The following is a 200758-nucleotide window of genomic DNA, read 5'->3' as shown; positions in this document are numbered from 1 at the left end:
CGGCAGATTTACAGTCTGCTCCCTTTGGCCGCTCGGGAACCCCACCACGGGGTAAAGCTAATATTACTGGCCTGCTCCCTTCTCGGGAAGCGCGGCGCATAATAACAAATGACGCGCCGCTGTAAAGCACTCAATAAATAAAAACGAATTACTTGTCTGCTTTTTGCACGTAATGCTGCAAAGGCAAGCAATTCAATTTATTACTGATTACAGAATAATCGTCCGGTTACCGTAAACAAATACCCGCTGTGCAAGCACCTGATACAGCGCGCGGCTCAACACGTTTTTCTCCACATCGCGCCCGGCACGCATCATGTCTTCCGCGGTGTAGGTGTGATCCACATGAATAACATCCTGCATAATGATCGGGCCTTCATCCAGATTGTCATTCACATAGTGAGCCGTTGCGCCAATGATCTTCACACCGCGCTCATAGGCCTGATGATAAGGACGCGCACCAATAAAGGCCGGCAGGAACGAATGGTGAATATTGATGATCTTATTCGGGAAGCGGGAGACAAATTCCGGTGTCAGCACTCGCATATATTTGGCCAGTACAACATAATCCGGCTGATGCGCTTCAATAGCCTGTACCATCAAACGATCATGTGCTTCACGCGTCAGGCCTTCATGACTTACCAGTTCAAACGGAATATCGAAACGCTCGACCAGCGAACGCAGCGTGTCGTGGTTGCCAATCACAGCCGCGATTTCGACATCCAGCCCGCCGTAGTTGGCTTTCATCAGCAAATCGCCAAGGCAGTGTGCCTCTTTGGTGACCAGAATAACCACGCGACGACGACCAGCAGGATTCAGCTCGCGAATCGATCCTTCCGGCAGCGCGCTGTCGAGATCCGCCAGCAGTGTGCCATCGTTAAAAATACCTTCCAGTTCGGTGCGCATGAAGAAACGACCGGTACGATGATCAACAAACTCATTGTTTTGCACGATGTTCAATTCATGCTTGTAACAAATGTTGGTGATACGGGCGATAAGCCCTTTTTGGTCAGGGCAGATAGTGCGCAGAACTTTACGTTGTAATGAATGCATTGCCGGGTAAATCCTGTTGATGATGTTTGCTATGCGTTGCTGTTTGCCTTACTGGCCGCAACACTTTTTAAATTTTTTACCTGATCCGCATGGGCAGGGATCGTTACGACCGAACTGCGGGCGCGTTCCATCGATATAGTACCACTTGCCGTTCTCCTTTAAGAAACGGGAACGTTCAATAATTGCGCCTGCTTGACCTTGTTCGCTAAACCGTGCCACAAAACTGACATAACCTTCATTACCCTTTTCGCCGTAAGCATGCTCAAATAGGGTCAGGCCGAGCCACGTCGTTTGCGGAAAATTAGCCTCAAGCTGGTGGCGAAAGGCTTCCGCTCCACAAGAAGGGTGCCAGGTGTTGATGAGATAATCTGCCTGATGTAACACGAAAGCGGTGTAGCGCGAACGCATAAGGTGGCTGGGTTCAGGAGGGAGCTGAGCGCCAGACAGATAAGGCTGGCAACATAGGCTATACTCCAGAGCGCTACCGCAAGGACAAGATTGAGACAAAATAGCATTCCTGGAACAAAAATAACGGCGCTGTTGCGCCAGGGTAGCAATATGTTAACTGAGCCGTAGCGCTGTGGCTACAGTAAGCCGGGGGAAGTGAAACACGCGTAATGAGAACAGTAAAGATTGGTCTGGCGCTCGGTTCCGGAGCGGCCAGAGGGTGGTCGCATATCGGCGTGATTAATGCGTTACAACGCGCAGGTATCGAAATTGACATTGTCGCGGGTTGTTCTATTGGCTCACTGGTCGGCGCGGCGTATGCCTGTGACCGATTGCCGGCACTGGAAAAATGGGTGCGTTCTTTTCGATACTGGGACGTGCTGCGTCTGATGGATGTTTCCTGGCAACGCGGTGGGTTATTGCGCGGTGAACGCGTGTTCAACCACTATCGTGCAGTGTTGCCGTATGCTGATTTTAGTCACTGCCAGAAGAAATTTGGCGCGGTCGCCACCAACCTGAGCACTGGGCGGGAGTTGTGGTTCACCGAAGGGGATTTGCACCACGCTGTGCGGGCCTCTTGCAGTATGCCAGGCTTGATGGCACCCGTCGCGCATAATGGGTACTGGCTGGTGGATGGCGCGGTCGTTAATCCTGTCCCTGTCTCGCTCACCCGCGCCCTGGGGGCGGATGTGGTGATTGCAGTCGATTTGCAGCATGATGCGCACCTTATGCAACAAGACCTGCTCTCGGTGAATCTGCCAAACGGTGAGAGTGATACTGAGGGCCGTGCAGTGTTACGCTGGCATCAGCGCCTGCGTGAACGCCTCGGGCGGACGGCACCTAAACGTCCGGTCACGCCCACGGCTATGGAAATCATGAGTACGTCAATTCAGGTTCTCGAAAACCGCTTAAAACGCAACCGCATGGCAGGCGACCCGCCAGATATTCTGCTGCAGCCTATCTGTCCGCAAATCTCGACACTGGATTTTCATCGTGCCGATGCAGCGATTGCAGCCGGGCATTTGGCAGTCGAAAAAAAAATAGACGAGTTGTTACCACTGGCGCGACCCGTAGTGTGATGACGTATTTTCGTAGAGTTCAGCAAATTCTGACAGGCGAGTATCGACGAAGCATGCCACTATTGATCTATCGTCAGGCAGGGGAGATGACATGACGCAGCCGTTGGCCGGAAAACAGATATTGATAGTCGAAGACGAGCCCGTTTTCCGCTCGCTGCTGGACTCTTGGCTGTTATCACTTGGAGCCAGCACCTTGCTGGCGGAGGATGGTGTTGAAGCTCTGGCCCGTATGGGAGCCGTAACGCCTGATCTCATTATTTGTGATTTGGCCATGCCGCGCATGAACGGCCTGGCGTTAATTGAACATTTGCGCAATCGCGGAAATCAAACGCCGATTCTGGTCATCTCAGCAACCGAAAACATGGCGGATATTGCGAAAGCGTTGCGCCTGGGTGTGCAGGATGTGGTGCTTAAGCCGGTGAAAGATTTTCTCCGCTTAAAGGAAACGGTATTTGCCTGCCTTTATCCCAATATGTTTAATTCCCGTGTTGAAGAAGAAGAGCGCCTGTTCCAGGATTGGGATGCGCTGGTATGTAATCCACAGGCTGCAGCGAAACTCCTGCAGGAATTACAACCACCGGTTCAGCAGGTTATTTCGAATTGTCGGGTAAATTATCGCCAATTAGTCTCGGCTGACAGACCCGGCTTAGTTCTCGATATCGCGCCTATCTCCGGTCAGGATTTGGCTTTTTATTGCCTCGACGTTACCCGGGCGGGCAATAACGGTGTGTTAGCCGCATTGCTGCTACGTGCATTATTTAATGGGTTGTTACAAGAACAGTTAGCTCATCAACGGCAGCGCTTGCCGGAAATGGGCGCGTTGCTTAAGCAGGTCAATCAATTACTGCGTCAGGCCAATTTGCCCGGGCAGTTTCCTTTATTGGTGGGTTATTACCACAGTGAGCTTAAGAATTTGATATTAGTTTCAGCCGGTCTTAACGCAACATTAAACACTGGCGAACATCAAATTCAAATCAGTAATGGTGTTCCTCTCGGCACATTAGGCAATACTTATCTCAATCAATTAAGTCAGCGCTGTGACTCGTGGCAGTGCCAGGTGTGGGGCGCGGGCGGGCGGCTGCGCTTAATGTTGAGTGCGGAATGAGCGATTGAATCAGACTTTGTAGATTGCTTTACCTGTACGATAAAACGAGTGGTACTATCGCCGCAGATTATGCGTATTAATCCTAATTAGTTGTAAGCGCGTCCTTTTCAGACCTGGCCGTTGGGATGGTGCTGATATACTCAGACGCGAGTTAATTCATGAACATGTTCAAAGCATGAACAGTCCAGGAGATTTTCAATGGCTGCAATAAATTCGAAAGTGACTAAAGCAGTAATCCCGGTAGCGGGGTTGGGAACGAGGATGTTACCAGCGACCAAGGCAATTCCTAAAGAAATGTTGCCGCTGGTTGATAAGCCATTAATTCAGTATGTGGTGAATGAATGTATCGCGGCAGGTATCACTGAAATCGTTCTGGTTACCCATTCATCCAAAAACTCTATCGAAAACCATTTCGATACCAGCTTCGAGCTTGAAGCTATGCTGGAAAAACGCGTTAAGCGTCAGTTGCTGGAAGAAGTTCAGTCTATTTGTCCACCGCATGTGACGATCATGCAGGTGCGTCAGGGGCTGGCAAAAGGTCTTGGTCACGCTGTACTGTGTGCACATCCGGTGGTTGGGAATGAACCCGTAGCGGTGATCCTGCCGGACGTCATCCTTGATGAATACGAATCAGACCTGTCACAGGACAACCTGGCAGAGATGATTAAACGCTTCGATGAAACGGGCGCGAGCCAAATCATGGTCGAGCCGGTTGATGATGTGACCGCGTACGGTGTTGTTGACTGCAAAGGCGCTACGCTGAATCCGGGCGATAGCGTACCGATGGTTGGTGTTGTGGAGAAACCCAAGGCCAATGCTGCGCCGTCAAACCTGGCGGTGGTAGGGCGTTATGTCCTGAGTGCTGAAATCTGGCCTCTGCTGGCAAAAACCCCTCCGGGAGCAGGCGATGAAATTCAGCTGACCGATGCGATTGATATGCTGATCGAGAAAGAGACAGTTGAAGCCTACCACATGAAAGGCAAAAGCCATGACTGCGGTAATAAACTCGGCTATATGCGCGCTTTCGTAGAATACGGTATCCGCCACAATACGCTGGGTACAGAATTTAAAGCCTGGCTGGAAGAGACATTAGGCGTCGGGAAAGCATAATTAATCCCTTTGCCGCAAAGGGAATTAAGCCGGAGAGAATAGCGCTGTTGCGCTGATTATCTCCGGCTTTTTTATTTCTAAACGTTGCGGTAAGAAACATAACACCGTCCCGCATGAACAGGCAGACGCCGCAAAACAATGGCATTTCAGACGAAGGCATAAACAATAAGCGTGACGGATTGAAATAACATTGCTGAATAGCAATATATTGTGAAGATATTGTGGAGTGCGTCAAAAAAAATCCCGCCAGCGGCGGGATTTTTCAAATCGCAGAAGAATTACTCGGCGAGAAGGAAATCTTCCAGTTTCTTGCCTTTTTCTTCGATAGCTTTTTTGATAACAGCCGGCGTGCGACCCTGACCTGTCCAGGTTCTTGATTCGCCGTTTTCATCAACGTAAGCATATTTAGCAGGGCGCGCAGCACGTTTAGCTTTCGTGCCGGTTTTAGCGGCTACCATGCTGTTCAGCAGTTCGTTCGGGTCAATACCGTCAGCAATCAGCATTTCACGATATTGTTGCAGTTTACGCGTACGCTCTTCAACTTCAGCTGCAGCAGCGCTTTCTTCCTCGCGGCGCTCATTTACTACAACTTCTAATTTTTCCAGCATTTCTTCGAGCGTTTCGAGAGTGCATTCTCTTGCCTGCGCACGAAGAGTACGGATGTTGTTCAGAATTTTAAGTGCTTCGCTCATTGTAGTAATCTCAAACTTATATTGGGGTGGTTTGTTGAGCTAATAATAGAGCGTTAATTTTGCCAGTGCAATAGCTGGTAATGTAAGGAATTCAAAAATCCCCCTTAATTAAGCCCGTTAAAAATAACGCTAACTAAAATTTTACTTGAAGAAACGCACAAAAAAGCACTTATAGCACTGGCTTCTATGTTGTTGTCGTCGCTTCTTTAGGTGTGAATTGTGATTAATCTTAACGGGTTTATAGTCGTGATGGATAAATATCGACCTTGTTTATTCCGTATAGTGAATGCACAAAGCAGATAAAATCATTAATAATTTCTGGATGATATGGTTTGTGAAACCCGATTTAAATCCTTGGTAAGATTATGAATTCGCTGGGCTGTTTCTCTGGCAGTAACAATAGCGCGGATTAACAATTGCTATATCTGTGAGCAAAGTAGCAGTAAGGGATTTAGTCTGACAAACGCTCTGCCATCCGGTTTGCCCGATAAAATATGGTACAATCGCCGCAAGTAATATCACACTTTGATTGGGGTTTTGCGCACGATGGCACAACTTTATTTCTACTATTCAGCGATGAATGCAGGGAAATCTACGGCTTTACTACAATCCTCTTACAATTACCAGGAAAGAGGTATGCGCACAGTGGTCTACACGGCGGAAATTGACGATCGTTTCGGCGCCGGAAAAGTAAGTTCCCGTATTGGATTATCCTCACCGGCGCGTTTGTTTAATCAACAATCCGCATTATTCGAGGAAATCAGCGCGGAACATAAGCGCGAAGCTGTCCATTGCGTGCTGGTTGATGAGTGTCAGTTTTTAACGCGTGAACAGGTTTATGCGTTATCAGAAGTTGTCGATCAGTTAGATATTCCGGTGCTGTGTTATGGGTTGCGTACCGATTTTCGCGGAGAATTATTCGTTGGCAGCCAGTATTTACTCGCATGGTCGGACAAACTGGTCGAGCTGAAAACCATTTGCTTCTGTGGACGTAAAGCCAGCATGGTACTGCGCCTGGATCAGAGCGGGCGGCCATATAATGAAGGCGAGCAGGTCGTGATTGGCGGCAATGAGCGTTATGTTTCGGTCTGCCGTAAGCATTATAAAGAAGCGCTTGTAGAGGGCTCTCTCACCGCGATTCAGGCGCGGGTCAGAGGTAAGTAAAAGCAACGCGTTAGTGTGTGTGGAAGGTGTTTTGCTCAAATAAAAAACCCGCCAGAGTCGGCGGGTTTTTTAATCAGGCTGAACAATTAAGCCGTTTTCTTCGCTTTCTTGTCAGCTTTTACTGGCGCTTCCACTTTAACAGCAGCAGCGGCAGGTTCACCTTCTTTGTACTCACGACCATAGAACGTATCCAGCAGGATCTGTTTCAATTCGGAGATCAGCGGATAACGTGGGTTGGCACCGGTACACTGGTCATCAAACGCATCTTCAGACAATTTGTCCACGTTGGCCAGGAAGTCAGCTTCCTGAACGCCCGCTTCACGAATTGACTTCGGAATACCCAGTTCAGCTTTAATGCTTTCCAGCCATGCCAGCAGTTTCTCGATTTTCGCTGCGGTACGGTCACCTGGGGCACTCAGACCGAGATGATCGGCAATTTCTGCGTAACGGCGGCGTGCCTGCGGACGGTCATACTGGCTGAACGCAGTCTGTTTGGTCGGGTTATCATTCGCGTTGTAGCGAATAACGTTACAGATCAGCAGGGCGTTGGCCAGACCGTGCGGAATATGGAACTGTGAACCCAGTTTGTGAGCCATTGAGTGACACACGCCGAGGAAGGCGTTAGCAAACGCAATACCGGCGATAGTAGCGGCACTGTGAACGCGTTCACGGGCAACCGGGTTTTTCGAACCTTCGTTGTAAGAAGCTGGCAGGTTTTCTTTCAACAGTTTCAGCGCCTGCAGCGCCTGACCATCAGAGAACTCAGAGGCCAGGACAGAAACATATGCTTCCAGCGCGTGGGTTACCGCATCCAGACCGCCGAAGGCGCAGAGGGATTTAGGCATATCCATGACCAGGTTGGCGTCAACAATCGCCATATCCGGAGTCAGCGCGTAGTCAGCCAGCGGGTATTTCTGCCCGGTCGCATCGTCAGTTACCACGGCGAACGGGGTAACTTCAGAACCGGTACCAGAGGTGGTGGTGATGGCGACCATTTTCGCTTTCACGCCCATTTTCGGGAACTTATAGATACGCTTACGGATATCCATAAAGCGCAGCGCCAGTTCTTCAAAATGGGTTTCTGGATGTTCGTACATCACCCACATGATTTTGGCTGCATCCATCGGGGAACCGCCACCGAGCGCGATGATCACGTCTGGTTTAAAGGAGTTCGCCAGTTCAGCGCCTTTACGAACGATAGTCAGCGTCGGGTCAGCTTCAACTTCGAAGAATACTTCTGTTTCCACGCCAGCGGCTTTCAGTACAGAGGTGATCTGGTCTGCATAGCCGTTGTTAAACAGGAAACGGTCAGTCACGATAAGCGCGCGTTTGTGACCATCGGTAATCACTTCATCCAGCGCGATTGGCAGTGAGCCACGGCGGAAGTAGATAGATTTCGGAAGCTTGTGCCACAACATGTTTTCAGCTCGCTTAGCAACGGTTTTTTTGTTGATCAGATGTTTCGGACCAACGTTTTCAGAGATGGAGTTACCACCCCAGGAACCACAACCCAGAGTCAGGGAAGGCGCGAGTTTGAAGTTATACAGGTCACCGATACCACCCTGAGATGCTGGGGTGTTAATCAGGATACGTGCCGTTTTCATCTTCTGGCCGAAGTGAGCAACACGTTCCGGTTGGTTATCCTGATCGGTGTACAGGCAGGATGTATGGCCGATACCGCCCATCGCCACCAGTTTTTCTGCTTTTTCTACCGCGTCTTCGAAATCTTTCGCACGGTACATTGCCAGCGTCGGGGAGAGTTTTTCGTGAGCAAAAGGTTCGCTTTCGTCGACGAGTTGCACTTCACCAATCAGGATCTTAGTAGTGACCGGAACAGTGAAGCCCGCCAGTTCAGCGATTTTATACGCCGGTTGACCTACGATAGCGGCATTCAGCGCGCCATTTTTCAGGATAATATCCTGTACGGCTTTCAGCTCTTTACCCTGCAGCAAATAGCCGCCATGGCTGGCAAAGCGTTCGCGTACAGCGTCATAGACGGAGTCAACAACCACAACGGACTGTTCAGATGCACAGATAACGCCGTTATCGAAGGTTTTTGACATCAGAACCGATGCAACGGCACGTTTGATATCGGCGGTTTCGTCGATAACCACAGGCGTGTTACCCGCACCAACACCAATTGCCGGTTTACCTGAGCTGTAAGCCGCTTTAACCATACCTGGACCGCCGGTGGCGAGGATCAGGTTAATATCCGGATGGTGCATCAGCGCGTTAGACAGCTCAACAGACGGTTGGTCAATCCAGCCGATCAGATCTTTCGGTGCGCCAGCAGCAATAGCCGCCTGCAGGACGATATCAGCCGCTTTGTTAGTTGCATCTTTCGCACGAGGATGTGGAGAGAAAATGATGGCGTTACGGGTCTTCAGGCTGATAAGAGATTTGAAGATAGCAGTAGAAGTAGGGTTAGTCGTCGGAACGATACCGCAGATGATGCCGATAGGTTCAGCGATAGTGATAGTTCCAAACGTGTCATCTTCCGACAGCACACCGCACGTTTTCTCATCTTTATAGGCGTTGTAGATATACTCAGAAGCAAAATGGTTTTTGATCACTTTATCTTCTACGATACCCATACCGGATTCGGCAACGGCCATTTTAGCGAGGGGGATTCGAGCATCTGCGGCAGCCAGGGCGGCGGCACGGAAGATCTTATCTACTTGCTCTTGAGTAAAGTTGGCATATTCACGCTGGGCTTTCTTCACGCGTTCAACGAGTGCGTTAAGTTCAGCGACATTAGTAACAGCCATAATGCTCTCCTGATAATGTTAAACTCTTTTAGTAAACCAGCTGTCCAATAGGTGAGTATAGACAGACCGGCTGCAGGTTGCGTAAATCTCAGAAAAACAAATAATTAACGCCTGACCACATGCCACTGATTTACTGAAAGAGCCTCAACGCGGCTTCGCTTTTTTTACTTTCTTTAGGTGAACTCAGATTACCTGGTTATGAGTAGTCTTTGCGTGATCTACGTCAAGTTTTAGCGAAGCTGACTCCTTTCAGCAGTGCTATTTTTGGGCGTTTGTAGCATATGTTAATGGCATCTGACTAAACGCTCTCTAAGATTATCACAATTAGTACAATTGAATAACATGTTGTATTGGTGCCATTTTTAACTGGGGAGTGGTGAACAAACACGAGAAAACGCGTATCGTTTGCATGGATTATTTTGTCATCCCTCCTTCAAAGAAAGCAGGGCGGCGTTGCGGAGCATACTGTGGTTCATACAATGTTTGATTTTCCTACTTACTTTAAGTTTTTTATTGGTCTGTTTGCGCTGGTGAATCCGGTGGGTATCATTCCCGTCTTTATAAGTATGACCAGCTATCAAAGTGCGGGTGCGCGAAACAAAACTAACCTGACGGCAAATCTCTCGGTCGCTATCATCCTCTGGACATCGCTGTTTCTTGGCGATGCGATTTTGCAACTCTTCGGCATCTCTATTGATTCTTTCCGTATTGCTGGCGGGATCCTGGTGGTTACAATCGCTATGTCGATGATCAGCGGGAAATTAGGTGAAGACAAACAGAACAAACAGGAGCAGTCAGAAACGGCTATTCGCGAAAGCATTGGCGTCGTTCCTTTAGCCTTACCATTAATGGCCGGGCCAGGGGCGATCAGTTCAACGATTGTGTGGGGGACGCGTTATCACAAAGTGGAATACCTGCTGGGTTTTTCGATCGCGATTGCCCTGTTTGCGTTTTGCTCGTGGGGATTGTTTCGCATCGCTCCCTGGCTGGTGCGTTTGTTAGGCCAAACGGGTATTAACGTCATCACGCGTATTATGGGGTTGCTGTTAATGGCGTTAGGCATTGAGTTTATTGTTGCAGGGGTGAAATCGATCTTCCCCGGCTTGCTGAACTGATTCACCTTCTTTTAATAAGCCTGTTAGCGTAATCGAACTGTATTTATTTATATATCGACTTAATTAAGCCGGGCTAAAATCACTGTTAAACAAACAGCATAATCAGTAAAACATATGATTAATACGCAAAAGGTCATTTAGCATAATAATTTACACTAATTAAAAAAATGATTATTTATCATAGGGCTACATTTTCTCCTTCGTGGGGGTGAATAATTTGTGTTCAGTGCTGCCTGTTATTTTCTTCACATCATACTATTGGGCTTGCCGTAACATAATCGAAATGATATTAGTACTTTCAATCTTCTGGCAGTTGAATGTGCTAAAAAGTAGTCAATTGTTGATTTTTTGTGCAAAACTGCACGGTGTCGACAAAAACGCGTTACATGGTCGTAGTGCGCATCTATCTGATTGAAAATCATAGATAAAAAATTCACAGGGAGGCTGTGCAGACAGTTCTCCGCAGCTCATGCTGCGCTACAAAAGAGAAATGGTTAACAAATTTGCAAAATGTATTGGCGGCAGCAGAAGGCATTTGTTATTTTCCGCCTTTATCTTAATGAGCCTTATAATTCGCAGAATATACAGTACAAATGAGAATCGTTTTCAAAAACAGCGGTTCTCTCCAGCATGAAGACATGCCTCGACAGGGGAGGCGTGTAAAAGAATCGACGCAAGATTGCCGTTTGAGCGATCCGTAATAAAAAAGTCGGTGATAGCAGCAGTGAAAAAAGATGTCTGATAGCGCCAAAAGCTCCTGCGCTCTTCAGACCCCCATAGGGGATGAAACAGGCTGGCCGAAACGCCAGTAATTATAATGAGTGGAGTATCAACACAATGTCCATCATCACAAAAAAAAGTCTGGTCGCAGCAGGCGTTCTGGCTGCGCTAATTACCGGTAGCGCAGCAATGGCTGCTGATGTCCCAGCAGGTGTTCAGCTTGCGGAAAAGCAAACGCTGGTTCGCAACAACGGCTCTGAAGTTCAATCTCTTGACCCTCATAAAATCGAAGGTGTGCCGGAATCCAACATCAACCGCGATCTGTTTGAAGGTCTACTGATCTCTGATGTTGAAGGCCATCCGACTGCGGGTGTGGCAGAAAAGTGGGAAAACAAAGATTTCAAAGTCTGGACATTCCATCTGCGTAAAGATGCAAAATGGTCAGACGGCTCTCCGGTGACCGCCCAGGATTTCGTTTACAGCTGGCAGCGTCTTGCGGATCCGAAAACCGCCTCTCCGTATGCAAGTTATCTGCAATATGGGCATATCGCTAATATTGATGATGTTATCGCTGGCAAAAAACCAGTTACCGACCTGGGTGTGAAAGCCATTGATGACAATACTTTCGAAGTAACCCTGAGCGAACCGGTTCCTTATTTCTACAAATTGCTGGTTCACCCGTCCGTTTCTGCTGTACCTAAAGCCACCATCGAAAAATTCGGCGAAAAATGGACGCAGCCAGCAAATATCGTGACCAACGGTGCTTATAAACTGAAAGACTGGGTGGTTAACGAACGCATTGTGCTCGAACGTAATACCAATTATTGGGATAACAAAAAAACCGTTATCGACCAGGTTACTTACCTGCCAATCTCTTCTGAAGTAACAGATGTTAACCGCTACCGCAGCGGCGAAATCGACATGACTTATAACAACATGCCGATCGAACTGTTCCAGAAGCTGAAAAAAGAGATCCCGAAAGAAGTTCACGTTGACCCGTATCTGTGTACTTACTACTACGAAATCAACAACCAAAAAGCCCCGTTCACAGATGTTCGTGTGCGTACCGCACTGAAACTGGCGCTGGATCGTGACATCATCGTTAATAAAGTGAAAAACCAGGGTGACCTGCCAGCATACAGCTATACGCCGCCGTACACTGATGGTGCAAAACTCACTGAACCGGCATGGTTCAAAATGACGCAGGAACAACGTAACGCTGAAGCGAAAAAATTGCTGGCGGAAGCGGGCTACACCGCTGATAAACCGTTGTCCTTCAGCCTGTTGTATAACACGTCAGACCTGCACAAAAAACTGGCTATCGCTGTGGCTTCCATCTGGAAGAAAAACCTCGGCGCAGACGTGAAGCTGGAAAACCAGGAGTGGAAAACCTTCCTCGACACGCGTCATCAAGGCACCTTTGATGTGGCGCGTGCGGGCTGGTGTGCGGACTATAACGAGCCGACATCCTTCCTGAACACCATGCTCTCCGACAGCTCCAACAACACCGCGCATTACAAGAGCCCGGCGTTTGATAAGCTGATTGGCGATACGCTGAAAGTCACGGATGAATCGCAGCGCGCAGATCTTTATTCCAAAGCTGAACAGCAGTTGGATAAAGACTCGGCGATCGTTCCGGTTTACTACTATGTGAACGCCCGTCTGGTGAAACCGTGGGTCGGTGGTTACACCGGTAAAGACCCGATGGATAATATCTACGTTAAAAACTTATATATTATCAAGCATTAATGGCAATGAGTGGGGCCGGGTAATCTGGCCCCACAGTGTCTTATCTTTATCGCACCAGAACACATCGTATTCAGGCATTATGAACGCCGCCTGCAACAGAATGTGTAAAAGGCACAGGCCAGAAGGTACGGGCAATGTTGAAATTTATCCTACGTCGCTGTCTTGAAGCGATTCCAACTCTGTTTATTCTCATCACGATTTCGTTCTTTATGATGCGCCTTGCGCCGGGAAGTCCTTTTACCGGTGAACGCGCATTGTCGCCGGAGGTTATGGCGAATATTGAGGCGAAATACCATTTAAACGATCCGATCCTGACGCAGTATTTCAGCTATCTGAAACAACTCGCGCATTTCGATTTCGGGCCGTCCTTTAAATATAAAGACTACACGGTGAATGATCTGGTTGCTGCCAGCTTCCCTGTTTCCGCAAAGTTAGGCGCTGCCGCGTTCTTGCTGGCGGTGGTATTCGGTGTGGCCGCGGGGGTCATCGCCGCGTTGAAGCAGAATACCAAATGGGATTACACCGTGATGGGGCTGGCAATGACCGGCGTGGTTATACCGAGCTTTGTTGTTGCACCGTTACTGGTGATGATCTTCGCCATTATTCTGAAGTGGCTGCCTGCCGGCGGCTGGAATGGCGGGGCGCTGAAATTTATGATCCTGCCGATGGTGGCGCTGTCGCTGGCGTATATTGCCAGTATCGCCCGTATTACGCGTGGTTCGATGATTGAAGTGCTGCACTCAAACTTTATCCGTACTGCTCGTGCGAAAGGGCTGCCGATGCGCAGAATTATCCTTCGCCATGCCCTGAAACCCGCGTTACTGCCGGTGCTCTCCTATATGGGGCCTGCATTTGTCGGCATCATTACTGGTTCAATGGTTATCGAAACCATTTATGGTCTGCCGGGTATCGGCCAGCTGTTTGTGAACGGCGCCCTGAACCGCGACTATTCGCTGGTACTGAGCCTGACCATTCTGGTTGGCACCCTGACGATTATGTTTAACGCGATTGTTGACGTGCTGTATGCCGTCATCGATCCGAAAATCCGTTATTAACACTGGAGTACGCCATGATGTTAAGTAAGAAAAACAGCGAGGCGCTGGAAAACTTCAGTGAAAAACTGGAAGTCGAAGGTCGTAGCCTTTGGCAGGATGCGCGCCGCCGTTTTATGCATAACCGCGCAGCGGTCGCCAGTCTTTGCGTTCTGCTGTTGATTGCATTATTCGTTACGCTGGCGCCGATGGTGTCGCAGTTTACCTACTTCGACACGGACTGGGGCATGATGTCCAGCCAGCCGGATATGGAATCGGGCCACTACTTCGGTACCGACTCTTCCGGGCGTGACCTGTTGGTGCGTGTGGCGATTGGCGGGCGGATTTCGCTGATGGTTGGCATTGCCGCGGCACTGGTCGCAGTCATCGTCGGTACGCTGTATGGCTCGCTGTCGGGTTATCTTGGCGGGAAAACCGACTCGGTGATGATGCGCCTGCTGGAAATTCTCAACTCCTTCCCGTTTATGTTCTTTGTGATCCTGCTGGTAACCTTCTTTGGGCAAAATATTCTGTTGATTTTTGTGGCCATCGGGATGGTTTCCTGGCTGGATATGGCGCGTATTGTACGTGGCCAGACCCTGAGCCTGAAACGCAAAGAGTTTATTGAGGCGGCGCAGGTTGGCGGTGTCTCCACGGCTAATATTGTGGTGCGTCACATTGTCCCGAACGTTCTGGGCGTTGTGGTCGTGTATGCGTCCCTGTTGGTGCCGAGCATGATCCTGTTCGAATCCTTCCTGAGCTTCCTCGGCCTGGGCACCCAGGAGCCGTTGAGTAGCTGGGGGGCATTGTTGAGCGACGGTGCAAACTCTATGGAGGTTTCACCCTGGCTGCTGCTGTTCCCGGCGGGTTTCCTTGTTGTCACCCTGTTTTGTTTTAATTTTATCGGCGATGGCCTGCGTGATGCCCTCGACCCGAAAGATCGTTAAGGAGTGCTGTCATGAGCATTACTGAAACCGCATCTGCGTCGACGACGCGAATGCAATCGGGCACTCTGCTGGATGTGAAAGATCTGCGGGTGACTTTCCAGACCCCTGACGGTGACGTTACTGCGGTTAATGACCTGAACTTCTCGCTGCGTGCAGGTGAAACGCTGGGGATTGTTGGCGAATCCGGTTCTGGCAAGTCGCAGACTGCTTTTGCGTTGATGGGGCTCCTCGCCTCAAACGGTCGTATTGGCGGCTCCGCCACCTTTAACGGTAAAGAGATCCTCAACTTGCCTGAGAATGCGCTAAACAAATTGCGCGCTGAGCAAATCTCTATGATTTTTCAGGATCCGATGACCTCGCTGAACCCGTATATGCGTGTTGGTGAGCAGTTAATGGAAGTGCTCATGCTGCACAAAGGCATGAGTAAGGGCGAAGCATTTGAAGAGTCGGTCAAAATGCTTGATGCAGTGAAAATGCCAGAAGCGCGGAAGCGCATGCGCATGTATCCGCACGAGTTTTCCGGCGGTATGCGCCAGCGCGTCATGATTGCGATGGCGCTACTGTGCCGGCCAAAACTGCTGATTGCCGACGAACCCACCACGGCGCTGGACGTGACAGTGCAGGCGCAGATCATGACGTTGTTGAATGAACTGAAACGCGAATTTAACACCGCCATTATTATGATCACCCATGACCTCGGTGTCGTGGCCGGCATCTGCGATAAAGTACTGGTGATGTACGCAGGCCGTACAATGGAATACGGCCATGCCCGCGATGTGTTTTATCAGCCGTCACACCCTTATTCCATTGGTTTGTTGAATGCCGTGCCACGTCTGGATGCGGAAGGCGAGTCTCTGCTGACCATTCCGGGCAACCCGCCGAACCTGCTGCGGCTGCCGAAAGGTTGCCCTTTCCAGCCGCGCTGCCCGCACGCGATGGATATCTGTAACAGTGCTCCACCGCTGGAGGAGTTTGCCCCGGGCCGTTTGCGCGCCTGCTTTAAGCCGGTGGAGGAGTTGGTATGAATGCCGTAACAGAAGAGAAAAGAGTCCTGCTGGAAATTGCCGATTTGAAAGTGCATTTTGACATCAAAGACGGCAAACAGTGGTTCTGGCAGCCGGGTAAAACGCTGAAAGCCGTGGATGGCGTAACATTGCGCCTGTACGAAGGCGAAACCCTTGGCGTGGTGGGAGAGTCTGGCTGCGGTAAATCGACCTTTGCCCGCGCGATCATCGGGCTGGTGAAAGCCACCGATGGGAAAGTCGCATGGCTGGGCAAAGATCTGTTGGGCATGAAACAGGATGAATGGCGTGCCGTGCGTAGCGATATCCAGATGATTTTCCAGGATCCGCTGGCATCGCTGAACCCGCGTATGACCATCGGCGAAATCATTGCTGAGCCATTGCGTACCTATCATCCTAAAATGCCGCGTCAGGAAGTGCGTGACCGCGTTAAAGCCATGATGATGAAAGTGGGCCTGCTGCCCAACCTGATCAACCGCTACCCGCATGAGTTTTCTGGCGGGCAATGCCAGCGCATCGGTATTGCACGTGCGCTGATCCTTGAGCCGAAGCTGATTATCTGTGATGAACCTGTCTCGGCGCTGGATGTTTCTATTCAGGCACAGGTGGTAAACCTGTTGCAAAAATTGCAGCGTGAAATGGGCTTGTCGCTAATCTTTATCGCTCACGATCTGGCTGTGGTAAAACACATTTCTGATCGCGTACTGGTGATGTATCTTGGTCATGCGGTGGAACTTGGCACCTATGATGAGGTGTATCAAAACCCGCTGCATCCCTATACCAAAGCATTGATGTCTGCGGTGCCAGTACCGGATCCGGATCTGGAAAAGAACAAAACCATCCAGTTGTTGGAAGGGGATTTGCCGTCGCCGATTAACCCGCCTTCCGGCTGTGTGTTTCGGACCCGTTGCCCGATTGCCGGGCCGGAATGCGCGCAGACCCGACCGGTGCTGGAAGGCAGTTTCCGTCATGCGGTATCCTGCCTGAAGGTTGACCCGCTTTAATCGCAGGATAAAAAAGGGCTGACAATTGTCAGCCCTTTTTTTACATCTGCCGCTTATTCGCGCCAGAGAATATGGCACAGCTTATGATCTTTCTCGCGACATAACAGAACCCGCGCAAAAATATCGTTAATTTCGCCGCCGTCCGTGTCCGCCAGGCCAATGACCACTTCAGCGAAGAAGTCCGGGTTCAGGTCGTAATCAACATGTTCCTGCCAGTCTTCGGCTGGATCAAACAGCTCCGCGCCGCCACGCTCTTCAAACTGTAAGTTGAACAGAATGACATCAGCCGGATCGAGATTGTCCACAGCCAGCTCGAGGAAGATGTCGTAAGCCTGTTCGAGCGTTTCGTCTTCGGTCAGGCGGTTATTCAGATCCATTTCCATGATTACCTCTTCACTTCAGATGGGCACGTTTTACAGCAACGGACTAAAGAAGTAAAACAGTCGTTCAGCGATCCGGTGCCAGAAAGGGCGTTTTACCCACAACCGCGCATCAAGCAGCCGCGAACGGGATATATAGTCATCCTGCACGGCCGCCAGATCGCCGCCGAAACCGGCATCATCAATAACCAGTGTGATTTCAAAATTCAACCACAGGCTGCGCATATCCAGGTTGACGGTGCCGACCAGGCTTAATTCACCATCAACCAGCACGCTTTTGGTGTGCAGCAAACCGCCTTCAAACTGATAAATCTTTACCCCAGCCGCTAACAGCTCGGTAAAAAAAGCCCGGCTGGCCCAGCCGACTAAAACAGAATCGTTTTTGCGCGGCAGGATAATACTCACGTCGACTCCCCGTTGCGCGGCGGTGCAAATAGCATGCAGCAAGTCATCACTCGGCACGAAATAGGGGGTGGTCATAATCAAATATTCACGCGACGCATAGACCGCAGTGAGTAACGCCTGATGAATCAAGTCTTCCGGGAAACCGGGCCCGGACGCGATGGTATGAATAGTGTGCCCGCTGGCTTCTTCGAAAGGCATCACATTGGCATCGGGCGGCGGCGGGAGAATACGTTTTCCGGTTTCGATTTCCCAGTCGCACGAATAAACAATGCCCATTGCTGTTGCAACGGGGCCTTCCATGCGTGCCATCAGATCGACCCACTGACCGACACCGGCGTCTTGTTTAAAGAAGCGTGGGTCGACCATATTCATGCTGCCGGTATAAGCAATATAGTTATCGATCAGCACGATTTTCCTGTGCTGGCGTAAGTCCATGCGCCGCAGAAATACACGCATGAGATTGACTTTCAGCGCCTCGACCACCTCAATACCGGCATTGCGCATCATCCCGACCCAGGGGCTACGGAAGAAAGCAACGCTGCCGGCAGAGTCCAGCAGCAAACGGCAGTGCACGCCGCGTCGCGCTGCCGCCATTAGGGATTCCGCCACTTGATCGGCCATTCCACCTGGATGCCAGATATAAAACACCATCTCGATATTGTGCCTCGCGAGCTGGATATCGCGAATGAGCGCCTGCATCACATCGTCTGAACTGGTCAGCAATTGCAGCTGGTTGCCTTTCACCCCGGCAATGCCCTGACGTCGCTCACACAGTTTAAATAGCGAAGAGGCGACACTGCTGTTCTCGTCGGCAAATATACGTTTAAAATTTTTCAGATCGTTAAGCCATTTCGCCGTTGAGGGCCACATGGCACGGGCGCGTTCCGCACGCCGTTTGCCGAGATGCAGTTCGCCAAGCGACAAATAGGCAATAATCCCCACCAGCGGCAGGATATAAATGATCAACAGCCATGCCATGGCAGACGTGACGGCGCGGCGTTTCATCAGAATGCGCAGCGTAACACCCGCAATCAGCAGCCAGTAGCCTAAGACAATCAGCCAGCTCATTACGGTGTAAAAGGTGGACATACACAAAATCCTTTTCAAAACGTCATTCAGTGAGTTTACGCATCAGGTTTCATCTGGCAAATAAAAACGCCGGAAAGCGCTGGTCTGGCGGAAGCGGCGGACTATAATGGCGTTTCTGTTTAGCATTGAGTCGTAAAAATGAAGCGTAGTCGTACGGAAGTGGGGCGCTGGCGTATGCTTCGGCAGATGAGCCGCCGAAAAGCACGCTGGCTGGAAGGTCAGTCGCGTCGCAATATGCGCATCCACGCTATCCGAAAATGCGGGTTAAACCGCCATCGTAATGTGTTGTTGTTTGCTATTTACGATATTTGATGACGTTGGGCACCGAATCTGGTGCCCTCTGTTATTTTTGGCGTGCCAGGTTTGCATACCCGTGCCGCCATGTATACGCAAAGAATATGTTCTATGATGGACAGCCTGTAGCCAGGTCGGTTTTCGGATGCCAACTCTGGCTGGCGAGAAGAAAGTTTTACTCTGCGGATGGAGATAGATGAATAAAGAAGCGCTTATTTTTCTTGGGATTGCCATTGTTGTCGAAGTTATCGCCACTACGGCACTGAAGTCTTCAGACAGTTTTACCCGACTGATCCCAAGTGTGATCAGTATCGCCGGGTATTGTATTGCATTCTGGTGCCTGACCATTCCCATGCGCACCATCCCCACAGGCGTCATTTATGCAATCTGGTCCGGTGCGGGCATTGTGCTGATTGGTGTTGTCGGCTGGCTAGTGCACGGACAAAAACTCGACATACCAGCAATGATGGGGATGGGGCTAATTATTGCCGGAGTGGTGATCATAAATTTATTTTCTAAGACTGTCGGTCATTAAGGGCACCAAAAAGCAGTGGTTTACCGCTGCTTTTTAAATACATCTGTACATAACTCTCCTTTATTTCCTCATACTTAAAATAAAAATAAAACTGTCACTATGAGTTATTAATGCACTGCGCATTGTCATGCTGGTAATAAAAAGGAAAGCATTTAAACTTTGCATTTTTATTCGCGATTTTCACTTGTAAAGATACGTCAGTGTGATCTTGATCAATATCCACTGTCAGTAACTCATTGAACATTGTCCTGCTAAATTAACACCTTATAAGTAGATGGGACTATTATGGCACTTAAGGACTATTTTGTAAGAACGGAACCTGCAAGACGTCGCTTTGGCGTGGCTTTTATTGTGGGTGTGGTCGCAGGGATATTATCTGCGTTTGTTAAGTGGGGTGCGGAAGTGCCTTTGCCACCGCGGACATTTTCTGGCGGCCGGGATGAGTTTAATCCACCTTATCTTTTTTTGCGCGATTATTTAGGTATTGATCCAACCCATACGGTTTATACGTTCTCAGAGCATATTATTAACCCGGTCATGGTAACCCATATTATTTTCTCTCTTGTCTTTGCCATCGGGTATTGCCTCGTTGCAGAAGTATTCCCGAAAGTAAAATTATGGCAGGGGATTTGGGCTGGGATCGTGGCAACTATTTGTGTGCACTGGATCTCTTTCCCGTTGTTAGGTCTGACGCCGGGTCTGGCTGATTTGCCCGTTGATGAATACGTTTCTGAACTGGTAGGGCATATTTTCTGGTTCTGGGCCATCGAGCTGATTCGTCGCGATTTGCGTAACCGCATTACCCATGAGCCCGATGCTGAAATTCCGCTGGGATCCACCAGCCGCTTTTGAACAAGGCCGCATAACAAAAGACCCGCACTGGCGGGTCTTTTTGCTTTAAAACACTTTCTTGAACGGTTTCACCGTCACGTTCTGGTAAACGGCCGCAGCAACATACGGATCGTCCTGCGCCCACGCTTGTGCGGCTTCCAGCGATTCAAACTCAGCAATGACCGTGGAGCCAGTAAAACCCGCCGCACCAGGATCGTTGCTGTCAACAGCAGGCATGGGGCCCGCCGTTAGCAGTCGTCCTTCATCGTGTAACAGTTGCAGTCGCGCCAGGTGAGCAGGGCGTACAGAGAGGCGTTTTTCGAGCGAATCAGCAACATCTTCAGCAAAGATAACGTAAAGCACGGGCACAGCTCCTTACCAATCGGAAAGCCATAACGTTATGTGAAACTCCGAATGACTGCAATGCAAAGATCTCCCCTGCAAATATCCATGTGTTAAATGCGGATTTTTTGTCCTTCCGGCAGACAAACTTACCCGGCGATGCGATGTCTAGTTGAATATGATTGCTATTTGCATTTAAAATCGGGGTCTGGTTTTTTAACTGACACGATTATGACTTCAATGACCCTTGATTTACCTCGCCGCTTTCCCTGGCCGACACTGTTGTCCGTGGGTATTCATGGAGCTGTCGTGGCGGGTCTGCTCTATACCTCGGTACATCAGGTTATTGAATTGCCCGCCCCTGCGCAGCCTATTTCTGTGACCATGGTTGCACCGGCGGATCTTGAACCGCCGCAAGCCGCGCCCGCGCCGCAGCCAGAGCCGGTCGCAGAACCCGAGCCAGAACCAGAACCGGTTCCTGAACCGCCGAAAGAAGCGCCGGTAGTGATTGAAAAACCTAAACCAAAGCCGAAGCCCAAACCGAAGCCGGAGAAAAAAGTCGAACAGCCGAAGCGGGAAGCGAAACCCGCAGAGCCGCGTCCGGTATCGCCATTTGAAAATAATGCGCCCGCTCGTCCGGCGGCTACGCCTTCGCCTTCTGTGGCCAGCAAACCGGCCCCCTCTGTTCCTGCGGGGCCGCGTGCGTTGAGTCGTAACCAGCCGCAATACCCGGCGCGAGCTCAGGCGTTGCGCATTGAGGGCCGCGTGCGTGTTAAATTTGATGTGACGGCTGATGGACGCGTTGAAAATGTCGAAGTGCTTTCGGCGCAGCCCGCAAACATGTTTGAGCGAGAAGTAAAAGCGGCAATGCGTAAATGGCGCTACGAATCCGGCAAACCGGGGTCAGGATTGATTGTGAATATTGTCTTCCGTCTGAATGGCGGCGCGACAATGGAATAAAAAAAGCCTCCGTCAGGAGGCTTTTTTTTAAGGCAACTGCGGAAGCGGTCGCGGTTTTCCTTCATTGTCTACAGCGACATAAATAAACAGTGCCTCTGTCGCCTTATAACGCTGGCCAATCGGTTCTGAAGAGACTTTTTTAACCCACACTTCAACATTGATAGTCACGGACGTATTGCCGCGTTTGACACAGCGCGCATAGCAACACACTACATCGCCCACGGCGACCGGGCGCAGGAAAGTCATGCCGTCCACCCGCACCGTCACCACGCGCCCATGCGCGATCTCTTTGGCCTGAATGGCGCCGCCCATATCCATTTGTGACATTAACCAGCCGCCGAAGATGTCGCCATTGGCGTTGGTGTCTGCTGGCATTGCTAATGTGCGTAAGACAAGTTCTCCCTGCGGAGTGTCCTGAATCGTTGTCATTATTATCTCTTCTGTATTGAGGGATTTATGGCGGGATGCTACTACGAATTGACGGCAGAAAACACAGAAAAAGCCAGGCGCAGGGCCTGGCGTCAGGAGATCAGGATTTATCGTCCTGCGGTGGCATATGGCGGTAGATATAAACACCACTTAACAGCGTGAAAATCAGTGTCATAACCGTCAGGCCGAACACTTTAAAATCCACCCATGTATCGAAAGATAACCAGAAAGCGACATAGATATTGGCGAGGCCACAGGCAATAAAGAACAGCGCCCAGGCAATGTTTAGCCGCGACCAGACGGCATCCGGCAGGGTGAGCTCTTTGCCCAGCATGCGTTGGATCAGCGTCTTTTTCATCACCCACTGGCTGAACAGTAGCGCGCCGGCAAACAGACCGTAAATAACGGTCACTTTCCACTTAATAAACTCCACAGCCTGATATTTAATGGTCAAACCGCCGAATATGGCAACCAGTATAAAAGTGATCAGCGCGACTTTTTCCACTTTACGATAGCGGATCCAGCAGTAAATCAGCACGATGGCTGAGGCAACAATCAGTACTTTGGTGGCAGCAAAAATATCGTAGAGTTTGTACACCACGAAAAAGAGCGCCAGCGGAAGAAAATCAAGAAACTGCTTCATTCAACGATTCCATCATCAGAAATTGCCTGCCTTCGCAGGCAATCGGGGATTCACGCACGCATCAGCATATACAAGCGGAATAAATAAATGAGCAACGCGGCCGAGACGAGATTACTGACCGTGTTGGTGATAACCGCAGCCACTTCAGGGGCAATGCCTGAGGGGGTACGGATAAACACCAGCAGAACAGTGACCATGATCCAACCGATCACGGCAGGCGCGATGAGACGCATATTGGCCCAGCCGAGACGCATACTGTTGCGAACAGATGCAAATACCCCTGTCTTATCCTGCACCAGCATCACCGGCGCGAACGCCAGTAAAATAGCCAGTACAATACCCGGTACCACGAAAAACACGCTGGCAAATTGCACCATAAATTTCGCCAGCAGGAACAGCAAAAACAATTTTGGCAGTACGGGAGCACTGGCGCCAATCGCGCGCAGGGCGCTAACGCGGTGCCCCGCTGAAACGAGCTGAAGCAGCAGCAATACACCACCGGCCAGAACAGCGTTACCAATCAGGCTCGCCAGCGTGGCAACACCGGAAAAACGCAGCATCACGCGCTGCTGTTCCGGCGTCATGTTTTGTGCCAGCTCCAGTAAATTGACGCTGTTGGCCAGGTTGTCGTCCTGAAATAAAACGGAGAGTTGATCTTCACTGGGCATAAACGCGTGCCCAAGACCAACCGTAATTAACGCAGCCAACAGCGAAATCAGTAAAAAAGTCACAAACTGATTACGTAAAAAATTTCCCGTGTCACGGTAAACGGATTTCGCCGTGATAGACATGCACTCTCCTTGAGTATTGCGGTGTTAAATATCAGGTAATTGTACCCTGAATACACCCTCAGTGGCAGCATCATGGCTTGTATGGAAAAGCATATCTTTGTAAAGAGGCGCTAATCCGTAGCGCGCCCGCGCACGGTCGCACGCTTCATTAGCGGCGCCGTTCTCACCAGACATGGCAAATTCCCGGCACGGGGAAGGACGCCCTTCATAAATGGTGCATCGCGCCGACTCACCAGGTGTTCCTTCCAGCGCGACGCAACGGCTCTGCTTTTGATTCGTTCCGCGCATGCAGCGCAAAAACGGGGTGAGCGGCTCAGTAAACTGTGCCGGGACAGGGCCGCCAGCGTCATCCGCTTCAGCCCAGTAAAAAGAAACACGAAAATACGCACAACAGGCTCCGCACGACATACACGGATTGAGTGAACTCATAACGCACCTGAATTTAATGACGCATCAACATATTGGCAGATGAATAAATTAGCCCCGGATTTACACCGGCACAAGATGGCTCCTCAGGATTTTTTTCATGGCTTCATCAGCGAGAAATTGATTTAAGTACAAAAGTTAAGTGGTGTGTCTGCGGGTAAAAATTATCTCAGATCAATGAATGTTAAATTATGAAGTTAAGTGTGATCTGCGTTGGATCACTTTGTACTCAGTTGTAGGTATATTCACGGCGCGTTAAAAACCTTAATCATGGAGTGGATATGAAGAAGTTAGCCGTGGCCGCATTGATCCTGAGTAGCATTTCCGGAGGCGCATACGCGCATGAAGCAGGCGAGTTTTTCATTCGTGCCGGTTCCGCCACCGTCCGACCGACGGAAGGATCAGACAATGTGTTAGGAAGTCTTGGCAGTTTTAGTGTGAGCAATAATACTCAGCTTGGGATCACGATGAGCTGGATGGCTACAGACAATATCGGTGTTGAATTGCTGGCAGCTACGCCCTTTCGTCACCGCGTCGGTACCGGGCCGACTGGCGACATTGCAACCGTGCATCACCTGCCGCCGTCGCTGATGGCACAATGGTACTTTGGCGATGCTCAAAGTAAGCTCCGTCCGTACATTGGCGCTGGGATCAACTACACCACCTTTTTCGATGAAAAATTCAATGATAAGGGCAAAGAGGCCGGACTTTCTGACCTCAGTCTGAAGGATTCATGGGGGGTAGCGGGGCAGGCAGGGCTGGATTACTTAATCAACCGCGACTGGCTGATTAATATGTCGGTCTGGTATATGGACATCGACACGGATGTGCGTTTTAAAGCCAACGGTGAACAGCAGAGCGTACACACACGCCTCGATCCATGGGTGTTTATGTTCTCGGCGGGCTACCGTTTTTAAGCCGGCATTTTACATACAGGGCTGGTCGTGCGGCCAGCCATTCTCCTAACCCTCAACATAGCGGCACGTCATATAAGCCCCCGCGACACACAGCGACAGCGGCACAAAAAAGCTGAAGTCCATACCTGTAAACTCCATCAACAGCACAATCGCGGTGAGCGGCATCTGCATGGATGACGCCAGAAATGCCGCGCCACCGGTCAGTGCAAATTCGCCGATGCTGCTGCCGGGGAAAAATGCGCCAACCAGTAAAAAGAGCAGCGCACCCAGCAACGCGCCGATGGCAAGCCCCGGAGTCAGCAGACCACCTTCCGCGCCACTGCGTAACACCATCCAGATACTGAAGACCTTCAGCCCAATCAGGATCGCGGCCAGCGGCAGTGTCACGTCGCCACCGAAGCTCAGTTGTACCGGCCCTCGGCCGTTACCTGGCAATTGAGGAAACCAGATCGACAGCAAACCGAGGCAGGTAAAAGCAACAAAACAAAACAGCGGCATCTGCCAGTTGCTTTTCACGCTGCCGCGCGCCTGGCGGCTCATACGCCGAAACAGGCTGGCGGCATAGCCGAACACTGGCCCGGCCAGGGCTGCCCAGACGATGAGCGAAACAGGTGCCGCTGGCGCAGAGAAAAGGTACTGTCGCTCGTTGCCCAGCACCAGCGAAGCAATAAAGGCGGCGACCGCTGACGTTATGATCGCGGCGATCACCGCATCCCAACGAAAGGTGACCAGCAGTACTTCAAGGGTAAAGATTGCGCCGGCCAGCGGTACGTTATACACCGCGGCCAGTCCCGCACCAGCACCGCAGGCAATGACCAGCTTGATGTCCGCCTCGCTCAGTCCGCAGCGTCGGGCGATGCCGCCAGCAAACAGTGCGCCGACTTCGCGCGGTGCGCTTTCACGGCCGAGTGGGGAACCCATCGCCACTGTTACAACCTGTAGCATGGCATGGCACAGCGTCGTCGCGGCAGGCATAGGCTGACGGATATCGCTCACCGCCGCGCTGACACTCAGACGTTTTTTGGCATAGCGCGCCAGCAACCACCATCCCCATCCCGCGATGATTCCGGCAATGGTAAGTGCGGCAACGCGGCGCAGCGCTGAGGCTTCACTCACGCCTTGCAGAAAAGGTGGGCCGCCAATCAGTGACCGCTGGCTGTAGCCGAATGCCAGATGTTGTATTTCATGCAGCATCAGGGCGATCAGCATGCCGGCCGTACCGGCAGCAATACCGGTCAGTAACAGGGCGGTCCAGCGGCTCTGGCAAAATGCACATAAGAGTTTACGCATCTGCTTCGTATCGTTTGTGAAAGGTCGTGGTTAGTATCCCACAGTAAATATGAACCTTTTAACAATACGTTATGCAGGGGGAGGGAAAATAAACAGAGCGCCGCCCGACATTCAGGCGGCGTGAGGATTAGCGCGGCAGAGTCGCGGCTTTCATCTGTTTGGCAAAGGCCTTGAGTTCAGCCAGCATTGCCGTCGGGTTAGCGAGATTCTTCTCGATAATTTTCACCGTTGCCGAGCCGGAAATCGCCCCGGCTGCGCCCGCGTTGATGGCGGCGGTAACCTGATCCGGCGCGGAAATACCAAAACCTTGCAGGGAAGGCGCGGCATGATACTCGGTCAATTTTTCCAGCAAGTGATGTAACGGCAGAGCGGCGCGGTTTTCCGCTCCGGTCACGCCAGCGCGGGAGAGCAGGTATGTGTAGCCGCGACCGTAGGAAGCAATCTGGCGTAGCAGGGCGTCATCGGCGTTCGGCGGGCAGATAAAAATGGGCGCAATATTGTGGCGCATTGCCGCCTGGCGAAATGGCGCTGACTCTTCAATAGGCACATCGGCCACCAGCACCGAATCCACACCCACTTTTGCGCACTGTGCGTAAAATTCATCAATGCCACGGCTGAAAACCAGGTTGGCATACATCAGCAGGCCAACAGGAATGGTGGGATGTTTCTGGCGGATCGCCGCCAGCATTTCAAAACACTGTGTTGGCGTCACGCCGGATGCAAATGCACGCAGGGTCGCACTCTGAATGGTAGGGCCATCTGCGAGCGGGTCGGAGAAGGGGATCCCCAGTTCCAGCGCATCGGCACCCGCTTCAATCAGCGTATCGATAATTTTCAGCGACTGCTCAGGCGACGGATCCCCCAGCGTCACGAAGGGAACAAACGCACCTTCTTTACGGGCATCCAGCTGTTTAAATAAGTTATCGTAGCGTTCCATCAGATTTCCCCTCGCGCTTTCAAAATATCATGTACGGTGAAAATGTCTTTATCGCCGCGCCCCGAGAGATTAACCACCAGCAGCTGTTCTTTCTCAGGATTTTCGCGCATCATTTTCAGCGCATGGGCGAGGGCATGCGAGGACTCCAGCGCCGGAATAATCCCTTCATGGCGGCACAACGTTTTAAAGGCGTCCAGAGCTTCGTCATCGGTGATGGAGACGTAGTCTGCGCGGCCTGTGCTGTTGAGATAAGCATGCTGGGGCCCGACAGACGGGAAATCCAGCCCTGCGGAAATGGAGTAAGACTCTTCTATCTGGCCTTCCTCAGTTTGCATCATTGGCGACTTCATACCGAAGTAGATCCCGACGCGACCATGCTTCAACGGTGCACCGTGCTCCCCGGTTTCGATACCGTGACCCGCAGGTTCGACGCCGATCAGACCCACCGCGGTTTCATCAATAAAATCGGCAAACATACCAATGGCGTTAGAACCGCCGCCAACGCAGGCGATCACGGCATCGGGCAGACGTCCCTCTTTTTCGAGGATTTGCGCTTTCGTTTCTGCGCCAATCATGCGCTGGAATTCGCGCACGATGGTTGGGAATGGGTGCGGGCCAGCGGCGGTGCCGAGCATATAGTGTGCTGTTTCGTAGCTGCCAGACCAGTCGCGCAACGCCTCGTTACAGGCATCTTTAAGAGTGGCGGAACCGCTGTGTACCGGGATCACCTCGGCACCCATCAGACGCATACGGAAAACGTTTGGCGACTGACGTTCAACATCTTTTGCACCCATGTAGATCCGGCATTTCAGGCCCAGCAAAGCGCTTGCCAGTGCGGAAGCAACACCGTGCTGACCCGCACCGGTTTCGGCGATAATCTCAGTTTTGCCCATCCGTTTTGCCAGCAAGGCCTGTCCCAGCACCTGGTTTGTTTTATGCGCACCGCCGTGCAGCAAGTCTTCGCGTTTCAGGTACAGGGTAGTGCGGGTGCCCGCGGTAATGTTCTGGCATTTCGTCAGCGCCGTCGGGCGCCCGGCATAATTTTTCAGCAGATCGTTAAATTGTTGCTGGAATTCCGCATCGCTTTGCGCGCTGACAAAGGCCTCTTCCAGTTGGCGCAGTGCCGGCATCAGGATTTGCGGAACATACATCCCGCCAAACTCGCCAAAGTACGGGTTCAGTAGTGTTGTCATTGTCTCTTTCCTTAATAAGCGCGCAGTGTGCGGAAAACAGATGCCAGTTTTCTGGCATCTTTAATGCCCGGTTCCGACTCCACGCCTGAATTAAAATCAAGTCCGGCACAGCCGGCCTTCGCCGCCTGTACGCAATTATCTGCACTCAAACCGCCAGCCAGCAGCACATTGTCGAGCGACTCTCCCGCCAGTAATGTCCAGTCAAACTGTTTGCCGCTTCCGCCCTGGCCATTGTCGAAAACATATTTATCGACCTGCTGAAAATGACGCTGTGGCAGACGATCGCCGACGCTAAGCGCCTTCCAAATCTGCGTTTTGGTGGGAAGGGCCGTACGCAGCGCGTCGATATAAGCCTGGTCTTCATCACCGTGTAGCTGTACGGCGCTTAGCGAGAGGGAGCGTGCTTTAGCTGCCACATCACTTATGTCCGCATTGCGGAATACGCCGACATAGTGCAACGGCGCGCCCTGCATGACGGCCTGTGCTTGCGCTTCATCCACTGCGCGCGGCGAACTGGCGACAAAAATCAGCCCGCCGTAGATCGCGCCAGCCTGGTGAGCAGCCTGTGCATCTTCGGCACGCGTCAGTCCGCACACTTTATTTTCACCCAGCAAGACACGCTTCACTGCCGCATCCAGATCCTCATGGGCCATCAGTGCGGAGCCGATCAGGAAACCGTTGGCGAAGTGGCTTAATTCGCGCACCTGCGCGTAAGTATTGATGCCGGACTCACTGATCACCGTGACCCCGGCACCGAGGCGCGGTGCAAGCTCACGGGTACGGTTAAGATCGATTGAGAGGTCGCGCAAATCGCGGTTATTAATGCCAACCACCTTTGCTTCCAGTGCAATAGCGCGTTGCAGTTCCTCCTCGTTACTGACTTCTGTCAGTACGCCCATTTTGAGACTGTGGGCAACGGCGGCAAGCTGGCGATACTGATCATCATCCAGCACTGAGAGCATCAACAGGCAGGCATCTGCCTGGTAATAACGTGCCAGATAGATCTGGTAGGCATCAATAATAAAGTCTTTGCACAGAATCGGTTGCGGCGCGATGCTGCTGACAATCGGCAGGAAATCAAAACTGCCCTGAAAGTACTTCTCATCGGTCAGCACGGAGATCGCCGATGCATGATGTTGATAAACGCCGGCAATACGCGCCGGGTCGAAATCATCGCGGATCACCCCTTTAGACGGTGAGGCCTTTTTGCATTCCAGAATAAAAGCGGTTCGCGTACCCTGCAGCGCGTCGTAAAAACGGCGAGAACTCGGCACGACGTCATTCTGGAAACTGGCCAGTGGTTGCTCTGCTTTACGTGCAGCAACCCACAGGGCTTTGTCGGCGACGATTTTCGCTAAAACGGTTTGCATTTCTTATCCTCGAGCGGCAAGTGCAGTGACTTTGTCGTAGGCTGCTCCACTGTGCAGCACATCCAGTACTTTTTTCGCATTATTCTGCAAATCTTCCTCGCCGTGGAGACGCATTAACATCGCAACGTTCGCGGCCACGGCAGCCTCATGAGCGGCTTCACCTTTACCCTGCAGTAAGCGTGTCAGAATGTCACGGTTTTCTTCCGGCGTGCCGCCGGCCAGCTGATCCTGATGGTATGGCGTGAGGCCAAAATCGGCAGCCGTTAATTGGTAGCTTTTGATTTCGCCGCCGTTGAGTTCGGCAACGAGTGTTGGCGCATGCAATGAAACTTCATCCATCCCGCCACTATGCACCACCGCCGCACGCTGGTAACCGAGTACGCGCAGGGTTTCGGCAATCGGCAGCACCAGTTCCGGGCTGTAGACGCCAATCAGTGCCAGCGGGGGATGCGCCGGGTTAATCAGCGGTCCAAGTACGTTAAACAGCGTGCGGGTTTTTAACTGCTGACGTACCGGCATGGCGTGGCGAAAACCGGTGTGGTATTTCGGAGCGAACAGGAAGCATACACCGAGCTCATCCAACGCAGTCCGTGATTTATCAGCATTCATATCGAGGTTGATACCAAATGCTGCCAGTAAATCCGACGAGCCGGAACGGCTGGAGACGCTGCGATTGCCATGTTTGGCGACTTTGAGGCCGCATGCCGCCGCCACAAAGGCGCTGGCGGTAGAAATATTGATGCTGTTGCTGCCATCGCCGCCGGTACCGACGATATCGGCAAACGGGTATTCCGGACGCGGAAAGGGCGCGGCATTCTCAAGTAACGCCGTCGCGGCACCGGCAATCTCATTAGGGTGTTCACCGCGGATCTTCATACTCACCAGCGCCGCTGCCAGTTGCTCCGGTTTCAGCTCGCCGCGCACCACGGCGGAAAAAAGCTGGTGGCTCTCCTGCTGGCTCAGCGTTTGCGCCTGGTAGAGTTTTTCCAGGATCGGTTGCAGCGTATTGGTTTGCTCAAGTTTTTGCAGCGCCCAGGCCAGCGTCTGTTCCAGCAGACGCGCGCCTTGCGTGGTCAGAATGGATTCAGGATGGAACTGGAAACCGCAGACACGATCGGCGTCATGGCGGACGGCCATCACCATGCCATTGAAATGGGCATTGATGGTTAAACCGGCCGGGATATTGCTGCCCACCAGGGAGTGATAACGGGCCACCGGCAGCGGATTACTTAACCCGGCAAACATCGCCTGGCCATCATGTTCAATGCTGGAGGCTTTGCCGTGCAGGATTTCGCCAGCCTGGCCGACGTAACCGCCGTAGGCTTCGACAATTGCCTGGTGGCCGAGACAGATGCCAATGATGGGCAATTTGCCGCGCATACGCGTCAGCAGTTCTGGCATGCAGCCCGCTTCCGACGGTGCGCCAGGGCCGGGAGACAGCATCAGCACCGGGTTTTTCATGGTAGCCAGCCGGTCAATCAACGTTTGCGCAGGTACATGGTTACGGTAAATCACCACATTATGTCCACTTGCACGCAGCTGATCTGCCAGGTTGTAGGTAAATGAGTCGATATTATCGAGCAGCAGAATGTCAGCCATCAGAACGTCTCCTGTGCATGATGAGCAGTGGCAATGGCGCGTAGTACCGCGCGGGCTTTATTACGGGTTTCGTCAGCTTCCGACTGCGGCACGGAATCCAGTACCACACCGGCACCAGCTTGCACGGTGGCAGTGCCGTCTTCCACCCAGGCGGAGCGGATCACGATGCACGTGTCCAGATCACCGTGGGCAGTGAAATAACCCACTGCGCCACCATAACTGCCGCGGCGAGCGCCTTCCGCCTGAGCAATCAGCTGCATTGCACGCACTTTCGGCGCGCCGCTGAGGGTGCCCATGTTCATGCAGGCACGATAGGCATGCAGCACGTCCAAATCGTGTCGCAGTTCACCAACCACGCGGGAGACCAGGTGCATGACATACGAGTAGCGATCAACTTTCGTCAGGTCGGCAACGTAACGGCTGCCGGGGGTGCAAATACGCGCAAGATCGTTGCGCGCCAGATCCACCAACATAAGATGTTCAGACAGTTCTTTGTGGTCGGTACGCATATCCAGCTCAATACGGCTGTCGAGATCGCGATCCAGGGAACCATCCGGACGGCGACCGCGTGGACGCGTGCCGGCAATCGGGTAGATCTCAATTTGCCGGTTGCTGGCGTCGTATTTCAGCGAACTCTCCGGCGATGCGCCGAACAGGGTGAAATCATCATCCTGCATAAAAAACATGTACGGGCTGGGGTTGCTCTTTTTTAGCACGTCATACGCGGCAAGGGGTGACGGGCAGGGCAAGGTAAAGCGGCGGGAGGGTACAACCTGAAAAATCTCGCCAGCGCGGATCGCTTTCTGCATCTCGCGCACCACCGCGCCATACTCTTCGTCGCTCTGGTTTGTGTCGCAGCGCATATGTTCAACAGTCTCGACCGGCAAGGGTGGCGCATCCCTTTCCAGTTGCTGATGCAGAGCATCAATACGCTGCGCCAGTCGTGCTTTTTCGGTGGCGGAATCGCTAAACAGGCTGGCCTGAATCCGGGTTTGCTGTTTCTGATGGTCGATCACCAGTAACGTTTCGGCGAGGTAGAAGCAGTAATCCGGGCAGCGGCGATCATGCGTCAGGTCGGGCAGGTCTTCGAATCCGGCAACGAGGTCGTAGGCGAACAGTCCGCCAAAAAACATCGCTTCACGCTCATCTTGCGGAATGACCAGCAAATCCTGCAGCAGGCGGAAGGCATCAAAAACTGAAAGGGAACACAACCGGGCGTCTTCATCCAGCAAACTACTGACCGGTGGAAAACGCAGTTCGCGGCTGTCTTCAGACACGGTGTTTTCCACTCCCGATGGCAGTGCATGATCCAGTAACGCCAGCAAGGCTGCACCATTCGTGCTGAGCGCTTTGATGGTGACAGTGTCACCCAGAGCAGTAATGCGCAACGCGCTGTCTACGAGCAACAAACTTTTTAGATCGTTCTTACTGTCAATATCGGCTGATTCCAGCAGCAGCGTGGCCGGACGGTTATCACACAGTTGGTGGAAAAGCGCCGTTGGGTTACTCCGATAAACCGCATTGCTGGTCAGAAGTTCGAGTGCTGGTTTTTGCGTTTGCATAATCGCTCTCATTAAATTTGTTCAAAAAAAAGCCCGCTGGGTAAGCGGGCCTGGTATCGGTATGCTGAATGCGCACGTGATCTCACAGCCCGGTCAGGGAGTGCGCCACCAACGTTTTACAGAGAGATGTGCATTCATTATAGGATACCTTTCTGGTGTGAACTTGCGTACTAGTTAACTGGTTCACACAAAGAAAGTCAACCCTCGAATTCAGAAAAAGTCACTCAGTGGGTATGATAGAGCTTAAACAGATGTTCTGATAAATTAGCGGAGCCGCTTTGAGCGACACGAATTACGCCATTATTTACGACCTTCACAGCCATACCACGGCGTCTGATGGTCTTCTTACCCCGGAAGAACTGGTACACCGCGCGGTTGAAATGCGCGTTGGCACGCTGGCGATCACCGATCACGATACCACCGATGCGATTCCGGCAGCGCAGGCAGAAATTGCGCGCGCCGGGTTGGCGCTGCAATTGATTTCCGGGGTGGAGATTTCCACTGTTTGGGAAAACCACGAAATCCACATTGTCGGATTGAACATTGATATTGCGCATACGCAGATGCGTGAATTTTTGCAGCAGCAGTCTGCGCGCCGTATGCAGCGCGCAGAGCTGATCGCCGGGCGCCTTGAAAAGGCGCATATCCCCGGTGCTTTAGAAGGCGCGCAACGCCTGGCGCAGGGCGCTTCGCTCACCCGCGGTCATTTTGCCCGTTTCCTTGTCGAGCAAGGCAAGGCCAATAATATGGCCGATGTGTTTAAAAAATATCTTGCGCGTGGGAAAACGGGATACGTTCCGCCGCAGTGGTGTACAATAGAACAAGCTATTGAAGTCATTCATCATTCTGGCGGAACGGCGGTGCTGGCCCATCCAGGTCGGTATAACCTGTCCGCTAAATGGCTGAAAAGACTGCTGGCGCATTTTGCTGAACGCGGCGGTGAGGCGATGGAAGTTGCCCAATGCCAGCAGGCTCCCAATGAACGTGCGCAGCTTGCCATTTATGCTCGTCAGTACGGCTTACTGGCGTCGCAAGGATCGGATTTCCATCAGCCCTGTCCGTGGATTGAACTGGGGCGCAAACTCTGGCTTCCGGCCGGGGTTGACGGCGTCTGGCATTGCTGGGAGAAGCCGCAGAACACCAGAGAGAGGGAAGTATGAGTCAGTTTTTTTATATTCATCCGGAAAACCCCCAGCCCCGTCTGATCAATCAGGCAGTGGATATTGTGCGCAAGGGCGGGGTGATCGTATACCCCACCGACTCCGGTTATGCGCTGGGGTGCAAAATTGAAGACAAAGGGGCGATGGAGCGTATTTGCCGCATTCGTCACCTGCCGGATGGTCATAATTTTACGTTAATGTGCCGCGACCTGTCGGAACTGTCGACCTATGCGTTCGTGGATAATGTGGCCTTCCGCTTGATTAAAAATAACACGCCCGGAAATTACACCTTCATTCTTAAAGGTACGAAGGAAGTCCCGCGGCGCTTATTGCAGGAAAAACGTAAAACCATTGGCTTACGTGTGCCCTCCAACCCGATTGCGCTGGCACTGCTGGAAGCCCTGAATGAGCCAATGTTGTCGACCTCGTTAATGTTGCCGGGCAGTGATTTTACCGAGTCCGATCCGGATGAAATTAAAGATCGTCTGGAAAAGCTGGTGGAGTTAATTATTCACGGTGGTTATCTTGGGCAGCAACCGACCACAGTGGTGGACTTAACTGACGATGCGCCGGTAGTGATCCGCGAAGGCGTCGGCGACGTTAAACCTTTCTTATAGCGGCGCAAGCCGTTGCGCTATGCGGTTATTTCGATGGCGACGATGCTGTGCTGCTAAACCGTCAGACGTCTGAGTAGTCGAGCAGGATAACAAATTATCTACATCAACACGCCCATTCAGTTAATGGCTGTCATCTTAAGGTATGACAGTCATTAACCCATGCCTGATGCTTACCCTGCGTATCTTCTGCTATGTCCTTCGGTTCTGCCTGACTCCAGTCCAATTGATCTGGACTCTTCTGAGCCGTTGATAGATGGATTTTCATATTCCGCCGATGGTATCGGAGCGCGCGAACCATGCCGACGCTGACTACTATAAATCTTTTCGCTGTAAGCAATAATATCATTACGGGCTTCTTCCCGCGTTCCGCAGATCTTTTTCTTTAACCGTTCACGCTTCCATCGCCGTGAAGTCATCCATGCAGGCCATGCACTTATCTGCCGGCCACTGGTGAGTGCCTCCGTGACAAAACCCACCGACCAGGTCAAATTCGGTACGCGTAATCGTACAAAACTTGTTGAATCATTTAGCCTAAAGTTAGTGTAGTATGTGCGCCCACGAATCATTGCGTGTAACAGCATGGGGACAAAATGTGTGCCATGCTGTATACCATGAATTATTTACACATCAGCGAGTTACGTTGATTTTTACTAACTCGTTGTTTTTGAAAGTATACCCAGACGCCTGTGAAGGCGACACCTGAAGGATGCTCTATGAGCGAAAAACTACAGAAAGTGCTGGCCCGGGCTGGCCACGGTTCCCGCCGTGAAATCGAAACTATTATCCAGGCCGGTCGCGTTAGCGTGGACGGCAAAATTGCGACGCTGGGCGACCGTGTTGATGTCACGCCAGGGCTGAAAATCCGTATCGATGGTCACCTCATTTCGGTAAAAGAGTCTGTAGAGCAGATTTGCCGTGTGCTGGCATATTACAAACCCGAAGGCGAGCTTTGTACGCGTAACGATCCGGAAGGGCGTCCGACGGTGTTTGATCGCCTGCCGAAGCTGCGCGGCGCACGGTGGATAGCCGTTGGTCGTCTCGACGTCAATACTTGCGGTCTGCTGTTGTTCACCACCGATGGTGAACTGGCGAACCGTCTAATGCACCCGAGCCGTGAAGTTGAACGTGAGTATGCGGTGCGCGTGTTTGGCGAAGTGGATGACAATAAAATTCGTGAGCTTTCGCGCGGTGTGCAGCTGGAAGATGGCCCTGCTGCTTTTAAAACCATCAAATTCAGCGGTGGTGAAGGCATCAACCAGTGGTACAACGTTACCCTGACCGAAGGGCGTAACCGCGAAGTGCGTCGCCTGTGGGAAGCAGTTGGCGTGCAGGTAAGCCGCCTGATCCGTGTACGCTATGGCGACATCCCGCTGCCGAAGGGGCTGCCCCGTGGTGGATGGACCGAACTGGATCTGGCGCAGACGAACTACCTGCGTGAACTGGTTGGGCTTGAGGTTGAAACACAATCCAAAGTCGCGGTGGAAAAAGACCGCCGTCGCATGAAAGCGAACCAGATCCGCCGTGCGGTGAAACGCCACAGCCAGCCGACGGGTAATCGTCGGGCGGGTAGTACGCGCAATAAAAACGATTAATAGCAAAAAGGGGCGAAAGCCCCTTTTTTCATGTCCTGTTGCTATACACGAAGAATCAGTAATCGATACCGATCTGTGCTTTCACGCCAGCCTCAAATGCGTGCTTCACCGGGCGTAGTTCACTGACCGTATCGGCCAGATCCATAATATCCCGGTGGCAACCGCGACCGGTGATGATGACGGTCTGCATTGGCGGGCGATTGTTGAGCGCCGTCAGTACTGCTTCCAGCGGCAGATAATCGTAAGCCACCATGTAGGTCAGCTCATCCAGTACCACCATATCGAGTTGCGGATCGGCCAGCATACGCTCGGCATGTTGCCAAACTGCAAGGCATGCGGCGGTATCGCTTTCCCGGTTTTGCGTATCCCAGGTGAAGCCCGTAGCCATGACCTGAAACTCCACACCCAGCGGTTCAAGTAAGTTACGTTCGCCGTTCGGCCATGTGCCTTTAATAAACTGGATAACGCCGACTTTTTTATTATGCCCAACCGCACGTGTAGCAGTACCAAAGGCGGCGGTCGTTTTCCCTTTACCGTTGCCGGTAAAGACAATCACGATCCCGCGCTCGTCCTGAGCAGCAGCAACCCTGGCATCGACACGCTCTTTTACCCGTTGCTGACGTTGTTGATATCGTTCTTCACTCATTGTGCGATCCCCGGTTTGCGTCCGGGCTGTGCATCGAAGCTCATGCCCGTTTTGCGGCGGCTGTCATCGCCCATCAGCCACAGATAGAGCGGCATAATATCGGCGGGTGTTTTCAATTTTTGTGGATCTTCGGTCGGGAAAGCACTGGCCCGCATGTTGGTACGCGTGCCTCCTGGGTTGATACAGTTCACTCGCAGGCTGTTCTGGTACTCTTCAGCCAGCACTTGCATCATTCCTTCGGTGGCAAACTTCGATGCGGCATAAGCGCCCCAGTTCGCACGACCTTGTCGCCCAACACTGGAGGAGGTAAAGACCAGCGAACCGCTCTCTGCCCGGAGTAATAAAGGAAGAAGTGCCTGTGTCAGATAAAAAGTTGCATTGACATTCACCTGCATCACGGCATCCCAGGTTGCGGGAACTTGCTCGCTCATCGGGGCGACATCTCCCAACAACCCGGCATTATGCAACACCCCATCGAGGTGGGGGATTTCAGCGGCAATCGCGTCGGCAAGTTGCTGACACTCGTCTGGCGTACATGTCGCCAGGTCGAGGGTGAAGCATCGCGCCGGCTTACCACCTTCGTGGTGAATGGTCTGCGCAACCTGCCGCAATTTCTCTTCATTTCTCCCCAGCAGAATCACGCTGGCGCCATAGCGGGCATAGGTTAGCGCCGCCTCTTTACCGATACCATCACTGGCACCGGTAACCAGAATAAATCGGTTGTTTAACAGATCGCGTTGTGGCTGATAGTGCACGCTGTCTCCTCAGGCCCGGGCCTGTTTTCACTTCACATGCTGGCTTTATGCCTTAAACAGAGCACTATTTCAATCGGCCACGCGGAGAGCTAGCCGGGCTTTGTGCCACAGAGTGTTAAAAAATTCAGTAACATGGCGTAAATGTTCCACGGGTGAGGCGAGACGCGCCAGCATCGCTCATGTAAACTGGTCCGATTGTTGAGCGGTGTAATTGAGGTGGGATACGTGGAATTACTCTCTGAATATGGTCTTTTTTTAGCCAAAATCGCAACCGTGGTGATCGCGATTGCGGTCGTCGCGGTGCTGATTGTTAACCTGACACAGCGCAAACGCCAGCGCGGCGAACTGCGCATCACGCGTCTGAGTGAACAATATAAAGAGATGCAAGAGGAGATGGCGGTATCCTTGCTGGATAGCCATCAACAAAAACAGTGGCATAAAGCTCAGAAGAAGAAACAAAAACTCGACGCCAGAGCGGCGAAGGCAAAAGCGAAAGCGGGTGAGCTGGAAGCCAACGGCAAAGCGCGTGTTTTTGTGCTCGATTTTAAAGGCAGTATGGACGCGGGTGAGGTGGGGTCTCTGCGCGAAGAGATCACCGCCGTACTGACTGTCGTGAAGCCACAGGATCAAGTGGTGTTGCGACTGGAGAGCCCAGGCGGCGTGGTGCATGGCTATGGACTGGCGGCGTCGCAATTGCAACGGCTGCGCGACAAACAGATCCCGTTAACCATTGCTGTCGATAAAGTTGCGGCGAGCGGAGGTTATATGATGGCGTGCGTGGCAGACAAAATTGTCGCTGCCCCTTTTGCTATTATCGGCTCGATTGGCGTCGTGGCGCAGATCCCCAACTTTAACCGCTTCCTCAAAAGCAAAGAGATTGATATTGAATTGCACACTGCCGGGCAGTTTAAGCGCACCTTAACGTTGCTGGGTGAGAACACGGAAGAAGGGCGGCAGAAATTCCGCGAAAGCCTCAATGAAACGCATGATCTGTTTAAAGATTTTGTCAGCAAAATGCGCCCGGAACTGGATATCGAGCAGGTGGCAACTGGCGAACACTGGTACGGTTCGCAGGCGCTGGACAAAGGCCTGATTGACGCTATCGGCACCAGCGACGAATTGTTGCTCGGGCTGATTGAAGAACATGAGGTGATTGGTATTCGTTACCAGCAGCGCAAAAAACTGATGGAGCGTTTTACCGGGAGTGCGGCAGAAAGCGTTGATCATTTGTTGATGCGCTGGTGGCAGCGGGGGCAGAAACCCTTGATGTAAGAAAAACGCGAGGCTCAGGCCTCGCGTTTTTTTTAATCAATAAGGTGGTATTTTTCAGAAAGCTCGTGCGCCAGGTATTTGAACATATTGAATACCGCTGTGCTTTTGGCCGTCGGCAAACCTTGCTCATCAAGAAAGTATTCACCGCTAAACACCAGAACGCCGTTACGCTGGGTAACATCAGTCGCTTTAATGCCCGAAAGCGTATCTTCATGTTCGCGGATCAGTTTATTGGCCAGTTCAAGCAGAGCCTGGCGTTCAATGGGCTGAGATGTACCTTGCATTTACTCCTCCTTAAAAATTCCGTAAGTCTACGCCGGGCACTGCTCAGGGGCAAATTTTCCCTGTTTTAGCAATGGGTTTGCTGCGCGGTTGTGCTGGCGCGATTTGATTTTGCATGCTAATAAAGTTGCGTAACAAATTTTATCAGGTACAGTGTGACGCTTTCGTCAATCTGGCAACAGAATTGCTTGACATTCGACCGTAACATCGTCGCGCACTATCGCCTCAAGGCCAAAAGCCTGCTAAGTCAGTAACCTGAACGCACTGTTTAACGCGCCTGGCTTGTAACATGGGGTTGATATCCATTGACGCCGCCGCAATATTTGGGGTTTGTCGCCGTGGAGAGTGAAGCAAAGTGCGACGTATTCCTGGAAGAATTTAATTAGGTAAGGTGAATATGGGTAAAGCTCTCGTTATCGTTGAGTCCCCGGCAAAAGCCAAAACGATCAATAAATATCTGGGTAATGACTACGTGGTGAAGTCCAGCGTAGGTCATATCCGTGATTTGCCGACCAGTGGATCAGCACCGAAAAAGAGCGCAGACTCAGCCTCCGCCAGGACGGCTAAGAAGCCCAAAAAGGATGAACGTGGCGCGCTTGTCAATCGCATGGGGATCGACCCATGGCACAACTGGGAGGCTCAATATGAAGTTCTTCCTGGTAAAGAAAAGGTAGTTTCCGAGCTGAAAGCGCTGGCGGAAAAAGCCGACCATATCTATCTCGCAACCGACCTTGACCGCGAAGGGGAAGCCATTGCCTGGCACCTGCGGGAAGTGATCGGGGGTGATGAAAAACGCTACAGCCGTGTGGTTTTTAACGAAATTACCAAGAATGCGATCCGTCAGGCGTTTGAAACGCCTGGAGAGCTGAATATCGATCGTGTTAATGCTCAGCAAGCGCGCCGGTTTATGGACCGTGTGGTGGGCTATATGGTTTCTCCGCTGCTGTGGAAGAAAATCGCACGTGGCTTGTCTGCCGGTCGTGTGCAGTCCGTGGCGGTGCGGTTGGTGGTCGAACGCGAACGCGAAATCAAAGCGTTTGTGCCGGAAGAGTTCTGGGAAATCGACGCCATTACGGCCACGCCTGGCGGCGACGCCCTGCCTTTGCAGGTCAGCCACGAGGGTGATAAAGCCTTCCGCCCGGTAAACCGCGAACAAACAATGGCCGCGGTGAGCCTGCTGGAAAAAGCACGCTACACCGTTCTGGAAAGAGAAGATAAACCAACCAGCAGTAAACCTGGCGCGCCGTTTATTACCTCCACGCTCCAGCAGGCGGCAAGTACCCGTCTCGGCTTTGGCGTGAAGAAAACCATGATGATGGCGCAGCGCCTGTATGAAGCTGGCTATATCACCTATATGCGTACCGACTCGACTAATCTGAGTCAGGATGCGGTGAGCATGGTGCGCAGCTATATCAGCGACAATTTCGGCAAGAAATATTTGCCGGAAAAAGCAAATCAGTACGCCAGTAAAGAGAACTCGCAGGAAGCGCACGAAGCTATTCGCCCTTCCGATGTGGCCGTATTGTCTGAATCGTTGAAAGACATGGAAAACGATGCGCAGAAGCTGTACCAGCTGATCTGGCGCCAGTTCGTAGCCTGCCAGATGACCCCGGCGCAATACGATTCCACCACACTGACTGTGGGCGCTGGGGATTTCCGTCTGAAAGCGCGTGGACGCATTTTGCGTTTCGACGGCTGGACTAAAGTGATGCCTGCGCTGCGTAAGGGGGACGAAGATCGTACGCTGCCAGCAGTCAATAAAGGTGATGAGCTGTCTCTGACGGAACTGACCCCGGCGCAGCACTTTACCAAACCGCCTGCACGTTTCAGTGAAGCTTCGCTGGTTAAAGAGCTTGAAAAGCGGGGTATTGGTCGCCCGTCTACCTATGCGTCGATCATTTCGACAATTCAGGACAGGGGTTATGTGCGTGTTGAGAACCGTCGGTTCTATGCGGAAAAAATGGGCGAGATCGTTACCGATCGCCTTGAAGAGAATTTCCGTGAACTGATGAATTATGACTTCACCGCGCAGATGGAAGACAGTCTCGACCGCGTGGCGAACCATGAAGCCGAATGGCGCAAAGTGCTGGATAGCTTCTTCGGTGATTTCTCGCGTCAGCTTGAACAGGCCGAGCAAGACCCGGAAACCGGCGGTATGCGTCCGAACCAGATGGTGCTGACCAGCATCGACTGCCCGACTTGCGGCCGCAAAATGGGTATTCGTACCGCCAGCACCGGCGTGTTCCTCGGGTGCTCCGGTTATGCGTTGCCGCCGAAAGAGCGCTGCAAGACCACCATTAACCTGGTGCCGGAAAACGAAGTGCTCAACGTGCTGGAAGGAGATGATGCCGAAACCAACGCGTTGCGCGCCAAACGTCGCTGCCAGAAATGTGGCACTGCGATGGACAGTTACCTGATCGATCCGAAACGTAAGTTGCATGTCTGCGGTAATAACCCGACCTGTGACGGCTACGAAATCGAAGAGGGTGAATTTCGCATTAAAGGTTATGACGGCCCGGTGGTGGAGTGCGAAAAATGTGGTTCTGAAATGCACCTGAAGATGGGGCGTTTCGGCAAGTACATGGCTTGTACTAACGACGAATGCAAAAATACACGCAAGATCCTGCGTAATGGCGAAGTGGCGCCGCCGAAAGAAGATCCGGTACCACTGCCTGAACTGCCGTGTGAAAAATCGGACGCCTATTTCGTGCTGCGCGATGGTGCAGCAGGGGTTTTCCTGGCTGCCAATACGTTCCCGAAATCACGCGAAACACGTGCGCCGCTGGTTGAAGAACTCTTCCGTTTCCGCGATCGCCTGCCAGAAAAATTGCGTTACCTGGCCGATGCACCGCAGCAGGATCCGGAAGGCAACAAGACCATTGTTCGCTTTAGCCGTAAAACGAAGCAGCAATATGTTGCTTCCGAAAAAGACGGGAAAGCCACGGGCTGGTCTGCCTTCTTTATTGACAATAAATGGACTGAAGCGAAAAAGTAAAAACTTCAGTACCTTAGCTTTTCAAGGCCGGTCATCCGGCCTTTTTTATTGCCTCGTTATTATTCTTTGTGCGCTGCTATACACAGAAGCTATAAATGATATAGTGGTTATAGCTTCCTGCTTTTTTATTATGAAATCGTCTTAAGCGATACTTCGTTTGCGTAATCCGGATGGTCTGTTATGAAACTACAGCAGCTTCGTTATATTGTTGAGGTGGTGAATCACAACCTCAATGTCTCTTCAACGGCCGAAGGGCTTTATACTTCTCAACCTGGTATCAGTAAACAAGTGCGTATGCTGGAAGATGAACTGGGCATACAAATTTTTGCCCGCAGTGGCAAACATCTTACGCAGGTTACCCCCGCCGGGCAGGAAATTATCCGTATCGCGCGGGAAGTATTGTCGAAAGTCGATGCCATAAAATCTGTGGCCGGCGAACACACCTGGCCAGATAAAGGTTCACTGTACGTTGCGACCACCCATACGCAGGCCCGTTACGCGTTACCTAACGTGATAAAAGGCTTCATTGAGCGTTATCCGCGTGTCTCATTGCACATGCATCAGGGATCGCCAACGCAAATCGCCGAGGCGGTTTCCAAAGGAAACGCCGATTTTGCTATCGCCACCGAGGCCCTGCATTTGTACGACGATCTGGTGATGCTGCCATGCTATCACTGGAATCGTTCCATTGTAGTGACCCCCGATCACCCGCTGGCATCGAAGCAATCGGTCAGCATTGATGAACTGGCGCAGTACCCGCTTGTGACTTACACCTTTGGTTTTACCGGGCGCTCAGAGCTGGATACCGCTTTCAATCGTGCCGGTTTAACTCCGCGTATTGTCTTCACTGCGACAGACGCAGACGTCATTAAAACTTATGTAAGACTCGGGCTGGGAGTCGGGGTGATTGCCAGTATGGCGGTCGATCCGGTTTCCGATCCGGACCTGATCAAGCTGGATGCGCATGAGATTTTTAGCCACAGTACAACGAAAATCGGCTTCCGTCGCAGCACCTTCCTGCGTAGCTATATGTATGATTTTATTCAGCGCTTCGCACCACATTTAACCCGCGATGTGGTTGATGCAGCAGTGGCATTACGCTCGAATGAAGATATAGAAGCCATGTTTAAAGATATTAAATTACCTCAGAAATAATGACTAAGGGTATCTTTACGATTGAAAAGATACCCTTAAGTCTGCCTAAACCTAAATTAGAATTATCATCATCTAATTCCTTTCTCATCTCCATCAAGTGATTGAGCTCACATCTTCCCGCAGCCCTGTCGCTAATTTGTGACAAAAATAGAAACTAAATTGCCGTATCGCAAATTTCTCACTTCAATAATTTATTTCGGGTCAAAAGATTAAATATTTCTTTGGAAATGGTGAGTAAATTCACTGGATTTTCCACTAAAGTTCTTTTAGGATTTGTCTCAACCCATGATTAATTTTGCCGATTGTTGGTGTCCAAAATGATAAGTGATGTCGATTGTACGAGGTTAGCAATGCCATCAGGAAGTGAAGAGCCGCAAAGGGATCCTGAGCTCAAGCGTAAAGCCTGGCTGGCGGTATTTCTAGGCTCTGCCGCGTTTTGGGCAGTCGTTGCGTTATTGATCTGGAAATTCTGGGGGTAAAATGGCGATAGCGGGTCGATTTGAACCAGTAAAACCAGTATGTCAGCTTCGTGACACGCCACCGCAAGCGAAAAAACAACCTGTGACCACTATTCCGGCTTCCTGGAAGCTGACGCCGCAGCAACAAGCATTTATAGACGCCTTCACTGAAGACGACGTTAAAAAACAATAACTATTTCATCAGAATAAATGCGGTGAATTTTCGCATTATTCGTAGAAACGATCTTTTGTACTCATTGATTAATACACGGCATAAATGAATTGAGTAGTAACTCAGTTTTAATGAATAGATTTTCTGGTAATAGCGTTATGAATAATCATTGTGTAATGAAATATTGGTCGTGGATGGGGGCGTTTTCTGTTTCTGTCCTTTTCTGGGGACAACTTGTCTGGATGTTGCTTCAGTAATGAATTGAAAAACCTCGCTTCGGCGAGGTTTTTTTATTTCTGCTGTCCGCCAGTTTTCACCTGTTGTAGCAATTCGGGTTGTTATCAAAACGTTACGATATGTTTGTGTTATCTTTAATACAGACCCTGAAGACCATCAGGGTATCGCAATCTCTGTATTAAAAGGAGGAGCATATGTCGTCAACCCTACGCGAAGCCAGTAAGGACACGTTGCAGGCGCAGAACAAAACCTACCACTACTACAGTTTGCCGCTGGCCTCCAGGGAGCTGGGGGATATCGCACGGTTACCTAAGTCGCTCAAAGTCTTGCTGGAAAACCTGCTGCGCTGGCAGGATGGGAACTCCGTTACTGAAGAGGATATCCGTGCCCTTGCCGGTTGGCTGAAGACTGCCCATGCGGATCGTGAAATCGCTTACCGCCCGGCAAGGGTACTGATGCAGGATTTTACCGGTGTTCCCGCCGTAGTCGATTTAGCGGCCATGCGTGAAGCCGTTAAACGCCTTGGGGGGGACACAGCTAAAGTGAACCCTCTGTCGCCCGTCGACTTGGTGATTGACCATTCAGTCACCGTCGACCATTTTGGCGACGATGACGCGTTTGAGGAGAACGTTCGCCTCGAGATGGAGCGTAACCATGAGCGTTACGTTTTTTTGCGCTGGGGGCAGCAAGCTTTTAGCCGCTTCAGCGTTGTGCCACCGGGCACCGGGATTTGTCATCAGGTCAATCTTGAGTACCTTGGTAAAGCGGTGTGGAGTGAATTACAGGACAAAGAATGGGTCGCCTATCCGGATACGCTGGTCGGTACGGATTCCCACACAACCATGATCAATGGACTCGGTGTCCTGGGCTGGGGTGTCGGCGGGATTGAGGCAGAAGCCGCTATGCTAGGCCAGCCTGTTTCTATGCTGATCCCTGATGTGGTCGGTTTTAAACTCACCGGCAAATTGCGTGAAGGGATCACGGCCACGGATCTGGTGCTTACCGTTACGCAAATGCTGCGTAAGCATGGCGTGGTGGGTAAGTTTGTCGAATTTTATGGCGATGGGCTGGACTCCTTACCGCTCGCCGATCGCGCCACTATTGCCAATATGGCTCCGGAGTATGGTGCGACCTGCGGCTTTTTCCCGATTGATGGCGTGACGCTTGAGTATATGCGTCTGAGCGGGCGCAGCGAAGAGCAGGTTGAACTGGTCGAGGCGTATGCAAAAGCGCAGGGTATGTGGCGAAACACCGGAGATGAACCGGTCTTCACCAGCACGCTCGAATTGAATATGAATGATGTTGAAGCCAGTCTCGCCGGGCCAAAACGCCCACAGGATCGCGTAGCGCTGAGCGACGTGCCGAAAGCATTTGCTGCCAGTTCAGAATTGGAACTGAACACCGCGCAAAAAGATCGTAAGCCTGTTGATTATGTGCTGAACGGGCACCAATACCAGCTCCCGGATGGCGCAGTGGCAATCGCCGCGATCACGTCATGCACCAACACCTCAAACCCGAGTGTATTAATGGCCGCCGGATTGTTGGCGAAAAAAGCCGTCACGCTCGGGTTGAAACGACAGCCTTGGGTTAAGGCCTCTCTGGCACCCGGCTCGAAAGTCGTTTCTGACTACCTGGCGCAGGCGAGACTGACCCCGTATCTTGATGAGTTAGGTTTCAACCTGGTCGGTTACGGTTGCACAACCTGTATCGGCAACTCAGGCCCGTTGCCGGAACCGATTGAACATGCTATCCGCGAAGGGGACCTCACCGTGGGGGCTGTGCTGTCGGGGAACCGTAACTTCGAGGGGCGCATACACCCGCTGGTGAAAACTAACTGGCTGGCGTCTCCGCCACTGGTGGTTGCCTATGCGCTGGCCGGCAATATGAATATTAACCTCGCGACTGATCCGCTGGGGCATGATCGCAAAGGCGACCCGGTCTACCTGAAAGATATCTGGCCGTCGAGTCAGGAGATTGCCCGCGCGGTTGAGCAGGTGTCGACGGACATGTTCCGTAAAGAGTATGCCGAGGTGTTTGAAGGCACGCCGGAGTGGAAGGCTATCGAGGTCGAACGCTCCGACACCTATGGCTGGCAGAATGATTCCACCTATATCCGCCTGTCACCCTTCTTTGACGATATGGCTGCGGAGCCGAAACCGGTGCAGGATATCCACGGTGCGCGGATCCTCGCTATGCTGGGCGACTCCGTTACTACGGACCATATTTCACCAGCAGGCAGCATAAAGGCAGACAGTCCGGCAGGACGTTATCTGCAAAGTCATGGTGTTGAGCGCCGGGATTTTAACTCTTATGGTTCCCGACGCGGCAATCATGAGGTGATGATGCGCGGCACCTTTGCCAATATCCGTATTCGTAATGAAATGGTACCGGGTGTTGAAGGGGGCATGACTCGCCATTTGCCCGGCACTGAAGTCGTGTCGATTTACGATGCGGCGATGCGCTATCAACAGGAAGGAACCCCGCTGGCCGTTATAGCCGGGAAGGAGTATGGTTCTGGCTCCAGCCGTGACTGGGCAGCGAAAGGGCCCCGTTTGCTCGGGATTCGGGTGGTGATTGCCGAATCTTTTGAACGTATTCATCGCTCTAATCTGATTGGTATGGGGATTTTGCCGTTGGAGTTCCCGCAGGGTGTGACGCGCAAAACGTTGGGGTTGACCGGTGAGGAACGACTGGATATTGCAAATTTGCAAAATATCCAACCCGGTGGCGAATTAGCGGTGACCCTGACGCGGGCGGATGGCACACAAGAGGTGCTGAACTGCCGTTGCCGCATTGATACTTCTACGGAACTGACGTACTACCGTAATGACGGTATTTTGCATTACGTTATTCGCAATATGCTCAACTGAATAAAAAGGCCTGCAAACGCAGGCCTTTTTTTGTTCATCTGACCACTACTTCAGCAAATGTCCCATCTTCTCGGCTTTTGTGTCGAGATAGTGCTCATTATTCGGATTACGTCCCACAATCAACGGGACGCGTTCAACAATGTTAATTCCCGCCTCAGTGAGGATCTCAACTTTGCGCGGGTTATTGGTCAGCAGACGCACCTCGTCTACGCCCAACAATTTGAACATATCTGCACAGAGGGTAAAGTCACGCTCATCTGCGGCAAAACCGAGTTGATGGTTCGCTTCAACGGTGTCGTACCCCTGGTCCTGAAGCGCGTAGGCGCGAATTTTATTCAGCAGACCGATATTTCGGCCCTCCTGACGATGGTAAAGCAGCACGCCGCGTCCCTCTTCGGCAATCTGGTTAAGGGCTGCTTCGAGCTGGAAGCCGCAGTCACAACGCAAGCTAAAAAGCGCATCGCCAGTCAGGCATTCCGAGTGTACGCGCGCCAGCACGGGCAGTTGCCCGGAAATATCGCCAAAGACAAGGGCAACATGATCCTGCCCGGTTGCCAGTTCTTCAAAACCCACCATCAGGAAGTCGCCCCATGGGGTAGGCAGTTTGGCTTCTGCCACTCGTTTAAGCTGCATGTGAATCTCCGGATTATATTGGCGCACTGCGCACCTGTAGCCTGTTGGCCTTCTCTATAAACATATTTTGCCACAATGCCCGCAGCATCACCTAATTGAGACCAGCGTGTCATTGAAAAATCGCACAAATCTGTTGCTTTCTGCGGGAATGTTATTTTTCGGTTATGATTGTGCGCACAAAAGAAGGAGAGAACATGCTGTCAATTGCGAAACGAACTACGGCAGGCGCTGCAATTTTATTAATCATGCCGTTAATTGTCTGGGTCTCTGGCTGGCAATGGGAGCCAGGCCCGTCACGCTGGTGGCTGCATTTTTTGTACTGGATCACAGAAACAGTCACTCAGCCGTGGGGGGTAATCACTCATGTCTTACTGTGCGGGTGGTTTCTTTGGTGCCTGCGTTTTCGCCTCAAACCCGCGGTGATGCTCTTCGCCATTCTGGGATGTGCCATTCTGTTAGGGCAGGGCGTGAAATCCTTTGTGAAAGATCGGGTCCAGGAGCCGCGTCCTTTTGTCATGTGGCTTGAAAAAACACACGATATTCAGGCCAGCGAGTTCTACATGTTAAAACGCAAAGCACGTGGAGATCTGGTAAAAGAGCAACTCGCCAGTCAGCATGATATTCCTCGGTTTTTGCGTAAACATTGGCAAAAAGAAACCGGTTTTGCCTTTCCATCCGGCCACACCATGTTTGCCGCAAGTTGGGCGCTATTAGGCGTGGGATTGTTATGGCCGCGCAGACGAAACTGGACAATGGTAATTTTACTGGTGTGGGCAACAGGCGTCATGGGCAGCCGGTTATTACTGGGCATGCACTGGCCACGCGATTTGGTGGTCGCCACCCTGATCTCCTGGTTATTAGTGACCTTCGCCACCTGGCTGGCGCAGAAAGTGTGTGGCCCTCTGACTCCGCCCGTCGAGGAGGTGGAGGAAATTGTTGAGCGGGATCAAGAACCTTGATTTCTGCCGTTTTAACCCCAAATCAGAATTTAACGTCATGCATTTCCATTTCGCGCCGGGCGCTAAAATGGTAGCTTATAAGGCTGTGTACAGTCGGTTGCATATAATTTCATCGCTCGGATCCACATAACGGGACGTAATGTGAAATATTTACTCATTTTCTTACTGGTGTTAGCGATTTTTGTCGTGTCGATTACCCTTGGTGCGCAAAACGATCAGCAAGTGACCTTCAATTATCTCCTCGCGCAGGGTGAGTACCGTATCTCTACGCTGCTGGCCGTGCTTTTTGCCGCCGGGTTTGCGATTGGCTGGCTGATATGCGGTCTGTTCTGGTTGCGCGTGCGTGTTTCCCTTGTGCGTGCCGAGCGTAAAATCAAACGCCTTGAAAACCAGCTTGCACCTGTCACGACTGTTCCGGTGACGACCAGTGCACCGGCGGCAAAGGAATAATCGTTTATGCTGGAGTTGTTGTTTCTGCTGTTACCTGTCGCGGCGGCCTATGGCTGGTATATGGGGCGCAGAAATGCTCAACAAACAAAGCAGGATGAGGCGAACCGGCTTTCACGTGAATACGTTGCCGGGGTTAACCTTTTACTGAGCAACCAGCAGGACAAAGCGGTAGACCTGTTCCTCGACATGCTGAAAGAGGACACCGGCACGGTCGAAGCGCATCTTACGCTCGGGAATCTGTTCCGCTCACGCGGCGAAGTTGACCGTGCGATCCGCATCCATCAAACCCTGATGGAAAGCGCCTCATTATCTTATGATCAGCGACTGCTGGCCGTGCAACAACTGGGTCGCGATTATATGGCGGCTGGCATGTACGACCGTGCCGAAGATATGTTCAATCAATTGGTTGATGAAACGGATTTTCGCGTCAGCGCGCTACAGCAACTGCTGCAAATTTATCAGGCGACCAGTGACTGGCAAAAAGCGATTGATGCTGCCGAGCGGTTGGTCAAACTTGGCAAAGATAAGCAACGCGGTGAAATCGCTCATTTCTACTGCGAGCTGGCGCTCCAGCAGATGGGCAACGAAGATATGGACAGAGCCATGGCGCTGCTGAAGAAGGGCGCTGCCGCTGACCGTGACAGCCCGCGCGTCTCCATTATGATGGGGCGCGTGTTTATGGCGAATGGTGATTACTTTAAAGCGGCGGACAGCCTGCTTCGTGTCATCGACCAGGATAAAGAACTGGTTAGCGAAACGCTGGAGATGCTGCAAACCTGCTACCAGCAAATGGGCAAAATTGACCAGTGGGCAGAATTCCTGCAGCGCTGCGTGGAAGAGAACACCGGCGCAAGCGCGGAGTTGATGCTAGCGGAAATTAAAGAACGCCGCGACGGTCCAGATGCCGCCCAACTGTTTGTTACCCAACAACTGCAACGCCATCCGACAATGCGCGTGTTCCACAAACTGATGGATTACCATCTGAACGAAGCAGAAGAGGGGCGCGCCAAAGAAAGCCTGGGTGTTTTGCGTGAAATGGTCGGCGAGCAGATCCGCAGCAAACCGCGCTACCGCTGCCATAAATGCGGTTTTACCGCGTATACCATGTACTGGCACTGCCCATCCTGCCGCGCCTGGTCAACGGTCAAACCGATTCGCGGGCTGGACGGTCAGTGATTTTTTAAAAGCCTCCATTTTAGTTACAACATACTTATATATAAATTTTAAAACTAGCAGCAACCGTGCCAGCACATCGCTTAGCAGGGTATAAATGGAGCCTGTTATTTCTGCGGATGGGCAGGTAGAATGCTCGCCGTTTATTCATTCTGCGCCTGAGCGGGTGCCTCATTTCAGAAGGTCTGATCATGACGTCTACTGCTTTATCGACTTTCCGCGCTGTTACTGCCTCTCCGGTTGTAGTGGCACTAGATTACGATAACCGAGACAAAGCCCTGGCGTTTGTCGACCGCATCGATCCCCGTGACTGCCGTCTGAAAGTCGGCAAAGAAATGTTCACGCTTTTTGGACCGCAACTGGTACGCGAGCTGCAGCAGCGTGGTTTTGATATTTTTCTCGATCTGAAATTCCACGATATCCCCAACACCACAGCACATGCCGTTAAGGCAGCAGCGGATCTTGGCGTGTGGATGGTTAACGTACACGCCTCTGGCGGTGCAAGGATGATGAGTGCGGCAAAAGAAGCACTGCTGCCGTTCGGTAAAGACGCGCCTCTGTTAATTGCCGTGACCGTGTTAACCAGTATGGAAGCCAGTGACTTACAGGATCTGGGTATTCAGGTTACCCCGGCGGAGCATGCAGAGCGTTTGGCGCGCCTGACGCAGCAATGTGGTCTGGATGGTGTCGTCTGTTCGGCACAGGAAGCGGTTCGCTTTAAACGTGAGCTGGGGCAGGCGTTCAAACTGATTACGCCAGGTATCCGCCCGCAGGGCAGTGAAGCGGGCGATCAACGCCGTATCATGACACCTGAACAGGCGCTGGCCGCAGGCGTAGACTATATGGTAATTGGGCGCCCGGTCACCCAATCATCCGATCCGGCGCAAACACTGAAAACGATTAATGCATCGCTTGGCAAGGGGGCATAATGGGTGATAACAACAGCCGGTTAGTTTACTCCACAGAAACCGGGCGCATTGACGAACCAAAAGTCCAGGTCACCCGCCCGCAAGGCGATGGCATTGTACGTATTTCCCGCCAGACCAGCGGACGCAAAGGGAAGGGTGTTTGTCTGATTTCGGGGATTGACGCAGATGATGAAACGCTGGTCAAACTGGCGGCGGAACTCAAGAAAAAATGCGGCTGCGGCGGTGCTGTAAAAGAGGGTGTCATTGAGATCCAGGGCGATAAACGTGATTTGCTTAAATCATTGCTGGAAGCCAAAGGGATGAAAGTGAAACTTGCTGGTGGTTGAAACAGAAAGGCCGTGGTGTTCACCACGGCCTTATCATTACACTGTAAACTCAGACCTGAAAAGAAAGTATATTTATTCTATTGTTGCCGTATTGCCCACCACTTACTTACCAACCTGGTGGCCGATGATCCCACCGACAGCCGCGCCGCCCAGCGTACCCAGCGTGCTACCGTCCGTCAGGACTGCGCCACCAAGTGCGCCCGCACCCGCACCAATGGCGGTGTTACGATCGCGTTTAGACCAGTGACCACAAGCGCTCAGAGACATTGCCAGGGTTACTGCCAGTACTGCAGCGGCCATTTTTTTGCTTGTTAACATCATCATACTTTCTCCTGAATAATCGATTCACGGAAAGATGTTCCCTTTAAGTATAGTCGCTGAGCGCTGTACTAAAGCAGTCCGTGAAACCTTGCTGCGCAGGTGTAATACAATCACGCGGGTGATAGTCACTTCCTGTTATATCGCTAATATTAATTTTACGCCGCGGTCCGTTACAAGACAGGTAAATAATCTTAATCAATGGGTCGGAAAACTCTCAGATGAGAGGGGGTTAGCCCGCAAACGCGGGCGCAGAAGTTAGTGAGGCATACCGGCAGGAACGATATCCACGATTAGCCCGGCTTGCTGCAGCTGCAGCTGCGCTTCTGCCGTGAGATGATTGTCGGTAATAACCCGCTGGAAGCGTTCAGCCGGGCCAAGCGAGTAGGGATGCATTGCGCCGAATTTCGAACTGTCGGTCAGTACAATGGCCTCGCTGCCTTTTTCCAGCACCGCATCTACCACATCGGTGCGCATCATATCCCGCCCTGTAAAGCCGGTTTCAGGCTGCCAGCCGTCAATGCCAATAAAAGCTTTACTGAAATGAACCTGTTGAATGTATTGGCGTGTTAATGGCCCAACCATGCTCTCGCTTTTTTTCTGATAGATACCGCCCAGCAGGATAACTTCCGCAGGAGAATCTTTCAGCAAATGGGCAATGTAGCTGCTTACCGTGATGATTGTGATATCGCGTTGCTCACCGAGTTTGCGCGCCAACAGCGCATTGCAGCTGCCGTTTTCAATAAATACCGTTTCGCCAGCAGAAACCAGGGACGCAGCAAAGTCGGCTAAATCCCGCTTCACGGTATAATTATTCATCATGCGCGTTTCGACATCATCGCTGTCCAACGGCACGGCGAAACCATGCGTACGGCGCAAATAGTTCTGTTTCTCCAGCGTGTTGAGATCCTGGCGAATTGTCACTTCTGAAACGCCGGTCATTCGCGCCAGTTCAGCGACGCTCATGCGGCCTTTATCAATGACCGTTTGCAAAATGAGTTGTTGTCGGGAATTCATAGCCACAAATTTCTAATTGTCGTCGAAAGGAAAATCGCCATGCGGGCGTCGCCGTCCTGGCTGCCGTGTGATGGCGAAAAGTGCGCCATTCAAATTTCCCAGGGCGTTTTTGTTGCGCCAGGAGAAGCGGTTTGATTGGGATTGTCGAGATCTAACAGTTCCGCTTTCAGAATCTCCAGGTTACGGATGGCGGATTGGTAATCCCCGGCAACCAGGATATCCAGAACAGTGTCGATCCGGCCGGCAAGCTGTTTCACGTCAATATCTGCCATATCTTCACCTTAAAATCGAAAAATGAATAAATTCAATGATGCAGAAAAGAGTGTAAAAAGAGAAGGGTAAAAAACGAAATCTCAAAAACTTATAAGCACGCATTATATATTCATTAGGTGCTCCACAGTCATGTTTCACGGTGGATTAGGCTTGCTGTGCGCGCAATGCGCTATTTTCTTACCGGAGGATAAAGCAATGACTGTTATCAACCAAGCTACATGCAAACTGTTTACCGATAATGAACGTTTTACGCAACTTTCTGGCTTTTATGAGGAGGAGCGCCGCACTGTATGGATGATGCTCCGTGCCCGGCCGCGGCCTTGTTTTAACCACGCATTAATTGAAGAGATCATGAATATCTCCTGGCTGGTCAGGCAGTCGGGATTTGCGGTGGATTTTTGGGTAACCGGCTCGCTGGTTCCCGGTATGTATAACACTGGCGGGGATTTGCAGTTCTTTGTCGAGTGTATTAAGAACGGGCGCCGCGAGGCGTTACGAGCGTATGCCCGCGCTTGTGTAGACTGCGTACATGCGGCTTCACGCGGTTTTGACACCGGCGCAATCTCACTAGCGATGGTAGAAGGCAGTGCATTAGGCGGCGGTTTTGAGGCGGCGCTGGCGCACCATTTTGTCCTGGCCCAGTGCGACGCGCGCCTCGGCTTTCCCGAAATTGCCTTTAATCTCTTTCCCGGCATGGGCGGCTACTCGTTGGTCGCACGTCGTTCAGGCATGAAACTGGCGGAGGAGCTGATTTATAAAGGCGAGTCGCATGCCGCTGAATGGTATGAATCGCACGGTCTGGTGGATGTCTCGTTTGATGCCGGTCAGGGTTACATCGCCACGCGCACATTTATTGATACGCTGCAACCGCGTCTCAATGGTGTGCGCGCCATGCTGCGCGCGCGTCAGCGGGTACTGCAACTGCCGCGGAGCGAATTAATGGACATTACCGAAGACTGGGTGGATGCCGCATTCTGCCTGCAACCGAAAGATATTGCCTATATGGAGCGTCTGGTGCAGTTACAGAACCGGCATGTTGCCAGTACGCTCAGTAAAGCCAGTTAATGGGATCTGCGCGCCTGATAGCGCTTCAACCATCGCTCGAATGCGGCAGCGGGCATGGGTTTAGCAAATAGAAATCCCTGCCGTTCATTGACGCCGTTCTTGGTAAGAAAGGCGTCTTCTTTCGCATTCTCAACCCCTTCGGCAACAACCTGTAAGTTAAGCGCTTGCGCCACGGCAACAATGGCACGCACCAGCGATTGCGAAATGGCCTGTTTATGTACGTTACGGACAAAAGACTGATCAAGTTTAATGGCATCAAGCGGAAACCGTGCCAGCTGAGACAGGGAAGAGTAACCAGTGCCAAAATCATCAAGATGCACCTGCGCACCTAACGCGCTGAACTGCTTAATTACCGACAACGCCAGTTCTTCATTTTCTATCAGGCAGCTCTCTGTTAATTCGACGTCGATAGGGCAGTATTCAAAATGGAGATCGCTGAGCGCCTGCTTCAAATCACTAAAAATTGTCTGATCGGCTAACTGTCGGGCCGATACGTTAACGGCAACGCGCAGGTGAATTCCCTTATCGCGCCACTTCGCCACCTGTTGTACCACATCCAGCATCACCCTTCGTCCGAGCGGCACAATCAACCCGGACTCTTCGGCGTAGGAGATAAAGTCCAGCGGCGGGATCAACCCGCGCTCCGGTGACTGCCAGCGCACCAGCGCTTCCAGGCTGCGCACCTCGCCACGCCAGGTAATTTTCGGTTGGTAGTGAATAATCAGCTGATTTTTCTCAAGCGCTTTACGCAGGTTAGTATCCAGCCACAGGTACTCGAAGACACGCTGGTTCATTTCCGGCGAAAATACGCAGAATTTACCGCGTCCATTCTCTTTGGCCGTGTACATCGCCGTATCTGCATTGCGGATCACGCTTTCGCGATCGTTCCCATGCTGCGGTGCCAGTGAAATACCCAGAGAACAGCCGCTGTAGATCTCAATGAGGCCGATGCGAAAGGGCTGGCGCAATCGCGTCAGAATGCGTGAAGCCATAGCTTCCAGCAGGCTTTGGCTGGTATCGGTGGCCAGCACAATAAACTCGTCGCCGCCGAGTCTCGCCAGCACCTGGCCCTTATCCAGACAACTCAAAATGGCAAGCGACACCGCCTGCAAGAGTTGATCGCCAAACATATGCCCATAGGCATCGTTCACTTTTTTAAAATTATCCAGATCAAGGTAGACAATACCGACCTGAGTCTCTCCCCGTTGAGCAATGGCGTCGCTGATCAGTTCATTGATGGCATTGCGATTAGGCAGTCCGGTAACGGTATCGGTATTGGCCAGTACGCGTAAACGCTCCTGGGCATGGCGCTCATCGGTGATATCCGTACCGGAACAAATCAGGAAAATTTCGTTTTTACCGCTGCCACTGTGGACAAATTTATTGCGAAACAGAAACAGCCGCTGCCCTTTGCGGGTTTTGACCCAGCGCTCGACTTCATACGGTGCGCCATTATGAAAAAAACCACTGATATTGCGTTTGGAGGCGACGGCTTCGCTACGGCTCATAAACAATTTAAAGACGTTCTGTCCAATCACGTCCTGCTCTTTCAAGCCGGTATACTCTTCGCTAAGGCGATTAAAACGCTGAATATTGCCGTGGCGATCGAGGATAACGATCACAGAGTTGGCTTCGGAGACGACCTGTTCGGCAAAGGAAAGCCCCTGAACCAGGTCACGGGCAACGGACTGGGTATCATGCCAGGCCGAAGCGCTACCCGCCCAGACTTTGCGGCTGACTTTATGACCGACCAGATGCACCATTACCTCTTCGCCGAACAGGTTCAGCGGCATAGTCAGACTTGATGTAATCACGGTCATTTCACGGATCAACGCCGCCTGCTCGGGACTTAGCGTCATCACCTGACTGACCTCAGAATCTTCGTTTGGAGAAAAGTGCAATGCGTTGCTGTCGGCAGTCAAACGCCAGAACGGGCTGTCGGACCCCAGATAACGAAACAGCAAATTGTTTTCCTGCTCGTCTTTCATGCTATCTCCCAGACCACCAAAACGCACATCGAGTACTCATTAGCGACGGAAAACGCCTGTATTACCGGGGCGTTGTCAGGCATGAACGTATTGTTCTTATTGAAATAGTCGGCCAGCACGATCGCACTATGCAAAACAGCCGTTGTGCATAAATTGCAGAATTCTGCAGTAAACAACCAGTTGCCTGAATTGTTATTGTGGTCGCTTTTACAGGATTGTGTGAAGAAATGAGAAAAAAATGCGCGGGCTATCGCAATGTGGAAGGGGCTCCCTCCCGGGTGGGAAGGAGCTGACTTTACAAGCCGTTAAAGCGCAGGACGGGCAATCACGCTGCGGGTTTCCATACGGACTTCCGCAATGGTTACATCGATCACGTCGGTGACTTTGAACACCGTCTCGCCTTTGATCTGCACGGTGCCACTCTCCTGGCTGCAAACCAGTTCATCACGCACAGCGTGGATAAAGGGTGCCGGAATAAAAGCCACAGCACCATTATCAACCAGACGAACGCGCATACCACCACGGCTTACATCGATAATTTCCGCAGCAAAACGGGTATCGCTACCGGCTTTATCTTGCAGGAACCGGGCATACAGCCAGTCACCGACATCACGTTCAGCCATACGGTTAAGACGACGGCGTTCTGCCATTTGCACAGTGGTGTCATCCTGTGGGCGTTTCGGTGTTTCACCCTTAATGATCGCTTTCAACAGACGGTGGTTAACCATGTCGCCATACTTACGGATGGGTGATGTCCAGGTCGCGTAAGCTTCCAGACCCAAACCAAAGTGCGGCCCCGGTTCGATGCTGATTTCAGCAAAAGACTGGAAGCGACGAATGCGGCTATCAAGGAAACCAGAGGGTTGCGCGTCAAGCTCGCGACGCAGCTTGCAGAAGCCTTCCAGCGTCAAGACTTCCTCTGCGTCGACATGCATACCGTGGGTTTTCAGCATTGCGGCCAGTTGTTCGCTGTTTGCAGGATCAAAGCCAAGATGCACGTTATAAATACCAAACCCGAGCTTGTCGCGCAGAACGCGGGCGGCACAAATATTGGCGGCAATCATCGATTCTTCGACAATGCGGTTAGCGATACGGCGCGGTTCGGCTACGATATCCAGCACTTCACCTTTGTCGCCGAGGACAAAGCGGTAATCCGGACGGTCTTTGAACACCAGCGCATGGGTCTGGCGCCACTGTGCGCGCAACTGACTGACACGGTGCAGCAAACGGATTTGCGCCGCGATGGTGTCATTTTCGGGTTGCCATTCGCCGCTGTTTTCCAGCCAGTCGGAGACGTTGTCGTACGCCAGTTTGGCTTTTGACTCGATGGTTGCCGCGAAAAATTCAATGTTGTCTTCAATCGCGCCGTTGTTATCCAGTATCATGCGGCAAACCAGTGCGGGACGCACTTCGTTGGCACGCAGCGAGCAAAGGTCGTCAGACAATTCGCGCGGCAGCATCGGGATGTTAAAACCCGGTAGGTAGTTGGTGAAGGCGCGGATCCGCGCGGCATCATCAAGCTTGCTGCCTTCGGCGATCCAGGCTGTCGGATCGGCGATCGCTACTGTCAGTTGCAGTTTGCCTTCAGCGGTTTCGGCAACGTAGAGGGCATCGTCCATATCTTCAGTGCTGGCGCTATCGATCGTGACGAACGGCAGCGCTGTCATATCTTCGCGTTGCAGACCGTCATCGAGCATGGCAGTCGCCACGCCGTTCGGGGCTTCTTTTTCCAGATTGTGGCGCGCCAGGGTGACCCACCACGGTACAAAATGGTCGTCGGCGAAAGTAATAAATTGGGTCAGTTCGGCATAAAAACCGCGGTCGCCTTTCAGTGGATGGCGACGCATTTCGGCAACAGCCCAGTCGCCTTCTTTGAAATCGTGCTCGACACCACGAGCAGCGCGGCAGGGAATGGCATCTTTCAGCAACGGGTGATCCGGCACGATGGAAAGACGATCGTCTTTCTTCTGCACTTTGCCGACAAAACGCGTCAGAAAAGGCTCGACCAGCTCTTCTGGCTCCGCACTTTCGCGCTCTTTCTCACTGTGGATGACGGCAATAATACGATCGCCATGCATCACTTTTTTCATTTGCGGCGGCGGAATGAAATAGCTTTTTTGCGCGTCGACTTCCAGAAAGCCGAAGCCTTTTTCAGTGCCTTTTACGACACCTTCCGCACGCGGCGTCTGAGAATGAAGTTGCTGTTTTAGCTGCGCAAGCAGCGGGTTGTCCTGGAGCATAGTTATCTATTTTCGTGGCCAAAAGAGCGGCTGACAGTTTTACGCGATTCTGCCTGTTGCAGCAAGCGCTGTTTCTGCAAAATCTGTCTGCGCCTGCAGCACTTCTGGTATGGAAGCTGCACGTTGTCCGTCACGGGTTACGCTTTCTCTACGAGTCCGATTTTCAACCGGTTAAGCCACCCATGTAACGCACAACCGGTCAGCAAATTCACCGCCTCGCGTTGGCTAAAGCCCTGCTCAACCAATAACGAAAATTGCAGCGGACTGAACCTGTCCGGTGCACAGGTAAGCATGTACGCGGCCTGAATCAGCGTGCTTTCCGGCGTACTCCCGGCGATGATGCGCTGTGGTTCGCGCCCGCCGTCGACAAAAGCGGTCAAGGGTTCAGAAGGGCCCTGCCAGCGGCGGCACTGCTCAACAAAACAGCATACGCTCCCATTGATCCGCGCGGTATAGAGCGCCGACAGGCGCGCGAGATGCGGTTCCGGGTTGCTCCGGGCAATGCTTTCAACAATCTCGCCCAGTTCATTAAGTTGCAAATGTTCATGTGCCAGCACTGGCGCGAGCAGACGCAGTTCAGGCAAAGGCTGCCAGCGTGCGAGAGAGGCCATCTGCGGCGCATTGGCCGTGCGTAATTCCACACCGTCCATCGCTGGCAACCATTCCCCTTCGGGGTGGGCAAAAAGGTGCGCATCCGCTTCCTGTTGCGTCTCCATTCCCGGGATAAAGCGGACAGGCTGGCCGAGCAGAGCCTGCAACACCGCCACCACCCGCGCCTGGAAGGTGATAAAGCCGATAATTTGATTCATCGTCACGACGTCATACAGTGACAGCCCAACATCTTCGAGTTGCTGGCGCGAACGGGCGTCAATCACAGACGGAGAGGCGGCGAGCTGGCGTGCATACTGGGTGATTTGCGCCAGACGGTAGTTACTCTCCCGCGAGGAATCCGGACCAGGCAGTGGCGCGAGACGCGCAGCATAGTGGTTGCATAAACGCTGGATACCAAACACTTGCGCCACGGTAAGGGCAGTGCTGAGGCGGTCATAGGCGCTAAAGGTGCGCAAGCGATTCACGGCCACACGGGGCGGGAACAGTAACGCGTAAAGTTTACGTGCGGGCGTAACGAGGCTGTCGAGGTCGGCTAGCAGTTCATTGGGCAGGACCAGATCAAGCAGGAAGGGGTCGGTAACACTGGCTGCTTCGGGAACCAGCGGCAAAGCTTGTGTCCGGCTGGCGCTTGACTGGGTCTCATGATACCAGTGATTTTTGCCTTCAATCCGGCGTCGTTCCATGGTCGTTCCTTGGTCTGAATGTGGCGATCCGGATACGACGTCAGGTCTTTTGCGCCGGATCTTTTTTGCTGCTTAATCCTGGCGTAAGGGGCGGGAGGGATGAAAGATTGTTAGGTGATAATAAATATCAGAATGGCATATCAAGGCGAAACGCCCCTTCATGAGAAGGGGCGACGGGAATTATTTGATTTCCAGCTCGTTCATTGCGGCAATGTTGAAACCGCCGTCAACGTGTACCACTTCACCGGAGATACCGGCAGACAGGTCAGAACACAGGAACGCAGCAGAGTTGCCCACATCTTCAATGGTCACGGTACGACGAATCGGGGTAACTGCTTCGCAGTGCGCCAGCATTTTACGGAAATCTTTGATGCCGGAGGCAGCCAGGGTACGAATCGGACCGGCAGAAATACCGTTAACACGTACGCCTTCCGGGCCCATCGCATTCGCCATATAACGGACGTTGGCTTCAAGAGAGGCTTTGGCCAGACCCATAACGTTGTAGTTCGGGATCGCACGCTCAGCGCCGAGGTAGGAAAGGGTCAGCAGCGCAGAACCTGGATTCAGCATTTCGCGGCAGGCTTTTGCCATCGCAACGAAGCTGTAGGAGCTAATGTCGTGGGCGATTTTAAAGCCTTCACGGGTTACGGCGTTGACGTAGTCGCCATCCAACTGATCGCCCGGAGCGAAGCCGATAGAGTGCACGAAGCCGTCGAATTTCGGCCAGACTTTCGCCAGGTCAGTGAACAGGGCATCAATGCTTTCATCTTTAGCGACATCGCATTCCAGAACAATGCTGGAACCCAGCTGGGCGGCAAACTCTTCAACACGGCCTTTCAGCTTGTCGTTCTGGTAGGTGAATGCCAGCTCAGCGCCTTCGCGGTGCATAGCCTGTGCGATGCCGTAAGCGATAGACAGTTTGCTGGCAACGCCAGTTACCAGAATGCGCTTACCGGAAAGAAAACCCATAGCTTTAATCCTTATATTCATTGTTGTGGCGCTCGTCATTCTGTTGGGACGAGCGTCGTTAAAACGCGGCGATTCTATCATGAGTCGCCGGATGAGTTAATCCGACCACTGAAACTATTGAATCAACGGTCTTTTCGCCATGCATCGGCTGTTAATGCTTCACCAAAATGACCGGCAATTAAGCGTTTTGTTAAATCATGCAGCGGGGAAGCAAGCACATCGGCGGTACTGCCACGTTCAACCACGGAACCCTGATGCATGACCAGAACCTGATCGCTGATGTGTTTCATCATGCCAATGTGCTGGGTAACATAAATATAAGAGATACCCTGTTTTTCCTGTAATTCCAGCATCAGATTAATTAACTGCGAACGCATCGACATATCCAGCGACGCCAGCGCTTCATCGGCTATGATCACTTTAGGACGCAGGATCAGCGCCCGCGCCAGTCCGAGACGTTGCTTTTGGCCCGGCGCCATCATATGCGGGTAATAGCTAACGTGATCCGGCAGCAAACCGACCATGTGCAAGGTTTCCAGAATACGTTTGCGGCGTGCCTCCGGTTCCAGATCGGTATTCAGACGCAGCGGAAAATCCAGGATTTGTGAAATACGCTGGCGCGGATTAAGCGACGTCGTCGGATCCTGAAAAATCATGCGGATATGCTGGCTACGAAACGTGTAATCGCCGTAATGCAGCGGCTGATCATCAATCACCAGTTCCCCGGATGTTGGTTCCACCATTCCTGCCAGCATTTTGGCGAGCGTGGACTTACCAGAACCGTTTTCACCAATGATTGCCAGCGTCTGGCGCTCACGCAGGGTAAAACTTAATGGCTTGACGGCTTCCACGGTCTGGCGGCGGAACCAGCCGGTGCGGTAGCGGAATGTTTTACTGAGGTTACGCACCTCGAGCAGGGTTTCAACCATCTCACTCACTCTCCATATTCAGCGGGAAATGGCAGGCGTAAAGATGATTTCGCGCCCCAGCGAGCCGGGGTTTTTCAATGCATTTACGCTGAGCATAAGGGCAGCGCGGCCCCAGGCGACAGCCAATCGGTAACTGTTCAAGCAGCGGGATGGCACCCGGCATGGTATTCAGCCGGCTTTTATGCGGCATCGCACTGCCAAAATCTGGAATGGCGCGGATCAGCGCCTGGGTATACGGGTGGTGAGGCGTTGCAATCAACTCCTCACTGGGGGCGGTTTCGACCGTCTGGCCGCAATACATGACGTTGATACGGTCTGCCCATTTACTCAACATTTGCAGGTCATGACTGATCAACATAATGGTGGTGTTATTGTTCTGATTGAGCCGGGTAAGCAGACGGAAAATCTGCGCCTGGGTAGTCGGTTCCATGGCATTTGTCGGCTCATCAGCAATCAATAACCGCGGCTGGTTGGCCAGTGCAATGGCGATCATCACTTTCTGACACTCGCCTTCCGTCAGTTCGTAAGGGAAGCTGCGCATTGCATCTTTATGATCCTTGATACCCACACGGTGCAGCAACTCAATAGCGCGACGTTTGCGCCAGCCGAAGCGCTGTAGCAGGCTACCTTTCCATGTCCAGCTGGGGATATTTTGCATCAGCTGTTTACCCACGCGTTCGGACGGATCGAGACAGGACTGCGGCTCCTGGAAAATCATAGAGACGTTGTGGCCGAGCAGCTTTCGCCGTTCACGGGACGACAGTCGCATTAAGTCGATATCGTCAAAGCGCATACGATCGGCGGTGACGCGCCAGTTCTCTTTGCTTACGCCACATATCGCTTTCGCAATCAGGCTTTTACCAGACCCGGATTCGCCAACAAGACCGCGAATTTCGCCTTCCGCAAGGGTCAGGCTGACGCGATCAACTGCCTTCACCCAGTTTTCACCGGTTTTGACTTCAATGGTGAGGTTACGGATATCAAGAAGTGGCATTATTCCACCCCCGCATTGATTGCGCGGCGAATACCGTCGCCCAGAATGTTAACCAGCAATACGCTTACCATAATAGCCGCACCGGGCAACATCACGGTCCAGGGGGCGACATAAATCAGTTCCAGCGCATCGCCAAGCATCGCTCCCCATTCCGGCGAGGGGAGTTGCGCGCCAAGATCCAAAAAGCCCAGCGCGGCAATATCCAGAATCGCCATTGACAGCGAACGTGTGATTTCTGTGATCATGCCGGAAGTGATATTGGGTAACACGGCAAACCATAAAATATTCATTGTGGAAGCACCATCGAGGCGCGCCGCCACTACGTACTCTTTCTCCAGTTCGTCATGCACCATGCTGTAGACCGAACGCACCATGCGCGGCAGGAGCGCCAGCCAGACGGCAAACATGGCATGCGAAAGGTGTGGGCCAGCAAACGCCACCACAATAATGGCCAGTAGCAGCGTCGGTAACGACAACAATGTATCCAGAATGTGGTTCAACACCGCAGAACGCAGGCCATGTGTCGCGCCGGCGAACACGCCAAGCACCAGCCCGCACAATGTTGCCGCCAGCGTAACAATAAATGCCCCCCCCACGGTGGGTGCGGCCCCGCTCAGTAAGCGACTCAGCACATCGCGCCCAAGATCGTCAGTCCCGAGGAAGAAAGAGACATCGCCATAACGCGACCAGGACGGCGGAAGCAACTGATAACCCAAAAATTGTTGATCGAGGCCGTAAGGCGCGAACCACTTACCGAATATGCACAGCAGCAGCAGGGCACTACAGCCATAAAGGCCGATCATTGCCGTGGTATCGCTGTAAAATTTGCGCCACACGGTGCGCAGCGCGCCAGGCGGGCGCTTTTCGCTGTAGACGCTATCGTAAGGCATACCATTCCTTATGTTTCAATGGGTTCGCCAGCGCACCCAGGATATCGGAAATCACGTTTACAATGATAACCAGCGAGCCAATCACCATCACGCCGGCAGAGATAGCCGCGTAGTCCTGCTGGCGAATGGCGTTAATCAGCCAGCGCCCCAGTCCCGGCCAGCTAAACACCATTTCAGTGATCATCGCCAGCGTCAGCATGGTAGAAAACTGTAAGCCCAATTTGGGGATCACCGGCGGCAGGGCGTTGTGCAGCACATGGCGCCGGAGGATCGTTAGCATGGACTGGCCGCGTGTCGCCGCCGCTTTGATATAGTTTTTTTCAATCACATCCATGGTGCTGATACGCATCAGGCGGATCACTTCCGTGGTTGGCGCGACCGCCAGCGTCACCACCGGCAACACCATATGTCGCAAGGCGCTGACGATCATCTCATCACGCCATGGCGAGTCTGAAAGCCAGGCATCAATAATAGCGAAACCGGTCACCGTTTTGACTTCGTACAGTAAATCGAAGCGCCCGGAAACCGGCAGCCAGCCGAGGTTAAGCGAGAAAAAGAGCGTTAAGAGCAACGCCAGCCAGAATACCGGAATGGAAAAGCCGAGCAGAGCAATCGCGCTCACCAGCCGGTCCTGCCATTTGCTGCGCATCACGCCCGCCAGCATGCCTACCGGGATCCCCACCAGCAACGCAGAGCCAAAGGCAAGGATGCACAGTTCCATCGTTGCCGGAAACACTTCTTTAAGTTGCTGCGAAATGAGCTGACCATTAATGCTGGAAACACCGAAGTCCCAATGCAGCAAGCCGGTAAACCAGAACACCCAGGCATTCCACATGGTTGCGCCTTGAAGCGGCGCATGCGGTGTGAAGTAGCTAAGACTGAACCCGACAAAGGTCAGGAAAAACAGCGTCACCAACAGCAGCAACAAACGGCGCAGGGTAAAAATAATCATGGCGGCGAAACCTCTTGTTTTTCCCGCGAGACACCGGCGAAAGAGGCGCTGCCAAACGGACTCAGCACCAGCCCTTTAATATCGTACCGATAGGCCTGTAACCTTAACGAAGACGCCAGCGGAAGCACTGGCAATTCACGCGCAAGAATATTTTGTGCCTCGTCATAGGCATCAATGCGCGCCGCGAGTTGCTGTGACGACAGCGCTTTCTGCAGCACCTCGTCAAATTCGCGATGACACCAGTGTGCAAAATTGGTCTGCGAATCGATGGCGGCGCAGCTCAGCATCGGCCTGAAAAAGCTGTCCGGATCGTTACTGTCCGTTGCCCAGCCTGAAAGGGTCAAATCGTGATTCATATCCATCAGACGCGCCTCCTGGAAACGGCCTTCCACCGGCACAATGACCACTTTCACCCCGGCCTGGGCCATATCCGCCTGGATCAATTCAGCGGTTTTCAGCGGGCTGGGGTTCCACGCCTGGGAACTGGTCGGCACCCACAGGTGCAGCGTCATATTCTCCAGCCCCAGCGCTTTCAGGCGTTCACGTGCTTTGGCGGGGTCGTATTCGGTAATTTTGGCTTCATTATCGTAAGCCCACGATGCGCGCGGCAGGATCGACGCTGCCGTTTCCGCCGTTCCGTAATAAATGGACTGCATCAGCCGCTGGTTATTGATTGACAACGCAAGCGCGTGGCGCACTTCAGGATTATTCAAGGGGGGTTTATCAGTATTGAACGCCAGATAAGCAATGTTCATTCCCGGACGTAGCGTCAGACGCAGGCGCGGATCATCACGCAAAATAGTAAGCTGACTGGCAGCAGGCCATGCCAGCACATCACATTCTCCGGTTAACAATTTAGATAACCGCCCGGTGCCACCGGAACCCAGATCAACCACCACCTGTTGCATCAAAGGTTTACCGCGCCAGAATTTTTCGTGACGTTGTAACCGAATATATTGCCCGGCACGATACTCATCTAACTGATACGGGCCGGTGCCCACCGGCTGGCGATCAAGCAGCTCCTGATGATCTTCTTTTGCAAGCTGCGCGGCGTATTCAGCAGACATGACAGAGGCATAGTGGGTCGCCAGGTGCCACAAGAAAGAGGCATCCGGCCTTTTCAGACGGAATTCAACGGTACGGTTATCCAGCTTACGAACACTGTCAATCGCGTCGGCGAACTGCAAACTGTCGAAATAGGGGAAACTGCTACCGTTAACATTATGCCAGGGATTTTCGCGGTCGAAGATGCGCTGGAAAGTGAACACCACATCATCAGCATTTAGCGCACGGTGCGGGGTAAACCATGCTGTTTTCTGAAACGCGACACCGTCGCGCAGGCGAAATCGGTACGTGGCGCCGCTATCCAGCACTTCCCAGCTTTCGGCCAGTTCCGGCACCAGGCGGTAAGTATAGGGATCGACATCCAGCAGGCGATCGTAAAGCTGAGCCGCCAGCGTGTCGACAATCAGGCCGCTGCTCACTTTTTGTGGATTAAAGGTGCTTACCTGACCATTGACGCAATAGACAAAGCCGCTTTCGCGAATATCCGCCCACGGGGCAGATGGCGGCGTTGCCGCTTGCGCAAAGCCTGTTGCGAGGCTTGCGGTCAATAACAGGGAAGAGAAAACCAGACGCATGATTTCTTCACGATTTTAAATTAATGTGCAAAGTGTATCGCACTTACCCTGGCTTCGTAAAAATGTCTGCTGACGACTGCTGTTATTGTCGACGATTTCAGCTTATTTGGTGCTTTTTCAGCAGCGCCCGCAACTGGTGATAGGTCAGCCCGAGCAATTCTGCCGCGCGTTTCTGGTTAAATTTCCCCTGCTGCAGGCTGGTTTCCAGTAAGTTTTTTTCCTGATCGTTTTGGAATTTGCGCAAATCCAGCGGTAACTGAGGTCCGCCAGGCACAATTTCTATTGCCTGCGGCGCGTCTGGCTGCTCGCGGTGAAAGGGATCGATAATAATGCTGTCCAGTGGCGTTTCGCTGCTGCCATGCCGATAGACGGAGCGCTCAACGACGTTTTTCAGTTCGCGGATATTTCCCGGCCAGGGGTAATGCAGCAACGTGTCGCGGGCACGATCGGTAAAACCGGGGAACAGCGGAAGCGATAACTCGCGACACATCTGAATGGCAAAGTGATCCGCCATCAGCATGATATCGCTTTGGCGCTGGCGCAACGGCGGCAACAGCACCACATCGAACGCCAGACGGTCAAGCAGGTCGGCGCGGAATGTGCCTTCATGTACCATTTGCGGCAGGTCGGCGTTGGTTGCACACACCAGCCGGACGTTGACTTGCAGCGGCTGGCTGCCGCCCACGCGCTCCAGCTCGCCATATTCAATGACCCGCAATAACTTTTCCTGGACCAACATCGGGGCGGTGGCCAGCTCATCCAGAAATAAGGTACCGCCATCGGCTCGTTCAAAACGCCCGGGGTGGCGTTTCTGCGCCCCGGTAAATGCCCCGGCTTCATGACCAAAGAGTTCAGAATCGAGCAGGTTTTCATTTAACGCCGCGCAATTCAGCGAGATAAAAGGCCCCTGCCAGCGGGAGGAGAGAAAATGCAGACGGTTAGCAATCAGCTCTTTACCGGTTCCGCGCTCGCCAATGATGAGTACGGGTTTGTCAATCGGCGCGAGACGCGACACCTGCTCCAGCACCTCGATAAAGCTGTTTGCTTCACCGAGTAAGTTATCCTTGTGTTCAGCCATGATGAAATTCGCCACTTGTTGGTGTTATTAACCACTCTAGACGAAAAGCGCACAGCGGTAAAATTATTCAATTCGTTAATAATCATAAAGATAAAAAGTTGGCACGAAGATTGTAATAGCTCAACAGCGTAACATTGTCAGGTAGCAGGGCTGAGCCCGATTACAGAAATAAAGAGGAACAGATTATGGGTATTTTTTCTCGTTTTGCCGATATCGTGAATGCCAACATCAACTCGCTGCTGGAAAAGGCCGAAGATCCGCAAAAACTGGTGCGTCTGATGATCCAGGAAATGGAAGACACCCTGGTCGAAGTGCGTTCGACGTCGGCGCGCGCGCTGGCGGAGAAAAAACAGCTTACTCGCCGTATTGAGCAGGCCACCGCACAGCAGAGCGAGTGGCAAGAAAAAGCAGAACTGGCGCTGCGTAAAGAGAAAGACGATTTGGCGCGTGCGGCGCTGATCGAGAAACAGAAAGTCACGACGCTTATTGACACGCTGGAGCAAGAAGTGACTCTGGTTGAAGAAAGCCTGACGCGGATGAAAAAAGAAATTGGCGAGTTGGAAAACAAACTCAGTGAAACGCGCGCCCGTCAGCAAGCCTTAACGCTGCGTCATCAGGCCGCCAGCTCTTCCCGTGATGTGCGTCGCCAGCTTGACAGCGGCAAGCTGGATGAAGCGATGGCGCGCTTTGAATCGTTTGAACGCCGTATCGATCAGATGGAAGCAGAAGCCGAAAGCCACGGTTTCGGTAAGCAGAAATCGCTGGATCAGCAGTTTGCTGAACTGCGCGCGGATGACGAAATCAGTGAGCAACTGGCGCAACTGAAAGCCAAAATGAAACAGGATAATCAATAATAAATCGCTGCGGCGTCAGAGGACGCCGCGCGTCATCCCTGTAAGGAGTACACATGAGCACGCTTTTTCTGGCTATACCGTTAACGCTTTTCATTCTGTTCATTTTGCCCGTCTGGTTGTGGCTGCACTACAACAACCGCACCTCGCGCGGGGAACTGAATCAGAACGAGCAGCAGCGGTTACTGCAATTATCAGAAGATGCAACACGGATGCGCGAACGTATTCAGGCACTGGAAGATATTCTGGATGCTGAGCACCCGAACTGGAGAGATCGCTAATGGCAAGCCTCGACCTTAACAAAAAATTATGGCGTATTCCCCAGCGCGGAAAAGTAGCCGGTGTCTGCGCCGGGATTGCACAATATCTTGATATTCAGGTCAAAATTGTGCGCATCCTGACCATTCTGGCTATGTGTTTTGGCCTGTTCTTTATTGTTGTAGCGGCGTATATCGTTTTGTATTTTGTGTTGGATCCGCTGCCGGACAATTACGTCGAAGGAGAAGAAACCCAAAGCACCAACCAGTTACTGGATGCGGTTGATGCGCAACTTTCGGCAGGTGAGGCGCGCCTGCGGCAGATGGAGCGTTACGTTACCTCTGACACCTTCTCACTGCGTAGCCGTTTTCGTCAGCTATAAGGAGTGAACCATGGCATCTCGCTGGCAACAAGCTCGTCGCAACGTCAAACCGGGTCTGAAAATTGCCGGAAAGCTGGTTGTACTTACCGCGTTGCGCTACGGCCCGGCGGGTGTTGCTGGCTGGGCCGTAAAATCGGTGGCCCGACGGCCGGTAAAACTGCTGCTGGCTTTTGCGCTGGAGCCGCTGCTCAAACGCGCAGCAAATAAATTTTCACGTCGTTTTATGCAAAACAGATGATCCTGCGGGATCATCTTGCCCTTCTGACTGGTTGATTAACAACAGCCTGCCCATATCTCATACACTATCAGCAACTGTTTTGACTTCAGGGCGACACACAATGGCGATGGATCGATTTAAAAGCGAACTCAACGCGCTGGTGAACCGTGGAATGGACCGGCATTTACGCCTCGCAGTAACCGGGCTGAGCCGCAGCGGTAAAACGGCGTTTATTACTGCGTTGGTAAACCAGCTGCTTAATCTTCATGCCGGGGCCCGTCTGCCGCTCCTTAGCGCGGTGCGGGAAGAGCGCCTGCTCGGCGTAAAACGTGTTCCGCAGCGCGATTTTGGCATTCCCCGTTTTACCTACGACGAAGGGCTGGCACAGTTATACGGCACGCCGCCGGTCTGGCCGACACCCACGCGCGGGGTCAGCGAAATCCGTCTGGCACTGCGCTTCCGCTCCAATGATTCACTGCTTCGTCATTTCAAAGACACCTCTACGCTGTATCTGGAAATTGTCGATTATCCCGGCGAATGGCTGTTGGATCTACCGATGCTGGCGCAGGATTATCTGAGCTGGTCGCGACAAATGACCGGGTTACTACAGGGCCAGCGCCAGGCGTGGTCGCAGCAATGGCGTGAATTATGTGCGGGACTGGATCCATTGGCCCCAGCCGATGAAAACCGGCTGGCGGAGATTGCCGCCGCATGGACGGCGTATCTGCAGCAGTGCAAGCGTGAAGGGCTGCATTTTATTCAACCGGGGCGATTTGTGCTGCCCGGCGATATGGCAGGCGCGCCCGCGCTGCAATTCTTCCCGTGGCCGGATGTCGATAACACCGGAGAGGGGAAGCTGGCGCAGGCAGATAAACACACCAACGCCGGTATGTTGCGTGAGCGTTTCAACTACTACTGTGAGCATGTTGTTAAGGGTTTCTATAAACACCATTTTTTGAAGTTTGATCGCCAGATTGTCCTGGTCGATTGCCTGCAACCGCTCAACAGCGGGCCGCAAGCGTTTAACGATATGCGGCTGGCGTTGACGCAACTGATGCAGAGTTTTCATTACGGCCAGCGCACACTATTTCGCCGCCTGTTTTCACCGGTTATCGACAAGTTGCTTTTTGCCGCCACCAAAGCCGATCACATTACGCTCGATCAGCACGCTAATATGGTGTCATTGCTGCAACAGCTTATTCAGGATGCCTGGCAAAACGCCGCGTTTGAAGGGATCAGTATGGACTGCCTGGGTCTGGCATCTGTGCAGGCAACACAAAGTGGGTTAATCGAGGTCAATGGTGAGAAGATCCCTGCGCTGCGGGGGCACCGATTAAGCGATGGTTCTCCGCTGACGGTTTATCCTGGTGAAGTCCCGGCCAGGTTGCCTGGGCAGGCCTTCTGGGATAAGCAAGGGTTTAACTTCGAAGCTTTTCGCCCGCAGGTAATGGACGTGGATAAACCGCTGCCACATATTCGTCTTGATGCGGCGCTGGAGTTTTTAATAGGAGACAAATTGCGATGAGCGAGCCGTTAAAACCGAGGATCGATTTCGCCGGGCTGCTGGAGGCAGAAAATACAGTACGGTTTAAAAGCGCCCAAACCTTCAGCGGTGCACAGGCGGAAAATTTCGCACCGATGATGACCGATATAATGCCAGAGGAGGGACAGGCTGAAGCGTTGATCGAAGCGGCGCTGCGGCCAAAACGTAGCTTATGGCGCAAAATGGTCAGTGCCGGTCTGGCACTATTCGGTATCACCGTGGTGGGTCAGGGTGTGCAGTGGACAATGAATGCCTGGCAGACCCAGGACTGGGTTGCGCTGGGCGGCTGTGCTGCGGGCGCGCTGATTATTGGTGCCGGAGTGGGTTCGGTCGCCAGTGAATGGCATCGGCTATGGCGCTTGCGCCAGCGTGCTGAGGAGCGGGAGGAAGCACGTGATTTGCTGCACAGCCACGGCGTGGGGAAAGGGCGTGCCTTCTGTGAAAAACTGGCCAGACAGGCGGGGATCGATCAGGCACATCCGGCACTGCAACGCTGGTATGCCGCTATCCACGAAACGCAAAACGATCGCGAAGTGGTGAGCCTGTATGCGCAACTTGTCCAGCCCGTGCTGGATGCTCAGGCGCGACGCGAAATTAACCGCTCGGCGGCGGAGTCGACGCTGATGATCGCCGTCAGCCCGCTGGCAATGGTCGATATGGCGTTTATCGCCTGGCGCAATCTGCGACTGATTAACCGCATCGCCACGCTGTATGGCATTGAGCTGGGGTATTACAGCCGTTTGCGCCTGTTCCGGCTGGTATTGCTGAATATTGCGTTCGCTGGCGCAAGTGAACTGGTGCGTGAAGTGGGTATGGACTGGATGTCGCAGGATCTTGCTGCACGCCTTTCTGCGAGAGCAGCACAAGGCATTGGCGCTGGCTTGCTGACCGCACGCCTGGGTATTAAGGCGATGGAGTTGTGCCGCCCGCTGCCCTGGCTGGAGGATGATAAACCCCGGCTGGGTGATTTTCGTCGTCAGCTTATTGGTCAGGTCAAAGAGACGCTGCAAAAACGCCGTACCGCATCCCCCACTGAGTAACAAACCGGCACTGCGCGCTTACCTTTACAGCGTAGTGCCGCTTTTTCCGCCAGGCTGTCAATATTTGTTGACAGACATCTTCCTGCCAACCACGAAGTGGCTTATTATCCCTTCATTACGTGAATGAATAAGGCTGAGTATTCCCATGCGTCTTGAAGTTTTTTGTGAGGACCGTCTTGGTCTGACGCGCGAACTGCTGGATCTGCTGGTGCTGCGCGGTATCGATTTACGCGGCATTGAAATTGACCCGGTCGGGCGAATCTACCTCAATTTTGCCGCTCTGCAATTTGATGCATTCAGCAGCCTGATGGCTGAAATCCGCCGTATACCCAGCGTCACCGACGTACGTACCGTGTTGTGGATGCCGTCTGAGCGTGAACACCGCGCACTCAGTGCATTGCTGGAAGCATTGCCTGAACCGGTTTTCTCGCTGGATATGAAAAGCAAAGTAGAACTGGCGAACCCGGCCAGTTGCCTGCTCTTTGCGCAGGACACCGATAAATTGCGCAATCATAACGCGGCGCAATTAATTGCCGGGTTCAATTTCCAGCGCTGGCTGGAGGGTAATCCGCAAAACTCGCATAACGAACATGTCGTTATTGGTGGGCAAAACTTCCTGATGGAGATCACGCCTGTTCATCTGGAGGGCGAAACGGGCGAGCCGGTGTTAATCGGCGCCGTTGTCATGCTCCGTTCAACCATCCGTATGGGGCGGCAGCTTCAGAATCTTAGTCAGCAGGATGTTGGCGCATTTAGCCAGATAGTTGCCGTGAGCCAGAAAATGCGTCAGGTTGTGGAACAGGCGCGCAAACTGGCGACCCTGACTGCGCCCTTGCTGATCACCGGCGATACCGGTACTGGTAAAGATTTACTGGCTCATGCCTGCCACCTTGCCAGCCCGCGCGCAAGCAAACCGTACCTGGCATTGAATTGTGCCTCCATTCCCGAAGAGTCGGTCGAAAGTGAGCTTTTTGGGCATGCACCAGAAGGTAAAAAAGGCTTTTTCGAGCAGGCAAACGGCGGTTCGGTACTGCTGGATGAGATTGGCGAAATGTCGCCGCGTATGCAGGTAAAATTGCTGCGTTTTCTTAACGATGGCACCTTCCGCCGCGTGGGTGAGGATCATGAAGTTCACGTCGATGTGCGGGTCATTTGCGCCACACAGCGCAATCTGGTGGAGCTGGTGCAAAAGGGGCTGTTCCGCGAAGATCTTTACTACCGGCTTAATGTGTTGACGTTAAATCTGCCGCCGTTGCGCGAGCGTCCTCAGGATATTATGCCGTTGACCGAACTGTTTGTGGCCCGCTTTGCCGATGAGCAGGGGGTGCCGCGCCCGAAACTCTCTCAGGATCTGTTACCGTTGCTGAGCCGTTACGGATGGCCCGGCAATGTGCGTCAGTTGAAAAACGCTATTTATCGCGCGTTAACCCAGTTGGAAGGTTATGAATTACGGGCGCAGGATATTCTGTTACCCGATTACGATGCCACCACTGCGCCGGTCGGCGAAGAGGCGATGGAAGGGTCGCTGGATGATATTACCAGCCGCTTTGAGCGCTCGGTACTGACCCAACTTTATCGCAGCTATCCCAGCACGCGTAAGTTGGCGAAACGTCTTGGCGTTTCACATACCGCGATTGCCAATAAGCTCCGCGAATATGGGTTGAGCCAGAAGAAAAGTGAAGAATAAGAAAAGCCTCCGTATGGAGGCTTTTTCATATCGGCAATGCAATCCGCTGAGCGGGGCACAATTAGCCTTTCAGGGATTCCAGCGCGGCGGCGTAATCCGGTTCGTTGGTGATTTCATTCACGAGGTGGCTGAAAACCACGTTGTCATTCTCATCAATAACGACCACTGCGCGCGCAGCCAGACCTTTCAGCGCGCCTTCCGCAATACCCACGCCGTAATCGGCAAGGAATTCCGGGTTACGCAGCGTGGAGAGGGTGATCACATTGCCCAGGCCTTCAGCGCCGCAGAAGCGGGATTGTGCAAACGGCAGATCGGCAGAGATACACAGCACGACCGTATTGTTCATTTCGGTCGCCAGTTGGTTGAATTTGCGCACGGACGCGGCGCAGACGCCGGTGTCGATGCTCGGGAAAATGTTCAGTACTTTACGTTTGCCAGCAAACTGGGCCAGTGTGACGTCAGACAGATCTTTAGCCACCAGGGTAAAAGCTTTGGCTTTGCTACCAACCTGCGGAATGGCGCCTGCAACGGGAACCGGGTTGCCCTGGAAATGAACGAGTTGTGACATAGATATCTTCCTGTTTACAAATAGTTAACGTCGCCGCTAGTGTATGCCATCCGTAGAGATCACGGCAAACCAATTTTCGTATCTATACTGGTTTACAGTGCGGCAGAGGAGTGAAGAATGCGAAACGTCAAAATTTACGAGGAAACCTGGCCGCTGCATACGCCATTCGTGATTTCGCGCGGCTCCCGCGATGAAGCGCGGGTGGTGGTGGTTGAGCTGGAAGAGGAGGGTATCAAGGCGGTTGGCGAGTGCACGCCCTATCCGCGATATGGCGAGAGCGAAGCCTCGGTGATGGCGCAAATTATGACGATCGTGCCACAGCTGGAAAACCATCTCAGCCGCGAAACGTTGCAAACGCTGCTCCCGCCTGGCGCAGCGCGTAATGCGGTTGATTGCGCCCTGTGGGATCTGGCCGCACGCAAAGCCAACACGTCGCTGACGCGCTATGCGGGTGTGACGTTGCCTGAAACCGTGACCACGGCGCAAACCGTCGTAATTGGCACACCGGAGCAGATGGCCGCCAGTGCGGCAGCGCTGAGTGAAAAAGGAGCGCGGCTGCTGAAAGTGAAACTGGATGACCATTTGATCAGCGAGCGACTGGTGGCGATACGGGCCGCTGCGCCGCACGCGACCCTGATTGTCGATGCCAATGAAGCCTGGCACAGCGAAGGGCTGGCGGCGCGCTGCCAGTTACTGGCGGATCTGGGCGTTGCCATGCTGGAGCAACCGCTGCCTGCAGGCGAGGATGATGCTCTTGCCAATTTTATCCATCCATTGCCGATTTGTGCCGATGAAAGCTGCCATACGCGGGAGAGCCTGAGCGCATTACACGGGCGTTATGAAATGGTCAATATCAAACTGGATAAAACCGGCGGGCTTACCGAAGCCCTGGCGTTAGCCCGTGAGGCATCAGCGCAAGGCTTCGGTTTAATGCTGGGGTGTATGATTTGTACGTCTCGTGCCATCGCGTCCGCTTTACCGCTGGCGAATCAGGTTCGTTTTGCCGATCTTGATGGTCCCACCTGGCTGGCAGTGGATGTTGAGCCGGCATTACATTTCACCACCGGCGAGCTTCATCTGTGAGGATCCCAGTGCAGCAGGGAGGTCATTGCGTGCAGATAGCGCTCACTGGCCTCATCAGCGGAGATCGGCGGAAATTCCACGGTAATGCAGGGCAGGTCGATATCCCCACACCAACTGCCAAACGAGCCGGGTGTGTCATAACCCACGCTGGTGACTAGCGGCAGTGAAAATTGCTCCGCCAGCCATTGCCCAAGCGCACTTTCGCGCGGATCTTCCACACACGCCAGCGGATCATGAAAAGTCACCACCCACGCAGGGTGAACGCGATGAATCAGCTGGCATAACGCCTGCGTTTCTGGTTCTGAGCCGGGTTTCTCCCCAGTGAACAACACCACATCACGCGCATCTGCGGCGCTATTCCAGCGATACACCGTTTCACCGGCTTTCCAGTTCGCCGCAGGAAAGTTGCGGTTGAGGTCGACGCCGTTGGCGTTAGCCCGCAGGCCAAGCTGGCATCCATCGGGGTTGACCGCCAGTACGACATGATGGTGGCGCAATTCAGGTGCCAGCGTACGCAGCGCACAGGAGAGGGCGACGACGGAGGCATTCTCATCACCGTGCGTGCCGGCAATGATCAGCCCGCTTTCGCGCGTGGCGATCGGTGCCGGAAACCACAGCAGCGGCGCGCCTAAATGGGAACGGCCATATTGTTCCTGACCCGCAGGAAAAGCACCGCGTTGCGGACGTGGACGTGTGGCAGGCATAAGCTTCCTTATTCTGTCGTGTGCGTATAACAAGTGTTGAGCATAAAGCGGGGCGAGGCAAATCATGCCATGTGCGTTAAATTATTGTCTATCTTCAATGTTTAGGTCCCCATTATTTGCATTCCACTGTGTTAAAACAAATAATTACCGCATATTCCGCCGGGAATGACACATCACAAGGGGATCTCATGACGCTTCGACTTTCTACGCTAAGCTGCACGCTGTGGCTGTGCGGTTTTTCTTCTGTTTCGCTGGCTGCGGATGTCCCTGCCGGTACGCAACTCGCGGCAAAGCAGGAACTGGTTCGCCATATCAAAGATGAGCCAGCAACACTGGATCCGGCAAAGGCTGTCGGATTGCCGGAAATTCAGGTGATCCGCGATCTGTATGAAGGGCTGGTCAATCAGAACGAGAAGGGTGAAATTGTTCCCGGTGTGGCAACGAAATGGCAAAGTAATGATAACCGGGTCTGGACGTTTACCCTGCGCGAAGAGGCGAAATGGTCCGACGGTACGCCTGTTACAGCACAAGATTTTGTGTATAGCTGGCAGCGTTTAGTTGATCCCAAAACCACGTCGCCTTTTGCCAGCTTTGCGGCGCTGGCCGGTATCAGCAATGCGAAAAACATCAGCGAAGGGAAAGCGGCACCAGACAAATTGGGTGTTAGCGCAGTGGATGCCCATACGCTGCGAGTGCAACTGGATAAACCCGTTCCCTGGTTTCCGAGCTTAGCCGCCAGTTTTGCCTTTTACCCGGTGCAGAAAGCAAACGTTGAAAGCGGCGCAGAGTGGACGCGGCCAGGCAAGCTTGTGGGTAATGGTGCGTATCAACTGGTCGATCGTGTTGTGAACGAAAAACTGGTTTTCGAGCCGAATAAACACTATTGGGATAATGCGAAGACGGTGATTCAGAAGGTCACCTTTGTGCCGATTAATCAGGAGTCGGCGGCGACCAAGCGTTATCTGGCGAACAATGTTGATATTACGGAATCTTTCCCGAAAAACCTCTATCAAAAACTGTTGAAGGATATTCCGGGGCAGGTCTATACCCCGCCACAGCTAGGTACCTATTATTATGCGTTTAACACCCAGAAAGGGCCGACCGCCGATCCACGTGTCCGCCTGGCACTGAGCATGACCATTGATCGGCGGATCATGGCGGAAAAAGTGCTGGGCACCGGTGAAAAACCGGCATGGCGCTTTACCCCGGATGTTACGGCAGGGTTTGAACCCCAGCCTTCGCAGTTAGAGCACATGAGCCAGGCGGAGTTGAACGCGCAGGCAAAAACGTTGTTGCAGGCGGCGGGTTATGGCCCGCAGCGACCGCTGAAACTGACGCTGCTCTATAACACGTCGGAAAACCATCAGAAAATAGCGATTGCGGTGGCCTCAATGTGGAAACAAAACCTGGGGGCCGATGTGAAATTACAGAATCAGGAGTGGAAAACCTATATCGACAGTCGTAACAGTGGCAATTTTGACGTGATCCGGGCGTCATGGGTCGGGGATTATAATGAGCCCTCAACTTTCCTGTCGGTATTAACCTCAACCAGCAGCAGCAATATTGCGCGGTTTAACGATGCGGCATATGACAAGGTGATGAACCAGGCGGCACTGGAAACCAGCGCCAAAGCGCGCAATGCAGATTATAACGAAGCAGAGCACATCATTGCGGAAAAAGCCCCGATAGCGCCGATTTACCAGTACAGTAACGGCCGTTTAATCAAACCCTGGCTGAAGGGGTATCCGATCAATAACCCTGAAGATGTGGCTTACACGCGAACCATGTATTTGCTGAAACATTGATAAAAAAATCCCCTTACATCACGGGAGGTAAGGGGAAACTCATTGATTACGGAATGGTTCCTGTCTTAGCAGGAGTACATTAATTTTACTTAAGGAATGTGAAGGCACAATGGAGGAAATAAGGAGACGAAGCGCGGGAGACGCGCTATCGGCGTGCCCTGGCCGAAAAAAAGCCCGCTTCATGAGCGGGCAAAAAATACTGGAAGCAATGTGAGCAATGTCGTACTGAATACTTGACTGATTCACTCAGGTATTCAGTGTTGAGAAAGATAATCTTTATCATTTAAATCTGCAACCCCTTTTTTATGTGGACGCTTATTTTTGCGGTCACACCCGGTCAAAAGGCGCGTGCTTTACGATTTTGGTCAAAAAACGAGCATTCGGCTGTGATATAATAATGTCGTTTTCATCACAAAAGAGGACATTATGGAGAGTGAATTGAACCCCACCCAACTGGCGATTGAGTATCTTCGTCGTGACAAAAGTGCACTCACCCCGGCCGAGTATCTTAAAAAACTCAAACAACTCAGGCTGGAGTTCGAAGATTTACTGACGTTGTCGCATATTGAACTGAAAGAAGAGATTGATCTCGCCTGGCGTTTGGGTATCCACTAACGCGCGAAGCACAGAGAAACGATGCGCCCACCAGGGGCGCTTTTTTTTGCCTGCTTTCAGGCGGCCAGCACCTGATTGCGGCCATTATTCTTCGCGCGGTATAACGCTTCATCCACCCGTTTAAACAGTGCATCCAGACTTTCATTCTGCATATGGCGCGCCACGCCAATGCTGACGGTTATGCCTGGCAGGCCCGACATGCTGATGCTGGCAACAGCGAGACGTACACGTTCGGCAATCTCAAGCGCCGCCTCGAGCGTGGTGTGCGGCAACAGCAACAGAAATTCCTCACCACCCCAACGGAACACATAATCGCCACTTCGACTGCCTGACTCCAGCGTGCGAGCAAGTTCAATCAGAACCTCATCGCCGCGTTGATGGCCGAACCGATCGTTGATCTGTTTAAAGTGGTCGGTATCCACCAGCAACAAGCTGAAGTCCAGCGCGGTGGGTAAGATTTGTTCAGTCAGGTGGTAAAATTGTCGACGGTTTAACAAACCGGTGAGTGCATCGCGGTGCGCAGCGTACTCCAGTTCCTGTTCCAGCCGTTTTTGTTCAGTAATATCGTGAATAATGCACAGCATCAGGCGCTCGCCGTAGATTTCAATAGGGCCTGCGTAAGTCTGCACATGTCGTGTCGACCCATCGGCAAGACGATGTACAAAATTAAGTGGCTTATGCCCACCCGGCAGACGGGCAATCTCTGACATCACCGGAAGTATGCTGCGCCCGAGAGTATTAATCTCCCAGGTGTGTTTCTGGCACATCTCTTCACGGTCGTATCCATAAAATTGCAAAGCGGCGAGGTTGGCATCCACAATCTGCCCATCATGTACGGGATCGATGAGCAGCATCGGTGCAGAGGTGGTGTAAAAGAAGCGGGCGTAAAACCCTTGTTTACGCGGCTGATACCCTGCTGCACGCGCCAGTTTGGGCATCGGGGGAACAGTACGGTAGATACCTTCAAAGATCAAAACGTCGCCGACATCATCAAGCGTACGTAGCGAAGCCCGGCAACTCAGCGGCGATTCTTCATTCTTCGGACCGATGCTCCAGACTTCCACCACTTCGTCCTGATTCTCTAAACCCGGAAGATACATCGAAAGGCTTCGTTGCGCATAAGCAGAATACGTACCGTTACGCATGTCGCCAAGGCTACGGCCAGCGGATAATTTTTTTGCCTGTTTGTTGGCAAACAGCACGGTTTCGCTCTCGGGGACGATCACCCAAACCGGGGTGTCGAGAATATCCAGCGCCTGCAGGTGAAGTTTCAGCATCGCAACTCCCGTTATCGCACACGTTGCCAGCGCGCTGCTGACAGAAAATCGTGGCAATTGAATGGCTTCATTGCAACATAACCGAAAAGCGTACACTTATGCAGGCTTTTTTTGTGACACATCTGCACATTCGAGCGATAAGGCGAATGCGTTTTGGTGCAGGAGTGCAGAAACTTTTCCCACCGGGAGCGGGCGGGCAAACAGGAACCCCTGCATGAGCGCGCAGCCCATATTTGTTAGCAGTACATGCTGTTCCTGCGTTTCAATCCCTTCTGCGACGACATGCATATTCATGGAGTGGGCAATGTCGATGATAGTAGAGACAATTTTAACGTTACGGCTGTTGTCACGAATATCTTTGACAAAGCTTTTATCGATCTTCAGTTCGGTTGCAGGGAGTTTTTTTAACATCAGCATATTGGAATAACCCGTGCCAAAATCATCAATAGCAACCGTCATCCCCAACGCTGAAAACTGATTTAATAACTGCACGCTGCGATCGAGGTTTTTGAGCGCGGTATTTTCGGTGATCTCAAGCGTTAATTGGCCAGGGTCAATCTGATAACGCGTCAGTGCGTCCGTAATCTGATCGTAGAGATCATGCTGTTCGAACTGCGTCGGGGAGATATTAATGGCCAGTTTCAGATGCGAGAACCCCTGGCTGTTCCACTTGTGCAATTGCCGACAGGCAGCATCAATCACCCAGTGGCCCACCGAAATCATTAACCCTGTTTTTTCCAACAGCGGCAGAAACACGCCAGGTAGAAGGATCCCTTGTTGTGGATGACGCCAGCGCAACAGGGCTTCGAAACCACAAAGTGTGTGGCCGGGCGCTGTATATTGGGGTTGATACCAGAGTTCAAACTGGTCACGGGCCAGGGCCTGCGACAAGTCCTGTAGAAAGAGGGGAGCATGCGTGGTCTTTTGGATCATCAACGCGTGATAGACGGCCCAGCCGTTGCGTCCTTCCTGTTTGACACTGTACATCGCCGTGTCGGCTGCCAGTTTCAGTTCATGCGCCGTATCGCCGTGGAGCGGGAAAAAGCTTACCCCAGCGCTCAGCGAGACGTTAATGACATGGCTAAGCTCATAAAACGGATGCTGGATGGTCTTCACCAGCCGCCGCATCAACACATCGATCTCGGCCTCGTTGGTTTCGGGCACCAGCAACGTAAACTCATCGCCCCCGAGTCGAGCTAGCGTCATCTTTTCACTCAGGCAGGCGGAAAGCCGCCCGGCAACAGCAACCAGCAAACGATCGCCAATATGATGCCCCCAGGCATCGTTCACCAGTTTGAAGCGATCCAAATCCATATAAATCAGCGCAAAGGTGGTTTGCTTCTCTTTCGCCTGATTGAGGCAAACGTCCAGGAGATTGTCGAATTGCACCCTGTTGGCCAGCCCGGTGAGCGCATCGTAATGCGCTTGTTTTTCCAGCTGCTGGTTAAGCTGGCGCAGGCTATCGGTCAGACGGGTGGTACGCAGTTGAGAGTCAATCATCGAGATAAACAGCATGATGCCGAAAATAACCAGCGTGGTGGTGGAAACCCACAATGACAGACCCAGTTCACCGACACCGTTGTGCATTAAATGCATGGCATCGCTGCGCACGATAATACCGGAGCCATCGTTGCTGAATTTGGCCGCGCTCATACCGGTGTAGTGCATCGCACAGATAGAAACGCCCATGATAAAGGCGGCAAATACGCGATTGATAAACACACCATGATGATTTTTTCGCAGACTAAAAGCCAGCCATAACGCCACACCGGCACTAATGAAAGCAATCACAATGGACAGGATAATCCGGTTCAGGTCCCAGTAAATGGTGACAAATCCCATCATCGCCGGCATACCAAGATAATGCATAGAGACAACGCCCGTACTGAGTAGTAGCGTGGCAAGCAGCAGGCGTCGCCAGGGAAGGTGGTTGCCATTGACAGCAAGGTTGATCGATAGCGTGGAAGCCAGCAGCGCAATCATAAAAGCGAGCAGCATTAATTGCAGATCGTAATGCATAATCATCGGCATTTTCATCGCCAGCATACCGACGAAATGCATCGACCAGATCCCCATGCCAAGTGTTGCTCCGCCGGAAATGCGCCAGAAAAGGGCCACTTTTGGTTCAGAAGCGGTAACTTTTCCTGCGCTATCCAAAGCCACAAAAGAAGCAATGAAAGCCACTAAAAAAGAAATACCGATGAGAATAGGGTCCCACGAAACATAGAGCATCATGCAATCCACACAGGCAAAAGTTGTTAACTAATCCTGGCACTAATTTTAGCAGCTAACCTGATGAAATTAATGATTGAGCTGGTTTTATTATTGCAGGTGCGAATTAACTTAATCGGGAAATAACAATAATTATCGACCGCAAAAACCATAACATTAAATAAAACGTACAAATTTATCTATTAAATTATAGCGTGTGAATAAACCAGAGGTTTTTATTATAACCTATATGATATATTTTATTCTCTGCTGGTGTTGATGTGGTGTTTTGTATCGCTCAATACCATGATAAATTTATTATCCAGAATTTTATTCTGCTATTTTATTTTTTGTTGTTATATAACATCAAAAACTAGGGCTTGTCATTTTAGTCGTGTAAACATACAATGCTGATGCTATAAGGATCATATCCCTCCGTGGCGTTTTCGTTGGTGTCATTATGTTAAAGAATATTAGCGTTCGAACCTTTATTATTTCTTTCATGTTGGTTGCGTTTATTATCATGGAAGGGTTAGTGATCTTTATCTCAAAAAATAGCGCACTTATTATTGCCCATAGCGTGATTTCACTCTCAGCGTTAGGGTGTCTCTGGTTATATATGACGCATTATTTAGTCACGCCGATTAACACTGTGAAAAAAAGTATTGAAGAGGTAACCTCCGGAAATCTCTCAATTACTATTCCGGAATTTGGTAATAACTGCGCCGGTCGCCTGATTCCTGGCATTAACAGCCTGGCTAATAGTATTGCGCATCTGGTTAAAGAAATCCGTTCCTCATCTGACTCTGCACTGGAACTGTCGGCCCAGCTTGCGGCACGAAGTGCCGATCTGTCAGTGAAAACTGAACAGCAGTCCGCGGCACTGGTGCAAACCGCCTCCAGTATGGAACAGATGGCATCGAGCACCAAAAATAACGCCGACAATACCCGGCTCGCCAGTACCCGTGCGAAAGATGCCTCCTCCTGTGCGATGAAGGGCGGGAATTTAATGGGGCAGGTGGCGAAGAATATGCAGTCCATCACTGACTGCGCCGATCAGATGACAGAAATCATCTCAATTATTGATGGCATTGCTTTCCAGACCAATATTCTGGCGCTCAACGCGGCGGTTGAAGCTGCGCGCGCAGGGGATCACGGCAAAGGATTCTCGGTGGTGGCGGGCGAAGTTCGTACACTGGCGCACCGCAGCGCCGAAGCAGCAAAAAACATTAAGACACTGATTGCTGTGACCACTAGTAACGTCACCCAGGGGGCGACGGTGGTCGGCGAGGCAGAGCAAAATATGCATGACATCGTATCCGGCGCGACGGTCGTCAGCAAACTGATGGATGAGATTGCCGTCACAACCCTTGAGCAGGAAAAAGGCATTTCGCAAATCACCCTGGCGCTGGCGGAGCTGGAACAAGTAACGCAGAGCAACGTAACAATGGTGGATGAGCTTGCCGGCTCGTCGGATACGCTGCAGCACCAGGTGGAGGAGTTGCAAAAACGCACCGGAAAATTCCGCATTGCAGGGGATACCGTCGCGAATCGTCCTGCAACGAATGCAGTCGCAGACAAACGCAGCGCACGGCTGGCAACCGCTCCGGCGCTGGGCAGCCAGGAGGGTTACTGGCACTCCTTCTGAACACAGGCCATTTCATACGGCCCGGGAAACCGGGCTTTTTGTTTTGTGCAAAAATTTGTTAATAAATTCAGCGTGATGATTGCTTAACGCCCCGGCATAGCTAGACTGACAACAATGACAGGCTGATTGTGGAGGGGCTGTGGAAGCGCTAACAGGAACGGATGTGAAAGTCCCGGATGCGGTCTTTGCATGGCTGCTGGATGGTAAAGGCGGCGTCAAACCGCTGGAAGACAGTGATGTGATCACGGCGCAAACGCCGTGCTGGGTGCATTTAAACTATACCAATGCGGAAAGTGCCCAGTGGCTGGCGTCGACACCGGTGTTGCCGAACACTGTGCGTAATGCCTTGTCGGGGGAAAGTTTGCGGCCCAGAGTGAGCCGGATGGGTGAGGGCACGCTGATCACGCTGCGCTGTATTAACGGCAGTACCGATGAACGGCCAGATCAACTGGTTGCTGTGCGCCTCTATATGGATGAGCGGATGATCGTTTCCACGCGTCAGCGCAAAGTGCTGGCGCTTGATGATGTGGTGAGCGAACTGGAAGAGGGTACAGGGCCGGTCGATTGTGGTGGCTGGCTGGTCGACGTTTGCGATGCATTGACCGATCACGCTAGTGAGTTTATTGAATCGTTACATGACCGGATTATCGATCTCGAAGATGACCTGCTCGATCAGCAAATTCCGCCGCGCGGAATTCTGGCTTTGCTGCGTAAACAATTGATCGTTATGCGCCGTTATATGGCGCCCCAGCGCGATGTGTTCGCCCGTCTCGCCAGTGAACGGTTACCATGGATGAGCGATGATCAGCGTCGCCGTATGAAAGATATCGCTGAACGGCTGGGACGCGGGCTGGATGAAATCGATGCCTGTATTGCCCGAACGGCAGTCATGACCGACGAGATCACCCAGGTGATGCAGGAATCTCTCGCACGTCGCACTTACACCATGTCGCTAATGGCGATGGTTTTTTTGCCCAGTACCTTTTTAACCGGTTTATTCGGCGTGAATCTGGGCGGGATCCCAGGCGGTGGATGGCACCTTGGCTTCTCGATTTTTTGCCTGATGTTGGTTGTGTTGATCGGTGGTGTTACCTGGTGGTTGCGGCGCAGTAACTGGCTGTAAAATTTAACGTTTTTAACAAAAAATGAACATAAAAACGCCATCTAACTTGCGCCAGGTCAATATATGACATACCTATTCAGGGCAATATTTCTCTCGCAGGTGAATGCAACGTCAAGCGATGGGCGTTGCGCTCCATATTGTCTTACTTCCTTTTTTGAATTACTGCATAGCACAATTGATTCGTACGACGCCGACTTAATGAGTCGGCTTTTTTTTGCCTCTGCGCCGTGAGCTTCTACCTTTAAGGTGTGTCTCATGATTATGGAGGTCAACATGTCCGCTCTCACTTTGTTCATTCCTGTCGGTTCTTTACCCCCAGACCCGGTTCCGGTCGACCCGGTGCCTGTGCCCGATCCGATCCCCCGTCCGCAGCCATTGCCGGACCCGCCGCCGGATGAAGAACCGATTAAATTGTCGCGTTAGCCGGGCAGATCTGAGAGGATACGCGCCTGCTGAACGTCAGCCTTTTTATCGCGAGAAAATATTGTGACCGCTTTTACCACCTTGTCCGCTCTGCCCGCAGCCCAGATCGCTAACCTTAACGAACTGGGCTATCTCACCATGACGCCCGTACAGGCTGCCGCGCTGCCCGCTATTCTCGCCGGTAAGGATGTCCGCGTGCAGGCGAAAACCGGGAGCGGTAAAACGGCAGCGTTTGGCCTCGGTTTATTGCAGCACATTGACGCCAGCCGTTTTCAGACTCAGTCTCTGGTACTTTGTCCGACGCGTGAACTGGCCGATCAGGTTGCCAGTGAACTGCGCCGACTGGCCCGTTTTATGCCCAACATTAAGGTGCTGACATTATGTGGCGGGCAACCTTTCGGTGCACAGCGCGATTCGCTGCAACATGCTCCGCACATTATTGTCGCCACGCCGGGGCGTCTGCTGGATCATCTGCAAAAAAGCACGGTATCACTGGAGAACCTGCAAACGCTGGTGATGGATGAAGCCGATCGGATGCTGGACATGGGCTTTAGCGACGCCATTGACGAGGTGATCCGTTTTGCTCCCGCGTCACGGCAGACGCTGCTCTTTTCTGCCACCTGGCCAGAAGCCATTGCCGCTATAAGTGGTCGCGTACAGCGTGATCCGCAAACGATTGAGATCGACACCGTGGATGCGCTGCCTGCCGTCGACCAGCACTTTTTTGAAGTCTCGCGCGGCGGGAAAATCGCGCTGCTGCAAAAATTGCTGAGTGAACATCGTCCGGCTTCCTGCGTGGTGTTTTGCAATACCAAAAAAGATTGTCAGGACGTGTGCGATGCGCTGAAAGCCGCCGGGCAGGATGCGCTGGCGCTGCATGGCGATCTGGAACAACGCGATCGCGACCAGACGCTGGTGCGTTTTGCAAATGGGAGTGCACGTGTGCTGGTCGCCACTGACGTTGCTGCGCGTGGGCTGGATATCAAATCGCTGGAGCTTGTTGTGAATTACGAGCTGGCATGGGATCCGGAAGTACACGTGCACCGTATTGGCCGTACAGCGCGCGCCGGCAACAGCGGCCTGGCTATCAGTCTGGTGGCACCAGAAGAAGCACAGCGCGCTAATATCCTGAGCGAAATGCTGCAACTGACGCTGAACTGGCTGTCCGCGCCCGCGAATGTCAAACTCATTGCGCTGGAAGCCGAAATGGCCACGCTGTGCATTGACGGCGGAAAAAAAGCGAAAATGCGACCGGGTGACGTGCTGGGCGCACTGACTGGCGAAATGGGGTTTAACGGCGAAGACATTGGTAAAATCACTGTCCACCCTGCGCATGTTTATGTGGCGGTTCGTCAGAATGTGGCGCGTCAGGTATGGAAGCAGTTACAGAACGGGAAAATTAAAGGCAAAGCTTGCCGCGTGCGTTTACTGAAATAGAAATAAGCCTCTCTGATGCATTATCAGAGAGGCGGGAATTTACTTCACTTCGACAACATTGAGACGCAGAGCATCCAGCGGCGTCTCATCCTCTTCTGGCTGCCAGCCAGCAGGTTGCAGCGGGATCTCTTCGCGATCAAACGCCAAATCACCGCCGTCGACCACTTCAGAGCCATGAGTGATGCCTTTAAAGTCAAACAGGTTAATATCGCTCAGATGCGACGGCACCACATTCTGCATGGCGCTGAACATGGTTTCAATACGGCCCGGATAGCGTTTATCCCAGTCGCGAAGCATGTCGGCAATGACCTGGCGTTGCAGGTTAGGTTGCGAGCCACACAAATTACACGGAATGATCGGGAAGCCTTTCGCTTCAGAAAAGCGCTCAATGTCTTTTTCACGGCAATAGGCCAGCGGGCGAATGACAATGTGCTTGCCATCGTCGCTCATCAGCTTTGGCGGCATGCCTTTCATTTTTCCGCCGTAGAACATATTCAGAAACAGCGTTTGCAGGATATCGTCGCGGTGATGACCGAGCGCGATTTTGGTCGCACCCAGTTCAGTCGCGGTGCGATAAAGGATCCCACGGCGTAAACGAGAGCACAGTGAGCAGGTTGTTTTGCCTTCCGGGATTTTCTCTTTAACGATGCCGTAAGTGTTTTCTTCCACAATCTTATATTCCACACCGAGCGAATCGAGATACTGCGGCAGAATATGTTCCGGGAAACCAGGTTGTTTCTGGTCGAGGTTAACGGCAACCAGCGAAAAATTCACCGGCGCACTCTGTTGCAGATTGCGCAGGATCTCCAGCATGGTATAGCTGTCTTTCCCGCCGGAGAGGCAGACCATAATGCGATCGCCTTCTTCAATCATATTGAAATCGGCAATCGCTTCGCCGACATTACGGCGCAGGCGCTTTTGCAGTTTGTTCAGGTTGTATTGTTCTTTTTTGCTAACTTCTTGATTTTGCGACATGAAAAAGGCTCAATTCAGGTTTTTAGCGCCAACCGGTACGGCACCGCTGGCAGACATACGCTATTAGGGCTGGATTGTAGCAATGATTTGCCCCGGAGGCAGGATTATATCGCGATTGCTGTCTGGCGAAATACCGACGGTTCTGCCCCATAGCGCTTGCTAAACTGTCGGCTGAAGCTGGCGACCGACGTATAACCCACGCGCGCAGCGATGGATTTAATCGGGATCCGTGTTGTCATGAGTAACTGTAACGCATCGGCAATACGCGCATCCGTAATCACGGCGCTGAGGGTGGTATTTTCTGCTGCCAGGCGTCGGCGCAGGGTCGCGCCACTGATATTAAGCCGTTCTTCAATCTCCCCGGTACACCAGTGATGTGCTGGATCGCGGCTCACCATTTTGCGAATGGTCATCGCTATGCCGGGTGGCTGAATGCGTAACAGGCTGTGATGTCCCATTTCGTATAACATGAGCAACACTTCGAGCATGGCATGGAGCGCCAGCGTCCGGTGACCGGCGCGCAGTGCGTCGGACCAGCGCGACAGTGGCGCAATGAACTGGCCGATTGGCTCTGAAACCATTTTTCCGGGATCGGCGGGCGGCAACACGCCAAGCAGCAACCTGGCAGCTTCGAGTTGCTCTTCAGCAAAAAGTACGCTTAACGCCACAAACTCACCGCTGTCGCCATCGGGTTCACATTCGATAGCGATACTGCGGGCGTTAGGCAGCACCAGCATTTCGCCGGGTGAGGCGTAAAATGCCTCACCCGCTTCACGACAGCGAAAATGGCCGCGCAAAGGAAAAGCGAGCGTTGCGCCTTCCACTTCAAATTGATTCACTTGCCAGGTCTGAGTGGCCTGCAGGCAACAACAGGGGAAAGCCTTCCCGGCGCGGATCAGTGACAGCAGTCCATCCAGTATTTCTTCGGTGGTGCTCGCGTTTTCCTGTACAGCAGAAATTGTCATTAATACCTTCTTGCAGGAGGCTTACATCGCGGCGGCTTACATCGCATAGTGCAGCGCATATCCGTTCCCGCGCCGGGTGATGCTGGCCGTTGACGGCAGGTTAAAGTGCATACCGCACACAGAGAGGTTATCAGCGGACACCCGATCGAGCAGAGCGAGACGTGTTTTCGCAGCCTGTGCAGGATCAAAATCGTATGAAACGGAAACCTCAGGATGCGTTATCTGAATATGCGGGAAATGGACGATATCTCCCCAGATAAGTAGAGACGCTCGCTCATTCCCCAGCAAAAAACCGCAATGGCCTGGCGTATGACCAAACAGGGGCACGGCCTGGATCCCCGGCAATATGTCCTCCTGCCGGAAGGTCACCAGTCTGTCGTCCCAGGTATTAAACGCATGGCAAGCAATACGACTTAAGCGTTTGAAGTGCTCTGTACCGCGGGTGTACACATTTTCATCACGCCAGAAGGCGAGTTCTTTTTCATGTACCCACAGTTGCTGCACATTCGCAAAAAGCGACTTTTGCGCGGCATCAGCAACGCCGCCAATATGGTCCGGGTGGGCGTGCGTCAGCAGAAGGGTATCAATTTGCAAGGGATCAATGCCTGCGGCTGCGAGTGCGTCCTGTAACTGACCGCTGGCACCGTCATTCGCACCAGTGCCGCTGTCGATCAAAATGGTGCGACCGGCGTACTCAATCACGCAAACGTTAATATTCATTCGCGGCAGACAAGAGACGCCATTATCTGCCAGCACGCTTTCGGCGCGGTGGGCGTCAATGCCATTCAGGTTCGAGAACGATCCTTCAAGATAGCCGTCACTGATGATGGTAACGCTCAGATTACCCAGTTGCTGGCGTTGAATGGCGGGGACCTGCCAGTGTGTGCTGTGTTTCATCCTGTTCCTTACTCTGTTTTCATAACATCCCATTGATCATGGAGACAGCGTAACGAAAACAGCCGCGCGGCGTTGCTCATCATGGTGCGTTTTGCGCTCATCTGACAGCGATTCAGGCGACTTTTCTTTCCGGGAATTTGTCTTTCACCACGCCATCATAAAAACGGCCTTTGGAGACAACGGTTAAAAAAACGGAAAAAATCCGCTCCGGAACGCCGTGATACTGATAAATGCTTCGGTCGTGAAAACGAATTTCCAGCACGCGGCTCAGCGTGTCGTAACCCACAGAAGCAATACGTGACGATGTAACGGGATGATGAAGCATGATGATCGCTCCTGATAAACGGCCGGAAGGAGGATTATCAGTCAGCTTACCGGCGCTGTCATGCGAAATACGTGCGTTAAAAAAGCCACCGTGGCTGACCGGTGGCTTTTTACGCAAGGCAATTACTCTGCCTGGCTTTTCTCCGCTTTTCCCGCCAGTTGGGCGAGGAAATCGTAGCGTTTTTGCAGATCCGCTGCGGCATCTTTCCACAGCTGTTCGGCCACATCCGGCTGCTGCGCATTCAGTCGGCGGAAGCGTTGCTCATTGAGCAGTGTCTCCGCCAGCGCATCAGACGGCGAACGAGAGTCCAGCGCCAGCGGAATTTTGCCTTCCTCTTCGCGACGCGGGTCGTAGCGGTACAGCGGCCAGAATCCGGTAGCGGTGAGCTGGCGCATCTGATCGTGGCTTAGCGCTAAATCGTAGCCGTGTTCTTCGCAGGGGCTGTAGGCAATGATCAGCGACGGTCCCGGGTACGCTTCCGCTTCCTGGATAGCCTTAACTGTCTGGTTAAGCTGCGCCCCCAGCGAAATTTGCGCCACATAGACATGCCCGTACATCATCATGCTGACGCCGAGATCTTTCCGCGCTTTACGTTTACCGTGCTCCCCAAACTTGGTCACTGCGCCCAGCGGGGTAGCTTTCGATGCCTGGCCGCCGGTATTTGAGTAGCACTGGGTATCGAGCACCAGAATATTGACGTTCTCTGTCAGGCTCATCACATGATCCAGACCGCCAAAACCGATATCGTACGCCCAGCCATCGCCACCAATCAGCCAGATCGATTTCTCGACCAGCGCATCGGCATCGGTCAGCAGTTGCTGCGCACCGTCCACTGTCGCCAGAGCCTGGCGTAACTGCGCAACCTGCTCACGTCGCGCTTCTGGGGTAGCATCCGCATGCAGCGCCTCAAGCAGCGATGCCGGAATGTGTTCAGCAAACGCATCCACCAGTCGCATAACGCGCAGGCGATGCTGATCCACACTGAGACGGAACCCTAAACCAAACTCAGCGTTATCTTCAAACAGTGAGTTCGCCCATGCCGGACCGCGGCCATTGCCATCTGTAGTATAAGGTGTGGAAGGGAGGTTACCGCCGTAGATCGACGAACACCCCGTCGCGTTCGCAATCATCATGCGGTCACCGTACAACTGCGTAAGCAGTTTAATGTAGGGTGTTTCGCCACAGCCGGAGCAAGCCCCGGAGTACTCAAACAACGGCGTAATCAGTTGCGAGGTACGGATATCAATGCGCTCCAGCGCGCTGCGATCGATTTCCGGCAGCGAGAGGAAGAAATCATAATTCGTTTTCTCCTCCTCAACGTGCTCAAGGCGCGACATCATATTGATCGCCTTAATTTCCGGGTTCTGGCGATCTTTTGCCGGACACACTTCCACGCACAGATTACAGCCGGTGCAATCTTCCGGCGCGACCTGCAACACGTATTTTTGCCCGCGCATATCGCGGGATTTCACATCCAGCGAATGCAGACTGCCCGGCGCGCTTGCCATCGCGTCTGGCGATACCACTTTCGCGCGAATGGCTGAATGCGGGCAGGCAGCAACACAGTGATTACACTGGGTGCACAACGTCTCTTTCCAGATCGGGATTTCTTCGGCGATGTTGCGTTTTTCCCATCGGGTGGTGCCAACGGGCCACGTTCCATCTGGCGGTAGTGCAGAGACGGGCAGCGCATCGCCCAGCCCTGCTAACATGGCCGCCGTTACCGTCTTGACAAAATCCGGGGCGGCGTCGGCAACCACTGGCGGGCGATGCGCGCTGTTGGTATTTACCTCCGCCAGCGGAACGTTGAATAACGACTCTCGCGCGAGCGCGAGCGCCTGCCAGTTGCGCTCAACCAACTCCTGGCCTTTACTGCTGTAACTTTTGGCGATAGCACCTTGCAGCGCTACCAGCGCGCTCTCGCCGGGTAAGACCTGAGTAAGATGGAAGAACGCCATCTGCATTACGGTATTGATACGCGCGCCCAGCCCGCATTCACGGGCGATTTTCGCCGCGTTAATCACGTAGAAGCGGGCTTTTTTCTGGTTCAGCACCGCCTGGACTTCCTGTGGCAGGCGCGACCATACCTCATCGGCACTGTAAGGGGTGTTGAGGAGGAAGATGCCGCCAGGTTTCAGGCGTTCAGCCATTTGGTATTTGTCGATAAACTGCAACTGATGGCAGCCAACGAAATCCGCCTGAGATATCAGATAGGCCGAATTAATCGGCTGCTCGCTAACCCGTAAATGCGATACGGTCAGCCCCCCGGCTTTCTTCGAGTCATAGACAAAATAGCCCTGCGCGTACCACGGGGTTGCATTACCGATGATCTTGATGTTGTTCTTGGTTGCCGAGACGCTACCGTCGCTGCCCAGGCCGTAAAAGAGTGCTTCCAGTTTGGCGCGAGATGGCAGGGTGTTTTCCGGTAGCGGTAGCGAAAGATGGGTTACGTCATCGTAAATACCGACAGTAAAACGGGGCCTGGCTTTTTCAGCGCGTAATTCATTAAAAACCGCCAGCACGCATTCCGGGCCAAATTCTTTGGAAGACAACCCATAACGCCCACCAATCACTCGGGGCAAGGTTTCGCGTTTGCCATGATTAAACGCTTCCGCCAATGCGGTCATCACATCCAGATAGAGCGGTTCTGCCTGAGCGCCCGGCTCTTTGGTGCGATCCAGTACTGCAACAGTACGCGCGCTTTCCGGCAGTACCGAGAGCAGATGCGCCGCACTGAAGGGGCGGTAAAGACGGACTTTCAGCACACCGACTTTTTCGCCTCGCGTGAGTAATTCATCTACCACTTCTTCGCAGGTACCGATGGCGGAACCCATCAATACTATGACGCGATCCGCCTGCGGATGACCGTAATACTCGAACGGGCGGTATTGGCGCCCGGTAGCTGCGGCAAAATCGTTCATCGCCTGTTCAACGTGATCGTAAACGGCGTTGTACCACGGGTTAGTGGCTTCGCGGGACTGGAAGTAAGTATCCGGGTTGGCTGAGGTGCCCCGGATCACCGGGTGTTCCGGGTTAAGAGCCCGGGCGCGATGCGCGTCAATCTCCGGCTGCGGCAGTAACTCGCGGATCGTGTCATCTGCCAGCGGCACAATTTTATTGATTTCATGTGAAGTGCGGAACCCATCAAAGAAATGAATAAAAGGTACCCGGCTTTTCAACGTCGCAATGTGCGATATCAGCGCAAAGTCCTGTGCTTCCTGCACACTGCTGGCGGCCAGCATGGCACAACCAGTCTGGCGTACCGCCATCACATCCGAATGGTCGCCAAAAATGGATAAGGCGTGCGTGGCCACCGTACGGGCAGCGACATGCAGAACAAACGGGGTCAATTGACCGGCCAGCTTGTACAGCGTTGGGATCATCAGCAGCAAGCCCTGCGATGAGGTAAAAGAAGTGGAGAGGGCGCCGGTCTGCAACGCGCCATGTACAGTGGCGATAGCACCGGCTTCGGACTGCATCTCCACCACGCGGGGAACATCACCCCAGACGTTTTTCAGGCCGTTGCCAGCCCAGACGTCTGCCTGCTCCGCCATCGTCGAACTTGGGGTAATCGGGTATATGGCGATAACTTCACTGGTACGAAATGCCACTGAGGCAACCGCACCATTACCGTCAATCGTGATCATAGAAAACCCTTACATTGCTCAAAAGTAGAGACCCATAAGACTGCTACGAGCCTTGTAATTATCTCTCTATTTTAGCAAAGCGCCTGCGGAGCAATTTTCGCTTTTGTGTCCTCAGACATAACGGTAATCAATGAATTGCGATTTTCAGAGTGGGACTGGCGTCAGTAAAGCGCAAGAAAATGTTGCTGTGTCGCATAAAGAGGTGTTTCAGCTCTCGACGTATTGCGCTGCGCTGCCTATTATGCATGGGTTTCGCGTTATTTAGCGCTAGTGCCATTTAGGGTGAGGGGAAGAGGAATGCGAGCTGCTTTTTGGGTAGGATGTGCCGCGCTGATGTTATCAGCATGCAGTAATAATGAACCGGTTCAACAGGCCACTGCCGCGCACGTTGCGCCGGGGCTGAAAGCAGCGATGTCCAGCGGTGGACAGGCGAATTGCGCCATGATCGGCGGCTCCCTCTCCGTTGCCCGTCAGCTTGATGGTTCAATGATGGGTATGTGCGCTTTACCCAATGGCAAACGCTGTACCGAACAGTCGCTTGCCACCGGAAGTTGCGGCAGCTATTAAGCTTTTTTCGCGCGTTTGTAAACTAACGTCTGATCGGCGGTCGCCAGCGTCAGCTGATCGTCGGTAAGATCGACCTGCGCGCCGTTGCTCAGCATCTCATTAATGGTGTGATCCAGCGCGTTACGCTGCGGCTCGGCGCACAGCATCATCGTCATTCCCATATGTTTCACGGTCAACGCGCCGCCAGAAAGTTTGCCCTGGCCAGTAAAACCGTTACACATTTTTCCTGCAACGCGCAGGTCGCTATCAAAGCTGATTTCTGGCTGCTGCCCGGTTAACTGCAGTGCCTGTCCATTGACGCTTTCCAGCACAAAACGCTGGTTTTCCAGCTGCTCAGGTTTCAGGGTGTTGCTGCGTGAACTGACGCAACCGGCAAGTACAACGCTCAAGGCAACTAAAGTCACAATCTTTTTCATCTCTTCCTCTAAGGTCGATTCCATTAAAAAACGGGGGGAGTTTATCAGGCGAGGCCTGGGTGTCATCGGGGATTATCTGAAACGCATTCCCCTCCGCAGAGGGGAATCAGGCTCAGACCAGCGCGTTCGCGCACGCGTCACCGTCGCGTAACTGACGCAGGTTTTCCAGCGTGGTTTCCGAAATACTGATCAACGCTTCAGCGGTTAAAAACGCCTGGTGACCGGTAAACAGCACGTTATGGCAGGCAGACAGACGACGGAACACATCATCCTGAATCACATCGTTCGACTTGTCTTCAAAGAACAGATCGCGCTCATTTTCGTACACATCCATGCCCAACGCGCCGATCTTCTGTGTTTTCAACGCTTCAATGGCGGCTTGCGAATCGATCAGGCCGCCACGGCTGGTGTTGATGATCATCACACCATCTTTCATCTGCTCAAACGCGGAATGGTTCAGCAAATGGAAGTTTTCCGGCGTCAACGGGCAGTGCAGGGAGATAACGTCAGATTCTGAGAACAGCGTCTGCAGATCGACATACTCCACGCCCAGCTCCAGAGCCGCGGCACTTGGATAGGGATCGAAGGCCAGTAAACGCATTCCGAACCCTTTTAAAATTCGCAGCGCCGCAACGCCAATTTTGCCGGTGCCAATCACCCCAGCGGTTTTACCGAACATAGTAAAGCCAGTCAGACCTTCGAGCGAGAAGTTGGCGTCACGGGTACGCTGATAGGCACGATGGATACGACGATTCAGCGCCATCATCATGCCAATGGCATGTTCGGCGACCGCTTCTGGCGAGTAGGCGGGAACGCGCACTACGCGCAATCCCAGCTCCTTCGCCGCATCCAAATCCACGTTGTTAAACCCCGCACAGCGCAGGGCGATAAACTTCACGCCATGCTTTTTCAGCTCTTCGAGTACTGGGCGGCTACCGTCGTCATTAACAAAGATACACACGCCATCACAGCCATTGGCGGTTTTGGCGGTCCTCTCCGTCAGCAGAAAGTCGAAAAATTCAAGCTCGTAGCCATATTCTTTGTTAACATGCTGCAAATACTTCTTATCGTATTGCTTTGTGCTATACACCGCGAGTTTCATAAGACTTTCTCCAATGATTTTCTGCTCATATTATCACGCTTTAAAATTATTATGTAAACCTTCAAAGGTTATTGATAATCATGAACATGATGAATGTTTCCCAATCCAGTATACCTGCTGAACGGGCGTCATTATTAACGGAGATGTTTGAGCGAGCTTCGGGCGCCCCAGCAAATGAAGAATGCGATAAATACACTGATAATCCAGGGGATTTTCGATCCGTAACAGTACTGTTCACCCACATAACTGCCGAGGCTGAAACAGGTAAAAACGGTCGCGCCGACAAACCAGCCGCGGATCAATGAAGCTTTTGTAAACATAGTAAAAATCCATAAATAAGTGATACGCAGGCACTATCTGCCTGCATTACTGAAAATGCAACAATCCATCTATGATTAAGACTATGTGCGGCTTCAAAGGGCAGACTATACGTGCCACAATAACTGCCATAATCGGCTAAATCATAGGCATAATCAGGATATTAACTACCCATGAAGGGTATATACAAAGCCGCCATCGCACTGGTTTTACTGTTTATTTTGCTGCCGCTGACGCTGCTGCTGACCCTGGCGTACTGGGTACCTACCCTGGCAGGGATCTGGCTGCCGGCGGGCACGCGCATTGCGATGGAATCCAGCCCGCGCCTCACGCGGCATGGATTCATCATTCCGGATTTGCGCTATCTGGCGGGTGATTGCCAGCTGGCTGTGATGCAGGATGCGACGCTGACCCATCCCAGCCGCTGGCAGTTGCATATCGGCTCGCTGGACATCGATACCCTCTGCCTGAACAAACTGCCGTCCTCTGATGCCGACACTGCTGCGCCGCGTACACTCACGCAGTGGCAGGCGATGCTGCCTTACACCTGGCTGACGGTAGACCGCCTGACGTTTTCCCCCTGGCAAACCTGGGAGGGGAAATTACAACTGGCGCTTGCACCGCACCAGCAGACGCTGCACTACTCGGGCGATCGCGTGGAACTGACGGCGGGCCTGCAAGGCCAGGCGCTGACGGTCAGCCGTGTGGCATTGCGTCTGTTCGATGACCAGCCGCCGCTGACGCTGGGCGGCGAGTTCATGCTGCCAGAGATACCAGGCAACATACCGCTCAATGGGCATCTGCAAAGTACATTGACCTTGCCGCAGCAACCGGGCCTGGTCGATGTCGATGCCGAATGGCGGGATAACGAAGGGCAATTGGTGGTCATGGCGCGCGACGGCAGTGATCCGTTACTGGATCTGCCCTGGCAACTGACCCGGGGGCAACTCACTATTAGCGATGGTCGCTGGAACTGGCCTTATGAAGGCTTCCCTCTGAGCGGTCGCGTCGGGTTGAAAATCACCGACTGGCAGCAGGGGTTGGAGAACGCCTCGCTCAGTGGCAGGTTAAACGTCCTGACGCAGGGCGACGCGGGTAAAGCGAATGCTGTGCTCACTATTGGCCCAGGACGCCTCAGCATGGACAACAGTGCCATGCCTCTACAATTGACGGGGGAAGCAAAGCAGGGCGATCTGGTTTTTTACGCGGTATTACCGGCACATCTCAGTGGTAGCCTTAACGATCCGCAACTGGCTTTTACCCCAGGCGCGCTGCTGCGTTCGCGCGGGCGGGTGATCGACTCACTCAATATTGATGAAGTCCGCTGGCCGCTGGCGGGCGTGCGGCTTACCCAGCGCGGTATTGACGGGCGCTTGCAGGCTATTCTTCGTGCCCATCAAAACGCAATGGGCGATTTCAGCCTGCATCTTGATGGTCAGGCGCAGGATTTTTTACCGGATGCGGGCAACTGGCGCTGGCGTTACTGGGGCGATGGTCACTTCACACCCATGAATGCGCGCTGGGACGTTGCCGGGCGAGGCGAATGGCAGGACAACGCCATTACACTGACGGAACTTTCCACCGGTTTCGATCAACTGCAATATGGCAGTATGCGCATGGACTCTCCCCGGCTGGTGCTGGATGCGCCGGTACACTGGGTCCGCGACGATGACAGTCCTACTTTTACGGGCGCGCTCACACTGGACGCCGGGCAGACGACCTTTAGCGGCGGCAGCTCGCTACCGCCATCGACCCTCAAATTCAGCGTCAATGGCAGCGACCCAACGGTATTTCAGTTTAAAGGCAGTTTACGCGCCGACACGATAGGCCCGGTTCAGGTCAATGGTCGCTGGGATGGGGAGCGACTGCGGGGGCAGGCGTGGTGGCCGCGCCAGTCGCTTACCGTCTTTCAACCCCTGATCCCGACAGACTGGAAAATGAAGCTGCTTGAGGGGTCACTTAATGCACAGGTGGCGTTTTCAGCAGCAGCCGGGCAGGGGTTCGAGGCGGGCGGCCACGGCGTGCTGAAGGGCGGCAGCGTCTGGACACCGGATAACCAGATCAGCGGCGTCGATTTTGTGCTGCCGTTTCGCTATCGCGATGCAACATGGCAACTTGGCACGCGTCGGCCGGTATCGCTGCGTATCGGCGAAATTGCCAATCAGGTAACGGCCAAAAATATCACCGCAGATTTGCAAGGTGCCTGGCCGTGGAGCGAAGAAAATCCGCTGATTTTAAGCGATGTCAGCGTTGATGTGCTGGGCGGGAAAGTCACGTTGCAGCAATTGCGGATGCCGCAGCACGATCCCGCCCTGTTACGTATTCATCATATTTCCGCCAGCGAACTGATCAGCGCGGTCAACCCGAAGCAATTCGCCCTTTCCGGGCCGTTCGACGGCGCACTGCCGCTGTGGCTGGATAATCCTCAGTGGATTATTAAAGATGGCTGGTTGCATAACCCAGGCCCGATGACGCTGCGCATTGATAAGGATACTGCTGACGCAGTGGTGAAGGACAACATGGCCGCTGGCGCAGCCATTAACTGGCTACGCTATATGGAAATTTCCCGCTCATGGACAAAGCTGGATTTAGATAATCTGGGCGTATTAAAAATGCAGGCGGCTATTCGCGGCACCAGTTTTGTGGATGGCAAGAGCAGTACCGTGAATTTGAACTATACCCATGAAGAGAACGTCTTCACGTTGTGGCGTAGTTTACGTTTTGGCGACAATTTGCAGTCATGGCTTGAGCAAAATGCGGCGCTACCGGATGCCCGCTGCGCCAAGGGCGAAGAGTGTGAGGATAATAAATGAAAACCCTGATAGCGGTGCCGGGCATGGTACTGACAACCTTGTTGGTGGGCTGCACGCCGCGCATCGAAGTGGCTGCGCCGAAAGAGCCGATCACCATCAATATGAACGTCAAGATCGAACATGAGATCCATATCAAAGTGGATAAAGACGTTGAAACCCTGCTGAAATCGCGCAGCGATCTGTTCTGAGGCCAACATGAAAAAGAGAGTCGTAATGGCACTGCTGGCGATGAGTCTGCTTAGCGCAACCGCTCAGGCGCTAACACTCGATGAAGCGCGCAGTCAGGGGCGCGTGGGCGAAACGTTAACCGGCTATGTCGCCGCCCTGAGTAAAGATAAAGAGACGCTAGCGCTGGTCGAGAGAATTAACAAAGCCCGTACCGACAGCTATCAGCAACTGGCGGATCGTAACAACATCGCGGTGGATGACGTGGCAAAAATGGCCGGGCAAAAACTGGTTGAACGGGCGAAACCGGGGGAATATGTGCAGGGCATCAACGGTAAATGGCTGAAGAAATAGCGAAGCGGGAAGGGAATATCCCTCCCACCAAACGGTGGGAGGGAAGAACTCAGGCTGCTACCAGGCTGTCGATAGCGGCTTTTGCGTCATTCTGCGCTTTGGTCGCCACTTCCGGACCGTAAGCAATGCCTTCAGCGAAGACGAAATTCACATCCGTGATGCCGATAAAACCGAGGAACAGTTTCAGGTACGGTGCCACCAGGTCAGACGGGGTATCTTTATGGATGCCGCCACGGCTGGACACGATCACCACACGTTTGCCTTTCACCAGACCTTCCGGGCCTGCTTCGGTGTAACGGAACGTGACGCCAGCGCGGGCAACCAGGTCAAAGTAATTCTTCAGTTGAGTGGGGATGTTGAAGTTGTACATTGGCGCGTTAATCACAATCACATCATGGGCTTGCAGTTCAGCGATCAGCGTGTCGGACAATGTCAGCGCTTCCTGTTGACGCGGGGTCAACGGCGCATCGCTCGGACGCAGAGCGCCAACGAGTTCACCATCCAGAACCGGGATTGGATCGGCAGCCAGGTCACGCACGGTGATCTGATCGGCCGGGTGTTTTGCCTGCCATTGTGCAACGAAATAATCTGCCAACTGACCAGATTGTGAATACCCTGCCAAAATACTGGATTTAAGCACTAATACTTTGCTCATTGGGTGGTTCCTTTGTTGTTTTGATGTGGGTCGCCCCGTTTCTTCATGACACTCTATTCACAAACCGCGCCGGTAGATAGCGCAATATATCGAATCCTATGTTCGAATTTCTTGAACAAGAAAAGCCATGTCGCGATGTGGTATTCTATCGCGATTAAGAACTTAAGACGTTTTCCGGCAGTGCGCTGCCCAGTAATGCTATGACAGAACAACATAAAGTAACGCTTACCGATCTCTATCAACAACTCGACACCCTGATGCTGCGTGACAGGCAACGTTTCGCCCGCCGGCTTCAGGGCAGCAAGAAAGTTAAAAATCCTGAATCTCAACAGGCGCTGCTGCTGCAGCTCAGCCAGGAGATCGCCGGGGCGGCTGAAAAAGTTCAGCTGCGTGAAGCGGCGCGTCCGGCCATTGATTACCCTGAAAACCTGCCCGTCAGCCAGAAGAAACAGGCGATACTCGACGCTGTGCGCGATCACCAGGTGGTGATTGTGGCGGGCGAAACGGGCTCCGGTAAAACCACACAGTTGCCGAAAATCTGTATGGAACTGGGGCGCGGCATAAAAGGTGTGATTGGTCATACACAGCCGCGCCGTCTGGCGGCGCGCACAGTGGCGAATCGCATTGCCGAAGAGTTGAAAACCGAACCCGGCGGCTGTATCGGTTATAAAGTGCGTTTCAGCGACCACGTTAGCGATAACACCATGGTCAAACTGATGACCGACGGGATTTTGCTGGCGGAAATCCAGCAGGATCGGCTGCTGATGCAGTACGACACGATAATTATCGATGAAGCGCACGAACGCAGTCTGAACATTGATTTCCTGCTCGGTTACCTGCGCGAATTGCTGCCCAAACGCCCGGATCTGAAAGTGATCATCACCTCGGCGACTATCGATCCGCAGCGTTTTTCGCGCCATTTTAACAACGCGCCGATTATCGAAGTCTCCGGGCGAACCTACCCGGTTGACGTACGCTACCGCCCGATTGTGGAAGAGGCTGACGATACCGAACGCGATCAACTGCAGGCAATTTTTGATGCGGTTGATGAACTGGGGCGCGAGAGTGCGGGCGACATCCTGATTTTTATGAGCGGTGAGCGCGAAATCCGCGATACCGCCGATGCACTCAGTAAACGCGATTTGCGTCATACGGAAATTTTGCCGCTCTATGCGCGCCTCTCCAACAGCGAGCAGAACCGGGTTTTCCAGCCGCACAGCGGGCGGCGTATTGTGCTGGCAACCAACGTGGCGGAAACGTCGCTCACGGTACCGGGGATCAAATATGTCATCGACCCCGGCACGGCGCGTATCAGTCGGTACAGCTATCGCACCAAAGTGCAGCGTTTACCGATTGAGCCGGTTTCCCAGGCTTCTGCCAACCAGCGCAAGGGGCGCTGCGGCCGTGTATCTGAAGGGATCTGTATTCGCCTCTATTCCGAGGACGATTTCCTGTCGCGCCCCGAGTTCACCGATCCGGAAATTTTACGTACTAACCTCGCGTCGGTCATTTTGCAGATGACAGCACTGGGGCTGGGGGATATTGCTGCCTTCCCGTTTGTCGAAGCGCCGGATAAACGCAATATCCAGGATGGCGTGCGTCTGCTGGAAGAACTGGGTGCGATTACCACCGACGAGCAGCAAACTGCGTATAAACTGACGCCGCTGGGCCGTCAGTTGTCGCAATTACCGGTGGACCCGCGACTTGCGCGCATGGTGCTTGAAGCACAAAAACATGGCTGCGTGCGTGAGGCGATGATCATCACCTCCGCGCTGTCCATCCAGGATCCGCGTGAACGCCCGCTGGACAAAAAGCAGGCGTCAGATGAGAAACATCAGCGTTTCCACGATAAAGAATCGGACTTCCTGGCGTTTGTGAATTTATGGAACTACCTTGGCGAACAGCAAAAAGCGCTCTCATCAAATCAGTTCCGTCGTCAGTGCCGTGTGGATTATTTGAACTATCTGCGTGTGCGCGAATGGCAGGATATCTACACCCAACTGCGTCAGGTGGTGAAAGAGCTGGGTATTCCGGTCAATAGCGAACCTGCGGAATACCGCGAAATCCATATCGCATTGCTGACCGGTTTGCTGTCGCATATTGGCATGAAAGATGCCGATAAACAGGAGTTTACCGGCGCGCGAAATGCCCGTTTCGCCATCTTCCCCGGCTCCGGATTATTTAAAAAACCACCGAAGTGGACAATGGTCGCTGAACTGGTTGAAACCAGCCGCCTGTGGGGGCGGATCGCCGCGCGTATCGATCCTGAATGGGTCGAACCGGTGGCGCAGCACCTGATCAAACGCTCTTACAGTGAACCGCACTGGGAACGTGCGCAGGGTGCCGTTATGGCCACCGAAAAAGTGACCGTCTACGGGCTGCCAGTCGTCGCGGCGCGCAAGGTCAATTACAGTCAGAAAGACCCCGCATTATGCCGTGAGCTGTTTATTCGCCATGCGCTCGTTGAGGGTGACTGGCAGACGCGCCATACCTTTTTCCGCGACAATCTGAAGCTGCGCGCCGAAGTGGAAGAGCTGGAGCATAAATCGCGCCGACGCGACATTCTGGTCGATGACGAAACGCTGTTTGAGTTTTACGATCAGCGCATCAGCCATGAGGTGATCTCCGCACGTCATTTCGACAGCTGGTGGAAAAAAGCCAGTCGCGAAACGCCGGACTTGCTCAATTTTGAGAAGAGCATGCTGATCAAAGAAGGGGCAGAAGGTGTCAGCAAGCTGGACTACCCTAATTTCTGGCATCAGGGCAATCTCAAGCTGCGATTGAGTTATCAGTTCGAACCAGGCGGGGATGCGGACGGCGTTACGGTGCATATACCGCTACCGCTGCTCAACCAGGTTGATGAAAGCGGATTTGAGTGGCAAATCCCCGGGTTGCGCCGTGAGCTGGTTATCGCGCTGATCAAATCGCTTCCGAAGCCGGTTCGTCGCAACTTCGTTCCGGCGCCAAACTATGCCGAAGCCTTCCTTGGCCGGGTCACTCCGCTCGAACTGCCGCTGCTTGATGCTTTAGAGCGCGAACTGCGCCGCATGACAGGGGTAACGGTTGACCGCGATGACTGGCACTGGGATCAGGTACCGGAGCATCTGAAAATCGCCTTCCGCGTGGTGGATGATAAAAATAAAAAACTGCTGGAAGGGCGTTCACTCAGCGAACTGAAAGAGAGCCTGAAAGGCAAAGTGCAGGAAACGCTCTCCGCAGTGGCCGACGACGGAATAGAACAGAGTGGGCTGCATATCTGGAGTTTTGGCACCCTTGCCGAAAGTTATGAGCAAAAACGTGGCAACTACAAAGTTAAAGCCTGGCCGGCACTTGTAGACGAACGCGACAGCGTCGCGATCAAACTGTTTGATAACCCGCAAGAGCAGCAGCAGGCAATGTGGCATGGGATCCGCCGTTTATTGTTGTTAAATATTCCTTCCCCAATCAAATACCTGCATGAGAAGTTGCCGAACAAAGCCAAGCTGGGGTTGTACTTTAACCCCTACGGCAAAGTGCTGGATCTTATTGATGACTGCATCTCCTGCGGTGTAGATAAACTGATTGACGACGCGGGTGGCCCGGTATGGACGGAAGCGCAGTTTGCGGCTCTTCACGAGAAAGTTCGTGCGGAATTAAACGAAACGGTGGTTGAAATAGCCAAACAGGTCGAGCAGATCCTGACGGCGGTGTTTAACATCAATAAACGGTTAAAAGGCCGCGTCGATATGACTATGGCGCTGGGATTGTCGGATATAAAAGCGCAGATGAACGGGCTGGTGTATCGCGGTTTTGTCACCGGTAATGGTTTCCGCCGCCTCGGGGATACGCTGCGTTATTTACAGGCCATTGAAAAACGTCTGGAAAAACTGGCCGTCGATCCGCACCGTGACAGGGCACAAATGTTAAAAGTGGAGCAGACGCAGCAGGCCTGGCAGCAGTGGCTGAATAAACTGCCACCCGCGCGGCGTGGCGATGAGGACGTCACCGCGATCCGCTGGATGATTGAAGAGTTGCGGGTCAGTTATTTTGCCCAGCAACTGGGTACGCCATACCCCATCTCCGACAAGCGTATTTTACAGGCGATGGAACAAATCAGCGCGTAATGCAACGTGGTCCGGCTGGCGCTCTCTGCACGGAGTGCCTGCCGCAGTGGTTTATATGGCCCGTAACCGGGCCATATAAACCGCTCAGCCATTCACCCAGGCCAGAGTAAAGCCGTCCCAGCCTTTGACACCCACCGTCTGCATAGCCGTGGCGGTCAGGCGCGGATCGGTGCCTGTCATCTCAATAAATTTTCGCACGCCCTGTACGCTGGCATCGGTCGTCGTCGGGTTTGTCACTTCACCGTTACGCACCACGTTATCGCCAATAATCAGGGTACCAGGGTGCGAATAATGCAGCGCCCATTTCAGGTAGTTAGGATTGTTGGGTTTATCCGCATCAATAAAAATCAGATCAAAGGGCGGACGGTCGCCCAGATTTTCCAGAGTTTGTAGCGCCGGGCCTTCTGCCACGGTCACCCGGTTCGCGACGCCAGCAAAGTGGAGGTTTTCACGAGCGATGGCGGCATGCAAAGGCTCTGATTCCAGCGTCAGCAGTTCACCGTCCGGCGGCAGCTCACGCGCCATCCATAGGGTGCTGTAACCGCCCAGCGTGCCAATTTCCAGAATGCGCTTCGCCCGCACCATGCGGACAAACAGCGCCAGCAACTGCCCCTGCGCGGGGGAGACATCAATATTGGGTAACCCCGCGCGCTGGTTGTTTGCCAGCACCTGCGACAGGGTGTCGTCTTCGGGGATCAACTGACTGACTAAGAATTCATCAACTGCAGACCATTTTTGTTGCATAGCACTCTCCTGGTTGAAAGATACATTACTTCAGTCCCGCCCAGCCCCCTCCCAGGGCACGATACAGATCCACTTGCGCAAGGAGCAGGTTATTTTTGACTTGCACTGCGTTCAGCTGCGTTGAGAACAGCGTTCTCTGGGCGTCCAACACATCAAGATAAGAGGAGTAGCCGTTACGGTAACGGTTCTGCGCAATGCGCAGTGTCTCTTGTGCGACCTGTGTTTGCCCCTCAAGTTCCACCCATTGTTCGCCGAGGCGGGTAATGGCATCAAGACTGTCATTGACCTCTTTAAAACCATTGCGCACGGTTTTTTCATAGCTATACAACGCCTGATTGCGCTGTGACATGGCGACATCGACCTGCGCATTTAACGCCTGGCGATTAAGCAGCGGCGCAAGAATACTGCCGCCCACGCTCCATAACCGCAGGGGATTATCAAGCAGGCCAGAGAGCGTACGATCCTGTTCGCTGCCGGTCGCCGTCAGGTTGAGTGAAGGCAGTAATTTTGCCCGCGAGACAGCAAGCGAGGCATCGGCAGCGAATAACTGCCGCTGTGCCTGCACAATATCCGGACGCCGGTTGAGCAGAGAAGAGGGCAACTGTGCAGGCAGTTGCAGCGGCGTTAACGATGAAAATTCACCGCGCCGGAGAGCCTCAGGATTACTGCCCAGCAACAGGCTCAGCGCGTTCTCCTGCTGGCTGATTTGGTGTTGTAATACCGGGATTTGTGCCCGCGTTGCACGCAGTTCCGAATCCGATTGCATCCACTCCAGCCGTGAACTGTAGCCGCTTTCATACTGGCGACGGGCGAGTTGTAAAGCCTCTTCACGCGCTTTCAGTGTGGCTTGTGTCACCCGTAGTTGTTCATCCAATGACAGCAACGTGAGGTAACCACTGGCAACGTTGGTCGCCACAGTCAAATCGGCAGCCGCAGCGGCAGCTTGCTGTGCTGCCAGCGACGCACTGGCGGCCTCAGAGGCGCTACTGTTGGCTCCCCAAATATCCACATTCCAGTTGGCAGTCAGGCTGCCTTTGTACAGAGTGCTGTGCACTGGCAGGCCGGTCGCCGCAGATTGCGCACGGGCGCGAGTGCCGGAGAAACCGGCGTCCAGTTCGGGAAACAGTGCACTGTCGGTGGCATACACCCGCGCCTGGTACTCGTTAACACGTTCGCGGGCTATCAGCACATCGCTGTTATAACGCAATGCCTGATCAACATAGCGATTAAGCTGATTGTCATGAAAGTTACGCCACCAGGCACTGTCGGTTGCGCTAAGCGGGCCGGCAGCGCTGCGCCAGGCGGCCGGGATCTGTAATGAGGGCTCTGCGCGTTGCACATCGGCAGACTGGCACGCTCCCAGCATTAACGGTAGCAGCGCCACCACGGCGCGAAGCCTCATTGCTCTGCCTCCGCCGTATCAATGTGGACCTGCACCGACATACCAGGGCGCAGCCGCGCCAGTTCTTCCGGTTTGCCTTCCACGTCAATACGCACCGGAATACGCTGAGCGATTTTCACAAAGTTGCCAGTAGCATTATCCGGACTGACCGCGCTGAACTCTACGCCAGTAGCGGGGGAAATACTCTGTACGCGCCCGTTAAAAGCCTGGTTATCAAGGGCATCGACGGTAAAACGCACCGGCTGGCCAATATGCACATTGTAGAGTTGTGTCTCTTTCAGGTTGGCGATCACCCAACGTTGCGACGGCACCAGAGAGGTTAAGTGCGTACCGGCGCTGACATACGCCCCCAGTCGAACGCTGATTTGCCCCAACTGGCCGTCGCGCGGTGCGAGGATACGGGTGTTTTGCAGGTCGATTTGCGCAAGTTCCAACGCCGCACGGGCATTTTCGACATCTGCCTGCAACGAGGCACGGTTGACTATCGTCGTTTGCAGATCCTGGCGCGACATGTCCAGCGTGGCTTGTGCCTGGGCAATATTGGCGCTGTTTTGTGCTGCTGTTGCCAACGCAGCATCGCGCTCGCGCACAGAGAGTGAGCCGTCTGCGGCTAGCTCTTTGGCGCGTTTTAAATCTGCCTGTGATTTCAGGTTCTGCGCTTTGGCGCTGGCGAGCGCCGCCTCATTGCGGGCAATAACCGCCTCAGCGCTTTTACGTTGCTGCAGATTGTTCTCCAGTGCAGCCTGTTTCATGGCCAGCGTGGCCTGAGCCTGGTGGACGCGCTGGCGATAAATACGGTCATCAATTTGCATAATCAGATCGCCTTTTTTGACGCGGGCGAAATCCTGCAACGGCACCTCGGTGATGTAGCCATTCACCTGCGGACTGATAAATGTCGTTTGCCCGCGCACATAGGCATTATCAGTGAACTGGGTATGGCGGGTAAACGGCGGCAGATGCCAGGCGTAAAGGATCACCAGCACACCTACCAGCCCGATAGCAGCAGCGGTGAAAAGAGAGACGACACGCAAATTGCTGCGGGTATTTGCCTGCGCTTTGGCGGCATCCTGCTGACTCATAAACACTCCGGAAGTAATAACGACATTATTTGGTTCCTGTTGCCCGTCTCAATGCCAGACGTGCGGTGATGCGCAGGCGCAACAAGCGCCATGAAATCCAGATCAATGTGCCAGCGGCTACCGATGCCGTCAGCAGATAAGTATCGTTGTAGGCCAGAATATTCGCTTCCAGCGTTGACGCATTTTGCAGTTGGGTAATCGCCTGCGTGCTGAGCAGGGCGCTGTCGCTGATACTGCTCTGGTAAAGCTGGCTATAGAGTTGTAATCGTTCATTGACTAGCGGGTTTAAGGTGGTGAGTTGATCCGCCAGCAGACTGGAGTGGTATTTTTCCCGCCAGGTCTGGAAGGTGCCTAACATCGCCGATCCGAGCAGGCCGCCTATGTTCTGGCTCATGCCAAACAGCACGGAAAAACTGACCAGATTGCGCGGTTCTGCCACCACGCCGCCGATCCCTGCAAGCATGGCTGGCGCAATGAAAAAGGCGCTGGCGAAGCCCAGTAAGAACTGGCTGATCAGTAGCTGGTCCGGACGGGTCAGGCTTGTAGAGTTGCTGTCCATCATCGAAGCGACAATCATCAGCGCCAGAGAAGTCATAATCGGCCATGCCAGCCGCTGGGGTTTTATGGTCAGGCAACTGGCGACTATCCCACAAAGGATACCGGCGAGGATCGACCACGCCAAATCGGTCATTTGGTCGTTTTGCAGACCCACGTATTGCAGCCAACCAAAAACGCCGGTGTTCTGCTCCGCCAGCACAATGCGGATTAGCAACATAATCAAACCGAGCCGCACGATACTGCCGCTGGAGAGCCAGCGGGTGTTCAGTAGCGGGTTACTGCGATTGTGCTCAAACACCATCGCGGAGACAATCAGCACCACGGCCAGCGCGAGAGACCAACCAATCCAGGGCGCTTCGAACCACCAGTCCAGCCGCCCGAGCGACAAAACGGCACACAGCAGCGCCATACCGGGGGCGAGTAAAAAGAAGGTAATGAAATCCTTTTTCTCAAACACTTTTTTGCGATCGCCTGGCGGCAATTTCAGCGCCATCACACAGGCCAGCGAGATGAGCGCCAGTCCCAGTTCAAAGAAATAAAGTCCGCGCCATTCATCCAGTTGCAGCAGTTCCGTTGAAAAGAGGCGGGCTAATGGGATGGCAAGCGAAGAGCCAGTAATGCCGATCGTCAGTGCTTTTAAGCGGTGTTTTGCAGGCCAGGCCTGAATTTGGTAATAAATCCCCAGCGAACTGAGTGCGGCCGCGACCATGCCATGTGCGGCCCGCACAATCAGGGCGGAACTGAGATCGTTAATGAACAGGTGAAAGAAGGTCACCACCACATAAAGCACAAGAAAACCTTCGGTGAAGGCGCGCAACCCATACTGCTGACGAAATTTGACCAACAGCAGGTTGATAGAGACGTTGGTCATCACATACACCGCGGGTAGCCAGGCAATTTCGGTTGACCACGCCGCGAAGGTGCCTTGCAGATTTTGCAGGTTTGCTGTCACCATCGCATTACCCAGCGCGCCGGTCATGCAGACCAACAAGCCGACAATGCCGTAGGCTATGCGTCTTGGCGTGCTGTGAAACGGCGTTGAGGGCGAGCCCAGCAGCATCGGTTTTTCATGCGCTGCCCACTCACGCGGTGCATACGGATCGCTTTTTGGCAGACGCATTACGTTTTCCGGACCCGAGTTAACAAGCGAGCCTGGTAACACAGGGCGAGGGGCGGGCAGACGTTATCAATGGGACAATAAATAAAAGTGCGATTATCCATGCGGGCTTTAATGTTCAAAGAGTGAATAGTTAGGGCGCTAAGGATTCTACTTGTGCCAGTCAACGCATTGCAAGCGCATAAGAAAATTATAGATTACGCACCGTCAGCAATCTGCTTAAGTGATAAGAAATATATTCCAAAAGAGGTGACAACGTCACAATGAACACAATTACTCTCGCCTTAACCGATCCCACCGACGCCGCCTCTCTGCAATTGCAGGATGCACTATCGGACTACTTACAAACCCTGACAGGCAGCAGCGGCAGAGCCTCTTTTGATGCCCGCACTTTGGGACCACGCGATTTCTTTTTACTGGCGCGGGATGCAGGCAACCAGCCTGTGGGCTGCGTGGCCCTGCGCGAGATAGCGTCCGGTATTGGAGAAATTAAACGTATGTATGCCCGCCCGGGAACGCAGGGCGTCGGCGCGCAATTACTTCGCGCACTGGAGGATGAAGCGCAGGTGCGCGGCTTTAAGCAATTGTGGCTGGAAACCCGCAAAATCAACCAACGGGCGGTGGATTTTTATTTGCGTAACGGTTACCAGATTCGTGAAAATTATGGGCGTTATGTGGGCAAGCCCGAAGCCATTTGTTTCGGAAAAACATTGCCGACACCGGTGTTTTCAGGGCGGGCGTTAACAGAGTAAAATCAGGCTTCTCATTGGGTTACAAAACCTTACGCGAGCATCGCCAACGGGATTAGGAGTTATCCCCTGGTCATCACGCGTCAGCGCGGTAGGCTGTAAGCAGTCATACGAAGGAGGTACTGCGAATGATGACAACATTTCCTGTTTTGCCCGAGCAGACCCTGGCGGCAGCAAATACGCTGGGGGAGTGGCTGGCGCAAAACGAATTTGTCGGCAAACCGACGCCGGTTCGTGCTGATGTGGTAATCCTCGCCGGTAACGCCGTGATCCCGACTATTGATGCGGCTTGTGCACTGGCGGCTGCGCAACAGACTCCGCTGTTGATCAGCGGCGGCGTCGGCCATTCCACAACATTCCTCTATTCGGCCATTGCCCGCCATCCGCGCTATAACAAGCTGAGCACCACTGGCAGAAGCGAAGCGGCGATTCTTGCGGATATCGCCCGTCAGTTCTGGCAAATTGATGACCAACAAATCCTGGTTGAAGACAAGTCGACCAACTGCGGAGAGAACGCACGTTTTACCGTGGATATGCTGTTAACGCAGGGAATGAAACCGAAGACGGCAATGATCGTGCAGGACCCCACCATGCAGCGTCGCACCCTGGCAACCTTTGCCAGGGTAAGCCAGCATTGCGAAGCGGCACCACACTGGCTGAGCTGGCCGGGGTTCACGCCTCAGCTCATCAATACACCGGATGGGGTCACCTTTCAGCCGCGGCAGCGTGGGCTTTGGGCGGTGGAGCGTTATCTTTCGCTGATCCTCGGTGAAGTACCACGCTTACGCGATGACGTAAATGGCTACGGACCCAACGGGCGCGATTTCCTCGTCCATGTTGATTTCCCGGATGCGGTTGAGCAGGCGTGGCAGGTTTTAATGACTGATAACACCCTCACAGAAGCACTGGCCAGCCGTTCATTGTAACCCTGATGCCCGTTTGCGCAGGTGCTGGCGCAAACGGGCATTGCCCGCCCGCCTGATGTAACTTTTTTGTTTATTTTTAGCGTTACTTTTATGAGATCACTCACAAAAGCCGTCTTCGTGCCTGTGAAAGCACCGCTGTAGGGATAGATTTTTAACAGCTAATTCACTTGTTAAAAACAATGTCATTACAGGAGCGCGTCATGACAGCACCGGTACAACACCCTATGTTTATCGATGGTCAATTTGTTAGCTGGCAGGGTCATCAATGGCTTGATGTCGTCAACCCGGCGACGGAAGAGATCCTGGCCCGAATCCCCGACGGCAGCGCAGAAGAGGCACGCCAGGCGATTGAGGCCGCTGAGCGGGCGCAGCCCGCATGGGAAGCGCTTCCAGCTATTGAACGTGCCGGGTGGTTACGTAAAATCGCCGCTGGCATTCGAGAAAACGCGGGTAAAATCAGCGAATTAATCGTTGCCGAAGGCGGTAAAATTCAACAACTGGCAGACGTGGAAGTCGCGTTTACAGCGGATTACATCGACTACATGGCCGAGTGGGCTCGCCGCTACGAAGGCGAGATCCTGCAAAGCGACCGCCCAAATGAAAACATCTTTGTGTTTAAACGTGCGCTGGGCGTTACCACAGGCATTCTGCCGTGGAATTTCCCGTTTTTCCTGATTGCCCGCAAAATGGCTCCTGCCCTTATCACCGGCAACACGATTGTTATCAAGCCCAGTGAATTTACCCCCAGTAATGCCATTGCCTTCGCCAAAATCGTCCATCAGGTTGGGTTACCGAAAGGGGTATTTAACCTCGTTCTGGGCCGCGGCGAAACTGTTGGACAGGAGCTGGCAGGTAACCCGAAAGTGGCGATGGTCAGCATGACTGGCAGCGTCGGCGCAGGTGAAAAAATCATGGCCGCAGCGGCAAAAAACATCACCAAAGTGTGCCTGGAGCTGGGCGGTAAAGCCCCGGCAATTGTAATGGATGATGCCGATCTCGAGCTGGCGGTAAAAGCCATTGTCGACTCCAGAGTGATCAACAGCGGGCAGGTGTGTAACTGCGCCGAGCGTGTATATGTGCAACAAGGAATTTATGACCGCTTTGTTAACCGTCTGGGCGAGGCGATGAAGGCCGTGCAGTTTGGCGATCCGGCGCAGCGAAGTGATATTGCCATGGGGCCACTGATTAATGCCGCCGCGCTGGAGCGTGTGGAACAAAAAGTGTCGCGTGCGGTTGCTGAAGGTGCGCGGGCGGTCGTGGGTGGAAAACCGGTCGGTGGGAAAGGGTATTTTTACCCGCCAACACTGTTACTGGACGTGCGCCAGGAGATGGCGATTATGCACGAAGAAACGTTTGGTCCGGTATTGCCGGTTGTGGCTTTTGAAACCCTGGACGAAGCCCTGGCAATGGCCAATGACAGCGATTATGGCCTGACGTCATCCATTTATACCCGGGACCTGAATGCAGCGATGAAAGCCGTGCGTGGGCTGAAATTTGGCGAAACCTATATCAACCGCGAGAATTTCGAAGCTATGCAGGGGTTCCATGCAGGCTGGCGTAAGTCCGGGATTGGAGGTGCGGACGGGCGTCATGGCCTGAATGAATATCTGCAAACGCAGATGGTGTATTTACAGTCCTGATCACCGCGGCCCCCGCCTTGCGCGGGGGCGCGTGTCACACTTTTGTGGCTATCCACGCCATCATCAGTTCCGGCCAGACTGCTGCGGGCAGACCTAACGCATCGCGGATGCCAAAACCGTGAGCACCCTGTTCAAACAAATGCATTTCAACGGGCACGCCAAGGCGGCGCAGGGCAGAAAACATCACCAGACTGTTTTCGACTTTGACGGCCGGATCGTCCACTGCATGCAGTAAGAATGTTGGTGGGGTTTGTGCGTCAACGCGCTCTTCCGCCGAATAGTGGCGGATCTGTGCCTCGCTGGGAGTGTCGCCAATTAATTGCTGGCGCGACATGGGATGGTCAATCTCCTGGTGCATGGTGATCACCGGGTAAACAAGTGCCATGAATGCCGGGCGGGCGTCATACTCATCAATACTGTCCTGCGGGGAATAAACCGTTTCGTTATAGCGGGTGCCAAGACTGGCCGCCACATGCCCGCCAGCAGAAAATCCCATCACACCGATACGCGCCGGATCAATACGCCATTCCGCCGCGCGGGCGCGAAGCGTGCGCATTGCCCGCTGCACATCCGCCAGCGGCGCGTCGGCCCCTTCGGCGTGGCCATCGCCGGGCAGACGGTAGGTCATCACGAACAGGGTATAACCCTTGGCATTGAAACAGGAAGCCAGCGCACTACCTTCTTTATCCAGCACTACGCGGCGGTAGGAGCCGCCAGGCGTGACCAGCATACCTACCCCGTTGGGGTTTTGCGGGGCGTAAACGGTGATTTCCGGGGCGCGAACGCCTGTCACAGAACGATCAAATTTTGTCGGGCCGGTGTGGTTCTCTTCCAGCTGAAAACGCACCGGGCTAACCTGGGCGCCAGGCGCTTCACCCTGCGGCCAGACAGGGAAGGTGCTGGCGTGCTGAACGGCGACATCCATCAACGTTAGCAAATCTTCCCGACTCATATTTCTCACGCCATTACTCCTTTCATAAAAATTTGAGTTATAGCATAGGCGGATTGCGGGCCCGTTGTGTGACGCGCCGATCAAATCGTGCGCCATTCACGGGTGATCCTACCTGGATTAGTAGGGGGATGTACGAGAAAGTAGACGAGTAAAAGCAGGGCGTTTCCCAAGCCGGAGGCGAAGCGAGAATTCAGCGGATTGTAACGATAAGTGACTGAAAGTTTGAAGGGAAAGTTAATGAATTTTTAAGGAAAGCCAGGTATGTTGAGGGTCGGTCTATCCTGTCGGGGTTTTTACAATGCGTAGTCGCTATTCCGGGTTACAAATAGCCATTCACTGGCTGGTTTTCCTGCTGGTTGTTACGGCCTATTGCGCCATGGAGTTTCGTGGGTTTGCGCCACGAAGCTATCGCCCTTATTTTAATGTTGTCCACGTATCGTGCGGTATTTCTGTGCTGGTATTAATGGTGACACGCCTGCTGGTGCGGCTGAAAAGACCCGCGCCGCCGATTGTACCCAAACCCTCCCCAATGCTGACTGGCCTGTCGCATCTTGGTCATTTGATGATTTATCTGCTGTTTATCGCTTTGCCGATCATTGGTTTATTGATGATGTATAACCGGGGCGGCCCGTGGGTTGCCTTTGGCGTGGTCATGCCTCATGCAGCAGAAGCTAACTTCGACCTTGTCGATACGCTTAAGGGCTATCACGAGTTTCTGGCGAATCTGGGCTATTTCTTAATTGCCCTGCATGCAGCAGCAGCGCTGGCGCATCACTATGTGTTTAAAGACAATACACTGCTGCGCATGATGCCAAAAAAACGCGACCTGCAGTGATCCATTAACGGTATGAGCTGCCTTGTGGCCCCGCGATATCGCGGGGCTTTGTGTTTTCTGCGCGGCTAAAATGTGATCAGGTCTGGTTTTTACGGTGGAAAAGCAGGGCGGAAATCACATTTTACGCCATCTGTGCTGGGCTGAATTCGTACAAGCGGTGTAGATAGTATATCTATTATAGAAACACTAGCGAATGGAGAGGGGAAATGACACAGCCAGTACAGGAATCTCTCGACCGGATGGCAACGCAGGATCAGGCCGCCGGATCGCGAAAGTTACGCAAAGTGCTGCTCGCAACCGGGATCGGCCATTTTGTCGAATGGTTTGACTTTGGTCTGTACGGTACGCTTGCCGCCATTATCGGCCTGCAATTTTTCCAGGCGGGCAACCCCAGCGTGGCGTTGCTGTCGTCGTTTGCTGTTTTTGGCGCAGGCTTTGTGATGCGTCCGTTGGGCGGGCTGTTCTTCGGGTCGCTGGGCGACCGAAAAGGGCGGCAGAAAGTACTGGCGACGGTGATTTTACTGACCTCCGGCGCGACATTTGTGATGGGACTGCTACCGACGTATCACCAGATTGGTATTACCGCCACGGTATTACTGGTCATTACGCGCCTGGTACAAGGTTTTGCCGCCGGAGGGGAAAGCTCCGGGGCGACGACCTATCTGGCGGAATATGCACCTGTGGAGCGACGGGGTTATTTTACCTGCTGGATAGATAACTTTGGTTTTATGGCGTTTGTGGTCGGCTCCGGGCTGGTGTTTTTGCTCACCGCCACGCTCGGTGAGAGCGCCATGAATGACTGGGGCTGGCGTATTCCGTTTTTAATTGCCGGGCCGCTCGGCTGGGTGGGTTTATATCTGCGGCAGCACCTTGAGGATTCCCCGGAATTTATTGATGCCATGAAGAACGGGCAAACCGAAAAGGCGCCGTTACGTAAGGCCGTGACCACCGCCTGGGGCGCGCTATTATTCTGCGTCGGGTTTGTGGTAATCAAAGCGGTCGGGCACTGGATCCTGCAAACCTTTATGCCCAGTTATCTCGCCACTGAACTGCATTTTTCCAAATTAAATGCGTACGCCATTACCACGATCGGGCTGTTTTCGGTCGCGGTACTGGTGCCGTTTATGGGGTTATTATCTGACAAATACGGTCGAAAACCGCTCATGCTGGCCGGATGCGCCGGTTTCATCCTGCTGAGTTACCCGGCGATGATGGTGATGGCCAATGGCGATGTGACCTCTGCCGTACTGGCGATGGTGATGCTTGGCGCGTTTATCGCGGCCTTTGATGGCGCCTGCACCGCAGCAATGGCGGAGCTGTTCCCAACCAGCGTGCGCTATGGCGGGTTGTCGATAGCCTATAACTTCGCCGTGGCATTCTTTGGCGGCATTACCCCCTGGTTTTCGGTGTGGCTTATCACCAACACCGGCGACAAATTCTCTCCGGCGTATTATGTGATGGGGGCTGCACTGATCACCTTCCTGACGGTGTTGCGTGCCCGGGAAACCGCAGGTAAACCTCTCAAACGCTAAACGCAATGAATGGCCCGGTGGCTGGCTACCGGGCTGTGACACAGAGCGTGGCGTGATCCCACCAGGGATTGTGACTGACCTGCTGGTGTTGAATGCAAAACCCGGCATGGGTGATCTCATCACGCAATAACTCCAACGGCATCAGCGTGCGCCAGGGTTGGCCATCACGATAGAGCAGATGCTGTTGCGCGTCGTAATGTTGACGATCCTCTTCCTGTTGCGGCTCGCCGCACATGCTGCTTAACACGAAGCGGCCGCCGGGCTTAAGCAGACGCGCTATTTCGCGCCAGGCTTGCATACGCTGTTCGCCAATCAGGCAGTGCAGGCAACTGCCGTCGAAAATCAGGTCAAAGCCTGCTGCCAGACCCTCCAGCGAGCAAACATTGCCAGGCTGAAAATCCCCGCTCAGCCCCTGGCGGGCAAAATTCTCGCGTGCCCAGTCGATCGCCGTTGGGGAGATATCAACCCCTGTCACCCGGTAACCACGACGGGCAAACCACAGCGCGGCCATTGCCCCGTTACCACAACCCAACTCCAGGATATGACTGCCCGGCGCAGGGAGATGATCCGCGCTCGCCAGCGTGTCGAGAATAACGCTAAGTTTGCTCCAGGCGCGTAAATAGCCGCTGCCGGTCCAGGCCGGTTCGCCGCTGGCGCGTAATTGTTGGTAGATCTGATCGTAGGTTTCCATGGCTTTTCCTTAACCTAAAAACGTCACTTTACTGCAGCTTTTATTTCGTTGCGCGGAAAAAACGGTAATAATATTCGCAGGGTGATATTAACTCATGAAATCATTTTAATGCCGTACGGACACAGCTCAAATACACATTCTGGTTTTTCACAATTTCTTAAAGAAACATTATCATTGCCGGGGCAGGCTGTGCTTTTTTTAATGGTTCGCCACAGCGTCGGGAAATAGGGCAAGGCATGAATAAGGGTAAGCTTCCGCTCTTTTTCATCGATAACATGCCCCTCACGGGTAATGTGGAGTGTATCGTCAGGACGCAGAAAATAATCCCCTTTATACCACAGGATGATCTCCTGCTCAGCCGCGCTCCGCGCGACGGCAAAAGCGGTGCCGGTGGAAGGGGATACTAACATATCGGTTATATTCCAGCGCATACAATCTCCTTGCTCTGCACGCTTTTCCTTGTTTAGAAAAAGCTTAACAAATAAATAAAATTGCGCCTAAGCAAAATAATATAATTTAATTTTCATGGGTTAAGTGGCGATATATTTATAAAAATTTACTCTATAAATTGATATGCAACAAGTATGCGGAGATAATATACAGAGGAAAAAGTTGCCGTGTCGAATATATATCCTACATTCCAACCATATTAAACGCTTTACTGCCCGACAAACACGCCGGGCCTTGGTGACTAAGGGTTCTGACCCGTTTCCAGACGATTTCGGCCATTTCTTTTTGCAGCATATAATGCGCGATCTGCCTGATCAATTAACCGCTGGTAATCCGGATGGTAATCAAATTCTGCCAGACCGATGCTCACAGTGATGGCAAAGTGCTGTTCCGGCGAAGCCTCAATAGTCAATGCGGCAATTTTCTTCCTTAACGCTTCGAGGATTATTGTGGCCTGAACAAGGTCGGACTCGACCAGCAGCACCATAAACTCCTCACCACCATACCGGAACACATAATCGCTGCTGCGAAAATGATCATAAATGACTGCCGCCACGGTCTTGAGCGTACTATCCCCGGCGTGATGACCATAGTGGTCGTTGATTTTCTTAAAATGATCGATGTCCAGCATCGCCAGAATAAACGGCTTACGTACATTCAACGCCAGTGAGATTTCCCGGCGCATAATAGTAGGAATAAAGCGGCGATTAAGCAGTTGGGTCAGCGGATCTTTGCCATTCTCAAGCTGAACCAGCGCGTCAAACATGGAAGCCAGCAGACGATGGATCTGCCCGGCGAGTTGCCGTATGGCTTGCAGCACAGCCATGCGGGACGCCATCTCAGGCTGCGTTTCATTGGCCAGCGCCTGGGTAATATGCTGATCCGCCTGCTGGACCAGCGTATCCATATTGGCCAGCATGTGCGGGTTACCCAACAGATGTTTACCTTTATGCGCAAACCACATACCAAATTCAGATTTCGACAGGAAGATCAGATCGGCGGCCGGCAACCCGGTGGCGATGTTATAGATAAATTGGTTTTCCCAGGTCGTCAGCGCGGTGATTTGCCGTTCCCGCTCCACATTGACGTCATCGTATATCGATAACAGACGATACTGTTCCTGCGTTTGCATTGCGTTTTGATAGGTGGGCGAGTACGAAACAGTCATCGCTTCAATGGCTGTATCCATTGCCAGGCCGCTGAAACAGATGATCTCGCTAAGCAGTGGGGCGGGGAGGTGCTCTTTCCCCTGCAACAACGTATACAGCTCATTTTTTAGTTTCCGCGCGCCGCGTGCGACGAGATCAATTGGCAGGCCAATTCGCGCATGAACGATGCCAATTTCGCGCTGTTTTTCGAGCAACGGTTGCAAATCCTGCTGCGCACTGCCCAGCACACTCCGTAACCAGTGAAACATGCTGTGGCTGAGCCGGGTGTTCACCTGTTCAGTATTGAGGAACAATTCACTTTCGTGATGTGAAAGCATGTAGTCATAAAACGTGCTCACCAGATGGCGGATCTCGTCATCGGTTAGCGCATTGAGCGTCTCATGCGTCTGGGGCGATGTCTGGCGCAACAAGCACTGCCACTCGGCGAGCAGCAAAGCGAGACTACCGGTTCCAACCTGTTCCATGTAAATGCCAACCATTAATTTTGATGATGTTTTGCGACGATAGTACGAGCCGCCGGGGCAAGGTCAAGCAAAACAATACCCCGGCAAAAGATACGGTTTACAGCCTATTGTAAGCACCTGTAGTATACCCCCCTATAGTATGTAGGAGGTCAAATGCCACATTCACCTGAAGATAAAAAGCGTGCGTTGACACGGGTACGTCGCATCCGTGGACAGGTCGATGCCCTGGAGCGCGCGTTGGAAAGCGGCGAGCCCTGCATCGCCATTTTGCAGCAAATTGCCGCCATCCGTGGTGCGGCCAATGGCCTGATGGGCGAGATGGTGGAAATCCACCTTAAAGATGAACTGGTCGCTGGCGATACCACTGCCGATCAACGCGCGGTGCGCATGGCGGAAGTCGGTCATCTTTTGCGCTCTTATCTAAAATAAGCATCAAAGTACTCACAAAAAAGGAACAGACTTATGAAATCACGTGCAGCTGTCGCGTTCGGCCCCGGTCAACCGCTTAAAATTGTCGAAATTGATGTCGCACCGCCGAAAAAAGGCGAGGTATTAGTGCGCATTACCCATACCGGTGTCTGCCATACCGATGCCTTTACACTGTCGGGCGACGATCCAGAAGGCGTGTTTCCGGCTGTGCTGGGTCATGAAGGCGGCGGCATTGTTGTGGAAGTGGGCGAGGGTGTCACCAGTTTGAAACCCGGCGACCATGTTATTCCTCTCTATACCGCAGAATGCGGCGAATGTAAGTTCTGTAAATCCGGCAAAACTAACCTTTGCCAGGCGGTACGTGCAACCCAGGGCAAAGGTCTGATGCCGGACGGCACCACCCGTTTCTCGTACAACGGTGAGCCGATTTTCCACTATATGGGCACCAGTACGTTCAGTGAATACACCGTCTGCGCTGAAATCTCTCTGGCAAAAGTGAACGAGAAAGCCCCGCTGGACAAAGTTTGCCTGCTGGGATGCGGCGTCACGACCGGTATCGGTGCGGTTCATAACACGGCAAAAGTTAAAGCGGGCGACACCGTGGCCATCTTCGGTCTTGGTGGCATTGGGCTGGCCGCTATTCAGGGTGCGGTGCAGGCAAAAGCCGGGCGCATTATCGCTATCGATACCAACCCGGATAAATTCACGCTGGCAAAAGAGATGGGCGCTACGGACTTTATTAACCCGAAAGATCATGCCCGCCCGATTCAGGACGTGATTGTCGAAATGACGGACGGCGGTGTGGACTTCAGCTTTGAGTGCATCGGTAACGTGAATGTGATGCGTGCGGCGCTGGAGTGCTGCCATAAAGGATGGGGTGAAAGTGTGATTATCGGTGTTGCGGGCGCAGGCCAGGAGATCAGCACCCGTCCATTCCAGCTGGTTACGGGGCGCGTCTGGCGCGGTTCTGCCTTCGGTGGTGTTAAAGGGCGTAGCCAGTTGCCGGGTATGGTCGAAGAGGCCATGGCGGGCAAAATCCGCCTTGATCCTTTTATCACGCACCGTATGCCGCTTGAGCAGATCAACGAAGCCTTCGATTTGATGCACGAAGGGAAATCTATCCGTACCGTTATCCATTTCGGCGATAACTAATCCTGCCTCACGCCAGCGGTGCAACCGCTGGCGCTACCAATCTCCAAAACTGTGACGGCTGTTGCGCTTTTTGCCATAAGAATAATCCAATTATTGCCGATGCCTATATATCATTCCTGTTGTACGTTTCAGACAAATATGAGAGTCGATAGCCATGGATAACAAAGCAGTGATGCAAAAAACACAAGGCATTGGATTTATGCACAATATTCGCCTGGTTCCCCTCTTTTCTTCTATTCTCGGCGGCATCTTAGTGTTATTTGCATTAAGTTCCGGTCTGGCCGGTTACTTCCTGATGCAAGCCGATCGCGACCAACAGGATGTTACGCAGGAAATCCAGGTGCGCATGGGGCTGTCTAACAGTTCTAACAACTTACGTATTGCCCGACTCAATTTGATCCACGCCGGTGCCGCCAGCCGCATCGCCGAAATGGATGATATGAAAAAGAACGTGGCGGATGCTGAAAAACGTATCAGTCAGTCGCAGGATAGCTTTAAACAATATATGGATCGCCCGGTAAAAACCCCGGCAGATCTGGCGCTGGATGAGGATTTAACCACTCGCTTTAATGCCTACATCGCGGGCATGAAACCCATGTTGAAATATGCCAAAAACGGCATGTTCGAAGCCATTATTAACCACGAGAGCGAGCAGGCACGTGTGCTCGACAATACTTACAATGAAGTGCTGCTGAAAGCGATTCAGATCCGTACTGAACGTGCCCAGCATTTAACCGAAGAAGCGCATAGCCGCACGCAGCTGGGGCTGATGTTTATGGCTGCAGCCTTTGCGTTTGCGCTGGTGCTCACGGTGATCACCTTTACCGTTCTGCGGAGTGTGGTGATTAACCCGCTGCAACGCGCCGCACAGCGTATTGCCCGTATCGCCTCTGGCGATTTAACCGTTCCGGATGAAGCGGCAGGCCGCAGCGAAATTGGTCGTCTGAGCAGCGATTTGCAAGCCATGCAGCACTCGCTGGTGACTACCGTTGCCACCGTTCGTCAGGGGGCGGAAGAGATCTATCGCGGAACCAGCGAAATCTCTGCCGGTAACACCGATCTCTCTTCCCGTACTGAGCAGCAGGCGGCAGCGATTGAAGAAACGGCTGCCAGCATGGAGCAACTGACCGCAACCGTGAAACAGAACGCCGATAACGCGCATCATGCCAGCAGCCTGGCGCGCGATGCGTCCGGTAAAGCCACCAAAGGCGGGCAGATTGTCTCCGGCGTGGTGCAGACCATGGGCAATATCACGTCCAGTTCCCGCAAAATTTCTGAAATCACTGCTGTGATCAACAGTATCGCGTTCCAGACCAACATCCTTGCGCTGAACGCCGCCGTGGAAGCGGCACGTGCCGGCGAGCAGGGGCGCGGCTTTGCCGTAGTGGCCAGTGAAGTGCGTACGCTGGCAAGCCGCAGTGCGCAGGCAGCGAAAGAGATCGAAGCGCTGATCAGCGAATCCGTTAGCCTGATTGAACGTGGTTCCGGCGAAGTGGTTTCCGCCGGTGAAACCATGGATGACATCGTGACCGCCGTGAAACGCGTGACCGATATTATGCTGGAAATTGCCGCTGCGTCTGACGAGCAGAGCAAAGGCATCACACAGGTCAGCCAGGCGATCACCGAAATGGATAACGTTACACAGCAGAACGCCTCCCTGGTGGAAGAAGCCAGCGCGGCAGCAGCATCGCTGGAAGAGCAGGCTGCGCGCCTGACGCAAGCGGTTGGCGCATTCCGCCTGACAGGTGCTACACCGCAACGCCAAAGCGCGTCAACGCCAACGCCAAAAGCCTTTAAACCGCAGCGACCAGCGCTGGCGGATGGCGAAAACTGGGAAACCTTCTGATAAAGAAAAAGGCCTGAATATTCAGGCCTTTTTTATGACACGCGTTAAGCGTAAAGCCGTTAACAACGGTTGTAGTTCAAGGTTTCGATGACGTTTTTATAGTTGTTATATATCTCTCTCACGTCCCATTCGTGCATCATGCGCGAGCCGTTTTTGCGCTGCGCTTCTTTTTCATAGGTACCGTCATTACTGCGTTGCAGCACAGTACGTGCCGCACCCAGATAATTGTTCGCAGCGCTCATGATGGTCGGGCAGCCCGTTTTGTTGAATTCGCGCACTTTGGCGTCATATCCCAGCGCCATGGCATTGAACTGATCGAGTGAGGTTTTAAACGCCTCGGTTTTATCACCCAGTGTGGTGTTCTCATCAATATTGTGTGCGGCTTCAACACTCTGTTTCAGGTAATAGATCATGCCCGCGTGATAATACTCGCGCGTGCCTTTCTCCGCTTTTTCGAAAGCAGCCTTCACGCGTGCGGTGTCCTGCGCTTTGATGCTTTGCAGGAACGCCTCGTGGGCTGTCACCAGGGCTTGCAGGCGAGCCTCAAAATCATTCTGGATCTCACGGCCGTGCGCGCCTTGATCGCTGGTATAGGTTTTGGCGTTGATGTAGCTCACCATATCGGTGTTGACTGCCTGAATTTTTTCGACCGCATCGCGGTAAGCGCGTGCCGGTTCATCCAGAACAGGCATGTCTGGTTTCATGGCGAGCGCTTTATCCAGGCTCTCTTTAACATTGATCAATCCCTGCGGGTTCGGGGCGTTGAAATAAAGGCGATCAATGCTTTTCTTACGAGCAAGCGCCGGTTTAACTTCTTCACGGAACTGCGCAAGTTGATCGGCGTAGGTGGTTGAAGACATATTCGCCGCTGCGATGTACTCATTGTATTTCAGCACTTCGGCCTGTTCAGCCTGTTCGGCAGAAACCTGTGACTCCTGCGCCTGGTCGCTCTTTTTATCATCGCAACCCATCAACGCAAACAAGCACGCCGCCACCGCCAGCGAGCGCACGATATTTTTCGTGAACATCCCATTCTCCTTGTCCAAAACATAACCATTAGCATCGTATTCTCACTGCACGCAGCGAGCGGCTGACAGGGTAGCACCAAAAAAAATCGCTTATGGACAAAGCCACCTGAATTGGTAGGGAGGTGGGGCGAGTGTAATGCAGAGGGAGAGCTAACCCGGCGGCCGCATGCTACCGGGCTGTTTTCAGTGTGTAAGCAGGTCAGATAAAACTGTCGTCATCACTGCCAAAGTCATTGTCATCGTAATTGTCCGTGCCGTTATCGCTCTGGTAGGGATCATCCTGGTCGAGGAAATGGCTGTCAGACACGTCATTAAATCCGCCATTTTGATCTGCGCCATACGGCACACCGCCTGTCGGCACCACGGGCTCCTCAAAAATGTTAACGATTTCTTCCGGGCGAGAGTGGTGGAACATGCTGGTCAGCATGTCGGCCAGTACCACACCGCCCGCAACACCTGCCGCAGTTTGCAATGCTCCGGCCATAAAATCGCCGCCGCGTGACGGAGCGGGTGCCGATGCCTGGCGTGCATAATCCTGAGGTGGCTGCTGTGCTGTATTCCAGCCATTATCCGCCTGCTGAGCCTGGCTTTTATTACCGCCAAACAGACCGCCCAGGAAGCTGCCGCCGCCGGAGGATTGCTTGTGTTTTTCGGCGGCGAGTTCGTTCTCCAGTTCCTGGACGCGACTCTGCATGCGTTTTAACGCGGCTTCCTGAATCAAAATTGACTGCGCCATATAGTAAGGCGCAGCAGGTTGCTGCTTAACAAATTCCGCAATTTGCCGTTCGGCGTCAGCGTCGCGTTGACCGTGCTGCTGCTCAGTCTGTTTCAGGCGCTGAAAAAGCCCGTCGATAAGCTGCTGTTCTTCATATTGCATGGCGATAACCTTCAGGTTGCGCTAAGGAGACACTATGAGTTTATCAGCGCCGTACGCCAGTGTCTGGCGAGTGAAATGTTTGTTTAAGATTGGTTGCAGCGTAGAGCAAAAAAGCCCGACCTGGCGGGCCTGGCGCTAACAGCGGGTGACGGTTTACCCGCTAATCCCCGGGTGAATCTGTCACAGCCTTTCGCGTAATGGTTAAGGGGGAGAGTGCATTCAGTGAGAACGCCCGCAGGGCGCGGGCGCAAAGGTCATGCAATACGCCGGGTGTCGCGGGATTGCGATGGGGTAACTGTTACCGGGATGGATTTGGACGTCGGCGTACCGGTACCGTCACCAAACCGGGTGAGAGGAACCAGCGGGTTGGTTTCGGGGTAATAGGCCGCCAGATTACCACGCGGAATGTTGTAAGCAACAAGGCGGAAATTCTCAACCCGACGTCGTACCCCATCGTCAGACGGCGTTTCGATATCTACGCGATCGCCGTCTTCTAACCCCAGGGCCTGAATATCGTCAGGGTGCATAAACAGCACATCGCGCTGGCCGTAAACCCCGCGATAACGATCGTCAAGCCCGTAAATCGTGGTGTTGTACTGATCGTGCGAACGCAGAGTCTGCAACACAAACGGTGCGTCTGTTTCCGCGCATACCGCCTGCGGCAGGGGCGCCGCGCTGAATTCCGCCTTTCCGGACGGCGTGTTAAAACGTCCTTCGGCGGCGGCGTTACCAAGCCAGAACCCTCCAGGCTCTTCGCAGCGTTGATTAAAATTCTGAAAACCCGGCAGAGTCGCGGCGATATGATCGCGGATCAGATTATAATCCTCTGCCAGCGCCAGCCAGTCGAGCTGCTTGTTGCCCAGCGTGGCGTGGGCGATACCGGCAACAATCGCCGTTTCTGAACGCTGCGTGACCGCAAGGGGTTTACCAATGCCCTCTGAGGCATGCACCATGCTAAAGGAGTCCTCAACCGTCACGAACTGACGACCGCTGGCCTGGATGTCTTCTTCAGTTCGCCCCAGCGTGGGCAAAATCAGTGAAGCTTTGCCTGGCATCAAATGGCTGCGATTCAGTTTGGTACTGATGTAGACCGTTAACCCGCACCGACGTAATGCTTCGCAAGTCAGCGGCGTATCCGGCGCGGCGGCTGCGAGGTTGCCGCCCAGGGCAATCAGGACTTTCACTTCATCGCGCAGCATCGCCTGAATCGCCTGCACGGTATGGTGCCCGGGCTCGCGCGGCGGTTCAAAATTAAAGTGGCGGGCAAGGCTGTCGAGCAGGGATGCCGACGGTTTTTCATCGATCCCCATCGTGCGGTTGCCCTGTACATTACTGTGCCCGCGCACCGGGCATAACCCTGCCCCCGGTTTTCCCAGGTGGCCGCCTAAGAGTTGCAGGTTAGTGATTTCACGCACCGTATCCAGCGAATGTTTATGCTGTGTAATGCCCATCGCCCAGGTGCAAATCACCCGTTCAGCCTCTTGCCAGATAGCAGCGGCCTCACGCAGTTGCTGCTGGCTTAAGCCGGACTGTTGTTCAATGATCTTCCAGTCGGTAGCATCAATTTGCGCAAACCATGCCGCAATGCCCTGGGTATGCTGAGCGATAAACGCGTCATCGAAAATTCCTGCCTCACCGGCAGCAAGACGCTGACGCTGGGTTTCCAGTAACGCTTTGGCAATGCCGCGCACGGCGGCCATATCACCGCCAAGGTTAGGTTGGTAATACGAGGAACTGATGGTACCTGCCAGCGGAGTAACTACCTCCAGCGGTTTTTGCGGATCGGCAAAACGTTCCAGTCCGCGTTCGCGCAGGGTATTAAACGTCACGATCCGCGCACCGCGATCTGCGGCATGGCGCAGGCTGTGTAACATACGCGGATGGTTGGTGCCGGGGTTTTGACCAAATACAAAAATGGCATCGGCTTTATCAAAATCGGCCAGGTGGATGGTGCCTTTGCCGACGCCGATACTGCGTTTTAGCCCCGCGCCGCTGGCCTCATGGCACATATTCGAGCAATCCGGGAAGTTGTTGGTGCCTACCATACGGCCAAATAACTGGTAAAGATAAGAGGCTTCATTGCTGGCACGCCCGGAAGTATAGAGTTCCAGTTGGTTCGGATGGGCCATCGCCTGAATGTGCGCGCCGATCATCGCCAGCGCATCGTCCCAGGAGAGGGGTTCGTAGTGATCGGTTTGTGGGTTATAACGCAACGGCTCTGTCAGACGGCCCTGATACTCCAGAAAGTAGTCGCTCTGGCGGGTGAGCGCGCTGACGCTGTGTTGCGCAAAAAACGAGGCATCAATCTGCCGGCGCGTTGCTTCCCACGTCACGGCTTTTGCGCCGTTTTCGCAAAAACTGAAGGTGCTTTTGTTATCGTCTCCCCAGGCACAGCCCGGGCAATCGAAGCCGCGCGCTTTATTCATGCGCAACAGGTTACGCATATTTTTGAGGGCATTTTTGCTGTCAATGACGAAGCGAGTCGTCGCTTCAAGAGAGCCCAGTCCACCGGCAGCGGCGTGGTAGGGTTTGATCGCGGTTTTGAATTTCATCTGCTGTTCCGGCTGCGGGTTGTTACAGCTTTAGTCTATGTTGCGTAACAACAACCCTTTATCAACAACCTATTTTTATCACACAATTAACCGCGTGCTTACCTGTTGCGCAACAGAAAGCACAGAGCGCCACACCGGGATTAACCCGGCATGGTTTTACGGATCGCGCTGATCAGCGCAAGGGCTGCCGGGGGCAACAGAGAGTCGACACGGGTAATAATGCCGATTGGATCACCAATCCCTTGCTGCGGAACAGGTAACGCCACTAAGGTTCCGACGCGCAAATCGTCTTTCACAGCACCAGAAGGGACAAACCAAACATAGTCGTGATCGACAGTTAACTGGCGTGAAAGCGAGGCGGAAAGGGTTTCGAGACACCCTGACGGTAACCGACAGTTCTGGCTGGCAAGCAACTCTTCCGTGTTTTGCCGCGGGACGGTGCCTTCTGGCAGCACCACCACTGGCCACTCGAGTACCCGGCTCAGGGTCACGGTGCTGTGCAGGAGGGGGTGTCCCGGGCGCACGACCAGCTTTAACGACTCCAGAAACAACAGTTCATAGCTCAGTCCGCTCATCAGTTCCGGATCGGACATGCGTCCAATACCCAGATCCAGCTCGCCCGATTTCAGCCCGGCCAGTAACATCGGGTTATTCGCTGTGGCGACCTGGATGGTGAGGTCCGGCTGCTGTTTATGCAACTGGCCAATTACGCCAGGTAAAATACCCAACGCGGCCGTGGGGAGCGCACCGATGCGAATAATGTCGGTTTTTATCTCAAATTTTTGATTAAGCGACTGGCCGGCAATATTTACCGCATCCAGCACGCGCACCGCATGAGTGAGAAATTGCTCGCCAACGACCGTTAACTGCGCGCCCATGCGACCACGCTCAAATAAGCGCTTGCCAGTCAGTTGTTCCAGCTCATTGAGCGTTTTCGACAGGGCAGGCTGGCTCAAATTCAGGGTTTCAGCCGCGCGCCCCAGCGTCCCTTGTTGAGCGACGGCAACGAATGTATGTAAATGGCGCAGACGAATGCGCTGTGAAAACAGACCGTTTTTTTCCATAAGATGATGTTAAAAACTGAGCGGAGCCGGTGACAAGTGAGTTTGTTTAATTTTGGTAACTTGATAGCAAACTATTATTAACATCTAATCTCTTTGAGTTACAAACGGATTTTCTTCGCAATGTGACGTAACCAGCAGGTTGGTGTGGTTTTGTGCAAATTGCGTTTCATAATCTTTGGTTATGTTCGCCCCGCGCAAAACGTGCGCGTTTTCAGCCACGATCACACTTTGTAAATTTCCCGTCACGGGCCAGGGTTCTCTCTCTACACTCCAGAGAGAGAACCCTGGAGGAAGAATAATATGGCGTACAGCATCACGGCTGATGATATTCGGGAACAATTTTCACAGGCCATGTCGGCCATGTACCAGCAGGAAGTTCCGCAATACGGCACGTTACTGGAACTGGTCGCAGACGTAAACCTGGCCGTCCTGGAGAACAACCCCCGTTTACATGAACAACTGGCCAACGCCGACGAACTGAGCCGCCTGAATGTTGAGCGCCACGGCGCAATTCGGGTTGGCACTGCGGAAGAGCTGTCTACGTTGCGACGCATGTTCGCCATTATGGGGATGTTTCCGGTCAGCTATTACGATCTGTCGCAGGCGGGGGTTCCGGTACACTCCACGGCCTTCCGCCCGATTGAAGATGCGGCGCTGTCGCGTAATCCGTTTCGCATATTTACCTCGTTATTGCGCCTGGAATTAATAGACGACCCCGCGCTGCGCAACAAAGCGGCCGCGATCCTCGCAAAACGCGATATTTTTACCCCGGCTTGCCGTCAACTGATTGAACTGCATGAGCTTAACGGCGGATTTACGCCCGCGCAGGCGCAGGCGTTTGTTAATGAGGCGCTGGAGACGTTTCGCTGGCACCGCCATGCCACGGTGGATCAACAAACCTATCTGGCACTGCATAATGAGCACCGTCTGATTGCCGATGTGGTCTGTTTCCCTGGCTGCCATATCAACCACTTAACGCCGCGCACGCTGGATATTGACCGCGTGCAGGCGCTGATGCCGGAATACGGTATTGAACCGAAGATCCTGATAGAAGGGCCGCCGCGCCGCGATGTGCCGATCCTGCTACGCCAGACCAGCTTTAAAGCGCTGGATGAACCAGTCCTGTTCAGCGGGGAACAACAGGGTACGCATACCGCGCGTTTCGGTGAAATTGAACAACGAGGTGTGGCGCTGACAGAGAAAGGCCGTGCACTCTATGATCAACTGCTGGCCAATGCCGGAACAGGCAAAGACAATCTGGCGCATCAATTGCATTTGCAAAATGTATTTAAAAATATGCCGGACAGCGAAATGCTGTTGCGCAAACAGGGGCTGGCATGGTTTCGCTACCGTCTTACCCCTACAGGAGAGGCACATCGCAAGGCGATCCGAGCGGGTGATGATCCGCAACCATTGATTGAACGAGGCTGGGTCGTTGCGCAGCCCATTACCTATGAGGACTTTTTGCCCGTGAGCGCTGCCGGTATTTTCCAGTCGAATCTCGGCAATGAAACCCAGGCGCGTAGCCACGGCAACGCCAGCCGGACAGCCTTTGAGGAGGCGCTCGGCTGCCCGGTGCTGAATGAGTTTACCCTCTACCAGGAAGCGGAAGAGCGCAGTAAACGCCGTTGCGGACTGCTGTAAAACAGGTACTCTGCCAGAAATCATTGTTCTGGATAATATTATGGAAAATCCTGCCGCCCCGTTGGTGCATACCCGTCAGGGAAGCGTGATGGGCAGTACCGAAGCCGACTTTTATGTCTGGCGCGGTATTCCTTTTGCCGCACCGCCTGTTGGTTCGCTGCGCTGGCAAGCGCCGCGCCCGGTCGAACCCTGGCAGGATGTGCGTATGGCGACGCAATTTTCTGCTGCCAGCTGGCAAAACAGCGAATATTGCCAACAAGTGGGCGGCGGCGATCCGGGGCAGTTTTCGGAAGATTGTCTTTATCTGAATGTCTGGGCGCCACGCGTACGTGAAAAAGCGTTGCCGGTGATGGTCTGGTTGCATGGCGGGGGTTTTACGATTGGATCGGGAGGCTTGCCACCTTATGACGGTAAGCAACTGGCGTCGCGCGGTGTGGTGCTGGTGACGGTCAATTATCGTCTCGGGCATCTGGGATTTTTTGCCCATCCGGCACTGGAAGAAGAATCTGGCGAACGTCTCTATAACTTCGGCTTATTGGATCAAATCGCGGCGCTGCGCTGGGTTCAGCAGAACATTGCGCTGTTTGGCGGCGATGCGGCAAAGGTCACGCTATTTGGTGAGTCAGCGGGAGCACGCAGCGTGATGGCGCTGATGGCCTCACCATTAGCAAAAGGGCTGTTTCATAAAGGCATTATCCAGAGCAGTTACACGTTGCCGGATACGCCACGGGCGAGCGCGTTAGCCCGGGGAGAGGCGATTGCCGCGCACTTTGGTCTGCATAACGCCAGCGCCGCAGAATTACGCAACATTCCAGCAGATGCATTCTGGCCGTTAGCGGCGCCGCTTAAAATTGCCCCCGCGCCGATCGCCGGGGATAAGGTACTACCGGAGACCACGCTGGACGTATTTTTCGCCGGGCGTCAGCATCCGATGCCGGTCATTATTGGCTCCAATAGCGATGAAGCCAGCGTGATGGCGGAATTTGGGGTCGATCTCGCCGGCCAAATTGAAAAAATGCGACGTCAGCAGCGGCTTGGTCTTGGCATTATTCGTCTGCTTTACCCGGGCGTGCGTGGCGATGCCGAGCTGGGCAGGCAGGTGTGCCGCGATATGGCGTTTACGACCCTTGGGTTAGTGGTCATGCAGGCCCAGCAGCGAGTAGGGCAGCCCTGCTGGCGCTACTGGTTCGATTATGTGGCGCAGGCCGCGCACGGTACCTATATCAACGGTGCCTGGCATGGAAATGAGGTGCCGTACGTTTTCGATAATTTGCTGTTGTCGGAGCCCTCTTGCCATTATGTCAACGACGATGATCTCGCGTTTGCCGCACATATTGCCGATTACTGGGTAGCGTTTGCCCGCGCGGAGCCGCTGGTTGAGGTGCTGCCAGGGCCGGTGCATTGGCGGGCGGCCGTGCGCGGGCGCGATCGTTTATTACGCATTGGACTGAATAAACATGCAGGATTTCGCCTCGTCAAGCGTTTTATGCGCGCCCGTCTGGGCTTCTTCCGCCGTGTAATGCGTCACCACGTTAAGCTGGATTAACCGCCAGCAGCCCCTGACGAAACGCCGCCAGTCCGGCGGCTTTGTGCCGCGACTCGCGCAGAACGAGACGGTAACTGGCCCCGGTTTTCACGCTTTCGTCGAACGGGCGTTGTAACCGGCCGGCGCGAATGTCTTCCGCCACCAGGGTCTCATCGGCGATCGCCAGTCCCAGCCCCTGAATAGCTGCCGTTATGGCCAAATCCATGGTGTCAAAGTGTTGATTTTTTCGCATGGCAGGCTGAAACGTCTGCTGTTTTGCCAGCCACAGTGACCAGTCCGTTTTATCACGTGTAGGGTGAAGCAGAGTCATATTATCCAGCGCCTGCGGCGGTATCAGCGTCGCACTCATCACCGGGGTTAACGCCTCGTCAAACAGCAGATCGCCCGCGCTTAACTGGGTGCCAAAGACGATAGCTGCATCATAGGGTTCCGTTTTGAAATTAACAGTGTGATCGGTGGTGGTAGTCAGTGCTATTTGCAACTCCGGGTAGTGCTGTTCAAGGTGCAACAGACGGGGAACCAGCCAGCGCATCGCGCAGGTCGGCGCTTTTAACCGCACCACGGTTTGCTGTGCCTGGGCCTGATCGGCCACCATTAACAAGTGCTCAAAAGCGCTATGCAGTTCCGGCAGCAGTGCGCTGCCCTGCGGGGACAGGCGCAACCCTCTTGCATGGCGTTCGAACAGCGGGAAGCCGAACCAGGTTTCCAGCGTGGCGATTTTGCGGCTCACCGCGCCCTGGGTCAGGCATAGCTCTTTGGCTGCGTGAGTCAGGTTCAAATGCCGGGCTGTGACCAGAAAGGCATCGATTGCGTTCAGCGGCAGGGAAAGGCGGGACATGGCAACTCCAGCTATGCAGTTTTGTCATGGCTATTATGACAACAATTCGCTTGTCCCCTCAATGGGGTTTTGGTTTGAATGGTTATGCACTAATAATGAGAAAGGATTAAGCATGACCCTGCACTCCCCGGTGAAAACCCGCTCAAAACTGCCCGATGTCGGCACCACGATTTTTACCGTGATTGGCCAGCTCTCCGGCCAACATAATGCGATCAACCTTTCTCAGGGCGCGCCCAATTTCCCCTGTGATCCGCAACTGGTCGCTGGCGTCACGCGCGCCATGCAGAACAATCATAATCAGTATGCCGCCATGACCGGTCTGTATTCGCTGAAGGAGCGCATCGCACAGAAGATAAGCGACCTCTACCACACTGATTATGACGTGGATAGCGAAATCCTGATCACCGCCAGCGCCAGCGAAGGCCTGTACTCGGCAATAGCGGGGCTGGTACATCCTGGCGATGAGGTCATTTACTTTGAACCGTCATTTGATAGCTATGCGCCGATTGTGCGTCTGCAGGGCGCAGTCCCTGTCGCCATGAAGCTGACGGTGCCGGATTTTGCAGTCAACTGGGATGAGGTGCGTGCGGCCATCACTCCGCGTACGCGGATGATCATCATTAATACCCCGCACAACCCGAGCGGACAGGTTTTTGCAGCCGACGATCTGCAACAACTGGCGGAGATTACGCGTCATACCGATATCGTGATCCTCTCCGACGAAGTGTACGAGCATGTGGTCTTCGATGGCGAACCACACCACGGCATGGCGACACACCCGCAACTGGCGGAGCGCAGTGTCATTATCTCGTCCTTTGGCAAGACCTACCATGTCACTGGCTGGCGCGTCGGCTACTGTGTCGCCCCGGCGGAATTGATGGATGAGATCTGCAAGGTTCACCAGTTCCTGATGTTCTCTGCTGATACCCCGATGCAGTATGCATTTGCCGACCATATGCGTGACCCGCAAAGCTGGTTGTCGCTGTCGGCGTTTTATCAGCGCAAGCGCGATCTGTTGCAATCGCTGTTGGCGGAGTCGCCATTCCGCTTGCTGCCCAGTGCAGGTTCGTTTTTCCTGCTGGCAGATTATCGCCATTTCAGCGATGAACAGGATAGCGAGATGGTGAAACGGCTGATTGTCGATTACGGCGTAGCCACTATTCCGCTGTCGGCTTTTTATACTGATGGTACTGATAACAAATTGATTCGCCTCTCATTTGCAAAAGATGAAGCGACGTTAAGGGCAGGCGCGCAGGCCCTGTGCCGCGTAAAACCACGCTAAAGGAGCATCGACAATGAAATTGAAAGCACTCTGTCTGGGGATGGGTTTGCTCTGCTCACTCTCTTCCTTTGCCGCCTCGGAACTGCGTTACGGCGTAGAAGCGGAATATCCGCCATTTGAGAGTCGCAATGCCGCAGGCGAACTGGAAGGGTTCGATATCGAACTGGGCAATGCCATCTGTAAAGCGGCACAGATTCAATGCAATTGGGTTGAAACCTCCTTCGATGCATTAATCCCAGGCCTGGTGGCGAAGAAATTCGACGCCATTAACTCGGCGATGAACATCACTGAACAGCGGCGTAAAAGCATCGATTTTACGCAACCGATTTACCGTATCCCCTCGCAACTGGTCGGTAAAAACGGTGACGGAATGCAGGCCACGGCAGAAGGGTTAAAAGGAAAAACTATCGGCGTATTGCAAGGATCTATTCAGGAAACTTACACCAAAGAGCATTGGGAAAAGCACGGTGTCACGGTGGTGTCGTATAAAGATCAGAACATGGCATGGGGTGATTTGCTGAACGGCCGCATCGATGCCACTCTGGTGATGTCAGCGGCGGGGCAGGCAGGTTTCCTGAGTAAGCCGCAGGGTAAAGGGTTTGGTTTTATCGGCAAACCGGTATCGGACGATACCATCCTTGGCAGTGGTATCGGTTTTGGGCTGCGTAAAGGTGATGAAGCCACCAAAAAACAGCTTGATGCCGCCATAGATAAAGTACGCGCTGACGGCACCATCAAAAAACTGGCGGAGAAATACTTCCCCGGTATTGATGTGAGTGTCAGTGCACAATAATGCATCACCTTGCTGGCCCCAGCCGTTTGATGTCCGGCTGGGGCTTTTGTCATTTCGCATGAGTGGGGTTTGCATTACAGATCTTTACCCGCCTTTCAGGCTGCTCTTATCGACAGGAAATATTTCACATTTTGCTCAGATAATCAGCGCCCAACAATTGGATTCTCAATGAATTTTGTCTAGAGTGTGCGTTTATCAAAAACGCATTTGCCGCTGTTTCGCCTCACCGCGAAATGTCAATTTACGACCAGAAGGACGTGTTACCAGGCATGAACCGCAGACGATTTATTCAGGCATCCATGGCACTCGCAGCCACGTACGGTACCACCGGCGTGGCTTCACTCTTCTCCCGCGCGGCATTTGCGGCAGACTCCGACATTGCCGACGGGCAAAGCCGTCGCTTTGATTTCTCGGTGCTGCAATCCATGGCGCACGATCTGTCGGCGCAACCGTGGGGCGGCGCGCCGAAAGCATTGCCTGATACGCTGGCCACGCTGACGCCGCAGGCCTATAACAGCATCCAGTACGATGCCCGGCACTCACTGTGGAATAACGTTGAAGGTCGCCAGCTCGATGTGCAGTTCTTCCATGTCGGCATGGGTTTTCGCCGCCGCGTGCGTATGTTCTCGTTAGATCAGCAAACCCATCAGGCGCGCGAAATTCACTTCCGCCCGGAGCTGTTTAACTACCACGATGCGGGCGTTGACACCAAACAACTGGAAGGGCAGAGCGACCTGGGTTTTGCTGGCTTCCGTGCCTTCAAAGCGCCTGAGCTGGCGCGCCGCGACATAGTCTCCTTCCTCGGTGCGAGCTATTTCCGTGCGGTCGACAGCACCTTTCAGTACGGTCTTTCCGCGCGCGGCGTGGCAATTGACACATTCACAGATACGCCGGAAGAGTTCCCGGATTTCACCGCCTTCTGGTTTGAAACCGCGAAACCGGCAGACACCTCCTTCACGGTCTATGCGCTGCTCGACAGCCCGAGCATCACTGGCGCGTTTAAATTCGTGATCCACTGCGAAGCCAGTCAGGTGATCATGGAAGTCGAAAACAAACTGTACGCGCGCAAAGAGATCAAACAGCTCGGCATTGCGCCAATGACCAGTATGTTCAGCTGCGGCAATAACGAACGCCGCGTCTGTGACACCATCCACCCGCAGATCCATGATTCCGATCGTCTGGCGATGTGGCGCGGAAACGGCGAATGGGTTTGTCGACCGCTAAATAACCCGCAAAAACTGCAATTCAACGCTTTCCAGGATAACAACCCGAAAGGGTTTGGCCTGCTGCAACTCGACCGCGATTTTTCACACTATCAGGATGTCATGGGCTGGTATAACAAACGCCCGAGCCTGTGGGTTGAGCCGCGTAACAAATGGGGCAAAGGCGCAGTCTGCCTGATGGAAATCCCGACGACTGGCGAAACGCTGGATAACATTGTGTGCTTCTGGCAGCCGGAAAAACCGGTAAAAGCGGGGGATGAATTCTCCTTCGAATACCGTCTCTACTGGAGCGCAATGCCACCCGTGCGCTCACCGCTGGCCCGCGTTTACGCCACCCGCACCGGCATGGGGGGATTCCCGGAAGGCTGGGCGCCAGGTGAACACTATCCGGAAAAATGGGCCCGTCGCTTTGCCATTGATTTCGTTGGCGGCGATTTGAAAGCTGCCGCGCCAAAAGGCATTGAACCGGTGATCACCTTATCCAGTGGCGAAGCGAAGCAGGTCGAAATCCTCTATGTTGAACCGTTCGACGGGTACCGCATTCTGTTCGACTGGTACCCAACCAGTGACGCCACAGAACCGGTCGATATGCGCCTGTTCCTGCGCTGCCAGGGTGATGCCATCAGCGAAACCTGGTTGTACCAGTATTTCCCGCCTGCGCCAGACAAACGTAACTACGTCGACGACCGTGTGATGCGCTAAACTTTTCATCTCCCCCGTATGGGGGAGATGTCTTTTTGGAGGAGCGATGGAAGATACCCAGATTCCCGTTAATGACCATATCGCCCTGCACGCGATTGACGATCGATTTGTGCACGATCTGTATCAACTGATCGTAAAAAACCGCGACTGGTTGCAACAGTTCCTCGACTGGCCACAGCATGTCACTTCTGTCGAAGACACCCGTAAAAGCGCGCAAAGCAATATGATCCTGCACCAGCGTGGCTATGCAAAAATGTTTGTCATTATGGTCGATGGACTGGTGTCTGGCGTGCTGTCGTTTAACGCAATTGAACCGCACAACAAAACGGCTTATATCGGTTACTGGCTGGACAAAGAAGTCTGCGGGCGCGGTATTTTATCGCAAGCGATGCAGGCAATGATGGATTTTTATGCCCGCCGGGGCGACGTGCGGCGGTTTGTGATTAAATGCCGTGTCGGGAATATTGCCAGCAACCGCGTGGCGGAACGCAATGGTTTTACCCTCGAAGGGCGCCTGAAACAGGCGGAATTCCTCAACGGTCACTATGACGATCAGCACATCTGGGCGCGTATCGTCGATCACTCACAGTAAACCTACCAATGGCGTACGCGTAATATGCTGTGCGTCGTTAATAACTTTCGGCCCGCGCAGCAAGATACTTTCGCCGTTTAGCGCTTCAATGACGGCGTTATCGCCGATCTCAATCTGATGTTCGATCAGCACATTTCCAGTAATGCGGGCATGCCCCTGAATTACCACTTTTTCGTCCAGTTGCAGGGGGCCACCGCGCAAGCTGGCGTGCCCGCCCACTAATACATGGTGTTTGAGGATACAGTTTCCTTCGACCACGGCGTGTTCTGCCACTTGCGAACTGTAACGCAGCGTCGGGATCTCATCTTCCTCCGTGCCCGCGAGAATGCGGGCATGCCCGTAGACTTTGGCGCAGTCGCAAATCCAGACGTCATTCAGTGCATTGCCTTCGAGTAGCGCACAATCAAACACTTCTGCACGGTGCTCGATAAAGGCGTAATTAACAATGGCATCGCCGTAGATTTGCGCCTGATGGACAACACGGGAATGACTGACGGTGGCGCGGTCGTAAATTTGCAGAATTTGTTGATTGTCCGGGGTTAATCCTCGCGCGGCAACCAGCGTACTGTCGCTAAGAATACGCGCGTCGCCGCGCAGATGACACAAGCCGCGCACAGTGGAAGATTGTACCGTGACGTTGTCACTTAATTGCGCCGCATGGCTGATGTCACTGCCATCGACCCAGGCATTGTCGCGAATATGCACATCGTGGCAGATAACACACGGGCGGGTGATCCGGGCATTGTCACGCACCGTGCTCCCGGCAAAAACCATGCTGTTTTCATCGTAGATCCAGCAATTTCCTTGCTGACTCAGCACCGCTTCGCTGTCGACCCAACCACCTGCCGTGCCGGCCGTTACGTCGTTAAAATCGCGTTGTGCAAGGAGCTGCCGCAGCGCCACGGTATGTTTTTCCGAACCGATGTGATAACTGAAAACGCGCGGCTCATCACTGAGTCGATACTTATCCATGCTACATTTCCCCCGTCTGCCTGCATTAAACGTAGCACCTTTTAGGGCGCTGGCTATCCGGCGACGAAATCAATAAAATGCATGCCATATGCAACTTATAGCGCGACTGCGTAAAGGATCTCCATGAGTACCCGTTCTGACACTTATTTCACCGAAAAATACAGCATGACCGCCACCCATTCCGAAGTGGTAAACGCAATGAATTTCGTCAAGCCAGGTAAAACACTGGATCTTGGCTGCGGTAATGGTCGCAACAGTCTTTATCTGGCGAACAGAGGCTTTGACGTGACGGCGTGGGATAAAAACCCTAACAGTCTGAGCAATCTGCAAAGCATTCGTCAGGCAGAAGGGCTGGACAATTTGCACATTGACGCCGTCGATCTCAACACCCTGCGCTTTGATGGTGAATACGATTTTATTCTCTCTACCGTGGTGTTGATGTTCCTCGAGGCGCAAACCATTCCCGGCCTGATTGCCAATATGCAGCGTTGCACTAAACCCGGTGGTTATAACCTGATTGTCGCCGCGATGGATACCGCCGATTTCCCCTGTACAGTCGGTTTCCCGTTCGCTTTTAAAGAGGGCGAACTGAGTGAGTATTACGCTGACTGGGAACCACTGAAGTACAACGAAGACGTGGGCGAATTGCACCGTACTGATGCCAGCGGCAACCGCATCAAACTGCGTTTTGCCACCTTGCTGGCACGTAAACCGTTATAACCCTCGCTACCAGTGCGGGAGCTTTCTGCCCGCACACCCATTTTTCTACACTTATCACAATTCCGATTTTCTTTTTTTACTTTGTTTCCTTTGTTAACTATGTTGACCCGGTTCGCTATGGCATAAAAAGGAGACCTTAACGACATGAACACCATAACAAAAAGCATCATACTGGCGATGAGCAGCGCAATGGCGTTCTCAGCGTCCCTGGCTGCCAGCACGGCGACAGAGAGTGCGCAACTTGCAGGTAAGGTGCTGCCCATGCAGGAAAAACCTCGGGTATTTGTGCTGACAGACATCGGCAATGAGCCGGATGATCAGATGTCGCTGACGCGCTTTTTACTCTATTCCAACGAAATGAACGTGGAGGGGCTGGTCGCAACCACGTCCACCTGGCAGCGCGAAAAAGTCCACACCGATATGGTTGATCTGGTGGTGGGGCATTATGGCGAGGTTCAGCCCAATTTACGCAAGCATGCCGCAGGCTTCCCTACGGTAAAACAACTGCAGGCAGTGGTTGCACCGGGTGTTGCACATTATGGCATGGCCGCGACCGGCGCGGGAAAAAACACCGCAGGTTCCGATCTGCTGGTCAATGCCATTGAGAGAAGCACCGATGCCAGCCATCCGCTGTTTATCAATTTGTGGGGGGGAGCAAACACCCTGGCGCAGGCGTTACAGGATTTATCAGCGCGGCGTTCCGCTGCCGATGTGCAGGCATTAACACGCAACCTGGTGGTTTATTCCATTTCTGATCAGGACGATGCGGGTTTCTGGATCCGCGAGCACTACCCGGAGATCACGTATATTGTCGATCCATCGAGTCAGAATGCGGAAGATTACGGGCGTGCGGCCTGGACCGGTATCAGCGGCGATAAATACTACCGTAACGCACCCGGCGCGGATTTTACGACCGTGTCGCAGCACTGGCTGGATGAAAACATTCGCAGCAAAGGGCCGATGGGCAAAGGCTACCTGAAATATCTGTTTATTATGGAAGGGGATACGCCCGCGTTTCTTGGCCTGATCCGCAATGGTCTGAACAGCGAACGTAACCCTGGCTGGGGCGGTTGGGGCGGGCGTTACATTGTGCGCCAGCCGCAGCATGAACCCCATGTTATCTGGACCAGCGGCGGCGACTTCTACCCGGGGAATCCGAACGCGGCCGATACAGTAACCGGCGTCGACGGCAAACAGTACACCTCCAATCAGGCGACCATCTGGCGCTGGCGCGAGGCGTTTCAGCACGATTTCGCAGCACGTATGGACTGGGGTATCAAAGATTTTGCCGCGGCAAACCACAATCCTCAGGTGGTGGTAAACGGCGAAGCGGGCCAGCAGGTGATTAACGTGACGGCGAAGATCGGCGATGTCATAACACTCGATGCCGCAGGGAGTAAAGATCCGGATGGCGACAAACTCAGCTACCACTGGTTCCTTTACCCGGAGGCCGGTTCCGCCAGTTCTCAGGCCGTAGCGCTGGACGAGGTACAAGGGCGTCGCGGTGAAGACAACCTGACAGTACCCGCAGTGCTGGCGCTGCAGGACGGGAAAAAACAGCGTGTGGAGATCAAGGCGCTGCGCGCGGGGACAGAACATTTGATCCTTGCGGTTACCGATAACGGCAAACCCTCATTAACATCTTATCGTCGCGTGATTGTTTCCGTAAAATAAGGGAGATATTCAGTCAGGCCGGGTGGTGTGTGACCACCCGGTACGGAGGCGAAACGGCGTGGACTACAAAAAGCAGATCCTTAATATCCTGCACAGCGGCATGGCATCGCGGGCAGAGATGACCCGACAACTGGGCGTGACAAAGGCCTGGATCACCAAACTTACCTCCCCGTTACTCGCCGAGCAGTGGATTGAGGAGCGTGAGATCAAAGATGTGTCCTTCGGCCGACCCCAACAACTGCTGGCAGTGAAAGCGGGTCGCGCTTTTAGCATCAACATCATGCTGCGAAAAGGCAGTTTTCAGGGCACACTCAACGACTACAACACCCTTGTTGAACCACTGGCGATCCACCATACAACGCTGCCGGATATGATGACCCCCGACGTGCTGGTAACGGAACTGGCGCAAGGCATTGCCGTACTGTGTCAGCTTGCGCAACTGACCCCGTCGCAAATAGGGGTTGTGAGCGTGGCACTGCAAGGTGGGATCGAACATTACACGGGCGTAGTCCGTTACTGCCCGTTGTTTGCTGAAAACCAGGTCAACCTGATGGCGTTGATTGAGCAGCAGACCGGCATAACGACCCGCATTTATAACATTGCGCATTGCACAAACTATCTGCTCGCGAAACGCTGGCCAGGGCAGTCATGGGTGGCGTTTATGCCGGGTTTCGGCAGTCTTGGCTTTGGTTACTGTACCAACGGTATTCCGGGCCTGGGTGAAAATGGTTTTTATCCCGAGATTGTGCACCTGCCGTATGAGGGGGGAATTGAACCGGCGTTTAACGTTATCGAAAACGATAAAGCCGCCAGCATACAACGTACCGCACAGGCGCTCTATTTCGCGATTTGCTGTACAGCGCCGATCCACAATATCCGGCTGGTGATCGCCACGGGCGAATTATTTGAAGATTACGGTGACGAGGTATTGCCGCTGGCACAGCAGATGCTGACGAGTAACCCGAATCAGCATATTCGCGAGATTCGCATCCGGCACGACAAGGTCGGACACCACTATGGCGTCAAAGGGCTGGTGCAGCTCAGTTCAGACACCCTCACTGAGCTGCTGGCGTAAATGCATATGAGCGGTAACGGTAAAATTTAACGTAAGAAGGGAAAGGATGCGCGCCAGGGAAAAAATTAAGGTTACGACTTCTCACTCATCGTGATTGATTAAGAATACATGATCTAATACTGGCGACGATGATAGCCCATTCGACCCTTTTCGGGCAGGCCAACCTGAAAAATAGCCCACCGCCGTCTGGCTGATGAAGCGGCAATTTTTTGATCTCGCCATATTTTTTGCCCCTCCGCTTTCCCGCCCGCTTTGCTATAACTTAAAGGCAATTCTGCACTCACAGGGACAAGCCCATGCGTACTCATGCATTAGTTAGCGTTGCCGTTGTTTCCGGCCTGCTGGCGTTATCAGGCTGTGCGTCAAAAGTGACTCAACCGGAAAAATATTCCGGTTTTTTAAAAGACTACTCAGGATTACAGCAAACTACCTCAGCCAGCGGCAAACCAGTGCTGCGTTGGGTCGCGCCAGGGTTTGATCCCGCCAAATACGACAGCATTGTCTACCACCCGGTTACCTACTATCCGGTCGCAAAACCGACCAGCCAGGTGAATCAGCAGGTGCTGGATGGCGTCCTAAATTACACCAACAGTAAACTGAAAGCCGCCGCCGCGTCCCGTAAACCGCTGGTTACTTCGCCCGGGCAACATAGCCTGATCTTCCGCGGCGCGATCACCGGGGTGGATGCCAGCAAACAGGGACTGCAATTCTATGAAGTGGTACCGGTTGCCATGGTGGTAGCCGGTACGCAAATGGCGACCGGCCATCGCACCATGAATACGCACCTCTATTTCGAAGGGGAACTGATTGATGCCCAGACCAACGCGCCCGTGCTAAAAGTGGTGCGTAAAGGACAGGGTAAAGATGTAAACAATGAAAACGCGCCGGTGACCGTCGACTCCCTGAAACAGGTTATCGATGATATGGCCACCGACGCCAGCATGTTCGACATCAACAAGCGCTGACGTTACGTCGCGACCGACGCCCGCTCAGCCAGGTTTCCGGGCGGGCGAACATCACAAGATTGCCGGTGAGGATCAACAGCAACCCGGCAATTGCCTGCGCATGCCAGACATAGCCTTCATAAAAGGTCGAAATGGTGAGCGCAACCAGCGGGAACAGCAAGGTACTGTACGCCGCTTTGCTGGCGCCGATGCGCCCGACCAGCGTGAAATAAGCCCCAAAACCGATAACCGACCCGAAAAGGGCCAGGTAGACCAGTGCGCCGAGGTAGCTGGTTGTCCATTGTGGCGTAAAATCATCGCCACGCAGCAGGCCAATCGTCCCCATAATTGCCGTGCCGTACAGCATGGCCCAGCTATTGGTGGTGATGGTTTCCAGGCCTTTGCGCTGATGACGCAGGCTTATCATATTGCCAAACGAGAAGCCGAGTGTGCCCAGCGCCGACAAACCAATCCCCAACAGCAGGGTGCTGCTCCAGCCGCTGGCGACCAAATCCTGCCAGAACAGTGTGACTATCCCCAGCAGACCCAGCGCCGCCGCCACAAAGAAACGCGCCGGAGGTTTTTGACCAAAAAAAAGGAAGCTATTAATGGCGTTAAATAACACCGCCATGGAAAAGATCACCGACTCCAGCCCGGTATTAATCCAGGCGGCCGCGGTGTAAAAACACCAGAAGTTAAATCCGAACACACAACCGCCTTGCAGCAGGCAAAACAGATGGTCGCGGAGCGGCAGGGCTCGCAGTTTGCGAAGCGCTGCCAGCACCAGCATCATCGTGGCCGTCGCCAGTGCAAAGCGCCAGAAGATCGACACCGGCGCAGGCACCGGGCCTTGTTGCAAGAAAATGGCTATCCAGGTCGTTCCCCAAATCACCACCACCAAAGCGTACAATAATGCGTTCATGTTTATTCCCGACTGAAAACGTGAGTCGGCATCATCACACGACAGTGTCAACGCCGCTTGCACCCGCCTGCGGCGGACTTGCATATTCTTGCGCTTTTATTGCCGTAAGGCTGGCGTCCGCCTCCGGCTATTTATAGACTGTCAGTCTGGTTGATTTATGATAATTCTCGTGAATGTCTGACGGTTACGAAGCCTTCGAAAACCTGCGCAAACACAACGCCGTATTGCACAATTCGGTGTCGCTCAACTCTGGGATCCAGCTGGCCGCATGGTCAAATAAACGCGATCACATCACCCAATACTGCGATCATCACACCCTCAGTTTGTATGTTGCCGACGGCTATGAGAGTTACCATAAAACCGCTTACGGCTGGAAAAACGGCGGTGGCCCGGATCGTTTCTGCCTGATGCCGAAAGAGAGTGAGTCGGTGTGGGATATTCGTGATGACTTATCGTTTGTGCATCTTTACTGCACGGATGAACATCTCCGCGAAGTAGGCGAAAAAGTGTGGGACAGAAGCCCGGCAACGTTCAGTCTGGATGAGAAAACATTCTCGCAGGACGCCCGCATTACCACACTCTATCGTCAGTTTTTACTCGACTGCGACTGGCAACAGAATGCCAATCAACTGACGTTAAGCACCGCCTCAACGTTGTTGTTAACGCACCTGGTGCAGCACTACAGTAATGTGCAGTGGCAATTGCCGACCGTGACCGGCGGGCTGGCACCCGCCGCATTGCGCAATGTGCTGGACTATATCGACGCCCATTTATCTGCGCCATTGCTGTTGTCTGACCTGGCGGCGCAGGTGTCGCTCAGCGAATACCACTTTGCGCGGATGTTTCGCCAGTCCATGGGCTTTGCGCCGCATCAGTTTGTGATGCAGCGGCGGCTGGCGCGGGCCAAAGACTTGCTGATCAACAGCAGTCAGCCGCTAACCACCATTGCGCTGGCCTGTGGGTTTAGTACTGCCAGTCACTTCAGTAATCGCTTTAAAGCCGCCATGGGCCTCACGCCGTCGCAGTTACGTGCGGCGCGCCAGCGCTAATGCGCCGTAGCATACGCCGCCCACCACCAGGCCCCAAAACGCAGACCCAATCCCCCAAACGCTGATGCCGCTGGCCGTAACCAGAAAGGTAACAACAGCCGCATCGCGGTCGTTCGCGTGGTTCAGCGCCTGGTGCAGACTGCCGCTAATCGTACCCAGCAAGGCGAGGCCGGCCAGCATCTGGATCCAACTGACCGGCAGCGCCGCCAGCAAGGCAGTAATTGAGCCGCCAAAGACCCCGGCCAGTAAATAGAACCCACCTGCTGCTGCCGCAGCCAGCCAGCGCTTACTGGCATCCGGGTGTGCATCCGGACTCTGGCAAATGGCAGCGGTGATAGCGGCAATGCAGATCGAATAGACACCAAAGGGCGACAGCAGAAGCGCCAGCAACCCCGTTATAACCATCAGAGGCGAGACAGCCACCCGATACCCTGCAGCTTGCAGGGTGGCAACGCCGGGCGCATTTTGCGAGGCCATCGTGACCAGAAAAAAGGGAATACCGATGCTTACCAGTGTCGTCCAGCGAAATTCCGGGGAGATATAGGCGGGGACAACAGTAGAAAAGGTGAGGTTTGTTGTAACCAACTCACCCCGGAAAAAGGCAACCAGCACGCCAACAAATAATGTTGCAACAATAGCATAGCGCGGTGCCAGGGCTTTACAGACCAGCCAGGCCAGTAGCATACTGCCGCACAATGCGAAATGCCCCTGTAATGTGCTAAAGGCCTGTAAGCCAAAACGGAGTAAAATCCCTGCCAGCATGGCCGACGCCAGCGTAGGGGGGATAATTTTCATTAGCCGGGCAAACAGGCCAGTCAGGCCACACAGCATAATGAGCGCGTTGGCAAAGATAAAAACACCCACCGCCTCGTGCAGGGAAATGCCCTGCAAACTGGTGGCGAGCAGTGCAGCGCCGGGGGTTGACCAGGCGGTCAGTACCGGCATGCGATACCCGATGCTCAGCGCCAGCGTACTTACCCCCATTCCCAGACCTAACGCGGTCATCCAGCCCGCGATTTGCGTAGCGGTTGCGCCAGCCGCAGAGGCTGCCTGCCAGATAATCGCCGCCGAGCTGGCATAACCGACCAGCACGGCAACAAAACCCGCCAGTATGCTGGTCAGCGGGAGCGGGGGATGTAAAGGCAGAGTGGCGAGGCGCATGGGTATTCCTTGTGCGTTATAGCATCCGGATAATTTACCATTGTGCGCTATAGCGCACAAGCAGACAGGAGGAGTCATGGATCTCACGCTTTATCTGGCAACAACGCTCAAACGTTTACGCCAGGAACGCGGCTGGAGTCTTTCCCGGTTGGCAGAAGAGACGGGCGTATCAAAGGCGATGCTTGGGCAGATCGAGCGCAATGAATCCAGCCCGACGGTGGCAACGCTATGGAAAATTGCCACCGGTCTGAATGTGCCGTTTTCAAGCTTTATAGCCCCGCCAGAAGGGCAAAATCCGCAGGCCTACGACCCCGATCAGCAGGCTATGGTGATCACGCCCATTTTCCCGTGGGATGAACAGCTCCATTTCGACCATTTTTCGATCACACTCGCGCCTGGGGCGCTAAGTGAATCAACGCCGCACGAAAAAGGGGTGATTGAGCATGTGGTTGTCATCAGCGGTGCGCTGGACATGTGCATTAATGGCCAGTGGAAAACACTGCCAGCCGGGAGCGGCGCACGTTTTGCTGGCGATGAAGCCCACGCTTACCGCAACAGCACTTCGCAGACTGCGCATTTTCATTCGCTGATCCATTACCCGAAAGAAAAAGCCGCAAACAAAACGCCTGCGGCAAATAACAACGACGATTAACAACGTGACGAGGAATGTCCGTAACATGACTCTACCCCGGTGGCGAACAGAGCGGAAATAGCGATTTCAACATTGCATTTCCAGCAGGCGCAAATTCACGGCTCAGCAGGTGGTGAAACGCCCCGGTTGTGACTACAATAGCCGCCATTTTGCACATAATGGATAACGACGATTGTATGCGCCTGCACCCTCATCATCTTGAACTCTTAAGCCCGGCCCGCGATACCGCTATCGCCCGCGAGGCCATTCTTCACGGCGCTGACGCTGTTTATATTGGGGGCCCTGGCTTCGGCGCACGCCACAACGCCGGAAACAGCCTGCGCGACATCGCCGAACTGGTGCCGTTTGCCCATCGTTATGGCGCAAAAATCTTTATCACCCTGAATACCATTCTCCATGATGACGAACTGGAACCGGCGCAGCAGTTAATTGGTGACTTATATCAGGCCGGGGTAGACGCGCTGATCGTCCAGGATATGGGCGTACTTGAACTGGATATTCCTCCGATAGAACTGCACGCCAGCACCCAGTGCGATATTCGCAGCGTAGAGAAAGCCAAATTTCTGTCTGACGTCGGCTTTAGCCAGATCGTACTGGCGCGTGAACTGAACCTGGAGCAGATCCGCGCGATCCACAGCGCGACCGATGCCACCATTGAGTTCTTTATTCACGGCGCGTTATGCGTAGCCTACTCAGGACAGTGCAATATTTCACATGCGCAGACCGGGCGCAGCGCCAACCGTGGCGACTGCTCGCAGGCCTGCCGTTTACCTTACACGCTGAAAGACGATCAAGGGCGGGTAGTGGCCTATGAAAAACATCTGCTGTCGATGAAAGATAATGATCAGACCGCCAATCTGGCGGCGCTGATCGACGCGGGTGTGCGCTCCTTCAAAATTGAGGGGCGTTACAAAGATATGAGCTACGTGAAAAACATCACCGCGCACTATCGTCAGATGCTGGATGCCATTATTGAAGATCGCGGCGATCTGGCGCGCGCCTCTGCGGGTCGCACCGAACACTTCTTTATTCCGTCTACGGACAAAACCTTCCACCGTGGCAGCACCGATTACTTCGTGAATGCGCGTAAAATTGATATTGGTGCGTTTGATTCGCCGAAATTTATCGGCCTGCCAGTAGGCGAAGTTCTGAAGGTGGCGAAAGATCACCTTGATGTTGAAGTGACCGAACCGCTGGCTAACGGTGATGGGCTGAATGTGATGATCAAGCGCGAAGTAGTGGGTTTCCGCGTTAATGTTGCTGAGAAAACCGGGGAAAACCGTTATCGCGTTTTCCCTAATGAGATGCCTGAGGCGCTGAAAACCGTGCGTCCGCATCATGCGCTTAACCGCAATCTCGACCACAACTGGCAGCAGGCGTTGCTGAAAACCTCCAGTGAACGCCGTATCGGCATTGATATCGAACTGGGCGGCTGGCAGGAACAACTGGTGTTGACCCTGACCAGTGAAGATGGCGTTAGCGTGACGCATACGCTTGAAGGTCAATTTGACGAAGCGAATAACCCCGAAAAAGCACTGGAAAACCTGAAAGAAGGGCTGAGCAAATTGGGGCAAACCCGTTATTACGCGCAGACCGTGCAGGTGAATTTGCCAGGCGCGCTGTTTGTGCCGAACAGCTTATTGAATCAACTGCGTCGTGAAGCCGTTGAATTGCTGGAAGAAGCCCGACTGGCAAACTACCAGCGCGGCAGCCGCAAAGCGGTGTCAACACCCGCTCCGGTTTACCCCGAAACGCACCTTTCATTCCTCGCCAATGTGTACAACCATAAAGCACGTGAATTTTATCACCGCTATGGTGTGCAATTGATCGACGCAGCGTTCGAAGCGCATGAAGAGAAGGGTGATGTCCCGGTGATGATCACTAAGCACTGTCTGCGTTTTGCTTTTAACCTGTGCCCGAAACAGGCAAAAGGCAATATCAAGAGCTGGCGTGCAACGCCCATGCAGTTGATCCACGGCGACGAAGTGCTGACACTGCGTTTTGACTGCCGTCCGTGCGAAATGCATGTGGTAGGGAAAATTAAACATCACATTCTGAAAATGCCATTATCCGGCAGCGTGGTGGCATCGATAAGCCCCGATGAGTTGCTGAAAACCCTGCCAAAACATAAAAGCGTGTAGAAATATTCGCCTCCCTTTAGCTGGGCTCTCAAACGCGAGAGTCCAGCGCCCGAACCATAAAACTTCTTTGAACAGCGCCTTGCATTGTGAAGCACGATTTTGCCTGCGTTGAAGACTATCGTTTAAGACCCATCGGTTTTTATACGCTCAAACCAGGTTGCTTACAGTGCAGAGATGATAAAGCCCAGGAATGATGCCGTATCGATATTACGTTGTGCATCTTTGCAATTTTACACATATGGATTAGCATATGTGTAATTGAACGCTATCGAGGCTAAAAATGCGACATCCGGTTCAGCTTTTTAAAACACTCTCCGACGAAACTCGCCTGTCGATTGTAATGCTCCTCCGTGAAGCGGGGGAGCTTTGCGTCTGCGATCTGTGTGCTGCAACAGGAGAGTCACAGCCAAAAATCTCCAGACATATGGCCATCCTGCGCGATCATGCGCTAGTGACTGACCGCCGGGAGGGAAAATGGATCCACTACCGCCTGTCTCCGCATATTCCGGCCTGGGCAGCCAGCATCATCGATACCAGCTGGAACTGCCAACGAAAGGATGTCCGCGAAAAGTTAAACGCGGCGGCGGCAGGTAACTGTTAAAAAACAAAAACACATTCATAAATTCATATGTGATGAGGTAAAAGATGTTACTGGCTGGCGTTATTTTTTTGCTCACGCTGGTGCTGGTTATCTGGCAGCCGAAGGGATTAAGCATCGGCTGGAGCGCCATTATCGGCGCTGCACTGGCAATGACCAGTGGTGTGATCCACATCAGTGATATCCCTGTGGTCTGGAATATTGTGTGGAATGCCACGGCGACCTTTATTGCCGTCATTATTATCAGCCTGCTGCTGGATGAATCCGGCTTTTTTGAATGGGCAGCACTGCATGTTGCGCGCTGGGGTAAGGGCCGCGGTCGTCTTCTTTTTACCTGGATCGTTTTACTGGGCGCAATGGTGGCGGCTCTGTTCGCCAATGATGGCGCTGCACTCATTCTCACACCGATCGTAATAGCCATGTTGCTGGCTCTCGGATTCAGCAAACGCGCCACGCTGGCATTTGTTATGGCGGCAGGATTTATTGCAGATACCGCCAGCCTGCCGCTTATTGTCTCTAATCTGGTTAATATTGTTTCGGCTGATTTTTTCCGGCTTGGATTCACTGAATATGCCGCAGTGATGGTTCCGGTGGACGTCGCAGCAATTGGCGCAACATTGGTTATGCTGCATTTTTTCTTCCGGCAGGATATTCCGCCAGTGTATGACCTTGCGAAGCTGAGGGAGCCCTCGCAGGCTATTAAGGATCTCGCGACATTCCGTACTGGCTGGATTGTCCTGCTGCTGCTTCTGGCCGGCTTTTTCATTCTGGAACCGCTGGGGATTCCGGTCAGTGCGATCGCTGCAACCGGTGCGGTTATTCTTTTTGCGGTAGCAAAAAAGGGCCACGCCATCAATACCGGGAAAGTGCTTCGTGGCGCGCCATGGCAAATAGTCGTTTTCTCGCTGGGAATGTATCTGGTCGTCTATGGATTGCGAAATGCCGGGTTAACTGGTTACCTCACAGGGATCCTGAATATGCTGGCGGGTCAAGGGTTATGGGCGACAACGATGGGAACAGGGTTTATCACCGCTTTTCTCTCTTCCGTGATGAATAATATGCCAACGGTGCTGATTGGCGCGCTCTCTATTGATGGCAGTTCGGCAACCGGTGTAATAAAGGCGGCGATGGTTTACGCCAATGTTATTGGCTGCGATCTTGGGCCAAAAATCACACCTATTGGCAGCCTGGCAACACTGCTCTGGCTGCATGTTCTGTCGCAGAAGAATATGCGTGTCACCTGGGGATATTATTTTCGCACCGGGATCGTCATGACGTTGCCGGTGCTGTTTATCACGCTGGCTGCACTGGCGCTGCGGCTCTCCTTAAGTCAGTAACTGGATACCTTCATGAGCACTATTACGATTTACCACAACCCTTCTTGCGGCACATCGCGTAACACGCTGGCGTTGATTCGCAACAGTGGCATTGAGCCGACAGTGATCCTTTACCTTGAAACACCACCGACACGTGGCGAGCTGGTTACACTCATCGCGGATATGGGTATCACGGTGCGGGAATTGCTGCGCCAGAATGTTGAACCTTATACGCTGCTGGGGCTTGCTGACGACAGATTCACGGACGAGCAACTTATTGATTTTATGCTTCAGCATCCCATCCTGATTAACCGACCGGTCGTGGTCACGCCCCTTGGCACGCGCCTTTGCCGTCCTTCGGAAGTGGTTCTGAATATTCTGCCGGATGCGCAGAAAGGCCCTTTCACAAAAGAGGACGGAGAAAAAGTGATAGATGAAGCAGGGAAACGGATCAAATAACTGTTTTAGAAAGTCGAAGCAGGTAGAGAGAAGAATACGTGCCAGGGGCAAATCAGACACCGTGTAAGGCTGCACAGGTGTTTGTGAATTAACACTCGAGGGTATATCAGGGGATCGGTGCGCCGCTGGCGCTGCGCTTATCGGGCCGACACACAGGTAAGCCCGCTAAGCGCAACACCGTACAACTCAATTAACGATGATCATCCGGCAGTGGCGGTTTTTTCTCGTGGTGCTTAGGTGGTTTTGCCGGTTTGTGTTTCGGCGGAAGCGGTTTTTTCTCAACACGATGATGATCATCTTTCGGCGGCACGGGCGGGTGATCGGCCGCAAAGATCATTGAAGAAAAACTCACCGCCACAATGGCAGACAGCAGGGCAATCTTTTTCATATCACGTCCTTTTTCGCACTATTGCGTGGCGAGAATTTGACGACAAAAAAGTGAAGGGATTATGGAGCTGATGCCGTTCGGGATTATTCCTGGCGGTCGCTGACGGCAGGCGGCAGATAGCGCCAGTAAGGCGGCTGGCCGAAACTGTCGAGTAAGAAATCGATCACCGTGCGGGTATTCAGCGACGGATATTTGCCGCCAGGATAGAGCAAGTAAAGGGATTGCTCAGTTGCAGAATAACTGACGGTGTAGTCCGGCATTAAGGCCACCAGCTCCCCTCGATTGAGTAACTCACCCACCTGCCAGTCAGGATAGAGCAGGATCCCCGCATCATTTTGCGCCGCCTGTAACAACAACTCCGCATTATCCGAGACAATTTTCGCCTGGGGTAAAAACTGATGGTGTTTTTCTCCCTGGCGGAAACGCCAGCGCTGTAACCCGGTTTTACCCCGATACGCCAGCAACTTATGCTGCTGCAATGCGTCTGGCGTGGTGGGTTCCCCGTGGCGTTGCACATACGCTGGCGTCGCCACCAGGTGGCAGCGCTGTGTGGCAATCACTCTGCCGTGCAGTTCCGAATCTTTTAGCGAAGCAATGCGGATCAGCAGATCGGTAGCGTCGGCGAACGGATCGATATAGTCATCATTCAGATTCAGTTCGATATTCAGACGTGGATAACGCTCGCTCAGTTCACTGATCCGCGGCCCGATATGGCGCAAACCAAAGGAGATAGGGGCGTTAATGCGGATCCGACCGCCTGGTTCATCACGGCGTTCACCGAGCCGTGTTTGCGCATCAGCAAGTTGGGCAAGCATGACGCGGAAGGTTTCGGCGTAGATCTGCCCGGCATCGGTGGCGATCACCGCGCGGGTATTGCGATACAGCAGTTGCGTCTCCAGCGCCTGTTCCAGTTGCTGCACCACGCGAGACAATGAAGAAACGGCCATCCCTTCGTTACGCGCCACTGCAGAGAGGTTTCCTTCACGTACAATTGCCAGAAAGAGATGCATTGAACGGGCGCTAATTTGACTCAGGTTATTCATCTTTGCGTAATCTGCAATAGTCCATAGCGCATTGTAGTATTTTTCCGGGTAAATCACATCGCTAAGATACGTGAACCTTCACCCAGGAGAGCATTATGAATCACTCAGTTTTGGCCTTTGATGAGACTGTTCGTCAGCGTTTTTCCGCCCGCGCCTTTTTACCAACCCCCCTGACGGATGAGCAAATCCAGGCGGTTTTGCAGGATGCGCAACATTCTCCCTCGAACTGCAACACACAGCCGTGGCATGTGCATGTGGTTTCCGGTGAAACGAAAAACCGGCTGAGCAAGCTAATGACCACAAACGATCTTAACGGCGTGCAGACACCGGATTTCAGCTTCGCTTATGAAGATTTTCATGGCAATTACCTTGAGCGAGCCTACGAACAAGCACGACTGTACTACGACGCCATCGGCATTGCCCGGGACGATAAAGCGCGTCGTCAGGAGGCTTATCTGCGTAATTACCAGTTTTTTAATGCCCCACACGCCGCGTTTCTGTTTATGCCTTCATTTGGCGATAACATTCGCGTTGCGTCAGATATCGGCATGTATGCGCAAAGTTTTTTGCTGTCGCTGACGGCTCGCGGTTTTGCCGGCATTCCGCAAACCCTGCTGGGGTTCCACGCCGATATGATCCGCGCCGAACTGGGGGTTGCCGATGATTACCGTCTGCTGTTTGGTATTTCGTTTGGCTATGCCGATACCCGCGCACCGTCAGCGGCCACGCGTATGCCGCGTATTCCGGTCAGTGAAAGCGTGGTAATGCACAATTGAGTGAATCTGATGCCGGATAAAAACCCCGGCATCGTTTTAATTATGCGACTGCTTGTTGTTTCGCATCCGGGTTGTCGCGCTGTTCGAGCTTTGCAATCAGCCGGTCAGCCACATTGGCAGACCACGCGGCAATTGTCAGACTCGGCGCACCGCCAGGAGAGGCGGGCAGTGCCGCAGAATCGGCAACGTATAAGCCCGGATGATCAAACACTTCGCCATCGGCACCTACCACACCATCCCGGTTTGACGTACCGAGACAGGCTCCTCCCATCGGATGGACGGTGACCGGATCCCGCGGTGCATAAATTTTCGTGTTGGTGCGGCTTTTAATGTTGGCGAGCTCATCATGAATATCTGCATAAATGCTGTTGTCATGCTGGTTGTAGCTGATGGTAAATTTTCCGTCTTTGGTGGTAACCCTGCCGTTACTGTCATCACCGCCAAAGGCAATAATGACCGACTGTTTGCGTAACCAGCGCTTTAAGAAGGACGGCATTGGCACTGCGTCTATGCCCTGGATACTGGCGCGGAGAACAATGACGCGATCGTTCGTCGAATCCTTCAGGCGAAAAGGTGAGGCGATAGGCATCCCTTGTGAAAGATCGGTGCTGCTGTTTTCTTTCCAGACACCGAAGAAATCGCCATTACCGCTAAATTTATGCCCAAGGCGTGGCATGCCCGCCAGCCCCTGTTCCGTGTCGCGGCTGCGCAGCAGTAATCGCAGGGTATTTAACGCACCCGCCGCCAGGATCACATGCTCCGCGTGTACCGACTCCACACGGCCACTGCGATGATCCCGGTAACGTACTTCATAGCGCATCGCGCTGTTCTGTTGCGGCTCAGTCTGATGGATAGACAGTGCTTCACACAGATCCTCCACGACGAGGCCTTGTTTTATCGCTGGCCATAAGAAGAGAAAATCAAGCGTTGTTTTTGCACCGGAAGGTGACCCCAGGAAGCTGTTATTTTTCATGTCGCACTCCCAACGCTCAACCCCGTTATGGTCGGTTATTTTTGTCGGTTTGCCGGGTTGTTCAGGTACCAGCATGCCAATCGCCGGGTCACCGAGAGGCGTGAGTAAGCCATCGTAATTCGCTTCTTCAATGCGGTTAGGTGCGCGATCTGCTGCGGTCAACGGGCGGGCATTAAAAGCGCGAATGATCTCGTCGTAGTAGGGGGCCATCGATTGCTGGCTTATCTCCGGGTGGTGATTATCCCAGTAGTCAGCGGCGAGCGGCCGGTCGAGAAAACCGGCGTAAACATGGCTACCGCCGCCCACACTCGAAGAGCAGAGAATGTTAATGCCTTTTCCCGCATAAGCCTCAATGAAGCCCTTTTTATTCACGGTGAAGGTTTTTTTGAACAGGTGTGAGCCCACCGTACGAAGACCGTGGGTAAAAATCTTCGCGCCCTGAGGGAGCGGAACGAGATTTTTCAGGCCGAGAGAACGGTTTGGCACCGTATCGCGCCAGGGACCGCGCTCCAACATCAGAACATCGCGACCCGCAGCAGCCAGGCGTTTTGCAGCAATAGCGCCACCAAAACCGCTGCCAATAATCAGCACTTCAACTTGCTTTGCCATTGACCTACCTTGTGACTGATCCCACGGAAGAACAAATATATTGAAATCCAGATGGGAGGGTGAGAAGGACGGAGCGTCTAACGCAGTCAGCTCCGCTTACAGACGAGCACGGTGTGCGCTAACAACGACATAGTGCAGACGGGGCCTGCTGGTGAAGCTCTTCGAGCAATCGGTCGGCAACATGGGCTGCCCAGACAGCGATTGTCAGACTGGGTGGTCTGCCTGGAGAGGAGGGCAGCGCTGCGGCATCGGCGATATAGATTCCCGGGTTGTCAAAAACCTCGCCATTAGCGCCAATAACACCGTCCAGATTGGACGTTCCCAGACATGCTCCCCCCAAAGGCTGCACGGTAACCGGCGAAGAAGGGGACACTATTCGCGTCCCGGTCCGGGTTTGTATCTCACGGATTTCGTGTTCAATTTCCCGATACACGACGCTATCCGCTTTGTTGTAGGTAATATCGAGCTTTCCTCGTTTCATTGTTATCACGCCGTTATTGTTGTCTTTACCCAGCGCAACGATAAACGAATTCCTGCGAAGCCAATTTTTGAGCCGCGCCGGTAACGGCATCTCATCCATCCCCTGGATCGCGGCACGCAAAACCTGAACAGATCCGCTGTCAGAATTTTCCACCCTGAAGGGGCCGGTAAGCGGCAAGCCTTTTGAGAGATCGTGGGGGCTGTTCTCTTTCCAGAAGCCAAAATAGCCACCATTAGTGCCAAAGCCCAGACCCAGCCGCGGCATGCCTACAAGACCATTGATGGCGTTACGGCTGTTCATCAGCAGACGAACCGTGTTTAAGCAACCTGCCGCTAAAATAAGGTGCCTGGCCTGCACGACTTCATCCGTATTGCGATGATGATTGCGATAGCGAATTTCATAGCGCATATCTTCAGCCTGGTGGGGGCATAATTTATGAATGCCTGTCACTTCGCACATATCACGCACTGCCAGCCCCTTGCGCATCGCCGGCAAGATAACGGAAAAATCAAGCGTCGTTTTCGCACCGGAAGGGGAACCAAGGATACTGTTATTGAGATATTCACACTCCCGGCGTGCCACGCCGTACGCATCCACGACGTTGGCGGCGTGACCGGGGATTTGCGGAAGTAATATGCCGATAAAAGGATTTGCCAGTCCGTGGGTGGATAACACGCCTGCATAGTTCGTATGGTTAATATTATTGGGAATATTATCTTCAACCCTGACAGGCCGGGCCTGCAGAAGATCGATGATTTCGGCGTAATAGGAGTCCATTGACGCTTTACTAATTAAAGGGTGTCGATGTGCCCAATAATCAGGATCGGCAGGTTTTGCCAGCATAGCAGCATAAACATGGCTCCCTCCGCCAACGCTGGATGAGCAAATAACATGAATACCTTTGCCGCTATACGCTTCAATAAAGCCTTTTTTATTCAACCGGATCGGTTTTTTTAATCGATGTGATCCTATCGAGCGAAGCGCACAGGTGAATGCCTTTGTACCCTGTGGCAAAGGGGCCAGATTAGCCATTCCTGCAGAGCGATTGGGAACCGTGTCGCGCCAGGGCCCTCGCTCAAGCATCAGAACATCTCGACCGGCATCAGCCAGCCGTTTTGCGGCGATCGCACCGCCAAAACCACTGCCTATGACGACTGTTTCAACCTGCTTTTTCATAAAAATACCCTGGATATAAAGCATCAGATTTCACACATCTCTGCTGCGAGGCTGCCGCTAAAAAATGGGCGCAAACGTTATGAGGTTATTATTGTGTTAACTAGAAACTTATTATTTGTTGCGCAGCGATTGTCTGGAGTAAAAGCAGATGCAACAAGTTATATAATCTATCTGCAGCGTAAAGAATTTCTTTTTAAAAGTTAAATGACCGATTTAATTTGGTTTTTTTAACGAAAAAACATCATGCTGACAATTTTTCACAATATAAGTGAATTCGCTTCATCGCATATTTTGCGAGAGATTCTCTCGGGTGCTGAAAACCAAACAATCATGACGCATGGCGATGATCAGATATCGCCATGCTTATGAGAAATGAAAGGTAAACCTGCCGTCAGAACACGCGAGAAATATACACCACGATTACAGGCGCTTCATGGCGAAGATGCCCGCAAACATTGCCCCCGTCATGACAATAGCCACTAACAGATACATGACGGCATGAAAATTATGGGTCAGGCTCAATGTAAAGCCTATCATGACAGGGGATAAGGCGCCGAAGCCCACCGCCATTCCATTTAGTGCACCTGCCGCAGAAGAAATAGCTTCACCAGGCACCATGCCCTGTAACAGAGTAAAGACGCACGGGAGCTGCATGGATGATGCACCAATGCCGAACGAAATCATTATCGCGGCGAGGTAATTATTATCAATATTCACCCCACAGAAAATGGCAGTCGCGCATAGCAGGGCGGATATCAGCATTATCATCCCTTTCTTACCCGTGCGATCAACGGCGATTCCCGAAATGATTTTAAATAACAGACCAAAAATAAAAGGCAGTGAGGATACCCACCCGACATTTCCCCATGAGAACCCTCGCTCAGTATTTAAATAGGTAGGTAACCAGGTGACCACCCCCCAGGACAGCATTGAATTAGATGCAAATATAATGACCAACATCCAGAAATACGCACTGGTGAGGTAAATTTTTGTTCGGGCCAGCAGAGATGCTTTTTCTTTTACCTGCGGCGCTTTTCCTTCATCGGAATGATCCTCTTCAATGATTGCCAGTTCGCGTGCATTAATAAATTTGTTTTCCCGGGGAGTGTTGGAGGTAAAGAAATAGATCAATAACAGGGGAAGCAGGCTTAACGCAAAAGAGAAGTAAAAGGTATAACGCCAGGAGTATGCGGCAATGATCCACGTAAATATCGGCATCGCGATCGCCGGAGACAACGACTGGCCCAGAATCCAGGCCGTATTCGCTCTTCCTCGCTCTCTTGGTGGGAACCAGTTTTTAACGAACGTATTCTGCATCGGGTAATACAGCCCTTCGCCCACACCTAATAAAATGCGCGTGCCGATTAAAAAGCCAAAGAAACTTGATATACCGCCCAGAATCAGCGAAACACTGATAATGAGATACGCGATGAGCATAGCTTTGCGGGGGCCAATAAAATCACCAATAGGGCTTAAAATAACGTTGGAGATGCCGTAAGTTATCAGGAACATGCTCATTAATAACCCGATGTAGACCGGTTTGCCGGCAAGTCCCATTTCGGTCAGAAAATGTGTATTTGCTGCAATTATCGATATGTTAACGCGGTCCAGATAAATCACGGAAAGGCTTAGGAACAGGATCGACAAAACAAAGAATCGCTGTTTTGTCGGCTTTTGTACTGACGAGGAAAAAGAGACGTTATCGGAAAGATCATAGTCATTATTCATGTTATTTTCCTTATTTTTCTGACGCGAAGAAAAAGACTTCTTTCATGTCAGAATGAATATAAAGAACAACCATCATTTTTATTTATTACCAAACCTGGCGTTAACGTTGGGCTTCCGTTAAAAACCAGTTACGCGCGAGCCTGTCCCAAAAAACGGCGCCTAACGCCAGATTGTTATCATTAAAATCATAGGCAGTACTGTGCAGTGCTTTGCCTGAACTTGCCGCATCGCTTTCGCCATTGCCAATCCAGCCGTAGGCACCCGGCACTTCCTGCAACATGAAACCAAAATCCTCTGCCGTCATCGCCGGGAGAACGTTGCTGTCCGCATTTGCATCACCCACCACGTCACGCATGATACGCGCCATAAAGCGGGCTTCTTTTGGGTGGTTAGTGGTGTTGGGATAACCTCCGCTATTGATCAACACTTCCGCCTGGGCGAAATGGGCTTCGGCAATATGGCGTGAAATGCGTTTAACCCCGTCCAGGAGGAACGTTTGCGATGCGCTGGTCAGGGTCCGGCAAGTACCATAAATTTTCGCTTCGGCAGGAATGATATTGGGCGACGTACCCGCTTCGATTTTGCCTATCGTAAGTACCACGGAGTCCAGCGGGTCAATACTGCGCGCCACTAAGCTCTGCAATTGCGAAACGATAGAGCAGGCAATGGGAACGGGATCAATCGTCGAATGTGGCAGGGCCGCATGCCCGCCTTTACCGCGCACGATGATTTCGAAGGTTACGCCGGAAGCCATAATCGGGCCGCTTCTTACACCCATTTTCCCTTGCGGCAGATCTGGCCAATTATGTAAGGCAAAAACAGCCTGGCAAGGGAAGTGCGTGAAAAGCCCCTCATCCATCATGATCCGTGCGCCAGCACCGCCTTCTTCACCCGGTTGAAAAATAAGGTGCACCGTACCGTCAAAATCACGGTCCTGAGAAAGGAGTTCTGCCGCGCCCAGCAGCATCGCAGTATGCCCGTCATGCCCGCAAGCGTGCATGCGCCCGGGGTGTTGACTTGCATAAGCAAGCTGATTCGTTTCTTGCATGGGAAGGGCATCAATGTCCGCCCGGATGCCCAACGCCGGGCCAGGATTTTCAGCGCTACGGTGACGCCCATAAAGTGTGGCCACGATGCCGGTGGTTGCCAGACCACGCTCGTGAGGAATATCTAATGCTGTCAGTCTGGCGGAAATTTTGTCTGCTGTGCGGTGCTCCTCGAATTTTAACTCCGGGTGCATATGAAGATCCCGGCGAAATTCGATGAGTTGTTTTACATCCAGATTTATCGTTTTTTTATCGAACATAGGGTATGTCTCAATATTTTATTACGTTGTAGAGGTTAGGGTCCTGCCAATGCTTTCTCATTTATGCATTGTCAAATCTTTCAGTATTTCAATAACAAAGAGAGATTTCCCGGCTATGTACAGAGCTTGAATTCTCTCGGGAGTAATGATAGAAATAGTGTGGTATGCCGTAAAATACCTTTTAAACATCTCACCCATACCGATGAGGTATAGCCATGGAATTGCGTCAGTTTCGCTATTTCACCGCCGTGGCAAAACTTGGCAGTATCAGCCATGCCGCACAGGAACTACACATTGCGCAGCCCGCGTTGACCCGCCAAATTCAACGACTGGAAGAGGAGTTAGGGGTTTTATTGTTTGAGCGAACGCCTCGGGGAGTAAAACTTACCGATGCAGGCAACCAGTTTATGATGGATGCGGCCAGGTTGCTTGATGACGCAGCCATGGCCAGAGAATGCGCAATTCGCGCATCGAGAGGGGAATGCGGCAATATTTCGCTCGCGCTTCCCGTTATACAAAACGCCGCGCCGTCTATTACCTCCCTGTTAAAAAGATACAGACAGCAAGCGCCGAATGTCGGCATTACGCTGCATCATCTTATTTCGGAGATACAACTGGCAAAAATAGCGGAAGGGCAACTGGACGCCGGTTTTCTGTTATTCCGCCCACAGGATGATCCTTTATTTGAAGGGATCCCCATATTTAAAGAAAAAATGTTATTAGCCTATCCCGCTGAGTGGTCATGGCCGAATAATAAAAAACCACGCTGCCTGAAAGACCTGCAAGATCTGGACTTTATCTGGATACCGCGAACAGCCGCACCCGCATGGCATGACAGGCTAATACATTGTTTTTTTGATGCCGGGTTTACACCACGTTCAGTCATGCACGGCGTGGATGCGGTTTCCATGTTAACGTTAGTTGCCGCCGGCATGGGGTGTACCGTCGTTGCAGAAGGAACCCGCCATTTTGCTCCTCCCAGTGTGGCTTTCACCACACTGTCTGATTTAACAATTGAGCAAGAGTGGGAATTAGTGTGGCGTAAAGATCGCTGTTCTGCGGTATTAAAACGTCTGATCAGCATGATCTGAAACAGGGGCAAATTCATTTACTCGCCAATCCTGCATGAGTTTCGGCAGGTTGCTCTTGCCACTTTCGCCGTAAATCTTTGCTTACCTAAATATTCTTTAATTGGCTTGCAGAAATCATCTGTGCTCGTAATAACTATTGCGCACTCACGCTAACACCACCCAGGCTATCCATCATGTGCAACGTTATTCGTCCTCGTCTGCCACTCCGGTTGTTCACAGCGGCCTTACTGTTTATCTCTTTTGGTGGCCGCGCCGGAGTGGTAGCTGACCCACCGGCGCATCAACAAATCCCCGGGCTGATACGAGAACCACTGTGGCTGGCCGTCACCTTAGACAATGGCCAGCCAGCCTTACTGGACGCTTTTGTTACCCGCCCGGAGAGTGCTAAACCGTTGCCAGTTGCGCTAATCACGAATGGCACGGCGGGTACGGCAGAGTTTGACCGCTGGGAAATCAACCCCAATCGCTATGCAGCTACCGCGATCGCATTCGCCCGCCACGGTTATGCGGCTGTGGTCGTCCTGCGCCAGGGGTATGGTCAGTCCAGCGGTGCCGCAGAATACACCGGGGGATCCTGCGCTCAGCCCAGGCATCAGCAAGCCGCAGAGCAGGATACCCGCAACATAGTTGCCGCACTGGACGCCGTACGTCATCAGCCCTGGGCTGCGCCTGATAACGCACTACTGGCGGGCATGTCTTCAGGCGGGTACGCGGTAATCGCAGCGGGTGCGGTAAATCCGCCAGGCGTTAAAGCCGTCATTAATTTTGATGGCGGAAGAGGCGCCATCGACGGCAAATCACTCTGTGATAAAGCCGGATTATTAAAAACCTTTACCGCATTCGGCAAAACCACACAACTGCCCACGCTATGGCTGTATGCCAGCAACGACCATTCGTTTACGCCGGAGATGGGAAAAGCGATGTACGCCCGCTGGCAACAGGCGGGAGGCTGTGGCGAATTTGTGACCATGCCTGCATTTGGCAATGATGGGCATGTGTTTATGGACTCCGCACCGGAAAATTTCTGGTGGAACCGGGTCGCCCAATTTTTACAGGCGCAACATCTGCCTTACCTGGAGGTCGCCGGGCTTCCCGACCCCCAGCTTGAAGTACCTGCAGCGCTTAACGCTGCCGGGAAAAAGGCTTTTCGGGCTTATGAAAGCACCCAGCGCTATGAAAAAGCGTTTGCTGTTGATCAGCAGGGGGACTGGGGGGCTGCGTATTGGGCGCGAACCAGTCAGGAGGCCGCCTCAACCGCGCTGAATCTGTGCGCACAGCAGCAACCGCAGGGTGTTGCGGCCTGCAGACTGTATGCCGTCAACAATCACCGCGTTTCGCAGACCGACTAAACCGGGACGGGCAGGCCATAACGGCTTTGCTGCGGGGCAGTTCACCACAGCAAATCAGCCCTCATCGCCTGGCGCGCTTCCTTTACGGGAGGCTAACGAGCCAGGAATGAAACGACGCGACGTTTGCCTTTTGACTGGCTAACGCCGCGCCGCCATCAGTGGGACTTAAACCCGGCTGCGGCCATCAAAAAGCGAAACACCATACTCACTGCTGCCAGTGCCAGCACACTGCCGCCCCAAATGATCAACAGCCAGAACAAACGGTTTAATCGCGATTGCTTCATCAGTGATACCCCTCGCCATGTTGCACTTTGCCGCGAAACACGTAATAGCTCCAGAAGGTATAGACCAGAATGACAGGGATAATCAGTAGTGCGCCGACCAGCATAAAACCCTGGCTTTGCGGCGGTGCTGCTGCCTGCCAGAAGGTGATATCCGGCGGGATAATATGGGGCCAGATGCTGATGCCAAGACCGCTAAACCCCAAAAAGACAAGTCCGAGCGTCTGCACAAACGGCAGCGCATGATGCAGTGGATTGCGCAAACTTCGCCATAACCACAGGCTTAACCCCAGCACCAGTAGCGGGACCGGCAAGAAAAAGAACAGGTTCGGCAGCGTGAACCAGCGCGCCGCAATCGCGGGGTGCGCCAGCGGCGTCCACAGGCTGATCGCAGCTATAATCGCTAACAGCGCCAGCAACAATTTCTGCGCGGCTGCGCGCATGTTCCCTTGCAGCGGTTCTTCACTTTTCATCACCAGCCAGCTTGCGCCTAATAACGCATAGGCAATGACCAGCCCGACGCCGCAGAACAGGGTAAAAGGCGTTAGCCAGTCCAGGGGGCCGCCGCTGTAACTGCGACCGGTGACAGAAAACCCGTTAAGCACTGCGCCCACCACCACGCCCTGCGCAAAGGTGGCAAGCAGAGAACCGGCGATAAAGGCTTTATCCCAGAACGGGCGGTGCGCGGGGGTGGCTTTAAAGCGGAACTCAAACGCCACACCACGAAAAATCAGCCCAAGTAACATCAGCGTCAGCGGGATCGTCAGGGCATCGACTATCACCGCATAGGCCAGCGGAAATGCGCCGAATAACCCTGCGCCGCCCAGCACCAGCCAGGTCTCATTGCCATCCCATACGGGTGCAACGCTATTGATCATCACATCCCGCGACTCGCCATCCTTTACCAGTGGAAAAAGGATGCCAATCCCCAAATCGAAACCGTCCATCACGATATACATCAAGGTGGCGAAAACGATAATGACAAACCAGATTAATGACAGATCGATACCCATTATTTTGTTTCTCCGTTCCACCGCTGCGGGCCGCGGGTGATAAGCCGCACCATATAGCTGTAGCCCACCCCGAAGACCGAACAGTAGACAACAAAGAACGCCAACAGGCTGATACTCATATGCAAATCACCGTGTGCCGAGACGGCATCAGCGGTGCGCAACAAACCGTGTACCACCCAGGGTTGGCGGCCCACTTCGGTTGTCACCCAGCCGGCAAGGATCGCGATCAGCCCGGCAGGCCCCATCCACAGCGCAAAATGCATTAACGGGCGTGACTGGTACAACCGATGCTTCAGGCGCAGCCACAACGCGGCAATGCCCAGGCCGATCATTAATATGCCAAGCGCCACCATAATGCGGAAAGACCAGAACACCAGCGGCGACCAGGGGCGTTCTTCTTTCGCAAACGCTTTTAATGCCGGAACCTGTTTATTCAGGCTGTGGGTGAGAATGAGACTGCCCAGCGCCGGGATCGCCACCGCGTAACGGGTGCGTTCCTGCTGCATATCCGGCAGACCAAACAACAGCAGCGGGGTGGCTTCGCCGGGGCGATTTTCCCAGTGGCCTTCAATGGCGGCAATTTTGGCGGGTTGATGCTCCAGCGTGTTCAGCCCGTGCATATCACCGATCATTGCCTGCAGCGGTGCGACAATCAGCGCCATCCACATGGCCATTGAAAACATTTTGCGCATTGCGGAGGTATCATTGCCACGCAACAAATGCCAGGCGGCAGAGGCACCGACAAATAATGCGCTACTGAGAAAGGCAGCAACGGTCATATGCAGCAGACGGTACGGGAACGAAGGGTTAAAGATCACTGCCAGCCAGTCAACGGGCACCACCTGGCCATTTTCAATAACGAACCCTTGCGGGGTATGCATCCAGCTGTTGGACGCGAGGATCCAAAACGTCGACATCAGCGTGCCCAGCGCCACCATGCAGGTGGCAAAATAGTGCAAACCCGGCCCGACTTTGTTCCAGCCGAAGAGCATCACGCCCAGAAACCCCGCCTCGAGGAAAAACGCGGTCAGCACTTCATATGTCAACAACGGCCCGGTAATACTGCCCGCAAACTGCGAAAAACCACTCCAGTTGGTGCCGAACTGATAAGCCATCACCAGCCCGGATACCACCCCCATACCAAAGTTAACGGCGAAGATTTTCGCCCAGAAGTGGTAGAGCGTGCGCCAGTCCGGGTTACGGGTTTTCAGCCATAGCCCCTCCAGCACCGCCAGAAAGCTGGCAAGCCCGATGGTGATCGCCGGAAAAATAATATGGAACGATATGGTGAAGGCGAACTGGATCCTCGCCAAATGAAACGCGTCTAAACCAAACATGTACTGCCTCACATCAAACGTTGTGGCGATTATGTTAATGAGTAGGCGCGCGCAGGGGCAGAAACAGATATGGGATATTTTTGCATAACAGATGTTTTTAATGGCCTAAAATACCTATGCTGATATAGCATGTGATGAGATTCTTTCTGCGTGAAAACTTATGAAAAAATACCAGCGCCTGGCGCAGCAAATCAGCGAACAAATTGATCTTGGGGTCTGGCGGCCGGGCGAAAAACTGCCGTCGCTGCGTGAGCAGGTCGCCAGCAGCGGGCTGAGTTTTATGACCGTCGGCCATGCTTATCAGTTGCTGGAGAGCCAGGGGCGTGTGATTGCCCGCCCGCAATCCGGTTACTTTGTGGCTCCCGCGCCGGGTGTATCGCCCGCGCCCGTGGCAAAAGTGACCCGTGACGAAGCCGTGGACATCAATACCTATATCTTTTCGGTGTTGCAGGCCAGTTGCGAAGCCTCCGTGCTGCCGTTTGGCTCGGCGTTCCCCGATCCGAAACTGTTCCCGATGCCGCAACTTAACCGCTCGCTGGCAAAAGTCAGCAAAAGCGCCATGGCAATGAGCGTGATTGAAAATCTGCCTCCGGGGAATAGCCAATTGCGCCATGCCATTGCGCGGCGCTATGCCCGTCAGGGTATGAATATCTCGCCGGACGAAATCGTCATCACGGCAGGCGCGCTGGAAGCACTGAACCTCAGTTTGCAGGCGGTGACCGAACCGGGTGACTGGGTGATTATCGAAAGCCCCTGTTTTTATGGCGCGTTACAGGCGCTGGAGCGGCTAAAGTTAAAAGCGCTTTCTGTCCCGACGGATGTCAAAGAGGGGATCGATTTGGCGGCGCTGGCGCAGGCGTTGACGGAGTACCCCGTGAAAGCCTGCTGGCTGATGACCAACAGCCAGAATCCGCTGGGTTTTACCCTTAGCGCAGAGAAAAAAGCGCGGCTGGTTGCTCTGCTTACAGCACATAACGTCACGCTGATTGAAGATGACGTGTATAGCGAGCTCTACTACGGCCGCGAGCAGCCCTTGCCGGCCAAAGCCTGGGATACACAGGATATGACGCTGCACTGCTCATCGTTTTCGAAATGCCTGGTGGCCGGTTTTCGTGTTGGCTGGGTCGCGGCGGGTCGTCATGCCCGGCGCATTCAGCAATTGCAACTCATGAGCACGTTATCCACCAGTTCCCCTTTACAACTCGCGCTTGTCGATTACCTCTCAACCCACCATTACGATGCGCACTTGCGACGGTTACGTCGCCAGTTGGCCGAACGCAAACACCTGGCGTGGCAGGCGTTACTGCGCCACTTGCCGCCAGAAGTCACCATTTACCGTAATGAAAGCGGGTATTTTTTATGGCTGGAGTTACCCGCTCACCTTGATGCGGGCCTCCTGAGCCAGCATGCACTGGCACACCAGATCAGTATTGCACCGGGCAAAATGTTTTCGACCAGCGATAACTGGCGCGCCTTTTTCCGCTTTAATTGCGCGTGGGCGTGGGGCGACAAAGAGGAGCGGGCAGTCATTCGGTTAGGGGAATTGATCCGTGAAATGTTAAAATAGCTCACCTCCGCGGTGTATTATTTCCGGCCATAGCCTTTCTTTTTTTTAAATTAGTGATCACGCAAAGTTGTCGCGCGTGATCATTATTTTTCATATTCCCATTATGGGTATTCATAGGAAATGTGAATAGCAACACATCGGCACGCGCATTTGCTAACCCGTTGTCTATACTGTGGATTAGCGCTATCTCGCTTTTTTATAATTAACGTTATGCGGCGTCAGTCACAACCTGGTGAAATTTCTGCCAGGCGTCATTCTGCCCATCAGGCTGCCGTCTATTTTTAGTGAGGGAGATATATTTACGGCAAGGCTGCCGCACATTTTTCATTGCGACAGGAGCAGAATCAATGAGCAAGAAATTTGCCCGCAGCAGTCTGTGCGCGCTGGGTTTGACGGTGATGACCGTCCATGCCGCTGAGCCAACTGACGTCGGAAAAGGCGAAGGACGGCTGGATATCATTGCCTGGCCGGGGTATATCGAACGCGGCCAGACCGATAAACAGTACGACTGGGTCAGCCAGTTTGAAGCAGACACCGGTTGCGCTGTGAATGTTAAAACCGCGGCCACCTCCGACGAAATGGTCAGCCTGATGGCGAAAGGCGGTTACGATCTGGTCACCGCCTCCGGCGATGCGTCACTGCGTTTAATTATGGGTAAACGCGTCCAGCCGATTAATCCTGCCCTGATCCCTAACTGGAGCACCCTCGATCCGAAACTCGTCAAGGGCGAGTGGTTTAACGTTGATGGTAAAGTGTACGGTACGCCCTGGCAGTGGGGGCCCAATTTACTGATGTACAACACCAAAACCTTTCCCACGCCACCGGAGAGCTGGGGAGTGGTTTTTGTGCAACAAAATCTCCCCGATGGTAAAAGCAACAAAGGCCGCGTGCAGGCTTACGACGGGCCAATTTATATAGCGGATGCAGCCCTGTTCCTGAAGGCGACGCAACCGCAACTTGGCATCAATGATCCTTATCAACTCACAGAACCGCAGTACCAGGCGGTGCTGAAAGTGCTCCGCGATCAGCATTTGTTGATCCACCGTTACTGGCATGACACCACCGTACAGATGAGCGATTTCAAAAACGAAGGTGTTGTTGCCTCCAGCGCCTGGCCCTATCAGGCCAATGCCCTGAAAGGCGAAAATCAGCCGATCGCCACCGTGTTTCCGAAAGAGGGCGTGACCGGGTGGGCGGATACCACCATGTTACATGCGCAGGCTAAACACCCCAATTGCGCCTATAAGTGGATGAACTGGTCGCTGACGCCAAAAGTGCAGGGCGATGTATCGGCGTGGTTTGGTTCACTGCCGGTGGTGCCTCAAGGGTGTAAAGCCAGTCCGCTACTCGGTGAGGCCGGCTGTGAAACCAATGGTTATGGCTTCTTCGACAAAATCGCTTTCTGGAAAACGCCAGTCTCTGAGGGAGGCAAATATGTTCCCTATAGCCGCTGGACGCAGGATTACATCGCCATTATGGGCGGCCGTTAATCTGCCAGGAGCGAAACATGACTTATGCCGTCGAGTTTGACGCGGTTTCCCGTCTGTACGGCGATGTCCGGGCGGTAGATGGCGTCAGTATTGCTGTAAATGACGGGGAATTTTTCTCCATGCTGGGGCCATCCGGCTCCGGCAAAACCACCTGCCTGCGGCTGATTGCCGGTTTTGAGCAACTCAGCGGCGGCACGTTACGTATTTTTGGCCGTGAGGCCAGCGAACTCCCACCCTGGCAGCGCGACGTCAACACGGTCTTTCAGGATTACGCCCTGTTCCCACATATGTCTATTCTCGACAACGTTGCTTACGGCTTGATGGTAAAAGGCATGGACAAAAAGCAGCGCCACGCCAGAGCCCACGAGGCGCTGGAAAAAGTCGCACTGAGATTTGTGCACAGCCGTAAGCCATCGCAGCTTTCTGGCGGTCAACGCCAGCGGGTGGCGATTGCCCGCGCGCTGGTTAATGAACCGAGAGTACTTTTGCTTGATGAACCGCTGGGCGCACTCGATTTGAAACTGCGGGAACAGATGCAACTGGAGTTGAAAAAGCTGCAGCAGGAACTGGGCATCACCTTTATTTTTGTGACCCACGATCAGGGCGAAGCGCTGTCAATGTCCGACCGTGTGGCAGTATTCAACAACGGTAAAATAGAACAAATCGATACCCCACGTGAGCTTTACCTGCGCCCGCGCACGCCGTTTGTTGCCAGTTTTGTTGGCACATCCAATGTATTTGACGGCGAATTAAGCACGACCCTGTGCGGAATGAACGGTCTTTATTCGTTGCGACCGGAGCATATCCGTCTTAATTCTCCCGGCGAAATTGAAGTCAGCGCGGTAGTGCAAGCCGTGCAATACCAGGGGGCATCGACTCGCTTTGAACTGGCCCTGGCCAACGGTGCAAAATTATTGGTCACCCAGGCCAATCTGTCCGATGCAGTATTGCCAGATAATCTGGCACCAGGGCAACACGTGCGGGCGTGCTGGTCGCGGGATGCAATGGTGCCCTTGCAGGGCGAAGGGTAAAACACCGATGAGCATAAGCCGTATGACCCCGCGCCGCGCCGCACTGAGCGGTCTGTTCTGGCGTAAACCGCTGCTGGGCCTGTTATTGCTGTTGCTTGGCCCGTTGATGTGGTTTGGCATTATTTATCTGGGATCGTTACTGACGCTGTTGTGGCAGGGGTTTTATACCTTCGACGACTTTACCATGTCGGTCACAACGGATTTGACCCTGGCCAACCTGCGGGCGCTGTTTAACCCGGCGAATTACGACATCATTATCCGCACGCTGATGATGGCTATTACGGTTACGCTTGCCAGTGCGCTCCTTGCCTTTCCTATGGCGTGGTATATGGCGCGGTACAGTCGGGGAAAATGGAAAGCCTTCTTTTACATTGCGGTCATGCTACCCATGTGGGCGAGCTACATTGTCAAAGCCTACGCCTGGACATTATTGCTGGCGAAAGATGGGGTGGCACAGTGGTTTTTAAATCATCTTGGGCTTGCGCCGGCGCTTAGCGCTCTGCTGACACTGCCTGCTATTGGCGGGAATACACTCTCGACCTCCGGTTTTGGGCGCTTTCTGGTGTTCGTTTATATCTGGCTGCCGTTTATGATCCTGCCCATTCAGGCTGCTCTGGAACGACTGCCTCCATCGCTGCTGCAGGCTTCCGCCGATCTCGGCGCTCAGCCCCGCCAAACCTTCCGTTACGTGGTGCTGCCACTGGCTGTGCCGGGAGTCGCTGCCGGGTCGATATTTACCTTTTCGCTGACGCTGGGAGACTTCATCGTGCCGCAACTGGTGGGGCCGCCAGGCTATTTCATTGGCAATATGGTCTATTCCCAACAGGGTGCCATTGGCAATATGCCGATGGCGGCGGCATTTACATTAGTGCCGATCGTGTTAATTGCGATTTATCTGGCGTTAGTGAAACGTCTGGGAGCATTCGATGCACTCTGAACGCGCACCGCTGTTGCTCAAAGTGGCCGCCTGGGGCGGGGTTATATTTCTGCATTTCCCGCTTTTGATTATCGCCATCTATGCTTTCAATACTGAAGACGCCGCGTTCAGCTTTCCGCCGCAGGGCTTTACGCTGCGCTGGTTCAGCATCGCTGCGGCGCGTGGCGATATTCTTGATGCTGTGACACTGTCACTACAGATTGCCGCCCTGGCGACCATTATCGCCCTGATCCTTGGCACACTTGCTGCAATGGCTTTATGGCGCAGTGATTTTTTCGGCAAAAACGCGATATCGCTGTTACTGCTGTTGCCGATTGCGCTGCCAGGCATTATTACCGGGCTGGCGTTGCTCTCGGCGTTTAATACCGTTGGGCTGGAGCCCGGTTTTTTCACCATCGTCGTTGGGCATGCCACCTTTTGCGTGGTGGTGGTGTTTAACAACGTGATCGCGCGCTTCCGGCGGACGTCCTGGAGTCTGGTAGAAGCGTCGATGGATTTGGGCGCAGACGGCTGGCAAACCTTCCGCTATGTGGTGTTGCCAAATCTGGGATCTGCGCTACTGGCAGGGGGAATGCTGGCCTTTGCCCTGTCGTTTGACGAAATTATCGTCACCACCTTCACGGCGGGGCATGAGCGTACGCTGCCGCTGTGGTTGTTGAACCAACTGGGACGCCCGAGAGATGTTCCGGTCACTAATGTGGTTGCACTGCTGGTGATGCTGGTCACCACCGTGCCGATTCTGGGTGCATGGTGGCTCACCCGAGAAACCGAAACCGGCCAATAAATGACAACGCTGAAAGGATAGAACTATGCAACATCAACTGTTTATCAATGGAGAACTGGTTAACGGCGAGGGCGAGAAACAAGCCGTTTACAACCCGGCCACCGGTGACGTGTTGCTGGAGATCGCCGAAGCCTCAACCGCACAGGTCGATGCAGCAGTGCAGGCGGCTGACGCGGCATTTGCCCTTTGGGGGCAAACGACGCCAAAAGCGCGGGCGGAGTGCCTGCTGAAACTGGCGCAGGTGATAGAAGACAATGCGCAAACGCTGGCGCATCTTGAGTCGTTGAACTGCGGTAAGCCGTTGCACTGCGTCATTAATGATGAAATCCCGGCGGTAGCGGATGTCTTTCGCTTCTTTGCCGGGGCGGCACGGTGCCTGAACGGGCTGGCAGCGGGGGAATATCTTGAAGGTCATACGTCGATGATCCGCCGCGATCCGGTGGGCGTAGTGGCCTCCATTGCGCCGTGGAACTACCCGCTCATGATGGCCGCCTGGAAACTGGCCCCAGCCCTGGCTGCCGGGAACTGTGTGGTGATTAAACCGTCCGAAATTACGCCGCTTACCGCCCTTAAACTGGCAGAACTGGCAAAGGACATATTCCCGGCAGGCGTGCTGAATGTGCTGTTTGGGCGCGGTAAAACGGTGGGCGATCCGCTGACCGGGCATCAAAAAGTGCGCATGGTGTCCCTCACCGGATCGATAGCGACCGGTGAGCACATCATTGCGCACACTGCTGCGTCCATCAAACGAACCCATATGGAACTGGGCGGCAAAGCGCCGGTCATTGTTTTCGATGATGCCGATCTGGAGGCGGTAGTAGAAGGTGTGCGCACCTTTGGTTTCTACAATGCGGGGCAGGATTGCACAGCCGCGTGCCGCATCTATGCACAAAAAGGAATTTACGCTGCGCTGGTCGAAAAACTGGGTGCCGCCGTTGCCAGTCTGAAAATGGGCGCACCCGACGACACCGAAACGGAGCTGGGGCCGCTGAGTTCCGAAGCGCACCTTGCGCGGGTCAGTAAAGCGGTGGAGGACGCAAAAGCATTGAGCCATATCCGTGTGGTCACGGGGGGCAACAAACGTGACGGCGCAGGGTATTACTACCAACCGACGTTGCTGGCAGGGGCAAAACAAGACGACGCCATTGTACAACGCGAAGTGTTTGGCCCGGTGGTCAGTGTGACCGAATTTGACGATGAAGAGCAGGTGCTGAACTGGGCGAATGACTCACAGTACGGTCTGGCGTCTTCCGTATGGACAAAAGACGTGGGCCGCGCACACCGACTCAGCGCCCGGTTACACTATGGCTGCACCTGGGTAAATACCCATTTCATGCTGGTCAGCGAAATGCCGCATGGCGGGCAAAAGCTGTCCGGGTATGGCAAAGATATGTCTTTATATGGACTGGAAGACTATACGGTTGTGCGTCATGTCATGATTAAGCATTAATTTCGTGCCGCCAGGGATGGCGACATTGCTCCGGAATATGAGCTATTTCTCATAGTTTATTATGTCGCAGTTGTCATTTCTCCTGAACTGGTTTAATAATAAGCGACCATCAGCGGAGTGGTAAAATATAACTCACTAAAAATACCGCATATAGACATTATCATTGCCCTGTCACAATAGTGTCATTGTTGCTATCGATAATGTCTCGCTTTTAAAAATATCAGGCTGGGGAAATAACATTATGAGTAAAATTGTGGTCGTGCTTGGGCCTGGCGGCGCGTCGGAATTTTTGACCGTCGATGACAGCGAAACCTCTGTGACGTGGGCGGTAGGAGGCGGGGCGTTGGGTAACACCTTGCCTATCGAAACCTACTTTTGTGAAGGTGAAGAGTTTTATTTTGCAAGACTTGAAACCAGGCCGCACGGCGAAATGCTCGCAGCATCTGTTAATTAAAATTAAGGGCTCTGTTGAGCCCTTAATTATTTAATAATTCGCAAACTTATCTTTTCAAAAACACTTCATTTTCTCGCGGCGCCCAGTCTTTTTCTGAAAAGTCATAGGTCGGTAGCGGTTCGTCTTTGATCCCTTGTGAGCGTAAAACAGCACGTACTTCTGCGGGCAGGTTCTCATCGCGGAATAATTCAGCGAGCACGAACATCACATCAAGGAAAGAGAGCTGTTTTATTTCAAAGGGTTTCCAGCCGGTACGTTTATGAATCAAATGATAGAGCGCTTCTTCGCCGGCGAGCGGAACAAAGCTGCTGGCATATTTTTCCCGGTGACGGGCCAACAGCGATTCAAGAATAAATATCTGCGCGGTACGCTGGCGAGCCGCGTGCGCCCGGGGACTGTCTGTCGTCACATCGGTGTGCGTTATGTCATTGTTTTCACGCACCCGAACTTCTATGGCTTGCCACAGATCGTCATATTTCTGCATAACCTTACCTTGTTTGTTCTGAAGAATGCCTTGCTGTTAGACAATAACAGAGATGCACGATCGCCGCCAAATTTCCCGGTGCTATTCTTCAATATTTCTTATATTTAAATCGGAACTTAAGTAAAATTTCCCTATAAAAGCAAAGCACTCTGATTATCTTATTTAAGCGAGAGTAAAAATCCGCAAAATAACGTGCGCGCTATCAAAGCTTATTGAGCAGATGAATAATAATGTGAGCGTTCATACCTTTGATGGATACTTATCATGAAAATGAATTCGTTGTTCTGCGGAATGATAGCTGCGATCAGTTTACTGCTGGCGGCAGAGGGGATGGCCAAAACAGCACCATTAACCGATGCGCAGATTAAAAAGGCCATTATTGCCGAGTCGATTTCTCAGTATCCAGGCACCTGCGCCTGCCCCTATAACCAGGCGCGTAATGGTAGCCATTGCGGTAAACGCAGCGCCTGGAGCAGAGCAGGAGGATATGCGCCGGTTTGTTATGACAACGAGGTCACCAAAGAGATGATGGATGCCTGGCGTGAACGCCAACGTTAACCGATGGGTGATAGAAGCCGGGCGGGTTGTTTTGCCCGGCATGCACTGTTGCGCATCAGTGAGTTAAATCAATAATTCCCAGAAACCCATAAGTTGCTTAAGTAATTAAACTTGATATACATCAACAAAAAGAGCATATTGCGCACGTTTTGTTACTTTTGGGTTCATATTTGCAATGACGCTTTATCAAAAAATGTTGGTATTTTATGGGGTCATGGCCTTGCTCTGCGCTTTGATCACCTGGTTTTTGTCTCACGATCGCAAGCGCATCCGTTTACTCTGCGCGTTTTTAATCGGTTCCACCTGGCCGATGAGCTTCCCGGTGGCGCTGCTGTTTTCCTTGTTCTGAAGCAAAGCGTGACGACGGAAACATAAAAACCACGAAAAAAGTGCAACATATTTAACGGATGTTTTACCTAAGGAAAGGAGACAGACGTTGGACCTCTATATCAAGTTACTGATCTTTTACGCGGTTATGTCCGTCATATCGGGTTTCATTACCTATTTCCTCACACAAGATACCCGCACATTCCGCATCCTCAGCGCCTTCCTGGTTGGCGCGACCTGGCCTGTCAGCTTCCCCGTTGCTTTACTTATTTCTTTGATCTAGCGCTACCCCTTGAGATGCTGTATATAATTACAGTATTACGACATGGGAGAGTCACATGAACAGTTTTTATTCGCACCACGCGCAAGCGCAGGTTCGCTGGCAGGATTTACCAGGCAAAGGCGACCCTGTCGTGTTTATTCATGGTCTGGGTTGCGCCTCCTCTTATGAATATCCGCGCGTGGTGGCCGATCCGGCATTTGGCGGTCGACGCGCCATTTTGATTGACTTGCCAGGCTGTGGTTACAGCGAACGGCCCGCCAGTTTTTCTTACCGCACCAGCGATCAGGCCAGCGTGGTCGTTGAACTGCTGGATCATCTCCAACTTACTGCGTTATGGCTGTATGGCCACAGCATGGGCGGCAGCATTGCTATCGAAGTGGCGGCGATGATCCCGGAGCGTGTTCGCGCGCTGGCAGTGTCAGAGCCGAATTTTTATCGCGGCGGCGGCGCATTCAGCCGCGAGATAGCGGCCCAGGCTGAAGCAGACTTTGTGACCTGCGGCTATGCGGTGATGCTGGCGAAAGAGAAAACGCCGTGGGCAGGTTCGCTACAAAGTGATGCACCATGGGCGGTGTGGCGCGGGGCAAAAAGTCTGGTGGATGGCATTGAACCGTCCTGGATGGCGCTGTTCACGCAGTTTCCACACCCCAGGACGTTAATCTTCGGTGCCTTATCGCTGCCGGATCAAGGCGCGCAGGACGTCTATGATCAGGGCATTGATGTGCGGATAATCCCCCAGGCCGGGCATTCCATGTCATGGGAACAACCCGCCGCATTAGCGCAGGCGCTGGCAGCATTTATTAGCGAACTGGAATGAAAATCCCGGCGCACTGGCGTGGCCGGGACTGTGGCGGCTCAGGGTAGCAGCGTTTTGAGTTTCTTTCGCGCCGCGGCAGGTACATCCAGCGGGTGAACATAACCGATGTTTTCTGTCGCACGGTGGTAAAGCGCTACGAGCCAGTCATAGACATAACGCGTGGCTGCATGCACCGGTTGTTCGCTTAATTTCGTTAACCGTGCGTCGTTAACCCCTGTTGCGCCAGTAGCAAAAATGGTGCTGCCTTTCTGCACACGGCTCGCCGGGCGCTGATCTTCAGGAATATCGGCATAACCCAGCCAGGCGACAAAGTTACCGATAGCCGCATATAGCTGCGCGGCACAGGCGGTATCGCGCTGCATTACTTTTTGCAGTTGTTCCGGCAGGTTAAGGCGGTAACTGCTGATAATGACGATTTCAGCCATCTGGCGTAAGGTGCCAGGAGAAACGCCCAGGCGAGCGGCGTTTTCATCATTGCGGCTCCACTGACGAACATGGTTAACCCACAGCGCATGCGCCTGTTGCCCTACATCTTTGGCGACAGGCTGCTGTTCGCTGCTTTCACTGCTGTCAGCAAACAAATCTATGGCTTCATTAAACAGGCCGCTGACTTTCTCCTCACGCGGTTGCTGAACTTTCCACAGCGTATCAAACTGCTGCATATCCGGTTGCAGTCCTTCCAGCAATTCACCGTGGCGTGAAGCCTGGCCTTGTAGTTCGCGCACCACGGCTTCTGCCCGGGCGCGCTGAACAGTATTTTCTCTGACCGGTGCGGCAGCCCAGCTTTGCAACAGATCGCGCAACGTTTGCTGATGGCGTTCATGTAAGGCTTTTAACCGACTTTGTCGTAAACCCGGAGCCGTTGCCTGACCCAGCCACTCAAGCAAACGTTGCAGACTGCTCGCATCCAGCGCCTGTAAGGTGCCCCAGTGCTGCCCGGGTTTACCAACAAGTTGCTGAACGGCTTCATCAAGATTTTGCGCCTGGGTAAATCGCGCATCCTGCGGGGTAATGGCCCATACCAGCCCCGGTAATGCCGCTTCCTGTCCGGATTGTGTTTCGTTGACCCAGTTAAGCAATGCCCGCGCAGTAGTGGCAGTGGCGGAGCGTTCTGCGGTGGCGTTACAAATCATCAGCACATCCGGCTGTAAACGCTGGCGATAGCACTCCAGCAACCAGCGGCATTTACTGCGCCATAAGGGTTGCCCCGCTTCAGGACCTGGCGCAGGAATATCGAGAATGTCGACGCCAGCCAGCACGCTGTTTTCCACCGGCAGCACCAGTTCACGGGTAATCAGCGATAAAGTCGCGAGCGGCACACTGACCGCATTCTGCAGCTGATCGTTAAGCCAGGGATGCACCACCACTTCATCCTGAATCTCTTCGCTCCCCGGCCCGGCAGGGGTTAAGAACCCGTCCGTCGGCAGTGCAAAGTTATCCACCAGGACGCTCAGCGGCGCAGCCAGTTCGCTGGCATTGCCAGTCTGATGCAGGGTATGCGCCAGCCCCAGCCACTGCTGGGTCAGCTCCTGCTGTTCGCCCCATAGCAGCGACCAGGCGCTGGCACGGGCGCTGAGATCCAGCGATGGCAGCAGCGTGGCGAACTGATGCCATAACGCATCATCCATCTGCTGCGCCGACGAAGGCACCACCGAACGCCAGAAACGGGCTATTGCGCCGATCTCCTGTGAGGAAATGCCGGGCACGGCGTTGGGTTGACGCAGGCCGCGCCATTTGGCGACACGGCTGTCGATGACGGACTTGTCCACCGCGCGCAGTTCCGGCTGTTGTTGCGCATGGGCAATAAAGATCTGCACCAGTTCGGCTTCGCTGATAATGCGCAAGCGCAGCGGGAAACTCTCGTCCATTGCCGACACCGAATGGCTAAAGCGCAGCGCCATGCTGGTCAGTCCATGGCCCGGATTGACATGTGTAAAGTACTCCAGCGTCTTATCGCCGGGTCGCACATGCAAACGCCCGTTACCACTCCCACACAAGGCATTAAGCAGATGGGCTTTCGCGGCCTGAGAGTGACCGTACAGGCCAACAGTGCAGGGCGCGTCAGCCGCGTCGTTGAGCGCCGTTTCTTCCGCTGCAGCCGTGGTCAGGCGCGCCAGTAACGCATCGGCATCGTCGTCCAGCAGGGGCGATTGCAGGCGGTTTTCAGAGATCCACGCCATCAACGGCTGGGTGTTTTTTACGCTCGCACTCATTTCAGGTACACACTCCCGCTGTCGATCCAGTAATGGCTTCCGCTATGGCGGCGGTCGGCCAGCGTATTTAATTTAAAGGTTAACGCATCGGCGGCCACGGGTGTGCCATCCTGCAACCAGGCTTCACTGAGAGTAAAGGACTCCGGCCCGTGGTGTTTGTTACCGCCACTGAATTGCAGACGTACATTCAGGACACCATCGCCAGCAATCGCTTTGGCCAACTCTTGTGAGTTGATACTCAGCGTATAGAGTGGCGTGGCAGGCCAGCGGGCATTAGCCAGTTGGCGGAATCCCAGCGTCACATTGCCGCGCAGCGGGAAGTGCAGGCGCGCATCCAATTTCGCGCCCGGTTTATCGAGGTCGATATCGTGATACCAGATATTTTCATCGCGCAGCGTATTAACCACGTTATCCAGCAACCCGAGATAGCGCACGGTGGAGTAAGCGCCAATATCCGCCGCCTTAAAGTTAAAGCGCGGCAGGCGCAGATCCAGCGCCAGGCTGCACAACATTGCCCCCACTGCGGCCGTCGATTTCGGGTTACCGATCTTGCCCTGCTGACTGAAGGGATACCACTCATGCACGCGGTATTTGTCCAGCCACACCATGCGGTTAACAGGCACGGGTTGCAGGTGGCGAATCAGTGCCTGCACGCCCGGCAGGCAGCCAGGCCGACCGGTGATCAGCAGCACATCGCAGCAATAATGGCTGATGGCTTCACACACGGCATGCAGCGGCGCGGTGAGCGTGAACTGCCCGGCCAGCATCGCCGCCTGGAGTTCAGAGAAATTGACCTGCAACGGCACTGCCAGCACATCGAACTCCGCCGAACCTGCCGGAAGCGCATGGTCGATCGCTTGCTTAAGGTAGTTCATCACATTGCGGGTCGGTTGCTGTTTCAGCAAATCGCCAAAGGTGGCATGCAAACCAGCCAGCGGATCGTTGATGTCGCTCTCTTCCCAGGCCGCCAGAATGGCATGCCCCACTGGCATAAACAGCTGCAGCGTGGTTTGTTGACGTAACACCGCCTGAGTATCAATACGCCCGGAATCCCCAAACAGCGACGCCATAATCGACGCCGCATCCGTGATGCCGGATTTTTGCATATGGGTCTGCAAGGCAGGTAACACGCAGCGCTGAATGACATCCAGCAGAATATCGTCACCCGCAACTTTGAACCCTTCCCGGAACAGCAACTTAGGGGTGATCTTCACATTACTGCCGGTGCCGTCATCAAGCTGATAGTGCGTAATGGCCATATCGGTGGTGCCGCCGCCAATATCGACGGAGGCCACACGCAGCGAACGCCCTGGCACGACACCCGGAGCTTCGGTGCGGTCCGGGCGGGCGGTAGCGGCGAAGAAGGTTTCGGTTTGCCCGGCAAAACGGGAGATCGCTTCGTTATATAGCCACACCAGCTGGCCGCAGCTGGCTTCGTCCCACTCCATATGGATCTGTGGAACCGGCACTACACTTTTTTCCTGCTGTTTGCGGTTGGCAAAATCTTCATCCTGCGGATGCCAGCCCATCGCTTTCCATACCAGCGCGATGGCCTCGAACATACGACGACGGAAGATTTCGCGCTCCTGTTTCGGCATTGCCGAGGGCAGGGTCAGGATGATGGTGCGCAATTGGCGAGGCGAAGCCGGAAAGCCCAGACGCAGACGTGTGGCTACGCTGTTGATCTGCCCCAGCGCCTGTGCCAGCAATTCACACAGCATATGAGTCATCAGCGTACTGCGGCTGTACTGCGGTGAAAATACCGGCAGACGCTCATCCAGAGGCAGACTGTAAAGCGGCTGGCCTTCGTCATTCATCAGATTCATCAACGGGAAAGCTGTCGCCAGCGGTTCGCGCTGGGTTTTGCTGTTCATCTGGCTGAAGCGCCAGTCTTGCAATACCGGGGTTTCGTCCCACAAATAGCGACGCGGGCTGGAGATCCCGCTGTTACCTTCGGTGCCCAACCGCTGCATTGCCAGTTTGCGGGCTTCATCGCCAACGCGCACGATCGAAGGCCAGACAAAGGCGTCTTCACGGCCACTCTCAACGGAAAAATGCTGCTTACCAAAACGCGCTTCCGAGAACTCAAGACGGCTGGTGAAAAGCGGTTCATTAAGGAACTGCGGTTCGCTCAGAGAACGTACCTGTAACTCTGCCGTCTGACGCAGACCGTCATTAGCATCGCCGTGATCTTCAATGATCACGCCACACGTATGGGTATTACCAACATCAAGGATTAAGTCGACCGGGATCGCTGGCGTACTGAGCGTATGGGTGACGATTTTGACTTCCGGCACCTGCAACTGGGTACCGAGCAGGGTCATCAGGTTCAGCCAGTGCGCCTGGTATTCAAAGCTGCGTAACGCCTGATTGATATCGCGTTCGCTGCGGGTTTCATGCTGCGTTACATGTTGCAAAAAGGCTTCACGCAACCAGCCGTCCACCCATGTCTGGTCAAGGAAATCTGCCACTTCATCATCGCGCCAGGCGAGCGAGAAACGGGTGCCATTAAGGATGTCGTTCTCCAGCGGGGCGAGTGCGCCCGGGGAGAGATCGTTGATCTGGCTGTCCAGCGCCAGCGCCACGCGGTGCGTGTTACCGGCACTGTCTGGCTCGCTCAGCTTGCGGATCTGCACACGTGCCCAGTTATCCGGGCCTTCAACAAAGGTGCGCGGCGGGTTAAAGCGCAAGAACGGGATCGGCAACCAGACGCCATCGAGCAGGGTCAGCGAATATTGCATGGCGTGCGTGCTTTCTGGCTTCACCACTTCTGGCTGGCTGCCGTCACGCGTGGGCAGGGTAAAACGCCCGTTGACCAGGTCAAAGTCGAGGCGCAGCAGGGGGCCGTTCGCAGTTTTACGCACAAAACGGCCGCTGTTTGCCGTATCCTGCGGCGTCAGGCCAAAATCAAGAAATTGCACGCCGCTGTTGGCAATCAGCGTCACGCTCTGTTTGTAGTCGCAAAGATTAACCAGCATAAACTCAGTCACCTGTTTTTCTGAACGTCACCGGAACGGTGGTTTTGGCGTCAAAACGTGCGTTACATTCCGCGACGTCGTTGCTGCTTGCTTTACAGGAAATTTCCGGCATGGGGTAACGGGAACCATCGCTGCAACGCGCGTTGCTGCGGCTCTTGATCATCAGCTCGCCGGTCTGATGCAAACCGGAATAAAGCTCTGCACGGCAGGTCACGTTTTTACCGTGAACAATACGTGCGGTGCCTTTGTTGTTCTGGATTTGAAAACGGACGGTTGGCGCTTTTCCGGTTTCTGGATCTTTCACATCCATCGCCACGCGCCAGTTGCCGTTGAGGAATTTAGTAGAGCCAATTTTCACTTCCAGCGCATCCATCACCAGCGCATCTTTCGGGATAGCGGCGATCACTACCGGCGCTTTTTCTTCTGGGGCTTCCGGCGCGTTAAGCTCTGCGGCAACCTCCGCCTGATGCAGAGGCAATTGTGCCGCCAGTACTGGCGCAGCCTGCATCGGTTTCGGCGCAATTTCTACAGGTGCAGGGGGCTGGACTGCCGTCACAGGGGCAGGGGTGTCACGTTGTTGGTTAAGCAGTAACGGCGCGGCCACCGCGACAGCCACGGCAGCAGCCACAGGCAACGCCCACAGACCATAGCGGCTGCGTTTTTTCGGTGCCACTGGCGTTGGCGCGGCAGGCGCAGGTTCAGGCGTTACAACAGGCTCAGCGGCCTGAACCGGCGGCACAACGGCAGGCTGCGGCGGCAGATTCACTGCAGGCGGTGGCGTCAGTAACGGTTCATCTGCATGACTGAAAGTGACCGTCGCAGCGGGTTCGACTTCCGGCTCCGGTTCAGGTTCTGGCAGCATCTCAATGATCGGCTCTGCGACTTCCGGCTCTTTTAAGCACTCCAGCACATTGTCACGGGCGTTTTCGTTCAGATTGACGAATCCCCAGAAGGTGATGACCGGTTTGCCATCAACCAGAAAGACGTGGTTTTCACCGGGGAACTGCAGCGCTTTTTCCAGCAACGAGCCAAACAGTTGTTGCGCGGTCTTTGGCGACTGCATGCATTTGCGGCTGAGGGCCGCAGCGCTGTCGAGGGTGTTTTCGAGGTAGCGAAATGCCTTAAAACGGGCCTCTTCGTCGGCGGCTTTCCAGGAAACCGCCCGCCCATCTACCGGCGAGTACCAGTCAACGCGATCGCCTTCATCATTAACCTGGGGAATTGCCAGGCAGTCTACCAGCGCTTGCTGCTTACGCAGACGCAGTGCTTCACGAATTTGCAAGGCCGAATCAAATACGGCCTGACCGCCGCCGCCAACGGCCTGGAAATCGTCCAGATCGCCGCTGCGCAAGAGAGTTTTTGCCACGTTTTCATCCCATAGACTTCTTCACGCGTCTACTGTACGCAATGTCGCAGCAAGTAAACGGCAGAAGAAAGCTCAAAACCATTGAATTCTCGACGCATTGATCGCATCGAATCGACTTGACGGCGCGCAAAACACTTAAGATAAATTTTAATTTTAATGATGGTGGATATTTCAGCAAAATCAACTGCTTTAGCATAACCTGAGCGCGATTCGTTATTTGCCTGTTTGCCCGGGCTGTGCTGAGATTAACGCTCCATATAAAAAAGAAGGTTCCTGATAATGTCTACAGGGAAAACACTGCTCGCCCTCGCGCTGAGCGCTTTGTTACCGGCAAGCGCCGCATGGGCGGCCTCTAACGACACCATCGTCTACTGTTCCGAAGCTTCTCCGGAGTCGTTCAACCCGCAGATAGCCAGCTCTGGCCCGACGTTTGTCGCCAGCTCCCAGGTTCTCTATAACCGCCTAATTAACTTCGACCCGGTGAAAAACACACCCATTCCGTCGCTCGCTACCGCGTGGAGTGTCTCTGAGGATGGCAAAACCTGGACCTTTACCCTGCGCCAGGGCGTGAAGTTTAACAGCAACAAATATTTTAAACCGACGCGCGATTTTAATGCCGATGACGTGATCTTTTCTGTGATGCGGCAAAAAGATGCCAAACATCCTTATCATAATGTTTCACAAGGTAATTACGAGTACTTCACCGATGTCGGCCTTGATAAGCTGATCAAAGAAGTGAAAAAAATTGACGATTACCACGTTCAGTTTGTCCTGAATGAACCGAATGCCGCCTTCCTGGCTGATTGGGGAATGGATTTTGCTTCCATCCTTTCTGCGGAATATGCCGATGCAATGCTGAAAAAGGGGACGCCGGAAAATGTCGATACCTGGCCTGTCGGTACCGGGCCGTATGCTTTACAGCAATATAAAACCGATGCGCAAATCCGCTATATTGCTAACCCGAACTATTGGGACGGCGCAGTGCCAACGAAACATTTGATCTTTGCCATTACGCCAGATGTGCAGACCCGCCTGGCGAAACTGCAAACTAACGAGTGCCAAATCATTCCGGCTCCGGCCCCAGTGCAGTTTGCGCAGATCAAAAACAATAAAGATCTGGCGCTGCACTCTGTAGAGGCGTTGAACGTGGGTTATCTGGCATTTAATACGGAGAAAAAACCGTTCGATAATGTTCTCGTGCGTCAGGCGCTGAATTATGCGACCGATAAACAAGCCATAATCAATGCGGTTTTCCAGGGCTCTGGCAGCGTGGCCAGGTCACCGTTGCCGCCGAACATGCTCGGTTTTAATAAGGAATTAAAAGATTACAGCTACGATCCGGAAAAAGCCAAAGCGCTGTTGAAACAGGCCGGGCTTGAGCAAGGCTTTGAAGCAACGCTCTGGTCGATGCCGGTACAGCGCCCCTATAACCCGAACTCGCGCCGCATCGCCGAGATGATCCAGGCTGACTGGGCAAAAGTTGGGGTTAAGGCGAAGATCGTCTCTTACGAGTGGGGTGAATACCTTGCGGGAATGCGCAAGGGCGAGCATGACACGGCACTGTTTGGCTGGATGTCGGATAATGGCGATCCGGATAACTTCGCCGATGTGTTACTAGGCTGCAACAGCATTAAGACCGGTTCTAATGCGGCCCGCTGGTGTGACAAAGGCTATGACAATCTGGTGCAACAAGCAAAACGGAGCGCTGATCCGGCAACACGCGCGAAACTGTACGGTCAGGCACAGGAGATTTACTATCAGCAGGCACCGTGGATTGCGCTGGCGAACGGTAAAACGTTCTATGCCACCCGCAGCAATGTTAGCGGCTATAGCGTGAGCCTGATGGGTAGCGATTTTTCCAAAGCGAAACTGAATTAAAGGAGAAGGTATGTCACATCTGGATGAGGTTATTGCCCGTGTCGATACGGCCATTCAACAGAGTGTTATTGCCGATATGAATGCGCTGCTGGTTGAACTGAGCGACGACGCGGCGTTAAGCCGCGAAGATCGTTATGCCCAGCAACAGCGCCTGCGTCAGGCTATTGCCCATCACGGGCGTCAGCACAAAGAAGATATGGACGTGCGTCGCGAGCACCTGACCAAAGGTGGCGCCATCCTTTAATCAGAACTGGCGTCTGGCCACCAGCCAGGCGCCAACGACCAGCAGCACCGCGCCGCAAACCGGGCCGATAAGCGCTCGCAACGGAATGCCGTGGCTTCTCACCACATCCATGACCAGCCCGCCGATCAACTGGCTTGCCACTAACACTGCGATGGTGGTTGCTGCGCCGACATTCTGATAACCGCTGATGCTGGCAAAGACAAAGAACGAACCCAGCAGGCCGGGGATTAATGTCCACCATTTCACGCTGGCATAGAGCTCCTGAAACCCGCTCAAACCATATTTAATCAATAAGATACTGACAAACAGTACAATTCCGACCAGCGAATTAAGCAGCATGGCAATAAGGATGGTCGACGCCGATTGCGTAATACGTACCATCAGCATATTCTGCACCACCAGGCCAATACCGGCGGCAATCAGAAAGGTGAGGGTCAGCGACTGATTCATGAGAGGACATCCGGATCGGTACGGTTATCGAGTTGCAGTTGCATAAAAGTCAGATCCAGCCAGCGGCCAAATTTGGTGCCCACCTGCGGCATTTGCCCGGTGATCACAAAACCCAGCTTGCTGTGCAGATGAATGGAACCCTGGTTTTGCGCCTCGATGCCGGCGACCATTACATGTTTGCCAATCTGTTTCGCCTCTGCAATTAGCCGCTGCATTAATGCCAGCCCCAGCCCTTTACCCTGATGTTCCGGGTGTACATAGACTGAGTGCTCAACGGTATGGCGAAAACCGTCGAAGGCGCGCCAGTCACCAAACGAGGCATAACCCGTGACCTGGCCGTTCTCTTCACTGACCAGCACCGGGTAACCGAGCAGCGTGCGGGCTTCGAACCAGGCAATGCGGTTATCCACATCCACTGTCTGATCGTTCCAGATTGCCGCCGTGTTTAGCACGGCATGGTTATAAATCGCGGCAATGTCGCCACAATCCGCTTTCGTGGCATAACGAATATTCATGGTTGAACCCCAAATTTGTACACTATAGTATTACGTAATGAATACTATCTCAGACAATATAAATCAACGGATCAGTGCACGAATTCGCGTTGAACGGGAATCTCGCGGCTGGTCGCTCAGTGAACTGGCGGAGCGGGCAGGCGTATCACGAGCGATGATCCATAAAATCGAACGTGCGGAAAGCAGCCCGACAGCAACACTGCTTGCGCGCCTGTCCGGTGCCTTTGGCATCAGTATGTCGACACTGATTGCCCGTGCGGAAATGCAAGAAGGCAAATTGCTGCGTTATGCTGACCAGCCGGTGTGGCGCGATCCGCAAAGCCACTATTTACGTCGCCACGTTTCACCGCGCAGCGATTTGCCGATCGATCTGGTGCAAATTGAATTGCCCGCCGGCAGCGACATTCCGATGCCGGCGTCCTCATATGCGCTGGCGCGCCAGCTGATTTGGTTACAGGAAGGTGAACTGGTCTTTCTGGAGGGTGATACGCGCCACGAAATGAAAGCCGGGGATTGCCTGGAGCTGGGCCCGCCAAATGACTGCCGATTTATTAATAAAAGTACCGCCCCTTGCCGTTATTTGGTGGTGCGGCTTAACCATTCCAGCTCGTAATGTAAACGCGATCATGCCCGCCAGCGACTAGTATCAATAGTTAGTCTGATACGCAGAGGAGAGCATGATGAATCAACAATCCAATCGTAATCGTCGTTGGGTGCTGGCTTCCCGACCTCACGGCGCACCGGTCGCAGAAAATTTCCGCCTTGAAGAGAGTGACCTTGCCATCCCCGGAGAAGGCCAGTTGCTGCTGCGCACCGTGTTCCTGTCTTTAGATCCCTATATGCGTGGACGCATGAGCGACGCGCCCTCGTATTCTCCGCCAGTGCAAATTGGCGAAGTAATGTGTGGCGGCACGGTCAGCCGGGTGGTGAAATCGCTGCATCCTAATTTTGCCGAAGGCGACTGGGTACTCGGTTTTAGCGGCTGGCAGGATTACGAGATTTCTGACGGCGCAGGGCTGGTCAAACTGGGTACCGATCCGCAACACCCTTCATGGGCGCTGGGCATTCTTGGCATGCCGGGCTTCACTGCATTTATGGGGCTGCTGGACATTGGTCAACCGAAAGAGGGCGAAACGCTGGTGGTGGCCGCTGCAACCGGGCCGGTTGGCGCAACGGTTGGGCAAATTGGCAAAATCAAAGGTTGTCGCGTGGTCGGTGTCGCCGGTGGCAGCGAGAAATGTCGTCATGCTGTGGATGTGCTGGGCTTCGATGCCTGTATTGATCACCATGCGGACGATTTTGCCGATCAATTGAAGTCCGCCTGCCCACAGGGAATCGATATTTATTTTGAGAATGTGGGTGGCAAAGTATTTGATGCTGTGCTTCCTTTATTAAATACTGCGGCGAGAATTCCACTTTGCGGCCTGGTGAGTGGTTATAATTCAACCGAACTTCCTGACGGGCCAGATCGTATTCCGCTATTAATGGCTACGCTGCTGAAAAAAAGAATTCGATTGCAAGGGTTTATTATTAACCAGGATTATGGTTATCGCATTAATGAATTCCAGCAGCAGATGGGCGAGTGGCTGTCCGCCGGAAAAATCCACTATCGTGAACAGGTTACTGAAGGACTGGAGAATGCACCAGACGCTTTCTTTGGCCTGTTAGCCGGTAAAAATTTCGGTAAAGTTGTGGTTCAAATCGGGCCTGAAAGCTAAGTAAACGATGGCGGTAAAAAACCGCCATTTTTAATTGTGCAAATTTTTGAAAAACGTCTTTAATTATACAAGCATAAGGAACGATGACCTTGTGAAGGCAGTTCCTGGTAGTTGTGCACAATAAATAACATTTGTTCTACTTTTACGCGACAATCCAATACCAGGCATGTGTTTATATAATATATTCTTTGCGGTTGAGATTACGGACACGCTACCAGGCTGAAAACAAATAAGAATTCATACAGGATACAAACATGCTTGATTTGGAAAAAGCGCAACGGACAAGCCTGACTATGCAAGTCGAGGCCAGCCTGAAAAATGCGCTTATCATTGGTGCGCTGAAACCCGGTGCCCGCCTGATCACCAAAGAAATCGCCGATCAATTAGGCACCAGCATTACCCCAGTACGTGAAGCGTTACTGCGCCTGGTCTCCGCAGGCGCACTTCACGCAACGCCTGCTCAGGCTTTCCTGGTTCCGGAAGTGAGTCTCGAACGTTATAACGAAATTAACCAAATACGCAAAAACCTTGAAGGTATGGCAGCACGCGCCGCCAGCCAGAATATGACCAAGGATAAAATCAGGGAGTTGCGTATTCTGGCCGAATCTTTTCATGAAGCGCTGAAAAGTGGTCATACCGAACAAACGTTGCAGGCCAACCGCGCGTTTCGCTTTAGCATTTATCAGCAGGCCGGTATGCCGACCCTGACGGCGTTAATTGAACAATTATGGGTGCGTATTGGTCCATGTTTTAATTACCTTTACCCCACGTCAGAGGATTTAACCCGCGGGCACGATTACAGCGATTTGCTGGCCGCGCTGGAAGAGGGGGATGGTTTCGCCAGCGAAAGGGCGCTCTGGCGCGCCATTGATGAGGGCGCTACCATTATCAATAAACAATTCCACCGCTAAAAAACCATTCAGGCGAGTAATTTTTTAATCGCTAACATATGTGCTCCCCGGCAAAAATTTGCGAATGGGGAGCATCTGCGTCACGTTTTTCACTGATAAGACCCGCTTAACGCTGAAATACCGAATGTCCTTGCCGATAACATTTGTTAGCGCAGTCAGGCGCTAACATTTGGTATTCAGCAAGGAGTCCGGAATGTTTTTTAGCCAGAGGTTAAGCAATATAAAAATCAGTAGAAAGCTGTCCGTGGGGTTTGGTCTGGTCCTGTTTCTTGTCGCCATCGCCACCGTTCTCAGTGTGTTGCGTTTTAAAGAAATCCGCGATGTCTATGAAAAAACCAACCTGATGTACAACATCAATATTGAAGTCTTTCAGGCGAAAATTAACCGCCTGAAATATTTGTATGGTGATGACAAATCCGGTGAGGTGATGTCGAATTATGTCCGTCACGCGTCTGAATTAACCGCCAGCGCAGACAACCTGTCGTGGTCCGCCCAGGAAAAACAGATCATCAGGGATGTTGCCGACCACCTTGATAACTTCCAAAACAGCATTAGCGAGATGAAGAAGGCCAGCGGTGATATCCGCACCGTGCGTGATTCGCTCGATAAGCTCGCCGCCAGTGACCTCTCTTCACGCTACACTGCCCTTATTCGTACCCCGGCGGCCGACACAACGCTGATGACGCAGGTCTACGAACAACTTTTTGCCATTAGCGCCGTGCGTGATGCGGCGCTGGTTGTGCGTTACAGCCCGACAAAAGAAGCGCGCGATGCGCTGGATAGTCGTTTCACACAAACGCAAACCAGCGTGCAGGCGCTGGTCACTCAGTTGCCGGGAGAGCTGCAAGCGCCACTGCAAGCTTTATGGGGCGACACGGTCAGGTACCGCGATCTGAGTGTTAATTACTTTACCGCATGGCAGGCGCTGAAAGCCGCCGAAGACAAAGTCAAAGTGGGTGGCGACAATAGCAGCGCGTCGCTTAAACAGATCATTTCGCTGGTAAAAGCGCACAATGATGAGCTGGCGTATACCTCCAGTACCATTGCAGCAATGATTGGCATCATCGCCATTTTGATTGGCATCCTGGTATCGTGGTGGGTCATTCGTCAAATCACCCGGCCAATTGATCGCAACCTGGCGCTGGCTGAGCGGATCGCCAGCGGCGATCTCAGTTCGACAATTCGTGCGCAGAGCACCGATGAACTCGGTCAGTTGACCGGGGCAATGGGGCGGATGAACGACACGCTGCGCGATATGATCTATGAAGTACGCAACAGCGTAACGCAGGTATCCCGTGCGGCTACCGAAATCGCCGAAGGCAATACCGATCTCTCTTCACGCACCGAACAGCAAGCCGCGGCTGTGGTAGAAACGGCTGCCAGCATGGAACAGTTAACCGCCACGGTGAAAAACAACGCCGATAACGCCCGCAATGCCCGTAGCCTGGCGGCGCAGGCCTCGAAGACCGCCAGCGAAGGCGGTAGCGTGATGCGGGAAGTTGTCGACACAATGGGTGATATTCACAGCAGTTCTAACAAAATTGCCGATATTACCGCAGTAATTAACAGCATCGCTTTCCAGACCAATATCCTGGCACTGAACGCCGCCGTAGAAGCCGCACGGGCAGGGGAGCAGGGGCGCGGTTTTGCCGTTGTCGCCAGCGAAGTGCGCAGCTTGTCGCAGCGCAGTTCGCAGGCGGCAAAAGATATTGAGCAGTTGATCAGCGAATCTGTCTCTCGCATCAATACTGGCAGTGAGCTGGTGGCGAAAGCCGGGGAAACCATGGATCAGGTGGTGCAGTCGGTCACCCGGGTAAACGACATCATGGGGGAAATCTCCTCTGCCTCGGAAGAGCAGAGCCGGGGTATTGAGCAGATTGCCCGCGCCGTTGGCGAACTGGACAGCACCACGCAGCAAAACGCCTCGCTGGTCAGCGAATCCTCTTCTGCTGCGGGTTCACTGGAAGAGCAGGCCCGCCTGCTAGAAGAACTGGTGGCAACTTTCCGTCTCGAACAAGGCAACGCAAAAGCGAAACCGGCCGCGCCAGCGGGCAAACCGCCGGTTAAACCGATGCCGAAAACGAAAAATGAAACAGCGACTCACGACGAGGGCTGGACGGCATTCTGATTCAGCGGGAAACTCATCAGCCTGGAAGCTTGCTTCCGGGCTTTTTATTCTTCGCAGGCTGCTGGCGTTATTCACACCCCGGCACTAACGGAGAATAAATAACGCGATGTAACCAGGCGGCGAATCATGATTAATTGTGCCTGAATGCTTCCATATATTTCGCAGGCAGGTTAGGATTTATCTGAACAAGCACTTCTTTTAACAGGGATTTTTATGAAAAAGTTTGCCGTTGCAATGACGTTCGCCTTAATTCTGAGTGGCTGTGATAGCCAGCCCACCATTGATACCTCCAGTGAAGCCAGCATGAAAACCTCCATTCAGAAGGTCAGAGAGTCATTGCCTGAAGCGAAACGCGCAGCCTATGACGATGCGCTGCAAGTGATTGTGCTCAGCCGCCTGAACCTTAAAGATCTGATGCAGGCGGGTGCGAATCAGAATACCGCGCAACTGGAAGAAAAAATGAAAGGCGATCTCACCGGCAAGACAGGAGAAGAGATCATCGCCTATGCAGACAAAATCAGAAAAGAGCGCGCAGCACAGTAGGCTGCATGGCATCACCCGCCTTATGGCGGGTGATCACGACTTGATTACTCGAACTGCCAGGCCACAGAAAGACCCACGCCATAATTACGCCCAGGGGCGGGTTCGTAGTAGCGCCCATTCGACTCATTCACAATCACCGAACCGACATACTGACGATCAAACACGTTGTCGACTCGCCCAAATACATCGACTAACCAGTTGCCATAACTAAATTTATAGCCTGTGTTCAGCCCGGTCACGGTATAAGAGGGCGCTTTAGCGGTGTTCTCGTCATCCGCCATAATGTCGCTCATATAACGCACATCCGCGCCGGCGTACCACCCTTGTTCCGGGATCCAGCCGAGGGAAGCAAAGCCCATATTCCGGGCAATGCCCGGCATACGATTACCCTGGCAGTGGCTGTCGCTACACACCTCGCTGCGGTAGGTCGCATCCAGATATGTCCACGCCACTTTTGCCCGCCAGTTGCCGGCAAATTGCTGATCAAGCGATAACTCCGCGCCCTGCCGACGCGTTTTACCCGCGTTTTTATAAGTCGTGCGCCCCCCGCTGCTGGCATCCGTCACAATTTCATTATCAGTGTCGGTACGGAACAGGGCCGCCGTCAGAAGCCCATTACCTATACGGGTTTTATTACCGATCTCTACCGTGTCATTGGTAGACGGTTTCAGCGCAAAATTGAGCCCACTTTGCCCGTCGGAACGGTACGACAGTTCATTGATGGTCGGCGTTTCAAAGCCCCGCCCGGCGGCAATATAGACATTCGACGCATCGGTCACGGCATATTTCAGTGACCCGGCCGGCAACCATTTGTGGTAATTCGCTTCGCCGCTGTCATCACCATTTTGCGCCGTAATATAGTGATCATTGGAATCAAACCATACCGAGCTATAGCGCACGCCCGCATCCAGCGTCAGCTTATCGGTTAACTGCCAGGACGTTTGCAGGTAGGGATCGAGGTTCCACATCAGGTTACGTTCATTGCGGCGCAAATTCCCTTCCTGGCCATACACCGGCGTTGAACCCTTCATCACAAAGTTTTCATACCCTTTGCGCTGCTCACTCATGTTTTCGTAGTTAAGCCCTCCGGTAAACGTCACCGGAATACCCAACTCGCCGCGATGCGTCCAGCGGGTATCAATCCCCTGATAATGGCGTGTCAGGTCGATCACCCCCCCCGCATGTTTGGCATTGAGCTGTGGCCCGCGGGGAATAGACTGATACTGGGTGGTTTCACGCTCTCCGGCGTACATCATTACGCTGAGATCGTCCTGCTCACTGAGCTGTCGCTCATAGCGCACACCCGCCTGCGTTTGTTTAATGGTTTTACGTGTGTCGTACTGTTCCGCACGGGGTGACTGACGCGGATTGTCCTGCCATTCGCTGCGGGTTAACCCTCCGGCATCGTTGGCCTTGATATCAACGCTGTTAAAAATCAGGCTCAGCTTGCTGGCGTCATTAATGCGCACGCCCAGTTTAGCGTTGGCAAGGTTCTTGCGCGCACCGCTGCGATCGCGGTAGCCATGGGTGACAAATCGGGTGGTGGAAGCGGTGTAATCCACATCGCCTGCGTGCGTGCCATCCCCCATCGCGCCAGTGGCCTTCAGGCCATAACGCCAGCTGCCAAAACTTCCGTAATAGCTGCTGGCTTCCACAGTGCCAGGTTCGCGCCCGGTTTGCGTGGTGACATTTACCACACCGCCGGATGCATTGCCGTACAGCGCGGAGAAGGGGCCGCGTAACACCTCAATGCTTTCAACACTGTTCAGATCGATATTCGACGTCTGCCCCTGGCCATCCGGCATGGTGGCGGGAATGCCGTCCACATACATGCGGATACCCCGCACGCCATACGTGGAGCGCGAACCGAATCCACGGATCGAGAGCTGCAAATCCTGCGCATAGTTTTGCCGGTTTTGCACCTGTAACCCAGGCACACTCCCCAAAGTTTCAGAAAGATTGACACGCGGTGTCGCCTGGCGAATATCGTCACCCTGCACCACGCTGACGGCGGCGGGGGTATCGAGCTCAGAAACTGTCGTCGGCGTCGCCGTCACGATCAGGGTTTGTTCATTGTCTGCGGCAAGCGCCAGTGTCGGTAAAATCACCGGGAGTAGCATCACGGGTAAGGTGAGGCGAGAGACGGAAATAATATTCATGAAGGAACCAGGTTAAAAAACGCACAAAATGGAACATAACGCGGATATGTTAAAGGTTATGTAAAGATATTGAAAACATTAAGGGCACATTACGTTAACACTGAGTGTAGCAAAGCGTGGCGCATCGGCTCCGGCACACATTTAATCCTCCACTTTGCAGTCATTAATGATTATTATTCTCACCATAACAACAAGCGAAGCTGGCGCTTCGTGCACTGGATGCATGTGAAAAATAAACAACGTGTTGAACAAAGGGAGTCGTCATGTCTTTACGTCATTTATGCTCGCCGCGCCTGCGGCATTCTCTGGTCCTCGGTTCACTGCTGCTGGCGGGGTCATTTACCACACATGCTGCCGAAGAGATGCTGCGCAAAGCGGTTGGCAAAGGCGCTTATGAAATGGCTTTCAGCCAGCAGGAAAATGCGCTCTGGCTTGCCACTGCGCAAAGCCGCAAAACCGACAAGGGTGGGGTAGTTTACCGTCTCGACCCGGCAACGCTGAACATCACCCAGGCCATTCATAGCGATCTGAAACCCTATGGCGCCACATTAAACAGCCGTACGCAAACGTTATGGTTCGGCAACACCACGAACGGCGCGATCACCGCCATCGACGCTAAAACGGGTGAGATAAAAGGGCGTGTCGTGCTGGATGCGCGCCAGCGTTCCGAAACAGTCAAACCGCTGAGCCCACGCGAACTGGTGGTTGATGAAAACACCAATACGGTTTACGTCACGGGCGTCGGTAAAGAGAGTGTCGTCTGGGTGGTCGACGGGGCGGCGATGAAGCTGAAAACCACCCTCACCAACACGGGCACTTACAGCACCGGGCTGGCCATCGATAGCGCTGCAAAACGCCTCTACACCACCAACGGTGACGGTGAGCTGATCACCATTGATACCGCGACGAACAACATTATCGATCGTAAAAAACTGCAGGATGACGGCAAAGAACATTTCTACCTTAATCTGAGCCTGGACACCGCGGGTCATCGCGCGTTTGTCACTGATTCAAAAGCAGCAGAAGTGCTGGTGGTCGATACGCGTAATGGTCAGGTTCTGGAAAAAATCAGCGCGCCAGAATCGCTGGCCGTGTTGTTTAACCCGGTCCGTAATGAACTCTACGTAACCCATCGTCAGGCAGGGAAAGTCAGCGTTATTGACGGCAAAACCTACAAGGTTGTGAAAACCTTCGACACGCCTACACACCCGAACAGCCTTGCGCTCTCGGCCGATGGCAAAACATTATTCGTTAGCGTGAAACAGGCCTCCTCGCGTGAGAAAGAGGCCACCCAGCCGGATGACGTGATCCGCATTGCGCTGTAAAAACCTGTTCGTTTAAGCTCCCTGCGGGGAGCTTTTTTATTAAGGAATCGATAGCTATGTTGACGACGACGAACGCCTGCTGGCAAACGGGTTGCCCGGTGTTTATCACGTGGAAAATAGCTGGGGAAATGACGGGTTGATTGCCCCGGCAGTTACTGCCGCCTGGCAACACTGGAAAGCGCAGGCATAAAAAAGGCCTGCGTAAAAGGCAGGCCAGTCACATTAAGCGCCCGTCGGCGCTTTTTTTATGGACGCGAGGTTTTTTCAACCAGCGGCGCAGGCTGCTGCGCGTTCGGATCGACCGGCGCCGTGCTATGAATGGCCTGTACGCGGTTCCGTACCCCGTACCAGCCAGCAACCAGCAGAATCGCGATCAGCGGGATAGAGCCAATCGTGTAAGTGCCATTCGGGTAGTCGAATGCCATCAGCACCAGCACGCTCAATAAAAACAGCAGCGTCAGCCATGAGGTTACCGGCGCACCCGGCAGTTTGAAACTGACATCCGGCACGCGACCTTCTTTAATGGCTTTACGCAGACGCATCTGGCACACCACGATAAAGCCCCAGGAAGCGATAATCCCCAGTGAAGCCACGTTAAGCACAATCTCAAATACCTGCGACGGCACCAGATAGTTCAGGAACACGCCCACGACATAAACAGCGATGGTCACCAGAATGCCTGCATAAGGCACATGGTGGCGACTCATTCTCGACATGAATTTCGGCGCAGAACCGCCCATCGACATGGAGCGCAGAATACGCCCGGTGCTGTAAAGACCGGAGTTCAGGCTGGAGAGCGCAGCGGTCAGCACCACCATATTCATGATGTCACCAATATACGGCACACCCAGTTTGGAGAAGAACGTCACAAACGGACTTTGCCCCGCCTGGTAGGCGTTCCACGGCAGCAGCAGAACCAGCAGCACCACAGAGCCCACATAAAACAGGCCGATACGCCAGATAACGCTGTTAATCGCCTTGGGCACCATAGTCTGTGGATCTTTACACTCGCCCGCCGCTGTTCCTACCAGTTCGATAGACGCAAAGGCGAATACCACGCCCTGCACCAGAACCAGCGCAGGCAGCAAACCGTGCGGGAAGAAACCGCCATTATCGGTGATCAGATGGAAGCCGGTCGTGCCGCCGTCCAGCGGTTTGCCGGTACCAAGGAAAATGGTACCGACCACCAGGAACACCACGATCGCCAGCACCTTAACCAGTGCAAACCAGAACTCCATTTCGGCAAACCATTTCACACCGATCATGTTCATGGTACCGACAATCGCCAGCGCGCCGAGCGCGAAGACCCACTGAGGTACGTCGCCAAACGCCCCCCAGTAATGCATATAAAGGGCTACGGCGGTGATATCGACTATCCCGGTCATGGCCCAGTTAACGAAGTACATCCAGCCTGCGACAAAAGCGGCTTTTTCGCCGAGGAATTCGCGGGCATAGGAGACAAAACTGCCGCTGGACGGACGGTGTAACACCAGTTCACCCAGCGCGCGGAGAATAAAGAAGGAGAAGATACCGCAGACCAGATAGACGATAGCCAGCGACGGCCCCGCCATCTGCAATCGGGCACCTGCGCCCAGGAATAAGCCGGTACCGATGGCGCCGCCAATGGCGATCATCTGTACTTGTCGATTCCCCATCGCCCGGTTGTAACCCTCTTCATGAGAGTTGAGCCAGCGTCGTTTTGCCGCGTGATGATCGGCAGCGTGGTTGTTGTCTGTTTTCATTGTTTACCTGTTCACCTGTCTGAACCTTGCTGAGTTCCTCAACCCACGGATTGGCTAACCAAACGATTGCCCCGTTGGGTAAACGCCCTGTCTTTCCAGTGATTCTTCGTGATGGATAAGACAAAACATGGCGCAGCATCGTAACCGCAATCGATTAATGACGCAAAACATACCCACCAGAAAGGGCGCGACTATTAGTGGAAATTGTGAGGTCACTGCAGTCGGGCAGTGTAACTGATTCAGAACGTCGAAAAATGCAACAGAAATAACCGTGAGCGACAGAACGAATTTTAACAAATCAGAACAGTCGTCCGCTTGATTGATAAGGGTTTGTAATGACCATAACCTCTCTGTGGGCTTACTTTGCAAGTTTTTTGCTTATTAAATGTAAATTAATTGTTTCACAGCAAATTCCTCGCGTCCTAATAATGAACGCCTGTTTACCAACACGGGTGTGCTGCATGTCTTACCGTCTGAGTCTGCTGGATAAAAGTCCCATCGCGGAACACGAAACCGCGCAAGATGCCCTTCACCGCACGCTGCAACTGGCGCAGCGGGCTGAAATCTGGGGTTATCACCGCTTCTGGATAGCCGAACACCACAACACTGCGCAACTGGCCAGCCCGTCGCCGGAACTGGTCATCGCCTGGATCCTTGGCCAAACCCGGCGCATTCGCGTTGGGTCCGGCGGCGTCATGCTGCAACACTACAGCCCCTACAAAGTGGCGGAAAATTTTAATCTGCTGGCGACCATTGCTCCGGGGCGTGTTGATCTCGGCGTAGGTAAAGCGCCTGGCGGTTTACCGCTGTCGACACGAGCATTGCAGCAAGGCCTGCGCAGCGAAGAGAAGGGCAGTTTTGCCGATCAACTCGCGCAACTGGATACCTGGCTAACACCTGGCAAAGATGACAGCGCGGAGGAGACGGTCCTGGCAACCCCATTGCCACCACAGCCCGCAGAGCGATTTTTGCTCGGAGCCAGCCGCGAGAGCGCGGCGCTGGCGGCAAAACTGGACTGGGAGTTTGTTTTTGCGGCGCATCTGAATGGCGATCAGGCCCTTTTAGGTGACGTTGTCACGCAATGGCGACAACAAAGCCAGCGTGACACCCTGGTCGCAGTGCAGGTGATCGTCGCTGCTACCCAGGCGCAGGCCGACGCACTGGCACAGCAGGTGGAAATCTGGGGTGTGGAACTGGCAAACGGCCAGCGCGTCAGCGTAGCCAGTGAAGCTCAGGGGCACGCCTTTGCCCGCCAGGCAGGTAGCCCGGCGGTACGTATTACCCGGCGTGAACCCTCGCTGATTGCCGGTACGCCGGAAAGCGTGCTGGCCGGGCTGGATGCCTTACATCAACGTTTTGCCATTGATGAATTCATTATCGATACGCCCATTGCCGAGGGTGTCGCACGGCTGACTTCGTTACGCCTGTTGGCCGAAGCCGTGACTCAGGCACAGGCCACACAGGAGGTTGCGGGATGAGTTTTGCCGAACAGCTGATCGACTGGCGACGTGAATTGCACCAGTACCCGGAACTCTCGCTGCAGGAGTTCGAAACCACCCGCCGCGTTCGTCACTGGCTGGAAAACGCCGGTTTGCGCCTGTTACCCCTTTCGCTGCCGACAGGCGTTGTGGCCGAAGTGGGTCGCGGCGAAAAAATCATCGCGCTGCGGGCGGATATCGATGCGCTGCCCATTCATGAGGTCACCGATGTGCCTTTCGCCTCGCGTCATCCCGGCGTCATGCATGCCTGCGGTCACGATATACACACCAGCGTCATGCTCGGTGCGGCGCTGTTGCTGAAAGAGAAAGAGCAGCATCTGGCAGGGCGGGTGCGCATCCTGTTCCAGCCCGCGGAGGAGAGCTTCGGCGGCGCGCAGCGTATGATTCAGGCGGGAGCACTGGACGGGGTGAGCGCTATTTTTGGCATGCACAACGAACCCGGATTGCCGGTCGGCGCGTTTGCCACCCGCAGCGGAGCGTTTTATGCCAACGTTGATCGTTTTGCGCTGAAGGTCACTGGAAAAGGCGCTCATGCGGCGCGTCCCCACGAAGGGAGTGACGCGATCCTGCTGGCCAGCCAGTTGGTGGTCGCGCTGCAAAGCATCGCCAGCCGCAATGTCAACACGCTGGAATCGGTGGTGCTTAGCGTCACGCGCATTCAGGGCGGCAATACCTGGAACGTACTGCCGGAACACGTCGAACTGGAAGGGACGCTACGCACGCACCAGCCTGCCGTGCGCGACCAGGTGAAACGCCGCGTAAATGAGATTGCTGCCGGGCTGGCGCAGGCCTTTGCAGCAGACATTGCAGTCACCTGGTATGAGGGTCCGTCGGCGCTGATTAACCCTGCGCGCTGGGCCACTTTTGCCCGCGAAGTCGCCGACGAGCAGGGTTATCGAACTGAAGAGGCCGATCTGCATATGGGCGGTGAGGATTTTGCCGTCTATTTGCAGCAGATCCCCGGCGCTTTTGTCAGTATCGGCAGTGACAGCCAGTACGGCTTGCACCATCCGGCGTTTGACCCTGACGAGAATTTACTTGAAGAGGCGGCGCGCTATTTTGCGCGGCTCGCAGAAAAAGCGCTGCTTCAATCCTGATGTGAAATTTTTCTGCCTGGGGCGGTGGCCCCGGGCCACCTGTTGCCTGAAAACGAGGATCGATTATGTCTACCACACGACAATTACGGCTTGGCACGATATTACATGGCGCCTCGGGAAATATGTCCGCATGGCGTCATCCGGCGGCTGTTGCCGATGCCAGTATTAACTTTGACTTTGTTCAGCAAACCGCGCGAATTGCCGAACAGGGAAAGCTGGACTTCTTATTTGTTGCCGACGGTCTTTATATTAATGAAAAGTCGATCCCGCATTTTTTAAATCGCTTTGAACCCATTACCGTCTTATCGGCACTGGCCAGCGTGACCCGTCATTTGGGACTGGTGGGCACACTGTCCACCTCATACAGCGAACCCTTTACTGTCGCGCGCCAGTTCGCCAGCCTCGATCACCTCAGCCAGGGCCGGGCAGGCTGGAACGTAGTGACATCGCCACTGGAAGGATCGGCCAGGAATTTTTCCCGAGCCCAACACCCGGATCATGCGCTGCGTTATCGCATTGCTGATGAATATCTTGAGGTGGTGAAAGGGTTATGGAATTCATGGGAAGAAGATGCATTTGTGCGTAATAAAGAGAGCGGGCAATTTTTTGACCCGGCAAAATTACACCCCCTTAATCATCACGGTGATTTTTTTCAGGTTGCCGGGCCATTAAATATTGGTCGTACACCGCAGGGTCGCCCCATTATTTTCCAGGCCGGGGCATCGGACGACGGTAAACAGTTGGCGGCACGCCATGCTGATGCCATTTTTACTCACCAGGATACGCTGGAAGAGGCGAAAAACTTTTATCGTGATGTCAAAACCCAACTGGAGAAATATGGCCGTGGCCATGATGAACTGCACATTTTCCAAGGCGTGAACGTCATTGTCGGCGACAACGAAGAGGACGCAGAGCAGCAGTATCAGACCACTGCCGCGCTGGTGTCGATTAGCGATGCGCTTAACTACCTCGGTCGCTATTTCGAACATCACGACTTCAGCCAGTACCCGCTGGATGCGCCATTTCCGGATCTCGGTGACTTAGGGCAAAACAGTTTCCGTAGTACCACCGATGAAATTAAGCGCAATGCCCGCGAGCGCCGGCTGACATTGCGTCAGGTCGCCCTTGAGAGTGCTTCGCCGCGGCCACGTTTTTCCGGCACACCCCAACATGTCGCCGACGGTTTGCAGCAGTGGTTCGAGAACCATGCGGCGGACGGTTTTATCATCCAGGGCGGCACCCCGGATACCCTCCCACGCTTTGTTGAAAAAGTCGTTCCGCTGTTGCAGGCGCGCGGACTGTTTCGCAAGGAGTACCCCGGCACCACGCTACGCGAGAGCTTAGGTCTGCCGTTACCCGCCAATCCGTACTCCGCCCAATAAAAGAAGAGGGAACACGATGCAGAGAACGCCTTTGTTGCTGGCAGTCATGCTGGCACTGATACCGCAAGTCTGGGCCAACGAGGTCAACATTAATGGCACCGGCGTCAGTCTGGAAGCCAATAAACAGCCGATCACGACGCCGAAAAATGCCGATGCGATCGCGCAGTTGCCGAAGGATTATCATTTTGTGGTGCCCGGAAAGCTCACCGTCGCCGTGGCCGCGCTGAACTCCCCGCCGTTGACGGTTTTTGCCGATGACAACAAAACCCTGCTTGGCAGCGAGGTCGACATTGCTCGACTGGTTGCCAGCAGCCTGGGGCTGGAGCTGAACGTGGTACCCACCTCCTGGGAGGACTGGCCGCTTGGCGTGACCTCCGGTAAATACGATGCCGCAATCAGCAATATCACCGTCACCAAAGAGCGCAAAGCGAGGTTTGATTTTGCCACTTACCGAAAAGATTCCCTCGGTTTCTACGTTAAGTCTTCAAGTCCGCTAAAAACGATCGACAAAGCGGAAGACATTGCCGGGCTGCGCATTATTGTGGGTTCCGGCACAAATCAGGAGGCGATTTTACTGGCATGGAATGCCGAAAACCTGAAAAAGGGCCTGCAGCCGTTTACTCCTGTCTACACCAAAGATGACGCGGCCCAAACCCTGGCGCTGCAATCTGGCCGCGCTGATGCCTTTTTTGGCCCCAATGTGATTGGCGCATGGAAAGCCGCCCTGACTGGCAAAACCCGGCTTGTCGGCAGCGTCGACGGCGGCTGGCCAAAAGCGGCGCACATTGCCGTCACGCTGCGTAAAGGCAGTGGGCTGGCGCAGCCGGTGCAAACGGCACTCAACGGTGCGATCAAAAACGGTGATTACGACAGCGTGCTCAATCGCTGGGGCGAGGGGGTTGAACGTATCCCGACGTCAGAAATCAACCCGCCAGGACTGGGCGATTAAGGAGAAGGCCATGAGCGAAAAATTCCGTGATGTGTCCCCCGACGCGCCCGAATTACAGCCCATCCTCCAGGGCCTGTTCGCGGACTATGCCGCACGCTACGGTGACTATTTTTCTCGGCATGCCGAGGTCGAATTAACCGAGTGGTATTTAGCCCCGCAAGGGCTGTTTATTGTACTGGAGCGTGACGGCGAAATTATCGCCACCGGCGCGTACAAGCCCTTCGATGACAAAACCGCTGAAATCAAACGTATCTGGACGCACCCCTCACTGCGCCAGCAGGGGCTGGCGGCGCGGATTGTCCGCGAACTTGAACGCCGTGCGCAACGGGCGGGGTACAGCCAGCTTTACCTGACGACCGGTTTTCGTCAGCCGGAAGCTGTGCGGCTCTACCTGAGCCAGGGGTATCAGCCGCAGTTTGATATCCACCGCGATCCGGAAGTGTTCAGCCAGCCGCCGTTTGATGGACGGCTGCGTTTTACCAAAGTGCTGACGGTCGACACCCTGAGTAAAACTGCCTGAGGAGTGAGCATGAAAACGACAGAAACGGTAAAAGTGGTGCCCGCACGCTACCCGCTACGGACGATTGGCGCGGTGGTCGCCCTGTTTGTGCTGGCGGCAATTGTGCAGTCGGTGGCCTTTAATCCGCGCTGGGAATGGGCGGTGTTTGCCCGCTGGTTTTTCGACCCGGTGATCCTCGAAGGGCTGGGGCAAACCCTGTTGCTCACGTTGTTAGGCACCGTACTGAGTGTTTTCTTTGGCGGTCTGCTGGCACTGGCAAGGCTGTCATCATCCTGGCTACTCAGCAGCCTGGCCTGGGGGTATATCTGGTTGTTCCGCTCGCTGCCGCTCATTGTGGTGCTGATCATTTTATATAACTTTTCCTATCTGTATGACCGGCTGTCGTTGGGCATTCCGTTTACCGGCATCGAGTGGGCAAGCTATGAAACGATTAATGTGCTGGGGCAGTTTTCAACGGCGGCTGTCGGGCTGACGCTGGTGCAAAGCGCCTATACCGCAGAGATCATTCGCGGGGGCTTTCTCGGCGTCGACCACGGTCAGTATGAAGCCGCCGCCGCGCTGGGGCTTCCGGCATGGCGTCGCACATTGCGCATTATTTTGCCCCAGGCGCTGCGCACCATTTTACCGTCCGGCTTTAACGAAATAATCAGTCTCGCCAAGGGCACGGCGATGGTCTATGTGCTGGCGATGCCGGAGCTGTTCTACACCATCCAGATGATCTACAACCGCACGCAGGAAGTGATCCCGCTGCTCATGGTGGGCGCAGTCTGGTACCTGGTGATCACGAGCGTGCTGTCTGCGATCCAGTATCTGGTTGAGCGCTGGCTGGCACGCAGCGAACGCCGTTCAGCCATTAACCCTTCGCGGGTGCGCATTTCTTCCCCGTCGCGTGTCACGCAAACTCAGGAGCCTGTGCATGCCAACCTCACTTAATGGTCATATTTCCATTACTGGCGTCAGTAAATACTTTGGCCGCCATAAAGCTCTGGATGCGGTGTCGCTGGAGATCCCACCGGGGTCAGTCACGGTGATCCTCGGCCCGTCAGGTTCGGGAAAATCCACGTTGCTGCGCACCATTAATCATCTGGACCGTGTCGACGAAGGGTTTATCCGCATTGATGGCGAGTACATCGGCTATCGGTTACAGGGCGACAAGCTGTATGAACTGAAAGAGAAGGAGATCCTGCGCCAGCGGGCCAATGTCGGTTTTGTCTTTCAGAATTTCAATCTCTTTCCGCATTTGACCGTGCTGGAAAACCTGATTGAGGGGCCCATCGCCCATAAAAAAATGCGGCGCAAAGAGGCGATTGAACAGGCCTGGCAACTGCTGGATGTGGTTGGCCTGCGTAATAAAGCCGATGCCTGGTCGCGACATCTCTCCGGGGGGCAACAGCAACGTATCGCCATCGCCCGCGCACTGTCGCTGCGCCCGCGGGTGATGTTATTTGATGAACCCACCTCGGCGCTGGATCCGGAACTGGTCGGCGAAGTACTGGATGTGATTAAAAAGCTGGCGCGGGCCGGCTCAACGCTGGTCGTGGTCACGCATGAGATCGGGTTTGCCCGAGAAGTGGCGGATCAGGTGGTGTTTATGGTCGACGGCAGGATCGTCGAGCAGGGCAGCAGTGACGCGGTTCTGAATAATCCGCAACATCCGCGCACACGTCAGTTTTTATCTAAGGTCTTGTAAGGAGCCATCATGAAACAGGGATTACTGGGGCTACTGCTGCTAAGTACCGGCTGTTTTGCTGCCGGGCAGATTGATTTGAAAGCCAATGAACACCCGCTGGCGGTGCAGCAAGATGCGGCGGCCATTGCCAAAATCCCACCGGGTTACCGTTTCGTAGAGCCGGGAACATTGACTGTGGCGATCTCAGCATTGAATTCCCCGCCGCTGGCGTTACTGGCCAGCGATAATCGCACACGCATTGGCAGCGATCCGGATATCGCTCACCTGTTAGCACAAAGCCTGGGGTTAAAACTGAAACTGGTTCCCACTGCCTGGGAGGACTGGCCGCTCGGCATTACCTCGGGGCGTTACGATGTCGCGCTGGTGAACATTGCGGTCACCGAAGCGCGTAAAGAGAAGTTTGATTTTGCCACTTACCGCGCAGACTCGCTGGCCTTTTCGGTCAAGTCCACCCGTCCTGTCGCAGCCATCCACAGCGCGCAGGATCTGGCGGGGAAAAAAGTGATAGTCGGCTCCGGTACGAATCAGGAACGTATTCTGCTGCGCTGGAATGAGGAGAACCGTGCCGCAGGGCGTCAACCTGCACAGCCGATTTACCTGACTGACGATGCCTCCGGCAACCTGTATATCCAGTCCGGGCGAGCCGATGTGGTGTTTGGC

The 200758-nt window shown here is 53.4% G+C and carries 182 protein-coding genes, 2 pseudogenes and 1 other annotated feature (1 of these 185 only partly in view); of the genes and pseudogenes, 103 read left to right on the top strand and 81 right to left on the bottom strand.

All coding sequences use genetic code 11. The features are described from left to right. Window positions 1-207: 207 nt before the first annotated feature. Window positions 208-1050: a formyltetrahydrofolate deformylase gene (gene purU / locus RTX30_RS03350; RefSeq protein WP_312686777.1), complete on the bottom strand. Its 843-nt coding sequence runs from the start codon at window positions 1048-1050 to the stop codon at window positions 208-210. A gap of 48 nt (window positions 1051-1098) precedes the next feature. Then, window positions 1099-1557: a YchJ family protein gene (locus RTX30_RS03345; protein WP_312686776.1), complete on the bottom strand. Its 459-nt coding sequence runs from the start codon at window positions 1555-1557 to the stop codon at window positions 1099-1101. A gap of 110 nt (window positions 1558-1667) precedes the next feature. On the opposite strand from RTX30_RS03345, the gene rssA reads away from it, so the two are divergent. The 3 genes from rssA to galU all read left to right on the top strand — a co-directional run bounded on the left by rssA (window position 1668) and on the right by galU (window position 4791). After that, window positions 1668-2576 (top strand): patatin-like phospholipase RssA, encoded by a 909-nt coding sequence (gene rssA, locus RTX30_RS03340; RefSeq protein WP_312686774.1) that lies wholly within the window; start codon window positions 1668-1670, stop codon window positions 2574-2576. 91 nt (window positions 2577-2667) lie between these two features. Beyond that, the gene (gene rssB, locus RTX30_RS03335; RefSeq protein ID WP_312686772.1) at window positions 2668-3681 is read left to right on the top strand and encodes a two-component system response regulator RssB; all 1014 of its coding nucleotides are present in this window, start codon (window positions 2668-2670) and stop codon (window positions 3679-3681) included. A gap of 198 nt (window positions 3682-3879) precedes the next feature. Next, window positions 3880-4791, top strand: a complete 912-nt coding sequence (gene galU, locus RTX30_RS03330) for a UTP--glucose-1-phosphate uridylyltransferase GalU (protein WP_312686769.1) — start codon at window positions 3880-3882, stop codon at window positions 4789-4791. 278 nt (window positions 4792-5069) lie between these two features. Here the strand turns inward: galU and hns are convergent, their stop codons facing one another. Then, window positions 5070-5483, bottom strand: coding sequence for a histone-like nucleoid-structuring protein H-NS (hns, locus tag RTX30_RS03325; protein ID WP_312686767.1), 414 nt, complete (start codon window positions 5481-5483; stop codon window positions 5070-5072). 546 nt (window positions 5484-6029) lie between these two features. Here hns and tdk point away from each other — a divergent pair. Beyond that, entirely contained in the window at window positions 6030-6647 is a 618-nt protein-coding gene (gene tdk / locus RTX30_RS03320) for a thymidine kinase (protein WP_312686765.1), read from the top strand. 86 nt (window positions 6648-6733) lie between these two features. Here the strand turns inward: tdk and adhE are convergent, their stop codons facing one another. Continuing rightward, window positions 6734-9415 carry a bifunctional acetaldehyde-CoA/alcohol dehydrogenase gene (gene adhE / locus RTX30_RS03315; protein WP_312686763.1) on the bottom strand — a complete coding sequence of 894 codons (2682 nt, stop codon included), beginning with the start codon at window positions 9413-9415 and terminating at the stop codon, window positions 6734-6736. 467 nt (window positions 9416-9882) lie between these two features. Here adhE and RTX30_RS03310 point away from each other — a divergent pair, with 467 nt between their 5' ends. The 6 genes from RTX30_RS03310 to oppF all read left to right on the top strand — a co-directional run bounded on the left by RTX30_RS03310 (window position 9883) and on the right by oppF (window position 17003). After that, complete coding sequence (locus RTX30_RS03310) at window positions 9883-10530, top strand: YchE family NAAT transporter (protein WP_312686761.1); 648 nt, start codon at window positions 9883-9885, stop codon at window positions 10528-10530. 837 nt (window positions 10531-11367) lie between these two features. After that, window positions 11368-12999, top strand: coding sequence for an oligopeptide ABC transporter substrate-binding protein OppA (gene oppA / locus RTX30_RS03305; protein ID WP_312686759.1), 1632 nt, complete (start codon window positions 11368-11370; stop codon window positions 12997-12999). Window positions 13000-13133: 134 nt separating this feature from the next. Next, window positions 13134-14054, top strand: coding sequence for an oligopeptide ABC transporter permease OppB (gene oppB, locus RTX30_RS03300; RefSeq protein ID WP_312686756.1), 921 nt, complete (start codon window positions 13134-13136; stop codon window positions 14052-14054). A 14-nt stretch (window positions 14055-14068) separates the two neighbouring features. Beyond that, complete coding sequence (gene oppC / locus RTX30_RS03295; protein ID WP_312686755.1) at window positions 14069-14977, top strand: oligopeptide ABC transporter permease OppC; 909 nt, start codon at window positions 14069-14071, stop codon at window positions 14975-14977. A gap of 11 nt (window positions 14978-14988) precedes the next feature. Beyond that, complete coding sequence (locus tag RTX30_RS03290) at window positions 14989-16002, top strand: ABC transporter ATP-binding protein (RefSeq protein ID WP_312686754.1); 1014 nt, start codon at window positions 14989-14991, stop codon at window positions 16000-16002. After that, the gene (gene oppF, locus RTX30_RS03285) at window positions 15999-17003 is read left to right on the top strand and encodes a murein tripeptide/oligopeptide ABC transporter ATP-binding protein OppF (RefSeq protein ID WP_312686752.1); all 1005 of its coding nucleotides are present in this window, start codon (window positions 15999-16001) and stop codon (window positions 17001-17003) included. The genes RTX30_RS03290 and oppF overlap by 4 nt, the downstream gene beginning before the upstream one ends. Before the next feature lie 53 nt (window positions 17004-17056). On the opposite strand, the gene RTX30_RS03280 is transcribed toward oppF, so the two are convergent. Both RTX30_RS03280 and cls read right to left on the bottom strand, forming a co-directional pair. Beyond that, window positions 17057-17386, bottom strand: coding sequence for an HI1450 family dsDNA-mimic protein (locus RTX30_RS03280; protein WP_312686750.1), 330 nt, complete (start codon window positions 17384-17386; stop codon window positions 17057-17059). A 30-nt stretch (window positions 17387-17416) separates the two neighbouring features. Next, window positions 17417-18877: a cardiolipin synthase gene (gene cls, locus RTX30_RS03275; protein ID WP_312686749.1), complete on the bottom strand. Its 1461-nt coding sequence runs from the start codon at window positions 18875-18877 to the stop codon at window positions 17417-17419. 138 nt (window positions 18878-19015) lie between these two features. On the opposite strand from cls, the gene RTX30_RS03270 reads away from it, so the two are divergent. The 3 genes from RTX30_RS03270 (at window position 19016) to RTX30_RS03260 (ending at window position 20558) form a co-directional block, all read left to right on the top strand. Beyond that, the gene (locus RTX30_RS03270) at window positions 19016-19189 is read left to right on the top strand and encodes a YciY family protein (protein ID WP_312686747.1); all 174 of its coding nucleotides are present in this window, start codon (window positions 19016-19018) and stop codon (window positions 19187-19189) included. A gap of 178 nt (window positions 19190-19367) precedes the next feature. Beyond that, window positions 19368-19706, top strand: a complete 339-nt coding sequence (locus RTX30_RS03265) for an SMR family transporter (RefSeq protein ID WP_312686745.1) — start codon at window positions 19368-19370, stop codon at window positions 19704-19706. 285 nt (window positions 19707-19991) lie between these two features. Next, window positions 19992-20558, top strand: coding sequence for a DUF1440 domain-containing protein (locus RTX30_RS03260; RefSeq protein ID WP_312686744.1), 567 nt, complete (start codon window positions 19992-19994; stop codon window positions 20556-20558). Between the two features lie 45 nt (window positions 20559-20603). Here RTX30_RS03260 and RTX30_RS03255 read toward each other — a convergent pair whose 3' ends face one another. Further along, window positions 20604-20900, bottom strand: coding sequence for a YciI family protein (locus tag RTX30_RS03255; RefSeq protein ID WP_312686743.1), 297 nt, complete (start codon window positions 20898-20900; stop codon window positions 20604-20606). Window positions 20901-21119: 219 nt separating this feature from the next. Between RTX30_RS03255 and tonB the strand changes: the two genes are divergently transcribed. After that, a complete protein-coding gene (gene tonB / locus RTX30_RS03250) occupies window positions 21120-21839 on the top strand; it encodes a TonB system transport protein TonB (RefSeq protein ID WP_312686842.1) in 720 nt (239 codons plus the stop codon). Window positions 21840-21866: 27 nt separating this feature from the next. Here tonB and yciA read toward each other — a convergent pair whose 3' ends face one another. The 4 genes from yciA to RTX30_RS03230 form a co-directional block, all read right to left on the bottom strand. Beyond that, complete coding sequence (yciA, locus tag RTX30_RS03245) at window positions 21867-22268, bottom strand: acyl-CoA thioester hydrolase YciA (RefSeq protein WP_312686742.1); 402 nt, start codon at window positions 22266-22268, stop codon at window positions 21867-21869. A gap of 100 nt (window positions 22269-22368) precedes the next feature. Further along, a complete protein-coding gene (locus tag RTX30_RS03240; RefSeq protein ID WP_312686741.1) occupies window positions 22369-22911 on the bottom strand; it encodes a septation protein A in 543 nt (180 codons plus the stop codon). 50 nt (window positions 22912-22961) lie between these two features. Continuing rightward, the gene (locus tag RTX30_RS03235) at window positions 22962-23702 is read right to left on the bottom strand and encodes a YciC family protein (protein ID WP_312686740.1); all 741 of its coding nucleotides are present in this window, start codon (window positions 23700-23702) and stop codon (window positions 22962-22964) included. A 24-nt stretch (window positions 23703-23726) separates the two neighbouring features. Then, entirely contained in the window at window positions 23727-24131 is a 405-nt protein-coding gene (locus tag RTX30_RS03230) for a YkgJ family cysteine cluster protein (RefSeq protein ID WP_312686739.1), read from the bottom strand. A 278-nt stretch (window positions 24132-24409) separates the two neighbouring features. On the opposite strand from RTX30_RS03230, the gene ompW reads away from it, so the two are divergent. After that, complete coding sequence (gene ompW, locus RTX30_RS03225; RefSeq protein ID WP_312686738.1) at window positions 24410-25045, top strand: outer membrane protein OmpW; 636 nt, start codon at window positions 24410-24412, stop codon at window positions 25043-25045. Window positions 25046-25090: 45 nt separating this feature from the next. On the opposite strand, the gene RTX30_RS03220 is transcribed toward ompW, so the two are convergent. The 6 genes from RTX30_RS03220 to RTX30_RS03195 form a co-directional block, all read right to left on the bottom strand. Then, window positions 25091-26335: a chloride channel protein gene (locus RTX30_RS03220; protein WP_312686736.1), complete on the bottom strand. Its 1245-nt coding sequence runs from the start codon at window positions 26333-26335 to the stop codon at window positions 25091-25093. A 127-nt stretch (window positions 26336-26462) separates the two neighbouring features. Beyond that, the gene (gene trpA / locus RTX30_RS03215; protein ID WP_312686734.1) at window positions 26463-27272 is read right to left on the bottom strand and encodes a tryptophan synthase subunit alpha; all 810 of its coding nucleotides are present in this window, start codon (window positions 27270-27272) and stop codon (window positions 26463-26465) included. Further along, the gene (trpB, locus tag RTX30_RS03210; RefSeq protein WP_312686733.1) at window positions 27272-28465 is read right to left on the bottom strand and encodes a tryptophan synthase subunit beta; all 1194 of its coding nucleotides are present in this window, start codon (window positions 28463-28465) and stop codon (window positions 27272-27274) included. The genes trpA and trpB overlap by 1 nt, the downstream gene beginning before the upstream one ends. Window positions 28466-28476: 11 nt before the next feature. After that, window positions 28477-29835, bottom strand: a complete 1359-nt coding sequence (trpCF, locus tag RTX30_RS03205; protein WP_312686732.1) for a bifunctional indole-3-glycerol-phosphate synthase TrpC/phosphoribosylanthranilate isomerase TrpF — start codon at window positions 29833-29835, stop codon at window positions 28477-28479. 3 nt (window positions 29836-29838) lie between these two features. Then, a complete protein-coding gene (gene trpD, locus RTX30_RS03200) occupies window positions 29839-31434 on the bottom strand; it encodes a bifunctional anthranilate synthase glutamate amidotransferase component TrpG/anthranilate phosphoribosyltransferase TrpD (protein ID WP_312686731.1) in 1596 nt (531 codons plus the stop codon). Continuing rightward, on the bottom strand, window positions 31434-32996 hold the full coding sequence (locus RTX30_RS03195) for an anthranilate synthase component 1 (protein WP_312686729.1): 1563 nt from the start codon (window positions 32994-32996) through the stop codon (window positions 31434-31436). The genes trpD and RTX30_RS03195 overlap by 1 nt, the downstream gene beginning before the upstream one ends. A gap of 23 nt (window positions 32997-33019) precedes the next feature. Beyond that, window positions 33020-33113: a sequence feature (Trp leader region), on the bottom strand. Window positions 33114-33274: 161 nt separating this feature from the next. Here RTX30_RS03195 and rnm point away from each other — a divergent pair. Next, window positions 33275-34156: an RNase RNM gene (rnm, locus tag RTX30_RS03190; RefSeq protein ID WP_312686727.1), complete on the top strand. Its 882-nt coding sequence runs from the start codon at window positions 33275-33277 to the stop codon at window positions 34154-34156. After that, window positions 34153-34773 carry an L-threonylcarbamoyladenylate synthase gene (locus RTX30_RS03185; protein ID WP_312686725.1) on the top strand — a complete coding sequence of 207 codons (621 nt, stop codon included), beginning with the start codon at window positions 34153-34155 and terminating at the stop codon, window positions 34771-34773. Before rnm ends, RTX30_RS03185 begins: the two co-directional genes overlap by 4 nt. 189 nt (window positions 34774-34962) lie before the next feature. Here the strand turns inward: RTX30_RS03185 and RTX30_RS03180 are convergent. Further along, window positions 34963-35171: pseudogene (locus RTX30_RS03180) on the bottom strand (hypothetical protein); the annotation flags it as partial. A gap of 315 nt (window positions 35172-35486) precedes the next feature. Here RTX30_RS03180 and rluB point away from each other — a divergent pair. Next, complete coding sequence (gene rluB / locus RTX30_RS03175) at window positions 35487-36365, top strand: 23S rRNA pseudouridine(2605) synthase RluB (RefSeq protein ID WP_312686723.1); 879 nt, start codon at window positions 35487-35489, stop codon at window positions 36363-36365. A gap of 55 nt (window positions 36366-36420) precedes the next feature. Here rluB and cobO read toward each other — a convergent pair whose 3' ends face one another. Then, window positions 36421-37011, bottom strand: coding sequence for a cob(I)yrinic acid a,c-diamide adenosyltransferase (cobO, locus tag RTX30_RS03170; RefSeq protein WP_312686722.1), 591 nt, complete (start codon window positions 37009-37011; stop codon window positions 36421-36423). Next, a complete protein-coding gene (locus RTX30_RS03165; protein WP_312686721.1) occupies window positions 37008-37766 on the bottom strand; it encodes a YciK family oxidoreductase in 759 nt (252 codons plus the stop codon). Before RTX30_RS03165 ends, cobO begins: the two co-directional genes overlap by 4 nt. Before the next feature lie 225 nt (window positions 37767-37991). Here RTX30_RS03165 and sohB point away from each other — a divergent pair, with 225 nt between their 5' ends. Continuing rightward, window positions 37992-39038 (top strand): protease SohB, encoded by a 1047-nt coding sequence (gene sohB, locus RTX30_RS03160; protein ID WP_312686719.1) that lies wholly within the window; start codon window positions 37992-37994, stop codon window positions 39036-39038. 32 nt (window positions 39039-39070) lie between these two features. Here sohB and RTX30_RS03155 read toward each other — a convergent pair whose 3' ends face one another. Then, entirely contained in the window at window positions 39071-39322 is a 252-nt protein-coding gene (locus RTX30_RS03155) for a YciN family protein (protein ID WP_312686717.1), read from the bottom strand. Window positions 39323-39717: 395 nt separating this feature from the next. Here RTX30_RS03155 and topA point away from each other — a divergent pair, with 395 nt between their 5' ends. The 6 genes from topA to acnA all read left to right on the top strand — a co-directional run bounded on the left by topA (window position 39718) and on the right by acnA (window position 47207). Continuing rightward, on the top strand, window positions 39718-42315 hold the full coding sequence (gene topA / locus RTX30_RS03150; protein WP_312686716.1) for a type I DNA topoisomerase: 2598 nt from the start codon (window positions 39718-39720) through the stop codon (window positions 42313-42315). A gap of 180 nt (window positions 42316-42495) precedes the next feature. Beyond that, a complete protein-coding gene (gene cysB / locus RTX30_RS03145) occupies window positions 42496-43470 on the top strand; it encodes an HTH-type transcriptional regulator CysB (RefSeq protein ID WP_312686714.1) in 975 nt (324 codons plus the stop codon). Window positions 43471-43787: 317 nt separating this feature from the next. Next, window positions 43788-43949, top strand: a complete 162-nt coding sequence (locus tag RTX30_RS03140) for a YmiA family putative membrane protein (RefSeq protein WP_082794169.1) — start codon at window positions 43788-43790, stop codon at window positions 43947-43949. Window position 43950: 1 nt separating this feature from the next. Beyond that, window positions 43951-44121 (top strand): hypothetical protein, encoded by a 171-nt coding sequence (locus RTX30_RS03135; protein ID WP_312686707.1) that lies wholly within the window; start codon window positions 43951-43953, stop codon window positions 44119-44121. 137 nt (window positions 44122-44258) lie between these two features. Then, window positions 44259-44357: a small membrane protein YmiC gene (ymiC, locus tag RTX30_RS03130; protein WP_312686706.1), complete on the top strand. Its 99-nt coding sequence runs from the start codon at window positions 44259-44261 to the stop codon at window positions 44355-44357. 174 nt (window positions 44358-44531) lie between these two features. Then, complete coding sequence (gene acnA / locus RTX30_RS03125; RefSeq protein WP_312686703.1) at window positions 44532-47207, top strand: aconitate hydratase AcnA; 2676 nt, start codon at window positions 44532-44534, stop codon at window positions 47205-47207. 45 nt (window positions 47208-47252) lie between these two features. On the opposite strand, the gene ribA is transcribed toward acnA, so the two are convergent. Continuing rightward, entirely contained in the window at window positions 47253-47840 is a 588-nt protein-coding gene (gene ribA, locus RTX30_RS03120) for a GTP cyclohydrolase II (protein ID WP_312686701.1), read from the bottom strand. A gap of 194 nt (window positions 47841-48034) precedes the next feature. On the opposite strand from ribA, the gene pgpB reads away from it, so the two are divergent. The 5 genes from pgpB to yciH all read left to right on the top strand — a co-directional run bounded on the left by pgpB (window position 48035) and on the right by yciH (window position 51677). Further along, window positions 48035-48799, top strand: a complete 765-nt coding sequence (gene pgpB / locus RTX30_RS03115) for a phosphatidylglycerophosphatase B (protein WP_312686699.1) — start codon at window positions 48035-48037, stop codon at window positions 48797-48799. A 141-nt stretch (window positions 48800-48940) separates the two neighbouring features. Beyond that, a complete protein-coding gene (locus RTX30_RS03110) occupies window positions 48941-49249 on the top strand; it encodes a LapA family protein (RefSeq protein ID WP_312686698.1) in 309 nt (102 codons plus the stop codon). A 6-nt stretch (window positions 49250-49255) separates the two neighbouring features. Beyond that, window positions 49256-50425 (top strand): lipopolysaccharide assembly protein LapB, encoded by a 1170-nt coding sequence (lapB, locus tag RTX30_RS03105; RefSeq protein WP_312686696.1) that lies wholly within the window; start codon window positions 49256-49258, stop codon window positions 50423-50425. Between the two features lie 188 nt (window positions 50426-50613). Further along, the gene (pyrF, locus tag RTX30_RS03100) at window positions 50614-51351 is read left to right on the top strand and encodes an orotidine-5'-phosphate decarboxylase (RefSeq protein WP_312686694.1); all 738 of its coding nucleotides are present in this window, start codon (window positions 50614-50616) and stop codon (window positions 51349-51351) included. Beyond that, complete coding sequence (gene yciH / locus RTX30_RS03095; RefSeq protein WP_312686692.1) at window positions 51351-51677, top strand: stress response translation initiation inhibitor YciH; 327 nt, start codon at window positions 51351-51353, stop codon at window positions 51675-51677. Before pyrF ends, yciH begins: the two co-directional genes overlap by 1 nt. A gap of 102 nt (window positions 51678-51779) precedes the next feature. On the opposite strand, the gene osmB is transcribed toward yciH, so the two are convergent. From osmB to RTX30_RS03080, 3 genes are all read right to left on the bottom strand, one after another. Then, window positions 51780-51998 (bottom strand): osmotically-inducible lipoprotein OsmB, encoded by a 219-nt coding sequence (gene osmB, locus RTX30_RS03090; RefSeq protein ID WP_025263597.1) that lies wholly within the window; start codon window positions 51996-51998, stop codon window positions 51780-51782. A gap of 255 nt (window positions 51999-52253) precedes the next feature. Beyond that, window positions 52254-53012: a DNA-binding transcriptional regulator YciT gene (locus tag RTX30_RS03085; RefSeq protein WP_312686691.1), complete on the bottom strand. Its 759-nt coding sequence runs from the start codon at window positions 53010-53012 to the stop codon at window positions 52254-52256. A gap of 89 nt (window positions 53013-53101) precedes the next feature. After that, entirely contained in the window at window positions 53102-53284 is a 183-nt protein-coding gene (locus RTX30_RS03080; protein ID WP_312686689.1) for a hypothetical protein, read from the bottom strand. 196 nt (window positions 53285-53480) lie between these two features. Between RTX30_RS03080 and RTX30_RS03075 the strand changes: the two genes are divergently transcribed. Continuing rightward, window positions 53481-54350 carry a crotonase/enoyl-CoA hydratase family protein gene (locus RTX30_RS03075; RefSeq protein ID WP_312686687.1) on the top strand — a complete coding sequence of 290 codons (870 nt, stop codon included), beginning with the start codon at window positions 53481-53483 and terminating at the stop codon, window positions 54348-54350. Here RTX30_RS03075 and pdeR read toward each other — a convergent pair. The 10 genes from pdeR to pspF all read right to left on the bottom strand — a co-directional run bounded on the left by pdeR (window position 54347) and on the right by pspF (window position 67325). Beyond that, the gene (pdeR, locus tag RTX30_RS03070; protein WP_312686685.1) at window positions 54347-56338 is read right to left on the bottom strand and encodes a cyclic di-GMP phosphodiesterase; all 1992 of its coding nucleotides are present in this window, start codon (window positions 56336-56338) and stop codon (window positions 54347-54349) included. The genes RTX30_RS03075 and pdeR overlap by 4 nt on opposite strands. A 305-nt stretch (window positions 56339-56643) precedes the next feature. After that, window positions 56644-58578: an exoribonuclease II gene (locus tag RTX30_RS03065; RefSeq protein WP_312686683.1), complete on the bottom strand. Its 1935-nt coding sequence runs from the start codon at window positions 58576-58578 to the stop codon at window positions 56644-56646. A 137-nt stretch (window positions 58579-58715) separates the two neighbouring features. Further along, window positions 58716-59873, bottom strand: coding sequence for a CMD domain-containing protein (locus tag RTX30_RS03060; RefSeq protein WP_312686681.1), 1158 nt, complete (start codon window positions 59871-59873; stop codon window positions 58716-58718). 180 nt (window positions 59874-60053) lie between these two features. After that, window positions 60054-60842 (bottom strand): enoyl-ACP reductase FabI, encoded by a 789-nt coding sequence (gene fabI / locus RTX30_RS03055; protein ID WP_061496169.1) that lies wholly within the window; start codon window positions 60840-60842, stop codon window positions 60054-60056. Window positions 60843-60964: 122 nt separating this feature from the next. Continuing rightward, window positions 60965-61771, bottom strand: coding sequence for a peptide ABC transporter ATP-binding protein SapF (gene sapF / locus RTX30_RS03050; RefSeq protein WP_312686677.1), 807 nt, complete (start codon window positions 61769-61771; stop codon window positions 60965-60967). A gap of 1 nt (window position 61772) precedes the next feature. Then, a complete protein-coding gene (gene sapD, locus RTX30_RS03045) occupies window positions 61773-62765 on the bottom strand; it encodes a putrescine export ABC transporter ATP-binding protein SapD (RefSeq protein WP_312686675.1) in 993 nt (330 codons plus the stop codon). Further along, on the bottom strand, window positions 62765-63655 hold the full coding sequence (gene sapC / locus RTX30_RS03040) for a putrescine export ABC transporter permease SapC (RefSeq protein WP_312686674.1): 891 nt from the start codon (window positions 63653-63655) through the stop codon (window positions 62765-62767). The genes sapD and sapC overlap by 1 nt, the downstream gene beginning before the upstream one ends. Continuing rightward, a complete protein-coding gene (gene sapB, locus RTX30_RS03035; protein WP_312686673.1) occupies window positions 63642-64607 on the bottom strand; it encodes a putrescine export ABC transporter permease SapB in 966 nt (321 codons plus the stop codon). The genes sapC and sapB overlap by 14 nt, the downstream gene beginning before the upstream one ends. Then, the gene (gene sapA / locus RTX30_RS03030) at window positions 64604-66247 is read right to left on the bottom strand and encodes an ABC transporter substrate-binding protein SapA (RefSeq protein ID WP_312686672.1); all 1644 of its coding nucleotides are present in this window, start codon (window positions 66245-66247) and stop codon (window positions 64604-64606) included. The genes sapB and sapA overlap by 4 nt, the downstream gene beginning before the upstream one ends. Before the next feature lie 97 nt (window positions 66248-66344). Next, a complete protein-coding gene (pspF, locus tag RTX30_RS03025) occupies window positions 66345-67325 on the bottom strand; it encodes a phage shock protein operon transcriptional activator (protein ID WP_312686670.1) in 981 nt (326 codons plus the stop codon). 185 nt (window positions 67326-67510) lie between these two features. Between pspF and pspA the strand changes: the two genes are divergently transcribed. The 7 genes from pspA to tyrR all read left to right on the top strand — a co-directional run bounded on the left by pspA (window position 67511) and on the right by tyrR (window position 73303). Then, a complete protein-coding gene (gene pspA / locus RTX30_RS03020; protein WP_312686668.1) occupies window positions 67511-68179 on the top strand; it encodes a phage shock protein PspA in 669 nt (222 codons plus the stop codon). 53 nt (window positions 68180-68232) lie between these two features. After that, entirely contained in the window at window positions 68233-68457 is a 225-nt protein-coding gene (gene pspB, locus RTX30_RS03015; protein ID WP_312686665.1) for an envelope stress response membrane protein PspB, read from the top strand. Beyond that, window positions 68457-68816, top strand: coding sequence for an envelope stress response membrane protein PspC (pspC, locus tag RTX30_RS03010; RefSeq protein ID WP_312686664.1), 360 nt, complete (start codon window positions 68457-68459; stop codon window positions 68814-68816). The genes pspB and pspC overlap by 1 nt, the downstream gene beginning before the upstream one ends. Window positions 68817-68826: 10 nt before the next feature. Continuing rightward, entirely contained in the window at window positions 68827-69054 is a 228-nt protein-coding gene (gene pspD, locus RTX30_RS03005) for a phage shock protein PspD (RefSeq protein ID WP_312686661.1), read from the top strand. A gap of 106 nt (window positions 69055-69160) precedes the next feature. Beyond that, entirely contained in the window at window positions 69161-70558 is a 1398-nt protein-coding gene (locus tag RTX30_RS03000; protein ID WP_312686831.1) for a YcjX family protein, read from the top strand. Further along, window positions 70555-71616 (top strand): YcjF family protein, encoded by a 1062-nt coding sequence (locus RTX30_RS02995; protein ID WP_312686658.1) that lies wholly within the window; start codon window positions 70555-70557, stop codon window positions 71614-71616. Before RTX30_RS03000 ends, RTX30_RS02995 begins: the two co-directional genes overlap by 4 nt. 145 nt (window positions 71617-71761) lie before the next feature. Continuing rightward, window positions 71762-73303, top strand: coding sequence for a transcriptional regulator TyrR (gene tyrR, locus RTX30_RS02990; protein ID WP_312686657.1), 1542 nt, complete (start codon window positions 71762-71764; stop codon window positions 73301-73303). 61 nt (window positions 73304-73364) lie between these two features. Here tyrR and tpx read toward each other — a convergent pair whose 3' ends face one another. Further along, window positions 73365-73871 (bottom strand): thiol peroxidase, encoded by a 507-nt coding sequence (gene tpx, locus RTX30_RS02985; RefSeq protein ID WP_312686655.1) that lies wholly within the window; start codon window positions 73869-73871, stop codon window positions 73365-73367. A gap of 117 nt (window positions 73872-73988) precedes the next feature. Between tpx and ycjG the strand changes: the two genes are divergently transcribed. Then, window positions 73989-74954 (top strand): L-Ala-D/L-Glu epimerase, encoded by a 966-nt coding sequence (ycjG, locus tag RTX30_RS02980; protein WP_312686653.1) that lies wholly within the window; start codon window positions 73989-73991, stop codon window positions 74952-74954. On the opposite strand, the gene mpaA is transcribed toward ycjG, so the two are convergent. Further along, window positions 74945-75658 carry a murein tripeptide amidase MpaA gene (gene mpaA, locus RTX30_RS02975; protein WP_312686652.1) on the bottom strand — a complete coding sequence of 238 codons (714 nt, stop codon included), beginning with the start codon at window positions 75656-75658 and terminating at the stop codon, window positions 74945-74947. The two genes, ycjG and mpaA, sit on opposite strands and share 10 nt — an antisense overlap. Before the next feature lie 188 nt (window positions 75659-75846). On the opposite strand from mpaA, the gene RTX30_RS02970 reads away from it, so the two are divergent. After that, window positions 75847-77463: an ABC transporter substrate-binding protein gene (locus RTX30_RS02970; RefSeq protein WP_312686651.1), complete on the top strand. Its 1617-nt coding sequence runs from the start codon at window positions 75847-75849 to the stop codon at window positions 77461-77463. Window positions 77464-77889: 426 nt separating this feature from the next. Continuing rightward, window positions 77890-78078 carry a YdiH family protein gene (locus tag RTX30_RS02965; RefSeq protein WP_312686649.1) on the top strand — a complete coding sequence of 63 codons (189 nt, stop codon included), beginning with the start codon at window positions 77890-77892 and terminating at the stop codon, window positions 78076-78078. Between the two features lie 56 nt (window positions 78079-78134). Here RTX30_RS02965 and RTX30_RS02960 read toward each other — a convergent pair whose 3' ends face one another. Then, the gene (locus RTX30_RS02960) at window positions 78135-79355 is read right to left on the bottom strand and encodes a sensor domain-containing diguanylate cyclase (RefSeq protein WP_312686646.1); all 1221 of its coding nucleotides are present in this window, start codon (window positions 79353-79355) and stop codon (window positions 78135-78137) included. A 96-nt stretch (window positions 79356-79451) separates the two neighbouring features. Next, window positions 79452-81587: an EAL domain-containing protein gene (locus RTX30_RS02955; RefSeq protein WP_312686828.1), complete on the bottom strand. Its 2136-nt coding sequence runs from the start codon at window positions 81585-81587 to the stop codon at window positions 79452-79454. A 439-nt stretch (window positions 81588-82026) separates the two neighbouring features. Here RTX30_RS02955 and RTX30_RS02950 point away from each other — a divergent pair, with 439 nt between their 5' ends. The 4 genes from RTX30_RS02950 to dbpA all read left to right on the top strand — a co-directional run bounded on the left by RTX30_RS02950 (window position 82027) and on the right by dbpA (window position 86197). Beyond that, on the top strand, window positions 82027-83214 hold the full coding sequence (locus RTX30_RS02950) for a methyl-accepting chemotaxis protein (RefSeq protein ID WP_312686644.1): 1188 nt from the start codon (window positions 82027-82029) through the stop codon (window positions 83212-83214). Window positions 83215-83353: 139 nt separating this feature from the next. Beyond that, window positions 83354-84337, top strand: a complete 984-nt coding sequence (gene zntB / locus RTX30_RS02945) for a zinc transporter ZntB (protein ID WP_312686643.1) — start codon at window positions 83354-83356, stop codon at window positions 84335-84337. 273 nt (window positions 84338-84610) lie between these two features. Next, complete coding sequence (locus RTX30_RS02940; protein WP_312686641.1) at window positions 84611-84760, top strand: hypothetical protein; 150 nt, start codon at window positions 84611-84613, stop codon at window positions 84758-84760. 63 nt (window positions 84761-84823) lie between these two features. After that, complete coding sequence (gene dbpA, locus RTX30_RS02935) at window positions 84824-86197, top strand: ATP-dependent RNA helicase DbpA (RefSeq protein WP_312686640.1); 1374 nt, start codon at window positions 84824-84826, stop codon at window positions 86195-86197. 39 nt (window positions 86198-86236) lie between these two features. Here the strand turns inward: dbpA and ttcA are convergent, their stop codons facing one another. The 5 genes from ttcA to nifJ all read right to left on the bottom strand — a co-directional run bounded on the left by ttcA (window position 86237) and on the right by nifJ (window position 93006). Beyond that, window positions 86237-87172, bottom strand: a complete 936-nt coding sequence (ttcA, locus tag RTX30_RS02930) for a tRNA 2-thiocytidine(32) synthetase TtcA (protein WP_312686638.1) — start codon at window positions 87170-87172, stop codon at window positions 86237-86239. Between the two features lie 104 nt (window positions 87173-87276). Further along, window positions 87277-88137 (bottom strand): helix-turn-helix transcriptional regulator, encoded by an 861-nt coding sequence (locus tag RTX30_RS02925; RefSeq protein ID WP_312686636.1) that lies wholly within the window; start codon window positions 88135-88137, stop codon window positions 87277-87279. Between the two features lie 36 nt (window positions 88138-88173). Further along, window positions 88174-89034, bottom strand: coding sequence for an MBL fold metallo-hydrolase (locus RTX30_RS02920; RefSeq protein ID WP_312686633.1), 861 nt, complete (start codon window positions 89032-89034; stop codon window positions 88174-88176). Window positions 89035-89146: 112 nt separating this feature from the next. Next, window positions 89147-89359 (bottom strand): KTSC domain-containing protein, encoded by a 213-nt coding sequence (locus RTX30_RS02915; protein ID WP_312686630.1) that lies wholly within the window; start codon window positions 89357-89359, stop codon window positions 89147-89149. A 122-nt stretch (window positions 89360-89481) separates the two neighbouring features. Beyond that, window positions 89482-93006 (bottom strand): pyruvate:ferredoxin (flavodoxin) oxidoreductase, encoded by a 3525-nt coding sequence (nifJ, locus tag RTX30_RS02910; protein WP_312686628.1) that lies wholly within the window; start codon window positions 93004-93006, stop codon window positions 89482-89484. 297 nt (window positions 93007-93303) lie between these two features. Between nifJ and RTX30_RS02905 the strand changes: the two genes are divergently transcribed. Further along, entirely contained in the window at window positions 93304-93573 is a 270-nt protein-coding gene (locus tag RTX30_RS02905) for a DUF333 domain-containing protein (RefSeq protein ID WP_312686626.1), read from the top strand. On the opposite strand, the gene hslJ is transcribed toward RTX30_RS02905, so the two are convergent. From hslJ to RTX30_RS02890, 3 genes are all read right to left on the bottom strand, one after another. Continuing rightward, complete coding sequence (hslJ, locus tag RTX30_RS02900) at window positions 93570-93989, bottom strand: heat shock protein HslJ (protein ID WP_312686624.1); 420 nt, start codon at window positions 93987-93989, stop codon at window positions 93570-93572. The genes RTX30_RS02905 and hslJ overlap by 4 nt on opposite strands. 112 nt (window positions 93990-94101) lie before the next feature. After that, complete coding sequence (locus RTX30_RS02895) at window positions 94102-95091, bottom strand: 2-hydroxyacid dehydrogenase (RefSeq protein ID WP_312686622.1); 990 nt, start codon at window positions 95089-95091, stop codon at window positions 94102-94104. Between the two features lie 134 nt (window positions 95092-95225). Beyond that, a complete protein-coding gene (locus RTX30_RS02890; RefSeq protein ID WP_312686620.1) occupies window positions 95226-95411 on the bottom strand; it encodes a hypothetical protein in 186 nt (61 codons plus the stop codon). A 171-nt stretch (window positions 95412-95582) separates the two neighbouring features. Here RTX30_RS02890 and RTX30_RS02885 point away from each other — a divergent pair, with 171 nt between their 5' ends. From RTX30_RS02885 to RTX30_RS02875, 3 genes are read left to right on the top strand one after another with little or no spacing between them, the layout of a single operon-like run. Next, on the top strand, window positions 95583-98222 hold the full coding sequence (locus RTX30_RS02885) for a YdbH family protein (protein ID WP_312686618.1): 2640 nt from the start codon (window positions 95583-95585) through the stop codon (window positions 98220-98222). Further along, the gene (locus RTX30_RS02880; RefSeq protein ID WP_312686616.1) at window positions 98219-98410 is read left to right on the top strand and encodes a YnbE family lipoprotein; all 192 of its coding nucleotides are present in this window, start codon (window positions 98219-98221) and stop codon (window positions 98408-98410) included. Before RTX30_RS02885 ends, RTX30_RS02880 begins: the two co-directional genes overlap by 4 nt. Window positions 98411-98417: 7 nt before the next feature. Then, window positions 98418-98741, top strand: coding sequence for a YdbL family protein (locus tag RTX30_RS02875; protein WP_312686614.1), 324 nt, complete (start codon window positions 98418-98420; stop codon window positions 98739-98741). A gap of 49 nt (window positions 98742-98790) precedes the next feature. Here RTX30_RS02875 and azoR read toward each other — a convergent pair whose 3' ends face one another. Then, window positions 98791-99396 (bottom strand): FMN-dependent NADH-azoreductase, encoded by a 606-nt coding sequence (gene azoR / locus RTX30_RS02870; RefSeq protein ID WP_312686613.1) that lies wholly within the window; start codon window positions 99394-99396, stop codon window positions 98791-98793. 200 nt (window positions 99397-99596) lie between these two features. Between azoR and hrpA the strand changes: the two genes are divergently transcribed. Continuing rightward, on the top strand, window positions 99597-103499 hold the full coding sequence (gene hrpA / locus RTX30_RS02865; protein WP_312686611.1) for an ATP-dependent RNA helicase HrpA: 3903 nt from the start codon (window positions 99597-99599) through the stop codon (window positions 103497-103499). An 84-nt stretch (window positions 103500-103583) separates the two neighbouring features. Here hrpA and RTX30_RS02860 read toward each other — a convergent pair whose 3' ends face one another. The 4 genes from RTX30_RS02860 to RTX30_RS02845 are packed head-to-tail and all read right to left on the bottom strand — an operon-like array spanning window position 103584 to window position 108402. Continuing rightward, window positions 103584-104243, bottom strand: coding sequence for an O-methyltransferase (locus tag RTX30_RS02860; protein WP_312686610.1), 660 nt, complete (start codon window positions 104241-104243; stop codon window positions 103584-103586). A gap of 25 nt (window positions 104244-104268) precedes the next feature. Further along, the gene (locus tag RTX30_RS02855) at window positions 104269-105645 is read right to left on the bottom strand and encodes an efflux transporter outer membrane subunit (RefSeq protein WP_312686608.1); all 1377 of its coding nucleotides are present in this window, start codon (window positions 105643-105645) and stop codon (window positions 104269-104271) included. After that, on the bottom strand, window positions 105642-106724 hold the full coding sequence (locus tag RTX30_RS02850) for an HlyD family secretion protein (RefSeq protein WP_312686607.1): 1083 nt from the start codon (window positions 106722-106724) through the stop codon (window positions 105642-105644). Before RTX30_RS02850 ends, RTX30_RS02855 begins: the two co-directional genes overlap by 4 nt. Before the next feature lie 25 nt (window positions 106725-106749). Further along, on the bottom strand, window positions 106750-108402 hold the full coding sequence (locus RTX30_RS02845) for an MFS transporter (RefSeq protein WP_312686606.1): 1653 nt from the start codon (window positions 108400-108402) through the stop codon (window positions 106750-106752). Window positions 108403-108662: 260 nt separating this feature from the next. Between RTX30_RS02845 and RTX30_RS02840 the strand changes: the two genes are divergently transcribed. The 3 genes from RTX30_RS02840 to aldA all read left to right on the top strand — a co-directional run bounded on the left by RTX30_RS02840 (window position 108663) and on the right by aldA (window position 111714). After that, window positions 108663-109151, top strand: coding sequence for a GNAT family N-acetyltransferase (locus RTX30_RS02840; RefSeq protein WP_312686604.1), 489 nt, complete (start codon window positions 108663-108665; stop codon window positions 109149-109151). 128 nt (window positions 109152-109279) lie between these two features. Beyond that, entirely contained in the window at window positions 109280-110074 is a 795-nt protein-coding gene (locus RTX30_RS02835) for a YdcF family protein (protein ID WP_312686826.1), read from the top strand. 200 nt (window positions 110075-110274) lie between these two features. After that, the gene (gene aldA, locus RTX30_RS02830) at window positions 110275-111714 is read left to right on the top strand and encodes an aldehyde dehydrogenase (protein ID WP_312686602.1); all 1440 of its coding nucleotides are present in this window, start codon (window positions 110275-110277) and stop codon (window positions 111712-111714) included. 34 nt (window positions 111715-111748) lie between these two features. On the opposite strand, the gene RTX30_RS02825 is transcribed toward aldA, so the two are convergent. Further along, on the bottom strand, window positions 111749-112675 hold the full coding sequence (locus RTX30_RS02825; protein WP_312686599.1) for an alpha/beta hydrolase: 927 nt from the start codon (window positions 112673-112675) through the stop codon (window positions 111749-111751). 289 nt (window positions 112676-112964) lie between these two features. Between RTX30_RS02825 and cybB the strand changes: the two genes are divergently transcribed. Together cybB and RTX30_RS02815 are read left to right on the top strand one after the other, a co-directional pair. Then, window positions 112965-113501 (top strand): cytochrome b561, encoded by a 537-nt coding sequence (gene cybB / locus RTX30_RS02820; protein ID WP_312686597.1) that lies wholly within the window; start codon window positions 112965-112967, stop codon window positions 113499-113501. Between the two features lie 206 nt (window positions 113502-113707). Then, window positions 113708-115033: an MFS transporter gene (locus tag RTX30_RS02815; protein WP_409429789.1), complete on the top strand. Its 1326-nt coding sequence runs from the start codon at window positions 113708-113710 to the stop codon at window positions 115031-115033. 25 nt (window positions 115034-115058) lie between these two features. Here the strand turns inward: RTX30_RS02815 and RTX30_RS02810 are convergent, their stop codons facing one another. From RTX30_RS02810 to RTX30_RS02800, 3 genes are all read right to left on the bottom strand, one after another. Further along, entirely contained in the window at window positions 115059-115724 is a 666-nt protein-coding gene (locus tag RTX30_RS02810) for a class I SAM-dependent methyltransferase (RefSeq protein WP_312686595.1), read from the bottom strand. Window positions 115725-115816: 92 nt separating this feature from the next. Further along, on the bottom strand, window positions 115817-116155 hold the full coding sequence (locus RTX30_RS02805) for an anti-adapter protein iraM (RefSeq protein ID WP_312686589.1): 339 nt from the start codon (window positions 116153-116155) through the stop codon (window positions 115817-115819). Window positions 116156-116415: 260 nt separating this feature from the next. Beyond that, window positions 116416-117807: a diguanylate cyclase gene (locus RTX30_RS02800; RefSeq protein ID WP_312686586.1), complete on the bottom strand. Its 1392-nt coding sequence runs from the start codon at window positions 117805-117807 to the stop codon at window positions 116416-116418. A 153-nt stretch (window positions 117808-117960) separates the two neighbouring features. Between RTX30_RS02800 and RTX30_RS02795 the strand changes: the two genes are divergently transcribed. The 3 genes from RTX30_RS02795 (at window position 117961) to RTX30_RS02785 (ending at window position 121234) form a co-directional block, all read left to right on the top strand. Beyond that, window positions 117961-118236, top strand: a complete 276-nt coding sequence (locus RTX30_RS02795; RefSeq protein WP_061496064.1) for a metal/formaldehyde-sensitive transcriptional repressor — start codon at window positions 117961-117963, stop codon at window positions 118234-118236. A 33-nt stretch (window positions 118237-118269) separates the two neighbouring features. After that, window positions 118270-119388, top strand: coding sequence for an S-(hydroxymethyl)glutathione dehydrogenase/class III alcohol dehydrogenase (locus RTX30_RS02790; RefSeq protein WP_312686573.1), 1119 nt, complete (start codon window positions 118270-118272; stop codon window positions 119386-119388). Window positions 119389-119542: 154 nt separating this feature from the next. Continuing rightward, window positions 119543-121234: a methyl-accepting chemotaxis protein gene (locus RTX30_RS02785; protein ID WP_312686571.1), complete on the top strand. Its 1692-nt coding sequence runs from the start codon at window positions 119543-119545 to the stop codon at window positions 121232-121234. A gap of 59 nt (window positions 121235-121293) precedes the next feature. On the opposite strand, the gene RTX30_RS02780 is transcribed toward RTX30_RS02785, so the two are convergent. From RTX30_RS02780 to RTX30_RS02765, 4 genes are all read right to left on the bottom strand, one after another. Beyond that, window positions 121294-122262, bottom strand: coding sequence for a DUF3829 domain-containing protein (locus tag RTX30_RS02780; RefSeq protein WP_312686570.1), 969 nt, complete (start codon window positions 122260-122262; stop codon window positions 121294-121296). 199 nt (window positions 122263-122461) lie between these two features. Continuing rightward, complete coding sequence (locus RTX30_RS02775) at window positions 122462-123139, bottom strand: DUF2076 domain-containing protein (RefSeq protein ID WP_312686568.1); 678 nt, start codon at window positions 123137-123139, stop codon at window positions 122462-122464. A gap of 254 nt (window positions 123140-123393) precedes the next feature. Then, a complete protein-coding gene (locus RTX30_RS02770) occupies window positions 123394-125691 on the bottom strand; it encodes an FdhF/YdeP family oxidoreductase (protein ID WP_312686566.1) in 2298 nt (765 codons plus the stop codon). Between the two features lie 140 nt (window positions 125692-125831). Next, window positions 125832-126755 carry a LysR substrate-binding domain-containing protein gene (locus RTX30_RS02765; RefSeq protein WP_312686564.1) on the bottom strand — a complete coding sequence of 308 codons (924 nt, stop codon included), beginning with the start codon at window positions 126753-126755 and terminating at the stop codon, window positions 125832-125834. A 300-nt stretch (window positions 126756-127055) separates the two neighbouring features. Here RTX30_RS02765 and RTX30_RS02760 point away from each other — a divergent pair, with 300 nt between their 5' ends. After that, complete coding sequence (locus RTX30_RS02760) at window positions 127056-128399, top strand: VOC family protein (RefSeq protein ID WP_312686563.1); 1344 nt, start codon at window positions 127056-127058, stop codon at window positions 128397-128399. Between the two features lie 40 nt (window positions 128400-128439). After that, complete coding sequence (locus RTX30_RS02755; RefSeq protein WP_312686561.1) at window positions 128440-129945, top strand: carboxylesterase/lipase family protein; 1506 nt, start codon at window positions 128440-128442, stop codon at window positions 129943-129945. Here the strand turns inward: RTX30_RS02755 and RTX30_RS02750 are convergent. Continuing rightward, window positions 129932-130783 (bottom strand): LysR substrate-binding domain-containing protein, encoded by an 852-nt coding sequence (locus RTX30_RS02750; RefSeq protein ID WP_312686558.1) that lies wholly within the window; start codon window positions 130781-130783, stop codon window positions 129932-129934. The two genes, RTX30_RS02755 and RTX30_RS02750, sit on opposite strands and share 14 nt — an antisense overlap. A gap of 112 nt (window positions 130784-130895) precedes the next feature. Here RTX30_RS02750 and RTX30_RS02745 point away from each other — a divergent pair, with 112 nt between their 5' ends. The 4 genes from RTX30_RS02745 to rimL all read left to right on the top strand — a co-directional run bounded on the left by RTX30_RS02745 (window position 130896) and on the right by rimL (window position 135375). Continuing rightward, window positions 130896-132065: a pyridoxal phosphate-dependent aminotransferase gene (locus tag RTX30_RS02745; RefSeq protein ID WP_312686556.1), complete on the top strand. Its 1170-nt coding sequence runs from the start codon at window positions 130896-130898 to the stop codon at window positions 132063-132065. Window positions 132066-132078: 13 nt separating this feature from the next. After that, the gene (locus RTX30_RS02740; protein ID WP_312686554.1) at window positions 132079-132858 is read left to right on the top strand and encodes a transporter substrate-binding domain-containing protein; all 780 of its coding nucleotides are present in this window, start codon (window positions 132079-132081) and stop codon (window positions 132856-132858) included. 269 nt (window positions 132859-133127) lie between these two features. Further along, entirely contained in the window at window positions 133128-134783 is a 1656-nt protein-coding gene (locus tag RTX30_RS02735; protein WP_312686551.1) for a glucan biosynthesis protein, read from the top strand. 46 nt (window positions 134784-134829) lie between these two features. Further along, entirely contained in the window at window positions 134830-135375 is a 546-nt protein-coding gene (gene rimL, locus RTX30_RS02730) for a 50S ribosomal protein L7/L12-serine acetyltransferase (protein ID WP_312686549.1), read from the top strand. Here the strand turns inward: rimL and ydcK are convergent. Next, window positions 135367-136347: a YdcK family protein gene (gene ydcK, locus RTX30_RS02725; RefSeq protein WP_312686547.1), complete on the bottom strand. Its 981-nt coding sequence runs from the start codon at window positions 136345-136347 to the stop codon at window positions 135367-135369. The genes rimL and ydcK overlap by 9 nt on opposite strands. A gap of 123 nt (window positions 136348-136470) precedes the next feature. Between ydcK and tehB the strand changes: the two genes are divergently transcribed. The 4 genes from tehB to RTX30_RS02705 all read left to right on the top strand — a co-directional run bounded on the left by tehB (window position 136471) and on the right by RTX30_RS02705 (window position 140781). Then, window positions 136471-137067: a tellurite resistance methyltransferase TehB gene (gene tehB, locus RTX30_RS02720; protein ID WP_312686544.1), complete on the top strand. Its 597-nt coding sequence runs from the start codon at window positions 136471-136473 to the stop codon at window positions 137065-137067. Between the two features lie 144 nt (window positions 137068-137211). Continuing rightward, window positions 137212-138741 (top strand): nucleoside hydrolase-like domain-containing protein, encoded by a 1530-nt coding sequence (locus tag RTX30_RS02715; RefSeq protein ID WP_312686542.1) that lies wholly within the window; start codon window positions 137212-137214, stop codon window positions 138739-138741. Window positions 138742-138799: 58 nt separating this feature from the next. Beyond that, on the top strand, window positions 138800-139816 hold the full coding sequence (locus tag RTX30_RS02710; RefSeq protein WP_312686540.1) for an ROK family protein: 1017 nt from the start codon (window positions 138800-138802) through the stop codon (window positions 139814-139816). 296 nt (window positions 139817-140112) lie between these two features. Continuing rightward, window positions 140113-140781, top strand: coding sequence for a DUF3313 domain-containing protein (locus tag RTX30_RS02705; RefSeq protein WP_312686538.1), 669 nt, complete (start codon window positions 140113-140115; stop codon window positions 140779-140781). Here RTX30_RS02705 and RTX30_RS02700 read toward each other — a convergent pair. Next, on the bottom strand, window positions 140768-141682 hold the full coding sequence (locus RTX30_RS02700) for a DMT family transporter (protein ID WP_312686536.1): 915 nt from the start codon (window positions 141680-141682) through the stop codon (window positions 140768-140770). The two genes, RTX30_RS02705 and RTX30_RS02700, sit on opposite strands and share 14 nt — an antisense overlap. A 173-nt stretch (window positions 141683-141855) precedes the next feature. Here RTX30_RS02700 and RTX30_RS02695 point away from each other — a divergent pair, with 173 nt between their 5' ends. Next, window positions 141856-142731, top strand: a complete 876-nt coding sequence (locus RTX30_RS02695; RefSeq protein WP_312686535.1) for an AraC family transcriptional regulator — start codon at window positions 141856-141858, stop codon at window positions 142729-142731. Here the strand turns inward: RTX30_RS02695 and RTX30_RS02690 are convergent. Beyond that, window positions 142708-143892, bottom strand: a complete 1185-nt coding sequence (locus tag RTX30_RS02690; RefSeq protein WP_312686533.1) for a benzoate/H(+) symporter BenE family transporter — start codon at window positions 143890-143892, stop codon at window positions 142708-142710. The genes RTX30_RS02695 and RTX30_RS02690 overlap by 24 nt on opposite strands. Before the next feature lie 76 nt (window positions 143893-143968). On the opposite strand from RTX30_RS02690, the gene RTX30_RS02685 reads away from it, so the two are divergent. The 5 genes from RTX30_RS02685 to arsC all read left to right on the top strand — a co-directional run bounded on the left by RTX30_RS02685 (window position 143969) and on the right by arsC (window position 149058). After that, on the top strand, window positions 143969-144544 hold the full coding sequence (locus RTX30_RS02685; protein WP_312686531.1) for an XRE family transcriptional regulator: 576 nt from the start codon (window positions 143969-143971) through the stop codon (window positions 144542-144544). A 176-nt stretch (window positions 144545-144720) separates the two neighbouring features. Continuing rightward, window positions 144721-146685: a U32 family peptidase gene (locus RTX30_RS02680; protein WP_312686529.1), complete on the top strand. Its 1965-nt coding sequence runs from the start codon at window positions 144721-144723 to the stop codon at window positions 146683-146685. Window positions 146686-146965: 280 nt separating this feature from the next. Then, window positions 146966-147286 carry a metalloregulator ArsR/SmtB family transcription factor gene (locus tag RTX30_RS02675; protein ID WP_312686527.1) on the top strand — a complete coding sequence of 107 codons (321 nt, stop codon included), beginning with the start codon at window positions 146966-146968 and terminating at the stop codon, window positions 147284-147286. 44 nt (window positions 147287-147330) lie between these two features. Next, the gene (locus RTX30_RS02670) at window positions 147331-148620 is read left to right on the top strand and encodes an arsenic transporter (protein ID WP_312686525.1); all 1290 of its coding nucleotides are present in this window, start codon (window positions 147331-147333) and stop codon (window positions 148618-148620) included. Between the two features lie 12 nt (window positions 148621-148632). After that, window positions 148633-149058 carry a glutaredoxin-dependent arsenate reductase gene (gene arsC, locus RTX30_RS02665; protein WP_312686522.1) on the top strand — a complete coding sequence of 142 codons (426 nt, stop codon included), beginning with the start codon at window positions 148633-148635 and terminating at the stop codon, window positions 149056-149058. Window positions 149059-149248: 190 nt separating this feature from the next. On the opposite strand, the gene RTX30_RS02660 is transcribed toward arsC, so the two are convergent. Next, window positions 149249-149446, bottom strand: coding sequence for a hypothetical protein (locus RTX30_RS02660; RefSeq protein ID WP_312686521.1), 198 nt, complete (start codon window positions 149444-149446; stop codon window positions 149249-149251). An 83-nt stretch (window positions 149447-149529) separates the two neighbouring features. After that, the gene (locus tag RTX30_RS02655; protein WP_312686519.1) at window positions 149530-150489 is read right to left on the bottom strand and encodes a LysR family transcriptional regulator; all 960 of its coding nucleotides are present in this window, start codon (window positions 150487-150489) and stop codon (window positions 149530-149532) included. Between the two features lie 95 nt (window positions 150490-150584). Between RTX30_RS02655 and RTX30_RS02650 the strand changes: the two genes are divergently transcribed. Next, window positions 150585-151265 (top strand): nitroreductase, encoded by a 681-nt coding sequence (locus RTX30_RS02650; RefSeq protein WP_312686517.1) that lies wholly within the window; start codon window positions 150585-150587, stop codon window positions 151263-151265. Between the two features lie 40 nt (window positions 151266-151305). Here RTX30_RS02650 and RTX30_RS02645 read toward each other — a convergent pair whose 3' ends face one another. The 4 genes from RTX30_RS02645 to RTX30_RS02630 all read right to left on the bottom strand — a co-directional run bounded on the left by RTX30_RS02645 (window position 151306) and on the right by RTX30_RS02630 (window position 157538). Next, window positions 151306-152847, bottom strand: coding sequence for a GMC oxidoreductase (locus RTX30_RS02645; protein ID WP_312686515.1), 1542 nt, complete (start codon window positions 152845-152847; stop codon window positions 151306-151308). Window positions 152848-152965: 118 nt separating this feature from the next. Further along, the gene (locus tag RTX30_RS02640) at window positions 152966-154504 is read right to left on the bottom strand and encodes a GMC oxidoreductase (protein ID WP_312686514.1); all 1539 of its coding nucleotides are present in this window, start codon (window positions 154502-154504) and stop codon (window positions 152966-152968) included. Window positions 154505-154924: 420 nt separating this feature from the next. After that, window positions 154925-156232: an MFS transporter gene (locus tag RTX30_RS02635; RefSeq protein WP_312686512.1), complete on the bottom strand. Its 1308-nt coding sequence runs from the start codon at window positions 156230-156232 to the stop codon at window positions 154925-154927. 100 nt (window positions 156233-156332) lie between these two features. Next, window positions 156333-157538, bottom strand: coding sequence for a M20 aminoacylase family protein (locus RTX30_RS02630; RefSeq protein WP_312686511.1), 1206 nt, complete (start codon window positions 157536-157538; stop codon window positions 156333-156335). Between the two features lie 215 nt (window positions 157539-157753). Between RTX30_RS02630 and RTX30_RS02625 the strand changes: the two genes are divergently transcribed. Both RTX30_RS02625 and RTX30_RS02620 read left to right on the top strand, forming a co-directional pair. Continuing rightward, a complete protein-coding gene (locus tag RTX30_RS02625) occupies window positions 157754-158629 on the top strand; it encodes a LysR family transcriptional regulator (RefSeq protein ID WP_312686509.1) in 876 nt (291 codons plus the stop codon). A 173-nt stretch (window positions 158630-158802) separates the two neighbouring features. Continuing rightward, window positions 158803-159978: a CocE/NonD family hydrolase gene (locus RTX30_RS02620; RefSeq protein ID WP_312686508.1), complete on the top strand. Its 1176-nt coding sequence runs from the start codon at window positions 158803-158805 to the stop codon at window positions 159976-159978. A gap of 155 nt (window positions 159979-160133) precedes the next feature. Here RTX30_RS02620 and RTX30_RS02615 read toward each other — a convergent pair whose 3' ends face one another. Genes RTX30_RS02615 through RTX30_RS02605 form a run of 3 tightly spaced genes read right to left on the bottom strand, consistent with a single transcriptional unit; the run spans window position 160134 to window position 162609 of the window. Further along, entirely contained in the window at window positions 160134-160262 is a 129-nt protein-coding gene (locus tag RTX30_RS02615) for a DUF2474 domain-containing protein (protein ID WP_312686506.1), read from the bottom strand. Beyond that, window positions 160262-161272: a cytochrome d ubiquinol oxidase subunit II gene (gene cydB / locus RTX30_RS02610; RefSeq protein WP_312686504.1), complete on the bottom strand. Its 1011-nt coding sequence runs from the start codon at window positions 161270-161272 to the stop codon at window positions 160262-160264. The genes RTX30_RS02615 and cydB overlap by 1 nt, the downstream gene beginning before the upstream one ends. Then, complete coding sequence (locus RTX30_RS02605; protein ID WP_312686502.1) at window positions 161272-162609, bottom strand: cytochrome ubiquinol oxidase subunit I; 1338 nt, start codon at window positions 162607-162609, stop codon at window positions 161272-161274. The genes cydB and RTX30_RS02605 overlap by 1 nt, the downstream gene beginning before the upstream one ends. Before the next feature lie 160 nt (window positions 162610-162769). Here RTX30_RS02605 and RTX30_RS02600 point away from each other — a divergent pair, with 160 nt between their 5' ends. The 7 genes from RTX30_RS02600 to RTX30_RS02570 all read left to right on the top strand — a co-directional run bounded on the left by RTX30_RS02600 (window position 162770) and on the right by RTX30_RS02570 (window position 170322). After that, window positions 162770-164176 (top strand): PLP-dependent aminotransferase family protein, encoded by a 1407-nt coding sequence (locus tag RTX30_RS02600; RefSeq protein WP_312686500.1) that lies wholly within the window; start codon window positions 162770-162772, stop codon window positions 164174-164176. Window positions 164177-164523: 347 nt separating this feature from the next. Continuing rightward, window positions 164524-165666, top strand: coding sequence for a putative ABC transporter substrate-binding protein YdcS (gene ydcS / locus RTX30_RS02595; protein ID WP_312686499.1), 1143 nt, complete (start codon window positions 164524-164526; stop codon window positions 165664-165666). A 17-nt stretch (window positions 165667-165683) separates the two neighbouring features. Beyond that, window positions 165684-166697 (top strand): ABC transporter ATP-binding protein, encoded by a 1014-nt coding sequence (locus tag RTX30_RS02590; protein WP_312686498.1) that lies wholly within the window; start codon window positions 165684-165686, stop codon window positions 166695-166697. Between the two features lie 7 nt (window positions 166698-166704). Next, window positions 166705-167634 (top strand): ABC transporter permease, encoded by a 930-nt coding sequence (locus RTX30_RS02585; protein WP_312686496.1) that lies wholly within the window; start codon window positions 166705-166707, stop codon window positions 167632-167634. Then, on the top strand, window positions 167624-168418 hold the full coding sequence (locus RTX30_RS02580) for an ABC transporter permease (RefSeq protein WP_312686494.1): 795 nt from the start codon (window positions 167624-167626) through the stop codon (window positions 168416-168418). Before RTX30_RS02585 ends, RTX30_RS02580 begins: the two co-directional genes overlap by 11 nt. 25 nt (window positions 168419-168443) lie before the next feature. Beyond that, complete coding sequence (gene patD, locus RTX30_RS02575; protein WP_312686492.1) at window positions 168444-169868, top strand: aminobutyraldehyde dehydrogenase; 1425 nt, start codon at window positions 168444-168446, stop codon at window positions 169866-169868. A 241-nt stretch (window positions 169869-170109) separates the two neighbouring features. Further along, window positions 170110-170322: a hypothetical protein gene (locus tag RTX30_RS02570; protein WP_312686490.1), complete on the top strand. Its 213-nt coding sequence runs from the start codon at window positions 170110-170112 to the stop codon at window positions 170320-170322. A 46-nt stretch (window positions 170323-170368) separates the two neighbouring features. Here RTX30_RS02570 and RTX30_RS02565 read toward each other — a convergent pair whose 3' ends face one another. Further along, complete coding sequence (locus RTX30_RS02565; RefSeq protein ID WP_312686488.1) at window positions 170369-170806, bottom strand: hypothetical protein; 438 nt, start codon at window positions 170804-170806, stop codon at window positions 170369-170371. A 264-nt stretch (window positions 170807-171070) separates the two neighbouring features. On the opposite strand from RTX30_RS02565, the gene RTX30_RS02560 reads away from it, so the two are divergent. The 4 genes from RTX30_RS02560 (at window position 171071) to RTX30_RS02545 (ending at window position 172791) form a co-directional block, all read left to right on the top strand. Further along, window positions 171071-171364 carry a hypothetical protein gene (locus RTX30_RS02560; RefSeq protein WP_409429788.1) on the top strand — a complete coding sequence of 98 codons (294 nt, stop codon included), beginning with the start codon at window positions 171071-171073 and terminating at the stop codon, window positions 171362-171364. A gap of 175 nt (window positions 171365-171539) precedes the next feature. Further along, complete coding sequence (locus RTX30_RS02555; RefSeq protein WP_312686486.1) at window positions 171540-171713, top strand: GhoT/OrtT family toxin; 174 nt, start codon at window positions 171540-171542, stop codon at window positions 171711-171713. 87 nt (window positions 171714-171800) lie between these two features. Beyond that, complete coding sequence (locus RTX30_RS02550) at window positions 171801-171974, top strand: GhoT/OrtT family toxin (protein ID WP_312686484.1); 174 nt, start codon at window positions 171801-171803, stop codon at window positions 171972-171974. A 55-nt stretch (window positions 171975-172029) separates the two neighbouring features. Continuing rightward, complete coding sequence (locus tag RTX30_RS02545; protein WP_312686482.1) at window positions 172030-172791, top strand: alpha/beta hydrolase; 762 nt, start codon at window positions 172030-172032, stop codon at window positions 172789-172791. A 38-nt stretch (window positions 172792-172829) separates the two neighbouring features. Here the strand turns inward: RTX30_RS02545 and RTX30_RS02540 are convergent, their stop codons facing one another. The 3 genes from RTX30_RS02540 to RTX30_RS02530 are packed head-to-tail and all read right to left on the bottom strand — an operon-like array spanning window position 172830 to window position 179348. Then, window positions 172830-175004, bottom strand: coding sequence for a virulence factor SrfC family protein (locus tag RTX30_RS02540; protein WP_312686481.1), 2175 nt, complete (start codon window positions 175002-175004; stop codon window positions 172830-172832). Next, a complete protein-coding gene (locus RTX30_RS02535; RefSeq protein WP_312686479.1) occupies window positions 175001-177982 on the bottom strand; it encodes a virulence factor SrfB in 2982 nt (993 codons plus the stop codon). Before RTX30_RS02535 ends, RTX30_RS02540 begins: the two co-directional genes overlap by 4 nt. Before the next feature lie 4 nt (window positions 177983-177986). Then, the gene (locus RTX30_RS02530; protein ID WP_312686477.1) at window positions 177987-179348 is read right to left on the bottom strand and encodes an SrfA family protein; all 1362 of its coding nucleotides are present in this window, start codon (window positions 179346-179348) and stop codon (window positions 177987-177989) included. A gap of 279 nt (window positions 179349-179627) precedes the next feature. Here RTX30_RS02530 and RTX30_RS02525 point away from each other — a divergent pair, with 279 nt between their 5' ends. Then, window positions 179628-181226: an ABC transporter substrate-binding protein gene (locus tag RTX30_RS02525; RefSeq protein WP_312686475.1), complete on the top strand. Its 1599-nt coding sequence runs from the start codon at window positions 179628-179630 to the stop codon at window positions 181224-181226. Between the two features lie 10 nt (window positions 181227-181236). Then, entirely contained in the window at window positions 181237-181470 is a 234-nt protein-coding gene (locus RTX30_RS02520; protein ID WP_312686472.1) for a DUF2526 family protein, read from the top strand. On the opposite strand, the gene RTX30_RS02515 is transcribed toward RTX30_RS02520, so the two are convergent. Then, the gene (locus tag RTX30_RS02515) at window positions 181471-181920 is read right to left on the bottom strand and encodes a DMT family transporter (protein ID WP_312686470.1); all 450 of its coding nucleotides are present in this window, start codon (window positions 181918-181920) and stop codon (window positions 181471-181473) included. Beyond that, window positions 181917-182435: an N-acetyltransferase family protein gene (locus RTX30_RS02510; protein WP_312686468.1), complete on the bottom strand. Its 519-nt coding sequence runs from the start codon at window positions 182433-182435 to the stop codon at window positions 181917-181919. Before RTX30_RS02510 ends, RTX30_RS02515 begins: the two co-directional genes overlap by 4 nt. Window positions 182436-182472: 37 nt before the next feature. Here RTX30_RS02510 and RTX30_RS02505 point away from each other — a divergent pair, with 37 nt between their 5' ends. From RTX30_RS02505 to RTX30_RS02485, 5 genes are all read left to right on the top strand, one after another. Next, window positions 182473-183048, top strand: a complete 576-nt coding sequence (locus RTX30_RS02505; protein WP_312686466.1) for a helix-turn-helix transcriptional regulator — start codon at window positions 182473-182475, stop codon at window positions 183046-183048. A 67-nt stretch (window positions 183049-183115) separates the two neighbouring features. Beyond that, window positions 183116-184153, top strand: coding sequence for an NADP-dependent oxidoreductase (locus RTX30_RS02500; RefSeq protein ID WP_312686818.1), 1038 nt, complete (start codon window positions 183116-183118; stop codon window positions 184151-184153). 254 nt (window positions 184154-184407) lie between these two features. Next, complete coding sequence (locus RTX30_RS02495) at window positions 184408-185064, top strand: GntR family transcriptional regulator (protein WP_312686464.1); 657 nt, start codon at window positions 184408-184410, stop codon at window positions 185062-185064. Window positions 185065-185257: 193 nt separating this feature from the next. After that, the gene (locus RTX30_RS02490; protein ID WP_312686463.1) at window positions 185258-187192 is read left to right on the top strand and encodes a methyl-accepting chemotaxis protein; all 1935 of its coding nucleotides are present in this window, start codon (window positions 185258-185260) and stop codon (window positions 187190-187192) included. A 213-nt stretch (window positions 187193-187405) separates the two neighbouring features. Beyond that, window positions 187406-187735 carry a DUF6694 family lipoprotein gene (locus tag RTX30_RS02485; RefSeq protein WP_312686461.1) on the top strand — a complete coding sequence of 110 codons (330 nt, stop codon included), beginning with the start codon at window positions 187406-187408 and terminating at the stop codon, window positions 187733-187735. Between the two features lie 44 nt (window positions 187736-187779). Here the strand turns inward: RTX30_RS02485 and pqqU are convergent, their stop codons facing one another. Next, window positions 187780-189894 (bottom strand): TonB-dependent receptor PqqU, encoded by a 2115-nt coding sequence (gene pqqU, locus RTX30_RS02480; RefSeq protein WP_312686459.1) that lies wholly within the window; start codon window positions 189892-189894, stop codon window positions 187780-187782. A gap of 263 nt (window positions 189895-190157) precedes the next feature. On the opposite strand from pqqU, the gene RTX30_RS02475 reads away from it, so the two are divergent. Further along, window positions 190158-191219 carry a YncE family protein gene (locus RTX30_RS02475; RefSeq protein WP_312686457.1) on the top strand — a complete coding sequence of 354 codons (1062 nt, stop codon included), beginning with the start codon at window positions 190158-190160 and terminating at the stop codon, window positions 191217-191219. A 245-nt stretch (window positions 191220-191464) separates the two neighbouring features. Here the strand turns inward: RTX30_RS02475 and ansP are convergent, their stop codons facing one another. Beyond that, on the bottom strand, window positions 191465-192961 hold the full coding sequence (gene ansP, locus RTX30_RS02470) for an L-asparagine permease (protein ID WP_312686455.1): 1497 nt from the start codon (window positions 192959-192961) through the stop codon (window positions 191465-191467). A gap of 461 nt (window positions 192962-193422) precedes the next feature. On the opposite strand from ansP, the gene RTX30_RS02465 reads away from it, so the two are divergent. The 7 genes and pseudogenes from RTX30_RS02465 to RTX30_RS02435 form a co-directional block, all read left to right on the top strand. Beyond that, window positions 193423-194439, top strand: a complete 1017-nt coding sequence (locus RTX30_RS02465; protein ID WP_312686452.1) for an MsnO8 family LLM class oxidoreductase — start codon at window positions 193423-193425, stop codon at window positions 194437-194439. Beyond that, on the top strand, window positions 194436-195557 hold the full coding sequence (locus RTX30_RS02460; protein WP_312686450.1) for an amidohydrolase: 1122 nt from the start codon (window positions 194436-194438) through the stop codon (window positions 195555-195557). Before RTX30_RS02465 ends, RTX30_RS02460 begins: the two co-directional genes overlap by 4 nt. A gap of 65 nt (window positions 195558-195622) precedes the next feature. Beyond that, a pseudogene (locus RTX30_RS02455) lies at window positions 195623-197888 on the top strand (NtaA/DmoA family FMN-dependent monooxygenase). A 10-nt stretch (window positions 197889-197898) separates the two neighbouring features. After that, window positions 197899-198408 (top strand): GNAT family N-acetyltransferase, encoded by a 510-nt coding sequence (locus RTX30_RS02450; protein WP_312686449.1) that lies wholly within the window; start codon window positions 197899-197901, stop codon window positions 198406-198408. A gap of 9 nt (window positions 198409-198417) precedes the next feature. After that, entirely contained in the window at window positions 198418-199341 is a 924-nt protein-coding gene (locus RTX30_RS02445) for an amino acid ABC transporter permease (RefSeq protein WP_312686448.1), read from the top strand. Continuing rightward, window positions 199325-200098: an amino acid ABC transporter ATP-binding protein gene (locus RTX30_RS02440; RefSeq protein WP_312686446.1), complete on the top strand. Its 774-nt coding sequence runs from the start codon at window positions 199325-199327 to the stop codon at window positions 200096-200098. Before RTX30_RS02445 ends, RTX30_RS02440 begins: the two co-directional genes overlap by 17 nt. Window positions 200099-200107: 9 nt before the next feature. Next, window positions 200108-200758, top strand: the 5' portion of a protein-coding gene (locus tag RTX30_RS02435) for a transporter substrate-binding domain-containing protein (RefSeq protein ID WP_312686444.1). It continues 246 nt past the right edge of the window; only the first 651 of its 897 coding nucleotides appear in the window; the start codon lies at window positions 200108-200110; its stop codon lies beyond the right edge, outside the window.

The sequence above is a fragment of the Kosakonia sp. genome, assembly GCF_032052965.1.
In the GTDB taxonomy this organism is placed as follows: Bacteria; Pseudomonadota; Gammaproteobacteria; order Enterobacterales; family Enterobacteriaceae; genus Kosakonia.
This window is presented reverse-complemented; position numbering and strand designations above follow the sequence as displayed.

Coding starts and splice junctions, on each gene's coding strand:
- purU (WP_312686777.1), bottom strand. CDS start 1,050: ATGCATTCATTACAACGTAAAGTTCTGCGCACTATCTGCCCTGACCAA.
- rssA (WP_312686774.1), top strand. CDS start 1,668: ATGAGAACAGTAAAGATTGGTCTGGCGCTCGGTTCCGGAGCGGCCAGA.
- rssB (WP_312686772.1), top strand. CDS start 2,668: ATGACGCAGCCGTTGGCCGGAAAACAGATATTGATAGTCGAAGACGAG.
- galU (WP_312686769.1), top strand. CDS start 3,880: ATGGCTGCAATAAATTCGAAAGTGACTAAAGCAGTAATCCCGGTAGCG.
- hns (WP_312686767.1), bottom strand. CDS start 5,483: ATGAGCGAAGCACTTAAAATTCTGAACAACATCCGTACTCTTCGTGCG.
- tdk (WP_312686765.1), top strand. CDS start 6,030: ATGGCACAACTTTATTTCTACTATTCAGCGATGAATGCAGGGAAATCT.
- adhE (WP_312686763.1), bottom strand. CDS start 9,415: ATGGCTGTTACTAATGTCGCTGAACTTAACGCACTCGTTGAACGCGTG.
- oppA (WP_312686759.1), top strand. CDS start 11,368: ATGTCCATCATCACAAAAAAAAGTCTGGTCGCAGCAGGCGTTCTGGCT.
- oppB (WP_312686756.1), top strand. CDS start 13,134: ATGTTGAAATTTATCCTACGTCGCTGTCTTGAAGCGATTCCAACTCTG.
- oppC (WP_312686755.1), top strand. CDS start 14,069: ATGATGTTAAGTAAGAAAAACAGCGAGGCGCTGGAAAACTTCAGTGAA.
- RTX30_RS03290 (WP_312686754.1), top strand. CDS start 14,989: ATGAGCATTACTGAAACCGCATCTGCGTCGACGACGCGAATGCAATCG.
- oppF (WP_312686752.1), top strand. CDS start 15,999: ATGAATGCCGTAACAGAAGAGAAAAGAGTCCTGCTGGAAATTGCCGAT.
- RTX30_RS03280 (WP_312686750.1), bottom strand. CDS start 17,386: ATGGAAATGGATCTGAATAACCGCCTGACCGAAGACGAAACGCTCGAA.
- cls (WP_312686749.1), bottom strand. CDS start 18,877: ATGTCCACCTTTTACACCGTAATGAGCTGGCTGATTGTCTTAGGCTAC.
- RTX30_RS03270 (WP_312686747.1), top strand. CDS start 19,016: ATGAAGCGTAGTCGTACGGAAGTGGGGCGCTGGCGTATGCTTCGGCAG.
- RTX30_RS03265 (WP_312686745.1), top strand. CDS start 19,368: ATGAATAAAGAAGCGCTTATTTTTCTTGGGATTGCCATTGTTGTCGAA.
- RTX30_RS03260 (WP_312686744.1), top strand. CDS start 19,992: ATGGCACTTAAGGACTATTTTGTAAGAACGGAACCTGCAAGACGTCGC.
- tonB (WP_312686842.1), top strand. CDS start 21,120: ATGACCCTTGATTTACCTCGCCGCTTTCCCTGGCCGACACTGTTGTCC.
- yciA (WP_312686742.1), bottom strand. CDS start 22,268: ATGACAACGATTCAGGACACTCCGCAGGGAGAACTTGTCTTACGCACA.
- RTX30_RS03240 (WP_312686741.1), bottom strand. CDS start 22,911: ATGAAGCAGTTTCTTGATTTTCTTCCGCTGGCGCTCTTTTTCGTGGTG.
- RTX30_RS03235 (WP_312686740.1), bottom strand. CDS start 23,702: ATGTCTATCACGGCGAAATCCGTTTACCGTGACACGGGAAATTTTTTA.
- RTX30_RS03230 (WP_312686739.1), bottom strand. CDS start 24,131: ATGAGTTCACTCAATCCGTGTATGTCGTGCGGAGCCTGTTGTGCGTAT.
- ompW (WP_312686738.1), top strand. CDS start 24,410: ATGAAGAAGTTAGCCGTGGCCGCATTGATCCTGAGTAGCATTTCCGGA.
- RTX30_RS03220 (WP_312686736.1), bottom strand. CDS start 26,335: ATGCGTAAACTCTTATGTGCATTTTGCCAGAGCCGCTGGACCGCCCTG.
- trpA (WP_312686734.1), bottom strand. CDS start 27,272: ATGGAACGCTACGATAACTTATTTAAACAGCTGGATGCCCGTAAAGAA.
- trpB (WP_312686733.1), bottom strand. CDS start 28,465: ATGACAACACTACTGAACCCGTACTTTGGCGAGTTTGGCGGGATGTAT.
- trpCF (WP_312686732.1), bottom strand. CDS start 29,835: ATGCAAACCGTTTTAGCGAAAATCGTCGCCGACAAAGCCCTGTGGGTT.
- trpD (WP_312686731.1), bottom strand. CDS start 31,434: ATGGCTGACATTCTGCTGCTCGATAATATCGACTCATTTACCTACAAC.
- RTX30_RS03195 (WP_312686729.1), bottom strand. CDS start 32,996: ATGCAAACGCAAAAACCAGCACTCGAACTTCTGACCAGCAATGCGGTT.
- RTX30_RS03185 (WP_312686725.1), top strand. CDS start 34,153: ATGAGTCAGTTTTTTTATATTCATCCGGAAAACCCCCAGCCCCGTCTG.
- rluB (WP_312686723.1), top strand. CDS start 35,487: ATGAGCGAAAAACTACAGAAAGTGCTGGCCCGGGCTGGCCACGGTTCC.
- cobO (WP_312686722.1), bottom strand. CDS start 37,011: ATGAGTGAAGAACGATATCAACAACGTCAGCAACGGGTAAAAGAGCGT.
- RTX30_RS03155 (WP_312686717.1), bottom strand. CDS start 39,322: ATGCAAGGTACATCTCAGCCCATTGAACGCCAGGCTCTGCTTGAACTG.
- topA (WP_312686716.1), top strand. CDS start 39,718: ATGGGTAAAGCTCTCGTTATCGTTGAGTCCCCGGCAAAAGCCAAAACG.
- cysB (WP_312686714.1), top strand. CDS start 42,496: ATGAAACTACAGCAGCTTCGTTATATTGTTGAGGTGGTGAATCACAAC.
- RTX30_RS03140 (WP_082794169.1), top strand. CDS start 43,788: ATGATAAGTGATGTCGATTGTACGAGGTTAGCAATGCCATCAGGAAGT.
- RTX30_RS03135 (WP_312686707.1), top strand. CDS start 43,951: ATGGCGATAGCGGGTCGATTTGAACCAGTAAAACCAGTATGTCAGCTT.
- ymiC (WP_312686706.1), top strand. CDS start 44,259: ATGAATAATCATTGTGTAATGAAATATTGGTCGTGGATGGGGGCGTTT.
- acnA (WP_312686703.1), top strand. CDS start 44,532: ATGTCGTCAACCCTACGCGAAGCCAGTAAGGACACGTTGCAGGCGCAG.
- ribA (WP_312686701.1), bottom strand. CDS start 47,840: ATGCAGCTTAAACGAGTGGCAGAAGCCAAACTGCCTACCCCATGGGGC.
- pgpB (WP_312686699.1), top strand. CDS start 48,035: ATGCTGTCAATTGCGAAACGAACTACGGCAGGCGCTGCAATTTTATTA.
- lapB (WP_312686696.1), top strand. CDS start 49,256: ATGCTGGAGTTGTTGTTTCTGCTGTTACCTGTCGCGGCGGCCTATGGC.
- pyrF (WP_312686694.1), top strand. CDS start 50,614: ATGACGTCTACTGCTTTATCGACTTTCCGCGCTGTTACTGCCTCTCCG.
- yciH (WP_312686692.1), top strand. CDS start 51,351: ATGGGTGATAACAACAGCCGGTTAGTTTACTCCACAGAAACCGGGCGC.
- osmB (WP_025263597.1), bottom strand. CDS start 51,998: ATGATGTTAACAAGCAAAAAAATGGCCGCTGCAGTACTGGCAGTAACC.
- RTX30_RS03085 (WP_312686691.1), bottom strand. CDS start 53,012: ATGAATTCCCGACAACAACTCATTTTGCAAACGGTCATTGATAAAGGC.
- RTX30_RS03080 (WP_312686689.1), bottom strand. CDS start 53,284: ATGGCAGATATTGACGTGAAACAGCTTGCCGGCCGGATCGACACTGTT.
- RTX30_RS03075 (WP_312686687.1), top strand. CDS start 53,481: ATGACTGTTATCAACCAAGCTACATGCAAACTGTTTACCGATAATGAA.
- pdeR (WP_312686685.1), bottom strand. CDS start 56,338: ATGAAAGACGAGCAGGAAAACAATTTGCTGTTTCGTTATCTGGGGTCC.
- RTX30_RS03065 (WP_312686683.1), bottom strand. CDS start 58,578: ATGCTCCAGGACAACCCGCTGCTTGCGCAGCTAAAACAGCAACTTCAT.
- RTX30_RS03060 (WP_312686681.1), bottom strand. CDS start 59,873: ATGGAACGACGCCGGATTGAAGGCAAAAATCACTGGTATCATGAGACC.
- fabI (WP_061496169.1), bottom strand. CDS start 60,842: ATGGGTTTTCTTTCCGGTAAGCGCATTCTGGTAACTGGCGTTGCCAGC.
- sapF (WP_312686677.1), bottom strand. CDS start 61,771: ATGGTTGAAACCCTGCTCGAGGTGCGTAACCTCAGTAAAACATTCCGC.
- sapD (WP_312686675.1), bottom strand. CDS start 62,765: ATGCCACTTCTTGATATCCGTAACCTCACCATTGAAGTCAAAACCGGT.
- sapC (WP_312686674.1), bottom strand. CDS start 63,655: ATGCCTTACGATAGCGTCTACAGCGAAAAGCGCCCGCCTGGCGCGCTG.
- sapB (WP_312686673.1), bottom strand. CDS start 64,607: ATGATTATTTTTACCCTGCGCCGTTTGTTGCTGCTGTTGGTGACGCTG.
- sapA (WP_312686672.1), bottom strand. CDS start 66,247: ATGCGTCTGGTTTTCTCTTCCCTGTTATTGACCGCAAGCCTCGCAACA.
- pspF (WP_312686670.1), bottom strand. CDS start 67,325: ATGGCTGAACACAAGGATAACTTACTCGGTGAAGCAAACAGCTTTATC.
- pspA (WP_312686668.1), top strand. CDS start 67,511: ATGGGTATTTTTTCTCGTTTTGCCGATATCGTGAATGCCAACATCAAC.
- pspB (WP_312686665.1), top strand. CDS start 68,233: ATGAGCACGCTTTTTCTGGCTATACCGTTAACGCTTTTCATTCTGTTC.
- pspC (WP_312686664.1), top strand. CDS start 68,457: ATGGCAAGCCTCGACCTTAACAAAAAATTATGGCGTATTCCCCAGCGC.
- pspD (WP_312686661.1), top strand. CDS start 68,827: ATGGCATCTCGCTGGCAACAAGCTCGTCGCAACGTCAAACCGGGTCTG.
- RTX30_RS03000 (WP_312686831.1), top strand. CDS start 69,161: ATGGATCGATTTAAAAGCGAACTCAACGCGCTGGTGAACCGTGGAATG.
- RTX30_RS02995 (WP_312686658.1), top strand. CDS start 70,555: ATGAGCGAGCCGTTAAAACCGAGGATCGATTTCGCCGGGCTGCTGGAG.
- tyrR (WP_312686657.1), top strand. CDS start 71,762: ATGCGTCTTGAAGTTTTTTGTGAGGACCGTCTTGGTCTGACGCGCGAA.
- tpx (WP_312686655.1), bottom strand. CDS start 73,871: ATGTCACAACTCGTTCATTTCCAGGGCAACCCGGTTCCCGTTGCAGGC.
- ycjG (WP_312686653.1), top strand. CDS start 73,989: ATGCGAAACGTCAAAATTTACGAGGAAACCTGGCCGCTGCATACGCCA.
- mpaA (WP_312686652.1), bottom strand. CDS start 75,658: ATGCCTGCCACACGTCCACGTCCGCAACGCGGTGCTTTTCCTGCGGGT.
- RTX30_RS02970 (WP_312686651.1), top strand. CDS start 75,847: ATGACGCTTCGACTTTCTACGCTAAGCTGCACGCTGTGGCTGTGCGGT.
- RTX30_RS02965 (WP_312686649.1), top strand. CDS start 77,890: ATGGAGAGTGAATTGAACCCCACCCAACTGGCGATTGAGTATCTTCGT.
- RTX30_RS02960 (WP_312686646.1), bottom strand. CDS start 79,355: ATGCTGAAACTTCACCTGCAGGCGCTGGATATTCTCGACACCCCGGTT.
- RTX30_RS02955 (WP_312686828.1), bottom strand. CDS start 81,587: ATGCTCTATGTTTCGTGGGACCCTATTCTCATCGGTATTTCTTTTTTA.
- RTX30_RS02950 (WP_312686644.1), top strand. CDS start 82,027: ATGTTAAAGAATATTAGCGTTCGAACCTTTATTATTTCTTTCATGTTG.
- RTX30_RS02940 (WP_312686641.1), top strand. CDS start 84,611: ATGTCCGCTCTCACTTTGTTCATTCCTGTCGGTTCTTTACCCCCAGAC.
- ttcA (WP_312686638.1), bottom strand. CDS start 87,172: ATGTCGCAAAATCAAGAAGTTAGCAAAAAAGAACAATACAACCTGAAC.
- RTX30_RS02925 (WP_312686636.1), bottom strand. CDS start 88,137: ATGACAATTTCTGCTGTACAGGAAAACGCGAGCACCACCGAAGAAATA.
- RTX30_RS02920 (WP_312686633.1), bottom strand. CDS start 89,034: ATGAAACACAGCACACACTGGCAGGTCCCCGCCATTCAACGCCAGCAA.
- RTX30_RS02915 (WP_312686630.1), bottom strand. CDS start 89,359: ATGCTTCATCATCCCGTTACATCGTCACGTATTGCTTCTGTGGGTTAC.
- nifJ (WP_312686628.1), bottom strand. CDS start 93,006: ATGATCACGATTGACGGTAATGGTGCGGTTGCCTCAGTGGCATTTCGT.
- RTX30_RS02905 (WP_312686626.1), top strand. CDS start 93,304: ATGCGAGCTGCTTTTTGGGTAGGATGTGCCGCGCTGATGTTATCAGCA.
- hslJ (WP_312686624.1), bottom strand. CDS start 93,989: ATGAAAAAGATTGTGACTTTAGTTGCCTTGAGCGTTGTACTTGCCGGT.
- RTX30_RS02895 (WP_312686622.1), bottom strand. CDS start 95,091: ATGAAACTCGCGGTGTATAGCACAAAGCAATACGATAAGAAGTATTTG.
- RTX30_RS02890 (WP_312686620.1), bottom strand. CDS start 95,411: ATGTTTACAAAAGCTTCATTGATCCGCGGCTGGTTTGTCGGCGCGACC.
- RTX30_RS02885 (WP_312686618.1), top strand. CDS start 95,583: ATGAAGGGTATATACAAAGCCGCCATCGCACTGGTTTTACTGTTTATT.
- RTX30_RS02880 (WP_312686616.1), top strand. CDS start 98,219: ATGAAAACCCTGATAGCGGTGCCGGGCATGGTACTGACAACCTTGTTG.
- RTX30_RS02875 (WP_312686614.1), top strand. CDS start 98,418: ATGAAAAAGAGAGTCGTAATGGCACTGCTGGCGATGAGTCTGCTTAGC.
- azoR (WP_312686613.1), bottom strand. CDS start 99,396: ATGAGCAAAGTATTAGTGCTTAAATCCAGTATTTTGGCAGGGTATTCA.
- hrpA (WP_312686611.1), top strand. CDS start 99,597: ATGACAGAACAACATAAAGTAACGCTTACCGATCTCTATCAACAACTC.
- RTX30_RS02860 (WP_312686610.1), bottom strand. CDS start 104,243: ATGCAACAAAAATGGTCTGCAGTTGATGAATTCTTAGTCAGTCAGTTG.
- RTX30_RS02855 (WP_312686608.1), bottom strand. CDS start 105,645: ATGAGGCTTCGCGCCGTGGTGGCGCTGCTACCGTTAATGCTGGGAGCG.
- RTX30_RS02850 (WP_312686607.1), bottom strand. CDS start 106,724: ATGAGTCAGCAGGATGCCGCCAAAGCGCAGGCAAATACCCGCAGCAAT.
- RTX30_RS02845 (WP_312686606.1), bottom strand. CDS start 108,402: ATGCGTCTGCCAAAAAGCGATCCGTATGCACCGCGTGAGTGGGCAGCG.
- RTX30_RS02840 (WP_312686604.1), top strand. CDS start 108,663: ATGAACACAATTACTCTCGCCTTAACCGATCCCACCGACGCCGCCTCT.
- RTX30_RS02835 (WP_312686826.1), top strand. CDS start 109,280: ATGACAACATTTCCTGTTTTGCCCGAGCAGACCCTGGCGGCAGCAAAT.
- aldA (WP_312686602.1), top strand. CDS start 110,275: ATGACAGCACCGGTACAACACCCTATGTTTATCGATGGTCAATTTGTT.
- cybB (WP_312686597.1), top strand. CDS start 112,965: ATGCGTAGTCGCTATTCCGGGTTACAAATAGCCATTCACTGGCTGGTT.
- RTX30_RS02815 (WP_409429789.1), top strand. CDS start 113,708: ATGACACAGCCAGTACAGGAATCTCTCGACCGGATGGCAACGCAGGAT.
- RTX30_RS02810 (WP_312686595.1), bottom strand. CDS start 115,724: ATGGAAACCTACGATCAGATCTACCAACAATTACGCGCCAGCGGCGAA.
- RTX30_RS02805 (WP_312686589.1), bottom strand. CDS start 116,155: ATGCGCTGGAATATAACCGATATGTTAGTATCCCCTTCCACCGGCACC.
- RTX30_RS02800 (WP_312686586.1), bottom strand. CDS start 117,807: ATGGAACAGGTTGGAACCGGTAGTCTCGCTTTGCTGCTCGCCGAGTGG.
- RTX30_RS02795 (WP_061496064.1), top strand. CDS start 117,961: ATGCCACATTCACCTGAAGATAAAAAGCGTGCGTTGACACGGGTACGT.
- RTX30_RS02790 (WP_312686573.1), top strand. CDS start 118,270: ATGAAATCACGTGCAGCTGTCGCGTTCGGCCCCGGTCAACCGCTTAAA.
- RTX30_RS02785 (WP_312686571.1), top strand. CDS start 119,543: ATGGATAACAAAGCAGTGATGCAAAAAACACAAGGCATTGGATTTATG.
- RTX30_RS02780 (WP_312686570.1), bottom strand. CDS start 122,262: ATGTTCACGAAAAATATCGTGCGCTCGCTGGCGGTGGCGGCGTGCTTG.
- RTX30_RS02775 (WP_312686568.1), bottom strand. CDS start 123,139: ATGCAATATGAAGAACAGCAGCTTATCGACGGGCTTTTTCAGCGCCTG.
- RTX30_RS02770 (WP_312686566.1), bottom strand. CDS start 125,691: ATGAAATTCAAAACCGCGATCAAACCCTACCACGCCGCTGCCGGTGGA.
- RTX30_RS02765 (WP_312686564.1), bottom strand. CDS start 126,755: ATGGAAAAAAACGGTCTGTTTTCACAGCGCATTCGTCTGCGCCATTTA.
- RTX30_RS02760 (WP_312686563.1), top strand. CDS start 127,056: ATGGCGTACAGCATCACGGCTGATGATATTCGGGAACAATTTTCACAG.
- RTX30_RS02755 (WP_312686561.1), top strand. CDS start 128,440: ATGGAAAATCCTGCCGCCCCGTTGGTGCATACCCGTCAGGGAAGCGTG.
- RTX30_RS02750 (WP_312686558.1), bottom strand. CDS start 130,783: ATGTCCCGCCTTTCCCTGCCGCTGAACGCAATCGATGCCTTTCTGGTC.
- RTX30_RS02745 (WP_312686556.1), top strand. CDS start 130,896: ATGACCCTGCACTCCCCGGTGAAAACCCGCTCAAAACTGCCCGATGTC.
- RTX30_RS02740 (WP_312686554.1), top strand. CDS start 132,079: ATGAAATTGAAAGCACTCTGTCTGGGGATGGGTTTGCTCTGCTCACTC.
- RTX30_RS02735 (WP_312686551.1), top strand. CDS start 133,128: ATGAACCGCAGACGATTTATTCAGGCATCCATGGCACTCGCAGCCACG.
- rimL (WP_312686549.1), top strand. CDS start 134,830: ATGGAAGATACCCAGATTCCCGTTAATGACCATATCGCCCTGCACGCG.
- ydcK (WP_312686547.1), bottom strand. CDS start 136,347: ATGGATAAGTATCGACTCAGTGATGAGCCGCGCGTTTTCAGTTATCAC.
- tehB (WP_312686544.1), top strand. CDS start 136,471: ATGAGTACCCGTTCTGACACTTATTTCACCGAAAAATACAGCATGACC.
- RTX30_RS02715 (WP_312686542.1), top strand. CDS start 137,212: ATGAACACCATAACAAAAAGCATCATACTGGCGATGAGCAGCGCAATG.
- RTX30_RS02705 (WP_312686538.1), top strand. CDS start 140,113: ATGCGTACTCATGCATTAGTTAGCGTTGCCGTTGTTTCCGGCCTGCTG.
- RTX30_RS02700 (WP_312686536.1), bottom strand. CDS start 141,682: ATGAACGCATTATTGTACGCTTTGGTGGTGGTGATTTGGGGAACGACC.
- RTX30_RS02695 (WP_312686535.1), top strand. CDS start 141,856: ATGTCTGACGGTTACGAAGCCTTCGAAAACCTGCGCAAACACAACGCC.
- RTX30_RS02690 (WP_312686533.1), bottom strand. CDS start 143,892: ATGCGCCTCGCCACTCTGCCTTTACATCCCCCGCTCCCGCTGACCAGC.
- RTX30_RS02685 (WP_312686531.1), top strand. CDS start 143,969: ATGGATCTCACGCTTTATCTGGCAACAACGCTCAAACGTTTACGCCAG.
- RTX30_RS02680 (WP_312686529.1), top strand. CDS start 144,721: ATGCGCCTGCACCCTCATCATCTTGAACTCTTAAGCCCGGCCCGCGAT.
- RTX30_RS02675 (WP_312686527.1), top strand. CDS start 146,966: ATGCGACATCCGGTTCAGCTTTTTAAAACACTCTCCGACGAAACTCGC.
- RTX30_RS02670 (WP_312686525.1), top strand. CDS start 147,331: ATGTTACTGGCTGGCGTTATTTTTTTGCTCACGCTGGTGCTGGTTATC.
- arsC (WP_312686522.1), top strand. CDS start 148,633: ATGAGCACTATTACGATTTACCACAACCCTTCTTGCGGCACATCGCGT.
- RTX30_RS02660 (WP_312686521.1), bottom strand. CDS start 149,446: ATGAAAAAGATTGCCCTGCTGTCTGCCATTGTGGCGGTGAGTTTTTCT.
- RTX30_RS02655 (WP_312686519.1), bottom strand. CDS start 150,489: ATGAATAACCTGAGTCAAATTAGCGCCCGTTCAATGCATCTCTTTCTG.
- RTX30_RS02650 (WP_312686517.1), top strand. CDS start 150,585: ATGAATCACTCAGTTTTGGCCTTTGATGAGACTGTTCGTCAGCGTTTT.
- RTX30_RS02645 (WP_312686515.1), bottom strand. CDS start 152,847: ATGGCAAAGCAAGTTGAAGTGCTGATTATTGGCAGCGGTTTTGGTGGC.
- RTX30_RS02640 (WP_312686514.1), bottom strand. CDS start 154,504: ATGAAAAAGCAGGTTGAAACAGTCGTCATAGGCAGTGGTTTTGGCGGT.
- RTX30_RS02635 (WP_312686512.1), bottom strand. CDS start 156,232: ATGAATAATGACTATGATCTTTCCGATAACGTCTCTTTTTCCTCGTCA.
- RTX30_RS02630 (WP_312686511.1), bottom strand. CDS start 157,538: ATGTTCGATAAAAAAACGATAAATCTGGATGTAAAACAACTCATCGAA.
- RTX30_RS02625 (WP_312686509.1), top strand. CDS start 157,754: ATGGAATTGCGTCAGTTTCGCTATTTCACCGCCGTGGCAAAACTTGGC.
- RTX30_RS02620 (WP_312686508.1), top strand. CDS start 158,803: ATGTGCAACGTTATTCGTCCTCGTCTGCCACTCCGGTTGTTCACAGCG.
- RTX30_RS02615 (WP_312686506.1), bottom strand. CDS start 160,262: ATGAAGCAATCGCGATTAAACCGTTTGTTCTGGCTGTTGATCATTTGG.
- cydB (WP_312686504.1), bottom strand. CDS start 161,272: ATGGGTATCGATCTGTCATTAATCTGGTTTGTCATTATCGTTTTCGCC.
- RTX30_RS02605 (WP_312686502.1), bottom strand. CDS start 162,609: ATGTTTGGTTTAGACGCGTTTCATTTGGCGAGGATCCAGTTCGCCTTC.
- RTX30_RS02600 (WP_312686500.1), top strand. CDS start 162,770: ATGAAAAAATACCAGCGCCTGGCGCAGCAAATCAGCGAACAAATTGAT.
- ydcS (WP_312686499.1), top strand. CDS start 164,524: ATGAGCAAGAAATTTGCCCGCAGCAGTCTGTGCGCGCTGGGTTTGACG.
- RTX30_RS02590 (WP_312686498.1), top strand. CDS start 165,684: ATGACTTATGCCGTCGAGTTTGACGCGGTTTCCCGTCTGTACGGCGAT.
- RTX30_RS02585 (WP_312686496.1), top strand. CDS start 166,705: ATGAGCATAAGCCGTATGACCCCGCGCCGCGCCGCACTGAGCGGTCTG.
- RTX30_RS02580 (WP_312686494.1), top strand. CDS start 167,624: ATGCACTCTGAACGCGCACCGCTGTTGCTCAAAGTGGCCGCCTGGGGC.
- patD (WP_312686492.1), top strand. CDS start 168,444: ATGCAACATCAACTGTTTATCAATGGAGAACTGGTTAACGGCGAGGGC.
- RTX30_RS02570 (WP_312686490.1), top strand. CDS start 170,110: ATGAGTAAAATTGTGGTCGTGCTTGGGCCTGGCGGCGCGTCGGAATTT.
- RTX30_RS02565 (WP_312686488.1), bottom strand. CDS start 170,806: ATGCAGAAATATGACGATCTGTGGCAAGCCATAGAAGTTCGGGTGCGT.
- RTX30_RS02560 (WP_409429788.1), top strand. CDS start 171,071: ATGAAAATGAATTCGTTGTTCTGCGGAATGATAGCTGCGATCAGTTTA.
- RTX30_RS02555 (WP_312686486.1), top strand. CDS start 171,540: ATGACGCTTTATCAAAAAATGTTGGTATTTTATGGGGTCATGGCCTTG.
- RTX30_RS02545 (WP_312686482.1), top strand. CDS start 172,030: ATGAACAGTTTTTATTCGCACCACGCGCAAGCGCAGGTTCGCTGGCAG.
- RTX30_RS02540 (WP_312686481.1), bottom strand. CDS start 175,004: ATGAGTGCGAGCGTAAAAAACACCCAGCCGTTGATGGCGTGGATCTCT.
- RTX30_RS02535 (WP_312686479.1), bottom strand. CDS start 177,982: ATGCTGGTTAATCTTTGCGACTACAAACAGAGCGTGACGCTGATTGCC.
- RTX30_RS02525 (WP_312686475.1), top strand. CDS start 179,628: ATGTCTACAGGGAAAACACTGCTCGCCCTCGCGCTGAGCGCTTTGTTA.
- RTX30_RS02520 (WP_312686472.1), top strand. CDS start 181,237: ATGTCACATCTGGATGAGGTTATTGCCCGTGTCGATACGGCCATTCAA.
- RTX30_RS02515 (WP_312686470.1), bottom strand. CDS start 181,920: ATGAATCAGTCGCTGACCCTCACCTTTCTGATTGCCGCCGGTATTGGC.
- RTX30_RS02510 (WP_312686468.1), bottom strand. CDS start 182,435: ATGAATATTCGTTATGCCACGAAAGCGGATTGTGGCGACATTGCCGCG.
- RTX30_RS02505 (WP_312686466.1), top strand. CDS start 182,473: ATGAATACTATCTCAGACAATATAAATCAACGGATCAGTGCACGAATT.
- RTX30_RS02500 (WP_312686818.1), top strand. CDS start 183,116: ATGAATCAACAATCCAATCGTAATCGTCGTTGGGTGCTGGCTTCCCGA.
- RTX30_RS02495 (WP_312686464.1), top strand. CDS start 184,408: ATGCTTGATTTGGAAAAAGCGCAACGGACAAGCCTGACTATGCAAGTC.
- RTX30_RS02490 (WP_312686463.1), top strand. CDS start 185,258: ATGTTTTTTAGCCAGAGGTTAAGCAATATAAAAATCAGTAGAAAGCTG.
- RTX30_RS02485 (WP_312686461.1), top strand. CDS start 187,406: ATGAAAAAGTTTGCCGTTGCAATGACGTTCGCCTTAATTCTGAGTGGC.
- pqqU (WP_312686459.1), bottom strand. CDS start 189,894: ATGAATATTATTTCCGTCTCTCGCCTCACCTTACCCGTGATGCTACTC.
- RTX30_RS02475 (WP_312686457.1), top strand. CDS start 190,158: ATGTCTTTACGTCATTTATGCTCGCCGCGCCTGCGGCATTCTCTGGTC.
- ansP (WP_312686455.1), bottom strand. CDS start 192,961: ATGAAAACAGACAACAACCACGCTGCCGATCATCACGCGGCAAAACGA.
- RTX30_RS02465 (WP_312686452.1), top strand. CDS start 193,423: ATGTCTTACCGTCTGAGTCTGCTGGATAAAAGTCCCATCGCGGAACAC.
- RTX30_RS02460 (WP_312686450.1), top strand. CDS start 194,436: ATGAGTTTTGCCGAACAGCTGATCGACTGGCGACGTGAATTGCACCAG.
- RTX30_RS02450 (WP_312686449.1), top strand. CDS start 197,899: ATGAGCGAAAAATTCCGTGATGTGTCCCCCGACGCGCCCGAATTACAG.
- RTX30_RS02445 (WP_312686448.1), top strand. CDS start 198,418: ATGAAAACGACAGAAACGGTAAAAGTGGTGCCCGCACGCTACCCGCTA.
- RTX30_RS02440 (WP_312686446.1), top strand. CDS start 199,325: ATGCCAACCTCACTTAATGGTCATATTTCCATTACTGGCGTCAGTAAA.